This is a genomic window from Bradyrhizobium sp. WBAH42, from assembly GCF_024585265.1.
GTDB lineage: Bacteria > Pseudomonadota > Alphaproteobacteria > Rhizobiales > Xanthobacteraceae > Bradyrhizobium.
Genome location: NZ_CP036533.1, coordinates 6,051,531 through 6,274,108, shown reverse-complemented (window position 1 = coordinate 6,274,108; position 222,578 = coordinate 6,051,531). Strand labels below are relative to the sequence as shown.

The following is a 222,578-nucleotide window of genomic DNA, read 5'->3' as shown; positions in this document are numbered from 1 at the left end:
CTTGAATCAATTCCTGAAGATGGCCTCGCCAAGGCCTTGAGAGACAGTGTGAAAGCAGAGCGAGATGTCGGGGACTGACAAGAGCAAAGCCGGCCTTTCCCTCGACGGTCCCATCGTGATCCTGGTCGAGCCGCAGCTCGGCGAGAACATCGGCATGGCCGCGCGCGCCATGGGCAATTTTGCCCTCGGCGCCCTGCGCATCGTCAACCCCCGGGACGGCTGGCCCAACATCGCGGCCCAGCGGGCTGCGGCCGGCGCCGACCACATCCTGGAAACGGTCGAATTGTTCAGCACGGTCGAAGAGGCGGTCGCCGACCTCGACCTGCTGTTCGCCACCACCGCGCGTCCCCACGACCAGGCCAAGCCCGTGGTCGGGCCGGATGCTGCAGCGGCCGAGATCGCCGGGCACGTCGCGACCGGCGGCAGGGCCGGCATCCTGTTCGGCCGCGAGCGCTGGGGCCTGACCAACGAGGAGGTCGGGCTCTCCAACCGCATCATCACCTTTCCGGTCAATCCGGGCTTTGCCTCGCTCAACCTCGCCCAGGCCGTGCTGCTGATCGGCTATGAATGGTTCAAGCGGGCGACATCCGGCGAACTGCCGCACGCCATGCCGGAGCGCTCCGAGCGCGCCTCGCAGCACCAGATGCAGGCCTTCTTCGACAACCTCGTGCGCGAGCTCGACAAGGTCGAGTTTTTGCGCCCGGCCGAGAAGCGCGACACCATGCTGGTGAACCTGCGCAACATCTTCACCCGGATGGAGCCGACCAAGCAGGACATGCACACCCTGCACGGCGTGATCATGGCGATCGCCGAGGGGCGCAAGGGTCCGGCCAAGGGCGGCGTGCTCGACGGCGAGCAGGCCACGCGCCTGCGCGCGCTGCTGGCCGAGCACGGGCAGGGCGGTGGCGTCTCCGACAGCGGCTCGACCGTGCGCGGCCTCGCTCGCCTGCTCCGCCGCAACCCGACCGACGCCGAGCGACTGTTGTGGCAGGCGCTCACCCGCGACCGCCGCTTCGCAGGTGGGTTCAAGCGCCAGACCCCGGTGGGGCGCCACATCCCCGACTTCGTCTCCTTCCCGCACCGGATCGCGATCGAGCTGGTGAACCCGGGCGAGGGCGAGGCGATCGCGGCGGACCGGGCGGGGCGGCGGGCGTGGCTCGAAGCGCGCGACTACCGGGTGCTCGACATTCGCGCGGCGGATGTGGAGCGCGATCTCGAGGCGGAGCTGGTGCGGCTGCAGGGGATGATCGAGCAGGGTGCGTAGGTTTCGTCGGGTGGAGGTCTCGTAGGGTGGGCAAAGCGAAGCGTGCCCACCATGTCTATCGACGACGCTGATAGAGATGGTGGGCACGGCGCTGCGCGCCTTTGCCCACCCTACGAGACCTTCATCCTCGCCCGAGTTGCGCCTTGTGCCGCAACCAAAGGCTGTGCAGACGCGCAATCGGTTGCTATGAAGTCCCCGGGAATTGAGATGGGGACTGCATGTTTGGAATGGTGGGCCGCACACTCATTTGTGCGGCAGCAGGCTTCGGTGTTTTGGCGCTGACTGCCTTGCTCGAGATATCAGGCGCTCGCGCGGAAATGCCGTTGGCTTCCAAGTGTAACGCGGCCGGCAATTTCAGCATCGATGACAGGATCGCAGGCTGCACCGCCATCGTTCAGGCGGCGGGGACGGGCATGCAGCAAGGTGTGGTCATGGCGCGCTTCCGCCGCGCCATGTTCTACCGCCAGAAGGGCGAGATCGACCCTGCGATAGCGGACTACAACGAGATCATTGAGCGTAATCCGGGCAATCTGAACGCGCGCCTCGCGAGGGCTTCCATATACGTCCAGAGGCGCGACCACGAAGCCGCGCTTGCGGATTACGACAAGGTCATCGAGCTCGATCGCAACAATACCTATGCGTATCTTGGGCGTGCGCGGCTGAACCTGAAGGACGATGTCGATCGCGCGATCATCGACTATGACCGGGCCCTTCGGATACATCCAGATAATGTCCATGCCCTTATCGGCCGCAGCTTTGCCTATGAGACAAGGGGCGAGTCGGATCGCGCCTTAGCCGATTGTGCGCGGGCGATCGTGATCGGCCCGGACCATTGGATCGGCCAATTCTGCCGGGCCGACATCTATCTCGCGCGGGGCCAGACCGATCTTTCATTGTCCGACTTCGACCGCGCGGTCCAGCTTAACCCGAAGGACCCGCGGCCTTATGTCGGCCGAGCCAGGGTTTTTCAGGTCCAAGGCGATCTCGGAAAGGCATTATCGGACCTGGACCTGGCAATCGAGATCAATCCCAATAACCCCAGCTTCCATCGCTTGCGTGGGGCCGTCCACTTCCAATCCGGCCATCTGACGGAGGCACTTGCCGACCTTCGTCGATCGAACGAACTGGACCGGAAGGATGCCTACACGCAGCTGTGGTTCGATCTCGCGCAGCGAAAGAGCGGCAGCGGGAGTGAGCTCGGTGAAGCCGCAAAGCTGATCGACCCGTCACGTTGGCCCGCGCCCATCGTTCGCTTCTTCCTGGGCGAGATCACTTTCGAAGCATTGCTCAAGTTCGCGCAAGATGACTCCACGCGGAAGACAAGGGAGCAGGTCTGCGAAGCGAACTTCTATGCTGGCGAGCTGGCGCTACAGCGGGGAGCTGATCAAGCCGTGCGCCTGATGCGCGCAGCCGCGGACGAGTGTCCGAAGCGCTTTGTGGAATGGGCCGCGGCTAACGCCGAGCTTCACAAGCTCGAAACGAAACCCTGATTTGCGGCGTAGAGTCTTCCCAGCTTGGAACGAGCAAAGCGCAATCCGGGACAGTGTTCCCGCATCCGCTGCGCTCCATGCGGGCTACGAGACCAGCGCGTTTAGACCGCCTCCAGCTGATCCGCCGCGCGCTTCTTCTTCGCCTTCGCCTGGCCGAGCAGGGGGCCGGCCGTGAGCGCCGCCGTATCCGCGACGCCCGGGTCGCGCGAGATCATCGCGGCGACGATGGCGCCGTCGATGATGAGGCCGAGCTGATGCGCCAGCACCGCGGGCTCGGCTGAGCCGAGCTCGCCGGCGAGCTTCTCGATGTGGCCGAGCACGATCTTCTTGTGCTTCAGCGCGATGTTGCGGAACTGTTTTGCGTCCTTGTCGTGCTCGCCGACGGCGTTGATGAAGGGGCAGCCGTAGAAGCGCTCTTCGGCGAACCAGCTCTTCAGTGCGGGGAAGATGCGCGTCAGCTTCGCCTGCGCATCGCCGCCGCCTTGCTCCATGGCGCCGATGAACCATTCGCGCCATTGCTTGCCTTCGCTCTCCAGCACCGCGTTGACGAGGTTGGTCTTGGAGCCGAACAATTTGTAGAGCGTGGTCTTGGCGGTGCCGGCCTCCTCGATGATCGCATCGATGCCGGTGGCGTTGATGCCGTTCTTGCAGAACAGATGCGTCGCCGCGCTCAAGAGGCGACCGCGTGCCGACTCGTCCTCGGCGGCGGCAGTATGGGGCGAATTCTTTCTCGATGACGTCTTTGCCATGGACTCAAACTTACCCGCAGCCGTGCCGCATCAGCAAGCCGCATCTGTTTGGCGCTGAAAAGATTCGCAGAGCCTGGCCGGTCTGCATCGCCTTTGAGCAAGGACCGGCTGACCAATCCGCAGGCAGGAAGGCTTAAGCGGCTCCAAAGCTTCGCCTTTTGTTTTTCGCGGGCTCTGGCACGCTCCATGCAAGGAAACAGACCGTTCGGTATCCTGCCGATTTCCACTTCTGCCAGGGAGAAGACTGATGACTGCCGTCGTTCAGAAGACAGTGCTGACGGGGTGCCTCGCGCCCATCGACAAGAACGGGCTCGAGCAACTGATTGCCAACGGCAAGGCAAATCCGAAGGTCATCAAGACCTTGAAGTGCAAGACGGTCGCGGAAGGCAAATTCCGCCACGCCAACTATATCCGCAACCTGCCGCCCTACATCGTCGACGAGCCGCCGGGTCTGCTCGGTGACGACACTGCGCCCAATCCGTCGGAAGCCTCGCTGGCCGCGCTCGGCTCGTGCCTTGCGGTCGGCCTGCATGCCAACGCCGTGCACCGCGGCTGGATCGTCAACAAGCTCGAGCTCGAGCTCGAAGGCGATCTCAACATCACCGCGGTCTGGGGCACCGGCGACACCTCCGACAAGCCGGTCGGATTCACCGACGTCCGCGTCAAGGTCGACATGGAATGCGAGGGCATCTCGCCGGACGAGATCAACGCGCTGGTCGCCCATGTGAAGAAATGGTCGCCGGTCGCCAACACCTTCACCCGGCCGGTCAATCTCGAGGTCGGCATCTAGCAGAGCGGCAATCAGGACAGGGTGCGGGAGACGATCATGGGTTCACTGGCTTTATCGCGGGCCGACGTTCTGGATCAGCCCGCACCGTCCATTGCGGGCGAGGTGGCGCGGATCGCGCGCGAAGAGCTCGCGCCGCTGGCCGCCGGCATCGACGACGGATCGGTCTATCCGGCCGAGGTGCTGCGCAAGTTCGGCGCGGTCGGAGCGTGGGGCAGCCACGTGCCGCACGAAGGCCCCGCCGATCTGCGCTGCGCGATCCAGGCGATGGCGGCGATCGGCGAGGTCTGCGGGGCGACGGCCTTCATGGCCTGGTGCCAGAACACGCTGGTTTGGTACGCGGCGAATTCCACCAATGTGAAGCTCGCCAAGCGCTTCGGCGATGCCTTCTCGACCGGTCGCGTGCTCGGCGGCACCGGGCTCTCCAATCCCATGAAGAGCTTTTTCGGCATCGAGAAGCTGAAGCTGAAGGGCCGCAAGGTCGAGGGCGGCTACATCGTGCGCGGTGCGCTGCCCTGGGTCTCCAATCTCGGCCCCGACCATTATTTCGGCACCATCTTCGAGCGTGAGGACGAACCCGGCACTGTGATGTTCCTAGCCGATTGCTCGGACCCGGCGATCACGCTGACGCCGTGCAAGCCGTTCCTCGCCATGGACGGCACCGGCACTTTTGGCGTGCAGTTCCGCGACGCTTTCGTGCCTGATGAGCTGATCCTCGCCGATCCCGCCGGGCCCTTCGTCAAGAAGATCCGCGCCGGCTTCATCCTGCTCCAGGCCGGCATGGCGCTCGGGGTGATCAAGGACTGCATCAACATTATGGACGAGGTCGACAATCCCCTCGGTCATATCAACCGCTATCTGCCGCAGCAGCCGGTGCACTTTCGCGATCTCGCCGTCGAGCTCGACGCCGAGGCCATGGCGCTGGCGCGCGATCCCTACAACGAGGAGGAGACCTATTGGCGCAAGGTGATCGCGCTGCGGCTTCGCGCCGGCGAAGCCAGCGTCGCGGCGGCGCACGCGGCGATGCTGCATTGTGGCGCGCGCGGCTACCTGAAGAGCCACCGCGCGCAGCGGCGTCTGCGCGAGGCCTATTTCGTCGCGATCGTCACGCCCGCCACCAAGCAGCTGCGCAAGATGCTCGCCGATTTCTGAGTTCCGAGCCTTAAAGTTTTACGAGTCCACCCGAAGACCCACCAACCTCAACGGAGAGGCTGCCATGACTGACGTTCTGATCACTGCCGTCGAACTCGCCGATCTCTTGAAGACCGAGCCGTGTGTCGTGATCGACACCCGCAATCCCGATGCCTACGCCGCCGGGCACCTGCCTGGCGCCGTGAACGTGCACGAGATCTTCACGTTCCTGGCGACCTCGACACCGGAAGGCATGGCCGAGCTCAAGACGAAATTCGCGGATGCGTTCGGCGGTGCCGGCCTTTCGGGCAAGGAGACCGCCGTGGTCTACGAGCAGTCGATGAACTCCGGCTTCGGCCAGTCCTGCCGCGGCTATTACCTGCTCACCATGCTCGGCTATCCCAAGGTGAAGGTGCTGCATGGCGGCTTCGATGCCTGGTCGGCCGCGGGCTTCCCGGTGACCAAGGACGTGCCGACGCCGGCGAAGGCTTCGTTCGCGATCGTGCCTGAAGCGGGCGAGATCCTGATCGATGCCAAGACCATGCTCGCCGCCGTCGGCAAGCCGGGTATCGCGATCCTCGACGTGCGCGACGTCGACGAGTGGATCGGTGACAGCTCGTCTCCGTACGGCAAGGATTTCTGCCCGCGCAAGGGCCGCATTCCCGGCGCCGTCTGGCTGGAATGGTATCGGATGATGAAGCCGACCGCCGAAGGCCCGCGCTTCAAGTCCAAGGACGAGATTCTGGCGGAATGCGCCACCGTCGGCATCTCGCCGACGACGCCGGTCTACCTCTACTGCTTCAAGGGCGCTCGTGCCTCGAACACCTTCCTGGCGCTGAAGAACGCCGGCGTGAAGGACGTGCGGATGTATTTCGGCTCCTGGAACGAATGGTCGCGCGATCCCTCGCTGCCGATCGAGCAGGGCCTGCCGACCGCAGCTGACGTGACGACCAAGGCGGCGTGAGCCGCCAGTCGCCGCAGAGTTCGGTCCACCTCTCCCCGACGGGGAGAGGTCGGATTGCTATGGCGCGCAATTGCGCGCCTAAGCAATCCGGGTGAGGGGGCGCCGTACTCGGTGGGACTGAAACCCCTCACCCGGATCGCATCGATGCGATCCGACCTCTCCCTTCGGGAGAGGTGTTCTCCGTCTCACATCGATATGACCAAGACTATCCTGCTTTAGTGGCCCACGGACGAGGCGTAATTCCCAGCGCCTTGATCCGCGAGGCCAGTGTGGTCGGCTTGATGTCGAGCATCTCGGCTGCGCCGCCGGGGCCGAACACTTTTCCGGCGCAGGCCTCGAGCGCGGCCAGGATGTTGGCGCGCTCGTAGTCGCGCATTTCGGATGACGTCATGATCGCAGGCCGCGCGTCGGCTTTCTGGCGGGCGGAACCGCTCGGCGCCTGTGCGCCTGAACTATCCGGCAGATCGATGCGCAGGCGGCCGTTCTGCGACAGGATCGCAGCGCGCTCGATCACGTTCTGCAGTTCGCGGACATTGCCGGGCCAGTCGTAACGGGTCAGCCGCCGTGCATCGCCCTCCGACAGACGCAGGTTGGATTTCAGCGCCTTGCTCTCGCGCGTCAGGAAATGTTGCGCGAGCAGGGGAATGTCCTCACGGCGTTCGCGCAAAGGGACAGTCTCGATCGGGAACACGTTGAGGCGGAAATAGAGGTCTTCGCGAAAGCGGCCGCGCTGGACCTCCTGCTTGAGATCGCGATTGGTCGCGGCGATGACGCGAACGTCGACCGCGCGGGTGCGCGCCTCGCCGACACGCTCGAAATGGCCTTCCTGCAGCACGCGCAGCAGCTTGCCTTGCAGCTCGAGCGGGATCTCGCCGACCTCGTCGAGGAACAGTGTGCCGCCGTCGGCAAGCTCGAAGCGGCCGATGCGGTCGCGCGTTGCACCGGTGAAGGCACCGCGGACATGGCCGAAGAATTCGCTCTCGAACAATTCGCGCGGGATCGCGGCGCAGTTGACCCGGATCAGCGGCCGGTCGCTGCGGGTGGAATCCTCGTGGATGGCGCGCGCGATCAGCTCCTTGCCGGTGCCGGATTCGCCGGTGATCATCACCGCCGCGGTGGTCGGCGCCACCAGCTTGACCTGGCGCAGTGTCTTCTGGATCGCCTCGCTGCCGCCGATGATGCCGCGCGGATTGGTCTCGATGCGGATTTCCTCCTGGAGATAGGCGTTCTCCAGCTCGAGCCGCTCGCGCAGCCGGTCGACCTCGGCAAGGGCGGCGTGCAGCTTCTCGTCGGCCTCGCGGCGCTGGCTGACGTCGCGAAACACCACGACGGCGCCGACCACGACGCCGCGGTCGCGGATCGGCGTCGAGGTGTACTCGACCCAGGCGGGCGAGCCGTCCTTGCGCCAAAACACCTCGCCGTCGACCTGGTGCACGGCGCCGTCGCGGAACGCCGCATAGATCGGGCAATCATGATTGTGATAGTGCCGGCCGTCGTGGTGGGTGTGGTGGACGATCGGGTGGATCTCCTTGCCGACCAGCTCCTCGGCGGTCCAACCCAGCATCCGCTCGGCCGCGGGATTGACGAAGGTGGTCTTGCCTTCGGCGTTGACGCCATAGATGCCTTCGCCGGCGGCGCGCAGGATCAACTGGTTCTCGCGCTCGATGTCCTGGAATACGCGCTCGACCCGCTGCCAGGTCGAGATGCCGCCACGCATATGGTCTTCGGCGGCAGCATCGACATTGCGCCGGCGGCGCGCTTCGAGGTCGGTCAGCGTCAGCAGCAGCAGCGTGCGGCCGTCATGCGGCAGCAGGCAGCCTGCATATTCGAGCCGGAGATCTTGCCCGGTCGCGTGGCGGGGATTGAGCGCCGTGGTCCAGTAGGCGCCCTTGTGCAGCACGGCCTGGGTGAAGACGGTGAGGGCGGCAAGCTCGCCGGCGTGGAGCGTGCTGGCCCTGGTCTGTCGCAACAGGGCGCGATCGTAGCCGAGCAGGGCGCAGGCGGCGGGATTGGCATCGACGATCTGGTCGCCGTAGGGATCGACCAGCAGGGTCGCTTCGACCGAGGATTCGAAGGCGGCGATGCGCGGGTCGATGACAGGGGCCACATCGTCGTGGACGGGCATTGGCGTCGTTGCCATTGCGAAATCTCGTAATTGAACTACGAAATCTCGTTTATCACGAGTTTTCGTAGCGGCCAAGTGCGGGTGAAAGTGCTGCGTCATCAAGGCACTGGCCGGCCGAAGGGGCATGGCATGCTCCTTGCGTAATTGCTCCTCGCAACGACGCGCAGGAGGGCCGATGTCCACGTTCGACAATCCGTTTGATCCCGATCGCAACCTTCGAGCCGGCTGTGTTTGCGGCCAGCATCGTTCCGCGGCTGAGCACGAGCAGGCGACGGCGCTGCACTGCGAGCCGGTCGCAAGCGAAGAGAAGCGTTACGAGGGCGTGGTCGCTTCCGCTGTGATGCGCGCGATGTTTCCGCAGGACGTGGCGCGGCGCGCTTTCCTGAAGTCGGTCGGTGCATCGACCGCGCTCGCGGCACTGTCGCAGTTCTTCCCGCTCAAGACGGCGACCGAGGTGTTCGCGCAAGCCGGCGCGCCCGAGAAGAAGGACCTCAAGGTCGGCTTCATTCCAATTACCTGCGCCACGCCGATCATCATGGCGGCGCCAATGGGCTTCTATGCCAAGCACGGCCTCAATGTCGAAGTGGTGAAGACCGCCGGCTGGGCCGTGATCCGCGACAAGACCATCAACAAGGAATACGACGCCGCGCACATGCTGGCGCCGATGCCGATCGCGATCTCGCTTGGCCTTGGCGCCAACGCCATTCCCTTCGCCGTGCCTGCAATCGAGAACATCAACGGGCAGGGCATCGTGCTCGCCACCAAGCACAAGGACAAGCGCGATCCGAAGGACTGGAAGGGGCTGAAATTCGCCATCCCCTTCGACTATTCCATGCACAATTACCTCTTGCGCTACTATCTGGCCGAGCACGGTCTCGACCCCGATACCGACGTGCAGCTGCGCTCGGTGCCGCCGCCGGAGATGGTGGCGAATTTGCGTGCCGACAACATCGACGGCTTCCTTGCGCCCGACAACATCTGCCAGCGCGCGATCTATGACGGCGTCGGCTTCATGCATCTGCTCTCCAAGGAGATCTGGGACGGCCATCCCTGCTGCAGCTTTGCCGCAAGCCGCGAATTCATCACGACGGCGCCGAACAGCTTCGCGGCGCTGACGCGCGCCATCGTCGATGCCACCGCCTACGCCTCGAAGGCGGAGAACCGCAAGCAGATCGCCGAGGCGATCGCGCCGGCGAACTACATCAACGCGCCGGTCACCGTGCTGGAGCAGGTTTTGACCGGGACCTATGCCGACGGCCTCGGTGGCGTGAAGACCGATCCCAAGCGCGTCGATTTCGATCCGTTCCCCTGGCAGTCTTTTGCGGTGTGGATGCTGACGCAAATGAAGCGCTGGGGCCAGATCAAGGGCGACGTCGATTACAAGGCGGTGGCCGAGCAGGTGTATCTGGCGACCGATACCAAGAAGCTGATGACCGAGATGGGACTCACGCCGCCGGCGAGTGCTTACAAGTCGTTCGCGGTGATGGGGAAGTCGTTCGATCCGGCCATGCCGGAGGACTACGTCGCGAGCTTCAAGATCAGGAAGGCGTCGTGATGATCTCCGCTCTTGTGTCCCGGGCGCGGTGCAGCGCGAAGCGGTGCGACGCAGAACCGGGACCCATGCGGCCCGACTGGGTCCCGGCTCTGCGAAGCAGCACACCGGACGATGCTGCGCATCGCCGGGAGTGCTGCGTCGCGTCCGGGACACGGGCGGCGGGGTTTGCGTCATGACCACCTCCCTTCGCCTTCGCGCGGGCCTCGTCTCGATCGTGCTGCTCGCCGCCTTTCTCGGCATCTGGCATCTCGCCACGCGCTCCACCGCGCCGGTGACGGCGATGAGCCCGGAATACGCCAAGCTGATGGGGCTCACCGCGACGCAGGGCAAATCGGCGATGCCCGGGCCGCTCGATGTCGGCGCAAAACTCTGGGAGCACCTGAAGCGGCCGTTCTACGACAACGGGCCGAACGACAAGGGGCTCGGCATCCAGCTCGCCTATTCCATCGCGCGCGTCGGCACCGGCTATCTGCTGGCCGTGCTGGTGGCGATCCCGCTCGGCTTCCTGATCGGGATGTCGCCGCTGCTGAGCAAGGCGCTCGATCCGTTCATCCAGGTCTTGAAGCCGATCTCGCCCTTGGCCTGGATGCCGCTCGCGCTCTACACCATCAAGGATTCCTCGGTCTCGGCGATCTTCGTCATCTTCATCTGCTCGATCTGGCCGATGCTGCTCAACACGGTGTTCGGCGTCGCGACCGTGCGCAAGGAATGGATCAACGTGGCGCGGACGCTGGAGGTCGGCACGGTCAGGCGCGCCTTCACCGTGATCCTGCCGGCAGCGGCGCCGACGATCTTGACCGGCATGCGCATCTCGATCGGCATCGCCTGGCTCGTGATCGTCGCCGCCGAGATGCTCGTCGGCGGCACCGGCATCGGCTATTTCGTCTGGAACGAGTGGAATAACCTCTCGATCACCAACGTCATCATCGCGATCCTCTTGATCGGGATCGTCGGCATGCTGCTCGACCAGATCCTGGCGCGCTTCACGCGCATGGTCACGTTTCCGGAGTAGAGGCGATGACCGACAAGTTCATCTCGATCGAAGGCATTGCCAAGCGCTATCCCGGCGCGGGCGGCGCGACGACCACCATCTTCGAGAACCTTTGGCTCTCGATGGCGCGCGGCGAGTTTGCCTGCGTGATCGGCCATTCCGGCTGCGGCAAGACGACGGTGCTCAACATCCTCGCCGGCCTCGATGCGCCGAGCGAGGGCGCGGTCATCGTCGACGGGCAGGCGATCTCGGGCACCAGCCTCGACCGCGCGGTGATCTTCCAGAGCCATGCGCTGCTACCCTGGCGCACCGTGCTTGGCAACGTCGGCTATGCCGTCAGCTCGAAATGGCGGAGCTGGGACCGGGCCAAAGTGAGGGCGCATGCGCAAAAATTCATCGATCTCGTCGGACTCTCCGGCTCCGAGCACAAGCGCCCATCGGAGCTGTCGGGTGGCATGAAGCAGCGCGTCGGCATCGCGCGGGCGCTGTCGATCACGCCGAAGATGATGCTGATGGACGAGCCGTTCTCGGCGCTGGACGCGCTGACGCGCGGCACGCTGCAGGACGAGGTGCGGCGCATTTGCCTGGAGACCGGGCAGACCGCGTTCATGATCACCCATGACGTCGACGAGGCGATCTATCTCGCCGACAAGATCTTTCTGATGACCAACGGTCCCGGCGCGGTGCTGGCGGAGGTGGTCGAGAACCCGCTGCCGCGGGATCGCGGCCGCACCGATCTGCACCGCCATCCGCTCTACTACGCGCTGCGCAACCACATTATCGATTTCCTGGTGATGCGCAGCAAGACCTTCACCGCTGAAAAGCCGGATCACGATCCGCGCAACGTGCCGACGGTGCAGATCGGCAAACCCGGCCTTTCGATCGCATCGACCGGCGAAGAGCCGCGACAGACCTGGATGCCGGGGACAAATCCCGGATTGAGCGCCTAGCAAGGAGACCCCGACAATGAAGCGCGAAGACCTCACCGAGAAGCTGCTCGACATCAAGCGCGAGAAGGGCTGGAGCTGGAAGCACATCTGCGAAAAGATCGGCGGCTATTCCGAGGTTCTGATCGTCGGTGCGATCATGGGCCAGATGAAACTGACAAAGCCGCAGGCGGCCAATGCCGGCGAGCTGTTCGGCCTGTCGAAGGCGGAAGTTGCCATGCTCAACGAGGTGCCGATGCGCGGCACCGGCACGCCGATGCCGCCGACCGACCCGCTGATCTACCGCTTCTACGAGATGGTGATGGTGAACGGCCCGGCCTGGAAGGCGCTGATCGAGGAGGAATTCGGCGACGGCATCATGTCGGCGATCGACTTCGACATGGGCATCGAGCGCGTCGCCAACCCCAAGGGCGACCGCGTCAAGATCACCATGAGCGGCAAGTTCCTGCCCTACAAATATTACGGCGCCAGCGGCAACGTGCCGGAATACGGCTTCAAGGAGGAGTGATAGAGGCGAGTGGCGAATTGCGACGCCCAATTCGCCATTCGCCACTCCCTATTCGTCTGTCTTATTTCCCCGCCTTCACCTCGGCGGCGGCAACCGCGAGCAGCTCGCTCATCTTGGCGCGAATCGCCTGCTCGGTGACGGCGACGTTCTTGGCGGCGAAATCGGCCGTCAGCTTGCGCAGGACGTCGGCATCGCCGGCCTCCTCGAAATCGGCCGCGACCACCTCCTTGGCATAGGCGGTGGCGGCATCGCCGGTGATGCCGAGCTTCTCGGCCGCCCATAGGCCGAGCAGCCGGTTGCGGCGGGCCTCCGCCTTGAACTTCTGCTCCTCGTCGAGGGCGTACTTCTTCTCGAAGCCTTCCTGGCGCTTATCGAACTCGCTCATACCTTGTTCCAAATCCTCGCTGAATGGAGCGGAGCCTTCCGTTGCGGCGACCCGGCTGCATGCCTACATAGATAGCACGAATCGGCAAAACAACGGGCCGTTAAGCCGCAGGCAAGACGGTATAAGTTGGCGCCGGACGGCCGGATCGATTGTGCTCGGACAGCCAATCGGATAGGTTGCCTAAGGCTTGGTTCCCGTTCTGTTTCCAAAGGGTTATGGATGGGTTCCTGGCCGTTCACGGCAGCTCCGCTGTGGGTCGTAATCCAAGTCAACCGGAGCACACCAAATTCATGGATTTCAACAAAACACGGTACATCCCCATGAGCCGTCGGCGTCGCATTTATGAAGGCAAGGCAAAGGTTCTTTACGAAGGCCCGGAGCCCGGTACCCTGATCCAGCACTTCAAGGACGACGCCACCGCGTTCAATGCGAAAAAGCATCAGGTGATCGAGGGCAAGGGTGTCCTCAACAACCGGATCTCGGAGTACCTGTTTCAGCACCTCAACGACATCGGGGTGCCGACCCATTTCATCCGCCGCCTCAACATGCGCGAGCAGTTGATTCGCGAGGTCGAGATCGTGCCCCTGGAAGTGGTGGTGCGGAACGTCGCCGCCGGCTCGCTGTCGCAGCGCCTCGGCATCGAGGAGGGCACGCAGCTGCCCCGCTCGATCATCGAATTCTATTACAAGAACGACCAGCTCAACGACCCCATGGTGTCGGAAGAGCACATCACCGCCTTCGGCTGGGCGACGCCGCAGGAGATCGACGACATCATGGCGCTCGCCATCCGCGTCAACGACTTCCTCACCGGCCTCTTCCTCGGCATCGGCATCCGCCTCGTCGACTTCAAGATGGAGTGCGGCCGCCTGTTCGAGAACGAGATGATGCGGATCATCGTCGCCGACGAGATCTCGCCGGACAGCTGCCGTCTGTGGGACATCAAGTCGAACGAGAAGCTCGACAAGGATCGTTTCCGCCGCGACCTCGGTGGTCTGCTGGAAGCCTATACGGAAGTTGCAAAGCGTCTCGGCATCCTCATGGAGAACGAGCGTCCCCAGGGCACCGGCCCGGTGCTGGTGAAGAGCTGAAGAGGACTTTTGACGTGAAGGCACGTGTCACCGTTACCCTGAAGACGGGCATCCTCGATCCGCAAGGCAAGGCCATCGAAGGCGCGCTGAAGTCGCTCGGCGTCGACGGCGTCGCCAGCGTCCGCCAGGGCAAGGTGTTCGACATCGAGCTCGCCGGCGCCGACAAGGCCAAGGCGGAGGCGGCACTGAAGGAAGCCGCCGACAAGCTCTTGGCGAACACCGTGATCGAGAATTATGCGATCGAGATGAAAGCGTAAGGAACAGGCCAAATGCCCGACGTGACGGCCGAGCTCATGTTCGAGGTGTTGAAGCCGATCCAGGCGCGACTGGCGCAGGTCGATGGCAAGATCGATGAGACGAAGCAGGAAATTCTGGCGTTGCGAACGTCCCAAAATGCCGCTCGCCAGGATGTCACGAGTGTCTTTCAGGAGATCGCGGCGGTTCATGCCACGCTGGTGAGGCATGAGGGCAGGCTTGACCGGATCGAGCGCAGGCTAGAACTGAACGAGGCGCCTGTTCGATAGCCTCGGTTCAGAGCGTCACAGCCATCCCACCCGCCGAAAGCGCCAGTACAGCGACCCGCAGGCGGTCAGCATCACGCCGAGCAGCATGAAATAGCCGTACTCCCATTCCAGCTCCGGCATGCTGCATCGCAGCTGTTGACGTCGCCTTTCTCGAAAACTACAGGTTGTTTGCACTCCGGGCAGGGTGCGTTCGGGGCGGGGTGATGGGGACTTTTTCAGACGTTTTCCGGCATGCGGCTATGGCCGCAGCCGCGTTGTCGCTCGCCGGCTGTAGGACGGCGGCCGTGGGCCCGGAGCATCCAGGAACCAGGGTGACTTTCAAATCGCCGGATCCGGAAAAATGGACCGGTACGAGGGTATTCGGCGAAAGACGCTCGATCTTCCGCTGCAGGCCGCTTGCGTGTCCCGAGTACTCGATCGCCTCCATCCGCACCGCAGCCAGTCCGACCCGTAGCCCCGATCCCGTGGCCCTGCAGAAATTCGCCGAGGCAGATGCGCAGCGTCAGATGGCTCAGACCGAGCAGGCATCGACCGAGGCGGTCGGGCGCCTGAGAGACCTGACGCTGGTGTCTTCGCGCGTCGCGAAGATGAAGGAATTTCCGGCCGTGCATTGGGAGTACAAGGCGACCGGTCCGAACGATAAGCCGGTCTATGTCGTCCGCGACATGGTTTTCGCAGGCAACACGATGATCGACGTCATCTCCACATCGCTCGGCGTCGAGGTTGCTCGACGCAACAGCAGCGATTTCGTCGGTGTGATGGAGATCGAGGACTTCGCACCTCCGGCGCGCCAGTGAGATGAGGGCCGGCATGCGGTTTAGAGTCCGGTCGCTGGTGCTGCTGGCAGCGCTGCTGCTCGCGGGAGGGAGCGCCTTTGCCCAATCGCGGGCGCCGCAATCCACCGCGCCGCGCCCGCCGGTCTCAGTGAAGGGCTGGCGCTACGAGCTGCGCCCCAACGACGTCCACATGTTCCTGTGCGAGCAGCCCGCCTGCGGTGCGCAGTCGAGGGTGAGCTATCGGCTCTACGCGCCAGGGTCCTATCCTCCGGGCAACACGATGACGCTGGAGCAATTTCGCGAAGAGCAGACGCAAATCGTCAAGATGCTGGAGCAGCGGACGCCGGGACAGAAGATCTCGATTCTCGGAGTTGACGGCGACGGTGGCACCAAGGTGCCGCGCCTGTTCAAAGCGCGGCGACTGATGGTGAAGCCTGATGGCACGAAGGAATATCAGGTCAGCGGCTATCTGTTTGGTGATCGAGGTGCGGCCAGCCTGATCAGTTCGGCGGCCACCGAGAAGGCCAGCTCCGACAATTATGCGCAATTTGCCATCGGGGTGATGCTGGTGCTGGCGCCAGCCAAGCGCTGAGTGCCGTGCCCCTCGATCACAGCCATCCCACCCGCCGAAAGCGCCAGTACAGCGACCCGCAGGCGGTCAGCATGACGCCGAGCAGCATGAAATAGCCGTACTCCCATTCCAGCTCCGGCATGTGCTTGAAGTTCATGCCGTAGATGCCGGCGAGCGCGGTCGGGATGGCGATGATGGCGAGCCAGGACGCGAGCTTCTTCGACACCGCGGTCTCGTGGGCCTGGCCGACCAGCAGGCTCGCCTCGAAGGCGAAGGCCAGCACCTCGCGCATGGAATCGATGCGCTCCTGGATGTTGCGGACATGGTCGGTGACGTCGCGGAACAGAGGCTGCATCGTCGCGCGCACCATCGACAGCTCATCGTGCTCGAGACGGCGGCAGACCTCCACCAGCGGCCCGATTGCGTTACGGAGCCGCAACAGGTCACGCCGCAGCATGTAGAGCCGCTCGATCTGCGTCTTGGTGATCGCGTGCGCGAGCACGTCGTCCTCGATCTTCTCGATCTCTTCGTGAATGCTTTCCAGCACGGGCGAGTAATTGTCGACGATGAAATCGAGGATGGCGTAGAGGATGTAATCCTCGCCGCGTGCGAGCGCCCGCGGGCAGCTCTCGCAGCGTTCGCGCACCGGCGTGTAGGATGTCGAAGCGCCGTGGCGCACCGAGACCAGATAGCCTTCGCCGACGAAGATGTGGGTCTCGCCGAAGGCAATGCGTCCCTCGACCAATTGCGCGGTGCGCGCGACGATGAACAGGGCCTCGCCATATTGCTCGATCTTCGGCCGCTGATGGGCGTGGTTGGCGTCCTCGATGGCGAGGTCGTGCAGGTCGAACTGCTTCTGCACCGCGCCGAGCAGCGCCATGTCGGGCTCGTGCAGCCCGATCCACACGACGTGGCCGGGCTTGGCTCGCCAACTCGAGGCCTCGCTGATGGCGATATTGGCGACGCGGCGGCCGTCGACATAAGCGCCGGCGGCGACGACGCCATCGGTGGACACCGGTTCGGAGGGGAATGCGGGCAGCGACGGGACGTTCATGGCTTCAATCCCGGGCAAATGGAGTGACCACAGCGAGTGGCTATGGCCTGTGTACAACGGCGCTCCACCACGCTAGCACTGGTAAAATCTCCGTCAAATGGTTATGTCTGTTCACGAATTGGCCGGTCGGCCAGCCTCATTCCCAGCCGCGTCGGAACCTCTGCCATGAAAGCCGCCATTCTCGTCTTTCCCGGAATCAACCGCGAGCGCGACATGGCGCGCGCCCTGAGGCTGATCTCCGGCAGCGAGCCCGCGATGGTCTGGCACGCCGAGACCTCGCTGCCTGCGGGCACCGATCTCGTGGTCGTGCCCGGCGGCTTCTCCTACGGCGATTATCTGCGCTGCGGCGCGATTGCGGCACGCGCGCCGGTGATGGACGCGGTGCGCGACTATGCGGCCAAGGGCGGCCTCGTGCTCGGCGTCTGCAACGGTTTTCAGATCCTCTGCGAGTCCGGCCTCCTGCCGGGCGTCTTGATGCGCAATGCGCGGCTGAAATTCATCTGCCGCGACGTGCATCTGCGCGTCGAGCGCTCCGACACGCCGTTCACCCGCGGCTACAATGCTGGACAGGTGATCCGCGTGCCGGTCGCGCACGGCGAGGGCAATTACGAGGCGGACGAAGAGACCATCAAGCGGCTCGAAGGCGAGGGGCGGGTGCTCTATCGCTACTGCTCCGCCGATGGCGTGGTCGACGAGGCCGCCAACATCAACGGCGCGGCACATTCCATCGCCGGCATCGTCAACGACAGGGGCAACGTGCTCGGCATGATGCCGCATCCGGAAAACCACGTCGAAGACATCATGGGCTGCACCGACGGCCGCGGCCTGTTCGCCGGTCTCGCCCAGCATCTGGAAAAAGCCGCGTGATCTCATTCCTGATGAAGCGTGCTCTCGCCGCAGTCGCGGCGCTAACGTTCGCGACATTTTCAGTAGCGACTTGCGCATCCGCGCAGGATTATCCCAAGCGTCCGATCACCATGATCGTGCCGTTCGCGGCCGGCGGCACCTCGGACGTGATCGCGCGGGCGGTGGCCGAGCAGATGGGGATTGCGCTCGGCCAGACGATTGTGATCGAGAACGTTGCCGGCGCCGGCGGCTCGACCGCGCTGGCGCGGGCCTCCCGCGCCGAGCCCGATGGTTATACGATTGCGATCGGCAATGCCGGCACCAATGCCGCGACCTACACGATCTATCCAAAGCTGCCGTTCACGCCTGATTCCTTCGTGCCGATCGCGATGGTGGCGAAGACGTTCGGCATCATCGCGCTGCGCAAGGACTTTCCGGCGAAGGATCTGAAAGAGTTCATCGCCTATGCCAAGGCCAATCCGGGCAAGATCAATCTCGGCCATGCCGGCGTCGGCTCCTCCAACTATCTGATCTGCAAGAGCTTCGTCACATCGGCCGGGATCGATGCGACCCTGGTCGGCTATCGCGGCGCCGCGCCGGCACTGACTGACGCGATCGGCGGCCAGATCGACGGCGTCTGCGACGCGGCCGCCTCGGTGTCCCAAGCGATCAACGACAAGCTGGTGAAGGGCCTCGTGGTCGGCTCGACCGTTCGGCTCGCGACGCTGCCGGATCTGCCGACCTCGGCGGAAGCAGGCCTGCCCGAGTTCGAGGCGCAGGGCTGGAACGGCCTGTTCGCGCCCAAGGGCACGCCGCCGGCCGTCCTCGCCAAGCTGAACGCAGCCGCGCGCACGGCCGTCGAGACCGAGGCGGTGAAGAAGCGCTTCGCCGACCTCTCGACCGTTGCGCCCGATGCCGACGAGCATACGCCGGAAGTGCTGCAAAAGCTCGTGACGCGCGACGTCGACAAGTACCGCAAGATGCTGGCAGACGACGCCAACAAGTAGCCGGCCCAAGGAGCCTGGCGGCGGCCGGCGTAGAGCCGCCCAGGAGGTTTACTGGAGCACAGGAATGCGGGCGATGACCTTGATCTCGAAGTCGAAGCCAGCAAGCCAATTCACGCCGACGGCCGTCCAGTTCGGATAGGGCGGATCGCCGATCTCCTCGGTGCGAACGGCCATCACCGTCTCGATCTGGCTCGCCGGATCGCTGTGAAACGTGGTGACGTCGACGACATCGTCCAACGTGCATCCACCAGCTGCGAGCACGGCACGCAAATTGGCGAACGCGCGCCGGACCTGGTCCTCGAACACCGGCTCGGGCGAGCCGTCCTCGCGGCTGCCGACCTGCCCCGACACGTAGAGCAAGTCACCGGAGCGGATCGCCGCGGAATAGCGATGCACTTGATAGAGCGCGTGGCGGTTTTCGGGGAAGATTGCCTCTCGCTGGGGCATGGCAGGAGCCTTTCAATCGATGGATGGGGGCGGATGGAACGTGGGCGCTCCATGGGTAGCGTTTCGCGGCATTTTCAGATACGTTTCGTATGTCAGATATCGCTCACATACGAGGCGTATGTCAAGGGGGTCGAGTGGCAAAGGGGAAGCGCGCCGCAGCCATGGCGGAAAATCGGGCCAAGCTCATCCGCGCCGCCCGCGAGGCATTCGCCATGCAGGGCTATGCAGCCGCGTCGATGGACGACCTCACTGCCGCCGTCGGTCTGACGCGGGGGGCGCTGTATCACAACTTCGAAGACAAGAAGGGGCTGCTCTGGGCCGTCGTCGAGCAGATCGATGGGGAGATGGCGGAGCGGCTCCGCATCGCCCGGGAGCAAGCGCCCAGCCTGTGGCTGGGCCTGCTCGCGGAGGGAAGCGCCTATATCGAAATGGCGCTCGACCCCGAGATCCAGCGCATCATGCTTCTGGATGGACCTGCCGTGCTCGGCGATCCCTCCAAATGGCCCGGCGAGAACGCCTGTCTCGACATCACCATGCGAACGATCCGCGCGCTGATCGAGCAGGGGGTCGTGAAGCCGGTCGACGTCGAAGCGGCGGGGCGGTTGCTGAACGGCGCTGCGCTCAGCGCCGCCTTGTGGGTCGCGGCCGCCGACGATCCCAAGAGTGTGTTGAGCAAGGCCGTTGATGCGTTTCGAGAGCTGGCGAGTGGATTGCTGCGCGAGGCGGTTTGAGCGTGAGGGTCGTGAACCTGCATCGCGTTTGAGACGACTGACTCCTCGTCGCCATCACGGCGCGCATCCAGCTTCGCTGACTTTTGCGGGTTGAGGCAACTCAAAGTTGTTTCATCGCATCGATTGCGATATCAGGAAGCGGCGCTGTCGTTGTGCTTTCCGGATGTCACATGCCCGTCGCTTTGGTCGTTCTGCTGCTCGATATCACGCTGATCTATCATGCCTCGCGAACCGGACGGTTGCGGCCCTGGGCCTTCATCATCCTGCTGGTGCCGATGATGGGCGCGATTGCCTATATCGCGGTCGAGCTCATTCCCGAATGGTTTTCCAGCCCCGGTGCACGGCAGGCGCGCCAGCGTGTCGCCAATCGCCTCGATCCCGAGAAGCGCTATCGCGAGCTGTCCGACCGGCTGGCCGGCACCGACACCATCGTCAACCGCGCGGCGCTGGCGGACGAGTGCGCAAATATCGGCCGATTTGCCGAAGCGGAAGCGCATTATGATCACATCCTGAAGCTGCCCTTGGGCCACGATCCCGCCTATGCGCTGCGCAAGGCTCAGGCGCAATTTGGCGCCAGCCGCCCGGCCGATGCGCTCGCCACGCTGGACGGTCTGCAGAAGCAATGGCCCGACTTCGATTCCGCCGATGCGCATCTGCTCTATGCCCGCGCGCTCGCCGAGGTCGGACGTCTCGACGAGGCGCTGGAGGAATACCACGCGCTCGCCGGCTACTTCCCCGGCGCCGAAGCGCGGGTGCGCTATGGCATGCTGCTGCAAACGGTCGGCCGCACCACTGAAGCGCGCATGGTCTTCAACGAGCTGCTGATCCAGATGCGCCGCGCGCCGAAATATCTGCGCAAGGCGCAGGCGGAATGGCTGTCGATCGCGGAGAAGCAGCTGTCGACCTAGCCGCTCGCTAGCGCCACTTCAGCCGCTCCGCCGGCACCGTCATGGCCGCAACGCCCGCCATCACCAGCACCAGCCCCAGCGCGAGGTTCGACGGCACGCTCTCGCCGAGCAGCAGCACCGAGAGGCCGACGCCGATCGGGATGCGCAGATAGCCCTGTGCGTTCGTGGTCAGCGTGCCGAGCCGGCCGAGGCAGACGTAGAACAGCATCAGGCCCAGTGCGCTGGAGACGATGCCCATGACGATGGTGGCGACGATCGCCGTCGGCGTCGGATGCAAGGTCCATGGCTGGTCGATGATCAGCGCGGGCGGCAGCAGCACGAGGCCGCCGAACAAGAGCGAACCTGCCGCCACAACCATCGGGTCGTATTCGGACAGGCGGAGGCCGAAGATCGTCGCGCAGGCAAAGGAAATGGTGGCAAGCAGGATCGCGATCTCGGCAATGATCTCGCTACCGAAGCCGCGTAGCGCATCGAGCCCGACGATAGCGACGGTGCCGGCGAGTCCCAAAATCGCGCCGGCGAGCTTGAGCAGCGTCGCCGGCTCGTGCCGCGTGATCAGCGAGGTGATCAGGAAGGCGAAGATCGGCGTGGTCGAGGCCAGCACCACCGTGTTCGAGGCCGGCACATATTGCTGCGACCACGTGATGATCAGGAACGGGAAGGTCGAGTTGATCAATTGCTGGGTTGCGAACAGCTTCCAGGCTTTCGCCTCGGTGGGGATCCTGGTGCCGCGCATCCACAGGATCGCGAACAGGAAGGCGGCGGCGATCAGCGAGCGCGCCGAGATGAAGGTGATGGGCGGGATGGTGGGGAGCGCCAGCTTGGCCAGCGGATAGGTCGAGCTCCAGCAGCAGGCGAGCGCAAGCAGCAGCGCATAGTCGCGCCAGCTGTGCGCACCTTTGGCGGCCATGGATGGCAACGGCGCTGATGCGGCCGGCCTCGCGCGGCCCGCCTCGGATGTGCTCTGCGGCACCTTGTTCTGCTCCCCGGCGCCAAAAGCGCTTGCCGGAAGTCTGGGCGAGGGTGCGCGAAAAGGGAAGCGTCGAGCTATGCGTCTGGCTGCGGGAGTGCCTTCCGCTTCATCCGCTTGATCGTGCCGGAAAAGGTGAGCAGCAGCCGCTCGCCGGACATCATCTTGCCGCGCAGGAAGATCAGCGAACCGCCGGCGCGGGTGACCTCGCCGGTGCATTCGATCAGCTCGCCCTCGCGTGCCGCGTCGAGGAATTCGCAGGCGAAATTGGTCGTCACCGCCCGGCTGTCCAGGACATGGGTGGCGATCGCAAACAGCGAATAGTCGGCGAAGGCCATGTAACAGCCGCCATGGACGTTCCCGGAGCCGTTGAGATGCTTCTTCTCGACCCGGAAGGCGCTGCGGACGCTGCCGTCTGCCTCGATCCGGTGCCAGAAGGGGCCGACATGGGACTCAAAACTGTCGCGAATCCAGGTCCGCCAGCCCACAAATTCGCCATCGGTGGCGACATGGAGCTCGGGGCGGCGCGGCGGGGGCGCTTTGGTCAATTCGTGCAAGGAAATAGGCCTTCAATTGCGGGTCTTTAGACCTTAAATCCGATCCGACCGCGCCGTGCAATTCCCGTTCCCGCGGGCTCCCCGGCGCAAAACGTGGGACAGCGGGAAAATGCGCCATAAAGGGCTTTTCGAAGCCGTCCGATGTTCCTAAGAACGGCCAAACCGCCGCCGAAAGCCTCGAATCCATGAAGAATGAACCCAAGATCACCCCCGAGCTGGTTGCCGCCCACGGGCTCAAGCCCGACGAGTACGAGCGCATCCTGAAGCTGATCGGGCGGGAGCCGACCTTCACCGAGCTCGGCATCTTCTCGGCGATGTGGAACGAGCACTGCTCGTACAAATCCTCGCGCATCCATCTGCGTGGCCTGCCGACCAAGGCGCCCTGGGTGATCCAGGGCCCCGGCGAGAATGCCGGCGTGATCGACATCGGCGATGGCCAGGCCGTGGTCTTCAAGATGGAGAGCCACAACCACCCGAGCTATATCGAGCCCTATCAGGGCGCGACCACCGGCGTCGGCGGCATTTTGCGCGACGTCTTCACCATGGGCGCGCGTCCCATCGCCTGCCTCAATGCGCTCAGCTTCGGCGCGCCCGAGCATCCGAAGACGCGGCATCTCGTCTCCGGCGTGGTGGCGGGCGTCGGCGGCTACGGCAATTCCTTCGGCGTGCCGACGGTCGGCGGGCAGGTGCGCTTCCACACTCGCTACGACGGCAACATCCTCGTCAATGCCATGGCGGTGGGTCTCGCCGATGCCGACAAGATCTTCTATGCGGCGGCCTCCGGCGTGAACATGCCGATCGTCTATTTGGGCTCCAAGACCGGCCGCGACGGCATTCACGGCGCCTCGATGGCCTCGGCCGAGTTCGACGACAAGTCCGAGGAGAAGCGCCCGACTGTGCAGGTCGGCGATCCCTTCGCCGAGAAGCTGCTGCTCGAAGCCTGCCTCGAGATCATGGAAAAGGGCTGCGTCATCGCGATCCAGGACATGGGCGCGGCGGGCCTGACCTGCTCGGCGGTGGAGATGGGCGCCAAGGGCGACCTCGGCGTCGACCTCGACCTCGATGTGGTGCCGACCCGCGAGACCGGCATGAGCGCCTACGAGATGATGCTCTCGGAGAGCCAGGAGCGCATGCTCATGGTGCTCAAGCCCGAGAAGGAGAAGGAAGCCGAGGCGATCTTCAAGAAGTGGGGTCTCGACTTCGCCGTCGTCGGCTACACCACGCCGAGCAAGCGTTTCGTGGTCAAGCATGGTGGCGACGTCATGGCCGATTTGCCGATCAAGGAGCTCGGCGACGAGGCACCGGTCTATGACCGGCCGCATGTCCCCTCGGCCGCGTTGCCGGTCGTGCATGCCCGCGACGTGCCGGCGCCGATGGCCTTAGGTAGCGCGCTGGAGAAGCTGATCGGCACGCCCGATATGTGCTCTAAGCGCTGGGTCTGGGAGCAGTACGACCACGTCATTCTCGGCAACACCATGCAGCGTCCGGGCGGCGATGCCGCCGTGGTGCGCGTGCAGGACGGGCCGAAGGGCCTCGCGCTCACCGTCGACGTCACGCCGCGCTATTGCGAGGCCGATCCTTATCAGGGCGGCAAGCAGGCGGTCGCGGAAGCCTGGCGTAACATCACGGCGGTCGGCGGCAAGCCGCTCGCGATCACCGACAATCTCAACTTCGGCAACCCTGAGCGGCCCGAGATCATGGGCCAGTTCGTCGGCTGCCTGAAGGGCATCTCGGAAGCCTGCCGCACGCTGGACTTCCCGGTCGTGTCCGGCAACGTCTCGCTCTACAACGAGACCAATGGCCGCGCGATCCTCCCGACACCCTCGATCGGCGGCGTCGGCCTGCTCGACGATTTCACCAAGTCTGCCTCGCTCGCCTTCAAGGCCGAGGGCGAAGCGATCCTCCTGATCGGCGAGACCCACGGCTGGCTCGGCCAGTCCGTCTATTTGCGCGACATCTGCGGCCGCGAGGAAGGCGCACCGCCGCCGGTCGATCTCGCCGCCGAGAAGCGCAACGGCGACGTCGTGCGCGGCATGATCCATGCGGGCACTGCGACTGCGGTGCACGATCTCTCCGACGGCGGTCTCCTGATCGCGCTGGCCGAGATGGCGATGGCGGGCGGCATCGGCGCCAAGCTGCTGGCGGCGCCGACCGCGTTGGTGCCGCAGGCCTATTGGTTCGGCGAGGACCAGGCGCGCTATCTCGTCACCGTGCCGGAAACCGAAGCCGGCCGCGTGCTCGCCAAGATGCGCGGCTGCGAGGTGCCCTGCGTGCGGATCGGCACCACCGGAGGCGATGCCATCGCGATCGCCGGCGAGGCGCCGGTGACGATCGACAGCTTGCGCAAATCGTTCGAGCGCTGGCTGCCGGAGTACATGGGCGGCAAGGCGGCCTGAACTGCCGCCACACACTCCGTCATTGCGAGCGCAGCGAAGCAATCCAGAATCTCACTGCTGAGGCAGTCTGGATTGCTTCGTCGCAAGGGCTCCTCGCAATGACGGGTGGAGAGGCTATGCCTCACAACACCTTCGACGCGCCCGGGATCTGCCGCAACGCTCGCGTCAGCGCCCAGCTCGCCGCGACAGTCAGTACAAACCCGATCGTGGCCTTGACGATCGCCGGCAGGTCATAGTCGAACAGCCAGTATTGCAGCCACAGTGCGATCGGATAGTGCACCAGGAACATGCCGAACGCGTCGCCCTGCATTGGATCGAGCAGCCTGGCTGAGCCTGATTGCTTGAACCTCTGGAAAAAGGCCAGGATCAGAAACATGATGGCCACGCTGAAGACAGTGAAGCAGATGGCATAGAGCGCTTCATACCAGTCCGGCAACGGTGACGGGTTGCCCAGTATTTCGCGCTTGATGAAGATCAGCCCCCACAAGAGGCAGTACGGAACGATCGCCAGGACCATCCAGTCCCAGCTGACCTTCGCCATGCGGCCGTCGACAGCGAGCAGCCCGCGATCCATTTGCGCAACGCCGATGCCGGCACCGAAAAAGAAGTAGGTCGCATAGAGCATCACGCGCCCGTGCTGGACCGAGAACGGCCCGAACTCGAACCAACTGCTATGCCCGTAGCGAACCAGCCCGGGAATGTAGAACGCCGCGGTGACGGCCAGCATGACCGCGAAGAACACCGCGGGCCGGCGGCGACCATGTAGCGAGAGGCGATTGATCGGATCGAGCAGATTGGGCGACAGCCGGTGCAGCAGGCAGGCAACCAGGTCGAAGGCGAACAAGACCCAAAGGAACCAGATCGGCCCGCTCGGCCACGGGCCCTTCGTGACCATATTCCACCAGAACTCCGAAAAGCCGATCTCGGGATGCTGCCGCAGGGAGATCGCGTAATAGGCGACCGGAATGATCGTGAAGGCGCAGATCGCGAAAGGTAAGCCAAGCCGAAGCAGGCGATCTGCCAAATAGCCCCGCACTCCCTTCCGGGCGATGCCAGACCAGGCGAACAGCCCCGACAGGAAGAAGAACATCGCCATGAAGAAACTGTCGGTGGCGAGCACGATCATGTCGAAACCGAAGAAATATGTCGGATCGGTATGACCGAAATAGGTATAGGGGATCACCGCGTGATGCAGCAGCACGACCAGAGTGAGGAAGGTGCGGGCGCGATCGATCGCCAAATTGCGCACCTTGCTCTGCGGCGCGGCATGCACCTCTGCGCCGATCGTCGCTGAATGTGACATCGTCATCGTGGCCGCCCCGATCCTGATTCCGGCTGGACTCTGCCGCCGGGAACTTGATTCAGCAAGAGCCTGGACTCCCTTTAGGAACCAGTTCCGCGCAGCGAAGTTAGCGTCCGCCGAAAACGGCGAAGGCCGTGAGAAGCGGCAGTTCGGAGCTGGCGATGACGATCCTCAAATGGGCGCTGATCTTCCTACTTGTCTCGATCGTGGCCGGCGTGCTCGGCTTTACCGGCATCTCGGCCGCCTCGGCCGACGTCGCCCGCTTCCTGTTCTACGTCTTCGTCGTGATCTTCCTGGTGCTGCTGATATTGGGACTCACGATCTTCAGGGCGTAGCTGATTTCATTCGTCATTCCAGGGCGGTCCGAAGGACCGAACCCGGAAGCTCGAGATTCCCCGGCGCGCAATTGCGCACCTGAGGTCTGGTCCCTCGGACCATCCCGGAATGACAACATCGAGAGCTACCCCACTTCCTCGATCTTCACCTTGTCCGGATAAAACGCCAGATGGCCTGAAATCTCCGTCATCGCGGGGAAGGGCGTCTCGTAGGTCCAGATTGCGTTGTCCAGCGTCTTGCCGTCGGCCTTGACGCTGTAATAGTTCGCGTCCCCCTTGTAGGGGCAATGGGTCACACGGTCGGTACGCTCCAACACGGCCATGTTGGTGTCCTCCCGCGGCACATATTGCACCGCCGGATATCTGGCCTCCTTCAAGGTCAGCGCCTTGCTGGTCTCGGCGATCACGATGTCGCCCGCGGTGACGCGGACGCGCCTCGGGTTTGGGGTGATGGTGATCGGGTGGTCGGGCCCTGGAAGCTTCATGATTTCACGCCTTTTCGATCAATCTGCCGCGCGCGGCACTTTGTCGTGCCTTTGTCCTGATGGGATCAGGGATATAGTGCCGGAAAGCGTGACGTAGAAGGCCGTTCACGCTAAGTTTGGCCTTGCCGGCAAAGGGGACCCCGGCAGCGAATCGATGATGAGGCTGCTGTGCAGCCAAATAAGGAGCAAGACCCGAATGCCCATGGACGCCCACGATATCGAGGCGATGATCAAGGCAGCGATCCCCGATGCCGAGGTGACCATTCGTGACCTCGCCGGCGACGGCGACCACTATGCCGCGACCGTGATCTCGGAATCCTTCCGCGGCAAGTCGCGCGTCCAGCAGCACCAGATCGTCTACCAGTCCCTGCGTGGCCAGATGGGCGGCGTGCTGCACGCGCTGGCGCTGCAAACCGGCGTACCAGGTACCTGACGAAGCTGCACCTGACCTGACCAGCGCCACGGGGGGACGATGATGGCTGCGGACAATCCGCACGGCGCGATGTTCCGCGTCATCACGCCGAACCAGCACAGCCGCGTCACCAATGCCGAGCTGTTCTTCGACCTCGTCTTCGTCTTCGCCGTCACGCAGATCTCGCACGCGCTGCTGCACCATTTCACGCCGCTCGGCGCGGTGCACGTCGCGGTGCTGTTTCTCGCGGTGTGGTGGGTCTGGGTCTTCACCGCCTGGGTCACCAACTGGCTCAATCCCGAGCTGACGCCGGTCCGGCTGTTGCTGTTTGCGATGATGCTGGGCGGCCTCGTGCTGTCGACCACGATCCCGACCGCCTTCGAGGGGCGTGGGCTTTGGTTTGCGATCGCCTACGCGGCCATGCAGGTCGGACGTACCGCGTTCTGGCTGTTCGCAACGCCGGCGCACAGGACCCTGGTGCGGCACAACGCGATCCGCATCCTGGTCTGGCTCTCCGTCTCCGCGAGCTTCTGGATCCTCGGCGGCCTCGCCCATGACGAGGCGCGGCTGTGGTTCTGGATCGCCGCCCTGACGATCGAATACATCTCGCCCGCGGCCCGCTTCTGGGTCCCCAGGCTCGGCTTCTCGTCGGTCGAGGCCTGGGCCGTCGAGGGCGGCCACATGGCCGAGCGCTGCTCCCTGTTCGTCATCATTGCGCTCGGCGAGGCGGTCGTCGTCAACGGCGCGACCTTCGCCGAGCTGGAATGGACCGCGGCCAACATCCTGGCCTTCGTCTCGGCATTGGTCGGTGCCATCGCGATGTGGTGGGTCTATTTCCACAAGGGCGCGGAAGCCGGGTCCGAGTGGATCTCGAAATCCACCGAATCCGGCCGTCTGGCGCGGCTCGCCTACACCTATCTGCACCTGCCGATCGTTGCCGGCATCATCCTGACGGCGGTGTCGGACGAGCTGGTGCTGAAGCATCCGACCGGCCATTCCGACATTCGGACGGTTTTGAGCACGATCGGCGGCCCGCTGGTGTTTCTGGTCGGCACCATCCTGTTCAAGCACTCGGTCCGCGGCTTCCTCCAGCTTTCGCACGGCATCGGCATCATCCTGCTGCTGGTGCTGTGGTGGTTCGCGTCGGAACTGTCGCCGCTATGGCTCTCGATCGCGACGAGCGCGATCATGATCGTGGTGGCGGTGTGGGAGTCGGTGTCGCTGGGGTCGAAGGTGGAGGAGGCCGAGGAGCGTTGAACGCGGACCTGCGCAAGCGCCTCGTCCTTCGAGACGACCGCTCCGCGGTCTCCTCAGGATGAGGCTCATCAGCATCGGTGCACGTTGAAACTGTCGCCGCACACTCGGTCCTCATCCTGAGGGCCGGCCTTAAGGCGGGCGTCTCGAAGGATGTGCTGCGGAGGGAAGAAGATCTCAAACAGCGGCGTCGGAGCTCTTACCCCGCGACCTCCAGCGCGTGCACCGAGAACATCTTCGCCGCATCCGTCCAGCTCTCGCGGACGCGCCAGCCCGCGCCCTGGGCCAGCGCGGCAAAGCGCTCGATGCTGTATTTGTAGCTGTTCTCGGTGTGGATGCTCTCGCCCGGGCGGAACGAGAAGCTGGTGCCGAGCAGGCGCACGGTCTGGCTCTTCTTGCTGATCAGGTGCATCTCGATGCGGTGCCGCTCGCGATTGTAGATCGCGCGATGGGTGAAGGCGGACAGGTCGAAATTGCCGCCGAGCTCGCGGTTGATGCGCACCAGCACATTGAGATTAAAGCGCGCGGTGACGCCGGACGCATCGTTATAGGCGTCGAAGAGGATCCGCTCGTCCTTCTCGAGATCGGCGCCGATGATCATCTGCGCGCCTTTGCCGAGGATCTTGCGCGCGCTTCTCAGGAAGGCCTGCGCTTCCTGAGGCTCGAAATTGCCGATGGTCGAGCCGGGGAAGAAGCCGACCTTCGGTAGGGAGGCGACGGCCGTCGGCAGCTCGAACGGCGTGGTGAAGTCGGCTGCGACCGGATAGATGCCGAGCGCCGGGAAATCCCGCTTCAGGCCGCTCGCCTGTGCCTTCAGGAAGTCGCCGGAGATGTCGACGGGGACATAGGCCGCGAATCTGCAATGATTGAGCAGCAGGCGCACCTTCGTGGTCGCGCCGGCGCCGAACTCGACCAGCGCGGCGTGCTCCGGGATGATTCTTGCGATCTCGCTGCCGCGCTCCTTCAGGATCGATAGCTCAGTGCGCGTCGGATAATATTCCGGCAGCTTGGTGATCGCCTCGAACAGCTCCGATCCGGTCGCGTCATAGAAGTATTTCGGCGACAGCCTTTTCGGCTGCTGCGAGAGGTCCTCGATGGCCTCACGGGCGAAAGCGGTGGTCTGCTCGTCGGGAAGATGGGCTTCGGCCAAAGCGCTGGCGTGCACATTCATGATACTCTCCTGAACGCGCTGTCCGGCGCGCATCTGTCGTCGGAATTTTTCAGTCGTAATCGGCAAGCCGCAGTCCGGTGAACTGCCAGCGGTGGTGCGGATAGAAGAAGTTACGATAGGTGATACGGCTGTGGTCCGCCGGAGTTGCAAGCGAGGAGCCGCGCAGCACCAACTGGTTGACCATGAACTTGCCGTTGTACTCGCCGAGCGCGCCCTCGACGGCGCGATAGCCGGGGTAGGGCGCGTACGAGCTGCGGGTCCATTGCCAGACAAGGCCGAAGGCGTCGTTGAGCTGGCCGGCGCGGGCCGCGACTTCCCATTCCATCTCGGTCGGCAGGTGCTTGCCGGACCAGCGCGCGAACGCATCCGCCTCGTAATAGCTGACGTGGCAGACCGGCGCGTCCGGATCGACCGGCTTGAGGCCGGCCAGCGTCATCACCTGCCATGCGCCGTCGACCTCGCGCCAGTAGCCGGGGGCCTGCCAATCTTCCTTGCCGGCCGCTGCAAAGCCGTCCATCAGCCACAGGGTTGCGGTCCGGTAGCCGCCATCCTGCATGAAGGCGAGCCACTCGGCATTGGTGACCAGATTGCGGGCGATCCTGACCGGACCGACCAGGGCGCGGTGCGCCGGCTTCTCGTTGTCGAAATGAAAGCCGTCGTCGACGTGGCCGACGGTGTGGATGCCTTCGTTCAGCGTCAGCCAGTCATCGCCGCCGCGCGTGGTGGCCGGGAAGCGCCAGTCCGGATCATAGGCCGGGTAGATCGGGTTTTGCGCAAAGGCATGCAGGATGTCGGTGAACATCAATTCCTGATGCTGCTGCTCGTGGTTGAGCCCGACCTCCACCAGCGGCGCGATTGTGCGCAGCTTGTCCGCTCCGGCCTCGCGGAAGAATTTGCTGACGGCCGCATCGACGTATTTGCGATAGGCGCCGACCTCGTCGGCGCTGGGGCGGGTGATGTCGCCGCGATGATTGCGGGCATGCCGCGGCCCGGCGCTGACGTAATAGGAATTGAACAGGAACGCGAAATCGGGATGGAAGGGCCGGTAGCCGGCAGCATGCTCGCCGAGCAGGAATTGCTCCCAGAACCAGGTGGTATGGGCCCGGTGCCATTTGGTCGGGCTGGCATCGGGCATGGACTGGATCTGCTGGTCCTCGGGCGACAGCGGCGCGGCCCGCCGTTCGGTCTCATTGCGGACGCCGAGGAACGCCGCTTCCAGCCGCTGGGCAAGGTCGTCCTGGTGGGAGGACGGTGACGAAAGCTGGGGCGCAACCGTGGCTGAGGCTTGTTTCGTCACGTTTTTCTCCAGACAGGACAAGAGAACGTTGTTGGCGTTGCCCGGTTCCAAAACCGAGGTTCGTCCTAGATAGGGGCTCCGTTACGGTATGAAAGTCCTATGCGGCGATGATATTAATGTCATCAGCCTATGGACCCGGCGGGCTCAACCCGGCCGCCCAGGGACCCGTCGCCGCCATTTTACTTTGGATGCTCAACGGTTTGGGCTACATATATAGGCAGGTATCGGGTTAAATCGGCGGAGCCGGCCCGAAGCAATTGGTGAGGGCTCTGCCCCAGAAGGACACGGATATGAGCATCGCGGAATTCATCGACAATGAAGTGAAATCCAACGACGTGGTTCTGTTCATGAAGGGGACGCCGCAATTTCCGCAGTGCGGTTTCTCCGGCCAGGTCGTCCAGATCCTCGACCATATCGGTGTCGGCTATAAGGGCCTCAACGTTCTCGAATCCGCCGAGCTCCGCAACGGCATCAAGGAATATTCGAACTGGCCGACCATTCCGCAGCTCTACGTGAAGGGCGAGTTCATCGGCGGCTGCGACATCGTCCGCGAGATGTTCCAGGCCGGCGAATTGCAGCAGCTCTTCTCCGAGAAGGGCGTCGTGGTCGCGGCCTGACACGTGACCGTGCTGACGCGCCGGATTGGCGGCGCGGAGCTCGAAGTCATCGTCGCCGATATCACCACATTGAGTGTTGACGCCATCGTCAACGCCGCGAACACGTCGCTCCTTGGTGGGGGCGGCGTGGATGGCGCGATCCACCGGGCAGCCGGGCCCGAGCTCGTCGCCGAATGCCGCATGCTCAACGGTTGCAAGACGGGCGACGCGAAGATCACCAGGGGCTATCGGCTCAAGGCCGCGCATGTGATCCATACCGTCGGTCCGGTGTGGAATGGCGGCACGCTCGGCGAGGACGATCTGCTCGCCGCCTGCTATCGGCGGTCCATGGCGCTTTGCGCGAAGCACGAGCTGACCTCGGTGGCATTTCCCGCGATTTCGACCGGCATTTATCGCTTTCCTGCCGAACGGGCGGCCGATATCGCCGTGCGCACGACGATCGAAGGGCTGGCTTTGGCGCCGACCGTCGCTCGCGTCGTGTTCTGCTGCTTCTCCGAGCCGAGCGCCAAGCTCCATGCCGAGACGCTTGCGCAACACGGCGGCCCTTGTGCCGATTGAGCTGGTCAGTACACTCCGAGCGCCATGTTCCGGGGAGGGGATATGATTTCACGATCTGGGTTGCGTGTGCTCGCCTGCGGCGCGCTGCTGTCGCTTGCCGCGATGTCGCTGGCGCGCGCCGAGGGCACCTACGAGATTCCAGCCGGCGCCCACTTCAATCAGGAAAAGCTCGGCAGGATCACCGAGTTCTTCAAGAACGAGGTCGCGACCGGCAAGATCGCCGGTGCAAACGTGCTGATCCAGCAGCATGGCAAGCCGGTCTATCACGAAATCTTCGGCGTGCAGGACGTGGTCAGCAAGGCTCCGATCACGGACAAGACCATCTTCCGCCTGTTCTCGATGACCAAGGCAATCACGGCGGTGGTCGCGATGCAATTGGTCGAGGACGGCAAGATCAAGCTGGATGATCCCGTCTCGAAATACATTCCGTCCTTTGCCAACGTGAAGGTCGGCGTCGAGAAGAAGGCGGAGGACGGCACCAAGTCGCTCGAGCTGGTGCCGCCGAAGCGGGCGATGACCGTGCACGATCTGATGACGCACACCTCCGGCATCACCTACGGCTTCTACGGCGACAGCCTGGTCCGCAAGGCCTATCGCGAGGCCAACATCTATGCCGGCGATTTCGATCTGGCCGAGTTCGCCGAACGCATCGCCAAGCTGCCGTTGCACAACCAGCCGGGCGCGCTCTGGCAATACGGCCACTCCACCGACGTGCTGGCGCGTGTGATGGAGGTCGCTGCCGGCAAGCCGCTGATCGACATCATGCGCGAGAAGCTGCTCGATCCTCTCGGCATGGTCGATACCGGCTTTTTGGTCACGGACCCCGAGAAGCAGAAGATTCTGGCCCAGCCAGTGCCGAACGATTCCGATTTCCGCGTCGGCCGCATCAATGATCCCACGGTCGTCAAGAAGATCACGTTTGCCAGCGGTGGCATGGTCACGACCATGGCGGATTACAAGCGCTTTTCGCAGATGCTGCTCAACGGCGGCAGTCTCGATGGCAAGACCATTCTCAAGCCTGAGACGTTCAAGCTGATGGTGACCGATCAGGTCGGCCCGGGCTCCGGCGTCGAGCGCGACTATTTCTACTTTCCCGGCGACGGTTTCGGCTTCGGCCTCGGGCTTGCCGTCCGTACCGATCCCGGCAACGCCAAGCCGCCGCCGCCCGGCAACCTCGGCGAACTGAAGTGGGACGGGGCCTCCGGCTGCTATTTCGTGATCGACCCCAAGCAGGACATGTTCTTCGTGCTGCTGGAGCAGACCCCGAGCGAGCGCCAGCGCGTGCAGCGAACATTGAAGCAGCTGGTCTATGAAGCCATGGAGAACTGACATGAACGGGCGCCGCGCGCTGTTCGCGGCGCTCGTCTTTTTGTTCGGCGCCGTAGGTGCACGGGCGGGCTCAGAGGGCCGCGCACACAGCTTCACGCCCGAAGGCCTGGCAAGAGTCTCCGACTACATCAGGAACGAGATCGCGACCGGCAAATTTCCGGGCGCGATTCTGCTGCTCCAGCAACACGGCAAGCCGGTCTATTACGAGAATTTCGGCGTCCGCGACGTTGCGACCGAACTTTCGATGAGCGCGGATACGATCTTCCGCCTCTATTCGATGTCCAAGCCGATCACCTCAGTCCTGGCGATGATGCTGGTCGAGGAGGGTAAGCTTGCGATCAGCGATCCCGTCTCGAAATACATTCCGGCCTTTGCCGGCATGAAGGTCGGCGTCGAGAAGAAGGCCGAGGACGACAAGGTCTCGCTGGAGCTGGAGCCGCTCAAGCGGGCGGTGACGATCGAGGATTTGATGCGGCATACCGCCGGGATCCCTTACGGCTATTATGGCGGGGACCTGGTGAACAAGCTCTATGCCGACGCCGGACTGTTCGACAGGAATTCGACCAATGCCGAATTCGTCGCGAAGATCACTGCAATGCCGCTTGCCGAACAGCCCGGCACGATCTGGGACTACGGCCACTCCACCGACGTGCTCGGGCGCATCATCGAGGTGATCTCGGGGGAATCGCTGTTCGAGTTCGCGAAGAAGCGGCTGCTCGACCCACTCGGGATGAAGGACACGGCGTTTTACGTCGCCGATCCCGCCAAATGGCCGCGTATCGCCGAGCCGATGCCGCAGGATCGGGCGATCAGCCCGATCACGCAGGTTCGCGATATCAGGAAGCCGCTGCGATGGGAGTCGGGCGGCGGCGGCCTCGTCGGCACGGTCGGCGACTATGCGCGCTTCTCACAAATGCTGCTCAACGGCGGCACGTTTGAAGGTCGACGCTACCTGAAGCCGGAAACCATCGCCTTGATGACGTCGGATCACATCGGTCCCGAAACCCGCGTCGAGCGCGACAAGAACTACTATCCGGGTGAGACCAGCGGCTACGGCCTCGGCTTCGCCGTGCGTATCGCGGTGCCGCCGGGCACGAAGTGGCCGCTGGGCGAATATCGCTGGGACGGCGTCGGCGGCACCTTCTTCTTCATCGATCCTGAGGACGACCTGTTCGGAATCTTCATGGTGCAGACCCCCTCGCAGCGCGGCCGGATCCAGCTCGCGCTGAAGACGCTGATCTATCAGGCGATGGGGCGGTAGACTCTCGTTTTGACGCGTTTTCTTTACGCGAACCGGTATCCATTTCGCTCGAAAACGCTCCGATTACGCCCCGCGCACGATCTCGCGCACGTAGCCGATCGTCTCCTCGATCTGGCTCGCATCGACGTCCAGATGCGTGCAGGCCCGGATGCGGCCGTCCATCATCGCGAGCGTGACGCCGCGCTGGCGCAGCGCTGCGACCATCTTGTCGCCGGGGATGCCGGCGCCGTCGGGCTTGAAGAACACGAGATTGGTCTCGGGCTCCTGCACCTCGATGCCCGAGATCTGCGACAATCCGCGCGCGAGCGCCCGCGCATTGGCGTGGTCGTCGGCGAGGCGGTCGACGTGGTGGTCGAGGGCGTAGATGCAGGCCGCGGCGCAGATGCCGGCCTGCCGCATCGAGCCGCCGAGGCGCTGCTTCCACTGCCAGACCGCGTCGATGAAGGCGCGCGAGCCCGCAAGCACGCCGCCGATCGGCGCGCCCAGGCCCTTGGAGAAGTCGATCCAGGCCGAGTCCCAGCCCGCGGTCATGTCGCGCGGCGAGATGCCGCTCGCAACGGTGGCGTTGAGCAGGCGTGCACCGTCCATATGGGTGACGAGGCCGTGCTGCCTGGCGACCCCGACGATCTCGTCGAGCACCGCCTTCTTCCAGATCGTGCCGCCACCGATATTGGCGGTCTGCTCGACGCTGACGACGGTCTGCGGCGGCTGGTAGCGCGTGCGCGGATGCAGCGCCTTGCGAAGAGTCTCCGGCGTGAACTGGCCATCGGGGCCCTCGAGCTGGGTGACCTGGAAGCCGCCGATCGCCGCATGCGCGCCGCCTTCGCGCGCGATGATATGCGCGGTCTCATGGGCGAGGATCTCGTCGCCGGGGCGGCAATGCACCAGCGTCGCGGTGACGTTGCACATCGTGCCCGAGGGCATGTAGACCGCCGCCTCCTTGCCGAGCAGATCGGCCACGCGTTCGCACAGCGCGTTCACGGTCGGATCATCGCCGACCTGCTCGTCACCGACCTCCGCGCGCGCCATCGCCTCGCGCATCCCCGCCGTCGGCTTGGTCTGCGTGTCCGACAGCAGATTGATGCGCACCGGCGGCGCCTTGGGATCGACGGCGGGAGGGGTGTAGAGCATGGCTTGTCTCGTCATTTTATCTAGTCGAACAGCTGCGGTCTGATGTCTTGCGCGCCGTGAAGAATGGCACGGATTTCGACGTGGTCGGATTGCACCGTGTAGAAAATCAGATGGGATTGGAAGCGGAAACGTCGATAGCCTGCCGCAAGCTCGTCCACTTGTTGGCCGATCAGGGGGAAGTCGGCCAGAAGTCCGAAGGAACGGATCAGGCCCGCGTAGTAGGCCTCTGCCTGATATTTGCCGAAACGGCTCTCGGTGAAGTCGTAGATGTCGATCAAATCGGCCCGGGTGCGCTCCGATAACCGGTACTCAGCCATGGCGGCGTTGAGCAACGCGTTCGCGCGCGGCGGCGAGGATGTCGTCAGGGGTGTCCAAGGTGAACTTGTTGCAATCTGCCTGAGCGAACAGCGCTTGATAACGGCGGACCTGCTCGTCGCGGGGCAGCTTAGCCCATGCTTCAAGCTCCGCCTCGGAAGGCGTTGCCGACGGGCTGATGTTGGCGAGCTGGTCGGTCGTCTGGGACATCGACAGCACGATACCACAACAAAAAGGCCCCGGAAACCGGGGCCTTTGAATGTCGTTCTGCCGAAGCTATCAGCGCGAATAGAATTCGACGACCAGATGCGGCTCCATCTGCACCGGGAACGGCACGTCGGAGAGGCCGGGGATGCGCGCGTACTTCGCGGTCATCTTGCCGTGGTCGACTTCGAGATAGTCCGGGACCTCGCGCTCGGGAAGCTGGCTGGCTTCGAGCACGTGGGCGAGCTGCTTGGAGCTTTCCTTGACCTCGACCACGTCGCCGACCTTGAGCTGATAGCTCGAGATGTTGACCTTGCGGCCGTTCACCTTGACGTGGCCGTGGTTGATGAACTGGCGTGCGGCGAAGATCGTGGAGACGAACTTGGCGCGGTACACGACCGCGTCGAGACGACGCTCCAGCAGGCCGATCAGGTTCTCGCCGGTGTCACCCTTGAGGCGGCTGGCCTCGACATAGATGCCGTGGAACTGGCGCTCGCTGATGTTGGCGTAGTAGCCCTTCAGCTTCTGCTTGGCGCGCAGCTGCACGCCGAAGTCGGAGAGCTTGCCCTTGCGGCGCTGGCCATGCTGTCCGGGGCCGTATTCACGGCGGTTCACGGGGCTCTTCGGGCGGCCCCAGATGTTCTGGCCCATACGGCGATCGATCTTGTACTTCGCCTCACTGCGCTTAGTCATCGCGTCCTCTTCAGGTCATGGTTTGAGGAAACGCGCCCTCCTGTGTGACGGGATGGTCCCGGCACCGACAGGTCCGATCCCCAAAGCATAAGGGAGAGGACCACGGGTCGCGAAACGCTTCGCGGGCCGAAACGGCCCGCGAGCAGGCGGCTTTTAGGGGAGTTTGGGGTTGGCTGTCAATTCTTTAGCCGGTCAGTCCTGGGCGTGCGACAACGGTATTCTTATGTCCTGACCGCCCGGACCGGCTTTGACCCCGCCGCCCGCAATTCGGCAGCAATTTCAGTGTTCAGGGCCTGTTCCAGCCGGGTCAGGACCCGCGCGATCGGGGCGGCGTCGGTGACGCGGTGGTCCCAGCGGATCACGACGTGGATGGTCTGGTCCGGCTGGACCAGCCCATAGCTCACGACAAAGGGGCCCGGCGTGATCGGGTGAAGCTCGCCGCCGCCATAGGCAGCCACCGAGCTCACCCCGAAGCTGCCGAACCAGTTGCCGCGCTGACGGCCCAAATTCAGACCGACGGCCCAGGACAGGCGCCGCAATGGCAGCGGCAGGCGCGTCGCCCGCATGATCTTGCGGAACATCGGGACGTCCTCGATCGGGGCCGTCTTGCCGCGGCGGATTTCCGCATCGATGGTTGCCAGCGAAAGAGCCTCAGGAGCGGCGATTCGCTGCGGCAGCACACATTCCTCGCCATCATCGACACGCGCGATCGCGACCGTCGCCACGCTCTTCGGCAGCTCATAGAGGGCCGGCCAGGGCCATTTTGTGTAAACCGTGCGCAGGATCGGCTCGTCCTTTGCAACCAGGGCGAAAGCCTTGACGAACATCGCGGCCCAACCGGCGGGCGCGGTTGCGCCCGCGCGGGCCTCCAGCAGGGGGCGGATATTGAGCGAACGGGCCAGTGAAACGAAAGGTACGCCCATCGAGGCGTGCATGAGGTCGCAGATCAGACGGCGCCGCAGCGAAATGGTTTTGGGCGTCCCGCGCATAGGCCTCCGGTTCCAAAATCAAAGATCAAAATATGTGCAGCGAGCGGAGCCCGCCTGCTCGCTCTAGCATGAACCAATCCGCTTGGGGCCGGTCGGTTCGCCGCACTAGGCATCGCCAAAGACGAACCTCACTTAGACCAAAAAATCATCTATTTTCAATTGTTTATACCTTGAGCGCGCGGTCCTGGCGACGCCGCGGTAATGATTCAATCGGCTCGTTCAGCGCCTGACCCCCTCGTATGCCGCCATGATGCCGCGCTGGAACAGCGACCAGTCGAAGCCCAGCGCGATCGCGCGGTAGCCGCGGTCGATCAGCGCATTGGCCTGGTCGGCGCTGCGCGCCACCCCGCCGATCGGCACGCCGCTCCTGAGGATGCCGGCCTCGGCGCGCGCGATCAGGTCCAGCAATTGCGGATCGTCCATCTGGCCGCGCTTGTTGATGGAGGTGGCGAGATCACCGGGACCGATCACCGCGACGTCGATACCGGGCGTTGCCATGATCTCGTCGATGCGATCGACCGCATCGACGTGCTCGATCGTGATCATGCAGATCATCTCCTCGTCGGCAGAGGCCATGTAATCAGTCATCGACTGGCCCCAGCGGAACGGCGCGTGGAAGGGGCCCCAGAGCCGGTCGCCGCGCGGCGGGTAGCGCACGCTGCGCACTGCCTTCTCGGCATCCGCCCGGCTCGTGATCATCGGGAAGTTGATGCCGAAGGCACCGATGTCCATCGGCGCTTTCGCCAGCCACGGCTCGTTCGCGGCGATCCGCACCAGGGGCGTGCACGGTGTGCCCGTGGTCGCGGCGATCATCGCATGTGCTTCGGTCAATCCAATCGGGCCGTGCTCGAGATCGACGATGATCCAGTCCAGCGAGCGCGCCATGATCTGCACCATCTGCACGCTCGGGATGGTCGCGATCGCGCCGAAGGCGGGGCGGCCCTCGCGCCACAATTGACGGAGGCGGTTCAGCGGCTTTGCGGGGACCGACATGGAAAAACCTGCGGGACGATGGCGACGGCAAAGCCTAGCAGCGCGCCGCTAGGGCGCAAGCTCAGGCCAGCGCGCGTCCGCCGAAGAACGCCGTCAGCGTGGCGCTGAGACCATGCACGCGGTTCGATGTAAAAATCATCTCGGCGCTGGACTGCACGATGCCGCCGATCCGCTGGCCGAGCAGGTCGGAGACGCGGCGGGCGATCGCGGGCGCCGGATCGATCCAGTCGACCGGCCAGGGCGCGAGCATCTTCATCCGGTCGAGCAGCAGCGGGTAATGCGTGCAGGCGAGCACCACGGTGTCGGTGCGCGATGTTGCATCCGAGGGGTCGCCGACGAAGCAGGGAGCGAGCTCGGCGAGGATGGCTTCGTCGCTGATCGGAGTCCCGCTGAGCTCGGCTTCGGCCAGCGAAGCGAGCGCGGGCGAGCCGACCAGCGTCACCTCGCATCCTTGCGCGAAATCGCGGATCAACGCCTTGGTGTACTCGCGCTTCACCGTGCCCTTGGTGCCGAGCACCGAGACGCGGCGGGTCTTGGACTGCGCGCAGGCCGGCTTGATCGCCGGCACGGTGCCGACGAAGGGCACGGAATAGGCGGCGCGCAGGTGAGACAGGACCAGGGTGGACGCCGTGTTGCAGGCAATGACGACAAGGTCCGGATCATGCCGGCCGATCAGCTCCCCCATCAGCGGCACGACGCGGGCGATGATCTCGTCCTCGCTGTGGTGGCCATAGGGGAAGAAGGCGTCGTCGGCGACATAGACGTAATGCGCGTCCGGGCGGGCGGCTACGACCTCACGCAGCACAGTGAGCCCGCCAAGGCCGGAATCGAACACCAGGATCGTCGGAGAATTGGTCACGTCGCTACCCTAGCCCGGCATGGTTACCATTCGGTTTTTGGGGCGATTTTGCGGCGTGGGGCCGGGACCGCAGGTCGGGACGCCGAATTTCCCGCTTATGCGATATTCGCCATCGGGTCGGCCGAAGCGGCAAGGGGGCGTCCGCTCGCAGGTTGACAGCTCACACTAGCCGCGGAACAAGACGGCGTTTCGCCGGTCGGCGATCTCGCAGAGAAAGCAACATGCTCACGGTCCACCATCTCGGTAAATCGCAATCCGAACGCATTGTCTGGCTCTGCGAGGAGCTCGAAATTCCTTATGAGATGAAGCGTTACACGCGCGATGCCGCGACCATGCTGGCGCCGGCCGAGTACAAGGCGCTGCATCCGGCCGGCACGGCGCCGGTCATCACCGACGGCGAGCTGGTGCTTGCGGAATCCGGCGCCGTCGTCGACTACATCGTTGCTAAATACGGCAACGGCCGGCTCGTGCTCGGTCCCAATGATCCCGCCTTCGCCCAATTTCTGTATTGGCTTCATTTCGCCAACGGCACCCTGCAGCCCGGCATGGGGCGGATGATGATCCTAAGCCGGCTCGATCTCGCCAGGGACAACCCGACCCTGCTCGCCGTGAAGGGGCGCCTCGACCGCGCCTACGATCTTCTCGACGCACGGCTTCGCGAGTCCGAATATCTGGCGGGCAGCGCCTTCACCACTGCCGACATCATGACGGTGTTCTCGCTCACCACGATGCGTTATTTCCAGCCCTATGATCTCGCGCGCTGTCAGAACGTGGTCAAATATCTCGGCCGCATCGGCGCCCGCCCGGCATACCGTCGCGCGATGGAGAAGGGCGATCCCGGCATGGCGCTGCTCTTGAGCTGAGCGGCAGCGCTCACGCGATCCTGTTCGTGGTGGTCCCGCGCTCGGATGCCAGCTGCTTCTGCAGGCGGTCGATGTTCTGCAACAGGCGTTGGCTGGTCAACACCAGGAAGTAATAGCCGAACTGCGGATCCTGGAAATAGATCTCCAGCAGCCGGTCATAGGTGATCGTCAGCACCTGGCCGTCCTCGATGCATTCGACCGTTCCGGTGCGCCGGTTGTCCGGTGTGAGGAAGCCGAGCTCGCCCATCAGCGCTCCAGGCAGGATCTCGACGTTGATCTCCTTGACCAGGAACTTGCCGGTGACGGTGAGGAACATCTCCTGCGCGGGATCTCGCAGCTTGAAGAGGATGTCGCCGCGGCGATATCTGCGTTCGGTCATGAACGGCTTGAGCCATTCGATCGACATGTCGCCTTCGGCCGCATGCCGCGCCTTCTTGACCAGCTTGAGCATCTGCCGCAGGCGCAGGGCGTTGATCGGCAGCAGCAGCAGATAGAGCAGGAACGTGGCGACGTTGGCGGTGAGTGCGCCGAAAGCGGCGAAGAACGCGCAGCCGATCATGTTGGCCACCCGCAGGGGCACCATCGTCCGCATCAGGAGGGTGGCGACGAAGAAGCCAGCGCCGACCGCTGCGAACAAATTGGCGAACGTGATGTTGTGGACAAAGATCTCCAGCAGCCGATTGAAGATCGCGTCGTAGGTGACGTTGTCGGGATCGAGGCCCATCTGGACCAGGATTTTCGCGATCCTGAGGTTGTCCGTGGCCGCCTCGAGGATGCGGTCGAGGATCGACGAAATGTCTGCGCTGCCGGACGGCATGGTACTAACCCCACGTAAGGCATTCAGTCCTGGTCGGCACCCGTATAGCCGAAATCGAATGACGACCGCTTGAATGACGCTTCCGGCCATCGTGCCGCAAGAGGCAAATTTTAGCCTGATCGGGCGTTTCGGCAATTGCCCGTTGGTTGCGCGTCTGGCCGCGGAGGCCGTGATTCGGGCCAGCCGCGGAGGATCGGGCGTCGCGGACGGGGCTGGGCGACAGCGAAGGGGACCTTCGCTTACGGCTTGGCGGCGGGTTGCACGACCTGCTGCTCGACGAGACCAAGGCGCCCCGGCAGCGAGCCGGCGCGCAGCAGCATGGCGACGCTGTTGGCCTCCTCCAGGGTGAAATTGCCGGAAATCTGGCCGGAGCCGCCGGTGATGGGCTCGCGGATCACGGGAGCGGAGATCACCTTGTCGTCGAGCACGATGGCAAAGGGCTTTCCGACGTTCTCTGCCGTGATATGGGCAAAGCGCCGCGTGCCGCGGCCGTTGAAGCGGAACGAGGCGATCGGCTCCTTGCTCTCGCCGGTCAGTCCCGGGCCGGCATAGCTGATATCGCCGCCCTCGAGCGCGCTGTCCTTGGCGACGAGATAAGGACGCTGGTCCTTGAAGCCGAGCAGGACTTCCGTGCCCGCCGGCGGCGTGCCCGATTGCGCCTGCTCTGCGGACATCGAGAGGTCGATCAGGCGGAAGCCGACCTTGACCTTCCTGGCGAAGATTGCGGTGATTTGCTCGGGCTCCATCATCCCCGGCAGGAAGATACGGATGCGGTCCGTCCCCTCAGGTTGGACGCTGGCGAACTTGACGTCGGCGTCCTTGAGGCGCTGCTCGATCATGGCGATGGAATCTTCGACGAGATCGCGCAGCCGCGCAGCGGATGCGGCATCGGTCGGCGCGAGCCTGAGCAGCCCGTCGCCGGCGTCGGTGACGGTGAGCGCGTGCGTGGGCAATCCCTCCGCCGCCGCGACGAGCTTGCGCGTGAGCTGTTCGCGGCCTTTGGCGTCCGCGATCCTCACGTCGACGCCGCCGTCGCGGATCGCAAGTCCGGAGAACGCGATGCGGCCCTCGCGCAGGATCTTGTAGACGTCGTCGCGCAAATCCGTGACGACCGCCTCGCGCAAGGCGTCGGCGTCCACCCTGTAGACGATGCGCGATCCGCCCAGCTTCTCCATCTTGTCGGCGATGAAGGCCGCGACCTTGACGCGCACCTTGTCGAGCTGGCTGTCGGCAAGCGCGACGCCGGGCAGGGCGATCGCCGATACCGTCGCAAACGCAGCGATCAGCCGTGTGATCCGGTTCCGCAGGGGCATCGTCATGGTGACCTCGTGTCTTGCGGCAGGGCGCTGGCGGGCGAATTCAGTGCCAGTTCTTGGTCCCCGGATCAGCCGCACAGGTTCAAGCGTCACTGCGGCTGGGCAATGGACGAAATGGAAATCATCCATCATTCTGGTCCGGGTCGGCCGGGCATTAGGCCGAGCCCTTCGCCGAACCAAAACGTCAAAAGATACGTGGCGGGGACAAGCATCTGAGGGAGGACGGAATTTCATGGCGGGCATCCACGCGCTCGATCGGTTGATCGGCAACGACTATCCGGCTCTGCTCACGGACGAGGAGGTCCGGGCGTTCGAGCAGGTTCCCTACGCCGACCGCGTCGCGGCCGAGAGCACCTATGACGCCATCAGGCTTGGTGCGGAGCGCAATCCCGACGGGGCGGCGATCCAGTTCCTGCAAAATGCCGATCCCGCCGACACGCCTTTGGTCGTCACGCACCGCGATTTCATCGCGCGCGTCACCCAGGCCGCCAACATGTTTCACGCGCTCGGCGCTGGGAAGGGCGACGTCATCAGCTTCATGCTGCCGTTGGTGCCGGATGCGTTCGTCACTCTGTTCGGCGCCGAGGCCGCCGGCATCGCCAATCCCGTCAATCCGCTGCTCGAGCCGCACCAGATCGCCGAAATCCTGGAAGCTGCGAACACCAAGATCCTGGTGGCGCTCGGGCCGATGCCGGGCACCGACATCTGGCAGAAGGTCGAGCAGATCCGCCCGCAGCTGAAGCATCTGAAGGCCATCGTGCAGGTGTTCGGCGGCGGCGATCCGGCCAATGGCATCTTCGCCTTCAGCGACCTGATCAAGCAGCAGCCGTCGGATCGGCTCGTCAGCGGACGCAAGATTCGCGGCAGCGACATCGCCGCCTATTTCCACACTGGCGGCACCACGGGTACGCCCAAGCTGGTGCGGCATACCCATGCCAACCAGGTTTATCAGGCCTGGGCACTCAATCTGCTGTTGAAGGGGAAGCCCGGCGCCAATCTGCTGTTCGGCATGCCACTGTTTCACGTCGGTGGATCGCTGACGCAGGTGCTGACGATGCTGTCGAGCGGCGGCTCGCTGGTCGTGCTGTCGCCGAGCGGCTGGCGCAACCCGAATGCGGTGAAGAACATCTGGCAGCTCGTCGCGCGCTTCAAGCCCGAAGCGCTGTCGAGCGTGCCGACGGTGCTCGCCGCGACGCTCGCGGTGCCGCCGGGGAATGCGGATATCTCGAGCCTGAAATATGCGGCCGGCGGCGGCTCGGCGATTCCGGTCGCGGTCGGCTCGGCGATTCAGGAGAAGCTGAAGCTGCCGGTTGTCGAGGTCTACGGCATGACCGAGACCTCCAGCGTGCACACGCTCGCTTATCCGGACCGGCCGATCCGGCTCGGCTCGGTCGGCCTTCCCATGCCTTACGCGCGGGTGCGCATCGTGCAGCTCGACGCTGACGGCCGCTTGATCCGCGACTGCAAGCCGGACGAGATCGGGGTCGTCATCATGGCCGGCCCCGGCGTGTTCAGCGGCTATCTCAATGACGAGCACAACAAAGGTGCCTTCATCGACGGGGTCTGGGTCAATTCCGGCGATCTCGGCCGGCTCGATGCCGACGGCTATCTCTGGATCACCGGCCGCGCCAAGGATCTCGTGATCCGCGGTGGCCACAACATCGATCCGGCGCCGATCGAGGAGATCATATTCCGCCATCCCGCCGTCGGTTTCGCCGCCGTGGTCGGCCAGCCCGATGCTTACGCGGGCGAACTGCCGGTGGGCTACGTGCAGCTGAAGCCCGGCGCAAAGGTCGAGCCGGGCGAGCTGGAAGCCTGGGTGCGCGAGCGCACGCCGGAACGCGCCGCCGTTCCGGTGCAGGTCATCCCGATCGACCCGATGCCGGTGACGGGCGTCGGCAAGGTGTTCAAGCCGCAGCTGCGCTGGGATGCGGCCGCGCGCGTGTTCACCAAGGTGCTGGCGCCGCTGGTCGAGCGCGGCATCGATTGCAAGGTCAAGGTCGGTCCGCACGGCAGCCACGGCTCGATCGCGACCGTGACGCTGACGGGCCTGCCGGCGAGCCAGCGCGAAGCGGTGGAGACAGAGGTCCACGCGCTGCTCGCACCCTTCGTGATGCGCCACGAGGTGGTGCAGGCATAGGTATGATGGCACGTCGGATCGACCAAGCTCGCGCCGCGCCTGTGGGGCGAGGCCCGACTGCATTAGCCATAAGCCGCAATCGAGGAGTTTATGTGATCGACCTCACATAGGAAAATTTGGCTTTCATCGATGCTCCGGATAGTCTCAGGGAATTGCATCCGGGGGGACGCAAGTGATTCCGTTTCGGCTGTTTGGTTTATTGATTTTTGCGACCTTGCTGGCCTGCGGATCGGCACATGCCGATCGGCGGGTCGCGCTCGTCATCGGCAATTCCGCCTACAAGAGCGCGCCCAAGCTCACCAATCCCGTGAACGATGCCACCCTGGTCGGTGGCATGCTCAAGAAGGCGGGCTTCGATTCCGTCGACGTCCGGTTAGATCTGAGTGCGAGCGAGATGCGGCGCATGTTGCGCGAGTTCGCCGGCAGGTCGCGCGACGCGGAAATGGCGGTGATCTATTATGCCGGCCACGGCATCGAGCTCGACGGCAACAATTATCTCATTCCGACCGACGCCACGCTGGAGACGGATGGCGACGTTCTCGACGAGACCATCCCTGTCGAGCGCGCATTGTTCGCAGTCGAGCCCGCCAAGCAGCTGCGTTTGATCATCCTTGATGCCTGCCGCGATAACCCGTTTGCGAAGACGATGAAGCGCACGCTGGCCTCGCGGGCGATCGGACGGGGCCTCGCCAAGGTGGAGCCAACCAGCCCGAATACGATGATTGCCTTCGCTGCGAAGGCCGGCTCGACCGCATCCGACGGCGATTCTCGCAACAGTCCGTTTGCTACCGCGCTGGTCGAGCACCTGCCGAAGCCGGGCCTCGATCTGCGCAAGGCGTTCGGCTTCGTACGCGACGACGTGCTCAAGACCACCGGCTACAAGCAGGAGCCTTACGTCTACGGTTCGCTTGGCGGCGACGACGTGCCGCTCGTGGTGAAGCCGGCCGCAACCGGTCCGCAGGCAAACCCGCAGGACGCCGTTCGCAGGGACTACGAGCTCGCGCTCCAGCTTGCGACGCGCGATGCCTGGGAAGCCTTTTTGGCGGCGTATCCCGACGGCTTCTATGCCAACCTCGCCAAGGGACAGTTGAACAAGATCGGTGCCGAAGAGACCCGCGTGGCTGCCGAGCAAAAGGCCAAGGCGGCCGAGCAGGAAAAGGCGAGGCTGATCGCCGAGCGCGCCCAGAAGGCCGAGCAGGAGAAGGCTGCTGCTGCGGCCAAGGCCGCCGAGGAGGCGCGAATCGCTGCGGAGAAGCAAAAGCAGATCGAACAGGCCAAGGCGGAAGCGGCCGAGAAGCAGCGCAAGACCGCCGAGGCGGCGGCGGCGCAAGCGCTCGCAGAGAAACAGGCGGCGGAGAAGGCCAAGGCCGAGCTGGCCGCGAAGCAGGCCGCCGAGAAAGCGGAGCAGGGCGCAAAGCCGGCCGCCGATCGGCAGATGCCCGAAGTCGAGAACCAGAAAGTGGCTGCGCTCTCGCCGGGGCCGAAGACGACCTTATCCGCGGCCGAACTCACGAAATCCGTGCAGAGCGAACTGCGCCGCGTCGGCTGCCTGACCTCAGCGGCGGAGGGCGAGTGGAGCTCGGCCGCGCAGCGTTCGCTGACGCTCTTCAACAAATACGCCGGCACCCAGTTCGACGTGAAGCTCGCCAGCATCGACGCGCTGGACGCGCTGAAGGCGAAGCCGGGACGGGTCTGTCCGCTGGTGTGCAATTTCGGCTTCAAGGCCGACGGCGACCAATGCGTGAAGATCACCTGCCGCGCCGGCTATCGCGTCGGCGACGACAACGAATGCGAGAAGGTGCAAGAGAAGAAGCCGGTCGCGACCCGCGAGGAACCGAGGAAGCGCGATCAGGACAGGAAAGAGGCGGAATCTGCAGCACCAAAATCGCAAGCGTCCGGTCAGATTATCTGCAATAACCGTGTCTGTAGACCGGTCGGCAAGGGATGCCGTCTTGGAACAGAGTCGAGCAGAGGGACCACGTATACTACGGAGATATGCAACTAGCGTGCAGAACGAGTGGTATGCAGCGAGCAGGATGATCGCGGCGAGTGCGGGACATCTGCGCCGATAATCTCACGTCACCCTAAGATGTCGCTGCGTTCATCCCCGTAACTACAAGAATGTGAGCCTACCCCACCGGCATCCGCGTTTCGACCAGGCGCGCCCAGAACGAGGCGCCGTGGCCCAGAATGTTGTCGTTGAAGACGTAGGCCGGGTGGTGGCACTCGTTGCCGTCGCCCATGCCGACCAGCACCATCGCGCCGGGGCGTGCTTCCAGCATGAAGGAGAAGTCCTCGGCGCCCATCATCGGAACGAACTTGTCGTTGACGCGGTCGGCGCCGACGATGTCGCGGGCGACGTCGGCGGCAAGGCCGGCCTCGCGGGCATGGTTCATCGTCACCGGATACATCCGCGTGTATTTCGTTTCGGCCGAGCCGCCATAGGCGCGGGCGATGCTGTCGGCGACTTCGCCGATGCGGCGCTCGACGAGATCGCGCACGTCGGGGTCGAGCGTGCGCACGGTGCCGGCGAGCTCGGCGACCTCCGGGATGATGTTGAAGGCGGTGCCGGAGTGGAATTGCGTGATCGAGATGACCGCGGACTTGAGCGGATCGACGTTGCGCGCCACGATCGATTGCAATGCGTTGACGATCTGCGAGCCGATCAGCACACTGTCGACCGATTTGTGCGGACCGGCGCCGGCGTGGCCACCCTTGCCGCGAACTGTGATCTGGATGTTGTCCGAGGAGGCGAGCATCGGCCCGGGCGTGGTGGCGAAATGGCCCTCGGGCAGGTTCGGCATGTTGTGCATGCCGTAGACCTCCTGGATGTTCCAGCGCGTCATCAGCCCGTCCTCGACCATGGCCTTGCCGCCGCCGCCGCCTTCCTCGGCGGGTTGGAAGATCATCACGGCCGTGCCGTCGAAATTGCGAGTCTCGGCGAGATATTTGGCCGCGCCCAGCAGCATCGCGGTGTGGCCGTCATGGCCGCAGGCGTGCATCTTGCCGGGGACCTTTGAGGCATAAGGCACGCCCGACGTCTCCATGATCGGCAGCGCGTCCATGTCGGCGCGCAGGCCGATGGTCTTGCCGGATGCCGACCTGCGGCCACGGATCACGCCGACCACGCCGGTACGGCCGATGCCCGTCACCACCTCGTCGCAGCCGAATTCGCGCAAGCGATCGGCGACGATGCCGGCGGTGCGGTGGACTTCGTAAAGCAGCTCGGGGTTCTCGTGGAAGTCGTGGCGCCAGGCGGCCATTTCGTCGGAGAGGGCGGCGACGCGGTTGACGATGGGCATGAGGGAATCCGTTTCTTGTGTGGTCTCTTGTCATTCCGGGACGATGCGCAGCATCGGACCCGGAATCTCGAGATTGTAGCGCGAGATTCCGGGTTCACGCTTCGCGTGCCCCGGAATGACGGGAAGTTCAGCTCTCGCCGAACACGCGCTTGAAGATCGTGTCGACGTGCTTGAGATGATAGCCGAGGTCGAACTGCTCCTCGATCTCGGCGTCGGTGAGATATTTCTTCACCTCACTGTCCTTCTTCAACAGCTGGAGGAAGTCGCCTTCGCCGCGCCAGACCGGCATGGCGTTGCGCTGCACGAGCTTGTAGGCGTCCTCGCGGCTGGCGCCCTTCTGGGTCAGCGCCAGCAGCACGCGCTGCGAATGCACGAGGCCGCCGAGGCGGTCGAGGTTCTTCTGCATGTTGGCGGGATAGACCAGCAGCTTGTCGATCAGGCCGGCGAGGCGCACCAGCGCGAAGTCGAGCGTCACGGTCGCGTCGGGGCCCATCATGCGCTCGGCCGAGGAGTGCGAAATGTCGCGCTCGTGCCAGAGCACGACGTTCTCCAGCGCCGGCGTCACATAGGCGCGCACCATGCGGGACAGGCCGGTGAGGTTCTCCGACAGCACCGGGTTGCGCTTGTGCGGCATCGCGGAGGAGCCCTTTTGTCCCTCCGAGAAGAACTCTTCGGCCTCCAGCACCTCGGTGCGCTGCATGTGGCGGATTTCCACCGCGATGCGCTCGATCGAGGAGGCGATCACGCCGAGGGTCGAGAAATACATGGCGTGACGGTCGCGCGGGATCACTTGCGTCGAGATCGGCTCCGGCACCAGGCCCATGGCTTTCGCGACGTGCTCTTCGACGCGCGGGTCGATCTGCGCGAAGGTGCCGACGGCGCCGGAGATGGCGCAGGTCGCGACTTCCTTGCGTGCCGCGATCAGGCGCTCCTTGGCGCGCGTGAACTCGGCATAGGCATAAGCGAGCTTGAGGCCGAAGGTCACGGGCTCGGCATGGATGCCATGGCTGCGGCCGATGGTCGGCGTCATCTTGTGCTCGAAGGCGCGCTTCTTCAGTGCGGCCAGCACCTTGTCGAGGTCGGCAAGCAAGAGGTCGGCGGCGCGGGTGAGCTGGACGTTGAGGCAGGTGTCGAGCACGTCCGAGGAGGTCATGCCCTGGTGGACGAAGCGCGCCTCGGGGCCGACGATCTCGGCGAGGTGGGTGAGGAAGGCGATGACGTCGTGCTTGGTCTCGCGCTCGATCTCGTCGATGCGGGCGACGTCGAAGACGGCGTCCTTGGCCTTGGCCCAGACCGTCCTGGCGGCCTCCTTGGGGATGGTCCCGAGCTCGGCGAGAGCGTCCGCCGCATGCGCCTCGATCTCAAACCAGATCTTGAACCGGGTCTGCGGCTCCCAGATCGAGGCCATTTCCGGGCGGGTGTAGCGGGGGATCATTGGGCGGCTCCAGGAAGGTGGGCGGGCGGTCCCGAAAAGGGCGGCGCCGGCCAAAATGCTTTTTACGCCGTGATTTAACAGAGCGGGCAGGGCGAAACAAACGATCTGGGCCTTCAGGAGAGGGGGATCGCCGACCTTTCCACCGGACCGGCCGGACGGGATGGCGGCGCCTGGGCGCAGATATTAACTGTCAATCACGGATCATTGACTGACAGATATTGAAATCTGTCAGCGAGATGTGTATATCCGTTCCCGGACGCTCCGATTGGGCGTCCCGCGACAGCCCCGGGGAGCCCGACATCCACAGCGGATCGGAGGGCGGATTGAAGAACGGGACCGCGGACGAATGGAGACTTGGACAATGACGACCGAAATCCTCAATTTCACCGGCGCGATTGGGCATTGGCTCAATTTGCTGGTGGCGCGCCAGATCGCGGCGCAGGCTGCAAAACTGCCTCATTAAGGCATAGGCTTTCCGAACGACCGGCACGGGCGTCGCTTCGGAAGCAGCCCTACTGCCGGGTAACTGAGCCCCTAACGGGAACATGGTGCTGGCATGAATGAAGCCGTTGTCTTGACGCCGGAGCGGATCCTCGAAGTCACCGAGGACGTGCTCAGGCGCTACGGACTTGCCAAGGCCACCGTGGTCGACGTTGCCCGTGCGCTCGATGTGAGCCACGGCAGCGTCTACCGCCATTTCCCCAGTAAGGCCTCGCTGCGCGAGGCCGTTGCCAAGCGCTGGCTGGACCGCATCGATGCCCCGCTGCTGGCGATCGCCCAGGAGCAGGGGCCCGCGCCTGACAGGCTCGACCGCTGGCTGCGCACCCTGTTCGCGGCCAAGCGTTCGCGCGTGCTCGACGATCCCGAGATGTTCGAAACTTATCTAACCCTGGCCCGCGAGGCCTGCGCGGCCGTCAAATGCCACAAGGACACCATGATCGACCAGATCGCGGGGATCCTGAGCGACGGCGTGAAGAACGGCGAATTCGCCGTGGACGACGTCAAGGCGACCGCGCGCGCGATCTTCGATGCGACCGTCCGCTTCCACCATCCGGCTCATGCCGAGGAATGGAAGGACGCCGATCTCTCCGCGCGCGTCGATGCGACACTGGCGCTGCTGCTGCGTGGGTTGAAGGCGGCCTAAGGCCGCCTTTCACACCCTGGTCTTTCAATCAACCTCGCGTCTTCTGGAGAGCGGCGCCGTCGCGGAGCGAGGGTGCCGAATGTCTTCGCGTGTGGAAGGCAGGATCGGACGACGGCACGACCGGAGGACTATCCGGATAGGCATTGACTGCGATTTCGACGGCGTCCTTTGACCGCCTTCGAAGCCGGTAGAATGTCAGTTCCTGATCGAACATCGGGCAGCGAAAGTGGACGATGGCCGTGTCCGGCAGGCGGCAAAGTTCGTCGATGAGCTCGCCTACGGTGATGATCGGGGGATGGTCGATTGCCTTGGGGTGACCCTTACTCATGACCCTTTACTCCTTCTCTGCCGTACTAACCGGGGCTGGATCGGAACCGTTCCAATTTCGTTCAGCAGATTGAAGCGCCCTCGAGGGCTGTGCGGCAGCTTTGCAGCTAAATCCTCGTCAGCCCGCAGGTCGCGGCGAGCCGCACCAGCTGCGCATCGGTGCGCGCGCCGGTCTTCGACTTGATCAGGTAGTGATAGTTCTGCACGGTCTTGACGCTGAGATTGAGATGCGCCGCGATCTCCTCGGTGGTGGCGCCGCCGGCGAACTGGCGCAGGATCTCGATCTCGCGCTCACCCAGCGGGTCCAGCACCGAGCCGGTCGGCGACAGGCTGTCCTCTGCCAGCACATGTGCGATGTCATCGCTCATGGCGCGCTCGCCGCGGGCGACGCTGCGGATGGCGTTGACGACTGCGGACGGCTCGCTGCTCTTGGTGACGAAGCCGGATGCGCCGGCGCCGAAGGCTGATTTCACCAGCACGGCCTCGTTGTGCATGGTGAAGACGAGAATGCGTGCACGCGGGCTGCGCGCGCGGATGTTGCGAATGGCCTCCAACCCGCTCGCGCCGGGCATAGAGATATCCAATACGACGACATCGGGGTCATGCGCCTTGAACGCGCTGTAGGCGTCCGCGGCGTTGTCGGCTTCGGCCACGACATGCAGATCGCCCTGGCTTTCCAGCACGCGCCGGTAGCCTTGCCGCACGATCGGATGGTCGTCGACCAGCAGCACGGAGATGCCTGTTGCCGCCACCTCGCTCATTTCCGCCTCACGCAGCGAGCGGAATGGTTGCGGCCACGCTGAGGCCGCCGCGGGCGGGCAGGATCGACAGCGATCCGCCGGCCGCCGTGACGCGCTCGCGGATACCGGTCAGGCCGAAGCCGGCCGATTGCGCGACGCGCTCCGCATCGCCGCCGCCGTCGTCCTCGACGCGGATCAGCAGCGCATCCTCCTCGCCCGCGCGCCGCTCGACGCGGAGCGAGATCTCGCGCGCTGCACTGTGGCGCAGCGCGTTGGTCAGGCATTCCTGTGCCACGCGATAGGCCGTTGTGGCGGCCGGACCGCTGATGTCGGTGAGATCGCCCCTGAGATCGAGCTGGATCGCCGGTCGCGCCGCGCTGTGCGAGCGCCAGCTGTCGACGAGATTGACGAGGCTCGCCTCGAGCCCGAGCTCCTCCGGCAGCGGATTGCGCAGCCGCCTCAGCGCATCGCGCAGCGAGGCCATCAGATGGTGCGTCGCCTGCGAGATCATGCGCGCGTCTTGCGCGATCCCATCGTTTCCGTTCTGCTTCGTGCTCGCCGTCTCGATCGTGTTGGCGAAGGCGAGGATGGCGGACAGGTTCTGCCCGAACTCGTCGTGCAGCTCGCGGGCGAGCGCGCGGCGCTCGTCGTCGCGGATCTCGATCAGGCGGCGCGTCAGTGCGGCGCGCTGCTCGGTTGCTTCCTCCAGCCGGCCGCCGAGCTCGCCGACGGCGCTGCCGATCATCGCCAGCTCCATGGAGCGGAAGCGCGGCAGCCTGGTGTGATACTGACCGCGCGCCATGCGCTGAAGCGCGGTGACGATCGCGCGCGCCGGCGCAAGTGCGTGCGCGATGGCGAGCGAGGCGAGCAGGGCGATCGCCGCGGCCATCAGCAGCGCGACGTCGATGACGTTGAGGATGTAGTCCCAGGCGATCGAGATCGCGGCCGCTGCATCGGGCGTCGCAACGACGGTGCCGGCGGCCGCGGCGCGCGGGCTGACGGGCCGCACCACCTCGGTGTGGCTGCCGAGGAAGGTCGGCACGATGGCCGCGAACCAGCGTGGCGGCGTCTTGCCCAGCCCCTCGCTCTGGCCGCAGAGCGGCTTCTCGAAGGCCGCGGCGGGCTGGAACTCGACGCAGACGCCGGGCGAGATCAGCTTCATCGTCTCGAGCGTGCGCCAGTCCGGAACCGGCAGAAGGTGCTCGCGCGCCCTGCTGCTGCGCAACAACAGCTCGCGCCAATACAGCGCCTGAAGCGCCTGCGCGACCCGCTGCGCCGAGGCCGCCGTCGCCCGATCGACGCTGCGATAGGCGTCGAACGTGGCCCATATTGTCGCGGCTCCCAGGCACAGTGCTACGATCAGAAGCAGGCGGGCGACAAGCTGAAGCACGAGGCGCATGCGATCATCCCCGACGTTTGGTAAGGTCAGCCTAACAACGCCGCCGTGCCTTGCCAATCGCAGCGAACGCCGGGATTGCAGCTCGGGCAAATTTCCCAAGCCGGATTGGGCATGGGTCTTTGGACCTGAAACGGCGGCTTTGATCTAATCGGCGAGGACACGTTGCAGGCCGGTGCTTGCAAGCCAGGAGCGGTGCAGCATGAGTTCGATGACGATTGGACCAATTGCGAGCCAGGCTGCCGATCCATCCGAGCGCAGCGCGTTGCTGTTCTGGATGATCTTCACCGGGCTCTCGATCTTTGCCGTCGTGCTGTTGTGGCGCTTCGGCCTGATCCATCTGATGCTGACCTCGGACCGCACTTACATTTCCAGCGTCATCGCGGCGCTTTACATTGTCACCTGCGGCCATTGCTTCCTGCGGACGCGGGCGATCGCGCGGGAAGGGGCGGCGGCGCGGCGCTGCCGCGCAGTGCTGTCGGCGGCCGGCGGCAGCAAGGCGCTCGATGCAAGCGCTGTGGCGCTGCCGCGCGGACTGGTGCGCGACCACATCGAAAGCCTGGTGACCAAGGCCGCCGCGCAGGGCTATCGCCCGGTCGATCAGACGCTGCTGCTGCGGACGCTCGCCGACCGCCTGCGCGGCTCCAACGGGTTCGGGGCCTTCGTCTCGGATACGCTGATGAAGCTCGGCCTGCTCGGCACCATCATCGGCTTCATCATCATGCTGGCGCCGATCGCGGGGCTCGATGCCGCAGACAAGGTCGCGATGCGCTCCTCGATGGGCTTGATGAGCGACGGCATGGCAGTCGCGATGTACACGACACTCGCCGGCCTCGTCGGCTCGATCCTGGTCCGCATCCAGTACTACATGCTGGATGCCGCGACCCAGCGGGTGTTCTCGGATGCGGTGGTGCTGACCGAGACTTATGTGACGCCGGTGCTCGAGCGAAAAGGCGCTGGAACGCCGTCATGATGGATGATTTCGGTCTCTATCCGCGCGAGGAGCCGTTCGATCCCCTCGGCGTGATGCTGTTCAAGGCGCTGCAGGTGATCGCGTTCCTGTTCTTCCTGGCGTTGCTCGCGGTCTCTCCGGATGCCAAGGACGGCAAGATCGACTCCAAGGCGGAGTTCATGATCACGCTGGACTGGCCGGACAGCCACCCCGACGATCTCGACCTGTTCGTGCAGGATCCCGCCGGCAACATCGCCTGGTATCGCCATCGCGAAGCCGGCTTCCTGACGCTCGACCGCGACGATCGCGGCGGGGCCAACGATTTCATCATCGTCAACGGCAAGAAGATCGCCTCGCCCATCCGCGAGGAGATCGTCACCGTGCGCGGCATCCTCGCCGGCGAATACACCGTCAACGTCTCGCATTTCGTTGCCACCACCGGCGAGCCTGTGACGGCCAATGTGAAGGTGCAGAAGCTCAATCCAACCGCGCAGGTGATCTTCGACAACAAGTTCACGCTCGACCATACCGGCGACGAGAAGACCGCGGTCCGTTTCCGGATCGATGCGGAAGGCAAGGTCGTCAATGTCGATCAGCGGCCGAAATCGCTGCTGGAGACGTTCCGCAGCAGCTGGCGCAACGGCGCCGACGTCGACCCCAAGACCGGTGTGAGCAGGAACGCTGTGAGGGTGCGCCGTGAGTAATCCGCAGGCGGTCATCCTGACGCTGTCGGTCGCTTATGCCGTCATCGGCGCGCTGCTGCTGGTCGTTCTGGTCTATGCGCGGCTGCACTGGTCGCTGAAGGCGGTCGCCGTGGTCGTGACCAGCACCTTCTACATCTTCAGCTTCACCGAAATGCGCGGGCTGCTCGGCTGGGCCAGCTCCGACCGGCTGCCGGCGACCTTCAAGCTGCTGAAGGCCCGTATCGTCGAGCCGCATTCGCTTCAGGGCGATCCCGGCTCGATCTATCTCTGGGTCGAGGCGCTGGACGAGGACAATCGCCCGAGCGGCATCCCGCGCGCCTTTCGTGTGCCCTACAATGACCGGCTGGCCGACAAGACCCACGCCGCGGAGAACGAGATCGCGGCCGGTCATCCGCAAGGCGGGCGCGCCGCGGATTTCGGCGGCGGCGACGGCAGCCTGATCGACATGGTCCGGGAGTATGTGACGCCCAAGACCATCCTGGAGACCAGCGGCGGCGATTCCTCGACCGGCGAGTTCAATGCCCCGCCGGCCGGTGCCCAAGGCGCCGTGTTCACCCCGATTCCGCCGCCTCGGATGCCGCCGAAGGACGAGCAATAGGCCCTTCACCATCACGGCAGGGCAGTGCTGGCAAACGGCCCGGCGCTGGCGCATCTTGTTGACGTCCCTCAATTTGGCTTCATCGGCCTCGAATAGGAACTTGAGGGTGGAGGGTGCGTGCTTCTCGCTGTCTTCTCGGATATCCATGGCAACCGGCAGGCGTTCGAGGCCTGCCTGAAGGTTGCCCGCGCCAGGGGCGCGGAGCAGTTCGTCCTGCTCGGCGATTTCGTCGGCTATGGCGCCGATCCGGAATGGGCGGTGGACACCGCGATGGAGCTGGTCGCGCAGGGCGCCGTCGCGGTGCGCGGCAATCACGACCAGGCGATCAATTCCACGGCCGAGACCATGAACACCGAGGCGCAGATCGCGATCGAATGGACCCGCGGCCGCCTCGACACCGCGCAGCGGCGGTTCCTGGCCGAATTGCCGATGCAGGTGGAGGACGATGGCCGCCTGTTCGTGCACGCGGAAGCCTCGCATCCGCAGCGCTGGCACTATGTCCGCTCGACCGTGGACGCCGCCAAGAGCCTGATTGCGACGCAGGCCCACGTCACCTTTTGCGGCCACATCCACAGGCCGGCGCTCTATTCGATGTCCGTGACGGCGAAGATGTCGAGCCTCGTGCCCAAGACCGATGTCTCGGTGCCGCTGCTGCGTGGACGGCAATGGCTCGCGGTGCTCGGCTCGGTCGGCCAGCCCCGAGACGGCGATCCGTCCGCGGCCTTCGCGCTGTTCGACACCGTGTCGAGCCAGATCACCTATTGCCGTGCGCCCTACGATATCGAGACGGCCGCGAGCCGGATCCGCGACAACGGCCTGCCGCATTGGCTCGCCGACCGGCTGTCGCAGGGGCGCTAGAGGCCGATGCCGAAACCCCTGGTCAAATCAGGTGCGGAGATCGACGGTTACACCATCGGCGAATGCGTGCATGCCGGCGGCATGGCGACGCTGTGGACCGTCACCCATCCCGGCATCGACGTGCCCATGCTGATGAAGATCCCGCGGGTGTCGGAGGGCGAGGACCCCGCCGCGATCGTCTCCTTCGAGATGGAGATGATGATCCTGCCGCGGCTTGCGGGGCCGCACGTGCCGGCCTGCTTCGGCACCGGCGATTTTGCCCGCCAAGCCTATGTCGTGATCGAGCGCATTCCAGGTGCCACGCTGTACAAGCGGCTCCCCGACCTGCCGCTGCCTTATGACGAGGCGCGGCAGCTCGTCGCCAGGATCGCGACAGCGCTTGCCGATCTGCATCGGCAGAACGTGATCCATCACGACATCAAGCCGAGCAGCATCATGTTTCGCGAGAGCGGCGAGGCGGTGCTGATCGACTACGGCCTGTCGCATCACAACCACCTGCCGGACCTCCTCCAGGAGGAATTCCGCCTGCCTTACGGCACCGCGCCCTATATGGCACCCGAGCGGCTGCTCGGGGTGCGCGACGATCCGCGCAGCGATCTGTTTTCGCTCGGCGTGCTGCTCTATTTCTTCACCACCGGCGAGCGGCCGTTCGGCGAGGGCGAGACGCTACGGGCGATGCGGCGCCGGCTGTGGCGCGATCCGCATCCGCCGCGGAAGCTTCGCGCGGATTATCCGCCCTGGCTTCAGGAGGTGGTGTTGCGGTGTCTGGAGATCGAGCCGGTGTGGCGCTATCCGACGGCGTCCCAGCTCGCCTTCGATCTCGCCCATCCCGACAAGGTCAAGCTCACCGCGCGCTCGGAGCGGGTGAAACGCGATTCCCTCGGCGTCGCCTGGCGGCGGCGCTTCAACCAGGGCGCCATGGCACCGCGCGCGAAATCGGACGTCGCAGCCCAGATCGCATCGAGCCCAATCCTCGCCGTTGCGCTCGACACCGCGGAGGGCGCTCCGGAGCTGAACGAGGCGCTGCGCGTGACCACCGAGCGCATCCTCGCCACCTTGCCCTCGGCGCGGCTTGCCTGCGTCAACGTGCTCAAGCTGAACCGCATCGCGATCGATCGGACATTGGACGAGCAGGGCTCCAACAAGCATATCGATCGCCTGGTCGCGCTCAGGCATTGGGCAACGCCGCTCAAGCTGGACGAGAGCCGGCTATCGGCTCACGTGCTGGAGGCTGTCGACCCCGCCGCCGCGATCCTGGAGTTTGCCGAGGCCAACCAGGTCGACCACGTCATCATCGGCGCCCGGCAGAGCTCGTTCCGGCGCACGCTGCTCGGCAGCGTGTCGGCCAAGGTGGCCTCGGAGGCGAGCTGCACCGTCACCGTGGTGCGGCCGCCGCGGATGGCTGGGGACGCCGGAGGAGCGGAGGCCGGCGAAGGTTAGAGCATGATCCGGAAAAGTGTGCAGCGGTTTTCCGAAGAGATCATGCTCAAACCATAACCTAAAGCGCGATGGCGATTCATCCTAATCGCATCGCGCTTTAGGCCGGCCGGGGCGATTTGCGGGGCTGGATCAGGCTGCGTGGACGGCCATGGCGCGCTTGCGGCGGATCGGCCAGGAGAATTGCGGCCCCGGTTCGCCGTGATCCGCGCTGCCGCCAAAATACTGGATGATCTCGCGGCAGGGCTCGCAATTGAACAGGTTACGCGACGCGGACGCCTTGGTCATTTCCTTCAGGCAATTCGGGCAATGCGGTTTCATGGGGCGGTCCGGAAAGAAGTCTCAGTGGCGGCGCGGCGAGCCAAGCGAACGCTCGAGGTCCGAATTGTCGGGCCCGGCATTATCGTCCAGCGTGCCATCGGTGCGCTCGAGGCGGCCGAAGAAATCATCGAGGCTCGGATGCGGGCGCCGTGGAATCCGGCACCTGCGCTTCGGCTGACGCTTCACGAGTGCGATCTGCATGGACGTCAGCCCCTGTCGCGGGCGCGGCCGATGTTGCGGGCCGAACGGGCCGGGGCCTCGACCGGGCCGGCCGATGGACCAAACACGACAAACGCACTGAAACCAATCCACAACGCCACGCCAGTCCAAACCAGGGTCGTCGTCATGATGTGCTCCCGCGAAAACAGGCAGGAATCACTTGCAGTGATTTGCGCGAATCAGTGAAGTCCGGATGAGTACGGACCACGGTTACAATTTTAAGCTTTGCGCGTTGCAGAACCCGTAGAAGCCGCAGTTCTTTCCGGGTGCGACCGACGTACTTTGCCGGTGCGCGCATGATCGAGGATATCCCGGATGCGCCGTGCGTCTCGAACACAGCGAAACCCATAGCGCCCGGTGTAGTCGGTATCGGGCGAACGGGTCGAGCACCCTGACGCAAAGTTGAGGTGGCCGCCGCCGCCGCCGACGTCGAGGATTTCGAACACTGCATCCATGGCGTCGAACGAAGTAGCAGTCACGCTGCGTCTGCTCCAGGCCGTGCGCAAGATCAGCGCGCGGCGGTCGGTGATCACATAAAGCGTCTGCAGGTCTTGCAGCAGCATCACGAACGGAGCTGCAACCATCCCAACTCCAAGCATCGCGAGAGGTTGGGTCGCTTGGTCGATCCAATCATTCCTGACGGCGATGACTGTCAGCAACAGCCAGGGGAATCCGATCCACCAGAGAAACCGCCACATCATCATGCGGGCAACGCCGTCGGGCTGACCCTGCCAGACCACCTGCTCCCCCTCCTGAAGGGTCTCGGCGAGCAGGCGCCGCAGGCCTGCGCAAAACAGAGTGGTGCGGAGTTCATCCATCCCCGTTGGTCGCAGCGGCCGCAGCACCGGTTCGGATAGCGATGGTCTCAGATTGCCTCGCCGCGTGCCCCAAGTGCCGCGTTGCGGATCGCGGCGATGTTGGCCTTGTAGGCGTCCTGCGTGCCACCCTTGAACACCGAGGTGCCGGCGACGAAGGCGTTGGCGCCGGCCGCGGCGAGCGCGCCCGCAACATCGGGGCCGACGCCGCCGTCGACCTCGATGTCGATCGGACGGCCCGCTACCATTGCCCGGATGTCGCGGATCTTGTTGATCGCGGAGGGAATGAAGGCCTGGCCGCCGAAGCCCGGATTGACCGACATCACCAGCACGAGGTCGACGAGGTCGAGGACGTATTCGAGCGCGCTGATCGGCGTCGCCGGATTGAGCGAGACGCCGGCCTTCTTGCCGAGCGCGCGGATCGCCTGGAGCGAGCGGTGCAGGTGGGGACCCGCCTCCGCGTGCACGGTGATGTGGTCGCAGCCGGCTTTGGCGAAGGCCTCGAGATAGGGATCGCAGGGCGAGATCATCAGATGCGCGTCGAAGATCTTCTTGGTGTGCGGGCGCATCGCCTTGATGACATCAGGGCCATAGGAGATGTTCGGAACGAAGTGCCCGTCCATCACGTCGAGATGGATCCAGTCGGCGCCGGCGGCGTCTACACTGCGCACCTCCTCACCGAGCTTGGAGAAGTCCGAGGCCAGGATCGAGGGCGCGATGGCCAGTGGGCGGGGGGCGAAAGCTTGTGTCATGGCGCGTTTTCCCGTGGCGGACGGACGACGAATGGCCTCGCCTAACATGGGCCCTTGTGGCGGGCAATGCAGGAGGGACGCGCTTCCTGTGGGCGGAAATTTCTGCCGCTGGCGGCATGAATTGCCGATGTTCCCGCGCCCTGCACGACCTGATGGGTGCGGATTTCATTGAGCTTTTCGCGATGGCACGGTGCTTGCTGACTTCAGCCGGAGAACATTGATCGCGGCATGTCGCATCCCGTTGGAGTTGTGCAATGTTGTTAGCCCTAGGTGCGGTATCGAGCGCGCTCGACGCGATCCAGTCGCTGACGAACTCGAAATCGTCCTCGGCGGCGCACAAGACGGGCGCCTCGCAGAGCGCGCCGGTCAATCCGTTCGCAATCGACAGTGGCAGCAGCAGCACGGCCGGCGCGACCTCGTCGGTCAATGCAGGCAAATATCCGCAGATCTCGTCGGAGACGATGAACGCGCTGTTCGCGGCGCAGAGCCAGTCGGCCGACGGCGCGGCCTCGTCGAACTCGACCTCCTCGACGTCGAAGAGCCGGGAGGCTGCGCTGAAGGATCTGTTCTCGCAGATCGACGCGGACGGCGACGGCAAGATCACCCAGTCCGAGTTCGAGGACGCGCTCGGCGCGGGCGGCACCAACCTGGCCCAGGCCGACGACGTGTTCTCGAAGATGGATGCGAATGCGGATGGCAGCATCAATCTCGGCGAGATGACGAAGGCGCTGAGGGGCGGTCACGGCCGTCATCACGCGCAGGGCGCGGGCGATGGCTCGAATTCCTCGTCGCAATCCAGCCGCGGCTCGACGTCGACCACGACGACCAATGCCGACGGCTCGACCACCACCACCGTCACCTATGCCGACGGCTTCAAGATGTCGACGACGGTGCCGGGCGCCGCCAGCGCGTCGAATGCGAAAGGTGGCGGCAACTCGCCTTATGACTGGTTCGGGCAGATGATGCAGCGCCAGGCGCAGGCCACTGCGGGAGCAGCGGCTTCATCGATGTCGATCAGCGTGTGAGTGCATCCTGAAGCTAGAGCATGATCCGGAAAAGTGCGTAGCGGTTTTCCGAAAAGATCATGCTCAAACAATAACCTGAAGCGCGATGACGATTCATCCTCATCGCATCGCGCTTTAGCCGGCATATTCGTGCGTGATGTCACGATAGGCATAGCGGTCGCGGATCTCGCGATTGAAGAACGTTCCTTTTGCGCGCGCATCCCCGAACGCGGCAGCGACCTCGGGCGAAACATCCTCATAGACATAGAGGCGTCCGCTGACGAACGTCACCTTCAGCTCGCGTGTATCGGGCGCATAGCGAAAGAAGCGGATCACGGAAGAGGGCATGGCCGCACACCTTGTCCGCCGTGTAACGCTTTGGGGGCCGTTTCGTTTCTGGCCTAGCCGAACCGGTCCTTCCAGGCCGCCTGCGCGCCCGGAAAGGGCAAGGCCGTCGCGCTGTAGACGCCGCGGGCGATCGCGCGGGCGACCACGTTGGCGGCGATCGTGCCGAGCTCGGTGAGGCCAACCAGCGGCTCGATCGGCTTTTCGCACGTGGCGGCGGCAAACAGCACGTCGCCGTCGGTCGGCGCGTGCACCGGATAGATCGCGCGGGCGAAGCCGGTATGCGCGATCATCGCCAGCCGCTTGGCCTGGGGCTTGGTCAGCACCGCGTTGGTCACGACGGCGCCGATGGTGGTGTTTTCGCGCGCGCTCGCGGCAGGTCCGCCCTTGATGCGCATGCGGAGCATGTCCTCGGTGAACTTGTCCGGCAGGCCGCGTCCGCCGAATTCGCCGTCCACCTCGAACGGTGCCGCCCAGAACCACGGGCCATTGCCGACGGTGACGCTGCCCACCGCGTTGACGGCGACGACCGCCGCGACCTTGATTCCGCTCGGCGTCACGGCCGATGCCGAGCCGAGCCCGCCCTTGAACGTCGCGGTGGTGGCGCCGAAGCCTGCGCCGACGCTCCCAAGGGCGAAATCCGCGCTGGCGGCGGCGGTCGCCGCGGCATAGCCGAGGTCGCGATAGGGCGAGAAGCGTCCCCAGGCCTTGTCGCCGCCATTGAGCAGGTCGAACAGGATCGCCCCAGGGACGATCGGGATCAGCGCTTCGCGAACCCGGTGGCCGCGGCCCTGCTCGGCGAGCCAGGCCTGCACGCCGCCGCCGGTGTCGAGGCCGAAGGCCGAGCCGCCCGACAGCGCGATGGCGTCGACGCGCTCGACCGTGTTGGCAAGATCGAGCAGTGCATCCTCGCGCGTGCCGGGGCCGCCGCCGCGAACGTCGATCGCGGCGATCGCGGGAGAATCGAAGATGATCGCGGTCGCGCCGGAGCCGACTTTCGGGTCCTCGGCATGGCCGACCCGGACGCCGGCGATGTCGGTGAGAAGGTTCTTCACGGCGGCCTCGTCGTCGAGAGCAATTCACGATCTGCGATAGCGCAGCAATGCCGCGGGCTCAACAGGCGAGCGCGGTCCTCAGCATCTTGGCGAGCTCGGACTTGCGGTAGGGCTTGGCCAGCAGCAGCACGCCGGAATCGAGCCGGCCGTGATGGACGATGGCGTTCTCGGTGTAGCCCGAGGTGAACAGCGTCTTCAAATCTGGGCGGCGCTTGTGCGCTTCGTCGGCCAGCTGGCGGCCGTTCATGTTGCCGGGCATGATGATGTCGGTGAACAGCAGGTCGATGGTTTCGTCGCTGTCGATGATATTGAGCGCCTCGGCGCCGTTGGCGGCCTCGAGCGCGGTATAGCCGAGACTTTTGACCTGCGTCACGACATACTGCCGCACCAGCGCATCGTCCTCGACGATCAGGATCTTCTCGTTGCCGCCGGTGATGGGCGCATTCTGGAGCGCCTCGAACTCGGTCTCCTGCACCCCGGTCGAGCGCGGCAGGTAGATCTTCACGCTCGTGCCGTGGCCTTCCTCGCTGTAGATCTTGATGTGGCCGCCCGATTGCTTGACGAAGCCGAACACCATGCTGAGGCCGAGGCCGGTGCCCTTGCCGACCTCCTTGGTGGTGAAGAAGGGATCGAACACCCGGTCGATCAGCTCGGCAGGAATTCCGCTGCCGGTGTCGCTGACGGCGATCATCACGTAATTGCCGGCGACGACGTCGGGATTCATGCTGGCATAGCCGTCGTCGAGGAAGATGTTGCGGGTCTCCAGCACCAGGGTGCCGCCCTCGGGCATGGCGTCGCGCGCGTTCAGCGCGAGATTGAGGATCGCGGTGGACAACTGGCCCGGGTCGACCAGCGTCGGCCAGGCATCCTCGGTGAGCTGCGGCATGATGCTGATCTGCTCGCCGAGCGTCGGATGCAGCAGCTTGGCGGCTTCAAGCACCAGTGCGTTGACGTCGATCTCGCGCGGCTGGAGCGGCTGCTTGCGGGCGAAGGCGAGCAGATGCTTGGTCAGCTGCGCGCCGCGCTCGGCGGCGTCGTCGATCAGCTTGGTGATGGCGGCAAGCTCGGGTCGGTCGGCGACCGCGTCGCTGAGAATGCCGATCGTGCCCGTGATGACGGTCAGCACGTTGTTGAAGTCGTGGGCGACGCCGCCGGTCAACTGGCCGATCGAGTCCATTTTCTGGACCTGCCGGAGCTGGGCTTCGGCGGCCTGCTTGTCGGTGAGGTCGCGGCCGATGAAGAAGTGGCGCTTTACCGGCTCGGACCACGTGCCCATCCAGTTCAGCGAGACCTCGTGACCGTCGTAATGGTAATAGCGCGCCTCGAAGCTGCGCTTGACCGCGCCGCGACGGGCTGCGCGCATCTCGCTCCGCGTCTTCTCGAGATCGTCGGGATGGATGAACTCGATCGCGCTGTGCCCGACCATGTCCTCGGGGCTGTAGCCGAGAATGTTCTGCACGCTCGGGCTGACCTGGACGAAATTGCCGTAGCCGTCGGTGACCAGGATCAGGTCCTGCGATGTCTCGAAGATGCGCTGGCGTTCCTCGGTCTCGCGGCGCAGCTTCTCTCTGGCCTGCTTCTCTTCGGTGATGTCATGGGCGATCTTGGAAGCGCCGATGATCTCTCCATCGTCGGTCCGCAGCGGTGAGATGTTCAGGACGACGTCCAGCGGGCGGCCGTCTTTACGGGTTCGGACCGTCTCGTGCTGGGCGATCGACTCGTTGCTGGCGATCCGGTTGAGGATGCTCCTGACTTCGCCCTTGCGATCCGGCGGCACGATGATGTCGATCGACCTGCCGACGGCCTCGGCGGCCGAGTAGCCGAACAGATGTTCGGCGGCCTTGTTCCAGCCGGTGATGATGCCGTCGAGCGACTTGGTGATGATCGCGTCATTGGACGATTCGACCACTGCGCCGTACAGCGCGAGGCGCTTGCCGAAATAGTCGCGTTCCGAGGCCGATTGCTGGCGCAGCCTTCCGACGAGGCCCACCGTACGCGCCTGCAGGCGGACATTCTCGATCAGAAGCACCGCGAGCACGAAGGTCGCCGCGGCGAGGCCGTAGAGCCGGCCGGCATAGAAGCCGAGATCGAAGCGCGCGACGTTGACGATCGCCGACAGTGCGATGTCGAACAGCCAGGCGCACATGACCACCATGAGCCAGATATCGATCACCGTATGCGGCCTGCGGAACCAGAGCGAGACCAGCGCGGCAAAGCTCAGCGACCACACGAAGGACACGACTCCGATCATGGTCGCCGTGTAGCGGCCCTCGCTCAGCAGGACCGGCAACCGATCGTGCTGTGCGGTGACGATCCAGGCGAAGACGGCCATCGCGGCGATGACGCAGAGCACGCTGCCATAAATCGCGTTGCTTGCCGCGCCGCGGATCCGGGGGCCACCGTCCTTTTCCTTCAGCCAGGCATACGCCATCACACAGAGCGGAAAGCCGGCGTGCCAGACCATGTAGAGCCAGACCGTGGTCTGCCGGCCCGCGCCCAGGAGTCCGGTCGGTGCGAACAGGCCGGGGAAGGTGAGGGCATGAACCAGCGCCGCCGCGGCGGTGAAGAGATAGCCGCTCGCGAGCCACAGCAGCGCGCGGGTCCGCAGAATCGCAAATTGCGATAGCAGCAACACGGCCGTGACGATGTCGCTCACGGCCAGCGCGGATTGATAGCTGGCGACGAAGGCGGGGACCGGCAGGAGCGGGGTACCGGCGAAGGGCACGGCCGCGGCGAACAGCAGGGAGGACACACCGACAATCGTCAATGCTGCAGTGCGGTCGGTCGAGGTGGCCGGCAGGGTCGACAGAAAGGTGGTTCGGTCGATCGTCGCAGGCACGTCCAGTTCGCGCGCCTCGGTGTTGAGTAGGTCGGGTTTGAGCATCTCCGCTAGTCTCATTCGCCGGCAATCCGTTCATCCTAGCGGGTTTTGGGCGCGGGTCGTGACGGAACCGGTTTGCGACTCAACCGAGGGTTACAGCTTACCTAATTTCGGTGGATGCACGGAACAGGGATCAGTAAGGTGCGCTTTACGGGGCGGGGTCATAATGCCCATCCGCTGCGGCGGGTTCCAGGTTTGAAACAGGCGATTTTGGTTTCGAGATCGGGAGTTGCTCCGATGCCACGCGTGCTCATCATCGACGACCAGAAGGACGTCCGTGCGATGATCGCGATCGTGCTTCGGGTCAATCGTTTCGAGGTCATGGAGGCCGAAAGCGGCGCGGCGGGGCTGAAGGCGTTTGCGGAAAGCCCCTTTGACGCGGCGATCGTCGACATCTTCCTCGGCGATACCAATGGCGTCGATGTCATCACGGCCCTGCGCGAGCGCGCGCCAGCGCTGCCCGTGATTGCGGTATCCGGGATGACGGCGCTCGATTTCATGGACCAATCGCCCCACCTCGCCAACCTCGCCTGCCTGCAAAAGCCGTTTCGGCCGAACGATCTGCTGCAAGCGCTCCGCAAGGCCCAGGCCGCGGCGGGCGGCGAGATCTCGGCCGCGGTCTGACCGGGCAAAAGAACGCCCCGGCAAGCCGGGGCGCGGTCGCGATGGCAGAGCCTTCGGGATCGCTGATCGGGATCCCCGACGAGCATCCTTGATCAGGAACCCTTGATCAAGAACCCTTGGCGCCGAGCTCGGCGTAATTGCCCTTGGCGTCCCACTTGTAGACGACATAGTCGATCTGCTTGAGGTCGCCCTTGGCGTCAATTTCGATCGGGCCGAGCACCGTGTCCCACTTGCCGGCCTTGATGGTCTCCATGACCTTCTTGGCGTCGGTGGTGCCGGCCTTCTTGACCGCCTGCGTCCAGACCTGCAGCGCAGCGTAGGTATAGAGCGTATAGCCTTCCGGATCGATGCCCTTGGCCTTGAACGCCTCGACGATCTTCTTCGCGGTCGGCTTGTTGCGCGGATCGGGACCGAAGGTGAACAGCGTGCCTTCGCCGGCGGGACCGGTGATGGAGGCGTACTCCTTGTCGGCGAGCGCGTCGCCCGACATCAGCACCGTCTTCAGGCCCTGATCGCGCATCTGGCGCAGGATGAGGCCGGCTTCCTGATGGTAACCGCCGACATAGACGAGCTCGACATTCTCCTTCTTCAGGCGCGAGACGATCGCGTTGAAGTCCTTGTCGCCCTTGTTGTAGCTCTCGTAGAGCTTCTCGGTGATGCCGGCCTTGTTGAGCGCCTTCTTGGTCTCGTCCGCAAGTCCCTTGCCGTAGGTGGTCTTGTCGTTGAGGATGGCGATGTTCTTGCCCTTGTAGTTCTTGGCGATGTATTGCGCGGCGATCAGGCCCTGCTGGTCGTCGCGGCCGCACACCCGCGCCACGTTCCACAGCTTGCGCTCGGTGAAGAGCGGGTTGGTCGAAGCCGGAGTGATTTGCAGGACGTTGCCGTCCGCATAGGCTTCAGAGGCCGGGATCGAAGACGACGAGCAGAAATGGCCGGCGACGAACGGGATCTTGGCGCCGGCGATCTTTTCCGCCACCGAGCGGGCCTGTTTCGGATCGCAGGCGTCGTCCTCGGCGTTGAGCGCGAGCTTCTTGCCGTTGACGCCACCGGCGGCGTTGATGTCGGCGATGGCCATCTCGGCGCCGTTCTTCATCTGGCGGCCGAAGGCGGACTCGCCGCCGGTCATCGGGCCTGCGACTGCGACGGTGACATCCTGCGCGAATGCCGCGCTCGACAGCGCGAGCGATGCGCCGAATGCTAGACCGATGAGCTTCAGTGATTTCATGAGATACCTCGCGGGTGGTCGCCTGTGGAAGTTGCCGGGCATGCCCGGTTCAAACCGGCGCCATTCTTGAATGAATTCGAGGAGAAGTCACCGGCAAAATACGGGCATAGGTCAAGATATCTAGCCGCATTCTCGCGCAGGGCGGGGCCGGTCAGTGCCGGCCGCCTTCCAGATAAGCGGCGCGGATCTCGGGGCGCTGCAGCAATTCGGCGCCGCTGCCGGCCAGCGTGATCAGGCCATTGACCATGACATAGCCGCGGTGGGCGAGCTTGAGGGCATGGTTGGCGTTCTGCTCGACGATCAGCACGGTCAGGCCGTCCTGCCGGTTCAGTGTGCGGATGGCGTCGAAAATCTGCCGCGCGATGAGCGGGGCGAGCCCCAGCGAGGGTTCATCGAGCATGAGCAGGCGAGGGCGGCTCATCAAGGCGCGGCCGATCGCCAGCATCTGCTGCTCGCCGCCGGACAGGGTTCCGCCGCGCTGGGCGAAACGCTCCTTCAGGCGGGGAAACAGGGCGAACACGCGCTCGAGCGTGCTCTCCCGTTCCGCCGGCGTGCTCTCGGTGACGTCGGCCCCCATCTGGAGGTTTTCGGCGACGCTCATGCGCGGGAAGATGCGGCGGCCTTCGGGCGACTGCGCGATGCGCAAATGGGCGATCTCGTGGGTCGGGACGGCCGTGATGTCCCTGCCCTCGTACAGGATCTGCCCGGCGCGGGCGCGCGGCTTGCCGAAGATCGTCATCATCAGCGTCGACTTGCCGGCGCCGTTGGCGCCGATCAGCGCGACGATCTCGCCGGAATTGATGTCGACGTCGACGCCCTTCAAGGCCTCGATCTTGCCGTACGCCGCGCGCAGGCCCCGGATCGCGAGCAGGGGGGATGCCGCCGTCACGATCCGCTCTCCATGACGGCCATGGCCTCTTCCTCGTCGGCGCCGAGATAGGCGGCGATCACCTTGGGATCGTCGCGCACCTCGCGCGGCGTGCCTTGTGCGATCTTCACGCCGTGATCCATCACCACGATGTGGTCGGAGATCTCCATCACGACCGACATGTCATGCTCGATCAGGAGGATCGACGTTCCAAGGTCGTTGCGGATCGAAAGCAGGAGTTCGTTCAACGCGGCGCTCTCTCGCGCGTTGAGGCCTGCAGCCGGCTCGTCAAGGCACAGGAGTGCAGGCTCGGTGCACATCGCGCGCGCGATCTCGAGGCGGCGCTGATCGCCATAGGCGAGATTGCCGGCCGCATCGTCGGCGCGGTCGAGCAGGCTGACCCGCTTCAGCCAGTCGGTGGCGAGATCGATCGCGCGCTTTTCGGCGTCGCGATAGGCCGGCGCGCCGACAAGGCCGAGCAAGGTGAAGCCCGAGGCGCGCATCAGCATGTTGTGTTGCGCCACCATCAGGTTTTCGAGCACGGTCATCCCGGGAAACAGGCGGATATTCTGGAAGGTGCGCGCGACCTTGGCCTGCTTGGCGATACGGAAGTCGTTGAGCCGCTCGAGCGCGATTTCCCTGCCGTCATCGTGGGTGAGGCGGATGGCGCCGCCGGTCGGCTTGTAGAAGCCGGTGATGCAGTTGAACACGGTGGTCTTGCCCGCACCGTTCGGTCCGATCAGCGCCGTAATCTTGCGCCGCTCCGCCGCGAACGACAGGTTCTGCACGGCAACGATGCCGCCGAAGCGCATGGTGAGCTGATCGACGTGGAGGATACGCTCGCCGCTCATCCGTGGCCCTCCTTGACGAGGTCGGAGGAGATGGCCTGCGCCTTCTTCAGATAGACGGTCGGCGCGCGATGGCCGACGAGGCCCCGTGGCCGCCAGATCATGATCAGCACCATGGCCCAGCCGAACACCAGCATGCGATAGGTCTCGAGGCCGCGGAACAGCTCGAACCCGCCGATCATGGTCAGCGCCGCGAGCGCGACGCCGAGCTGCGAGCCCATGCCGCCGAGCACGACGATGGCGAGCACCAGCGCCGATTCCTGGAAGGTGAAGGATTCCGGGCTGATGAAGCCCTGGCGGGTGGCGAAGAAGGCGCCGGCGAAGCCGCCGAACATCGCGCCGGTCGCGAACGCCGTGAGCTTGGTCGTCGTGGTGTTGATGCCAAGCGCGCGGCAGGCGACCTCGTCCTCGCGCAAGGCCTCCCAGGCGCGCCCGATCGGCAGCCGGCGCAGGCGGATCGTCACCCAGTTGGTGAGCAGCGCCAGCGCCAGGATCAGATAGAACAGGAAGACGATACGGTGGGTCGGCGAATACTCGATGCGGAGCATGGCGGCCAGCCCATCGTCGGTGTTGCTCAGCGGAATGCCGAACAGGGTCGGACGCGGAATACCGGATACGCCGTTCGGTCCGCCGGTCAGACTCTGCCAATTGATCAGGACGAGGCGGATGATCTCGCCGAAGGCGAGCGTCACGATGGCGAGATAGTCGCCGCGCAGGCGCAGCACGGGAAAGCCGAGCAGCACGCCCCAGAATGCGGCGAGGATGCCGGCGAGCGGCAGGCAGATCCAGAACGACCAGCCGAAATTGGTGGCGAGCAGCGCGTAGGAATAGGCGCCGACCGCATAGAAGGCGACGTAGCCGAGATCGAGCAGGCCGGCGAGCCCGACCACGACGTTGAGGCCCCAGCCCAGCATCACATAGGTCAGTACGAGAATGGCGAGGTCGAGGATGTAGCGCTGGTTATAGAAGATGACGGGCACCAGCAGCGTGAAGATCAGCAGCGCGGGTGCAAGGTAGCGGCCGACCAGCGACATGCCCTTCTGCACCGCTGGTGGCACCAGCTTCTCGGTGCCGGCCGGGCCGATCCATTGCCTGAGCAGCTCGATCACGATCGAGCCGCCGAACACGGCGGCGACGAGGGAGGCGAGCTCGCCGAATCGCGTCCAGTAAGTGAGCTGGCCCTCGGAGCCCGCCTCGGTGCGGATGCCGACCATCAGCGAGAATAGCACCAGCGCGATCACTGCGTTGATGAAGGCGGTCTTGAGGAGGGCGGGGATGCCCGTTGCAGGTTTGGTCGTGTGGGTCGAGGGAGCTGTCACGCGCGTCAGACTTTTTCGACTTCGGGACGGCCGAGCAGGCCGGTCGGCATGAAGATCAGCACGACGATCAGGATCGAGAACGCCGCGACGTCCTTGTACTCGACCGAGAAATAGGCCGACCAGAACGTCTCGATCAGGCCGATCGCGAGCCCGCCGAGCATGGCGCCGGGCAGCGAGCCGATGCCGCCGAGCACGGCGGCAGTGAAGGCCTTGATGCCGGCGACGAAGCCCATGAAGAAGTCGACCAGGCCGTAATACAGCAGGTACATCAGGCCCGCGACGGCGGCGAGCGCGGCGCCGATCACGAAGGTCATGGAGATGGTGCGGTCGACGTCGACGCCGAGCAGCGCCGCCATGGTCTGATCCTGCTCGCAGGCGCGCATGTCGCGCCCGAGCCGGGTGCGCGACACCAGCCAGGTGAAGATCGCCAGCAGCACGATGGTGGTGAGGACCACCATGATCTGGATGTTGGAGAGCTGGATCACGAAGCCGTCCTGGCTCTCGTGCAGCGTATAGCCGCCGGTGATGAAGGGCGGGATCGGCTTGACGCGGGCGCCTTGCGCCACTTGCGAATAATTCGTCAGCACGAACGACATGCCGATGGCCGACAGCATCGGGGCGAGGCGGAAGGAATGGCGCAGCGGCCGGTAGGCGATGCGCTCGATGGTCCAGCCATAGAGCGCGGTGATTGCCATCGACACCAGCAGCACCACGAGCAGGATCACGGGAACGGCCGTGAGGCCGAGCGAGATCAGGATCAGGAAGGTGATGAGGGCGATGAAGCCGCCGATCATGAAGACGTCGCCATGGGCGAAGTTGATCATGCCGACGATGCCGTAGACCATCGTGTAGCCGATCGCGATCAGGCCGTAGATGGAGCCGAGCACGAGGCCGTTGATGAGCTGCTGGGCGAAATAATCCATAAGCTGCCGTACCCAAACTTGACGCGGCTCAAAGGGAGCTCTTGCAGAGAGTTCTTGGGCCCCGGCAGCCCTTGAGCGTTCACATGGTTTTGTAACAGGAGGGAACTGGCGGCTGCAACTGGCCCGGTCTCCGCCTTAAGGCTTGTACAGAGATCATTTTGCCGCCGGGTTCCCGCACCTGCGAGGAACCGGGTTCCGCAGGCAACCAAAGTGGATGCGGGCCGTTGTCTTCCCTCTGACGTCCAACAAGGGAGTTTCCCCGAATGACGAAGCAGCAGAACCAGAATCCGGGTCAGCAGAACCAGAACCCCGGCCAGCAGCGTCCCGGGCAGCAGCAGGGCGGCGGTCAGAAACCCGGACAGCAGCAGCAGAACGATCCGATGCGCCAGGGCGATCGCCCGGGCCAGCAGGGTCAGCAGGACAAGTAGTTTGGGAGCCCAGAAGTAAGAGGGTGAGGCCCTGCCGAGAGGCGGGGCCTTTTTCTTATTGAAGAGTCGTTCCGGGGCGACTCGAAGAGCCGAACCCGACAATCTCGAGATTCCGGGTCTGGGGCTGCGCACCCGAATGGCGCCACGGGAGCAGGCAGTTAAGGTAAACAAAGGGTTTAAATTGCCGCCACAGTCTGATGCGAGTTAGCTCCGGCATGGCCGCCGCCTTCCATCGAAGGCGCGGCAAACCAGGCGGGAAGCGGCATGTTCAGGAACTGGCGGATCGGCTCGGTCAACGGCGCGCTGCTGGCGGCCTATTTCATTCCCGTATGGAGCCTCGTCGCCTTCAACATCATTGTTGCGCCCGTGCACGGCCTTTACGAGCGGCCGAGCGTCGCGGTGGCGCTGTATCTGAGCGACCACCTGCAGATGGCGGGCATGGACACGGTGCGTGCCGCCTGGCTGCTGGCGCTCGGACGGCTGACCGTGGTGGCGTTCTTCGCGATCTATCTCGTGCTGCTCTGCATTCCCCGAACCCGCAAGGGCGGCGGCAGTGACGAGGCGCTCGGGATTGCGCTGGCGATCGGCAGCCTGATCTCCTTTGCCAGCATGGTGATGGCCTCGAAGGTCGGCGAGCTGGCCGCGCTTCGGCTGCACGCCACCGAGCTTCTGCTCTTGCTCGGTGCGGCCATCGTGGTCGTGATCGAGAAGCCGGCGGCTGCGCCGAAGACGGCCGAGGCCGCCGCGCCGCCGAATCTTCAGCCTTTAGGTCTTGAGCAGGCCGAGCTCCTGCACAATCGCTGAGGCTTCCTTGACGGCGTGGTTCGCCGCCGGCACACCGCAATAGATCGCCTGCTGCAGCAGGATCTCCTTGATGTCGTCGGGCGTGAAGCCGCCCTCGGCGAGCGCCGCACGCACGTGCAGGCGGAATTCGTCCCATTGCCCGAGCGCGACCATGGTGCCGATCACGAGCACGCGCCGCGTGCGCTCGTCGAAATGCGGCCGCGTCCAGATCTCGCCCCAGGCGTAGCGGGTGATCAAGTCCTGGAAGTCGGTGTTGAACGCATTGCGGTTCGCGATCGACTTGTCGACCCAGGCATTACCCAGCACCTTGCGGCGCACGTTCATGCCGGCATCGCGGCGCTTCTGGTCGTCCATCGTTTCCTCCTTCGTCATTGCGAGCGCAGCGAGGCAATCCAGGATCTTTCCGCGGCGGCAGTCTGGATTGCTTCGCTGCGCTCGCAATGACGAGTTGTGAGATCAGCGCTGCGTCAGGAACCCCACCACCGCATCCGTGAACGCATGCGGCTGCTCGACGTTGGAGATGTGCGCGGCGTCGATGATGGTCATGCTGGCGCCGGGAATGTTGGAGCGGATCAATTCGGCCGCCGAGATCGGCGTCGCCACGTCGTGGCGGCCGGCGATCACCAGCGTCGGGCTCTTGATCTTCGGCAGCAGCGCGCGCTGGTCGAGCGTCGACAGCGCCTCGCAGCAGGCGAGATAGCCTTCAACGGGTGACGCCAGCAGCATCGATTTCATCTTTGCGGTGATCGCAGGCTCGCGCTCGCGGAAATCCTGGGTGAGCCAGCCCGCGATCACAGCGTCGGCGACCGCGGCGATGCCGCCTTTTTTCACCGCCTCGATTCGTTCCAGCCATCGGGTCGGCTCGGCATAATAGCAGGAGGTGTTGGCGAGGATGAGCTTGCCGAACCTTTCGGGCGCATTGGCGCCGAGCCATTGCCCGACCATGCCGCCCATCGACAGGCCGCACCAATGCACCTTCTCGATGTTGAGATCGTCGAGGATCGCGAGCACGTCGCGGCCGAAGCGCTCCATCGTGTAGGGGCCGGGCGGAACGTTCGACTTGCCGTGGCCGCGGCGGTCGTAGCGGATGACGCGGAACACCTGCGTCAGCGCCTTCATCTGTGGCTCCCACATCTGCAGCGTGCAGCCGAGCGAGTTCGACAGCATCAAGGTCGGCCCGCCGTCGCGGCCTTCGACGGAGACGTTGAGGAGGCATCCGTCGGCATCGATCATGGGCATGCGGCGTCTCCACTCCTAATCTTGATCGAGGTTGTCGAGCAGGCGGTCGATCAGCGCCTGTGACGCCCCTTGATAGGCCATCGGCTCGAACAGTGCCGCAATTTTTTCCGGCGTAAGGTGCGCGGTGACTTGCGAATCGGCCGACAGCACCTCGCGCAGATGCTTCTTCTCGGCGACGGCGCGCTTGCTCGCGGCCTCGACCAGATGATGCGCATCGCTCTTGCCGATGGCTTCGGCGAGCGCGAAGGTGACGGCCTCCGCCATGATCAACCCGTGCGTCGCATCGAGATTGCTGCGCATGCGCGCCGCATCGACCTCGAGACCCTCGGCGATGTCGACGACGGCAGCCAACGCGCCGGAGGTGACCAGCATCAATTGCGGCAGCGTCGGCCATTCGGCGTGCCAGGGGCCGGCACTGCGTTCATGGTCCTGCACCTGGGCGGCGAAAATCGTCGCGGCGAGCTGCGGGGCCATGGTCGCGGCGCCCAGCGCGCTCGCGGCGGCGACCGGGTTGCGCTTGTGCGGCATGGTCGAGGAGCCGCCGCGGCCTTCGCCGGCCGGCTCGAACGCTTCGGCGACGTCGGTCTGCATCAGCAGCGAGACGTCGCGCGCGATCTTGCCGCAGCTGCCGGCGAGAATGGCGAAGCAGGATGCAGCCTCGGCGATGCGGTCGCGATGGGTATGCCAGGGCGCCTCCGGCAGCGGCAGGTTCAGCTCCTGCGCCAGCCGTTCGGCCACCGCGAGCCCCTTGTCGCCGAGCGCAGCGAGCGTGCCGGCGGCGCCGCCGAATTGCAGGGCGAGGCCCTCGCGGGAGAGCCGCCGCAGGCGGCAGCGGGCGCGGGCAAGGCTCGAGGCGTATTCGGCGGCCTTCAGCCCGAACGGCATCGGCAGCGCGTGCTGGAGCCAGGTCCGCGCCACCATCGCGGTATTGCGATGGCTGCGCGCCAGCGCGGCAAAGCCCTTGATGGCGCGGCTGAGGTCGGCGTCCAATGCGGCGATGCCGGCGCGCAGCGTCAGCATGGTCGCGGTGTCGATGACGTCCTGGCTGGTCGCGCCCCAATGCACGTAGCGCGCGGCCTCCGCGTCATTCTTGGCGACATTGGCGGTCAGCATCTTGACCAGGGGAATCGCGAGATTGCCCGATCGCGTCGCGGCCTCCGCCAGTGCGGCGAGGTCGAAGCCATCGGCCTTGCATGCCGCCTCGATCGATCCGACGGCGGATGCCGGAATCACCGCGCTGGCGGCCTCGGCGCGTGCCAGGGCTGCCTCGAAATCGAGCATGTTCTGCAGGGTCGACCGATCGTCGCAGATCGCGCGCATGGCGGCGCTCGACAGCATCGGTGCGAGCAGGGGGGAGATGGATGTGCTCATGTTGCGCGCGACCTAATCATCATGGCCCGGCCCTGCCAATCCCCCACCGCCCGCACACGTCATTTTGCAGTTGCGAATATGCATTGCACGTGACCGGGCGCCGGCCTTTTCTTTGCCGCGTCGCTGCGTTACTTGATCAGCAGTATAGTTGCGCGATCCGGGAGGCACCCTCATGGCCATGACGATGAACGGCGAAGTCCAGCTTGCGGCGCCGCGCGAGGCCGTGTGGGCCAAGCTCAACGATCCCGAGGTGCTGAAGGCCTGCATCCCCGGCTGCGAGGAGCTGGAGAAGACCGACGACGGCGGCTTCCGCGCGACGGCGAAAATGAAGGTCGGGCCGGTGTCGGCGCGCTTCAAGGGCAAGGTCACGCTGTCCGATCTCGACCCGCCGAACGGCTACAAGATTTCCGGCGAGGGCGAGGGCGGGGTGGCCGGATTCGCCAAAGGCGGCGCGGCCGTCAAGCTCGCCGAGAAGGACGGCGGCACGCTGCTCTCCTACGACGTCGAGGCGCAGATCGGCGGCAAGTTGGCGCAGCTCGGCCAACGCCTTATCAATGGCGCCGCCAAGAAGCTGGCCGACGAATTTTTCGCGAACTTCGCCAAGGCGGTGCAGGGCTGAAGGTCCAATACCTTTAGCATAGCGCCTTCGGCATGGCGCCTTGCGCCCTGGGCGATGTTGCCCCGGGGCATAATGGCCCATATGATGGGTTGGAATAATTATAAGAACCGCTTCGACGGGACCCGTTGGGGCGCTGATAGAGAGTGCTTATGGCAAAAATCTCCCTCATCGTGAACGGCAATCCTGTGACGGCCAACGTCGATCCCCGCACGCTTCTGGTGCAATTCCTGCGCGAGAATCTGCGCCTGACGGGCACCCATGTCGGCTGCGACACCTCGCAGTGCGGCGCCTGTGTCGTGCATCTCGACGGCAAGGCCGTGAAGTCCTGCACCACGCTTGCGGTGATGGCCGACGGTCACGAGGTCAAGACGATCGAGGGGCTCGCTGCCGACGGCGCGCCGCTGCATCCGATGCAGGAGGCCTTCCGCGAGCACCACGGCCTGCAGTGCGGCTTCTGCACGCCGGGCATGATCATGACCGCGATCGACATCGTGCACCGCAAGGGCCACGAGCTCGACGACCACACCATTCGCGAGGAGCTCGAAGGCAATCTCTGCCGCTGCACGGGCTACCAGAACATCGTGGCGTCGATCTCCGCCGGCGCCAAGGCGATGGCGAAATCCGATCTCGCGTAACGCGCACCCCGCGATCAGGACATTCAAATGTACGAATTCAAATATCATCGCCCCGGCACCGTGCGCCAGGCGGCCAACCTCCTGGTGAAGAACGAGGACGCCAAGGTGATCGCCGGCGGTCACACGCTGCTTCCCGTCATGAAGCAGCGCCTCGCGAGCCCACCGCATCTGGTCGACCTCTCCCACATCGAGGGGCTCAACACGATCGAGATGAAGGGCCGCTCGCTGGTGATCGGCGCCACCGCCAAGCACGCCGAGGTCGCGACCTCGGCCATCGTCGGCGAGGCGATCCCGGCGCTGGCGAATCTCGCCGGCGGAATCGGCGATCCCGCCGTGCGCCACAGGGGCACGATCGGCGGCTCGCTCGCCAACAACGATCCGACGGCCGACTATCCCGCCGCGGTGCTCGCGCTCGGCGCCACCATCGTCACCAACAAGCGCCGGCTCAAGGCGGAAGAGTTCTTCCAGGGCCTGTTCACGACCGCGCTCGAAGCGGACGAAATCATCACCAAGGTGATGTTTCCGCTGCCGAAGAAGGCCGCCTACGTCAAGTTCCGCAACCAGGCCTCGCGCTATGCGCTGGTCGGCGTGTTCGTGGCGCGGCGTCCGTCGGATGTGCGCGTTGCCGTCACCGGTGCGGGCTCCGAAGGCGTGTTCCGCGTCACCGCATTCGAGGAGGCCCTAAAGAAGCGCTTCGCCTCGAAGGCGCTGGAGGGCATCGCGGTACCGGCGGAAGGCCTCAACAGCGACATCCACGGCAGCGCCGAATACCGCGCGCATCTCATCGGCGTGCTGACGCGCCGCGCCGTCGACGCCGCCAATGCCAAGGAATGAGCTGACCTCATTCCTCGGTCCAGACCTGTCCCAGTGAGGGCGTAGCGAGACTGGCTTTTTCATGACTTCAGCGGCCACTTCTTCCGGTGCTTTGCCGGCATCGGTCGATGCGATGCTCGAACTCCTGACGTCGCGCGGCTATCTCGCCGAGCGATCGCTGGCGACGGTGACGTATCTGTCGCTGCGCATGGGCCGGCCGCTGTTCCTGGAAGGCGAGGCCGGCGTCGGCAAGACCGAGATCGCAAAAGTGCTCTCTGCGGCGCTGGGGCGGAAGCTGATCCGCCTGCAGTGCTATGAAGGCCTCGACGTCTCTTCCGCGGTCTACGAGTGGAACAGCGCCGCGCAGATGATCGCGATCCGGATGGCGGAAGCCGCCGGCGACACCGATCGCGATCAGCTGTCCAGCGACATCTTCGCGGATCGCTACATGATCAAGCGGCCGCTGCTCCAGGCGCTTGAGCCCGATGTCGCGGGACCGCCGGTGCTGCTGATCGACGAGCTCGACCGCGCCGACGAGGCGTTCGAGGCGTACCTGCTCGAGATCCTCAGTGACTTCCAGGTGACCATCCCCGAATTCGGCACGGTGAAGGCACCGCACCCCCCGATCGTCATCATCACCTCCAACCGCACCCGCGAGATCCACGACGCGCTGAAGCGGCGCTGCCTCTATCACTGGGTCGATTATCCCGCCGCCGAGCGCGAGCTTGCGATCGTCAAGACGCGCGTGCCCGGCATCTCAGCCAAGCTGTCGCAGCAGGTCGTGCGCTTCGTGCAGGCGCTGCGCAACCAGGACTTCTACAAGTCGCCGGGCGTCGCCGAGACCATCGATTGGGCCACCGCCCTGTCCGAGCTCGATGCCCGCTCGCTGACCCCGCAAGTGGTCGGCGACACGCTGGGCGCGCTGCTCAAGTACCAGGACGACATCACCCGCATGCAGGGCGACACGCTGCAGAAGGTGCTGAAGGACGCGACGAGCGAGAATTGATCTCGCGTCAAATTGAGTTCGTCATTCCGGGGCGCGCGTCAGCGCGAACCCGGAATCCATTGGGCAGCGGCGACGGTGGATGAATGGATTCCGGGCTCGCGCCAAGTGGCGCGCCCCGGAATGACGGAGCGAGGATAGACCATGGCCATCAACCACCTTGCCCCCGAAAAGACCGAGCAATTCGCCGACAACATCGTCGGCTTCGCCCGCGCGCTGCGTGCCGCCGGCATGCCGGTCGGGCCGGGCGCCGTCATCGATGCCATGAGCGCGCTGCAGGTGATCGACATCGGCAACCGATCCGACGTCTTCACCACGCTGGAGGCGATCTTCGTCAAGCGTCACGAGCATGCGCTGATCTTCAAGCAGGCCTTCAATCTGTTCTTCCGTGCCTCGGAAGAGTGGAAGCACATGCTGGACTCGGTGCCGCTGCCGGACGAGGCCAAGAAGAAACCCCAGGCCGGCGCCCGCCGCGTCCAGGAGGCGATGTCGCAGCCGCGCATGACCGAGACGCCGCAGCACCAGGAGCAGGATTTGCGCCTGTCGGTTTCCGACAAGGAGATCCTGCAGAAGAAGGATTTTGCGCAGATGAGCGCGGCGGAGATCGCCGAGGCGCTCCGTGCCGTCGAGCGGATGCATCTGCCGCAGGCCGAGCTCTTGACGCGCCGGCAACGGCCCGATGCCCGCGGCCTGCGCCTCGACCTGCGCCGCACGCTGCGCGCATCTTTACGCACCGGCGGCGACATCATCGACATCCATCGCCTCGGGCGGATCGAGAAGCCGGCGCCGATCGTGGCGCTGCTCGACATCTCGGGCTCGATGAGCGAATACACCCGACTGTTCCTGCATTTCCTGCATGCGATCACGGATGCCCGCAAGCGCGTCTCGGTGTTCCTGTTCGGCACGCGCCTCACCAATGTCAGCCGCGCGCTGCGCCAACGCGATCCGGACGAGGCGCTGGCGAGCTGTTCGGCGTCGGTCGAGGACTGGGCTGGCGGTACCCGCATCTCGGCCTCGCTGCATAACTTCAACAAATTGTGGGCGCGGCGGGTGCTGAGCCAGGGCGCAATCGTGCTCCTGATCTCCGATGGGCTGGAACGGGAGGCCGATTCCAGGCTCGCCTTCGAGATGGACCGGCTGCACCGGTCTTGCCGGCGGCTGATCTGGCTCAATCCGCTGCTCCGGTTTGGCGGCTTCGAGGCCAAGGCGCAGGGCATCAAAATGATGCTCCCCCACGTTGACGAATTCCGCCCGGTACATAATTTGAGTTCGATCCAGGAGCTGATCACGACGCTCTCCCAGCCGCTGCCCCCGCATCACCGCAGCCTGATCCGCTCCGCAGCTTGAGAGGCCAGCCATGCTCGATCGCGACGAGGACATCCTGAAGGCGGCGGAGGACTGGCAGAAGGCCGGCCGAGGCGTTGCGCTGGCGACGGTCGTCGAGACCTGGGGCTCGGCGCCGCGCCCGGCGGGCTCCAGCCTCGTCATCAACGACGAAGGCACCTTCCTGGGCTCCGTGTCCGGCGGCTGCGTCGAGGGCGCCGTAGTCACCGAGGCCATGGACGTGATCGAGAGCGGCAAGCCCAAGATGCTGGAGTTCGGCGTCGCCGACGAGACCGCCTGGAATGTCGGGCTGTCCTGCGGCGGCACCATCCGCGTCTTCGTCGAGAAGGTCGGTTAGCCGTGAAGCTCGATATTCTGCACGAACTCAATGCCGAGCGCGCCGCGCGCCGACCGGTGATCCTGGTGACCGACACTGAGAGCGGCGAGCAGCGCCTGGTGAAGGCGAAGGATTTCGCCAGGGATCCGCTGCGCGCCGAGCTGGACAAGCAGCTTCGCACGGGCAAGAGCGCCAGTGTCGAGGCCGGCGGCAAGAAGCTGTTCCTCAACGTCTACGCCCCGACGGCAAAGCTCGTCATCGTCGGCGCGGTCCATATCAGCCAGGCGCTGGCGCCGCTGGCGCGCTCGCTCGGTTATGACGTCGCCGTGGTCGATCCGCGCACGGCCTTCGCGAGCCCGGAGCGCTTTCCGGACATTCCGCTGATCGCCGAATGGCCTGATACGGCGCTGCCGCCGCTCAACGTCGACGCCTACACGGCGTTCGTCGCGGTGACGCACGATCCCAAGATCGACGACCCCGCGCTGCTGCACGCCTTCGAGCGCAACTGCTTCTACATCGGCGCCCTCGGCTCGCGGAAGACGCATGCCAAGCGTGGCGACCGGCTGCGGGCGCAGGGCGCCAAGGAAAGCGACATCGCGCGCATCCACGCGCCCATTGGCCTTGCGATCGGCGCGGTCTCGCCATCCGAGATCGCGGTGGCGATCATGGCCGAGATCACGGCCGTGCTTCGGCTGCCTCCCAAAGAAAAAGAAGAAGCGGCATGAAGTTCGGCCCGGCGAGCCCGAGGGATGCGATTGGCGGGGTGACCGTCCACACCCTGCGCCAGGGATCGCTGGTGCTGAAGAAGGGCACGACGATCGGGCCTGCCGAGGTCGAGGCGCTGGAGCGCGCCGGCATCAAGGACATCGTCGTGGTGCGCATGGAGGCGGGCGACGTCTCCGAGGACGTTGCGGCCGCCAGCATCGCGCTCGCCATCGGCGGCGAGGGCATCCATGTCGAGCGCGCGTTCACCGGCCGAGCCAATCTGTTCGCCGCGCGAGCGGGCGTGCTGGTGATCGATCGCGCCGCGGTCGACCGCATCAACAACATCGACGAAGCCATCACCTTTGCGACGCTCGCCGCCTACAAGCCGGTGGTCGAGGGCGAGATGGTCGGCACCGTCAAGATCATCCCGTTCGGCGTCGAAGCGAGTTTGCGCGATGCCGCGGTGAAGGCGGCGGGCAAGGACGTATTGAAGGTCGCGCCTTACGTGATCAAGCAGGTCGGCGTGGTCTCGACGCTGCTGCCGGGCCTGTCTTCGAAGGTGATCGACAAGACCTTGCGCGTCACCGCCGAACGGCTGGCCCCGGCCGGCGCCAGCATCATTGCCGAGCGCCGGGTCCCGCACGAGGAGCAGGCGCTGTCGGCCGCGATCAAGGAATTGCTTGGGCTCGGCGCCGAGCTCGTGATCGTGTTCGGCGCGTCAGCGATCGCCGACCGCCGCGACGTGATCCCGGCGGCGGTGACCGGAATCGGCGGCGAGATCGAGCATTTCGGCATGCCGGTCGACCCCGGCAATCTCTTGCTGATCGCCCGCGCCGGCGACGTGCCGGTGCTGGGCGCGCCGGGCTGCGCGCGCTCGCCGGTCGAGAACGGTTTTGACTGGGTCGTGATGCGGCTTCTCGCCGGCATCGAGGTGACGCGGTCCGAGCTGATGGGCATGGGCGTCGGTGGCCTCTTGATGGAGATCGTGACGCGGCCGCAGCCGCGCGCCAAGCCCGAGACCGAGGGCAACAGCCAGGTCGCGGCCATCGTGCTCGCGGCGGGCCGCTCGACGCGGATGGGCGGACCGAACAAGCTGCTCGCCGAGCTCGACGGCAAGAAGCTGGTGCGCCTCGCGACTGAGCAGGCGCTGGCCTCCAAGGCATCCGAGGTGATCGTCGTCACCGGTCATCAGGCCGAACTGGTCGAGCAGGCGCTGCAAGGCCTGAAGGTGAAATTCGTCCGCAACCCTGACTTCGCCGGCGGCATCGCCAGCTCGGTCAAGGCGGGAATCGCGGCCGTGCCCGAGACCTGCGACGGCGCCGTGGTGTGTCTCGGCGACATGCCGCTGATCGACGCCGGCCTGATCGACCGGCTCATCGACAGTTTCGCACCGGACCGCGGCAACCTCATCGTCGTGCCCGTCAGCGAAGGCCGCCGCGGCAACCCCGTGCTGTGGTCGCGCCGCTTCTTCAAGGAGCTGATGACGCTCGACGGCGACATCGGCGCGCGGCATTTGATCGCCAAGCACACCGAGGCCGTCGCCGAGGTGCCGGTGGACGGCGAGAGCGCCTTCCTCGACATCGACACGCCGCAGGCATTGGAAGCGGCAAGACGCGGATGAGGGTGCCGTAGGGTAGGCAAAGGCGCGCAGCGCCGTGCCCACCGTCTCGTCATTGCGATCGACAATTCGTGGGCACGCTGCGCTTTGCCCACCCTACGGCGCCTCCCAAGCCTCCCGATTTCAACCACCCGTTCACCATCTGGAAACGACCGCCGCTTAGAGTTGCCTCGACCTGCCTTGGGGGGAGGGGTTTTTCCATGGCTTCGAACGTCGTCGCGCGCCGTTGCGCGATGTTTTTCTTTGCGCTGTCCGTTTGCGTCGCCGGCGCTCGCCACATCACGGATGCGCACGCGGCCGGCGCGTTTGCAGTCGGCAAGTGCGGCGCCTACGGCCAGGCCTTTGACTATGGCCACGAGCACGAGGCCCGCGCCGCCGCGCAGAAGCAGTGCAAGGGCGATTGCACCACCGTGACGATGAAGCGCGCCTGTGCCGCGATGTCGGTCGATATGACCAACCCCTGCGGCGCCTATGGCTACGCCGTCAAGCCGCAGATCTCGGCCTCGCTCAATGCCGCTACGCGTGAATGTTACAAATACGGCGGCAAGGAATGCGTGATCCGCGCCTGGGCCTGCGACGCGAAAGGCTGATTCCTCTTGCTGTCGTGATGGGGCGTTGCGTAGCATCGCCTCGCGAATGACAGTGGAAGGCCCATATGCAGTTCGACACCAAGATCGCCGTCGTGATCCGCACCGATCTTCAAGCCTGGCAGAAGCTCAACGTCGCGTCCTTCCTCACCAGCGGCATCGCCGCAGCCTTTCCGGAATGCATCGGCGAAGCCTATGAGGACGCCTCGGGCACCAAGTATCATGCGCTGATCGGCCAGCCGATTCTGATCTACGGCGCCGATGGTCCTGCATTGTCGCGCGCGCTGGACCGCGCGCTCACCCGCAACGTCAAGGTGGCGGTCTACACCGAGGACATGTTCAAGACCACGCACGACGCCGCCAACCGCGAGGCGGTGAGGGCGGTTGCACGCACGGATCTCAATCTCGTCGGCATCGCCATGCGCGCCGAGCGCAAGGTGATCGACAAGATCGTCGATGGCCTGAAGTTCCATAGTTAGTCGCACCGCTCAAAAGTTCCATCGTCATTGCGAGCGCAGCGAAGCAATCCAGAATCGTTTGGCGCAGGTTTTCTGGATTGCTTCGTCGCTTCGCTCCTCGCAATGACGGAGTGCGTGCTCACCCCGGCGGCATGCCCTCGAATTTCATCAGGCCGGCGTCGAGAGGGTCCCACTCATGGCCGCGCGCGGCGAAGGTCACCGCCTGCGGCTTGTAGCGGGCGGGCTCGTCGAGGCTTGCCGCGCGGATGGTGAAGACATCGGGCTGCGCGGCGAAGGTCATGTAGACGGCTACGCCGCATTGTGTGCAGAAGCCGCGCGTCTTCACCTTGCCGCTGTCGGCGACCATGTCCCAGTGCCTGGCATCGCCCGTCAGCGTGACACCGGCGCGCGCGAAGGTCGCGTAGGAGCCATGGCCGCTGCCGCTTTCCCGCTGGCAGTCCCGGCACTGGCAGTGATTGCTGAAGAGGGGCTCCCCTTCGATCGAATAGCGGATCGCGCCGCAGGCGCAGCCGCCGGTATAGGGCTTTTCCATCGCGATATCTCCCACTCAGCCTTCGCCGCTGATCTCATCGAGCTTGCGAACGACCTTCTTCCAGCCGCCGCTCATCACCGTGTAGGCCGACTCGTTCCTGGGCAGGACGAAGCCCGCATGGACGAGGCGGATCCGCGTGCCGGCTTCGACCGGGGTGAGGGACCAGGTCACGACGGTGTCGAGCGGTGCGCCATAGCCGGTGTTGCGCTCGTCGCCGCCCTTCCAGGCGTAGACGAGGCGCCTGAAAGCCACGACCTCCAGAACCCGGCAATGGATCACGCCGTCCCAATTGCCGCCCGGGGTGGTCTGGAAGGTGAAGGCCTTGCCTTCGACGGCTTCAAAGCCGGTCGGCTGCATCAGCCAGCGCCCGATCAGCTGCGCGCTGGTCAGCGCCTTCCAGATCGTCTCGGCTGTGTGAGGGAAGACCTCGTCGATGACGATGTCTCTTGTGTCGGCTTTCAACGCGGCAGCACTCACGGGTCGATCTCCTTCAAGAGGTCACGCAGGTTCTGGAAACGCTCGCGCCAGAAGACGCCGTAATGGTCCATCCAGGTGACCAGCGGCTCGAGTCCTTGCGGCGCAGCGCGGTAATAGACGTTGCGGCCCTCGGCGCGCTCGGCGACGAGGCCGGCCTGCTTCAGCGACTTCAGGTGCTGCGAGATCGCGCCCTGGGTCACGCCGCTGCCGCGCGTCAGCTCGGCGACGCTGATCTCCTTGCTGTCGAACACGCGCTCGAACACGGCGCGGCGGGTCGGATCGGCAAGGGCGCGCATCACGGTGGTGACGGGGTTTGGGGCGGCTTCGATCATGAAATCGAATTAGCGAATGCTAATGCATTAGTCAACACTAATTTGTTTGCTGGAATGGCTTGTTCTTTGTGATCTTGACTATGACTGACTAGTCAGTCATAAATTTCAAATGACGAAGAAGCCGACCAAAGCCGCTGTGCGCTCTCCGGCCCCCCACGCGAACGGCCCTGCGTCTGCAGGCCCCGATGCAGCACCTGCCTCGAACCGCACCACGCGGGCGGCGGAGCGGCGTGCGGCGATCGTCGAGGCGGCGATGGAGGAGTTCATTGCGCGCGGCTTTGCCGCGACCAGGCTCGACGACATCGCCAAGCGCGCCGGCGTCGCCAAGGGCACGATCTACCTGCACTTCAAGGACAAGGAATCGATGTTCGAGGAGCTGGTGCGCATCGTCATCGTTCCCGTGGTCGCACGGCTGACCACGCTGCCGCCGCCGGCGGGCTCGGTGCGCGACCTCGTCGAGACGTTCGCCGGCAACTTCCTGAAGGAGGTGATCGGCACCAGGCGCGGCGATCTGGTGCGCCTGATCGTGGCGGAGGGGCCGCGCTTTCCGTCGGTCGCCGACTTCTACTACCGCGAGGTGGTCTCGCGCGGGGTCGCCGCGATGCGCGCGCTGATCGAGCTCGGCATCGCCCGCGGCGAGATCCGGCAGAAGGACCTCGCGCGCTATCCGCAGATTCTGGTCGCGCCCGCGATGATCGCCGTGATCTGGCAGAGCCTGTTTGCGCGGCATGCGCCGCTCGACGCGCAGGAGATGCTGCGAGTTCATCTCGATTTGATTTTTGGCGAACGGAGGACGACATGAAGTCGTCGCAAACAATTTCTGTTCTGGCATTGCTCGCTGTGCTCGCAACCGGGCTTGCCGGGTGCAAGGAGAAGCGCGATCCCGGCTTCCAGGGCTGGGTCGAGGCCGACATGATCTTCGTCAGCCCGGACGAAGCCGGGCGGGTCACCAAGCTCAACGTCCGCGAGGGCGACGAGGTCAAGGTCGGCGATCATCTCTATTCCGTCGATGACGATCTTCAGCTTGCCGACCTCAACCAGCAGAAGGCGACGCTCGCGAACGCGCAGCAGACCTATGACCGTGCGGCTTCGCTGAACAAGACCGGCTCCGGCACGCAGGCCAATCTCGATTCCGCCGTGTCCGCCCTGCGCGTCGCGGAGGCGCGGGTGGCGACCTCGGAGACGCGGATGGCGAGGCGCAAGGGCTTCGCGCCCGTCGCCGGCACCATCCAGCAGATCTATTTCCGCGAAGGCGAGATGGTGGCGGCGCAGCGGCCGGTGCTCTCGATCATGCCGCCCGGCAACATGAAGCTGCGCTTCTTCGTGCCGGAGACCGAGTTGCCGAAGCTCGCGATCGGCGACACGGTGCGCGTGTCCTGCGACAATTGCGCCGCCGATCTCACCGCGAAGATCTACTTCATCGCGACCTCGGCCGAATACACGCCGCCCGTCATCTACAGCCTCGAGGAGCGCAACAAGCTGGTCTATCTGATCCAGGCGCGACCCTCGCGGCCCGATGCCTTGCGCGTCGGACAGCCGATCGACATCTACCTTAATCCGAAGACCCCGGTGGCGGACAAGCGATGAGCAACGGCAACGGCATCGCCATCGACGTCAAAGGCCTGACGAAATCATTCGGCGGCCGCGAGGTCGTGCACGATCTGTCGATGCAGGTGAAGCGCGGCTCGATCTACGGCTTCCTCGGTCCCAACGGCTCGGGCAAGACCACGACCATCCGCATTCTCTGCGGCCTGCTCACGCCGGATAGCGGCGAGGGCACCTGCCTCGGCTACGACATCCGCCGCGATGCCGAGAAGATCAAGCGCCAGGTCGGCTACATGACGCAACGCTTCAGCCTGTACCAGGACCTCTCGGTGCGCGAGAACCTCGAATTCGTCGCGCGGCTCTATGGCCTCACCGACGCGCGCGGCGCCGCGCGCGACATGATCAAGCGGCTCGGGCTCTCGGGGCGCGAGGAGCAGCTCGCCGGCGAGCTCTCCGGCGGCTGGAAGCAGCGGCTGGCGCTGGGGGCCTGCACGCTGCCCAATCCACAATTGTTGCTGCTGGACGAACCGACGGCCGGCGTCGACCCCAAGGCGCGGCGCGATTTCTGGAACGAGATCCACGCCCTCGCCGCCGAGGGCCTCACCGTGCTGGTCTCGACCCATTACATGGACGAGGCCGAGCGCTGCCACGAGATCGCTTACATCGCCTATGGCTATCTGCTGGCGCACGGCACGGTGGAGGAGGTGATCGCGAAATCGGCGCTGACGACCTACACCGTCACGGGCGAAGACCTGAACGAGCTCGGCAGCGCACTCACGGGGAAGCCCGGCATCGACATGGTGGCGCCGTTCGGCACCTCGCTGCATGTGTCCGGTCGCGACGTCCCGGCGCTCGAAGCCAGTATCGCGCCCTGGCGCGAGAAAAGCGGACTGCACTGGCAGAAGTCGCAGCCCTCACTCGAAGACGTGTTCATTGAGCTGATGGGGCGCTCCAAGGATAATTTCCAATGAGCGCAGTCGACCATCCTGCACCACGGCGCGAAATCCGCGAGCGCTTCGGCTTTTTGCGGCGCTCCTACGCGATGCTGATCAAGGAGTTCATCCAGCTGAGGCGCGACCGCGTCTCGTTCGCGATGATCGTGATGCTGCCGGTGATGCAGCTCTTGCTGTTCGGCTATGCCATCAACACCACGCCGCACCATCTGCCGAGCGCGGTGCTGCTCCAGGAGGATTCCGATCTCGCCCGCTCGATCCTGAAGGCGCTGGAGAACACCGCCTATTTCCGCTTCCTCTATGAGGTGCACGACGTCGATGATTTCGACAATCTCCTGAAATCCGGCAAGGTGCTGTTCGGCGTCGAGATCCCGCGCGGCTTCGAGCGGGCGGTGCGGCGCGGCGACAGGCCGGCGCTGCTGGTTGCGGCCGACGCCACCGATCCGATCGCGGCGAGCTCGGCGATCGGCTCGCTCGGCATGGTCGTGCAGACCGCGCTCAAGCACGACCTCTATATCGGCGATCCCCCGGAGATGCCGTTCGAGATCCGCGCCCATGCCCGCTACAACCCGGCAGCTAGCTCCAGCCTCAACATCGTGCCGGGCCTCGTCGGCACCATCCTGACCATGACCATGCTGATCTTCACCGCGCTGTCGGTGACGCGCGAGGTCGAGCGCGGCACCATGGAGAGCCTGTTGTCGATGCCGATCAAGCCGGTCGAGGTGATGTTCGGCAAGATCATCCCTTACGTGCTGGTCGGCTTCGTCCAGGCCTTCCTGATCATCGGCATCGGCGTCGGCCTGTTCGGCGTACCCGTGCTCGGCAATCTCGTTCTGCTGGCGCTGCTCTCGACGCTGTTCATCACCACCAATCTGTCGATCGGCTACACCATCTCGACATTGGTGCAGAACCAGCTCCAGGCCATGCAGATGTCGATGATGTTCTTCCTGCCGAGCATTCTGCTCTCCGGCTTCATGTTCCCGTTCGCAGGTATGCCGGCCTGGGCGCAATATCTGGGCGAGGCCTTGCCGTTGACCCATTATTTGCGAATCGTCCGCGCCATCATGCTGAAGGGCGCGACCATGCAGAATTTGCATTTCGACGCGCTGGCGCTGGCGGCCCTGATGCTGCTCGCCATGACCGTCGCCGTGACGCGCTTCCGCCGTACGCTGGATTGAGGCACAATACCCCGGAATCGAGGGGCGGAATGGCCAAGTTTGCGAGCAGGAAGGCGCGGCAGCATGCCGCCTTGTCGGAGGACTTCGAGCGCGAGCTGACGCGGGAGGTGCTGCGCACCGAGCTGTTGCGGGTGCGGGCATTGATCGCGACCGGCTGCGTCATGACGCTGTTCCTCACCGCGGTCTATTTGGTCGATCCCGCCGTGGTGAACCGGGTCTGGCGCGGCACCGAAGGGCTCGCCGAAGTCTACGGCCTGCTCGTCGGCTTCATTTTGTTCGAGGTCTGGGTCCATACCCAGATCAGGAAGAACCTCCGCCTCGATCGCGACGTGCCGGTGGCCAGGCGCTATATCGGCACGCTGATCGAGACATCGCTGCCGACCGTGATCCTGATCCTGCAGATCCGGACCATGGGCGCGACCCAGGCCCTCGGCTTCGCCGTGCCGCTGATGTATTTCATTTTCGTCATCCTCTCGACGCTGCGGCTCGATTTCTGGCTCTCGACCTTCACCGGCTTCGTCGCTGCTGCCGAGCTGTTCGCGGTCGCACTGGTCTACGATCCCTCGAGCAGCGTCGGCGAGCCCCAGCTCTATTTTCACGCCGTCCGCAGCACCATCATCCTGATCTGCGGCGTGCTCGCGGGCGCCGTCGGCGCGCAATTGCGGCGGCAGTTCGCCGCGAGCATCGCGGCCGCCACCGCGCGCGACCGCGTCACCAATCTGTTCGGCCAGCACGTGTCGCCGCAGGTGGTGGAGCGGCTGATGACGGCGGGGCCGCGCACCGGCGGCGATGTCCGCCGCGTCGCGGTGATGTTCGTCGATTTCCGCGGCTTCACGACCGGTGCGCAGTCGCGTACGCCACAGGAGGTGGTCGACCGGCTCGACGGCGCCTTCGCCGTGCTGGTCGACATTCTCGACCGCGAGGGCGGCATCGTGAACAAGTTCCTGGGTGACGGCTTTCTCGCGCTGTTCGGCGCGCCGCTGGAAGCATCCGACGCCGCGCACCGCGCGGTCGCCGCCGGCCGCGAGATGCTGCGGGCGATGGATCGCATCAACGCGGAGAGCAGCTGGCCGCTGCGGATCGGGATCGGCATCCATTTCGGCGAGGTCGTCGCCGGCAATATCGGCTCGCCCCGGCGCAAGGAATACACCGTCATCGGCGACACCGTGAACTTCGCCTCGCGGCTCGAGGCGCTGAACAAGGAGTTCGGCTCGCAGCTTCTGATCTCCGCATCCGTGCGCGAGGCGCTGGGCGATGACGGCAACGATGCCGTCGCGCTCGGCGAGGTTGAAGTGCGCGGCTATGACGAGAAAGTACCCGTGTATCAGCTGGGGTAGCGCGCTCACAAATCGGTGTGCGCAGTTCTCTTTCATCCAAGCGATTGCTCCGATTGCACTCAATTTTGGGGCATGACGAGCGATGTTGTCGGCTTGTAGAGTGCCGCGCGATGCGGCCGGTCGTGGCCGCGACTTGCATGGGGAAGTGACGATGCAGCGCCGCTACATCACCGTCGACGTGTTCACCGACCGCGCCTTCGGCGGCAACCAGCTTGCCGTGGTCCTCGATGCCGGCGGGCTCACGACCGCGCAGATGCAGGCGATTGCGACCGAGTTCAACTATTCCGAGACCACCTTCGTGTTACCTCCGCGCGACAAGGCCAATGATGCGGAGGTGCGCATCTTCACGCCGGTCCAGGAGATTGCCTTTGCGGGCCATCCCAATGTCGGCACCGCCTTCGTGCTCGCCTCGATGGCGAAAGAGCCGAAGCCGCGCCTGCTGTTCGAGGAGAAGGCCGGGCTCGTCCCGGTCGAGATCGTGCGAGAGCGGGGCAGGGTGATCAGAACCGAGCTCACCGCGCCGCAGCCGCTGCAGCGGCTGTCGCGGCTGTCGGCTGCCGAAGCTGCGAGCTGCGTCTCACTCGTTGCCGACGACATCAAGACCGACAATCACGAGCCTGAGATCGTCACCGTCGGAAACGCGTTTCTGGTGATGGAGCTGCATTCGCGCGAGGCGCTGAAGCGGGCCCGGCCCGATGCGGCAGCCTTCAGCAAGGTCTTGCCGCGCGAAGGTGCTCGCTCGGTGTGGTTCTATACCCGCGACGTGCCCCCGGCGGAGGCGCCTTGCGAGCGGCAGGCGCGCATGTTCATGCGTGGTGCCAGCGGTCTCGTCGAGGATCCCGCCACCGGCAGCGCCACGGTTGCCGCCGCCGCGCTGTTCGCCGACCTCGATCCCGCGCGCGACGGTGAGCTGAAGCTCACTGTAGGCCAGGGTTTTGACATGGGCCGCCCGAGCATCCTCTCGACGCGCGTGCGCAAGCAGGATGGCAAGGGCGTGTCCGCTCACGTCGGCGGCGCTTGCGTGCCGATGATGGAGGGGACGTTTAGGTTGGCGGGGGAGGGCTGAGCCTCCCCACGTGTCATTCCGGGGCGCGACGAAGTCGCGAGCCCGGAATCCATTCATCCACCACCTCTGGCGCTCGATGGATTCCGGGTTCGCGCCAAGAGGCGCGCCCCGGAATGACTGCGACCCCTACACCTGCCGCCCCGCCAAATTCTCCACCGCAACCCCGTCGCGCTCCTCGATGATCTCCGCGATCATCTGGCGGTGGCAGTGGGTGTGGTCGCGCTCGTAGCAGAGCAGGCACACCGGGCCGGCCTTCTTCACCAGCGCCGAGAGCTCGTCCATCTCTTCTTTCGCCTGCGGCGTCTTCAGGTGTTTTGAATAGATCTTCTCGAGCACGTCGTATTGACCGCCGCGCGCGGCGAGGCGGCCTTCCTTTGGCGTGCCGAGCGCGGCGAGATGGACATAGCCGATGCCGCGCTCGTCGAGGCCCGCCGAAAGCTGCTTCTTGGAAAAGCCCGGCCGGCGCGACGACGTCACCGCGCGCACGTCGACCACGAGCTTGACGCCGGCCTGTTCCAGCTCGTCCAGCACGGCCTTGGGCGGCGTCTGCTCATAGCCGATGGTGAACAGCTTCTTCGCCTTTGCCATGTGAACCTCAGCTCACCCGCGCGATCAATTCCATGGCGCCGTGGGGCGCGCGCACCTTGCCCTCGTGGATGACATAGGCGAACACGTCGCGCGGCTCCTTCTTCGGCCTGGCCTTATCAACCTTCGGCAGGTCGTCGGGTTCACCGCCCGAAGCCCAGGCCTGGAAGCGCTCGGCCCAGGCATCGAGCTGCTTCGGCGGATAGCAGGTCTTGATCTCGTCATTGCCCTTCTGCAGCCGCGCATAGACGAAATCGCCGGCGACGTCAGCGATGGCAGGATATTTGCCGTGCTCGGCGAACACCACGGGCGTCTCGAACTCGCGGATCAGCGTCACGAAGTCCGGCGTGCAGAAGCTGTCGTGGCGGACCTCGACGACATGGCGCAGCGCGCGCCCCTCAAGCTTGCGCGGCAACAGCTCCAGGAACTTGCCGAAATCGGCGCCGTCGAACTTTTTCGTCGGCGCGAACTGCCACAGCACCGGCCCAAGATGATCGCCGAGTTCCAGCACGCCGGAATCGTAGAACCGCTTGATGGAATCGCCGGCCTCCGCGAGCACGCGGCGGTTGGTCGCGAAGCGCGGTCCCTTCACCGAGAACACGAAGCCCTCAGGCACCTCGCTCGCCCATTTGCGAAAGCTCTCCGGCTTCTGCGAGCCGTAGTAAGTGCCGTTGATTTCGATCGAGGTCAGCTTGGAGGCGGCATAGGACAGCTCCTTCGCCTGCGCCAGCTTCTCCGGATAGAACACGCCGCGCCAGGGCTCGAAGGTCCAGCCGCCGATGCCGATGAAGATGTTGCCGGATTTTTTGGACGCAGTTTTTGCTTTGGCCACGGGAGGATCTCGCATCGACGGGGAGGGATCTCATCCTAATCAAACCAGATGTGATTGGCCAGTTGGCCGGCCCCGTCTAAGCTCGCGACCGGACCCGCGAAGAAGGAGAACAAGATGCGGATGCTGCTGGTGGGAATAGCGCTCGTCATGATGACATCTGCTGCCATGACAAATTATGCCGTGGCGGATGACGACGACGCGAAGGGCGCGCAGAAGCTCGCCCAGCAGGGCCGCGACGATTACTGGCATTGCCTGGCGCGGGAATATTCGCGCGACTCCAATCAGGGCCTGTCGGAGCAGGATTTCGGCCGCTCGGTTGCGGGCGCCTGTCCTTCTGAGCGGCAATATTACCGGGTGGCGCTGCTCGACTATCTCACCACGCAATATCCCAGCATCGATGCCGGCGCCCATCTCGCCACCGCGAACAGGGCGGTGGAGGCGGCGCAGAAGGACATCGTGATGGCCTTCGTCAAGCACCGGCCGCCCCAGAAGTAGCCCGTCGCTAGTGCTGTCTGCGAGCTCTTCCGGCCGCGCGCGCATCCGTGGTATCAGTGGGCCGGTCTGGAGCGGGGATGGACTTGCATGTCGTCTGAGTCGGTGGGTGGCATTCTGGGGGCGATCGTCGCGGCTGTCGTGCTTGCGGTTGCCGTCGTGTTCGGGCCGATCGGTCAGTACGGCAAGCCGCCCAAGCCGGCGAAGGTCGAGCCCGCCCCGGCGGCACCGGCAGCCCCCGCCGCGCCCGTGCCGCGCGGGCCGATCATCCGGGAAGTGCCCAACCAATAGGGCATGAAAACCGGGTTTCCGCCCCTTGCGGAACGCCTTTGCCGTCCCCATCTAGCTTCTAACGGCGACGTTGAGCGTAAGACCTCCGTCGCTGGGACGACCTTGGAATAGCTTAAGGCCTGCGCCGGATGTACGCGCGGCCCGCCGTTCCGGGGTCGTTGGCATTTTAGGGCCCTTTTCGGCCATTCCCCAGAACCCCGGCTTGGCAGCGCAGGATGCGGCGGATATACGCTGCCGTCATGAACGAAGCGATCAGACCGGGCATCGACAACCAGGCTCAAGAGGGGCCGGAACTGTCGGTCATCGTCCCGACTTTCAACGAGCGCGACAACGTCACGGTGCTGTACCGGCGCCTGGAGGCGACGCTCGCCAACGTTGCCTGGGAGGTCGTGTTCGTCGACGACAACTCGCCGGACGGCACCTGGGACGTCGTGCGCGAACTGGCGCAGCGCGACAGCCGCGTGCGCTGCGTCCGCCGCATCGGCCGCCGCGGCCTGTCGGGCGCCTGCATCGAGGGCATCCTCGCCTCCAGCGCGCCCTATGTGGCCGTGATCGATGCCGACCTCCAGCACGACGAGACGCAGCTGCCCAAGATGCTGTTGCTGCTCGCAAGCGATCAGGCCGACCTCGTCGTCGGCAGCCGCTACATCGAGGGCTACAAGAGCGAAGGCTTCAACAAGCAGCGCGCCGGCGCCAGCGCGCTCGCGACCGAGGTCGCCAAGAAGATGCTGCGGGTCGAGATTGCCGATCCCATGAGCGGCTTCTTCATGATCCGCCGCGACCGCTTCGAGCAGCTCGCACCGAAGCTCTCCGTGCACGGCTTCAAGATCCTGCTCGACATCGTCGCGACCGCGCATGGCAGCTTGCGGGCGGTCGAGATTCCCTACACCTTCGGCGCCCGCCAGCACGGCGAGAGCAAGCTCGATTCCATGGTCGCGCTCGACTTCCTCGGTCTCGTCTTCGCCAAGCTGACCAACGACGTCGTCTCGCTGCGCTTCATCCTGTTCGCGATGGTCGGCGGCTTCGGCTTGGTGGTGCACCTGACCACGCTGTTCATCGCGCTTCGCCTGTTCAACGCGCCATTCGCGGAGGCGCAGGCCGCCGGCGCCATCGTCGCCATGACCAGCAATTTCATCCTCAACAACTTCCTCACCTATCGCGACCAGCGGCTGAAGGGCTTTGCGCTGCTGCGCGGCCTGATCGCCTTCTACATCGTGTGCAGCGTCGGCCTGCTCGCCAATGTCGGCGTCGCCTTCTCGGTCTACGACCAGGAGCCGATCTGGTGGCTGGCCGGCATGGCCGGCGCGCTGATGGGCGTGGTGTGGAACTACGCGATGTCCGGACTGTTCGTCTGGCGCAAGAAATAGCGCGACATGGGCGGAGCTGACGCGCGGATCGTCCGCAATACCGCGCTGCTGATTCTCGCGCTGGTGGGATTGCGGCTCGTTGCAGCCGCGTTCACCCCGATCACGTTCGACGAAGCCTATTACTGGATGTGGTCGAAGAGCCTCGCCGGAGGCTATTACGACCACCCGCCGATGGTCGCCTATGTCATCCGCGCCGGAACCATGATCGCGGGCGATACCGAGCTCGGCGTCCGCCTCGTCTCGATCCTGCTGGCGCTGCCGATGAGCTACGCGGTCTATCGCTCCGCCGCGATCCTGTTCGGCGGCGCACGCGTGGCCGCGACCAGCGCCATTCTCCTCAACGTGACACTGCTTGCTTCCGTCGGCACACTGATCGTCACGCCCGATGCGCCGCTGCTGGTCGCCTCCAGCTTCGTGCTGTTCTTCCTCGCCAAGGTGCTGGAGACGGGACGGGGCGCCTGGTGGCTCGCGGTCGGCGTGGCGGTCGGCGCGGCGCTGCTGTCGAAATACACCGCGATGTTCTTCGGGCCGGCGATCCTGATCTGGCTCGCATCCGTGCCAAAACTCCGGCGCTGGTTTCTCTCGCCCTGGCCCTATCTCGGCGGCCTCGTGGCCCTGGCGCTGTTCTCGCCGGTGATCCTCTGGAATGCAGACCATCAATGGGTCTCGTTCACAAAGCAGCTCGGCCGCGCCAGGGTCGAGGACTTCCGCCCCGCCTTCATCGCCGAGCTGATCCCGACCCAGATCGCGTTCGCAACGCCGCTGGTCTTCATCCTCGGCGCAATGGGCCTGCACGCGCTGACCTGGCAGCGCGCCGGGGCGCTGGCCTCGCGCGTGCTGATCGAGACGATGTTCTGGACCATCGTCGCCTATTTCGTCTGGCATTCGCTGCATGCCCGCGTCGAGGCCAACTGGTTCGCACCGGTGTATCCGCCGTTTGTCATAGCCGCGGCCGCCGCCGCCAATCTCGCGCAGTGGAAGCCGCGTCAGCGGCGCCTCGTCGACTTTTGCCTGCGCTGGGCCGCGGCTGTGGGCATCGTGATGTTCGCAGCCTTGATCGTGCAGGCCAATACCGGCTGGTTGTCCGGATATCGCCGCGATGCCACCGTGCGCAGCGTCGGTGTCGGTTGGCGCGAGCTCGCGGCCGGAATCGAAGCGGTGCGCGCGCGCAGTGGTGCGACCTGTGTGCTCGCGCAGGATTACGGCACCACGAGCTGGCTCGCATTCTATCTGCCGCGCGGCACCTGCTTCGCGCAGCAAAGCCAGCGCATCCGCTGGATCAACATGAAAGAGCCCGATCCCAAGCTGCTCGCCGGCAAGCTGCTCTATGTCGACGAATTGCGCGCCGACGCCAATCCCGCCCTCAATGCTCTCTTTGCGCAGGTGACGCAGGTGGCGCAATTGCAGCGCAAGCGCGGGCCTCTCGTGGTCGAGACCTACGGCATCGACCTGCTCGAGGGCGCCAAGGGCGAGGTGCTGGACCGCTCGCCGCCGCCGGAGGCGCGGTAGCGCCTTAGAGCGGAATGGCTCTAGGTCGAATCGATTGCCGCGGGCTCGGTGCAACCTCTCCCGCTTGCGGGAGAGGTCGCGCCGAAGGCGCGGGTGAGGGTTTTCTCCTCTAGGGGATTGTCCCATTGCGGAAACACCCTCTCCCCAACCCTCTCCCGCAAGCGGGAGAGGGAGCGCACCTCCGTCTTTGCAGCGATCGAGCCTCACTTCATCGCGCTTTAGCCCATCATCTCGGCCTTGGCCGCATCCTGGCCTGGTCCATCCCGGTCGCGCCAGAACCAGACGGTCACGACGCCGGAGCGGCCGCGGACCTGAGCGAGCAGGGGGCCGGACAAAACGCCGTCGGGCGCGCCCTGGAAGTCGGCCGCATCCAGCAGCGTGTCGCTCAACGCGAGGCGCGCATCGTTCTGGGCGGCAATCTCCATCAGCCGGCTTGCGACGTTGACGGTATCGCCTGTCGCCGTGATGTGCTGATGGCTTTCGCCGAGCCGCGAGGCGACGATCGGGCCGCAATGCGCGCCGATCTTGAAGCCGAGCTGACCTGCGATCGCCGGCGGCAGCGAGGCGATCCAGCCTGCGAGGCCGCGATGCAGATCGATCGCGCATTTCAGCGCGCGTGCCGAATCGTCGGGCATCGCGCGCGGCAGCCCGAACAGGATCATGGCGCCGTCGCCGAGGAAGCCCGTGATCATGCCGCCGCAATCGATCGCGGTCCGGTCGATCAGCGCATGAAACGCCTTCAGGATATTCGTGAGCTGGTCCGGATCGATCCGCTCGCTCAGACCGGTGAAACCGGAGAGATCGACGAACACCACGGCTGCGTCCTGCCGCACCGGCTTCGACAGGAAGTTCGGATCTCGCGCCAGCCAATCCTGCAGCGCCGGAGCCTGGAATTGCGCGAGCGACCTGCTCCGGGCGGCGAAATATTGCGTGCGGCGGCCCCCGGCCCACAGCTGCACGCCGGCAAAGACCGCAACCGGCGGCACCGCCGCGGCGAGCGTGGTCGCGGCGTTCAGCCAGACGCCATGCATGAACGCGAACAGGTTGAGCCCGGCCCAGGCGATCATCGCCGCGGCCGCGGCCATGGTGCCGAGCGCGACGCGCTGCCAGGCGAGCAGGCCGACCAGCAGCATCGGCAGCAGGATCGCCGTGAGCGCGTCGGCAATGCGCACCCTGTGGTCGCGCAAGATGGCGTCGCCGGCAACGAGATGCGTGATCGCGGTCGAGACCACCTCGACGCCGGGCATTAGCGAATCGAACGGCGTCGGATAGAAATCGCCGCCGCCAGCGACGGAGGCGCCGATCACGACGATCCGGTTCTCGATGGCCGCGCGATCGAGCGTGCCGTCGAAGATGCTCTGTGCGCTGACGGTACGGATGGTGCGGCGCGGGCCGTAATAGGTGATCGGCAATGCCAGGTTGCTGTCGGTCGGCACCAGGCGATCGCCGAGCATGAGATGGCCCGGCGCGACGGTCAGCGGCTTGTCGAGCGCGCGGGCCGCGACGCGCAACGGAAACGACAGCTCGACCTTGTCGCGGGTCCGGAACAGCATCGGCACAGCGAGCGGCGAGCCCGATTGCCCTGTCGCGACGTTGACGACGCCGACCTCGGCGTGAACGGCGAATGCGGGCAATGGCTGCAGGAAGCGCTCGGCCTCGGGCAGCACGGCCAGGGGACCTTCGCTGCTGGGGGCCACAGTTTCGCTGGCGGAGGGGAAGATCGCCGCGGCGGCGAGCACCATCGGGCCGGTGGCGAGCGTGTTGGCGAGCGTCGCATCGCCGATCGCTGCGCTGCGATCGACCAGCAGCAGGTCGATCGCCACCACCTTCGGCTTGAACTGCACGATGGTGTCGACGACGCGGGCGAGATCGGCGCGCGGCAGCGGATAGCTGCCGCCCCGCTTCACCACGGTGTCGTCGATCGCGACGATGGTGACGAGATCCGGCGGACGCTGCACGCCGCGGGCCTGCGTCCGCCAGTCTGTCAGCGTCGCTTCGAGGCGGTCGAGAAAGCGCAGATGGCCGTCGGCATGCGTGGCATAGATGCCCGCGCCCCACAGCGCGGTGAGGACGAGTGCCACCAGGATCTGAACGCGTCGGCTGCGCATGCGGTCGTCTTGCAATCCCTATTGTCCAAATTTCATGGGCCGGGCCTGGTCGACCAGGGGCTCATTGCCCGAGTCTTGCCATCAGCGCATCGACGCGCGGCTGGCCCCAGGTCTTGACGATCAGGGGGCCGGTTGCCTCGACATCGACGCCTTCGCCGGGCCCAAGCACGACGCCGCGTCCACGAGCCCTGCGGCTCACGCCGACCCGGCCGTCTGCGACGAACACGGCGGTCTTGGCGTCAGCGACATCGACCGCCCATTTGGTGCCGCGCACCGCGGCAATCGCTTGCGGCGTCAGCACCTTGAAGGGATTGCCCCGCGGCTTCTTGGGCATCTCGAGCAGCAAGGCTTTGCTGCTCAATTCGACCGAGTCTATATGTCCGTCGCGGTTGGCGTCCTTCAGTTCAAACCTGGCGCCGTTTTCCGCAACGATGGTGATGCCGTTGTCGCAGCGCCAGGTCTGCGTCCCGGCAGCCGACGGCGATGCTGTGCAGCCCGCATCGGCCGCAGGCTGCGCCATCGCAGATCCGATCAACAGAAGCGACCCCGCCAGGGCGAAAAGCCCTGCGCGCGCGATCCCTCTCATGCCAGCCTCCGTTTGCGTGCTCGGCACAGGTCAGGGCGGGACGATACGGTACCGTATCACACGCAGAGGCTGCTGAGAAGTGCCGACGTGGCAGCTATTTTCTCGCGGTGGCGATGTCCAGAACCGACGCGATCAACTTTCAGTCACGGCGCCGTGCCGCGTGAGGTCGCGCGACGCGTCATGCGCCTGGGCCGGTGCCGCATGGCCGGCGGAAGAGGCCTATCGGACGCGTGCTCCACCAGCCTCGCGCAACGCTTGCGCATTACGTTTTGGGGGCAGTCGAGGATCACGAAAATGACGTTGTTGAGTGCGTCATGGATGTGGCCGAGGACGTCCGCAGAGCGTGCTGAATCGGCCGAGAATTATGGTTAACAGACCCGACTAAGTCCGTAGTTCTGCGGGCTTTTTTCTCAAAACGGGACAACGTTAACGAGTTGCCCCAGATCCGCCCGAACTTAATCCGCATTTAACTAAAAGTCGCCTTAATGACGCTCCGACCCTCTGCGAGATGCTGTTCCCGGATCGTGACCAGCGGCGCTTCGAAGGGGGACTGAGTGACACCGTCCTGGACGCAAGGCGAATGAGTACGAGTATCGCTGCGCAGAGTAACGCGGCACGGAAGTCCAAGAATTTCTCCAAGAACAATTCGCGGAAATCTTCCCGGAAAATGACAACGACCAATTGGCTTGGCGCCGCGGCGATCGGCTGCGTCGTGATGGGCGCCGGCTGGACCATCCACAGCAACATCTTCGGCGCGAGCGTCTATCCGACGGTGGGCAGCATCGGCTACGACGAGCCGGTGATCAAGCGCGCGCCCAGGGTGGCACTGCGTGAGGCGGGCGAAGCCATCAAGGAAACTTTCGCGCTGCTGCCCGACCGCCTGCAGGTCGCAGCTCCGATCTCGCGCGAGATGTTCAACGAGCGCTTTGCCGCGGCGGCGACGCAAGGCGTGCCGTCGAATGCCGCAAGCGCACCCGCAGCCCAGGTTGCGGCAACCAAGGAAACTTCGAAGGACGCCCCGAAGCAGAGCGTGATCGCCAAGGTCGCGGACGCGCTGAAGCCGGCGGCCAAATCCACTGACAAGACCATCGACAAGCCTGCTGACAAGGCCAAGCGCGAGGGCCAGATGCAGCTGGCTTCGGCCGACCCGGCCGAGATCGTGCCGGCGCCCGAAGCGAAACCGAAATCCTTCGCCGATCGCGCCAAGGCCGCGGTGATGTCGATCACCGCTCCGCGCCAGTCGATGGTCGAAAAGCTCTGGGGTAAGCGCGAGCCGTCGGGTGGACTGCTCGCCTACGCCTCGGCCGATGCCAGCGTGACGGCATCCATCGCGCCGAAGGAGCAGAACCCCATGCTCGGCGGCGCGCCGCCCTATGAGCGCGACACCGCGGTCTACGACATCACCGCCAAAACGGTGTATCTGCCCGACGGCACCAGGCTCGAGGCGCATTCCGGCCTCGGCTCCAATCTCGACGATCCGCGCTCTTCGAAAATCCGCATGCGCGGCGTGACGCCGCCGCACATCTACACCCTGAAGCCGCGCGAGGCGCTGTTCCACGGCGTGCCGGCGCTGCGCCTGACCCCGCTCGGCGGCGAGAGTGCGATCTACGGCCGCGACGGCCTGCTCGCGCACACCTTCATGCTCGGGCCGAACGGCGATTCCAACGGCTGCGTGTCGTTCAAGGACTACTACGCGTTCCTCGACGCTTACCGCAACAAGGGCATCCGCAAGCTCGCCGTGCTGGCGCGGGTGGAGTGATCTCAGTCAATTCCCGGTAACGCAAAAGGGCCGCTCACTGCGGCCCTTTTGTTTTTTCGCTTTGCCAGCGCCATTGCCCGCACCGGTGACCTGCTACGCGGCATTGGCGGGCATGGTCTTGCGCAGCGCCATCTCGGTGGCGATCGCCTCTCGCACCACGGGCCGCGCCTGCATGCGTTCGAGATAGGCCGCCAGCGGCGGCCATTGCGTGATGTCTACTCCTGCCGGACGGAGCAGCAGCAGGGCCCAGGTGAGATGGGCATCTGCCACGGTGAAGCCGTTGCCGACGAGGAATTCGCGGTCCGCCAGATGCGCTGCCGGCACCGACAAGGTCTGTCCGATCCTTGCGCGCGGCTTGGCGAGCGAGCCGTCGTCCTTGTACCAGAAGGTCGGAAACAGGAACGCCTTGTGGATCTCGGTCCCGACGAAACTCAGCCATTCCTGCAGACGATAGCGATCGGGATCGCCGAACCGCGGCGCAAGACCCGTCTCCGGTTTCAGATCGGCGATGTATTGCAGCACCGCCGCGCTCTCCGTCAGCCGATCGCCGTTCTCCAGCACGAGGACCGGCACCGCTCCCTTCGGCGCTACGTCGCGAAAGTCGCTGTCGTCGTCCACGACCTGCTTGGTCCTGAGATGCACCAGATGATAGTGCGCCTCGAGGCCTGCTTCCATCAGCGCGATGCGGCTCGCAAGCGAGCAGGCCATCGGCGAGAAATAGAGTTGCAGCATCGCGTTGCTCCGTTATTTCAGTGCATCGCCGCGCGCGATGATGGCGAAGCGGTCGGATAGCTCGGCGAGTGCAACCTCATGGATGGTTCGAGCGTCCAGCGTGCCGCCGCCGCCGTCCGGCAGGTCGCGCGTGGCGCAGGAATCGGCATCGATCGTCGTGCGAAAACCGAGGTCGAGCGCGGCTCGCGCTGTGGAGCTGACGCACATATGCGTCATGAAGCCGGCCAGCACGATGTTCTTCCTGTCGGTTGCGGCAAGGCGCGCCTGCAAATCAGTGCCGGCGAACGCATTCGGCAACTCCTTCTCGATCACCAGCTCGCCGGCACGGGGGCTCAGTTCGGCGACGATGGCGCCGCGGTCCGCGCCGCGATCGAACAGGCTGCCGGCCTTGCCGCGATGGGCGATATGGAAGATCGCGGCGCCGCTCTCGCGAGCCCGTGCCAGGAGCGCAGCCGCCCGCGCGATCGCAGGTCTCGCCTCGGGCAAAGCGAGAGGACCTTCGAGATACTCGTTCTGGATATCGATCAGCACCAGCGCGGCGTCGGCAAGGCGCGGCGGGGTGAGATCGGCGCCGGCGAGCTGCAGCAGGGTCTTCGCGGTCGTCATGGTCTTGGAAATCTCCGGGGGCAAAGGCTGAACGAAACATAGCGCCGCGGAGGCCTGCCGATATGCAGGGATATTGCAGCGGGTGGCTGCGATATTGCAGGCCGCTCGGGGCCGGTATAGCCTCGCGCTATGAACTGGGACGATCTGCGCATCATCGCTGCCGTCAGGGACGAGGGCACCTACGCCGGCGCCAGCGCGCGGCTGCGCATCGACGAGACCACGGTCGGACGCAGGCTGTCGCGCATCGAGCGTGCGCTCGGCTTGCGTCTGTTCGAGGCCGCCGACGGCGTCCGCCGGCCGACGCGGAGTTGCGAGGCGGTGCTGGCGCATGTCGAGGCGATGGCCGCACATGCCGCCGAGATCGGTCGCCTCAGCGAGAGCCTGGAAGGTCCGGTCGGACGTCTGCGCATCGCCTCCACCAATACGGTCGCCGAGGCGGTGCTGTCGCCGCGCACGAGCGACTTCCTGCGCGCTCATCCCGGCCTGACGTTGCAATTCCTCACCTCGAGCGAGAACGTCAAATTCTCGCGCTGGGAAGCCGATCTTGCCATCCGCCTCCGCAAGCCCGACAAGGGCGATTTCGCGATCTCCAGGGTCGGCGACATCAAGCTCTATTACTTCGAGCCTGCGAGGATCGAAGGCGAGCCGATGCTCTGCGTCTATCCGGACGAGCTCGGTGCCATTCCCGAGATGCAATTCCTGCGCACCAAGAAAGCCCGCGCGCGCTGCGTCACCGACAACGTTCGTGTCATCCGTAACCTGATCCGCGCGCATCAGGCCGCAGGCGTGTTGCCGGAGTATGTTTGCGCGGACTTGCTCGGCGATCGCCGCCTGCGCGCCACGCTGCTACCGAAGCGCCGCGACGTCTGGCTCTTGGTGCAGAACCATCTCAAGCGCGACGCTGCAGCGCGCGTGACCATCGACTGGGTGAGGGCGTGTTTCCAGGCGATGTCGCGCGGTTGAGGTGATGTCTCGCTGTGATCCTCGCGTCACACCGCGCAAGCTGCGACGAAAAATCTTGAGCCAGCCCCTTGCAACCCGAACGTGCCTGGTCTATTAGCGCCGTCCTTCGCTAGGCCGTGGGTTCGGGCTCGTTGAGATCCCGACTGGCGCGGGCCGGTCTTCCGGTTTCGTGTTCCGCCGAATGAAGGAGAAACGCAGGACGTAGCTCATGGAGAGCGTCGGGTTGAAAGCCCGAAGGCATCGGTTCGATTCCGATCTCTTGCACAAAGGATAGCTCAGTTTGGTAGAGCAGATGATTGTGACTCATCCTGTCGCGGGTTCGAATCCCGCTCCAGCGCTCCGTTTCAGCCTCATAAGCTGATACCTCTGAAGGGGACCGGACGCGCGCTTCAGTCGCCGTCCGGCCGCATTGCCCAAAAGGCTTTCGTCCGAACAACGACACTGTGAGACCGGCTTTGCGCCGCGGGTCGATACCGCTTGCGCCGATGCCGGGTGGCTCCGCATGACCGCGCGACACGTCTCGCGCGATCGCGCGTGCGCCCGTCATCGTGCAAGCTCAAGCCCCGGCCCGCCGATTTCATCGGAAGCGTCGTCCGCGTCCTCACGTCCTTTGCAAACGCAACCCGCTATCCGGCCGCGTTCGGCCGGAGGCAACATGATGGAGGCGTGTCATGACTTTGAACAAGGGCTGGCACTTGCTGATGCTGAACGTGACGGTGAAGGATGGCGAGCGTGCGTTGCTGACGCGCAACGGGCAGCTCGTGCGCGTGCTCGCGCCCGGCAAGCATCGCCTGTTCGATCCCCTGCACGAGCTGAAGGCCGAGGTGCTCGACGTGGTCCGCAGCGAATTTTCTGCGGAGCGCTATGCAGTGCTGAAGGCCGCGCGGCCTGATCTGGCCGCCGAACTGTTCGAGGCGGTCGAGACCAAGGCGGACGAGATCGCCATCGTCAGCCTCGACGGCCGGCCCGTGCATCTGATGACGCCCTGGCAGGTGCGCGTCTACTGGAAGGTCGCAACCCGCATCGATGTCGAGCGCATCGATGTGTCCGCTGATCCCAAGGTCAGCGCGCGACATCTGGCCATGATCGAGCGCAACCGTTCGGCCGTGACGTCGGAGACGGTGGTCGAGAACCACGAGGCGGGCCTGCTCTATGTCGAGGGCCGGCTCACCGAGCGGCTCGCGCCCGGCCGGCACGCCTTCTGGACCGTCGGCCGCAAGATCGAGGTGAAGCGCCTCGACCTGCGGCCCCAGGCGGTCGAGATCACCGCGCAGGAGATGCTGACCAAGGATCGCATCGCGCTGCGGGTGACGCTGACGGCGTTCCGTAAGGTGGTCGATCCCGAGCGCACGGTTGCGACCGTGCCCGACGTGGATGCGTGGCTGTACCGCCTGGTGCAGTTCGCGATCCGCGAGGCGGTAGCTGGCCGGACGCTGGACGAGGTGCTGTCGGCGAAGGCGGCGCTGGATGCGGAGCTGCGCGACTATGTGCGGGCACGCGTCGCGGAGTCCGGCGTCGAGGTCACCGAGCTCGGCGTCAAGGACGTGATCCTGCCCGGCGAGATCCGGGAGCTGGTGAACAAGGTGGTGGAGGCGGAGCGGGTCGCGAAGGCGAACCTGATCCGCCGGCAGGAGGAGACCGCGGCGACGCGTTCGCTCCTGAACACTGCCCGCCTGATGGAGGAGAACCCCCTGCTGCTGCGGCTCAAGGAGCTGGAGTCGCTGGAGCGGCTGGTCGAGAAGGTCGGCCGCATCGACCTCCATGCCGGTGACGGCCAGGGCCTCGATGCGCTGCTGACCCGGCTCGTGCGCCTGAAGGCGCCCGAGAGCGCATGAACCGAAGGGCCGCCCACGGGCGGCCCTTCACATCTGCGTTGCCGCCGTCTGCGATGAACGCGATCAGCGCGCGGCGCGACCAATTTGAGTTCGGCGGGATTGAGTACGCTCGCAGGTTGCGTCATCTTGGGGCCGCAACGTCTTGATCAGGGAAGGCACATGACCGTTCTTCAGGAATCGATCCGCCCCGCGGCGCGATCCAGCGACTGGAAGGCGATCGTTGTCCTGATCCTGATGATCCCGGTGCTGTGGTCGCCGGTGATCCTGTTTCGCTTCGTCCTGTATCAGCCGTTCAACATTCCGTCCGGTTCGATGGCACCGACGCTGATGGTCGGCGACTACGTCTTCGCGGCGAAATATGCCTACGGGTATGGCCGCCATTCGCTCACGTTCGCGCCGTCCTGGATCTCGGGCCGCATCCTCGCCGCCGATCCCGAATATGGCGACATCGTCGTGTTCCGGACGGCGAAGGACAGTTCTGTCGACTACGTCAAGCGCGTCGTCGGCCTGCCCGGAGACCGCATCCAGATGCGGCAGGGCCAGCTCATCCTCAACGGCCGCCCGGTGACGCGCGTCGCCCTGGAGGCGACACCCGCCGGCGAGGCCTGCGGTGTCGACGACCGCGCGGCCGTCAAGCGCTGGCGCGAGACGCTGCCGAGCGGCGCGTCCTATGTGACCTACGACTGCGCCGACGACGGCACCCTCGACAACACCAACGTCTTCACGGTGCCGCCGGGCCACTTCTTCGTGCTCGGCGACAACCGCGACAATTCCACCGACAGCCGCATGCAGTCGACATTCGGCTTCGTGCCGATGGACAATCTCATCGGCAAGGTGACGCGGATTTTCTGGTCGCTCGACGAGGACGGCGAGCCGCGCTTCGAGCGGATCGGGAAGGTGGAGTGAGGCGCCCCGTCATTCCGGGGCAGCGCGCAGCGCCTGGTTGCGCGCGCTCTATCCGGGCTGTCATTCCGGGGCAGCGCGAAGCGCTGAGCCCGGAATCCATCAATCTGCAAGCTCAGCTCGCGATTTGTGGATATAGGTCGATCCACTGGGGATTCTTCTCCTCAATAAGCCGGACCTTCCATTCCCGTCGCCACTTCTTCAATTCCTTCTCGCGCGCGATGGCAGTTAGGGGATCGTCGTAGATTTCGAACCAAACGAGCCTGTCGACAGAGTATCTCTTGCTGAAACCGGCGACGGCTTTGCTCTTATGTTCATGGATACGGCGAACGATGTCGTTCGTCACGCCGATGTAGAGCGTGCCGTATTTCTTGCTGGCGAGGAGATAGACGTAGTAGGCCATGAGCAAGTGGTGAAATGGATTCCGGGTTCGCGACTTCGTCGCGCCCCGGAATGACCATTTTACCACTTTGACGTGCATCGCCCAAACAAAAACCCCGGCATCGCTGCCGGGGTTTCGCGTGTCTCGACTTTGCCTGAGAGGCTGGATCAGAAGTCCATGCCGCCCATGCCGCCGCCCGGGGGCATCGCGGGGCCGGCGCCGCCCTTCTTGGGCAGCTCGGCGACCATGGCTTCCGTGGTGATCAGGAGCGCTGCCACCGAGGCTGCGTTCTGGATCGCGGTGCGGACCACCTTGGTCGGGTCGATGATGCCCTTCCTGACGAGGTCGGCATATTCGCCGGTCTGGGAGTCGAAGCCGTAATTGTAGGCCTTGTTCTCCAGGATCTTGCCGACGATCACCGAGCCGTCTTCACCGGCGTTGATCGCGATCTGGCGAGCGGGCGCCGACAGCGCCTTGCGCACGATCTCGACGCCGGTCTTCTGGTCGTCGTTCTTGGTGCGCAGGCCCTTGAGCTGCTCGGAGGCACGGAGCAGGGCGACGCCGCCGCCCGGAACGATGCCTTCTTCCACGGCCGCACGGGTCGCATGCATCGCGTCATCAACGCGATCCTTGCGCTCCTTCACCTCGACCTCGGTCGCGCCGCCGACGCGGATCACCGCGACGCCGCCCGCGAGCTTGGCGAGACGCTCCTGGAGCTTCTCACGGTCGTAGTCCGAGGTGGTCTCCTCGATCTGCGCCTTGATCTGGGCCACGCGCGCTTCGATGTCGGCCTTCTTGCCGGCGCCGTTGACGATCGTGGTGTTCTCCTTGTCGATCATCACCTTCTTGGCGCGACCGAGCATGTTGAGCGTGACGTTCTCGAGCTTGATGCCGAGATCTTCCGAGATCGCCTGGCCGCCGGTCAGGATCGCGATGTCCTGCAGCATGGCCTTGCGGCGATCGCCGAAGCCCGGAGCCTTGACGGCCGCGACCTTCAGGCCGCCGCGCAGGCGGTTTACGACCAGGGTCGCAAGCGCTTCGCCTTCGACGTCCTCGGCGACGATGACCAGCGGCTTGCCGGTCTGCACCACGGCCTCGAGCAGCGGCAGCAGCTCGTTCAGCGAGGAGAGCTTCTTCTCGTTGATGAGGATGTAGGCGTCGTCCATCTCGACGCGCATCTTGTCGGCGTTGGTGACGAAGTAGGGCGAGATGTAGCCGCGGTCGAACTGCATGCCCTCGACCACGTCGAGCTCGGTCTCGAGCGACTTGGCTTCCTCGACGGTGATGACACCCTCGTTGCCGACCTTCTTCATGGCGTCGGAGAGGAACTTGCCGATCTCGGCATCGCCGTTGGCCGAGATGGTGCCGACCTGGGCGATCTCGTCGTTCGAGGTGACCTTCTTCGAGTTCTTCTCGAGGTCTGCCACGACGGCTTCGACCGCGAGGTCGATACCGCGCTTGAGGTCCATCGGGTTCATGCCGGCGGCGACCGACTTGGCGCCTTCCTTCACGATCGCGGCCGCGAGCACGGTCGCGGTGGTGGTGCCGTCGCCGGCCGCGTCAGCGGACTTGGAGGCGACTTCGCGCACCATCTGCGCGCCCATGTTCTCGAACTTGTCGTCGAGCTCGATCTCCTTGGCGACGGTGACGCCGTCCTTGGTGATGCGGGGAGCGCCGAACGACTTGTCGAGCACGACGTTGCGGCCCTTCGGACCGAGCGTGACCTTCACCGCGTTGGCGAGGATGTCGACGCCGCGCAGCATCTTGTCGCGCGCTTCAACCGAGAATTTGACTTCTTTGGCTGCCATCTGAATTTTTCCTTGAGGGTTTGACTGGAGGGAGGAGAGGGGCTCTTAAGCCGCCTTCTTCTTGGACTCGCTGACTTCGAGAACGCCCATCACGTCGCTCTCCTTCATGATCAGCAGGTCCTGGCCGTCGATCTTGACCTCGGTGCCGGACCACTTGCCGAACAGCACGCGGTCGCCGACCTTCAGGTCGATCGGGATCAGCTTGCCAGCTTCGTCGCGGCCACCGGGGCCGACGGCGACGACTTCGCCCTGGGAGGGCTTTTCCTTGGCAGTGTCGGGAATGATGATGCCGCCAGCGGTCTTCTCTTCGGCGTCGATGCGCTTGACCACGACGCGGTCGTGAAGCGGACGGAATTTCATGCAGTCCTCCTAAGCAATTGCTCGGGTTGAGGTTTTGAGGTTGTTAGCAATCGTTGCCCGTGAGTGCTAGCACGGGCGACGCTGAAATAGGACAGGAATTTTGCGGGGGCAAGGGTTTGTAGCAGAAAAAATAGCAGCCGAAAGCGCGGACTGCCAGAAACCCTTTGCCATCGTTAACCAGCCTCGGCGGCCTCTTCGAGGCCGCTTGGGAGGCCGTATTAGCACGGAGTCGTCTCTGCTGCTAAAGCATTGAATTTCAACAGCTTGTTAAACTTTTGGGCTTGAGATGAGTTGTCAGTTTGCGTCACATTTCTCTCATGTGAGCGCATCGTTTCCGGGTGGCTCCCGGGGCACGGACAGGCCACCCCCGCAAATGCGCTCCTGCAAAGGAGGTTTGGCATGGGACTGCGCGTTGGGGGCGTTTCCGAGGAATTTCGGAAACAGATGCTGGGCTACGGGCTGACGACGGCACAAATTCTCTATCGGATGCCGGATCATCCCTCGCTGCTGCAGACCTATGTCTGGCAGAACTACGACATGTTTCCGAAATTCCCCGCGCTGACCGACTTCCTGGCGTTCTGGCAGGAGAAGCTCGACGGTCCCCTCCACTCAGTCACGGTGGCACATTGCAAGCTGATCAAGCCGGCCGAGCTCCGCGCCGTCGACGGCGTGTTCCGGCTGCATTGAACAGCGCAGCGGTCTCGTAGGGTGGGCAAAGGCGCGCACTTCGCGCGCCGTGCCCACCATCTCTGCGCAATATCTGGCAATGGTGGGCACGCTACGCTTAGCCCACCCTACGAGATCTCCCAATCAGATGCCGCTGCAATAGCGCGTCCACATCGCGCGATAGGCCTCGTCCACCGCTTGCGCATATGCGACGGGGTTGCCCGCGGCCGCGGCGTTGATCGTTGCGGGCAATTCGCGGCGCAATTGGTCGAGCTCGCCGATCTCGGCCGCACGGCTGGCGGCGATCTCGACATAGGCCTCCTCGCTGTCGGCGACCCAGTCCGGCAGGCCAAGCGCGGTGAGGATGGCGCCGGCAGCGCGGCCGGGCAGGCTGTTGCCGAGCTTCGCCACCACGGGCACGCCCATCTGCAGGGCTTCCCATGTGCTGACGCCGCCGTTCTGCGGGAACGGGTCTAGGGCAATGTCGATGCGGTTGAACGATGCCAGATGCTCGTCCCGCAAGGTGGCTCCAAGCAGATCGACGCGTTCGGCCGGCAATCGGCACGCCGCAAATCGCGCCAGCAGCTTGTCGCGGACCAGCCGATCGTCGAGCGCAACGTCCTTGATCAGCAGTCGCGAGCCCGGCACCCGCGCGAGAATCCTGGACCAGACTGCCGCTGCCTCGTCCGAGATCTTGCTGATGCGGTTGAAGACACCGAATGTGACGAAGCCGTTCGAGAGCGCCGGCGTCTTGCCCTGCGCAATTCCGGCCGGCAGCGGCGCCAGGGTCACGAAGCACGGCAGATCGACGACCGTCTCTGCAAACAGAGGCCGAACCGCCGAAGGAATCCCGACCGGATCCGAGAACAGATAGTCGATCGTCGGCAGTCCGGTGCCGGTGCCGTGGCCCCAGCCGTGCGCCTGGATCGGTGCCGGCTTGCGCGCAAATACACCGAGGCGGTTTCCTCTGGTATGGCCGGACAGATCGATCAGGATATCGATGCGATCGTCGCGAATCTGGGCGGCAAGGCGATCGTCGCTCCATTGCGAGGCATCACGCCAGCGATCGGCGATGGCTTGAAATTCGCGTGTCGTCGCGTCCACTTTCGACGAGCACGAGTAGCACACGATCTCGAACCGGGTCCGATCATGGTGTTGCAGCACGGGCTTGAAAATGAACGCGGCCGAATGCGCGTTGAAGTCCGACGAGACGTAGCCCAGCACCAGGCGGCGATCCGGATCGCGGCTGTTGTCATGCGGTGCCGCCGCTTCTGACGCGAGTTTCGCGCCGATCCGCTCCCACCATACCCGTCGCGCCTGCTGATGCTGCGCGACGCTCGCGTCCGGCACGAAGTCGAGCGCGAAGATCTTGCTGGAGATCGCGCTCTCGAGGTCGGGCCGGATGTCGAGGGCTCTGTCGAAACTGGCGAGGGCTTCGTCGACCCGGCCGAGCCCGGCAAGGCAGAGGCCCAGCACCAGGTGAGCCTGATCGGAATCGGGCGCGATCGCGAGCGCCTTTTCGCAATCGGCCAATGCCTGGGCCATCTGCTGGGTCTGGAGCAGGACATTGGCGCGCCAGAGCCATCCGTTCACGTCGTCAGGGGCGAGGGCGATTGCCCGATTGCAATCCGCCATGGCCTCGTCAAATCGCTGCAGCTCCCGGAGCGCAACGGCGCGGTTCGCCAGCGCCGCCGCATAGTCGGGCTTGATCGCGAGCGCGCGGTTCAGGCTTGCGAGCGCCTCGTCGTAGTTGCGCAGACGGCAGAGCGCAGAGCCCCGGCCGTTGTGGGCTTCAGCCAGGTTTCCGTCGATGGCGAGCGCCCGATCGTAGCTGTCGAGGGCTTCCAGGTGCCGATCAAGGGCTGCGTTCGCGTTGCCGAGGTTGGACAGGGCCAGGGCGTAGTTGGGCCGCAAGGCGAGGGCCTTGCGATAAATCTCGCGGGCCTCAGCGTGACGTTTCAGCCCGTTCAGCGCGACGCCCAGGCTCATATGGGCTTCGGCCGATCGCGGATCCGCGGCAACCGCCCGGCTCAGCAAGATCTCGGCCTGCTGATAGTTCTTCGCATCGGACTCCAGGGCGCCGAGCATATGCAGGGCGATGAATTGATTGGGTGCGATCTGCAGGAGCTGGCGATAGGCAGCCTTGGCCTCGGGCAGGCGTCCCTTCTTGTGCAATTCGAGCGCTTGCCCGAGCAAGGGTAGCGATTCGGCCTTTTGCCGTTTCTGAAGCCGGGCATTTTGAAATGCACGCTGACCGACATTGCTGCCCATGAATCATTCCCCCGGATTTCCCCGGCGAAACTAGTTCAGCGCGAGAACGAAGACGAGACGACGGTCGCTCGCCACGCCAGCCTGGGGCAAGCTACGATCGATGCGGAGATCGCGTGATTGGCCAACAGCCTCTTACCCTCCCCTGGAGGGGGAGGGTCGGCTCACATGGAGCGCAGCGAAATGTGAGACGGGGTGGGGTGACGGTCTCTCGACGTCGAACAGTGTCCGAGTGGAGAGATCACCCCACCCCGCTCGCGCTTCGCGCGATCGACCCTCCCCCTCCAGGGCAGGGTAAGCGCAGATGCGGCGCTACTCAGCACAATCAGCCCGCAATTGCTGCCTCGCCCGGGACTGGGTAGTCTGGCGTTCGAGCCACATCCGTGCGATGGGCGCGGCTCATAACAGGGAGGCAGACAATGGCCAAGCAAAGGGCATCGAGGCCCGCATTGAAGACCGCGGCGAAGAAGCGGAACGGCGCCAAGGCGGCGGCGCGATCCTCTGCACGCAAGGCCGTGAAGGCGAAGGCGCGCACCGCCGCGCCGAAGAAGGCCGCACGTCCGAAGCAGCGCATCGCCGTCAGCCATCACCGCGAGGAAGACTTCAGAGCCGACGGCCTGCGCACCTACGCGAAGTACCGCGATCTCGGCATCGCCGAGGCGACCCATGGCCTGGCGCAGGCGCATGTGATCCGCTTGCAAGGCCCCTGCAATCCGGCCGAGGTCTCCAAGCTCCACTATCACGACGTCGAATTCCAGATGGTCTACGTGCTCAAGGGGTGGGTGAAGACCTATATGGACGGACAGGGCGAGACCTTGATGAAGCAAGGCAGCGCCTGGACCCAGCCGCCGAAGATCAGGCACATGATCCTGGACTATTCGGACGACGTGGAGCTGCTGGAGGTGATCCTCCCCGCTGAGTTCAAGACGGTGGAGTTGAAGGCGTAAGCGCGACCCTTGATCGCTAAAATCCGGTCGATCCGCGAAACCGGGCGGTCAGCAATCGGGATGATTTCGGCCGCCCCGCAACCTCGGTGCTAACCAGTCGAAAACACCTCTCGCGTCAACTCAAGGCTGTGACAACGCGGGAAATGCTTTCATGGCGACCAACACTTTTGGCCGACGCGGCACCGTAGCGCCCGCTCCAAGAGCATCGTTCCAACCCGCAGCCGCGCCGATCGCTGTTGAGAAGCCCTCGTCAAGCGAGGAGACGCTCTTTGCCGACAACAAGCTTCTGGCCGATATCCCCTTCCTCACCCTTGGCCTGATCTTCGCTCTGCTCCTGATCTTCGCTCTGCAACGCAGTCTGGCCGTCGACATTGCGCGGGACGGCGACCTCGATGTCCGCTCGCTGATCGCTCAGGGCGCCTCCGGCTACGATCTCGTCATCGGAAGGGGGGAGTGGTGGCGGATCGGTCTTGCGCCGCTTCTGCATGGCAGCGGATGGCACCTCGTGAGCAACTGCGTCGCGCTGTTCATCGTCGGTGTCAGGCTGGAGTCGCTGATCGGCCGCGGCTGGTTTGCGCTGATCTTCGTGGCCAGTGCATTGGCAGGCGAGGCCGGCTCGCTACTGGGCAACGGTCCCGGCACGGTCGGCGTCGGGGCATCCGGCGCCATCACCGGGCTGATCGCCGCGCTGTTCGTCGCGAGCTTCGAGCCCGAAGCCGATGCCGATCAAACCATATCGCGGCTGAAGACCTCGCTGTTCTTCGGTGTTCCCGCACTGCTGCCGCTTGCCTTCGGCGCGTCCGGCAACGTCAACTATTATGCGCATGCAGGCGGTGCCGTGGCCGGCGCCGCGCTCGCCGTCACGCCGTGGCTGGCCTTCTGGTCCTATGACAGCCTGCCGCGAAGTGCGAGCATGACCTTGCTTGCAGGATCCATCGGATCTCTCATCTGCGCCGGCTTCGCCGCCGCGCATTTTTCGGCTTACATGGCCGACGCCGCGCACTATATCCGCGCCTCGGAAGTGCCGGTGAAGGCTGACGAGATGGTCTCACGGTCGCTTGATCTCGTCACCCGCTACCCGAAAGACGCGCGGGCTCACGTGTACCGTGCGGTCTTCTTCCTGGAAAAAGCGAACCTTAGTGCCGCCGAGACGGAAGCGCGAACCGCCATGGCGCTCGCAGCTTCGGACGTGGCGGGCGGGCCGGTGCGTGCCGGGGCGCAGGGCTTGATGGCGGTGTTGCTGTGGGCGCAGGGGCGAACCAGCGAAGCGAAGGCCATGGCGGCCGAGCCGTGCCGTGCCAAGATGCCCGAGGTGCGCCGCATCCTGCAGAAGTCGAAACTATGCGGTTGAGCCGTACGTTCCTTCCGCCGTCATTGCGAGCGAAGCGAAGCAATCCAGAAATGTATCTACGGAAACAGCCTGGATTGCTTCGCTTCGCTCGCAATGACGGTAGAGAGAGCCTACGTCAACACCCCCACCACCGCCCCCATCAGACACGTCGTCAGCGTCCCTGATACAATCGACTTCAGCCCCAGCGCGTTGATCTCCTCGCGCCGCTCCGGCGCCATCACCCCTAAGCCGCCGATCATGATGCCGAGGCTGGCGAAATTGGCGAAGCCGCACATCGCATAGAGCATGATCAGGCGCGAGCGCGGATCGATCGTATCGGGCGGCAACTTCGAGAAGTCGACATAGGCGATCAATTCGTTGAGCACGGTCTTGGTGCCCATCAGGCCGCCGGCGGTGATCGCCTGATCCCACGGCAGCCCCATCAGCCAGCACACCGGCGCCATGACGAGGCCGAGCAGCCGCTGCAGCGAGATCGCGGCGCCGCCGATGTGCGGAAGCAGGCCGAGGATGGCGTTGACGAGATAGACCAGGGCCACCAGCACCAGCAGCATCGCGACGATGTTGATCAGCAGCTCGATCCCCGCGCTGGTGCCTTTGACGATCGCATCCATCGTGCTGGCGACCTCCATCTCCGGATCCTCCAGCGCGCCGCCGGTGCGCTTGTCGGATGTTTCGGGCACCATGATCAGGCTGACCAGGATCGCCGCTGGCGCGCCGAGCACGGAGGCGATGACGAAATGCGCGGCGGCGTCGGGGATGAGCGGGGCCAGCAGCGTCGCATAGAGCACCAGCACGGTGCCGGCGATGCCGGCCATGCCGCCGGTCATGACCAGGAACAACTCGCTGCGCGTCATCTGTGCCAGATACGGCCGCACGAACAGCGGCGCCTCGACCATGCCGAGGAAGATGTTGGCGGCGGTCGAGAGACCGACCGCGCCGCCGACGCCGAGCGTACGCTCCAGCAGCCAGGCCATGCCGCGGACGATCGGTGGCAGCACGCGCCAATAGAACAACAGCGTCGTCAGCACGCTCATGACCAGCACGATCGGCAGCGCCTGGAACGCCAGGATGAAGTCCGCGCCGGGCGCCTTCAGGTCGAAGGGCAGGGCTCCGCCGCCGACATAGCCGAACACGAAGGCGGAGCCGGCCCGCGAAGCCGCCGAGATCGCGCCGACCGCGTCGTTGATGGCACCGAAGGCATGGGCGACGACTGGCAGCTTCAGCAGCACGAGGGCGGTGACGAAGGTCGCGGCGAGGCCGATCGCAGCCTGGCGCAGCGACACGGCGCGCCGATTCTCCGCCAGCGCGAAGGCGATCAACAGCAATGCGAAAATGCCGAGTGCCGATTGCAAGCGCAGCATGGTGTCCCCAAACCCTCAATGATTATGGCCGCCCATGCGCTGCAAAGGCAATGCCGGGACCGGCCGGAAACGCCCCAGTGTTGACAAGCGGGGCCACCTCGGCCACGCGGGAGGCCTTCGACATCGAGGGAAAGAGCGGTCCGAGGGTGACCCGACAGGCGATGCCAGAGCAGCCAATATCCGGACATCGACCGGTCAGCGCCGGCGCGCTTCTCGCCCACCGCGCCTTCCTGTTCTTCCTGCTCTCGCGCAGCCTGTCGCGCTTCTCCAGCCAGATCGCGGCGGTTGCGATCGGCTGGCAGATCTACGATCTCACCGGCTCGGCCTTCGACCTCGGCATGGTCGGCCTCGTCCAGTTCCTGCCCACGGCGCTTCTGGTGTTCGTCGCAGGCCACGCCGCCGACCGCTACGAGCGCAAGCGCGTGGTCCAGCTCTGCCAGCTGGTGGAGGCCGCGACCGCGCTCTATCTCGCGACCATCACCTATCTCGGCGCGGTCAGCGAGGTGCAGATCTTCATCGCGACCTTCCTGCTCGGGATCGCCGGCGCGTTCGAGAGCCCGACCACGGCGGCGCTGCTGCCGTTGATCGCGCCGCAGGGCTCGCTCCAGCGCGCCACTGCCGTCTCCAGTGGGGCGGCGCAGGTCGCGACCATCACGGGACCTGCGCTCGGCGGCATCGCCTACGCAATCGCCCCGCACCTGGCCTATGCCGTGATGGTCCTGTTCTGGGTGTTGGGGATGATTTTGACCGGCTTCATCCGTCCGCGCCCGCAGGCGATCGCAAGGGAGGGGATGGACTCCGACAACATCTTCGCCGGTGTCCGCTTCATTCGCAGCAACCCGGCAATCCTCGGGACCATCTCGCTCGATTTGTTCGCCGTGCTGTTCGGCGGCGTCACGGCGCTGCTGCCGATCTATGCCCGCGACATCCTCCAGACCGGCCCGGTCGGGCTCGGCGTGCTGCGCGCCGCGCCCGCGGTCGGTGCCTTGCTGATGACCATGGTGCTGGCGCGACACGCGATCTCCAGGCATGTGGGCCTGCGCATGTTCCAGGCGGTGATCGTGTTCGGCCTCGCCACCATCGTGTTCGCGCTGTCGTCCTGGATGTGGCTGTCGGTGCTGTCGCTCGCGATTCTCGGCGCGGCCGACACGATCAGCGTCGTGATCCGCTTCTCGCTGGTGCAGCTGTCGACGCCCGACGAGATGCGCGGCCGCGTCGGCGCGGTGAATTTCCTGTTCATCAACGCCTCGAACCAGCTCGGCCAGTTCGAGAGCGGCCTCACCGCCGCCCTGTTCGGCGTCATGCCCGCCGCCGTGCTCGGCGGCGTCTGTACGGTGGCCGTGGCGCTGCTGTGGATGAAGCTGTTTCCGACCCTGCGCAAGGTGGAGAGCCTGGAGTAGGGCACCGCTCTCTCCACGTCATTGCGAGGAGCCCTTGCGACGAAGCAATCTAGAATCGTGCCGCGGAGGCAGCCTGGATTGCTTCGCTGCGCTCGCAATGACGATTGTGGAGGCAGCGCCGGGATTTAGCTGACGTCACCCTCGCGCGCCGAAGCCCGTTGCAACCCCACGCCGCCTACTGTGCATGGGGTTGTTTTCGCAGTTTGGTTTCAGCCTCGCCCCACGAACGGCATCTTGGTCGCCATCACCGTCATGGTCAGCACGTTGGCATCGAGCGGCAGGCTGGCCATGTAGGCGACGGCATCGCCGACCGCTTTCGCATCCATGCGCGGCTCGTGCTTGGTGGTGCCGTCGGGCTGCAGCACGCCGGGGCCGTTGACCATGCGGTCGGTCATCGGGGTTGCGGCATTGCCGATGTCGACCTGGCCGACGGCGATGTCGTACATGCGGCCGTCGAGATTGCTGGCCTTGGTCAGGCCGGTAATGGCGTGCTTGGTCGAGGTGTAGGCCGCCGAGAACGGCCGCGGCGCGTGGGCCGAGATCGAGCCGTTGTTGATGATGCGGCCGCCGCGCGGGGTCTGGTCCTTCATGATGCGGAAGGCGTGCTGGGTGCACAGGAACGGGCCGGTGAGGTTGGTGTTCACCACCGCCTGCCATTGCTCGAGGCTGAGGTCCTCGAAGTTCACGGCCGGCGCGCCCATGCCGGCATTGTTGAAGAGCACGTCGAGCCGGCCATAGGTCGCCTTCACCTTGTCGAACAGCGCGGCAATGGAGTCCGGCTTGGTCATGTCGGCGGTGACGCAGAGGCTTTTCCCGGCGGGACCGAGCTTCGCCGTCTCCTCGAGCATGTCGAGCCGGCGCCCTGCGAGCACCACGGTGAAGCCGGTGTTCATCAGCGCCAGCGACGCCGCTCGCCCGACGCCGGTGCCGGCGCCCGTCACCAATGCGATCTTTTTCGCGTCACTCATCGTTTCCTGCCTTTTCTCTTCTGCTGTCAGGTTTTGGGTTCTTTGTCGTTCTTGTAGGGCGGGCGCGGAATATTCTGGTGAGCCGCGCGCAAGGCCGCCGACCAGCGTGAGCGCAGGTCGTGGAAGTAAGGCTCGCCCGCCTCGATGCGGTGGTTGAGATCGGCTTCGCAGGCGTCGGTGCGCACCACCAGCACGTCGATCGGCAGGCCGACGCCGAGGTTCGAGCGCATCGTCGAGTCCATCGAGATCAGGCCCGTCTTCAGCGCCTCGTAGAGCTCGACGTCGTAGTGCATGGCACGGTCGAGCACCGGCTTGCCGTATTTGTGCTCGCCGATCTGCAGGTAGGGCGTGTCGGTGGTGCACTCGATGAAATTGCCGGCGGTGTAGACCATGAACAGGCGCATGCGCGCGCCCTTGATCTGGCCGCCGAACAGGAAGGAGACGTCGAAGGACACATCCTCGGATTTCAGCGCCGGCCCTTCGGTGGCATGCACCGCCCGGATCGCCCGGCCGATGCGCTGGGCCGCCTGGAACATGGTCGGCGCGTTCATCAGCGTCTCGATCTCGCCCGTGTTGGGGTCTTCGAGGCCCTCGGTCAGCGTCGACAGCACCGACTGGCTGATGGCGAGGTTGCCGGCACTGGCAATCGCCATGATGCGCTCGCCGGGCTTGGAGAAGATGTGCAGCTTGCGGAAGGTCGAGACGTTGTCGAGGCCGGCATTGGTGCGGGTGTCGGCGATCATCACCAGACCGTCCCGAACCAGGATTCCGCAGCAATAGGTCATTTCCAGTCCCCGAACGCGTTTGCGCGGAATTACTAGCCAATTTCAGGGGCCACTCCAACCCCCGATTCCGGCCGTCATTCCGGGGCGCGACGAAGTCGCGAGCCCGGAATCCATCGGGCCGCAGAGTGGTGGATGAATGGATTCCGGGCTCGCGCTACGCGCGCCCCGGAATGACGAGGAATCGGCTTAGCGCTCCACTCAGGCCTCAGTCCGCCGCATCGACCAGAAACGCCTCGTCGACGGGCACGCCGAGCGCCGTGACCAGCCGGTTGGTCTCCGCGGCCATGCCGACGATGGCGAGCAGCTCGCCATATTCGGCCTCGGTCATGCCCTTGGCCCGCGCGGCGGCGGTGTGGGAGTGGATGCAATAGCTGCAGCCATGCGCGATCGACACCGCGACGTAGAGCATTTCCTTGACCTTGGGATCGAGCGCGCCCGGAGCCATCACCTCCTTGATGCTCTCCCAGGTTCGCCGCAGCGTCTTCGGATCATGCGCCAGCGCGCGCCAGAAATTGTTGACGAAGTCCGATTTCCGCACCTTGCGGATATCGTCGAAGACGGCGCGCGCCTCGCTGGAGAGCTCATCGTCCGAAAGCAGTTTTACGGTGGCCATGGGTACCTCGCCGGTCTGATCCGATCCCGCAAGTGTAGCACGCCGAATGCGTTCGGCTGGCAGCTCCTAGCCCTGCCGCTGGGACTGCGATTGCGACTGCCCGCCGCGGCCGGCCTGCTCGACCTTCACCGCCACCGTCAGCGTTTCCGTGCCGCCGCCGTAGCGCGTGCCGCGCACCGGGGCGGCGCCGAGATAGTCGAGCCCGATTGCGACGCGGACATGGGCGTCGGTGGCGCAGATGCTGTTGGCGGGATCGAAGCCGACCCAGCCGAGATCGGCCACGTAGGCCTCCGCCCAGGCATGGCCGGCGTCCTGGTGCACCGTGTCGTCCGCCCGCAGGAAATGCCCGGAGACGAAGCGCGCCGGCACGCCGCCGGCGCGGGCGCAGGCGATGAAGATGTGCGCGTAATCCTGGCAGACCCCGCGCTTGAGCGTGAACGCCTCCGCCGCGGACGTGCCGCTGTTGGTGGGGTCCTCGTCGAACGTCATGTGATCGGCAACCTGCGTCATCAGCGTGTGCAGGAAGCCCAGCGTGTCGCTCTCGGCCTCGCTGCGCAACTGGCGCGCGACCGCCGCCATCGCCGGATTGACGGAGGTGAGATCGGTGGCGCGCAGGAACATGCCGGCGGGAAACCGCTCATCGGCGCCGCGCAGCACGCCGCCGGTGTCGTGGGTCTCGATCAGCCCTTCGGCAATGATCTGGATGTCGCCGACGGGCCCGCAGGACAGCACGTGGGTGACGTTGCCGAACGCGTCCTCATGCATCTCGAGCTTGGTGTCGGTGGAGACGTCGATCTGCCATTCCGCGACGTACTGCCCGTCATGGCTACCCGGCGTCATGCGCAGAATCTGGATCACGCTGGTGGCCGGCGGCTCGTAGCGATAAGTCGTGGTGTGCTGGATTCGCAGGCGCATGGTGGACCGTTGTTCTGGCGTCATTCCGGGGCGATGCGCCAGCATCGAACCCGGAATCTCGAGATTCCGGGTCTGGTCCTTCGGACCATCCCGGAACGACAGCGTGGATCAAATCAAATACTGCTTCGTGATGATTTCGCCCAGCCTGGAATTGTCCGCGATGAATTCCTGAATGAATTCATGCACGCCATGCTGGAAAATGTCGTTCATGTTGCTGTGTTCCAGTCGGTTGCGGATGCCGCGGGCGTGGCGCTGGGCCGGGCCCTGGCGGCCATAGGCGACGCCGATCTGGTCGAGGTTGCGCACGAGGTTGCCGTAGCAGCTGGCGAGCGAACGCGGCAGCGTGTCGTTGAGGATCAGGAGGTCCGCGATCAGCCAGGGCTTCAGCGTCTCGCGATAGACCCAGTGATAGGCCGTCAGCGCCGAGACCGAGCGCAGGATCGAGCTCCACTGGTAGAAGTCGAGCGGGCCGCCGACATGCTCTTCCTCGGGCAGCAGCACGTGGTACTTCACGTCGAGAATGCGCGCGGTGTTGTCGGCGCGTTCCAGGTGAACACCCATGCGCGAGAACCAATAGGCGTCGTTGCGCAGCATGGTCCGGTAGGCCGAGCCGTCGAAGCGCAGCGAGGTCTCCTGCACGAAGCGCAGGAATTTTGCGAGGTCCTCGCGCGTCGAGGTGCCCTTGCTCCACACCGCCTGCAGCTCGATCCACGCCGAGTTGATGGTGTCCCACATTTCGCTGGTGAGCGCCGTGCGCACGGAGCGCGAGTTCAGCCGCGCCGCTTCTATGCAGTTTCGGATCGAGGACGGGTTGTTCTGGGAGAACGAGAGAAACTCGACGACATTGTGCTCGTTGGCTTCCTCATAGGCCTGATAGAAGCTCGCAGCGACGCCGGCGGTGAGCAGCGCCGAATCCCATTCATTGGTCTTGCCGATATAGGCGGCGGGAAGCGCGGTGACGCGCAGCGTCGCATCGATGGTGCGCGCGAGATATTCGGCCCGTTCGACGTAGCGGGCGAGCCAGTAGAGGTTTTCGGCAGTACGCGACAGCATCTCTCTACTCGTCCAAAATCCAGGTGTCCTTGGTGCCGCCGCCCTGGCTCGAGTTCACCACCAGGGAGCCTTCCTTGAGCGCGACGCGGGTGAGGCCACCCGGCACGATCGTTGTGCTCTTGCTGCCCGTAAGCACGAAGGGGCGAAGATCGACGTGGCGCGGGGCGAGGCCCGAGGCGGTGCAGGTCGGGCAGGTCGAAAGCGCCAGCGTCGGCTGGGCGATAAAACCTTCCGGCTCGCGCTTGAGCTTGTCGCGGAACGCTTCGATCGTCGCCTTGGTCGCGGCAGGACCGATCAGCATGCCGTAGCCGCCGGAGCCGTGCACTTCCTTGACGACGAGCTCGCTCAGATTGTCCAGCACATAGGCAAGGTCTTTCGGCTCGCGGCAGCGCCAGGTCGGCACGTTCTTCAGGATCGGCTCCTCGCCCAAATAGAATTTCACGATGTCGGGCATGTAGGAGTAGATCGCCTTGTCATCGGCGATGCCGGTGCCGACGGCGTTGGCGAGCGTGATGTTGCCGGCCGCATAGGCCGACATCAGGCCGGGCACGCCGAGCACGGAATCGGGACGGAAGGTGAGGGGATCGAGGAAGTCGTCGTCGACGCGGCGATAGATCACGTCGACTCGCTTCAGCCCTTCCGTCGTGCGCATGAACACTTCGTTGTTCTTGACAACGAGGTCGCGGCCTTCCACCAGCTCGATGCCGAGCTTGTCGGCGAGGAAGGAGTGCTCGTAATAGGCCGAATTGTAGACGCCCGGGGTGAGCAGGGCCACCGTCGGCTCGCCCGAAGCGCTCTGCGGCGCGACCGAGCGGAGCGCGGCGAGCAGCTCGTCCGGATAGCGCTCGACCGGCGCCACCCTGTGGCGGGCGAACAGATCCGGAAACAGCCGCATCATGATCTCGCGGTTTTCCAGCATGTAGGAGACGCCCGACGGCGTGCGGGCGTTGTCCTCCAGCACGATGAAGTCCTCGGCGTCGACCCGGACAATGTCGATGCCGGCGATGTGCACGTAGACGTCATGCGGCACCTGCTGGCCGTTCATCTCGGGCCGGAACACCGGATTCTGGAAGATCAGATCGTCGGGCACGATTTCGGCGCGAAGGATGTCGCGGCCGTGATAGATGTCGCGCAAGAACATGTTGAGCGCGCGCACGCGCTGCTTCAGGCCCTTCTCCAGGACGCCCCATTCCTTGGCGGACATGATCCGTGGAATCACATCGAAGGGGATCAGGCGCTCGGTGGATTCGGAATCGCCGTAGACTGCGAAGGTGATGCCGATCCGGCGGAACAGGAGCTCGGCTTCCTGGCGGCGATATTCAAGCGCCTCGGGAGGCGTCTCCTTGAGCCAGCGTGCCAGCTCCTGATAGGCGGGGCGAAGGTCCCCGCCGGGAATGTTCATTTCATCAAACGCGACTGCCATAGATCCCGACTTGTCTCCGCAAGGCGTTGCGCCATTCGACAGATCGTCAGGCCTTGGTGAAGACCGCAACGTCCTGGCCACGCGTCAACAGTGCATGACTTTCATGTGGTAGCAAGGGCCGGGCCAGCGCGATAAGCATGGAGAAGGGGCATTTGCCGCCGATGGCCGGTGGCGTGCCTGAAAAAATGGCTGAAGACTGCTTATTTCGGAAGCAAAACCGCGTGACTTCAACGCGTTACCTCGGCAAAGTCGGCGTCACAGGTGAGGGACTTAAGGCATGAGCGAGATCGTCACGGCGGGTATTCTGGTCATTGGAGACGAAATCCTGTCCGGCCGGACCAAGGACAAGAATATCGGCTTCATCGCCGAATACCTGACCAATATCGGCATCGACCTGAAGGAGGTCCGTGTCGTCTCCGACGACGAGCCCGACATCATCGCCGCATTGGATGCACTGCGGCATCGCTACACCTACGTCTTCACCACCGGCGGCATCGGGCCGACCCATGACGACATCACCGCAGATAGCGTCGCCAAGGCGTTCGGCGTCGGCATCGACCATCACCCGGAGGTGGTCGCCCGCTTCCGCGAGCGCTGGAGCGAGCAGGACCTCAACGAGGCCCGCCTGCGCATGGCCCGCATCCCCGACGGCGCCGAGCTGATCCAGAGCGCGACCATCCTCGCGCCCGGCTTCAAGATCGGCAATGTCATCGTCATGGCCGGCGTGCCCTCGATCATGCAGGCGATGATGGACATCGTCGCGCCCAAGCTGAAGTCGGGCGTGCGCATGCTGTCCGAGTCGGTCCGCGCCAACGCACGCGAGGGCGACATCGGCGGCCCGCTGCGGGCGATCGCCGCCGCCCATCCCGACACCATCATTGGCAGCTATCCCTTCATGGACGAGGAGCAGAAGCCCAACACCAACCTAGTGGTGCGCTCGCGCGATCCGGAGAAGCTCGGGGCGGCAATGGCCGCGGTGAAGGAAATGCTGGCGGGATTGAACGTCAACCGCTAGCAGAGAATTGCCGGACGAGATTGCAGGAGAAAGGCGATGGCTGGTGAAGCACCGGAACTGAGTGCGCAGGAGCGGGCAGGCAAGGCCTTCCCCGTCTCGTGGGATCAGTTCCACCGGGATTGTCGGGCGCTGACCTGGCGGCTCAACGAGGTCGGTCCGTTCCATGCGGTGATCGCGATCACCCGCGGCGGCCTGGTGCCGGCCGCGATCGTGGCGCGCGAGCTGGGGGTGCGCGTGATCGATACGGTCTGCATCGCCAGCTACGACCACAACAAGCAGGGCGACCTCCAGGTGCTCAAAGGCATTTCCGAGGCGGCCATGAAGCTCGGCGGCGGCACCGGCAAGGGCCTGTTGATCGTCGACGACCTCGTCGACACCGGCAAGACCGGCAAGCTGGTGCGCGAGATGCTCCCCGATGCGCATTTCGCCACCGTCTACGCCAAGCCGATGGGACGCCCGCTGGTCGACACTTTCATTACCGAGGTATCGCAGGACACCTGGATCTTCTTCCCCTGGGACACCGCGCTGTCCTACCACCCGCCACTGCGCGACGGGGCGGCGTGAGATTGGTCACATCGTTCATGGTTCTCAACGGCCGATCGGTTGATGGCGCAGATTCTAGAAAAGGGAAGGCGGCTATAGCCTGCATCGGAGGAATATGAAGAACGATGATGCGACTCGCTTTGTGCGTGTCGAATTTACCCGTTTCAAAGCCTTCAAGAAGTTTAGCCTTTCATTGCGCCACTTCAATATTCTTGTTGGACCTAACAATGCAGGGAAGTCGACAATCTTGGCTGCCTTCCGCATCTTGGCAGCCGGCATGCGACGTGCTCACAGCCGGAAAGCCGAGGTAATAAATGGGCCGAAGGGGACGGGTCCGACTCATGGGTACCGAATAGATTTAAGCGGCATTTCGGTTGCGGAGGAAAATCTCTTCTATAATTACGATGACTCAGAGCCAGCGCTAATTCGATTCGTGCTGTCGAACGCGAATGAACTCGTCCTCTACTTTCCCGAGCAGGGCTCGTGTTACCTAATGGCTCAGGCGAAGGGCAAATCAAGCCACACCCCAGCAACCTTCAAATCAAACTTCAATTGCAAGATTGGTTTCGTGCCGATACTTGGTCCGCTCGAACACAATGAGACACTTTATGAGCAGGAGGCAGCTCGTCTAGCGCTCTTCAACTATCGCGCGGCCAGAAATTTTCGAAATATTTGGTACCATTTCCCGCAAAAATTCGATGAGTTTCGATCGGCCCTTGTCCGGACGTGGCCTGGAATGGACATTCAGCCACCCGTTGTTGATGGGTCCTTTGGAAAACCCAAGCTCCATATGTTTTGCCCCGAAGAACGCATTCCGCGGGAGATTTTTTGGGCCGGATTCGGGTTCCAAGTCTGGTGCCAGATGCTTACCCACATCATTCAATCCAGCGATACAGCTCTCTTTCTGATCGACGAGCCGGACATCTATCTTCATTCCGAGTTGCAGCGTCAGTTGATCGGCCTTTTGCGCGATATGGGACCTGACGTGTTGATTGCTACGCACTCTACCGAAATCATTACCGAGGCGGAGACTGACGACATTGTGCTCATAAACAAGCGCCGCAACAGCGGGAGAAGAATCAAGCAGGCAGCGCAACTGGAGGAAGTGTTTTCGATATTGGGGTCCAATTTGAATCCCATACTAACCCAACTTGCAAAGTCGCGTCGGGTGGTGTTTGTCGAAGGTCAAGATTTTCAACTATTATCGAAGTTTGCGTTTAAACTGAATGCTTCAACCGTAGGCAATCGAAGCTGCTTTGCTGTGGTCCCAGTCGAGGGTTTCAACCCTGAAAGAATACGAAACCTCAAGGCTGGAATGGAAACCACGTTGGGTGGCTCCATTCTCGGAGCTGCCGTCCTAGATCGAGATTACAGAAGTGAAGTCGAGCGCCAAGCAATCGCGGACGAATGCCAGCGATTCTGTTCACTTGTGGCTATTCATCGTTGCAAAGAGATCGAGAACTTTGTCTTGGTGCCCAAGGCGATTGATCGAGCTGCTGAACGAAGATTGACAGACCAAGCCAGAAGGTCCGGGAGAGAGGCTCCTGCATTTGAATCGTTCGCCGTGAAGTTCTTGGAAGATTTTTCTCAACAGAAGAGGAGCTATGTACTAGCCCAGTATCTGGCATCCCGCCGCGCCTTCGAGCGTCAAAAATCATCAGGCCTCCATGAGGCCACGTTAAGTCAAGCTATTCTCGATGAGTTTGAGGCAATCTGGAATTCGCCAGGGTCACGGCTGACTATCATTCCCGGGAAGGACGCATTGAGCGCTGTGAACGCCTATCTTCAGGGCAAGTACGGGATTAATATTACCGCCACGGCCATTGTTGATGCTATGACGTCGGACGAAATTCCCGAGGGGATGAAAATCCTGATTGCTGACCTATCGGCGTTTGCGGCGCAAGCAGTTGTTGGGTCGGATTGACCAAGCATGATGTTGATGCGGCCATGCCTCTCCAAAACCGCGTCCTGCCCACCGGTGACATCATCGCCACCCCTCATCGCGGCATGTTCACCGGCAATCGCGGCATCATCCACGATCCCGCGACACGGACGCTGCTGAAGAAGCGCTGGTCCTCGCCGGCCTGGATTACATGTCTGTGTGAGTTTCGGGGCTGGCGTCGCCCGGTGATGGCGCGGCGGAGCTGGACCGAGCTCTTTTTTTTCGACGAAGCTACAGCTCTTGCCGCCGGTCATCGCCCCTGCTTCTTCTGCCGCCGGGACGATGCCAACCGCTTCCGCGCGGCATGGGAGAGCGGCAATGGCGCCAGCAAGGTGAGTGCAAAGGCGATGGATGCAAAGTTGCATCGGGAGCGTCTGGACCGCGGCCGCAAGCGGTTGCATCCGCTGCCGGTGCCGCTGGCCGAATTACCCGATGGCACGATGGTTCAACAGGATGACGAGAGCTTTTTGATAACTCAGGGCAGAGCGCTGTTGTGGTCGTTCGCGGGCTACGCCTCGTATGCACGCGCGCTCGATCGTCCGATGTTGCTGACGCCGCCTTCAATCCTACGTGCTCTGAGCGCGGGCTACGAAGCTATATTGCATCCCAGCGCGGACGCCGTTCCCGTACCTGGTACGGGGTGAGGATTAGGGAAGTCCTCACGGCCAAGGTAGAGCAATATCGATACAGGTAGCAGCGGTTGGCAAATCGTCCTTGCCCGCTGCGAAGGACTAATGCCACATAGGGGGCAGCCGCCTTGCAATGCTCGCGTCGCGATATCTGACGATGGCGTCGTGTGCCTATGCCTATCGTGAAGTCCTTGCGGCGTGGGAAGTAGCAGTCGGTGCTGACGATGGCAGTTGTGAGCAGCGGATCTTCCGTCTAGATAGTTGCAGCCTGCTATGGAACGTCCAAATGTCATACGCCGCAATCGTTTTCAATGTGCTTATTGCCTCCCCCGGAGATGTCGCCATTGAGCGTGATCTTGCTCAAGAGGTTGTACAACACTGGAATGCTGCAAATTCTAGATCACGCAAGATCATACTTCAGCCAGTCCGCTGGGAGACTCACTCGCATCCAATGATGGGCGATCGAGCGCAAGGAATTTTGAACGAACAGATTCTCAAGGATGCCGACCTTGTGGTTGCGATCTTTTGGACCCGTTTGGGCACTCCGACGGGCGTGGCTCCTGGCGGATCCGTCGAAGAGCTTCAGCGGCACATGGCTGAGGGCAAGCCAACGATGGTCTATTTTTCCGATGTCCATGCACCGCTTGATCGCGGCGCCTCGCCTGAGTATCAGGCTCTGGTAAAATTCCGGGATGATTGGTGCAAGCCGCGCGGCCTCTTAAACAGCTACAAATCGCACGACGAGTTTAAGGAAAAATTCCGTCAGCATTTGACCACGAAACTCAACGACGATCCGTATTTTGTTCCTGACGACCTGCCCGCTACTTCACCTGTGCCTGATCCAACCTTTATTGAAATTGCGGAACGCTTGAAGCGGGGAGAGAGCCTCGACTACATCCAGGTAGTACCCGACCTCAGTCCCGAAGCGAAGACTCTTCTGCTCGAAGCCGCAACGGACGCGAACGGTACAATCATGTACATCAGGATGATGTCTGGGCCTGCATTGCAGACTAATGGTAAGAACTTCATCGAGGATAATGACCCGCGTTCCGCTGCGAATTGGGAAGGGGCACTCGAAGAGCTGCGCCAGTATAGGATGATTAAGGATAGAGGCAGCAAAGGCCAAGTGTTTCAGCTTACGAGAGAGGGCTACCAAGCTGCTGATTTTATTCGGTCCCAATCGCAAGCATTCGCAGCCAAAATGGTTGTTCAAGCCGATGGCCAAGTGACGAAACTCTCACTGAGTGCCGATGCCAAAACGCTCTTGACCGAGGCGTCGGTCGATTCAGAAGGTCTTATCATCTACGGAACGAAGGGCGGTACGGTAGTTATCAACACAAATCGTAAGGATTTTATCCATCCGAAGTATCCGCGATCGCGATCACAGTGGGAGCGCGCCCTTAAGGAACTGATAGACTCCAATCTAGTTCGCGCAATTGACGAGGCCGGAGAGCGCTTTAAGTTGACTCTGGAAGGTCGCGAGCTAGTCGAACAACTGAGACCATAGTGTGCGTAGGGGAAACGCGCCCCTTGATCGGCTGCTACGCCATGGTCGACGCGGACGGCCGTAGATGAGTAGGGCAAGCCGCTGGACGCCCGCTCGACCATGGCTTGGCGTCCTTCCGCTTGTGCCAAATGCCGCGGTTGCGATGAGCGCCGCGATGACAATCGCTGGCCGAATTACGGCGATCACCCCAGCCTCTCGCGCGCCACCGCCGCGCCCGCGCCGAGCGCCATCAGCTTGGCTTCGGCGATCTCGCGCCGCATCGGCGCCATGCCGCAATTGGTGGTGGCGATGATGTTGCTCTTCGGCACGAATTGCGACACCGCCTCGATCACCTTCACGACGTCCTCGGCCGTCTCCACCGTGTCGCTGGCGACGTCAATCACGCCGGCCTGCACGATTTTGTTCTTGAGCAGCGCGAGCAGGTCGAGCGGCACCTTGGAATTGCGGCACTCGATCGCGACCTGCTGGATCGGGCTGGCATCGATCGCGGGGAAGATCTGCTCGTATTGCCGCCACTGGCTGCCGAGCGTCTCCTTCCAGTCGGTGTTGGCCTTGATGCCGTAGCCGTAGCAGATGTGCACGGCGGTGGCGCAGCTGAGGCCCTGCGCGGCGCGCTCCAGCGCCTTGATGCCCCAATCGTTGACCTCGTCCATGTAGACGTTGAAGGCGGGCTCGTCGAACTGCACGAGATCGACGCCGTCGGCCTGCAAGGCCTTGGCTTCCTCGTTCAAGAGCTCTGCGAAGGCAAAGGCCATCTTGACCCGATCGCCGTAGTAGCGATCGGCAATGGTGTCGATGATGGTCATCGGGCCAGGCAGGGTGAATTTCACCTGCTTCTTCGTGTGCGTGCGCGCGACGCGCGCCTCGAGATCATGGACGCGGCCCTTCAGCCGGAGCGGCGCGACCACCTGCGGCACCATCGCCTTGTAGCGATCTTTCCGGATTCCCATCTCGACCTTGTGAGCGAAATCGATGCCCTCGATCTTCTCCAGGAAGCCGTGCACGAAGTGCTGCCGCGCCTGCTCGCCTTCGGTGACGATGTCGATGCCGGCGTCCTCCTGGATCTTCAGCCAGATCAGCGTCGCATCGCGCTTGGCGCGGGCGAGCTCGTCGCCTTCGGACTTCCAGGGCGCCCAGAGCATGTTGGGCTCGGCGAGCCATTCCGGCTTCGGCAGGGAGCCGGCGATCGTGGTTGGAAACAGCATGGCGGCCCTCCCGGCAGGTTGAGTTGCGCCCCTTCCTGCCATGTCCTAACGTTGAGGTACAGAACAACGAAAGTCGCTCTCCATTCCAGCAGCGGCGACAGGGAAAGGCCCAAGCAAGGGCCAGAGGAAAGGCCAATGGAAAGGTCATGATCGACCTCTATTACGCGCCGACGCCGAACGGCTGGAAAGTCTCGATCATGCTGGAGGAACTCGGGTTGCCTTATAAGGTGATCCCGGTGAATATCCGCGCCGGCGAGCAGTTCAATCCTGAGTTTCTGGCGATCTCTCCGAACAACCGCATTCCCGCCATCGTCGATCACGATCCCGCTGATGGCGGCGCGCCGTTCTCGGCGTTCGAGACCGGCGCGATCCTGGTTTATCTCGCGGAGAAGACCGGTCGCTTGCTGTCGTCCGATTTGCGCGGCCGCTCCACCACGATCCAGCGGGTGATGTGGCAGATGGCGGGCCTTGGGCCGATGCTCGGCCAGCACGGCCATTTCGCGCTCTATGCGGCCGAGAAGATCCCTTACGCGATCGAACGCTATCGCGACGAGGCGGCGCGGCTCTACGGCGTGCTCGACCGGCAATTGGCCAAGACCGGCGCCTATGTCGCCGGCGACTATTCCATCGCCGACATCGCCTGCTTCCCCTGGACCATGACGCACAAGGCGCAGGGTTTTACGCTCGACGACTTTCCCAATGTCAAACGCTGGTATGCCGAGGTCCGCGCCAGACCGCAGGTGCAGGCGGGGCTCGCGATTGGAAAATTCGTGAAGGAGCCGTTCGACGAGGAATCACGCAAGATCATGTTCGGCCAGCGGGCTAAGGAAGTGTTGGGAAGGAAGTAGGCCTCCGCTCCCTCCTCGTCATTGCGAGCGAAGCGAAGCAATCCAGACTGGTTCCGCGGAAAGACTCTGGATTGCTTCGCTTCGCTCGCAATGACGGGGGAGAGATCGAGAGAAACAAGACACAAGGAACCCCCATGATCGAATTCTTCTTCGACTGCTCCAGCCCCTGGACCTATCTCGCCTTCCACAACATCCAGCCGCTCGCCAAAGAGCTCGGCGCCGCCATCACCTGGCGTCCGATCCTGGTCGGCGGCATCTTCAACACGGTCAATCCGAGCGTCTACGCGCAGCGCGAGAAGCCGGTGCCGCTGAAGGCGCGCTACATGAAGAAGGACCTCGCCGACTGGGCGCGTTCGGCGGGCCTTGCCATCAAGATGCCGCCGACGGTGTTTCCCGTGAACAGCGTCAAGGCGATGCGCGGCTGCCTCTGGCTCGGTCAGGACATGGTGCCGTTCGCGACATCTGTGTTCGAGACCTATTGGGGCGAGGACAAGGACATCTCGCAAGACGCGGTGCTCGCGGAGATCTGCAGGAAAGTCGGCATCGACGAGCAGAAGTTCTTCGCCGGCATTGCCGAGCAGGACATCAAGGACCAGCTCAAGGCCAATACTGAGGAGGTGATGGCGCGCGGCGGCTTCGGCTCGCCGACCATCTTCGTGAACAAGACCGACATGTATTTCGGCAATGACCGCCTGCCGCTGATCCGCGAAGCGCTTCAGCGCAGCAAGGCGAGCGCGGCCTGATGGTGCGCGCCGTCATCTGCCGCGAACTCGGCGCGCCCGAGACTTTGCGGCTGGAAGAATTTCCGTCGCGCGCGCTGAAGCCGGGCGAGGTGCGCGTTGCCATCCGCGCCGCCGGGCTGAACTTTCCCGACGTGCTGATGGCGGCGGGCGAGTATCAGCTCAAGCCCGAGCTGCCGTTCACGCCCGGCATGGAAGCGGCCGGTGACGTGACAGAGGTGGGGGCGGAGGCGAGCGGCGTTGCCGTCGGCGACAAGGTCATCGTCAAGATGCGCCATGGCGCCTTTGCCGATGAAGCCGTGGTGACGCCGTCGCAGCTCACCCCCATGCCGTCCACCTTCGACTATGCCGAGGCTGCGACCTATCTCGCCGGCCACGGCACGGCCTATCATGCGTTGATCGATCGCGGCCGGGTCGCGCCGGGCGAGGTGCTGCTGGTCCACGGCGCCGGCGGCGGCGTCGGCCTTGCCGCCGTGGAGATCGGCAAGATGCTGGGTGCGAACGTGATCGCGACCGCCTCCAGCGACGAGAAGCTTGAGATCGCGAGATCGCGCGGCGCCGATCATCTTATCCGCTACGACCGCGAGCCGTTTCGCGATGCCGTCAAGCGCATCACCGACGGCCGCGGCGCGGACGTCGTGTTCGACCCCGTCGGTGGCCAGGTCTTCGAAGATTCGATGCGTTGCATCGCCTGGGGCGCGCGGCTGCTGGTGATCGGCTTCACCGGCGGCATCGGCTCGGCCAAGACCAATCTGTTGCTGATCAAGGGCGCCAGTGTGCTCGGCGTGCGCGCCGGCGAAGCGGTGCGCAAGAATCCTGCGCTCGGAGAGGTCCGCCTGAAGGCGCTCTTGCAATGGGCGGAGGAGGGCAAGCTGCGCCCCAACGTCTCGCATCGCCTGCCGCTGGAGGATTATGCGAAGGCGATGCGGCTGTTGATCGACCGCAAGGCGATCGGACGGGTCGCGCTGCTGATGCAGTGACGGTCTCGTAGGGTGGGCAAAGGCGCTCTTGCGCCGTGCCCACCATCTTTCCGTCGCAACCTGAATCGTGGGCACGCTTCGCTTTGCCCACCCTACGAGAGCGTCACTTATACTCCCGCTCCGTCCACCACGGGAAATAATCCGGCATGTCCGTCGAGACCCTGTTCTTGAACTGCGCCGGCCGCTTCTCCAGGAACGACACCACGCCTTCCTTGACGTCGTCGGAGCGACCGCGGGCGTAGATGCCGCGGCTGTCGACCTTGTGGGCCTCCATCGGATCGTCGGCGCCCATCATGCGCCACATCATCTGGCGGATCAGCGCGACCGACACCGGCGCGGTCTTGGCGCAAAACTCCTTGGCCAGCGCACGTGCGGTCGGCAGCAGATCGTCCGGCGCGACCACCTTGCTGACGAGGCGGCCGGCAAGGGCTTCCTGGGCCGGGAAGACGCGGCCCGAATAGCACCACTCCAGCGCCTGCGAGATGCCGACGATGCGCGGCAGGAACCAGCTCGAGGCCGCCTCCGGGACGATGCCGCGCTGGGAGAACACGAAGCCGAACCGCGCCGCCTCCGAGGCGATGCGGATGTCCATCGCAAGCTGCATGGTGACGCCGATGCCGACAGCCGGGCCGTTCACCGCGGCGATCACGGGCTTGAGGCACTTGAAGATGCGCAAGGTCACCTGGCCGCCGCCGTCGCGCACCTGCGGGTCGCTATAGTCGACCTTGCCGTCGGCGAAGCGCTTGACCGGCCCGCGCCGCGCGTCGCGGTCGAACGTGTCGGCGCCGGACGACAGATCGGCGCCCGCGCAAAAGCCACGGCCGGCGCCGGTGACGATGATGGCGCGGACATTGTCATCTTTGTCGGCGGCGTCGAACGCGTCGATCAGCTCCCTTTGCATCTGCGCGTTGAAGGCGTTGAGCTTGTCGGGCCGGTTCAGCGTGATGGTGAGGATCTGCTCGGCGACCTCGTATTTGATCGTCTCATACGCCATGGTGGTTTCCTTCCTTTGTTTCTTATTCTCTCTTTAGCACGTCATTCCGGGGCGCGCCTCTTGGCGCGAGCCCGGAATCCATACTCATTATCGTGGTTATGGATTCTCAGGTGCGCAATTGCGCACCTAGCTCGTCGCTTCGCGGCGCCCCGGAATGACGGAAGATCTACTTCGCCGGCGGCTTCGGCCAGGGCCGCTGCGGGCCGCGGAGACCTTCAAACGCCTTGGCCATGCCGAGCACGCCGATGTCGTCGAAGCGGCGGCCGACGATCTGCACGCCGATGGGAAAGCCCTTGGCGTCGAAGCCGCCGTTGAGGGAGATCGCCGGGTTCTCCGACATATTCCACGGCACGGTATAGGCGATGTGCTCGAACGGCTTCATGGGATCGTTGGTCGGCGAAGCCCATTCCGCCGGAAAGTTCACGTTCGGCGCGGTCGGCGAGATCACATAGTCGAGCTCGCAAAACAGCTTCGAGGCCGCGGCCCGGATCGCCATGGTCTGGTTGAAGCCGCGGATGACATCGACGCCCGAGAGCTTCGCGCCGGACTCGCCCCATCTGAAGATATAGGGCAGCACCTTGGCCTGCTCGGTCGCCGTTAGCCTGGTCAGATCGTCCCACATCCGCGCGCGCCAGAAATTGTCGAGGCCGTCGAGCATCTCGCGCGTGAGGATGCCGTCGACCTCGGTGACGACGCTGCCAGCGGACTCGAACGCCTTCGCGGCCTTCACCGCGACCTCGCGCACGGGCTTCTCCAGCGCCAGGCCGCACCCAGGATCTAGCATCAAGCCGATGCGCAGCTTGCGGGGCGACTTCTCCAGTCCCTTCCAGTTCAGCGGCTCGGCCGGCAGGCTCATGCCGTCGCGCCGGTCGGGCTTGGCGATCGCGCTCATCATCAGTGCGCAATCATCGACCGTGCGGGTCATGGGGCCTGCGACGCGGCCGACATAGGTGGGATCGATCGGCACGCGGCCGAAGCTGGGCTTCAGGCCGACGAGGCCGCACCAGCCGGCGGGCAGACGGACCGAGCCGCCGATATCGGTGCCGAGATGCAAGGGGCCATAGCCGGCCGCAGCAGCGGCGCCTGCGCCGGCGCTGGAGCCGCCGGGATTCTTGCTGAGGTCCCACGGATTGCGCGCGAGCGCATGGAACGAGGAGAGCCCGGAGGACAGCATGCCGTAATCGGGCATGGTGGTCTTGGTGAAGATGATGCTGCCTGCCTCGCGCAGCCGCGCGGCGGGCGGCGCATCCTTCTCCGCCGGCACGAGTTTCACGCTGGCCGCGCCCAGCGGCACCGGCACGCCCTTGGTCGCGATGTTGTCCTTCACCGTGACAGGCACGCCGTCGAGCGCGCCGGACGGCTCGCCGCCGCTCCAGCGCGCGGTCGAGGCCTTGGCGGCCTCGCGCGCGCCGTCGGGGTCGAACGCATAGAGCGCCTTCAGATGCGGTTCCCACGCCGCGACATGCGCGAGCACGTCCTCCAGCACCTCGCTCGGCGAGAACTGCTTGGCGCGATAGCCCGCGATCAGGTCGACCGCGGACAGATCGTGCAGCGAGGTGACCGCTTCCTCGACGCTCTTTTTATGCATTGCCACCCACCGGCATGCGCGTCTCGACGATGCGGGCGAACATGCTGGCGCCAATCGGCAGGATCTTGTCGTCGAGCACGAAGCCGGGGTTGTGCACGGGCACCGAGCCGTCATGGCCGACCCAGAAGTAAGCGCCGGGGATGGTCTCCAACATGTCGGCGAAATCCTCGCTGCCCATCTTCGGTTGGGTGCGGGTGATCACGTTGGCGGGGTCGACGATCGTGCGCGCGACCTCCTCGACCACCTTGGACTGCTCGACCTGGTTGACCAGCACGTTGAAGGTGTCGCGGATGTCGACGTCGATCGCGCAATTATAGGCGCTCGCGATGCCGGCGCAGATGGTGCGGATGCGCTCGCTGACCAGGGTGCGCACTTCCTTCGAGAAGGTGCGGATGGTGCCGCACAGATGCGCGTCGCCGGGAATGACGTTGTAGGCGGAGCCGGCATGGATCTGGGTGATCGACACCACCGCAGCCTGCAGCGGGTCGACGTTGCGGCTGACGATGGTCTGGATCGCCTGCGCCAGCGTGGTCGCGATGATCACAGCGTCCTTGGAGCGCTCGGGCATCGCGCCATGCGCGCCGTAGCCGGTGATGCGCAGGTCGAAGAAGTCGGCGCTGGCCATCGCCGGGCCGGGCAGGATCGCGATCTCGCCGTGGTTGAGGTCGGGCGCGTTGTGCAGGCCATAGAGCTCGTCGCACGGGAACTTCTCGAACAGGCCGTCCTTGATCATGGCGCGGGCGCCGCCGAGGCCTTCCTCGGCCGGCTGGAAGATCAGGTGCACGGTGCCGTCGAAATTCCGGGTCTCGGCGAGGTAGCGCGCGGTGCCGAGCAGCATGGTGGTGTGGCCGTCATGGCCGCAACCGTGGAAGCGGCCGGGGATCTTCGAGCTCCATTTCAGATTGGTGTTCTCTTCCATCGGCAGCGCGTCCATGTCGGCGCGCAGCCCAATGCGCTTGCTGCCGGAGCCCTTGCCCTTGATGACTCCGATCACGCCGGTGCCGCCGAGGCCGCGATGCACCTCGATGCCCCAGCTCTTCAGCTTGTCGGCAACGATGCCGGAGGTGCGCACTTCCTCGAAGCCGATCTCGGGATGGGCGTGAAGGTCGCGCCTGATGGCAGTGAGTTCGTCGGCGTAGCCGTCGATGCGATCGATCGTGGGCATGTGTCCTGTCCGGTTAGCGTGAAGGTGGATTGAAAACGGGGCCGTTCGGCTTGATGCGGATGCCGGGTCGCAGGCGCGTCCAGGGCAGCGAAGCAGTGTCGGCCGGCATCGCGCCGGGCGCGGCACAGATCATCAGCTTCTCGGCGATCGGCTCGAAGTCGGCGCGGAAATGCACCGAACTCTTGTTGACCAAAATCTTCTGTTCGGTCGGCTCGATGCCGACATAGCGGTACATCGCCTGGTCGGCGAGCTGCGCCTTGTGCGAGGAGACGACGACGCGGACATCGCCGATGCGCAAGGCTGCGGACGGGCCCATCTCCATCTCGCGGCCGCCGTAATACGGTCCGGGCGCGATGAAGCGGCCGTCGGAAAGCTGCTCGACCACGAAAGTCTCGCGATAGGGCGCGTCGCCGGGAATGCCGGACTTGCCGCCGAGCGACAGCGTCACGGTGGCGCCGACGCCGGCCGCATGCGCGGCCTTGGCCGATTCCGGATCGTAGATCGCGCCGGTTGCCGCACTCGCTCTGTTGCGCACCAGCGCGCGCAGCATGCCCGTCGTGTCGGAATCGCCGCCGGCGCCGGGATTGTCCTGGGTGTCGGCGATGATGATCGGCTTGCTGGCGCTCTTGGCAAGTTCCATGGCGTGGCGCACGCCGTCGTCGGGCAACCAGATCGTGCCGTCGAAATCGTCCTCATGGCTTTCGATCAGCTTCAGAAGCGCGTCCGCCGCGCGATCGGCGTCTGCTTGCGTCTTGCCATAGGCGAACACGCTCGGGCCGCAGTCGCGGAAATCGGCGGCGGGGAAGCCGGGCGCGACAGAGAGGGTCGGGACGGCATCGCTCTCCAGGGCGGCGAGCTTTTCATAGATGCCCTTGGTGGGCTGGTCGTTGGTGCATTGCCAGCTGATCGGGATCAGGAACGGCAATTGCCGGAACGCCTTTGCGAAGCGCTGCTTCGTCTGCAGCAGCAGCGCGAGGTGCCGCGCGCAGGCGCGGCCGGTCTCGGCCATGTCGACATGGGGATAGGTGCGGTAGGCGATCAGCGCGTCCGCGTGCTCCATCATCTCGGGCGTGACGTTGGCATGGAGATCGAGGCTGGTGACCAGCGGAACATCCTTGCCGATGACGCGGCGCACACGCGCGAGAATCTCGCCTTCGCCGTCGTCGAGATGCTCGGTCACCATGGCGCCGTGCAGGTCGAGATAGACGGCGTCAATCGGCCCGGCGGCGGCGATGCCGTCGACCATGACCTTCACGATGCGTTCGAATGCGTCCTTGGTGACGTGAGCGGAGGGGCTCGCACCGCAGGCGATCGTCGGAACAAGTTCCCAACCGTTCGCTTCAGCGCTGTCGACGAAGCCGGCGAGCCCGACATTGATGCGCCGCATCACCTTCAGCACGTCCTGGCCTTGCGTCATCGCCGGCCAGCCGCCGCCATGCTGGAAGTCGGCGAAGGTCGCCTTGGTCGGAGCGAAGGTGTTGGTCTCGTGCAGGAAGCCGCCGACGGCGATGCGTGTCATTCAGTTCAGGTCCAGCGTTTTGAAAGTGCGCGACGTTAGCCTTGGCCCTGCGGAGAGAGCAAGGTGAGAGGCCATCGCGCCGTGCATGGCCTCAAGCTGTTTTGGGAATGCTGCTCCGCCGTCATTCCGGGGCGCGCGTAGCGCGAACCCGGAATCCATCGTGCAACAGAGTCCGCGGCCTGATGGATTCCGGGCTCATCGCTTCGCGATGCCCCGGAATGACAGCGGGATTACGCGCTCGCCCCCACGGCCTCCGCCACCGGCCGGAAGTTCGCAAAATCCCAATTACGCCCCGGCGCTGCATCCAGCAGGGCCTTGGTGTAGGCCTCCTTCGGATGCGTGAGCACTTCGGCGGCCGGTCCTTGTTCGACGACGCGGCCGTGCTGCATCACCACGACCTCGTCGCAGATCTGGGCTGCGACGCGTAAGTCATGAGTGATGAACAGGATGGCGATGCCGAGCCGCTTCTGGATCTCGTCGAGCAGTTCCAGCACCTGCGCCTGCACGGAGACGTCGAGCGCGGAAACCGCTTCGTCCGCGACCAGCACGTCGGGATCGAGCGCGAGCGCCCGGGCGATGGCGATGCGCTGACGCTGGCCGCCGGAGAATTGGTGCGGATAGCGCGACACGGCGTCGGGCGGCAGGCCGACCAGCTCGAGCAGCTCGCGCGCGCGCTTCATCGCGTCGGCATGCGAAGTGCCGTAATTGATCGGGCCTTCCGCGATGCTCTCGCCGACGGTGACGCGTGGGTTGAGCGAGCGGTAGGGATCCTGGAACACGATCTGGATCTTCTGCCGGTGCGGCTGCAGCAGGCGGCGCGAAATGTCGGCGATCTCGCGGCCGGCGAGGCGCACGCCGCCGGAGGTCGGGTCGATCAGGCGCACGATGCAGCGCGCCACCGTCGACTTGCCCGAGCCGCTTTCGCCGACGATGCCGAGCGTGCGGCCCTTGCGCAGGGTGAGCGTGACCTTGTCGGCCGCGACGACCTCGCGGCCTTTGCCGAAGAAGGCGCGCTCCTTGTAAACCTTGCTGAGCTCGTTGGCCTCGAGCACCACGGGCTCGCGGGTTTCCTCGCGCGGCGCCCGCGGCACCAGGCTCGGCACCGAGGCGAGCAGGTTGCGCGTGTATTCCATGGTCGGGTTGCGCAGCACGGTCTCGAGCGCGCCGGTCTCGACCAGGCGGCCCTGCCGCATCACCGCGACGCGGTCGGCGATCTCGGCGACCACGCCCATGTCGTGGGTGATGAACAGCACGGCGGTGCCGTGATCGCGCTGGAGGTCGCGGATCAGGGTCAGGATCTGCTTCTGCGTGGTGACGTCGAGCGCGGTGGTCGGCTCGTCGGCAATGAGCAGCTTCGGCTCCAGCACCAGCGCCATCGCGATCATGATGCGCTGGCGCTGGCCGCCGGAGAGGCGGTGAGGGTAGGAGGCGAAGATGCGCTCGACCTGGGGCAGGCGGACCTGCTCCATCATGTCGAGGATGCGCTTCTTGCGCGCCCTGGCATCGAGCTTGGTGTGCGCGCGCAGCACCTCGTCGATCTGGCGGCCGACTGGCACCACCGGATTGAGCGCGGTCATCGGCTCCTGGAAGATCATCGCCATCTTGGTCGCGCGCAGCTGGCGCAGGCGGCGGTCGGTGGCGGTGAGCAGCTCCTCGCCGACCAGCTTCACGCTGCCGGCGGTCGGCACCAGCGTGCCCTTCGGCAACAGGCCCATCGTGGTGAGCGAGGTCACCGACTTGCCCGAGCCGCTTTCGCCGACGAGGCACAGCGTCTCGCGCTCGCGCACCTGGATCGAAATACCGTCGATGATGTTAGCGCCTTTCGGCTTCTTGCCGATGGACACGACGAGGTTGTTGATATCGAGGATGGTGTTGGTCACGTCAATTCTCTCCGCCGTCATTCCGGGGCGCGCGTAGCGCGAACCCGGAATCCATTGAGCCGCGATGCAAGTGGTGAGATGGATTCCGGGCTCGCGACTTCGTCGCGCCCCGGAATGACGAAACGAAGGATCCTCACTTCCCCTCCCGCTGCTTCATGCGCGGATCGAGGGCGTCGCGGGCGGCGTCGCCGATCAGGTTGATGCTGAGGATGGCGATGGAGAGCAACAGGCCCGGCCAGAAGATCAGCGACGGCTTGATCTGGAAGTACTGGCGGCCCTCGGCCATGATGTTGCCCCAGGTCGGCGTCTCCGGCGAAATGCCGGCGCCGAGGAAGGAGAGGATGGCCTCGGTCAGGATGGCGCTGGCGCAGATATAGGTGCCCTGGACGATCAGCGGCGCGATCGTGTTGGGCATCAAATGGCGCCACATGATCTTCGGCAGGCTCGAGCCGACCGAGATCGCGGCCTCGACGTAAGGCTCCTCGCGCGCCGACAGCACGACGGAGCGGACCAAGCGGGCCACGCGCGGAATCTCGGGGATCGTGATCGCGATCAGCACGGTCCAGAGGCTGGCGCCGGAGAGCGACACCACGGCGATCGCGAGCAGGATGCTCGGCATCGCCATCAGGCCGTCCATGACGCGCATCATCACGGAATCGACCAGCTTGAAGAAGCCGGAGACGAGGCCGATCGCAAGGCCGATGGCGATCGACAGGATCGCCGCGCCGATGCCGATCAGGAGCGAGACGCGGCCGCCATAGATCACGCGCGACAACAGGTCGCGGCCGTAGGCGTCGGTGCCGAGCAGGAATTGCGCGGAGGACGGCTTGAGCCGCTGCGACGGGGCGAGCTGGATCGGATCGTGCGGCGCGATCAGCGGCGCCAGGATCGAGATCAGCACGATCAAGGCGAGCAGGACCGTCGCCGCGGCGATGATCGGCGTCGAGGTGAGGAATCCGAAGCGCGGCCGCAGCGGCGACGTGATCGGAATGGAGGACTGGGGAAAGGTATCGACCGACATTTTGTTCTTGTCCTTGCCTCAGTACCGGATCCGGGGATCGAGCAGGGTGTAGGCGACGTCGATGAGAAGATTGACCACGACGTAGATCAGCGAGGTCAGCAGGATCATCGCCTGGATCACCGGATAATCGCGCGCCAGCACCGCATCCACGGTCAGGCGGCCGATGCCGGGGATGTTGAACACGCTCTCGGTCACGACGACGCCGGAGATCAAGAGCGCAAAGCCGGTGCCGATCACGGTGATCACGGGCACGGCGGCGTTGCGCAGCGCATGGCGCATCATCACCGCGACCTCGTTGATGCCCTTCGCGCGCGCCGTTCGCACGTAGTCCTCGCCGAGCACGTCGAGCATCGCCGCACGCGTCATGCGCGCGATCAGTGCGATGTAGATGAAGGACAGCGCGCAGGTCGGCAGGATCATGCGCTCGAAGAACGGACCGAAGCCGTTGAAGATGCTACGGAAGCCCTGCACCGGCACCAAGCGCAGCTCGATCGCGAAGACCTGGATGAGGACATAGCCGACCACGAACACCGGCACCGAGAAGCCGAGCACGGACAGACCCATCACGAAACGGTCGATCCAGGTGCCGTGCTTCCACGCCGCGATCACCCCCAAGGGAACTGCGACGATGACGGCGAGGATGATGGTGCACAGCGCGATCGAGATCGACGGCTCGACGCGCTGGCCGATCATCTTCATGACAGGCAGGTTGGAGATCAGCGAGGTTCCGAGATCGCCATGCAGCAGCTTGTTCACCCAGGTGATGAACTGCACGATCAACGGCTCATTGAGACCGAGCGATTCGCGGATGCGCTCGAGCCGTTCCGGCGTCGCGTTGTCGCCGGCGAGGATCGCGGCGGGATCGCCGGGGGTGAGGCGGAGCAGGAGGAACACGAACAGCGCGACCACGCCCATCACGGGCACGGCGGCGAGAATTCGGCGAAGGAGATATCCGAGCAAGGTGGATCCGTCAGTTTAGAGTCAAATCGGTGGCAGCGGCGAGAGGTCAGTTCTGCCACCAGCCTAACATTTCAGCAATTCCCGTGCCATGAGGGCCACAGTTTTTGCGGTGCAGCCAGTCCTGATGGGGCGGTCAAAGCGGAGCGTGCCCACCTCCTTTCACTCAGGAAGGTGGGCCCGGCGCTTTGCGCCTTTGCCCACCCTGCGGAATAGCTTCGCGATCACTCCAGCGTCGCCAGCAGCCCCGCCATCAGCCGACCACGCTCAACGAGACTTTCGACTTCGATATACTCCTCCAGCGTGTGGCCATTGCCGCCGCGCACGCCGAGGCCGTCGAGCGTCGGGATTCCCATCGCGCCGGTGAAGTTGCCGTCGGAGCCGCCGCCGGAGCTTGCATGCGGCAGTTCCATGCCAAGGGATTTGGCGATGCCGCGCGCCTTCTCATACAGCGCCATGGTGCCGGCATCCGGCTCCCAGACCGGCCGCGTCACGCCACGCGTGACCTTGAAGGTGACATCGTTGCTGGTGCCCGACAGCGCCAGCATCCGCTCGACACCGCGATCGAGATCGGCCTGGCGCTTGGCCATCGACAGCGCTTCGCCCGTCGCGGTGGTGGCAACGCAATTGACCCACTGCCCGCCGTGCACGACGCCGACCGAGAAGGTGCAATCCTCCGTCGTCATCGCGTCGATGCTGAGAATCTGCCGCGCCATCTCGCGGATCGCCGAGCGTCCCGCCGACAGCGTGGCGCCGGCGTGGCTCGGCCGGCCCGTCGCCTCGAGGTTGAAGCGTGCGATGGCGTAACGTCCGGTGGTGACGCCGTTGTCGGCGCGACCGGGCTCCGGCACCAGCACGTATTTGTTGCGCGCGGCCTCAGCCTCGATGATGTCGCGCGTCGAGGGCGTGCCGACTTCCTCGTCCGGCGTGAACAGCACCGTGATCGGCAGCGGCGTGGTGAAGGATGCGCGCGCCAGCTGCCGGATCGCTTCCAGCGAGAGATAATTGCCGCCCTTCATGTCGTAGATGCCGGGGCCGTAGCATCTGTTGCCCTCGCGCCGCCATGTCAGCTTCTCGATGGTGCCGACCGGGTGGACGGTGTCCATGTGGCCGGCGATCAGGATGCCCGGCTCGCCCTGCTTCGGGTGGGGAAAGCGCGCGCGGATGACGCCGGCAAAACCCTGGCGGCCGGCGATGCGCTCGATCGTCGCACCCATGATCGCCATATCCCGCGCCGCGATATCGAGCATGCGGTCCACGGCGCCTGCGTTCCAGGTCGGACTTTCGCATTCGACCCAGCCGCGCAAGCCCTCGAGCATGGCCTCGGAATCAAAGGGGAGATTGGCAGGATTCATCTCAATGTCTCTCGAGCTGGAAAGATGGAACGCGCATTGCATCGGCGCGGTCAGGACAAGTGGAGGTGTTGTAGAGCCAAATCGATCCCGGTGGAGCCCGTGCATGCGCCGCAAGGGCTTGCAACGAAACCGGATTGACGCGCTCGGCACTGTCTGCAAGTCTCGAAAAGATAAAGGCATTGCATATGGTTAGTTCGCCCAAAGAACGAACCGGATGCTCAACCAATAATCCGCCTTTGAACAGTTTCACGTCAGGAGAACTTTCTATGTTCCACTTCATGCGCCGGGGGCCTCGTGCGTTCGCCTCCACACTTGCGCTGTCGGTCGTCGCGCTTTCGACCGCGCTGGCCTCGCCAGTGCTTGCGGCCGGCAAGACCCTCACCGCAGTGATGCACTCGGATTTGCGCATCATCGACCCGATCTTCACCACGGCCTACATCACGCGTGACCATGGCTACATGGTTTACGACACGCTGGTGGCCACCGATTCCAACTTCAAGGTCCAGCCGCAGATGGCGGACTGGAAGATCTCCGACGACAAGCTCACCTACACCTTCACGCTGCGCGACGGTCTGAAGTGGCATGACGGTGCGCCGGTTACGGCGGAAGATTGCGTCGCTTCGCTGAAGCGCTGGGCCGCGGTCGACGGCATGGGCCAGAAGCTCTTGGACTTCACCGCCAGCATCGAGGCGACCGACGCCAAGACCATCACGCTGAAGCTGAAGGAGCCCTACGGCCTCGTCCTCGATTCCATCGGCAAGCCGTCCTCGCGCGTCGCCTTCATGATGCCGAAGCGCCTTGCCGAGACGCCGGCGGATAAGCAGATTCCCGAGCAGATCGGCTCGGGCCCCTTCAAGTTCGTGCAGGGAGAATTCCAGCCCGGTGTGAAGGCGGTCTACGTCAAGAACACCGATTACGTGCCGCGCAAGGAGCCGGCGAGCTGGACCTCCGGCGGCAAGGTGGTGAAGGTCGATCGCGTCGAGTGGCTCACCATGCCGGACTCGCAGACCGCGGTGAATGCGCTGCAGTCGGGCGACATCGACTTCATGGAGAACCTGCCGTTCGACATGCTGCCGGTGCTGGAAGCGAACAAGGAGCTCACGATCCAGGTCCTGAACAAGTTCGGCTTTCAGACTCTCGGCCGGATGAACTTCCTTCATCCGCCGTTCGACAACGTGAAGGTGCGGCGTGCAGCGTTGCTGGCGATCAATCAGAAGGACGTGCTCGACGCGCTGGTCGGCAATGCCAAATATCAGAAGATCTGCGGCGCCTTCTTCATTTGCGACACGCCGCTCGCGACCGATGCAGGCTCCGAGACCCTGGTAAAGGGGAACGGCATGGCGGAAGCCAAGAAGGCGCTCGCCGAGTCCGGCTATGACGGCACGCCGATCGTGATCATGGCCCCCGGCGACGTCACGACGCTGAAGGCGCAGCCGATCGTCGCGGCCCAGCTGCTGCGCGAAGCCGGCTTCAAGGTCGACCTGCAGGCAACCGACTGGCAGACGGTGGTGAGCCGCCGTGCGAGCCAGAAGCCGCCGAAGGAAGGCGGCTGGAACATGTTCTTCACCAACTGGGTCGCGGCCGACGTGTCCAACCCGATCGCCAATCTCTCGATCGGCGGGCAGGGCAAGAAAGGCTGGTTCGGCTGGGCGGAGGACGCCAAGATCGAGCAGCTCAAGGACGCTTTCGTCCGCGCGTCCTCGATCGACGAGCAGAAGAAGATCGCCGCCGACATCCAGAAGCAAGCCTATGAGCAGGTGATCTACATTCCGCTCGGGCAGTATCTCATCCCGAGCGGCTGGCGCAAATCGCTGGCCGGCGTGCTCGACGGTCCCGCGACGCCGGTGTTCTGGAACGTCGACAAGTCGGAGTAAGGCGGGGACCTCCTTCGTGACCTCGGACAAAAAGGCGGCGCCGCTGATCAGCGGCGCCGCTCGTCTTTTCGGGCCGATGCTCTGGTCGACATGGGCAGAGAAGTCATCGCGATCGGCAAAGCTCAGGTAGCCGCCACACGCTCTGTCATTGCGAGCGAAGCGAAGCAATCCAGAATCTTTCCGCAGAGGCAGTCTGGATTGCTTCGTCGCTTCGCTCCTCGCAATGACGGGTGAGAGAGCGGGATCTCTACGAAGGCGCGTGCTTTTAACCCTTCCAATCTGCAATTCTTGCTATTTGCTTCAATCCTGAAATAGATGCGTCGTCCGCGCGCATCTTTTTTCCGTCTTCAAATCTGATTCTCGTGCCGATCGATTTTGCACTTCAGGCGATGGCCGAACGGTCAGATCGCGCACCGGCGCGTTGGCGGCGGCCGTTCCTGCGCTGGCTCGACGGTGTCGAGGCCGGCTGGGCCGTGCCGCTTCTCATCGCCTGCTTCGTTGTGATCTGGACGCTCTATCTGGCGATCGCCTATGCCGGCGGCGGTCTGCACCCCGATACGCTCGAGGCCTGGACCTTGGGCCGGCATTTCGCCTGGGGCTATCACAAGCACCCGCCCTTGAGCGGCTGGATTGCCGCCGCCTGGACCTCCGTCTTCCCACTCAGCGACTGGTCGTTGCAGTTGATGGCGATGGCCAATGCCGGGCTTGCATTGGTCTTCGTCGACCGCATCGCGCGGCAATTCGTGACCGGGCACAGGCGCGTCCTGGTGCTGCTGCTCCTGATGCTGACGCCGGTCTATCAATTTCACGCCCAGCGCTTCAATGCCAATTCGGTGCTGCTGGCAATCTGGCCGCTTGCGACCTGGTGCTTCCTGCGCGCATTCGAGACGCGCGCCTGGTCCTGGGCAATCGCGGCGGGATGCACCACCGCGCTGGCGATGGTCGGCAAATATTACTCGATCTTCCTCGTCGCGAGCTTCGCCTTGGCCGCGCTGGCGCACCCGGCGCGGCGCGCTTATTTCAGCTCGGCTTCGCCATGGATATCGGTGGTCGTGGGGCTCGCGGCGCTGTCGCCCCACATCCATTGGCTCGCGACCACGGGCGCCTCGACCTTCACCTACGCGCTGGCGCATGCCAACGGCAACCTCGCAACCTCACTCCACGAGGTGAGAAACTTTCTGCTCGGGCTGGCCGCGGCGATGAGCATATCGGCCGTGATCTGGCTGCTCATCGCAGGACCGCGCCTGAGGCGGTTTCCGGCCGACTTCGCGGCCATGAGCCCGGGCCTGCGGCTTCTGTTCTACGTCGCGATCGGCACGATCGTGCTTCCGCTGCTGACGTCGCTTGTGATGGGCACCGATTTGCCGTCACTCTGGGCGTTGCAGGGCCTGTTCCTGTTCGCCATTCTCGTGGTCTGCGGCACGAGCTATCCGATCGAGCGCTTCCACACGGTCAACGTCACGATGATCGTTGCCGGCGCTGCGCTCGCCGCCGTCCTGGTCGCGGCGCCGATCCATGCCGTCCATCGCAACGATCACGGCTATGAAGAGGGCCGGAATTTTTACGTGCAGGCGGCCAACGAATTAACGCGCCAGTGGCGCGAGGTGACCGGCGAGCCGCTGAGCGCCGTCAGCGGCGACGATGCACTCGCCTTCGCGACGGCGTTCTACAGCCCGGACCATCCCTATTACGCGCGGCCGTTCGCGCATCAATACACCTGGGGCCTGCCGCGCAGGACGACGCTGGACCGCGGCTGGGCCGCACTCTGTTTCCAGGGGCAGGAGCACTGCAATCGCTGGCTGGAATGGGTGTCCGCCCGTGGCGGACGTTTCGTCAGGCGCGAGTTCACCGTGCAGGCCTCGCTATGGGGCCGGCTTGGCGTGTCTCGCGAGGTGATCGTGCTGATGGCGCTGCCGCAAGCAAGCCCGGCACCGAGCGCTGCGGATGATTTCAGCGCCAGCCGGCGAGGAACCCACTAGAGGTCGTTCTGAAATGCGATGAAATGAAATCAATTCGCTGCAGCGACCGAGGTGCGCTCCCTCTCCCGCTTGCGGGAGAGGGTTGGGGAGAGGGTGCTTCCACGACGGGACAATCTCCAAGAGGAGAAAGCCCTCGCCCGGCGCGGCCATCGATTTGACCTAGCAATGGCTGTCGCGCACCTGCTCGAGCCCCTCGCTCGCAAGAGGCGCGGTGAACGTGACCTGCTCGGCCCGCGGTTCAGACGGCTCCACATTTTGAAGCTTTGCCTCGGCGTGGTCTTCGCGATGTTCCAGTTCCATTACAGCATCCTCTAGAATTGCTGCAGGACAACATCGAGGCCGCCTCCTGGTTCCTCAGACGGGACGATGCTGCGGCCTGAACAGCCGTCCCTTCTCGACCACCAGCACGATCGCGACCGCGGCGAGGGTGGACAGGAAGAAGCCGATCGAGAAGGGCAGCAGCGTGCCGTCGAAGCTCTGCCCGATCGCCATGCCGACCACGATTCCGATCAGCGTGGTGATCGAGCCGTAGAGCGAGGAGGCGGTGCCGGCGATGTGGCCCTGTGGCTCCATCGCGAGCGCGGTGAAGTTGGCGACCATCATGCCGAACGAGAACATCATCAGGGCGGAGAGCACCATGAACAGGGCGAGTGGCAGCACGCCGAGGCATTCCGTCAGCAGCATCACGCCGGCCACGAATGTGTAGAGCATCAGCGCGCCGTGCGAGATGACGCGCATGCCGAGCCGGCCGACCAGCCTCGCGTTGAGGAAGCCGGCGATGGCGGTGCCGGCGGCGATCGCGGCGAAAGCGAGCGGGAAATATCGGCCGAGATGATAGATGCCGGTGAAGACCTGCTGGGCGCAAAAGACATAGGCGAACAGCGCGCCGATGACGCTGCCGGCCGCCGTGGCATAGCCGATGGTCTGGCGATGGGTCACGGTCTGCCGGAACGCCGAGAGCACGTCCGCGGGCGCCAGCGATCGGCGCTCGGACTGGGGGAGGGTTTCGGGCAGCCGCAGCACGCACCATGCGAGTGCGAGCAAGCCGTAGAGCATCAGCACCACGAAGATGCCGCGCCACGCCGTCACCAGCAGCACCGCCTGTCCGAACGAGGGGGCGACCACGGGCACCGCGATGAACACCATCATGGCGAGCGACATCACGCTCGCCATGCGGCGGCCGACATAGCAGTCGCGTACGATCGAGGTCGCGATCACGCGCGTCGCCGAGGTGCCGAGCCCCTGGAGCGCACGCGCCAGCAACAGCGTCTCGAACGAGGGCGCGGCGACCGCCAGCACGCTCGCCACCGCATAGACCGCCATGCCGCCGAGCAGCACCGGCCGGCGTCCGAAACGGTCCGACAGCGGGCCCATGACGAACTGGCCGGCGCCAAAGCCGATCAGGAAGGTCGACAGCACGAGTTGCAGATGGTTCTCGACGGGAATCTTGAAGGCGGCGCCGATGTTCGGCAGCGCTGGCAACATCATGTCCATGGCGAGCGGATTCAGCGCCATGATGGACGCGATCACGATGACGAATTCCGGAAAACCCATCGGGCGGTGTCCCGCGGACACCCAATCGTCGGCATTGACGTCAGACAAGAAGCTTACCCCTGCAATCGAAGGACTTATCTAGCCCTGATGCTGCGTTGCACAACCCATGTTTCGGGATGGCTGGCAGGCGGAGCAGGGGCGGTCAAGACCTGGCGAGGCCCCCGCTGCCGGCCATGGTCATGCTCGACCGATCGCGGCGCGCATGGAAGCGCTTTCCGAAACCGCGTCAACGAGGGTAGGGCCCGGCAACCAGGGATTAACCATAAGATCGCGCATGGCCCGCCGGGGAGATGAATCGGCAACCCGTCCTGTCCATTGTGGCCGGACCGGCTGCCGCAACGGCGCCGGGAGAAGCCAGGCCAAGCAGGGTATCGCCCGTGTCCGACATGTCCGGTGCAGCACGATGGTTGGCGCCTGCGGCGAGTGCCGGCAGGCGCAACGTCTGGCTTGCCTGCCTGATCGCGCTGACGGCGCTGCTGGCGCTCGGCAATCTCGCCAACGATGCCTCGCTCGACCTGCCATATGGCTGGGACGTCCGGGTCAATTGCGCAGCCGTCGATGCGCATGCCGAAGGGCTCGATCCCTACTTCGTCAAGAACCTGAAGGGCACCAATTATTCTTACCCCTATCTGCCGGTGACGCTGGACGTTTTCCGTCCCCTCTGCGCGGGCGGTGTTCTGGTCGATCATTACAGAAGCATCTATCTCGTCCTCGCCGTGCTCTGCGGGTTGCTTCTGCCCGGCCTCGGCCGGACGCGTCCCGGCGCGCGCGATGCTGGCCTGAAGGTGCTCTGCGCGCTCGGCGCGTTCGTCGGTTTCGAATTTGTGCTGGCGTCGGGGAATTTTGCGCTGCTGAGCGGTGTGCTGACCGCGATCGCGCTGAAGCTCCTGCTGCGTCCGCTCGCGTCCGGACGAGATCTGAGCTTTTCCTTGCGCCTCGGCGGCGCTGCGCTGCTCGGCCTCGTGACCTCGTTCAAGCTGGTGTTCTTCCCGGTGCTGGCGGCGCTCTATTTCCTGCCGCTGCCGCGCGGCCGCAAGCTGGCCTTGATCGCGGTGGGCGCGTTCGCCTTCGCGTTGCCGGTCGCGGTGTCGCGGCTGCTGTATCCCGATCTGTTCGCGAGCTGGCTGCTCGCGATCGCAGGACAGATTCCCGGCCAGCATGCCGTCGGTCTCGTCGAGACCAATCCGTCGCTCTTGCTGCTGGCGCGCGACCTCATGGCCCAGGCCGGCTTCGGCGACAGCAAGCCGGCGATGTTGGCGGCCTATGCGCTCGCGGCACTCGCGCTGGTGCTCGTGCCGTTCGCGCAGTCCGTCCTGCGCGCGGCCGCGAGCGGATCGGCGCGGGGATGGACATCGCTCCCGACCGAGCTCGATCGCTGGCTGATGGATCACCCCCGCACGGCCATGCGCATTACGGTGCTCGCCATGTTCGCGCTCTATCTCTGCTCGCCGCGTCTGAAGGAATATGCCTTCTTCGAGCTCGCGCTCTATGCCGCGATCCTCATCGTCGATCTTCCGCCCCTGGCGCTCGCCGCCATCCTCGGCGTCGGCCTCGCCTTGCCGGCACTGGTCTCGCTTCTGGGAGCGCCGATCGAGGGCACCTTCATCCTCCTCGCCTCCGCGCTGATCTGCTTCTGGATCCTGCTGCTCGATTTCCGCGCGGAGCCGAAGCGCCTCGAGCAGGGATGATTCAATCGAGTGGTGCGGGCAGCCGGGGTCGAACCGGCACAGCGCTTGCGCACCGAGGGATTTTAAGTCCCTTGCGTCTACCAATTCCGCCATGCCCGCTTGATCCAACGAGATCAAACACTTAAGTCCGTTCCGGCGGTCTGGAATTGGCGCGTTCGTCGCCGAAAGGACGGTTCTTCCTTAAGCGAGCCGGGCGCACAAGGCAAAGCCTCAATCCGGACATCTGTTGCTGCTTTAGGCATTCTCAATCCACGGGGGCTATTCATCCGGCATGGCTGCTTCGTTTTCCTCTTCGCTGCGCGGCGATGGCGCGCTGTTCGCGCTGCTTGCGGCTGGCCTCGCGCTGTCCGGCTGCGCCAGCGTGAGCGAAACGATCGCGCCGGCCTTCGCCGATCCCGCCAAATACGAATTGTACGATTGCAAGCAGCTGGAGACCGAGCGCAAGGGGCTCGCCAAGCGCACTGACGATCTGCGGGCGCTGATGCAGAAGGCCGAGACCGGGACCGGTGGCGCGGTCGTGTCCGAGCTCGCTTATCGCAACGATTATGTCGCCGTGCGCGGGCAGGCCCAAATGGCCGAGGACGCCTGGCGCCGCAACAGATGCCGGGAGTCGCCGCCTGAGGAGCCGCCGCCTCCGGCATCGCCGGCGGCCGCCGCCAAGCCCGCATCAAAATCCGGCAAGGCCGCCCGCTGAGGCGTCCTGCCGCGCGCGGTTCGCATCAGGGTCGCCAGCCGTAGATCCAGTCCTGCCGCGCCAGCATGCGCTCCGGGCCGAGCGCGCGGATCGCGAGATCGCGTGCGAGCGCCAGTGGTCCACTGAGATGATAGATGCGGCCCTGCTGCCGCGCGGTCCGCTGCACCCGCCGCACCCGCGCCTGGCGCGCACGGCCGTATTGCGTCAGCGCGGCGGCAACCTCTTTGCTGCTCTCGGCGGCCTCGAGGCTCAAGTGCCGGGCGAGCACGGCGGCATCCTCGATCGCCATGCCGGCGCCTTGCGCTGCGAACGGCAGCATCGCATGCACGGCATCGCCGAGCAGCGCCACCGAACCCTTGCTCCAGGGGCAGCCGTCGGGGACGCCGAACAGCGCCCATTTGCGCCAGCTGTCGACCGCGGCGAGCATCATCCGCGCCGCCGGCGGCCAGCGTGGGCCGGCAAAGGCGTCCATCGCCTCGCTGACATCGCCGGGCGTGCTCCAGCCCGGCCGGTTCCAGGTGCCCGGCAGCACCGCGACCACATTGATCTGGCGTCCGCCCGCGATCGGATAGGCGACCAGATGGGCGTTCGGTCCCATCCAGAGCTGCACCCGGCGCGCGGTATAGTCCTTCGGCAGTTGGGTGGCATCGAGCGTGCCGCGCCAGGCGATCAGGCCGGAGAAGCGCGGCTGCACCTCGGGAAACAGATGCTGGCGCACCGTCGACCAGATGCCATCGGCGCCGATCAGCGCGCTGGCGAGATCGCTGCGGCGGATCGTGCCGCTGCGATGGACCACCGTCAGGCCCTTGGCATGGGGCGCCACATCCTCGAACGTCGCGCCCAGCTTCAGATCGATGTCGGGATGGTCGGCAACGGCGCCGGCGAGGGCCGATTGCAGGTCGGCACGGTGCACCACCCAATAGGGCGCGCCGGCGCGCGCGGATGAGGCTTCGCCGAGCGGCATGCGCAGCAGCTCGCCGCCGGCGCGCGCGCTCATGATCGAAACCGCCTCCGGGGTGACGGCGCGAAGCTTGAGGCGTTCGGTCAGGCCGAGCTCGACCAGCACGCGGCTGGCATTGGGGGAGAGCTGCAGGCCGGCGCCGACTTCCTCCAGGCGTTCGGCCTTTTCCAGCACGACGATGCGGAAGCCGCGCGCCGCGAGCGCGAGTGCGGCCGTCAGGCCACCGATGCCGGCACCGGCGATGACAATCGTTCGGGAGAGCGCCACCCCTTAACCGGTGGACGCGGTCAGGCCACCTTGTCCTTCAGCACGCATTCCGGCGGGCGGGCTTCGCCCGCCTTCAGGTCGGCCGCGAAGCGGTACAGCGTCGAGCAATAGGGGCAGATGATCTCGTTGTCGTTGCCAAGGTCGAGGAAGACGTGCGGATGGTCGAACGGAGGGTTGGCGCCCACGCACATGAACTCTTGCGAGCCGATCTCGATGACGGGGACACCGGCATCGTTATGAAAGTGCGGGACGACATGGTCGGACATCGTAGTTCATCCTGGAGTGGCAGAGGCGGCAGACACAATCAACGACTGACGCGGCATCTTTGAGGCGCCGCGGACCATACTGGCGGGTGCAGATGATTGCTAGTCCAATGGAACCGAAAAGCTCCGCAAGCGCCCCATGCTCATTGGCTCATGCAAATTCGACACAATCTTGCGGCCTGAGAGAAGCCCTTCTTTCGTCGGGGACGTTGTGTCGCAATTTTGGCATACTATCTCTGTGGTTGCGTGAAATCGGGACGAAAGGCGTATCGTTCCGCGCGGGCATCCAAGGGCATCCGAGCTTTTCCACATGAAGTGGTTTCGAATCAGTACGGCGTTGGCGGGAGTGGCCGCGTGCGGCTTCATGCTTGCGCAGGTGGCGCCGCATGCCCGCGAGGCCGGCGCGATCCTGGCCGCCCAGGACGATCCGGCCTCACTCTCCGAGCTGAAGCTCGATGCAGTCCTGCGGCACAACGACCGCCTGGTTCAGGACAATATCGAGGCCGCGCTCGCCGCCGGCGATGCCGATCTCGCCGACAGTTTCGTGGCGCTGGCGCGTGACCGCAACATCGCGCTTCCCGACGATCTCCTGAGCCGCGTCGGCGACGCCGTGAAAGCCGAGAATTCGACCTCGCATTTCGCCAAGCGCTTCGCCACCGGTCTCGTCACCGGCAACGCGGACGATGTCGCGAGCCTGTCCGGGACCGTGGCCGGCGATCTCTTCGTGTTCGGCGACATCAGGGACGTGGTGCGCGAGGGCAAGCACCTCGCCATGGGCGAGGACACCGACCGCCTCGTGCTCTCTCTTGCGGCGGCCGGCCTTGCGGTGACGGCGGCAACCTACGTCTCCGTCGGCGGTGCCGCGCCGGTGCGCGCCGGGCTGACGCTGGTGAAGGATGCGCGCAAGCTCGGACGGCTCGGCGAGGGGCTCGCCGCATGGGCCGGCCGGTCCGCGCGCGAGGTCGTCGACACGCCGATGCTCCGGAACGCAGTGGCATCAGGCTCGGTGCTGCGCCCTGGCCAGACCGTGAGCGCGATCAAGGCCGCGTTCCGCGCAGAGAAGGCCGGTGCGCTGGTCCGGCTCGGCAAGGACGTCACGCGCGTCGCCGGAAAGACCGGCACGCGGGGCGCCATGGATACGCTGCGCATCGCCGAAGGCCCGAAGGACGTCGCCCGCGCGGCGCGGCTTGCGGAAGCGCAAGGCGGCAAGACGCGTGCGATCATTAAGCTGCTCGGCCGTGGCGCGCTGCTGCTCGTCGGCGGCGCGTTCGATCTGGCGCTCTGGCTGTTTGGCGCGGTCGTGACCCTGTTCGGCCTGCTCTCCTCCATCAAGGCGACGACCGAGCGCCTGACCCAGGCCTGGTGCGATCGCAGGCGAGCGCGGCGGCTTCGCCGCGCGCAGATCGCCGCCGAAGCTGCGCTGGAAGCTGCGGCTCTCAAGGCCTAAAGCAGACGAAATTGCGGTCAATCGTCGGCGCGCTCCGGGTCATTGTTTGAGCATGATCTCCGCGCAAGCGCGCTCCGCGTTTGTCGCGCGGAAAAACCGCTGCACATCTGTCCGGATCGTGCTCTAAGATCAGCCATTCCCCTCCAGACCTCACGGAACTGATGATGCCGAGCTTTCACAACGGCGCCGTTGAAATTGCCTATCTCGACGAAGGCGAGGGCGATCCGATCATCCTGGTGCACGGCTTTGCCTCCAGCAAGAACGTGAACTGGGTCTACCCGACCTGGGTTTCGGAACTGCGCAAGAACGGCCGGCGCGTGATTGCGCTCGACAATCGCGGCCACGGCGAGAGCGCAAAGCTCTACGAGCCCGCGCAATATTCGATTCCCGTGATGGCCGGCGACGTGCTCGCGCTGATGGATCATCTCGCCATCCCGCAGGCCGACATCATGGGCTATTCGATGGGCGGGCGGATGACGGCCTGGCTCTCCCTCAACGAGCCGCAGCGCCTGCGCTCGGCGATCCTCGGCGGCATCGGCATCGGCGGCCTGATCGAGGGCAGCGGCCCCGGCGAGAACGTGGCGAAGGCGCTGGAGGCGCCCGCGCTGGATGACGTCACCGATCCCGTCGGCCGCACGTTTCGCGCGTTCGCCGACCAGACCCGTTCCGACCGCCGTGCGCTCGCCGCGTGCCTGCGCGGCACGCGCGATCTCATGACCCGCGAGGAAGCCGCGCGCATCGACGTGCCGGTGCTGATCGCAGTCGGCAGCGCCGACGACGTCGCAGGAAGCGCCAGCGCGCTCGGCGCCATCATCCCCGGCGCGGAAGTGCTGGACATTCCGAACCGCGACCACATGCGTGCGGTCGGCGACAAGGTCTACAAGACCGGCGTGCTGGAGTTTTTGGCGCGGCGGGGGTGAGGCGGCAAAGCTGCTTCACACCGCCTTGTCGCTGAACAAGGCGGGAAGCGTCTTGAGGAACGAGATGACGCGCTGCGTGCGCAGCGGCGGGCGGCGGTCGGAGGTACGCACCATCCATAGCGGTTCCTCAGGTGCGCGCCAGGGCGCCAGCACTTCGACCAGCCGGCCGGTGCGAATGTCTTCGCCAACGAGCCACGATGGCCCCCAGCCGATCCCAAACCCATTCGCGATCAAAGCGAGCGAAGCATGCGCGTCGTCGCAAATGTGCTTGGGCTTGGGCGTGACGCGCATGGGTCCCTTCCCGCGCGGATCGGCGAAGCGCCAGGTCAGGATCTGACCGCTCGCGGGATTGCGGAAGCCGACGTGGTCGTGCGCGGAAAGCTCAAAGGGAGTGGCCGGCGCGCCGCGCGCGTTCAGATAGGCGGGCGAAGCGCATGCGATCCAGGAGAACGTGCAAAGCCGCCGGGCCTGATGGCCGGGCGCGCGGTCGAGGGGCCCTGAGCGGATCGCGACGTCGACGCCTTCCGCCGCGAGATCGAGAATCTCGTTGCGGAATTTGACCTCGATCTCGAGCTCCGGTCGTTCCCGCAGGAACGTGGGCAGCCGCGGCAGGATGCAGGCGCGCGCGAACGAAGCGGGGGCGGTCACGCGCACCCGTCCGCCATCGTCGCGCGCGACTTCGCCGAGCGCGGATTGGACATGGGCGAGACTTTCAACCAAGGCGCGTCCCGCCGCCATCAGCCGGTCGCCCTCTTCGGTCAGCGCCAACGAATGGGTGGAGCGATGCAAAAGCCGCAACCCGTGGGCCTTTTCGAAGCGGGCGACCGCCTTGGACATCGCCGAGGTGGTCGTCCCCGCCCGGCGCGCGGCTTCGGCGAACGAGCCCGCCTCGACGACGCGGACGAAGGCGAGGAGACGCGAGAGGTCGGGAGGTAAAGTCGTTGTGGACATGTAGTCCACATAGCCATGGCCAGGCGATCACTACAAGAGACATTCCCGAACGGCTAATTCAGGGAGCGTCAGCGCGCATTCTGCGGCGCTTTAAAACGCGGGAAGTCCCATGAACCCCATCGAAATCACCCTGCAAGCCCTTGACGCCGCCGAGCGCGCGATTCCACCCGGCCAGCCGGTCTATATGCTCAATCTGCTGCGCTACCGCGCGCATGCGCGCTACGAGGACGGATTCGACGCCGCGCCCTGCTCGGGCCGCGAGGCTTTTCATGAACGCTACAGGCCGGCATTCCGGCGTCTTGCGGCCGGCAAGCCGCTCGCGCGGATGTTTTCCGGGCCGGTCCTCACGAGCCTCGTCGGCGCGTCAGGCGAACGCTGGGACGAAGCGGCGATCAATGAATACGGCGATTTCGCCACCTTCCGCTCGATCGTCGACACCGAGACTTACCGGCGCGAAGCCGCCCCGCATCGGCACGCGGCGCTCGAGGATTTCCGGCTGTTCGCGCTCGCCAAGGAGATGTGAAAAATTGTGGGTGAATTACGGTGACGGTGCAGAGATCACATGCGTGCGGTCGGCGACAAGGTCTACAAGACCGGCGCGCTGAAGTTCTTGTCACGGCGCGGGTGAGGCCATGTTGCCTGAGTTGCCACGCGCTTTGACGTCCTCGCCCAGTATCTTTTACGTTGTAGACGCTAGCTGCTCGAACGTGCCGACCTGGGCCCAAAGGGATCAGTTGCGATCCTTCCGCATTTTTGTCTTGAGATCATCCGTCAGGTGGCGAACGAAAAAATCAATCACTCGTTTTCGGCTGTCGGCCGTGGCGTCGGGGCTGTAGGCGAGCGTGTGTCCTCTGTATTTGAAGGGACGGTCGCGCTGTTGATCGAAGCCATGATGTGCGTTCGGATACTCGACCACGTCAAATTCGGCGCCGGCCACCCACTTGATGTTCTTGGCTCGCAGGCAGCCGTCTGGCAACGTCCAGTCGTCATTCCCGGCAACGAAGATCAACAGCGGCGATTGTATCGCGAAGTTCGGGCTGAATGCGTGGCACTCCGGGTAATAGGCCGCCGCGGCTCTAAATCGGGCTTCGGCTGTCCCCCTGGCGATCTCGATCGCTGCGCTACCTCCGCTGCTCAAGCCGAGCGCAAATAGATTGTCCTTGCTGACTTTCGGGTTCCTCTCCAGAAAAGCCTTCGCGTTAAAGGCATCGTCCTTTCGAAAGCGGGACGCCTCCATTCCACAACCCTTTCCTCCGCCGAGATTCCGCGGCCCGAAACTATCAAGAATGAATGCGCCAAAGCCGGCCGCTTGCAGGTTCTTCGCGTGCGCCTGAAGGGTCGCCACGCCAAACCGGTCGAGCCCGCCACAGGGATGCATCAAGACGACCACGGGAAAAGGCCCGGGTCCTGGAGGAAGCGACAAGGTGCCAGTCAGAATTGCGGTCCGCTCGGAAGGAGAGACAACGCTCTCGAACGAGAGCGTTTCAGCCTCGAGCCGGGTCGACAACAGGACCGTCAACGCGGCCGCAATGGTGCAGGCGACACGATGCATAGATTTTCCCCCTTTTGAATCCAAACAGCGCGGTTGTTATCGCCGTACAGGGCAGGCGGCAGTCCAGTCGATCCGAGCGACGTAACCGCGCGGCGTTTCTCCATGGAAATACGACCTCGACGAAGCGGAAGCTGCTAATGCCGATGGCGGCCGCCTGGTTGGCGAACGTCCTGGCCCGCATCGCCAGGTCCCCAACGCCGCGCCGCTGCCATCAGCGCCACGAACGTCGCAACCCACACCATGCGCGCGCCGTAGCGGTCGTGGGGCCCTGAGATCACGCCGCAGATGAAGGCGTTGCCGAGCAGCGCCAGCGTCACCGTTCCGGCCAGCAGCGTCAGATCGTCCAGCCGGCGGTTCGCCAGCGCTTGCGCAAGCAGCGCGACCAGCGCCAGCATCGAGGCCAGCGCGACCGGGACATGCAGCCAGTTCACGTAATCGAAATTGATACCCCAGTTCTGCTGCCGCGCCGCGCGCATCGGCGCGGCCTGTGCGGGGATGTAGCGCTCGATGATGCCGCGGGTGTGCGGGATCCAGCCGTTGGTGCCTTCGCCGGTCGCCACATGCAGCAATTGCTGCCCCATCGCGCGCAGCGCCGCGCCGGCCTGCCAGGCCGGATAATCCTTCAGCGACTGCACGACGATGGTGCCCATCTCATCGTTGAGCCCATCGAAGCGGCCGAGCGTGTTGAACATGCTCTGGCCCCACAGGAACTCGTCGGCGCTGGCCGGCAGCTCGTTGCGATAGGGGCAGAGCTTGTAACGTTCGCGCGGGCAACGGTCGTTGAGATATTGTGCGACGATGCCGTCCTGCATCATGCGGCCGAAGGCGACGCCGTAGCCGCCGGGCGTCCAGGCCAGCTTGCCGGACAGCGCGTAATTTGCCGACACCAGCATCAGGCCGCCCGCGACGATGGTGAGGCTCGCCTGCGTCAATCCGGCGAGCGGCAGCCGCCCGCCCGCGAACGGCCGCATCATCCAGCCGGCGGCGCACAGCCCCAGCAACACGCCGAGCGTGGCGCTGTGGGTCGCCACGGCAAAGGCGGTGAAGACGAACAGCGAAATCTTCTCGCGCGCCGAGGTGCGGCTTGCGCCGACCACCAGCAGAAACAGCGACAGCACCGCGAGCCCGGCAAAGATGTCGGTGAGCAGCATGCTCGCAAGCCAGGGCAGCGCGGTCGACAGCATCAGGCAGAAGCTGATCGCGACGAAGCGGAAGGTCTGCATCAAACCCATCACGCGAAGCGTGAGCTGCAGCAGCCACAGGGTCGCCAGCGACTGGACCGCGAGGTTGATCCAGAAGCCAAAACCCTCGCCATAGTGCAGGTAGAGGCCGAACACCGTGGAGCGGCTGGGGACGAGGTAGCCCTCGTACCAGCGCGCCAGATAGCCGCCGGTATCCCATTGCAACAGCGGATAGCCGTTCCAGACCGCCGGCGCGATCATCAGGAGGGGCAAGAGAAGTGGCAAGGCCACCGCCGCCAGCCGCAGCCAAAACGTATCAGCTGCGCGCGCGCGCAATTGATCGGTGGTGATGCTCAAATCCGCTCCCAGCCTCGCTTCGGACCAATGACCCCAATAACGGCTCAAAGAGAATTCACCAATAGTTTGAAGCCGCCCGGCTTGAATTTGGCGAAACTCTGACCACTTTGAGCCGACCTTGCCGCTTGGGGCGTCACAAGAAACTGTTGTGTTTCAAGGCCTTGGCATGCCCAATGGGGCAAGGTGCTGTTCACTCTCAGGCAAGCCCGTCAGGACTTTCTCGTCTAGACTGTGCTATACAGAGAGCAAAAGACGCCCATTCGAAGAGCAAAATTCCAAAGAGAAAATCCATGGCAGTGCATCAGGTCAATCCGGGAGGAAAGCTCGCATCGCTCGATCCGATCTGGGATCGGATCCGCGGCGAAGCGGAGGACATCGTCCGACGCGAGCCCGAGCTTGCGACCTTCATCTATTCGGCGGTGCTGCATCACGGCCGCCTCGAAGATTCGGTGGTCCACCGCGTCGCCGACCGGCTCGATCATTCCGCACTGTCGGGAGATCTCGTGCGCCAGGCCTATTCCGAGGCGCTGCGCGACGATCCTGATCTCGGCAACGCCTTCCGCGCCGATCTCGTTGCCGTCTACGACCGCGATCCCGCGACCTCGCGCTTCATCGATCCCTTGCTCTACTTCAAGGGCTTTCACGCCATCCAGACCCATCGCCTCGCGCACTGGCTCTATCTGAAGGGCCGCAAGGATTTCGCCTATTACCTTCAGAGCCGGTCCTCGGCGGTGTTCCAGACCGACATCAATCCCGCCGCGCGCATCGGCCGCGGCATCTTCCTCGACCACGCCACCGGCTTCGTCTGCGGCGAGACGGCTGTGATCGAAGACGACGTCTCGATCCTGCACGGCGTCACGCTCGGCGGCACCGGCAAGGAGAACGAGGACCGTCACCCCAAGATTCGCCACGGCGTCCTGATCGGGGCCGGCGCAAAAATCCTCGGCAATATCGAGATCGGCCATTGCGCGCGGATCGCCGCCGGTTCGGTCGTGGTCAAGCCGGTGCCGCACAATGTCACGGTCGCGGGCGTGCCGGCCAAGATCGTCGGCGAGGCCGGCTGCGCCGAGCCGTCGCGCACCATGGACCAGATGATCAACGCGATGGGGCTCTGAGCGGGCTTTTGACGCTGCGAAGGGCCGGATTTTCCGGCCCTTTTCGTCCCAAATTTCTTTGGCAATTCGTGCTGGCGGTTCGCCGCATCTCGTCCTAAAACCCGCCGACCATTTTCGATCGGAGACTTGCCGTGGACGTCAAAGAAGTCAGAAAGTTGGATGCGTATCTGAAGCGCGTATTCGGCAATCCCAAGATCCGCGTCGTGCCGCGGCCGAAGAAGGACGATTCCGCCGAAGTCTATATCGGCGAGGAATTCATCGGCGTGCTCTTCGTCGACGACGAGGACGACGATCGCTCGTTCCAGTTCCAGATGGCGATCCTCGAGGACGATCTGGTGGATCAGGAGTAGGTGCGGCGTCGCGCCCCGCTTGGGTCTCGCGAAGGCCTCTCAGTCGCACACTTCTACTAGTTGTGATGCCGAATTGGCCTTAATGTCTCGGACTATCCGACATCCGGATTTCACCGGACGACAGCCCGCGTTGTTACAGACCATTTGTCCAGATGCAGACGGCTTCGCGGGTGCAGCTTCGGTTTGCTTCCGCTCCGCATCTCGCTTCTTGGCGTCCTCGCGGGCCGCGACCGGCTTCTTGTCCTGCATCTTCTCGCATTCATTGTCGTCATTGACGCGATAGCCGGCGCGGCAGGTGATCTTCACGCAAGCATCGCCGTCCGCCTTGAAGCCGCGATCGCAGACCAGCGGGCAGACCCGGCCCGGCTTGGCCTTGATCGCATCGAGCGCCTCGAAGCTCGCGAGCTTGGCGTCGAATTTCGTTCCCGCATATTTGTTGAACAGCGTCAGCGAGCGCTGTGATGACGCATTCCAGTCGCCATCGGCAGCGGCGGCCAGACAACCGACGCGGCGCAGCTCCGACTGCACAAGCTTTGCGGTCTCTTGCGGCGAAAGACTGGGCGACGATTGAGTTGGGGTAACCGCCGCGACCTTCTGCTCGGCCTGTGCCTTGTCACTTGCCTGCCTTGCAGCGAGCTCGGCAGCCGCCTTGTCGTTCGCAGTCTTGTCGGCGAGCGCCTTTTCGGCGGCCTGCTTGTCGGCCAAGGCTTTGGCGACAGCCGCTTCTGCGTCCTTCCTGCGCTGCTCGGCAGCAGCTGCCTTGGCTTCCTCGACCTGCTTGGCTTTCTCCGCCGCTGCCTTGGCGTCCTCAGCGGCCTTCGCGGCGGCTGCTGCTTTCTCCTGCTCGGCCTTCTTGGCGCGGTCGGACGCCAGCTTTGCCTTCTCGTCCTCGGCCTGTCTGGCCTTCTCCGCAGCGGCGGCGCGGGTTTCTTCGGCGGCAATCTTGTTCAACTGACCCTTGGCGAGATCGGCATAGAAGCCGCTGGGAAAGCTAGCGAGGAAGGCGGTCCAGCCGTCACGCGTACCAAGCTGAAGCGCCAGCTCATAATCACGACGTACGGTGTCCTGTGGATTGGCTTGAGGGCCGGTGACGATTGGCTTGGCCGGAACCAGTGTCACGTCGTCGCCGCCGAGCGAGCCGTAGACAAACGGCTCCTGCTTGTTGCCGGTGGTCTTGAGCACATCATCGCGAACGAATCGAAAGGCCTTGCCGAGGTCGAGCCCCGGCGTCGGCAGGCGGTCGACCAGAGCCGTGGCAAACGGGCTGTTCTTCGCATCACCGTCCGAAGCCGTCGAGCCGGCCTTGGCCGCGAAGGCGACCATCGTGTTCGGGCTGGTCGGCTCGACCTTGGCGAGCCCGCGGCCGACGGCACGCGAGGCGATGGTACGCTTCATCGTCTTGGCGAAGGGATTGTCGCGGCAGGCGTCCAGGATGATGAGGCGCAGCTGCTTGGCCGGCTCGACCGCAAACAGCACCCGGTCGAGCGGGAACGCTTCGTCGAGAACGTCGGTGTCGGTCTCCAGCGCGGCATCGGTCGGGATCAGATAATTGGTGCCGTCAAGCTCGATGCCATGGCCGGCGTAGTAGACGACTGCAACGTCCGCATCTCGGACCTTGCTGCCGAACTCGCGCAATGCCTTGCGCATGTCGACGACGTTCAGATCAAGCTTGATGTCGACGGTATCGAACCCGGCCTTCCTGAACATGCCACCGACCAGGGCGGCATCGTTCGCGGGGTTCGCCAGCCTCGCCACGTTCGTGTAGGCCGAGTTGCCCATGACGAGCGCGACGCGCTTCTCGGCCAGCGCCGGTCCGGCTCCGACCCAGATCGCAACAATCAACAAAACAAACAGCCGAAGCCGCATTCCAGCCCCCGAATGCAATAGCGTCAGATTATTCGCAGGATAGCCAAACGCAATCTGTGCTCAGTGATATCAGTCACATATCCATGCGGCCATCCGGGCAAACCCCGGTGCCGTGAAAGACGCCGGCCCCCCAGTGGGCCACCGCATCGTGGCATCATGCCCTGTTTTGCCCCGACAGGTCAATCATTATTCGAAAAATACGAAAAAGCTCGATGCTGCCCACGCTTGGCTACTGTGCATGGGGTTGTTTTCGATTTTTTATTTCGGAGGCTCCAGCCGGCCCCGCTCAGCCCCGCGGCCCGCGCAGCTGCGCCGTCAGCCTGTCCATCGCCTCCGCCACGTCGCGCCATTGCGACAGCCAGCTTCGTGGAAAGCGGAAGGTGAGGTCGGCGCCGCCGACGCGGCGCTCGGCGAGGCACATGCCCGGGGTAGCCGCATCGCGCGTGCAGCGCGCGGTCAGCGCGGGGCTCGCAGCGGAATAGAGGTCCTCGCTGCCGTAGGGCGTGTCGGTGCGGAACATCCGCATGGTCAGGCCGTCCGCCGGCATCACTGCTGCCTGGTCGAGATAGCGCGGATAGATCGTGGCGGTTCGCTGCTCGGGCGAGAGCGCATCGTGATGGGCCGCGATCGACAGGAAGACGCGGTCGATCGATTGCAGCGCCGCTTCCGCCGTGTCGGAGGTGACGTGCTTGGGCGCGCCGGGCGGCTCCAGCGAAGGATAGAGGAAGTCGAGATCGATGCGTTCCTGCGGCCCCGAGTGCCGCTGGATCTTCATCCGGATCGCGGTGACCGGCAGGTTGAACAACGTGCCGCCGACGCTCACCGGCAGCTTGTCCGGGGCGTTCGCGCCGCCGCTGCCCCAGGTCGGCCACAACAGATAGGCGACGAGCGCGACCGCGCACGCCGCGGCAGCACCGCCGAGCACGATCGGGACGACGTGCGCCCGGGTGCGCGTGCGAGGGGACCTGAGGGAAGCTGCCGAGAACAAGGTCATGAATTGCGCAAGGTCGACCAGAGGTCGGCCGATGGCCGACGAATCAGCGGCGAATATGCCATGCGACGGCGGTTTCGCGGAGCGTTCCCGGCTGCGGGAAGCGGGGACGGCCCCTGCGCGGGCCGGCCGGCCGCGTTAACCTTTCCTTAAGGATAATGTAGCGTTAAGGCGCACTCTTTGTCACAGGAAGGCACGCGCGTTGCGTAAGGGCGGAGCAGTTCCGATGACACCTGAAGCTTTCAACACCTTCTTCTCGATCTGCATCGGTTTCGCGCTCGCGGGCGCGCTCGTGAACGGATACCAGGCGCTCGCGCAGCGGCCCGCCGGTTTCGGCCTGCTGCAAGACGGCGTGGCGCCGAAAACCTTCGCGGCGGTTCCGTTCCTGGTGTTCGCCGCGCCCTTCATCATCATGCGCAACACGCTGCGCGGCATGCGGGTGGAAAGCCGCCGCGTCGAATTCGTGATGATGGCAACCCTCATCGCCGGGTTCTGGAGCATGATGAGCGGCACCTTCTTCCTGATGACGCTGCGCGCCGCCGGCCTTCTGGCCTGATGCCCGCGCGCTCGAGCGCGGCCGGCCCTTTGCGTCGGGGCGGCCGTTTGGCTATGCCAGTCGTCAACGCGACAGGAGACCCCCATGGCCATCTACGAGCTCGACGGGCAGGCGCCCGACCTTCCCGCCGACGGCAATTATTTCATCGCCGAGACCGCGACCGTGATCGGCCGGGTGCGCCTGAAGCCGGGCGCGAGCGTCTGGTACGGCGCGGTGCTGCGCGGCGACAATGAGTGGATCGAGATCGGCGAGGGCGCCAACGTGCAGGACGGCTCGACCTGCCACACCGATCTCGGCTTTCCGCTCGTCATCGGCAGGAACTGCACCGTCGGCCACAACGTCATCCTGCACGGCTGCACCATCGAGGAGGGCGCGCTGATCGGCATGGGCTCGATCGTGATGAACGGCGCGAAGATCGGCCGCAACAGCATCGTCGGTGCCGGCTCCGTCATCACCGAGGGCAAGGAGTTCCCCGAGCGCTCGCTGATCATCGGCTCGCCCGCGCGCGTGATCCGCACCCTCGACGACGCGCAGGTGCAGAAGATGGGGAGTGCGGCGAGGTTCTATGTGGCCAACGGTCCGCGCTTCAAGCAGGGCCTGAAGCGGATCGGCTGATCAGCTGCCTTCGGATTGGCGCGCTTCGATCGCGCCTGCCACCTTTTTGTGGCCGGCGGCCCAGAGCGCGTGCTCGTCGCTGCCGTCGCGATAGGGATTGGCCTCAGCCGGAATGTCTTCGCGCGCGGCGCGTTCGCCCTCTGCAAATGGATCGCGATCGGTCATCGTGACTGCTCCTGCGTCGTCAAGCTGATGTGACGGCGTTTGTTCCGGAACAGGTCTTCGCGGCGACCGTTGACTGGCAAAGGAGATTTCCGATGGCCAGGTCGTGCGCTTCGATCAAGACCGCGCTTCTGATCCTCGCACTCGCGGCGATGCCGGCCGCGTCATTCGCGCAAACGGCGGGCGGGTCTGCCGGATCGAGCGGAGCCTCGATGGGGTCGACGGGAGGCTCGGTGGGATCGACCGGAGGTATCGCCAATTCGCCGGCACCGCCGCCTGGCACCAACAGCCTGGGGACGGCGCAATCTTCCGGGCCGGGCTCTGGAGTCACGACCGGCAGCGGCGCAGGTGGTGGCGGGGTTGATGCCGCCGTCAACGCCGAGAACCGCCAGCTCGACAGGAAATTGAAGAGCATCTGCCGCGGCTGCTGACGCTCGCGCGGAAGTGAGACAGTGTGGCTGTCACGAATGATCGGCTGACGTTAGCTTGGTCCTGCGTTGAAGCGTGGAGCGTGTCCACGCACAGGAATCGAGTGATGTTACGCAGGATGATGAAAGCGGCGCTGGCCGTTGCAGTGATCGGCTTGTCAGCGCCGCAGGCGGCCGAGGCGCGAGGATTCGGACACGGTGGCTGGGGTCATGGTGGCGGTTGGGGCCATCGCGGCCACTGGCATGGCGGCGGCTTCTGGCCTGGCGTGGCGATCGGAGCAGGCGTCGCCGGTGCCGGCCTGTACAGCGGCTATTACGGATATGGCTACGGCTATCCCTATTACGCCGTCCCCGACGACTATGGCCCCGCCTACAACGATGGCTATGGCGGCTGCTATGTCGCGCGGAAGCGTGTCATGACGCCATCGGGATGGCGCTACCGCCGGGTCGACGTCTGCGAGTGAGGCGGAATAGCTGTTAAAAAACAAGGCCGTTGACGCAGTATACCGTCAACGACCTTGCCAGCCCCGGATATTGAAATCGGCTCACGCCATCCGGTATTGCGAGCATCGCGCGGAATCACACCGGCGAATGTGATCCAGTTCACAACTGGCTAAAATAAAGTTCCCGCCTTGTGATCGGCTCAGCCGCGCGAGCGCTTGCGCGCGCTGGCCTGGACGCGGTGCCGTGCCGGTTTCCTGCGGGTGACCGATGGTGTCTCGACCTCGGTCGCCCGTGCACTGGCAAAGGACTGCCGCAGGCCGTCGATGGACTCGTTCAAGGCTGTGACCTGCTCGGACAGACGCTTGGTGTCGGCCTGTTGCGCCGCCATCAGCCGCTTCATCGTCTGGAGCTGGTCCTGCACCACTTGAAGCTGGTCGATCGATTCCTGCTGGGTCGCTTCCAGCCCCTTGGTCTTCTCGACCAGCTGCTCGGAGGCCTGGGCGGTGCGGGCCTGAAGTTGCCGCGAGGCCACCACCCGGTCGGACTCGGGGGCGGCGCCGGAATAGGCTCGCCAGATCGCGATCGAGGTCACGCCGGCGATCAGCAGGAGAAGGGCGGCGGCGGTCAGCGCGATCGGCTGGGCGCCGAGGCGAAGGAGGGGGTTGGACGGCGTGTCCTGGGCGAGATCGATCATCGCTGACAAAACCCAAATTGAAACTTGGTGAGTGGCGAAGACCGGCAACCCAGAGGGGTCACCGGGGCGTCCCGAAAGCCTTACGTTTCGGCAAGGAATGGGACCAAAAGGAGGCTGAGCGCAAAAAAACCAGTGTTCAGCGAGCCTTGCCGGCCCCGAATGGTAAGGATCAAGGCTGAAATTGAGAAAACGGCCCGGAATAGCTCTTCGTGCGCGGGGCCGCATAGGGGCCGAGGCGGGACGTCGTCAGTCCCAGCCGCACCAGTGATTCCGCCAGCGTCACCGCGGCGGCGACGCCGTCAACCACGGGCAGGCCGTGCGCGGCGGCGAGCTCGCCCGCGAGATCGGCCATGCCGGCGCAGCCGAGCACGATGGCCTCTGCCCGGTCGTCACGGATCGCGGCGGTGATCTCCGCCGAGATCTTGCCGAGCGCCTCAGCGTTGCGCGCCTCGAGCGCCAGCACCGGGACCTCGGCGGCACGGACGCGGGCGCAGCGTTCGGCCAGGCCGTACTTCCGCAGATTGTGCTCGATCGGCACGATGGAGACGCCGAGCGTGGTCACCACGGCAAAGCGCGCGGCGATCAGGCTCGCGAGGTGGAAGCCGGCCTCGCCGATACCGATCACCGGTGCCTTGGCGGCGGCACGCGCGGCATCCAAGCCGGTGTCGTCGAAGCAGGCGATGATGTGCGCGTCCGCGCCGTCGCGATCGGCCTCGCGGATGCAGCCGAGCATGCCCGGTACCGCAAAAGCTTCGTCGTAAAACCCCTCGATCGAGACCGGGCCCATCGCCGGCTGACGCGCATCGATCACGGTGTCGGCGAGGGCAACGCTGCGCGCGGCAGCGGCGATCTTCGCCGTCATCGACGCCGTTGTGTTGGGATTCACGACGTGAAGCCGCATCAGAACAGACGAGTCCCTTCTCAGACGAGTCCCTTGCCGGCGTCCGAGCCCTTGGCCGCCTGCCGCTTGTTGAGCATGTGGATGGTGCCGAGCGCAAGCGTGATGACCGTGAACGAGACCGCCGAGATCACGGTGCCGAGCGCGTAGATGTCGGGGTTGGTCACGGTGGTGGTGAGGCCCTGCAGATCGAGCGGCAACGTGTTCACCGCGCCGATCGCCTGGCTGGAGCGCGCGAGCTCGTCCCAGGACAGCGTGAAGCCGAACAGGCCGATGCCGATCACCGAGGGCAGGATGATCGGCAGCACGACATGCCGAAACGTCTGCCACGGTGTCGCGCCGAGATCGCGCGCGGCTTCTTCCAGCCGCGGATCGAAGCGGTTGAAGATCGCGAACATGATGAGCAGCCCGAACGGCAGCGTCCAGGTCAGGTGCGCGCCGAGCCCGGATGTGAGCAGGCCCATCGAGGTCTCGAAATTCTCGTTCCAATGCGCCTTGATCAGGTCGTCGATGATGCGGAACTCGAGCGAGATGCCGAGCGAGGTGATGATCGAGGGCACGATGAGGCTGGCGATCGCCGAGTAGAACAGGATGCTCTGTGCCTTGAACTTGCGGCGGAACGCCATGCCGGCGGCGACCGACAGCACGACGGTGACGATCATCACGATGATGCCGAGCAGCAGCGAGCGGCGGAAGGCGGCGCCGAGATCGACGATGCCGGTGCCCTGGAACAGCTTTGCGATCCAGAACGTCGACACGCCGTTCATCGGGAAGGTGAGGCCGCCCTGCGGCCCCTGGAACGACAGCACGTAGATCGCGATCATCGGCCCGTAGAGAAACAGCACATAGGCCGCGAAGAAGATCGCGAGCACGTAGAACGAGCGCGGACGTCCTTCCTTCATGCTCTAGAGCTCCTTCTTGATGTCGACGATGCGCGACATCATGGTGATGATCAGGAAGGTGATCGCGAGCAGGATCACGGCGTTGGCCGCGGCGGCGGGGAACTGCAGCGCGTTGACCCGGGTCTCGATGATCTTGCCGGCGGCGGCGATCTGCTGGCCGCCCATCACGCCGATGGTGATGAAGTCGCCCATCACGATGGTGATGACGAAGATCGAGCCGATCACGATGCCGGGCTTGGCGAGCGGAATGACGACGTTGACGAGGGTCTGGAAGCCGGTCGCGCCGGCGTCATAGGCGGCCTCGATCAGCGACTTGTCGATGCGCACCATCGAGTTGAAGATCGGCACCACCATGAAGAAGGTGAAGAGGTGCACCAGCGCCAGCACCACCGAGAATTCGGAGAACAGCAGCCATTCCAGCGGATGATTGATCAAGCCGGTCTTGACCAGACCGGAATTGACGAGGCCGTTGCGGCCGAGCAGGGGGATCCAGGCGATCATGCGGATCACGTTGGAGGTCCAGAACGGGATCGTGCAGAGCAGCGACAAGCCCATCTGCCAGGTCTTGGACTTGACGTGGAAGGCGAGGAAGTAGGCGACGCAGAAGCCGACGAAGAGAGTGATGGCCCAGACCATGAAGCAGAGCTTCAGCGTCATCAGATAGGTCTTGCCGATGGTGCAGAGGTCCGGAAGCTGCGCGATGCAGCCCTCGAACGTGTCGGTGTAGCCGCGGCCGGAGAAAGCCGGCAGCAGCTGGTATTCGTTGTAGTCCCAGAACGAGACGATGACGACGAAGACGAGCGGAATGAGGAAGAAGGCGAGAAACACCAGCATCATCGGCCCGGCCTGGAGCCAGGAGATGAAGGACGGCGACAGGCGCGTCGGCTTTGCGGCGCGCGCTGTGCCCGACCCCGGGATCAAGCCCGGGGTAGCCTGTTGCAGGACTTCTTCCGACATGTCCGTTACGCCGCGATGAACTCGTTCCACTTGCGGACCATGTAGTCGTTCTCGTCCATCACGGCGTTCCAGCACGCGACGCCGCCCATGCGGTCCTCGTAGGAGCCGCCGTCACGCACCGCGCCGGCCTTTTCCAGCAGCGAGCCGTCGGGCGCCTTGATGTCCTTCTCGGCCGGCTTGCCCTCCATCCAGTACGCCCATTCGTAGGGTTCCATGTGCGCCTTCGCGGTGGAGAGCACGGCGGAGTAATAGCCCTGGCGGTTGAGATAGGCGCCGGCAAAGCCGGACAGGAACCAGTTCACGAATTCATAGGCCCATTCGAGCTTTTGACCCGAGACGCCCTTGGAGACGCAGAAGCCGGACGCCCAGGAACGGTAGCCTTCCTTGAGCGGCTGGAAGGTGCAGGGGATGCCCATCGAACGGACCTTCGTCACCGCCGGCGACCACATCGACTGGATCACGGTCTCGCCCGAGGCCATCAGGTTGACGCTCTCGTTGAAATCCTTCCAGAAGGCGCGGAACTGGCCGGCCTTCTTGGCCTCGGTCATCACCTTCATGGTGAGATCGATCTCTTCCTTGGTCATGTTGCCCTTGTCGGCATATTTGTACTTGCCGGAGGCTTCCACGACCATCGCGGCATCCATGATGCCGATCGAGGGAATGTTGAGGATCGAGGCCTTGCCCTTGAACTCGGGGTTGAGCAGCTCGGCCCAGGTGCTGATCGGACGCTTGATCAGGTCGGGGCGGATGCCGAGCGTGTCGGCGTTGTAGACGGTCGGGATCAGCGTGACGAATTCGGTCGCCGACGTCGCGAACTTCTTGGAATCCTTGCCTTCGAGATAGAGCACCTTCCAGGGCGCGGTGCCCTGGCCGCCGATCTTCTTGCCGCCGGGCGTCTCGCCCTTGGTGAAGACGGGCGTGATGTTGTCGAACTCCTTGATCTTCTTGGCGTCGAGCGCGAGGATGTTGCCCGACGGCACCAGCTTCTTCAGCGAGAAATATTCGGTGTCCAGCACGTCGAAGGAGTTCGGCTGGGTCATCACGCGCTTGGTGACGTCGTCGGTGGTCGCGGTGATGTATTCGATCTTGATGCCGGTGTCCTTCAGGCACTGCTTGGAGATGTCGTCGCCCTCGTTCACCGCCGTGCCGAGATAACGCAGCACCTTCGCATCGGCCGACTTCACGTAGGGAAAGCCGGTGATCGCGCCGGAGCCGGCGGCGAGGCCGGCGAGACCGGCGGTGCCCTTCAATAGCGTGCGGCGGCTGACGCCGGTCTTCCTGGTCGTCTCGGTCATTTCGCTCACTCCTCTGTGTTGCGCATTTCCGTGGTGAAGGGTGCTATTGCAGGCGTTGCGCCTTGGCGGGATCCCAGGTCGCCAGGACGCGATCGCCCGGACGGAACGGATGCACGTCGAAGGTGGCCTCGGGAACGTGAGAGAACAGGGCGGTGCCGTCGTCGAGCGTGAGCGAGACGGCGATGTAGGAGCCCTGGTACTCGGTCTGGGTCAGCAGCGCCGGCGCGCCGAAGGCGCCGTCGGCGAACGGCGCGATGCCGAGCTGATCGGCGCGGACGGCGATGAGATTGCCGGCGTCGCTGAGCACGTTGTGGCCGCCGATGAAGCGGGCCACGAATTCGGTGCGGGGATGATGGAAGATGTCGCGCGCCGTGCCCTGCTGCTCGATCTTGCCGTGGTTCATCACCACGATGTGGTCGGCGAGCGCCATCGCCTCTTCCTGGCCGTGGGTGACCTGGATGAAGCTGATGCCGAGCTCGCGCTGCAGCCGCTTCAATTCGCCGCGCATCTTGACGCGCAGGAACGGGTCGAGCGCCGAGAGCGGCTCGTCGAGCAAGAGGATCTGCGGCTCGGTGATCAGCGCGCGGGCGAGCGCGACGCGCTGCTGCTGGCCGCCGGAGAGCTGCGCGGGAAGACGGCCTGCATATTGGCTCATCGCCACCAGCTCGAGCAATTCGCCGGCGCGCTTGTGCCGCGTCGGCTTGTCGATGCCGCGCATCTTTAAGGCGAACGCGACGTTGTCGATCACGGAGAGGTGCGGAAACAGCGCATAGGACTGGAACATCATCGCGGTGCCGCGCTCGGCCGGCGGCAGGTCGGTGACGTTCTGCGGGCCGAGGAGGATGTCGCCTTCGCTCACAGCCTCGTGGCCTGCGATCATGCGCAGCGTCGAGGTCTTGCCGCAGCCGGAGGGGCCGAGCAGGCAGCAATAGGTGCCGGCCGGGATCTTCAGGTTGACGTTATCGACCGCCAGCGTGGCGTCGTAGCGCTTGGTGACGGCGACCAGTTCGAGAGCGGCGGGAATGGCCATGGCGTATCCGAGGAGGGGCGATGCGTCCCGCCTCTCTCCGCAAGGTCCGTGCCAACAGCCAACGACAGTGCGAATTTCCAAAACTGTGCAACGGAGTCAGATCGTTAGATCGATTCCGGGCCAATTTGTCCGCCCGCCGCCTGTGCAGTCACCTGCACACAAAACGGGCGAAGATTGTATAAAGTTTCGCCTGTGATTGGATACAGCTCGTCGACTAACATTGCAGGCCGAACGTTCGTCGATCGAGCCCTCACAATCATGGCCGCCAAGACCCGCCAGAAACCCGATGCGCCCGATGCGAGCGATCGCGTCAGCCGCATCCGGGAGGGTGTGACCGCCGCGATCCTCGAGCATCGCCTGCTGCCCGGCACGAAGCTCGGCGAGGACGAGATCGGCGACATCTACGGCGCGAGCCGGACGCTGGTGCGCACCGCGCTGCAGCAGCTCGCGCATGAGGGCATCGTCAGCATCGAGAAGAATCGCGGCGCCTTCGTCGCGCGCCCGACCCCGGCCGACGCCCGCGAGGTGTTCGAGGCGCGCCGGCTGATCGAGCCCAGCATCGTCGATCACGCCATCGAGGCGGTCTCGCCGGCCTGGCTCGATCGCCTTGGCCAGCATCTTGACGAGGAGCGTGAAGCGGAATTGCGCGGCGATGCGCGCGCCTCCGTCCGTCTCTCCGGCGAGTTTCATCGCCTCGTCGCCGAGATGAGCGGCCACAGCATCTATGTCGGCTTCCTGAAGGAGCTGATCGCGCGCTCCTCGCTCATCATCCTGCTCTACCGCCGCCACGACACGCCGGCGTGCGGCACCGATCATCACGCTGAGATCGTCGCCGCGATCCGCAAGCGCGACAAGGCGCGCGCGGGCGCCTTGATGCTGTCGCACCTGAACGAGATCGAGGCAGAGCTGTTCCTGAAGGATCCCGCCGCCGACGAACTGCGGCTGGCAGACGTGCTGGGGGCCTGAGGGCTGCTTGCGTCGGTATGGGACCGGCGAGCCGGGAGCTATTGTGGCTCCAAGCCGAGGTTCTTGATCGACTCCAGCCAGACCGGCCCTTCTTTTTCGTAGAGGGCGATCGAGGATGCGCGATCCATTGCCGGCGAGTCGACGCCGAAGGCGTCGAGCAGCTTCTGGACACGCTCTGTCTTGCCGCCTTCGACCATGAGCTTGGCGAGCAGTTCGATCCGGTCAGGCGGTGTTGCAGCGGGCGCCACCAGGGTCGTGAAGCTCGTGAGCTGGAACACCTTGCCGGTGACCCCCTGCTCGGTGAACGTCTTGGTGTCCGGCAGTTTCTTCATGCGAACCAGTGACGGAACGGCGATCGCGCGGCCGACGCCGGTATCGAGGACTGGAAGCGCAGCCTGATAGCTGCCGGTCGCCGCCTGGATGACGCCGGCCGCCAGGTCCTGCCACATTGGCGCTTCGCCGCGGTAGTGCACGATGGAGATGTCGAGGCCATATTGGCGGTTGAGCTCGGCGATCGCGATGTGTGCGAACGAACCGATCCCATACGAGCCTGCCGTGACCTTGTTGCGGCGTGCATAGGCGACGAAATCTTCGATGGACTTTGCACCGGTGGCGGAATGGACGACCAGCGGAAGATGACCCGATGGCGTCACCGAGACGATCGTGAAATCCTTGTCCGGATCATAGGCCAGCGATTTCAGCAGCAGCCGGTTTCCAAGCAACGTGGATGAGATCGTGTACATCAGCGTGTGGCCGTCCGCCGGCGACTCCTTGACCGATTGCGCTGCCAGCGCGCCACTCGCTCCCGTCTTGTTTTCGACGATGACGGGCTGCCCGAGCTTCTGGGAGATGTAATCGCCATAGGCGCGGGCGAATGCATCGGTGATGCCGCCGGCGGGCGTCGAAACGACGATCTTGATGGCTCTGGTGGGCCAGGCTTCGGCTGCAGACCCTTCAGCGGTCGCTATCACAAGGCATGTAATTGCAGCCCCCAATATTCCGACGAATGTCCTCACTTGCCCCTCCCGTTTCGCTCTGCGTCTTGGGCGCCCTGCGGTCGCCGGGCAGAGATGTCACACGAGCGGAGGCAAATAGAAACAACATTTTACTGTGTGAAATGGCGGTCTCCAGACGACGATGACGGGCCTGCCGCAGCAAGGTTGGCGGCGAGCGCCTGGCCAGTGCGAGACGGCGCCGGAGATCTTCCTTGGGACGGAATAATGGCATGGCAGCTCTTTGTGGGGACCGTGCTGCTCGTCCATGAAGCAATCGCCGGATCAGTCAAACATATCCCGGCTGCCCGCCGAGCAAGTCGCGCTCCGACCCCAAGCGCGACAAGCCGCGCGCGGGCACCGCATTGGCTCCTCAGCGGCCGAGTTCGCTCTCGGCGGCAAGCTGCCCCTCTGGCGTGATCTCGTATTCGCCGTCCTGTTTTGTCATCCATCCCGACCTGACCATCTCTCGTGCGAGCTGCACTGAGCAGATCGGATGATTGCCTCCTGGGTAATACAGCCTGTCGTTTCGGACGAGCAAGTGGCCGTACAACTGGGCCTGACGCAATGCCCTTCGCATTCCGGGTGATGGATCTTTCATGCCGGTTCAAGCCTGAGCACGGTGAAGGTTCCTAATGAATGCGGCTATCTCATTGGCGTGTCGTTCGGCCGCGCACGTAGGAACCGTCATTCCGCTGCATCGTTTGTTGTTTCGAGGAGCAGCGCCATGAACGTACGGGATGAGCACACGCAGTCCCTCTGGATGGACGTATCTGTCGCCGAGGCTCCGGTGCTGTCGCGTACGGTCGGCGTGGACGTTGCCGTGGTCGGCTCCGGAATAGCCGGACTTTCGGTCGCATATGAACTTGCCCGCCATGGACGTTCGGTCGCAGTCATCGATCGTGGCCGCATCGGCAGCGGGATGACGGCGCGCACCACGGCGCATCTGGCGACCGCGCTCGATGACGGTTACGATGCGTTCGTGCGAGTCCGCGGCCCTGACTGTGCGCGGCGTTACTATCAGAGCGTTGCTGCCGCGATCGACCGCGTCGAGGCCATCCAGGGCGCCGAGCACATCGATTGCGGTTTCAAACGCGTCGATGGCTATTGGGTACAGGCACCCGAAACGTCCGCATCCGAACTGGATAGTGAATTGGACCGCTGTCGCAAGCTGCAGATTCCAGTCGAGAATCGCCTTGAGCCGACACCATTCCATGACAGGGGTCAGACGCGTTCTCTGCGCTTTCCGCGCCAGGCGCGCCTGCATCCGACTAAATATCTCGCCGGTCTGGCGAGCGCACTGCAGCGCCGGGGCGCCCAGCTCTACGCCGACACCTGCGTCGAGAGCATCCAGCAACGCCAGGGCAGCATGGTCGTGAGCACCGCCTCAGGCTACGAGGTTCATGCCGCCGACGTGGTGGTGGCGACCAACTCGCCCGTCAACGTGCAGGTGGCGATCCACACCAAGCAGGCGCCTTACCGCACTTATGCGCTCGCCGCGAAGATTGCGGCCGGCGCCGTGGAGGATGCGCTCTATTGGGATACGCTCGATCCTTATCATTATGTCCGCCTCCAACCATTGTCTGCCGACGAGGACATCGTGATCATCGGCGGCGAAGATCACAAGTCGGGTGAGGCAAATGATGGCGCTCAGCGCCTTGACGCGCTTGAGCGCTGGGCGCGCGAGCGATTGCCGGATTTGCGCGAGGTCACTCATCGGTGGTCGGGTCAGGTGCTGGAACCGGTCGATTTCGCCGGCTTCATCGGCCGCAGCCCCGACGAGGAGCATGTATTCATTGTCAGCGGCGATTCCGGGCAGGGGATCACGAACGGACTCGTGGCGGGCATGCTGATCGCGGATCTCGTCACCAGCGGCGCCAGTCCCTGGGAGGACGTCTACGCTCCGTCACGAAAGATTCAGAGGAATATCGGCGAGTTCATCAGCGAGAACATCACTCCTATCAAGAACTTCGCGGAGTATCTCACCGCAAGTGAAATCGCGAGCGCTGAACATCTGCGGCCCGGCGAGGGGCGTCTCTTCCGAAGTGGCCTGAAGAAGATCGCGGCGTGCCGGGACCGAAGCGGACATTTGCATTTGCATTCGGCGAGCTGCACCCATTTGGGCTGCGTCGTGCACTGGAACTCACTCGAACAGTGCTGGGATTGCCCATGTCACGGATCGCAGTTTGCACCCGATGGCACCGCGCTCAACGGCCCGGCAGTTTCCCCACTCGGCGAGGCTGAAAAGCCGGCCAATCTTGAAGCGGCAGAATGACCGGCATCCCTCGGCGTGTTGTGGTCAGGATTAAGGGGGCTTGCGCCGACGGCTGCAGCTTTTACCTGGCGAGCTGCATGTGAATCATGATGCGCGCCGATCTGATGTGACTAGTCCTCGCAGGCTGTACAGGCTATATCCTGTCGCCTGTCATTGAACTGTCATGTTACCGCAAATGCTAAAGTCAGACGCTGCGCCGGCTCGCAAGACTCCGAGCGCGCCGGAAACCAGTCCTGCTCTTGGGAACACCAAGAGAACGCAGCTCCGCACCGGCTTCCTGGGGCAACGAGAGGAAGTCAGCGTGGAACCCGCGACGGCCGAGGAGCGCACTCCCATTGAGCAGACGCCATCGCAGGATGTGACGCCCGCGCCGAACCCAACGCAGCCCGCTCATCCCGCCGGTGAAATCGAGCTCAAGCTTCTCGTCGATGCCGATCGCATGGCGGATTTCCGCGCAGCGCCCGTCATCGCGGCGAACGCGCGCAACAAGGGCGCGCGCAAACGCCTCAAATCCGTCTACTACGACACGCCCGAGCGGGCGCTACGACGCGCCGGCCTGAGCTTGCGCGTCCGCCAGAGCGGCACGCGTTTCGTGCAGACCGTGAAGACCGAGGTTGCGGACGATCCGTTGCGCCGCGGCGAATGGGAAGCAAGTGTGCCGTCGCTTGCGCCCGATTTCGCTTTGGCGATGCCGTTCATTCCGGACAAGCTCCGCGGCCATCTCGACGCGCAACCGCTCGAAGCGGTGTTCTCGGCCGATGTGCATCGGCACACGCGCATCGTCGACCTGCCGTCCGGCACGGTCGAGGTCGCCTTCGACCAGGGCGAGCTGAGCGCAGGCGGCAGGTCAATGCCGGTGAGCGAGATCGAGCTGGAGCTGAAGAGCGGCAGCCCGAGCGCGATCTACGAGATCGCGCTGCGCCTTGCGGAGCACGGAACGGTGAAGCCGTCCATCCGCAGCAAGTCCGCACGCGGCTTCGACCTTGCCGGGGACCTGCCGCCGTCGGCGCGCCGGCCGCGCAAGCTTCGCCTCGATCCTTCCGTGACGCTCGACGAGGCCTTCGCGACCATCCTGCGCGCCTGCTTCCTGCACCTGCTGCAATCGCTGCCGGCGGCCGAGGACGGCCGCAATCCGGAAGGCGTGCATCAGCTGCGTGTCTCGTTGCGCCGGCTGCGGTCTGCGCTCGACCTGATGCGATCGGTCGGCGCGCTCAGCCACGTCGATGCGCTGCGCTCGGAAGCCACATGGCTGGCGCAAGGCTTGTCCGCGGCGCGAGACTGGGACGTGTTCCAGCTCGCCACCTTGCCGGCGATCGCAAAAGCCTGTCCTTCGGTCGCGGGCTTCGATGCGCTTGGGCAGGTCGCGGCTCAGCGTCAGGCGCAAGCCTATCGCAGGGCTCGCAATGCGCTCGATGATCGCCGCTGTGCCGTCTTCCTGATCGGCCTCGGCGGCTGGATCGAGACGCGCGGCTGGCGCAACGGCGTCGCGCCGGAAGATCTCGGCCGGCTTGCCGAGCCCGCCGTCAATTTCGCGCAGCGCGTCCTGTCTGAGCAGTATGCCAAGGTGCTCAAGCGCGGCCGCCGCTTCAAGTCGCTGACGATCGACGAGCTGCACCGCCTGCGGCTCGCCACCAAGCGGCTGCGCTATCTCAGCGAGTTCCTGCTGCCGCTGTACGAGGATCGCAAGTCCGCCCGAAAATTCGCGCGCCGGCTCGCCGGCTTGCAGGAGGAGCTCGGCGTCTTCAACGACATGGCGGTGACGGCCTCGTTGCTCGACGGGCTCGGTTCCGAAGATCGCGACAGCGCCATTGCGGCGGCCGCGATCGCCGGCTGGCAGGCGCGGGCATCGATCGGCGTGCAGCAGGGCTTGCAGGATAGTTGGCGGGATTTCACCGCCGCGCGCGTGCCCTGGTCGCGCCAGGGCCAGCAGAGCTGATCGCGTCGCCTCAAAAAGTTGCGGCCAGCCATTGGGGGATGGCTGGCCGCGCGCGAACCGGTCTGGGACGATGTGACCGGGTCGCGTAACCTGTTGTCGTTCCTACTGATCTTTGGCGCTGGCGGTGGAGACCGCCGGCTTGGTATCGCCCAGCGACACCCAGACGTTGGGATCGCCCTGCGACTGGCGCTTGACGAAGCGGTAGCCGGTCTCCGTCCAGGCGAGGACATTCTCGTTCTGATTGTCGAGAATGAACTCGCCCTTGTCGGTCTTCACCGTCAGCACCGCGTGGCCTTCGCCCTTCTTGTCGCGCACCACGGTGATGAGCAGGGCCTGGCGCGGCCAGCCGGCATCCATCAGCATCTTGCGCTTCAACAGCACGTAGTCTTCACAGTCGCCGTAACCGTCTGATGGCAGCGACCACTTCTCGATCACGCCCCAGTGCTCCTGGTCGGTCAGAGGCTTGACGGTCTCGTTGACCCAGCGATTGACCTTGATGAGGTCGCGCCATGCCGCCTGCGACATCACGATGTCGCGCGGCTGCAGCGGCGCGCCCTGGCACTGAGCAGCATTGTCCGCGCAGAACTCGACCCAGCCGATCGGCGCACGCGTGGTGTCGCCGAGGCTCGCGTAGAGCAGACGGCCTTCGCCGGCCTGCGCTGCCGCGCTGATCCCGAAGAGCATGGCGACCAGCGCCAGTCCCTTCCCCTGTCCCCTGAAGTCAAACATTGCGGCCCCCGTTTCTTGTTGGGACCACATTTCGCACGGAGCTTTTGAGTTGCCGCTAAGTCGACCAAGTCAAGTCGAGACGAATACAAGTAAAACGAGCGGCGAATTCGATCTATACTTGAATAGAACTTGCGTAAAATTCGATATGACTGAAATTGATTCAAATTTTATCTGTTAACGCGGAAGCGCTGGGCGAAGCGCTGTTTGCGCTCATCTGCAGCCCCTCCGTTAACCGCTGTCCGCTCGCCGCGGGACGTGAAAAAGGCGGCGTCCGCATCGCGGAAGCCGCCTTCGAGCCTGGAAATATCAGGGTTTTCGCGTCCCGGGGCTTTACCGCGCGGTAACGCTCTCTTCGAGTGTCTCCACCGGCTGCTCGTGCATGAACTCGAGCGCGAAGCCGTCTTCGAGGTTTCGGACCACGCGGCCCTGGACCCGGCCGAGCAGAACGGTCGACTTCAGCGGCGGCCGGTTCTCCGCGGCGATGGCCGCGCCCGACAGCGAGAGGTCGATGATGCGGCAGGTCATCTTGGTGCCGTCCTCGAGTGTCAGCACCGCGATCGGGTTGCGCGGCACGATACGGTCGTGGCGGCGGTCCTCCGGCAGATTGAGGATGTCGCGGTTGGCGAGCCAGGTGAGCTGGGCGGCGAGCTTGTCCCGCTTTCTGGGCGTCGCCCCGATCGTCATGGCGAAGCCGTTGTCGATGATCCGGGTGATTTTGCCCTCGACGCGGCCGATATGGTCGAGATAAGCCACCACGCGGTCGCCGACATTGCCGATGCCGGGGGCGAGCAAGGCGAGGCCGCCCGGCGACATGTTGATCACCTGGCAGGGGAATTCCCGGCGGTCCGGCAGCATGTAGCGGCCGAGCAGGTGCACCTTCACCCGCTGGAAGCGCCTGCGCTCCTCGGCGGCCGGAAGAAATTTTTTGTTCGCTAACGCCATTTCCAACACCCGACCCCCCGCCCGGGCGGAGTCCGGGACGACCCTAAGGTGCATAGGGTTAATGCCGCGTTATGATCGGGCGCGCCGGTTGCGGACAGACACGATGCGCTCGAAAAGCCACATCCCGAAGGGAGTGATCGTCACGCCGTCCGTGCCCTGTGCCCATACAGCAGGCACAGCAGCGCCAGCAGCACGGCGGCCGACAGGCCGAGCGACCAGTGGATGCCGATCGCCGCGCCTGCTACTCCGACCGTGATGCCGCTGAAGGCCCGCATGCCGAGCCCGGCCATGTTGTAGAGGCCGACGACGCGGCCGCGGATGTCGTGCGGCGCGTTCAGCTGCACCAGCGCCTGCGCCATGGTGTTGAACGAGAGCTCGAAGAAGCCTGCGAAGAACAATAGCGCGATCGCGACCGGATAGACCGGCACCAGTGCGAAGCCGAGCAGCGCCACGCTCCACAGCATCGCCAGCGTGATCGCGGTGCGCGGGGTGCCCTTCAGCCGTCCCCACGATTCCAGCGCGATGCCGGCCAGCAGTGCCCCGGCCGCGTCCGCGGCGAGCAGCACGCTGTAGGAGACGCCGGGATCGCCATGGCCGAGATCGCCGGCATAGCCCGGCATCTGGGCGTGATAGGCGTTGCCGATCATGAAGGAGGTGAGGCCGGCAAGCCATGTCATCGCCGACAGCACCGGTTGGGTGCCGATGGCGCGGATGGTCAGCACGATGTCGGCAAGGCCGCGCACGGCAAAACGCCTTGCAGCGATACTCTTGTCACGCACCGGGGCCCAGAACAGCCACAGCAGCATCGGCAGATAGAACAGCGTGTTGAAGATGATGCCGTGCGAGGGACCGAGCGTCAGCATGATGATCCCGCCGACCGCAGGCCCGACCAGGATGCCGAGATAGCGCGCCATCGCGTTCAGCCGCACCGCGCTCGGCAGATCGGCCGGGCCGACGAGGTCGTAGAGCAACAGCTGGTTCGGGGTCTGCCAGAGCACGCCGGCGCAGCCATGGATCACCAGGAGCAGCATCGCGTGCCACATCTGGATCGTATCGGTCAGGAAGAAGTAGCCCCAACCGGCGGAGGCGGCGATGAACAGCAGCATGCCGCACTGGATGATGCGGCGCGGATCGAACCGGTCGGCGAGGCCACCGACCGCGACGGAGAACAGCAGGAACGGCAGCCAGTGCGACAGCACGGCAAACCCGCCCAGCGTCGGCGAATGGAATTTCTGAAACACCACCCAATAGCTGATCACATGCTCGATATTGTCCGCCATCATCGCCAGCACGTAAGAGGCGAATTGCAGACGGTAGGGCACGGACCTCATCGCCGCGAACGAGCCGGACGCGGCCATGGGATTTTGGGGAAGGGGGTTCACGGGATGACCTGAGGTGAGACTTTTGGCGCCTTACACGTTCGCCGGACGGCGCTCAAGACAATTGGACGTGCTTGAACAGCAGCCATGCACTGCAGCCACACACTCGACCGTCATCCTGAGGTGCGAGCGAAGCTCCCGGCGCGATGTTTCGCATCGCGCCACTCGCGCCTCAGGATGACGGTCGAGCTTGTGGCGCGTTTAGCGGATGAGCGGAGCGAGATCCCGGGTCGCTATTCGCGCACGTCGCTTCCTGCGCGCTACGAGTCTGCCCGCTTGGCACGAGCGCGCATCTCACATACGCTTTGCATCGGCCCGCATCACCAACCATAACAAAGCGGGCAGCGAGGAAACAGCCATGCAGCAAATCCGCGTCTGCACCCACGCTGGTCCCGGCTCGGAGCCCGTCATCCGCACCGTGCCGTGGCCGAAGGTCGGCCGCAAGGCCGCACTGATCAAGGTCGGCGCCTGCGGGGTCTGCGGCACCGACCTGCACATCCTCAAAGGACACTGGCCGAAGCCGCTGCCTTGGCCGTTCACGCTGGGACACGAGCTCGGCGGAATCATCGTCGAATGCGGCGATGAATTTTCCGAGGATTTTATGAGCAAGCCGCTTCAAGTCGGCTCCAAGGTGATGATCCCGCCCTTGATGCCGTGCGGCCGCTGCTATTACTGCATCCATTATCCGCAAACCGCGAACAAGTGCCTGACGCCGGTCTATTACGGCCGCTATCTCGGCTTCGACAAGCCGCCGCATTTGTGGGGCGGCTGGGCCGAATATGTCTATGTCGATCTCGAGATGCTGCCGGGCACCAAGATCTACAAGCTGCCGGACGACATGTCGTTGCGCCTGGGTGCGCTATCGGAGCCGTTGACATCCTGCATCCGCGCCTTCAATCGCGCCACGCGCGCCGGCGGATTCAGCTGGGGCGACACCGTCGTGATCCAGGGCTCCGGCCCGATCGGCATTTTGGCGGTCGCGGCCGCCAGGGAGATGGGGGCAGGGCGCGTCATCTGCGTCGGCGCGCCGGAGGAGCCGCGGCTCAAGCTGGCGCGCGAGTTCGGCGCGGAGGCGACCGTGAACATCGAGGAGCTGAAGTCACCGCAGGAACGCATCGATCGCGTGCGGAAGATCGTCGGCGGCTTCGGCGCCGATCTCGTGATGGATTGCTCGGGACATCCCACCGCCGGCCCCGAAGGCATCGAGATGCTGCGCGATGGCGGCACCTATGTCGAGATGGGCCAGTTCACCGATGCCGGCTCGATCGACACCTCCTGGCACCGCATCTGCACCAAGGACCTCAACGTGCTGGGGTCCTGGGGCTTCACCGGCAATGATCTCCCGCTCGGCGTCGACATGCTCTACCGCACGCGTGACAAATATCCGTGGCTGAAGATGCAGACGATCTACCCGTTCACGGAAGCCGGCGTTGCGCAGGCGGTGAAGGACGCGATGGCGATGAAGACGGTGAAGTCGACCATCGTGCCGTGGCCGGAGCTGGTGGAGTAGACAGTGCCGTCCGCGCCTCAAGGTATTTCGCGAGTCTTCCCGGATGGGGCGAAGCGCAATCCGGGATTCTCGCCCGCGACTCCCCGTATTCCGCTGCGCTCCATACGGGCTACGAGTCGGAGTTTGGATCAATGACGAAATGACGGACCGGCAGACACCTGGCCAGCACGCTCGCTCCCCCTTCAACGCCATCCGCGCGATCGACTACACCGTCATCTTCGTGCGCGACGTGGCGGCGATGCGCCGCTTCTACGAGGACGTCCTCGCCTTTCCACTCTCGCGCGAACTGTCGCCGAACTGGATCGAGTATGGCATCGGCAGCAACACGCTGGCGCTGGCACGGCCGAGCCGCACCTCAGGTGATGCACCAGTGCCGCCGGGCAGCGCCTCGCTGCAGCTGGCGTTCAAGGTCTCGGCCGCCGAGGTCGACGCGTGCGCCGATGAACTCGTGCGCCGGGGCGTGGCGCTGGTGTCGCCGCCGACGGACCAGTCCTTCGGTCATCGCACGCTGTTCTTCCGCGATCCCGACGGGAATTTGCTGGAGGTGTACGGGGAGATCTGAGGAGGCTCCGGATCGATATCCAGGAGGCCGTCAGAAATCGCCTGTCCACCTTCAGGCGCGGCTCCCCGTCAAGCCATGCATCAAAGCCATGGTGATTTCCCGGCGCATGGCGTAAAGAGCGCCAGATCAAATCCAGCGTGCGGCCGGGCCGTTTGCCGCGCACGCAGCTTTAGGCGCCGGTTCACCGTTTGCGCGCCTGAATTCAACCAAGGTCTCCATCTCGTGTCTCTTCCGGCCCTGACCCCGCCGCTCGCCCGCGCTTTGGCCGAGCGGAACTATGATTCACTGACGCCCGTCCAGCTCGCGGTGCTCGCTCATGAAGCCACCAGCCGCGACCTCTTGGTCTCGGCCCAGACCGGTTCCGGCAAGACCGTCGCTTACGGTCTGGCCATCGCGAAGAACATCCTCGATGACGCCGAGCAGTTCGCACGAGCGGCCGCGCCGCTCGCCTTGATCGTGGCGCCGACCCGCGAGCTCGCGCTCCAGGTTCAGCGCGAGCTGGCCTGGCTATATGGGCATGCCGGCGGGCGCGTCGTGTCCTGTGTCGGCGGCATGGATCCGCGGCGCGAGCAGCGGGAGCTCGCCGCCGGCGCGCACATCGTCGTCGGCACGCCCGGGCGTCTCTGCGATCATCTGCGGCGCGGCCGCCTCGATATCTCCGAGCTCGCCGCGGTCGTGCTCGACGAAGCCGACGAGATGCTCAATCTCGGCTTTCGCGAGGACATGGAATTCATCCTCGAGACCACGCCACAGGCGCGTCGCACCCTCTTGTTCTCGGCGACGTTTCCGCGCGGCATCGTCGCGCTGGCGCGGCAATATCAGCGCGACGCATTCCGGATCGAGGTCGCCGGTGACGAGGGCGGCCACGCCGACATCGAATACCGCGCGATCCGCATCGCGCCCGCCGACGTCGAGCATGCCGTCGTCAACGTGCTGCGCTTCTACGAGGCGCCGAGCGCGCTGGTGTTTTGCAGCACGCGCGATGCCGTCAGGCATTTGCAGGCAGCGCTCCTGGAGCGCGGCTTTTCGGTGGTCGCGCTGTCGGGCGAGTTGACGCAGAACGAACGCACCCTGGCGCTGCAGTCGCTGCGCGACGGCCGCGCCCGCGTCTGCGTTGCGACCGACGTTGCCGCCCGCGGCATCGACCTGCCGAGCCTCGACCTCGTCATTCATGCCGATTTGCCCAACGACGCCGAAGTCATGCAGCATCGCTCGGGCCGCACCGGGCGCGCGGGCCGGAAGGGGACGAGCGTTCTCCTGGTGCCGCCGGCGCGGCGGCGGCGGGCCGAGCTGTTGCTCAACCTCTCCGGGATCGACGCGACCTGGGGCACGGCACCGCAGGCGGATGACATCCGCAAGCTCGATCACGCCCGCATGAAGGACGTGCTGTTCACGGAGGAGACGACGCCCGACGATCTGGCCCTGGCGCAGGCGCTCTTGGCCGAGCGCTCGCCCGAGGATATCGCCGCCGCGCTCGCGCGGCTTTATCGCGCGCGGCTGCCGTCGCCCGAGGACATCATCGATCCCGGCGAGCGAAGCGGCAAGCCGGAACGCGGACGTCATGGATCGGATAGATCGGAAGAGGGCGACGACCGCGGCAAGCCGCGATCGAAGGCCGGGAAGGCGTCGAAGCACGGCATGGCTGAGGGCAGCGTCTGGTTTCGCGCCGCCATCGGGCGCCGCAAGAACGCGGAGGCACGCTGGCTGCTGCCGATGATCTGCCGCCGCGGCGGCATCGACAAGCGCGACATCGGCGCCATCAAGATCATGGACACCACCACCGAGTTCGAGATCTCCGAGCGGGTCGCCGAATCCTTTGCGGCGAAGATCAAGCGTCCGGATAAGGAAGACAGCATCCGGATCGAGCCGATGGCGGATGCACCGCAGCGCCAAGAAGCTCCCCGGGAGCGCTCTCGCGCGCCGCAGCGCGAGGCCGGCGCGCATCATGAACGGCGCGAGGATCGCCCGCGCGAGGCAAGTGGATTCAAGCCACGCATCAGGCCTCACGCCGAGCGCGCGCCGAAATTCGACGATGCGCGTTCTTTTGCAAAGAAAAAGAAGCACAAGAACAAGCCGGGCCACGCAGAGCCGTCGGTTACGCCATGGCCTGTGAAGGGCGCGCCCGGAAAGAATGCGAAGAAGAAGCGTCGGGGCTGATCTGCCGCTTTCCGTCCCCGGCTTGACTAGTGCCGCCGAAGGCTCGCGCGTTGCGCTATGGAGCGCTGCATCCACTCGCAATCAATCGGTAACATGGCGCCATCCGGACGCGTTGCGAGCCCGCGCCTTCTCGAGTTGGCAGAAAGCCTTTTCGGCAACTTCAAAGAAACAATAGCAGCGCCTGCGGCGAGTCGTCGCTTGAATCGAATTTAATCAAGTCGAGAGTCTGAAAGCGAACTGAAGGTCCGATCCTGGTTGGTCATAGTCGGCGGCAGGGGGCGAGAGCAGCTCATCAGCAGCATCCCTCCATTTTGAGAGTAGGGGCACTGGTTTCCCGGTGCGGCCCGCACCCGGGAGCTTCTGAAAGTCTTCAATCCAACAATCTGGTTTCGCGTGAAAGGATGGAATGACGATGAATGATGCCAATGTGAAAGCCGAAACGAATGCCACTCCCGCGGGTGGGAATGGTGACGCAAGGCTCAAGTTCGACGTGCCGTTTTTCAATATCCAGGGGATCTTCGGCGATCTTGCCGAGCAGGGCGCCGCGCGGGCCAAGGCAAATCTCGAGCAGATGAAGGCGGCTTCCGAGGAGATCACCGACGCTCTCCGCGAAGCCTGTGCGACCAATGCCACGCATGCCGCCCACTACGGCACCAAGGTCATCGAAATATCGAAAATCAATACCAGCTCCACGCTGGAATTCCTGTCCCAGCTCGCGGATGCAAGGTCGTTTGCGGATGTCGTGAACCTTTCCACCGCCCACAGCCGCAGGACCTTTGAAATGGCGTCAGGCCAAAACCGGGAGCTTTGGGATCTTGCCCAGAAGGTTGCAACCGAGACGGCCGAGCCGATCAAGAAGAGCTTCAACCGGGTTCTGCATAGGGCTGCCTGAATCGAGGCTATCGGCCGCGTGAATCGGCTGGACGAGCGTCTTCGCCAGAAGAGACGCCGTCCGGCCGATGGCGGCGACGCCTTTTCGTGAAGGGATGCCGAGCTGGAGGAAATCAGATGGGTATGGTGATGATCAAGTGCCCGGAAACGGGCCGGGCCATTTCGACCGGCATCGAGATGGACCGCGAAAGATTTCGGTGCAGTGCAGTATTCTTTTCTCGCACCTATTGCGGGATGTGTGCGGCAACGCACGAGTGGTTTGCCAAGGAGGCCTGGGTCTACGAAACGGCAAGTCCGGGGGCGGGCAGTCGTTCGACGCGGGGGCGGCGTGAAGCGGCCTGACGGCGTCCTGCGAAACATTCCGATCGATCCTCGGCCTCATCACCTTGCAGCGGTTGAGCTTCTGCTGGCGTGAGCCGCCCCCTGGGGGTTGGCTTACGTCGCGGCGAGGTCGCGCAGCATATAGGTCGCGCCGTCGCCATAGGATGCGAGCTTTGCGCGCAACTCAGCATCCGCAGTCACGGCCAGAAAGCCCATGCGCTCCCATAGCGGCCGCGTGCCGTAGACCGAGACCAGCGCGAGTGTTGCGATGCCCGACGTACGCGCCAGCTTCTCGATATCGGCAACATAAGCGCGCACAACGCCGCCGCGGAACTCGGCCAATACGGCGATGTCGTGGACGTAGAGACAGTCCGCGCCGTCAGGCAATTCCTGCAGAAAGCCGTCGAGCGGCGGAATCCGGTACTGCATCCAGGGATGCGCCAGTCCGTAGCCGACGATGCCTTGGTCCGTATCGAGCACGCCGCAGCCGTCCGGACATAGCCGCATCTTCTCCGCCAGCACCTCGGCGCGTTCGGGCAACGCCGGATGGATGCGTGCTGCAATCGCGCCGATTGCAGCGAGGTCCGAGGCGCGCGCGGGACGCCAATGCGGCTTGCTCATGTCGGTGCGTATCCTTGCGCAGCCGAGCCGGGACGCGCGACTTCTATCGCAGCCCCTCATACACCATCAGCCCACGTGCGATCTGCAATTTCCGGATGGCGCGCGGCAGCAGTTTCTCCGGCTGATGCAGGTAGCGCCAGGAGGTGAGGCTGAAGGCGGAAAGCGTGCCGCATTCGTCGTCGAACGGCGCGAGCACGCCGGTGACGCTCACCGGCGTATGTGGGCGGGCGTTGAAGGGCAGCAGCAGGAGCTCGAGATGCGCCTTGCTGCCGTCCTCGCGCGCAGCGGTGACGCCGGCGATCGCGCCCAGCGTCTCGTCGGCGACGATCGTGGTGATCTCCTCGATCTCGCTGCGGCTGGCCGGCGTGAACAGCGCCGCAAAGCTCTGGTCCTTGAGGTCTGTTCCGGCCAGCGCGCAGACGCGCGTGCCGGCGACGCGGAACGGGAAGCCGAGTTTTGGCTCGCAGGACAGCACGAAGATGTCACCGAGCAGGCCGCGGACCGCGGCCGGATCGATGTCGGCCCGGTCAGGGGCCCGTGCAGTGCCGCGCTTCTTGTCCCAATACGCGAAGAACGCGCGGCTCGACGGATGTTTCATGACTGAACGCTCGCCCGGGGTGCGACCTCGAAGAGACAGACCTGTCCCGCTTCAGTGCACCCGCGATCCCTTCTGTTGTTGTGCAGGAGGGGATTTGCAGCGTCCATGCCGCGGGCGCGTTTTCGCGCCCGTTGAGGTGGTCTTTGCGTCGTTAACGTTAAATTAACTATGCGCTTCGTGTCGGCCGCGCGCCTGCTATGGTGATCGCGGTCGCAAGCCTCGCCGCTTTTCTCCAGGTTCTCGGCGGGGCCTGTACTTGAGGGCGTCAAACAGTTTGGTCACGGGCCGCGGGGAGGGGTGGGGATACGCCTTATCTCTCCGGCCATCGGAAGACCGACACGGACAGGCAGGGCTTTCCCAGGGCCCTGCCTTTTCCTTTTGTGCACTTGCGCAGGGACGGCAAAGGCGACTATCTCCAAGCCTGTCGCTCCGATGTCGCCTGAAAGCGAAGCTGCCTTGGATTCCCCGCAAGATTCGTCGCCGGATGCGCCGGCCGTCAACGAGGAGGCTCCGCGCGAGCCGATCCTGACGCTGCCTCCGGCGCTGACCGCCTATGTCCTGCTCTTGGCGGCGATCCATCTGCGGGTGCTGTTGCCGCCGGAACTCGAGAACTGGACCATCGACGTCTTCGGCTTCATCCCGAAGCGCTACGATTCCTCGCTGCTCAATCTGCAGATCCCGGGCGGGGCGGGGGCGAAGGTCTGGACTTTCGTCACCTATTCGCTGCTGCACGCCAATCTCACCCATCTCGGCTTCAACGTGCTGTGGCTGCTGCCGTTCGGCAGCGCGCTGGCGCGGCGCTTCGGCACGGTCAGGTTCTTCGTCTTCCTGGCAGTGACGGCGGCGGCCGGCGCGCTCGCCCATCTCGTCACCCACGAGCATGCGGTGGCGCCGATGATCGGCGCCTCGGCCTCGGTATCGGGCGCGATGGCCGCCGCAATCCGCTTCGCCTTCGTGCGCGGCAGCTTCCTGTCGTTCAGCCGATCGGATGCCGATACCGCCGCGAAAGTTCCGGCGCTGCCGCTGTCGCGCGCGCTCCGCGACGGGCGGGTGGTCGGCTTCCTCGCCGTCTGGTTCGGCGTCAACATCATCTTCGGCGTGGGCGCGATCGGCATCGATGCCGAAACCACGAGCGTGGCCTGGCAGGCGCATATCGGCGGCTTCTTCGCCGGCCTGCTGTTGTTCGCGCTGTTCGATCCCGTGCCGCGCGTGCGAAGCGATGCTGCGGATGCGTCATCACGAGACGTTTCAGACCGTATCTGATGCGGCGCTTGCGACGCAGCCCGAATTCATCCATCATTCCGGGCGAGAATGTTCCGAAGCGACACGTCTTTAGCGACGATGCTTCGCAAAGCGCACGAGCGTGAAACCGGCGCTGAAACTGTTAGTTGAAGACTCGCGAACAAGTCCGGACCGCCGAAGGCGGACGGGCTCGGATTCAGGGAGGCGGCAATGACGGTACGTTCCATTCTGAACACCAAGGGCCACCAGATCATGAGCGTCGAGCCCGACGCCAAGCTGGCGGACGCGATCAAGCTGCTCGGCGAGAAGAAGATCGGCGCGGTGCTGGTGATGAACCAGAGCCGGCTCGAGGGCATCCTGTCCGAGCGCGACATTGTGCGCGTGCTCGGCGATCGCGGCGCCGGCGTGCTGGAGGCGCCGGTCTCGGAGGTGATGACCCGCAAGGTCGTGACCTGCAAGGAGACCGACACCGTCGCCGAGCTCATGGAGACGATGACGACGGGCAAGTTCCGCCATCTGCCCGTGATCGACAACGGCAAGGTGGTCGGCCTGATCTCGATCGGCGACATCGTCAAATGGCGTGTCCGCGAATACGAGACCGAGCAGGAAGCCCTGCGCGACTACATCAAGACGGCCTGATCAGGCCTGGTCGTCGACTTTCGGCGCGGTGCCCGCGGGCGCCGGCGCCAGCACGTGGATCGCCTCCTGGATGGACTCCAATGCGCGCTCGGCGGCGCGCGTGCCATGTGCGATCAGGTCTTCGGAGCGGTGGAAGTCGAACCAGCCGAACTGGCCGACCCGCGGCGTGATCAGCATGTCGGGCGGATCGCCGGCCAGACGGGCGCGGGTGATGCGGTCCTGCATGATGTTGAAGGCGTCCACCATCACCGACGAGATGCCGGGCCGGCCGTTGCCGCCGAAGAACTCGCGCTTCATCGTCTTCTCGGGCGAGAACAGGCGCGGGAAGCGCCGCTTGGTCGCCGGCTCCTCTGCCGCCGGCACGACCGGGGCGGGCGCTGCGCCGTGTGAATAGATCGTGGTGGAATGGGTGAAGATGTCGCTGGAAAGATTTGCGGCGATGACGATTTCGGCGCCGAGCGCGCGGGCGGCCGAGACCGGCACCGGGTTCACCAGCGCGCCGTCGACCAGCCAGCGGTCGCCGATCAGCACCGGCGCGAAGATGCCGGGCAGGGCGTAGGACGCGCGCATGGCGTCGACGACGCGGCCGCGCGTCAGCCAAATCTCGTGGCCGGTGCGAACCTCGGTCGCGACGCTCGCGAATTTGATGGGCAGGTCCTCGATCAGCACGTGCCCGATCGCCTCCTCGAGCCGGGTCGCGAGCTTCTCGCCGCCAAGCAGGCCGGAGCCGTTGAGACGGATATCGAGATAGCCGAGGATGTTGCGCATCCCTTGCAGGCTGCGTCCCCAGTCTTCGAACGTATCGAGCCGGCCGGCCGCATGGAGGCCGCCGACCACGGCGCCGATGGACGTGCCGACCACGACATCGGGCACGATCCCATTGGCAATCAGTGTCCTCAGGATTCCGATATGGGCAAAGCCGCGCGCCGCGCCGCCGCCGAGGGCAAGGCCGATGACCGGCCGGCGGATGCTGCCCAAGCCGACTTTTTCGCCCACCTTCTCGCCGTTCGAGCCGTTCGCGCCCCGGCCTTTCAATCTGTCCAGCACCGCAACTCTCCTACGCCGGGCCAGCCCGCATCGTCAGACTAGGCATCGCACGTGCCCTCCGCCATATCAGGCGCGAGGCATGGTTTATGCCGCTTTGGAAAGGGCACGGGGCAGGAGTATGGCGAGGGGCGGTTGCTTGCGAACTAATCACGCAGCCGTCAACCCGGTTCCACAGAACCCTCCGGGGCCGTATTTCCTGGGGTTTCAGAGGCTTGAATTTGCCGCGTTTTCGGTGAAAAGCAAGGAGCATGACACGCGGGGGTGACGGCATCATCGGATGGCGGCGCAGCGGCAGGCTGCTGCCGGCGCTGATCCTTGCCGCGTGCGTCATTATCTCCGGCCGGAATGCTGCCCAAGCGCAGCTCTTCTCCGATCGACCGCCGCCGGTGCCGCCGGCCTCTGTGCCCGACCCCGGCAACGCCGTCAGCCTGGCGCCGCCCTCCGGGCCGGGCGCGGGACCCCCCAGCCTGCCGCCGACCCTGATGCAGCCGGCGACCCCGAGCATGCCGCCGCCCGCGGTCTCGACCGTGCCGCCGGCCGCCCCGCTGAATGCCGCCGTGCCCGGACAGGGCGTGCTGTCGCTGACCGCGAAATACGGCAAGGACTCGGCTCCGATCACCAGTGGCCTGGTCTGGCGCGTGTTTGCCGACCGGCCCGACGAGAACGGCACCTTCAAGCTGATCCGCGAGGACCGCAGCGGGACGCCGAACATCGTGCTGCCGCCCGGCAATTATGTCGTCCACGTTGCCTTCGGCCTCGTCAGCGCGGTGCGCACCGTCAGCCTGAAATCCGAGACCAACCGCGAATCCTTCGTGCTGCCGGCCGGCGGCCTGCGCATCGAGGGCCGCGTCGGCACCAGCCGCATTCCGCAGAACCAGATCTCGTTCGCGATCTACAAGGGCAGCCAGTTCGAATCCGGCGAGCGCGCTTCCCTGGTGCCGAACGTCGCCGCCGGCGACGTCGTGCTGATCCCGGAGGGCACCTACTACATTGTCTCCAACTACGGCGATGCCAATTCGGTGGTGCGCTCGGACATCCGCGTTCAGGCCGGCAAGCTCACAGACGTCACCATCACCCACCGCGCCGCCGTCATCACCCTCAAGCTGGTCAGCGACCGTGGCGGCGAGGCGCTCGCCAACACCGCCTGGTCGGTGCTGACGCCGGGCGGCGACGTCATCAAGGAATCGATCGGCGCGTTCCCGCGCGTCGTGCTGTCCGAAGGCGAGTACCGCGCCATCGCCAAGAACGAGGGCAAGGTCTACGAGCGCGGATTCAACGTCGTCAACGGCGTCGACGGCGAAGTCGAAGTCATCGCGCGCTAAGGCGGGGGCGGCCCGCGGCGAGAAGCTCCGGCACGACAATTCTCATCGCGCGCACGGATGTGCATCCTCCATTACCGTCGGCTTCAGCGGGTTTCTGCCAAGTAACCGTCCCCCACTCTTCTGTGTTCTGTCTTGAACACTGGTAGCGCCACCAGTCCCCTGCAGCGGCCAACAAACACCGGCGGCATCGGCTTATTCCAGCAGCGGCGCGTCTCGCTCACGACCGTGGACGATACGTATTTCCGATCATCAATTTTATTCTCTTTCCATCCTGCTGCGCTATATGTCTGGCGTCCGTCCAACGGGGGAAGCCGGAGCAGGCGCTTGCCTTGCAGGACCGGCTCGGAGCAGGGGACCAGGCTCGTCGGCATGTTCGAAGTGATCCTCACCAGGCGCAAGCGGTTCGGCTGGCGGTGGCAGGTGTGCGACCAGTCCGGCAAGGTATTTGCCGACGGCTTCGAGCGCACGCGTCCGTCCGCCAAATATCAAGGCGAGCGCGCGTTGTTCTTCCTGCTTTCCCAGGCCCATTTGCGCAACCGCTCGGCGGCCTCCAGCGAGGATTAGTCGGGCGGGCTACGATCCCTTGCGCTGCCCGACGGGCAAAACACCCGATTTATGGGTCAATGGGCTCGGTCGAAAATATTCCGCTTTGCCGAAATTCGGAAATGACGTATGTTTCGGCTCAACCCGGCCCAAGGAAGAGGGGCGTATCGCGATCGTCACGAACGCGGGCCGGGGGGCGGTGGACGCGGATGGCGTCGGCGCGAACGGCTTTGCAGGGCGGAGAGCCGTGAGCGAGGTCGTCGCGCATACGACCGGTGTCATCAGCGTACGGCAAAATCGTGTGGTCCTGACGCCCGGGGTCTGTGCGTCAAGTCTTGTGGTGATGTGGTTGCCCGACCGGGCGATGCGCATCAGCCATCCGCAAGGCGACGGGGGCAATAGTGCATCGCTCCCCGGGGAGAGCGCGACATAAGCCGTAAGACCACTGCGCAGGGAAGGCCGGATGTTTGGCTTCACCTGTATGCCGCTGTGCAAATTCTTGTTGCCACCTTTCGCACAGTGGACCGTGGGTGCCCGGCCGGCACCCGGTCTTCCCTGCGCCCTTTTCACAGAGGGCGAAGCCACCAGGCAAAGCTCGGGCGAGATGCGCCGCGAGGACGAATATGCACGTCTGCAACGACACACTCGCTGTCATCGCCCGGTTTAACCGGGCGATCCAGTACTCCGAGACGGTTGTGGTTCATCGATAGGCCGCGGCGTACTGGATTCCCCGCCTTCGCGGGGAATGACAGTAGCATTTGGAAAGCGATTTTCCTGCCACACCCCGTCATTGCGACCGCAGCGAAGCAATCCAGAGGCTTTCCGTGGATGCATTCCTGGATTGCTTCGCTGCGGTCGCAATGACGGTGTTGAGGCAGCTATGTGCTGGAATCTCCCGTCTCGTGCCCCGGACGCAGCGCAGCGCCTCCCCGGCGATGCGAAGCATCGTCCGGTGCGGCGGTGCGCTGCAGAGCCGGGGCCCATGCGGCAGCGAGCGACGTCGCCTGCTGGGTCCCGGCTCTGCGCGGCTACCACTCGCGCGCTGCGTCGAGAGAGCACATTCGCGCAACCGTCACAGTCTCTAACGCCCACTAACCAACACCTGACTTAAAACTGTCATAATCGCCGAATGGAACCCACGCCTTCGCGCTTTTTACACGTCGTTAAGCGCGCCTGCATTGGATGCGGCGGGAAAGTGCGTTGGGGACTGCAATGACTGCCGCGAAGAAGATGCCGGGAAAACCGGCCGCCGAAATGTTCGACGACATCCCGGTGCTTCAGCGCAAATGGCGTGCGGCGTTGAAGCCGGGCGAGCGGCTGCCGCGCTACGAGGACGTCATGCTCGGCAGCCTCGGACGCCTCGCCGACCACATCGCGCTGCTCAAGAACGATGGTGTGCTCGAGCTGTCGCGCAGCGGACGTTACGTGCAGAAATGGCTCGGCGAGGAGCGCTGGGACATTCCCCTTGCCGAGCTGTCGCCCGATTGCGCCACCGCGCTGTCGGGAGCGGCGGCGAGCGCGCTGGCGGCCGGGCGGCCGCACCGCGCCAGCGCGCATTGCGTGCGCGACGGCATGGTCAGGACCTATGACGTGCTGGCGCTGCCGACGTCCTCGCGCTGGGGCGCGACGCTGATCGGCGCCTATGTCAACGAGCGCGGCGCGCAATACAATCTCCTCGACGCCATCTTTTCCGCGACCGACGACGCAGTGGTCTCGCTGGCGACGCTGCGCGATGCCGCCGGCAAGGCGTTCGACCTTCAGGTCGTGCACCACAACAGGAGCGCGGGCGAGCTGCTGAAGGTTGTGGGTGGAAGCCTGCTGTGGCGGCGGATCGGCGAGGGCAGCACGCTGCTGGCCTTGCCCGAGGTGATGGAATTCCTGCTCAAGGCCGTGTCGGGCGGCCGCGGCGAGCAGCTCGAGATCGAGAGCGCGGGGCGCTACCTCAGGCTCAGCGCCACCGCCTTCGCCGACGTGGTCTCGCTGACCATCTCCGATGTCACCGTCTTGAAGCGGCGCGATGCTTCGTTCCGGCTGCTGTTCGACAACAACCCGATGCCGATGTGGGTGTTCGACGCAGAGACCAAGGCGTTCCTCAGCGTCAACGACGCCGCGGTCCAGCATTACGGCTACAGCCGCGCGACCTTCCTGCGCATGAAGCTGCACGAGATATGGCCGGAGGACGAATGGGACAGCCACGCCGCGGCGCTGGAGCGTCTCGGCGACGCCTACCACTCGTCGCGCAACTGGCGACACTTGCGCGCCGACGGCAGCGAGATCGAGGTGCTCACCTTCGGCCGTCGCGTCGCCTTCGACGAACGCGACGGCTATCTGGTTGCCGTGGTCGACATCACCGAGCGGCGCAAGGCAGAAGCGCGCATCGCCTATATGGCGCACCACGACGGGCTCACCGATTTGCCGAACCGCGAACACTTCCAGGAGCGGTTGAAGCAGGCGCTGGACCAGGCCGCGGGAAAACGGGTCGGCGTGCTCTACATCGATCTCGACCTGTTCAAGAACATCAACGATTCCTTCGGTCATCCGGTGGGCGATCGCCTGTTGAAGCAGGTCGCCGAGCGCCTGACCATTGCGGTCCGCGGCAGCAATCTCGCCGCGCGGCTCGGCGGCGACGAGTTCGCCGTCATCCTGGCAACCGACGTCTCGCCGAACGAGGCAAGCGCCTGCGCGTCCCTGCTGATCGACATGCTGAAGGCGCCTTACGACGTCGATGGACAGGAGATGGTGATCGGCGCCAGCATCGGCATCGCGCTGTCGCCGGGCGACGGCACGACGCCGGAAGAGTTGATGCGCAATGCCGACATGGCGCTGTACCGGGCCAAGGCCGACGGCGGCGGCGTGCACCACTTCTTCGAGCGCGAGATGGACCTCCAGGCGCAGAGGCGCCGCGACATGGAGCTGGATCTGCGCCGGGCGTTCGCCAATGGCGAGTTCGAGCTGCACTACCAGCCGCTGGTGTCGATCGCCTCCGACCGCATCTCCGGCTTCGAGTCGCTGCTGCGCTGGCGTCATCCGGACAAGGGCATGATCTCGCCCGCCGAGTTCATCCCGGTCGCCGAGGACATCGGCCTGATCACCCAGCTCGGCGAATGGGTGCTGCGCGAAGCCTGCACCGAGGCGGTGAAATGGCCCGTCGACGTCAAGGTCGCCGTCAACCTGTCGCCGGCGCAATTCCGCAGCCGCAACCTGGTCCAGATCGTGATCTCGGCCCTGGCGCAGTCCGGCCTGTCGCCGAAGCGGCTCGAGCTCGAGATCACCGAGTCGATCTTCCTGGCCGAGACCGATGCCAATGTCGCCACCTTGCACCAATTGCGCGAGCTCGGCGTCGGCATTTCCATGGACGATTTCGGCACCGGCTATTCCAGCCTGAGCTATCTCCGCAGCTTTCCGTTCGACAAGATCAAGATCGACCGCTCCTTCGTCAAGGATCTGGCGCAGCGGCCCGATTGCGGTGCGATCGTACGCGCGATCTCCGGGCTCGGCCGCAGCCTCAACATCACCACGACGGCCGAGGGCGTGGAGACCGAGGATCAGCTCGACTGGCTGCGTGCCGAAGGCTGCAACGAGGTGCAGGGATTTCTGTTCAGCGCCGCGCGGCCCGCGGCCGAAATCGGAAAGCTCCTCGCCGATTTCGGCCAGCGCACCTCACGGGCGGCGTAATGCGGGCGGATAGCAATCGTAGACCAGCGCCTTGAACGCGGGCGTGATGCGGCCGCGCTCGTTCTGGGTCTGCTGCATCATGACGTAGACCATGTCGAGCTTGGGATCGACGCCGAAATAGGTGCCGCTCCCCGAGTCCCATTTCAGCTCGCCGAGCGAGCCCGGCGGCGGCGGCTTTGCATTGCCGGGATCGGTGCGTACCGCAAGGCCGTAGCCATAGCCGAAGCCGTCGCCCGGGAAATAGAAATAGTCGCGTCCGACGCCGGAGCCCGGCCCGATCTGATCGCTCGTCATGGCCTTGAACGCGGCGGGGCTGAGATAGCGCCTGCCTTCGAGCTCGCCGCCGTTGAGCAGCATCTGCGCGAAGCGCTGATAGTCGGTGATGGTCGAGAGCAGGCCGCCGCCGCCCGACTGCCATTCTGGATGGTCCAGGCGGTCGCGCTCGCCGGCGAGCAGGATGAAGTCGTTCGGCAGCGGCCGCGCCATCCGCGCCAGCTCGTCCTCGGTCGCGAGCGCGAATTTGGTGCTGTTCATGCCGAGCGGATCGAAGATGCGGGCCTTCAGGAAGGCGTACAGCGTCTGTCCCGAGATGATCTCGATGACGCTGCCGAGCACGTCGGTGGAATGCCCGTAGCGCCACAGCGTTCCGGGCTGCCGCGCCAGCGGCAGTTTGGCGATGCGATCGGCGAATTCCCTGTTGTTGAAGTTCCCCTCGAAAATGTTGGCGGCCTTGTAGGCGTGCTCGACCCATTCGCTGCCGATATAATCGTAGCTGATGCCCGAAGTATGCCGCAGCAGATCCTCGATGTTGACGGGGCGGTCAGGTGGGACGAAGTCGAGCTCCAGCTTGCCACCGGGCCGGGTCACCTCGAGGCCGACCTTGGTCTCGGCAAACAGCGGAACGTATTTCGACACGGGGTCGGTCAGCGCAAGCTTGCCCTCGTCGATCAGCATCATCGCGCCGAGGCACGTGATCGGCTTGGTCATGGAGTGGATGGCGAAGATCGTATCCGGCGTCATCGCGAGGCCGGTCCTGGTGTCGCGCACGCCAAAGGTCTTGAGGTAGACCGGCTTGCCGTGCTGCTGCACCATGATCACCGCGCCCGGCAGGCGGCCGCTTGTCACCTCGTTGTCGAAGAACGCGGTGATGCGGTCGAGCCCGTCGGGCGAAGGGGCGGGGACGTCCGCGGCCCGGCTTCGCGCCATCGTACCGGCGAGCATCGCGGCCCCGACCAGAAATTCACGGCGTCTCATCCGCACCTTCCTCCCTCGGCGGGATCAAGCCGCAAGACGCTCGGTGCGTCAACACGACATCGATTAAAATCGCGTCACGATGTCCGAAAGCGACGGACGCGGACGGTCCTCGCTCGGCTTGGTCGGGGTGCCGACATGAATGAAGCCGGCGAGCTTCTCATCCGGCTTGAGGCCGAGGCCTTCGAGCACGTCGCGGTCGAACGAGAACCAGCCGGTCAGCCAGCAGGCGCCGTAGCCGAGCGCGGTGGCGGCCGTGACGATGTTCATGGCGCTGGCGCCCGCCGACAATTCCTGCTCGAACGCCGGCACCTTCGGATGCGGCTTGGTGAAGCTGACGATGCCGATCACCAGCGGCGCGTCCATGAGGCGCTTGCGCTCGGTCTCGACGTCGGCCGCAGGCGCGCCGGGATTCTTCCCGGCGAAGACCCTCGCGATCACCTCGCCGGCACGTGCACGGGCGTCGCCCTCGAAGATGATGAAGCGCCACGGCGCGAGTTTGCCGTGATCGGGCACGCGCGCCCCGATGGTGAGGATCGTCTCGAGCTCGGCCGGCGAGGGGCCGGGCCCCGTCATCTCGCGCGGCTTGACCGAGCGGCGGGTCTTCAGGAGTTCGATGGCATCGGGCACTGCGATATCCTCTTCGAATGGTCGGCGGGCGTGCCATGCCGAGATAAGCATGCACGCCCGCAACCGGAAGCGAATTTAGATCGATTTCAGGGCTCAGACGGCGCCGCGCGCCCGCTTCACATCCGGCGGCGTCGCCTCGTCGACCAGGGCGGCGATCGCCTCGGCGGTGGTCATCACCTTCTGGCCGTCGCTGCCGAGCCGGCGAACCGAGACCGAATGCGTCTCGGCCTCTTTTTTGCCGACCACGAGCAGGGCCGGGATCTTGGCCAGCGAGTGCTCGCGGACCTTGTAGTTGATCTTTTCGTTGCGCAGGTCGATCTCGACCCGAAGCCCCGCGCGCCGCGCCTGCTCCAGCACCACCTTGGCGTATTCGTCGCCTTCCGAGGTGATGGTGGTGACCACCGCCTGCACCGGCGAGAGCCAGAGCGGGAAGTTGCCGGCATAGTGCTCGATCAGGATGCCGATATAGCGCTCCATCGAGCCGCAGATCGCGCGGTGCACCATCACCGGCGGCTTCTTGCCGCCGTCATGGTCGATGTAGAACGCGCCGAACCGCTCCGGCAGGTTGAAGTCGACCTGCGTGGTGCCGCACTGCCAGTCGCGGCCGATGGCATCGCGCAGGACGTACTCGAACTTCGGCCCGTAGAACGCGCCTTCGCCGGGGTTGATCTCGGTCTTGATATGATTGTTCTGCGACTGGATCTCGCGCAGCACCGTCGCCATCACGCGCTCGGCGTGATCCCACATCGCATCGGTGCCGACGCGTTTCTCCGGCCGGGTCGACAGCTTCACCGTGAGGTCGCCGGTGAAGCCGAAGTCGGCATAGGTCGACAGAATGAGATCGTTGATCTTCAGGCACTCCTCGGCGAGCTGATCCTCGGTGCAGAAGATGTGCGCGTCGTCCTGGGTGAAGCCGCGGACGCGCATCAACCCGTGCATGGCGCCCGAGGGCTCGTAGCGATGCACCACGCCGAACTCGGCGAGGCGCAGCGGCAGGTCGCGGTAGCTCTTCAGGCCGTGCTTGAAGATCTGCACGTGACCCGGGCAGTTCATCGGCTTCAGCGCGAACCAGCGCTTGTCCTCGGCCTCGTCGCCGGCCGATTGCGCCGCGAACATGTTCTCGCGGTACCAGCCCCAATGGCCCGAGGTCTCCCACAGCACCTTGTCGAGGATCTGCGGCGCGTTGACCTCACTGTAGTCGCCGGTCAGGCGCCGGCGCATATAGGCGATCAGCTGCTGGAAGATGGTCCAGCCCTTCGGGTGCCAGAACACGACGCCCGGACCTTCCTCCTGGAAGTGGAAGAGGTCGAGCTCGCGCCCGAGCTTGCGATGGTCGCGCTTCTCCGCTTCCTCGATCTGCTTGAGGTAAGCGTCGAGGTCCTCCTGCTTGGCGAAGGCCGTGCCGTAGATGCGGGTCAGCATCGGGTTGTTGGAATCGCCGCGCCAATAGGCGCCGGCCACCTTCATCAGCTTGAAGGCGCCTCCGACCTTGCCGGTCGATGTCATGTGCGGGCCGCGGCACAGATCGAACCAGTCGCCCTGGTAGTAGATCTTGATCGGCTCGTTGCCGGGAATGGCGTCGACCAGCTCGACCTTGAAGGCCTCGCCCTTGTCGCGGAACACCTGCTTGGTCTTTTCGCGGTCCCAGACTTCCTTGGTGAAGGGCTTGTCGCGCGCGATGATCTCGCGCATCTTTTTCTCGATCGCGGCAAAATCTTCCGGCGTGAACGGCTCGTTGCGGAAGAAGTCGTAATAGAAGCCGTTCTCGATCACCGGGCCGATCGTGACCTGGGTGCCCGGCCACAGCGTCTGCACCGCTTCGGCCAGCACGTGCGCGCAGTCGTGGCGGATCAATTCGAGCGCGCGTGGATCGTCGCGATTGACCAGCTCGATCCTGGCGTCTGCCTCGATGGGATCGTTGAGATCGGCGAGAGCGCCGTCGAGCGCCATCGCAACCGTACGCTTGGCGAGCGAGGGCGAGATGCCCTTGGCGATATCGAGGCCGGTGATGCCCTTGTCGAACTGACGCTGGGCGCCGTCGGGGAAGGTGAGGGTGACTTTGGGAGCGGGGGTCACGGGCTTCAAATTGGAGAGGCTGTACTGGAACCCGGACTCGGATTTGGGCTGGTCGGACATTGCTTTTCTCCTGAGGCTCACTCCTGCGAACGAGCGCAGGTAAGCGGGAACGAGCGATATATCAGGCGATTCGGCCCGTGCAATCCGGCATTTCCAAGAAAGTGGCGCGCAAAACCCGGGGCGGAGCCCGCAACTATTTGACGTTGTACCCTTTAACCCGCCGCAGGCCGCCGCTACATGCGTTTGCATGGAAAATGCCCCCGCCGCCGGTCGTTTCGCGCCGACCGCCCTGATGCTCGGCAATCTCGTCACCGGCTGCTCGGTCTTGGCACCGGCGGGCATGCTGCCCGAATTGTCGGCGGGGCTCGGGATCAGCATCCACGCGGCGGGACTCCTGATCACCTTCGGCGCGGTGACGCTGTGCGTCGGCTCGCCGCTGACGGCGTGGCTAACCAGCCGCATCGAAAGACGGACCCTGCTCGCCACGACGCTGGCGGTGCTTGCACTCGGCAATCTCGCCTCCGCGTTTGCGCCTGATTACTCCAGCCTGCTCATCATTCGCCTCGTGATGCTCGCAATCGGCGCGCTCTATACGCCCCAGGCCGCCGGCACGGCTGCACTGATCGTGCCGGCGGAACGGCGCGGCAGCACCATTGCGTACGTCTTCCTCGGCTGGTCGCTCGCAGCCGCCATCGGCCTGCCGCTGATCACCTTCATCGCCAGCCGTTATGGCTGGCGCGCGGCCTATGGCGGGATTGGCGCGCTCGGCTGCACCAGCCTGCTGTTGTTGCTGCTGCGTCTGCCGGGCGGCCTGAAGGGCGCACCGGTCGATCTGAAGACATGGGCCGCCGTCGGCCGAAGCAGGACGATCCTGCTGCTGCTTGCGATCACGATGCTGCAAATGTCGGGGCAGTTCGTCGTGTTCACCTATATGGGGCCGCTGCTCAACAAGCTCACCGGCGCCGGCCCCGATGCGATCGGCTCCGTGTTCGCGCTGTACGGGATCTGCGGCTTCCTCGGCGTCGTCGTCGCGACCCGCATCGTCGACACTTCGGGGCCCTACCGCACCTCGTTGCTGTTCACGTGCCTGCTGCTTGCCGGGATGAGCGGCTGGGCGCTCGGTGCCGGCTCGCTCGTCATGATGGCGGGCGCGGTCGCGGTCTGGGGCCTTGGCTTCGCCTCGACCAACTCGATGCAGCAGGTCCGGCTGGTCGCGGCTGCGCCGCCGCTGGCCTCGGCCACCGTCGCGCTCAACACGTCCGTCCTCTATATAGGTCAGGCGGTCGGCTCCGCCGTCGGCGGGCTGCTGTTCGCCCGCGAGTTGCTGCACACGCTCGGCTTCGTCGCGGTGGGTTTCGTCGTGCTGGCGCTGATCCTGGTGGTCGTGACCCGGCCCCGGCGGGCGGCTGCCGCCACCGCCTGAACGCTGCAGGTCGTATGCGCAAGGCGCTTGGCAAACCTCGCGCCGGAGCGGTAGAAGGCCGGCGTGGGGATCAAAGAGAGTTGACTGAGATGAGGATGATTCTGGCGGTTGCCGCGGTGCTCTATTCAGCCTCTGCGTTTGCGCAGACCGAGAAGCCACCGATGGTGGGGGACAAGCCGCTCGTGCAGGTCAAGCCCAAAGGGACCAAGGAGGCAGCGGCCAAGCCCGCCGCGGCGGCGAAGGGCAAGCCGCAATCGGTCGCCGTCCGTCTCCAGGCCTGCCTCGAGATCGACGACGGTACCAAGGATCGCCTCAACTGCTACGACGCCGTCATCCCGCCGGCGCCGAAGCCGAAGCCGGCCAAGGCCAAGGGCTACGCCGATTGCCGCTTCTTCAAGGAAGAGGACGAGCGACTGTCCTGCTTCAACGGCTTTGCCGAGAGCATTCCGAAGCTGCCCAAGAACTAATATTTGGAACTGATACTCGCCCGGCTAGGGATTTGTGGAGGCGACGCGCGTGAGCGCGAGCGACGGCGTCGCCGCCATCTTCACCAGCACGTCCTTGAGCGGGTCGCGCGTCCAGGCGCGGGTGACATAGTCGCGATGGGTGATGCCCTCGCCGGTCTCCACGAACACCACGCTGCCGGGCCGTAGCGGCCCGTCCATGTCCTCGGCGACGCTGATGCCCTTCTGCCTCAGCATGCTCATCAGCTCGCGGTCGCGCCGCGCGGTGTAGCGGGTGTAGGCGCTGACGAAGAAGCCGGAGCGGTGGCTCTCGATCCAGGACGCGAACTTGTCCATCTCGCCATAGACGGCATCGAGCAGCACCACGCCGCGCACGCGGTCGCTGATGCCGCCGACCTCGAGGCTCCAGGCCGTCGGCAGGAATCCGCCGCTATAGCCGACGATCACGATCGGCATGTTGGCGAAGGCGCGCGCGCTGCTGGGATCGCCGGTGAGGCGGGCGAGGTGGTCAGCCGATTCCGCCATGAAGCGCTTGAAGCCGCCCGGCTGCCAGAACTTGCCGGCGCTGGAATCGGCGGCGTCGACCGCCATCTGCGGCGCAAGCAATATGGCATTGGCGCCGGAATCGGTGATCTGTTTCGGCACCATCTGCCGGTCGCGGACGTCGCGCTCGAGCGTTGCGCCATTGCCGTGGAAGAACACCACGATCACGCCCGGCTTGCGCAGGTCGAAATGCTCGGGCACGTGCACCAGCACGCGGCTGTCGCTGTAGGTCTCGTCCTGCCAGTAGACGCGGCCGGAATAGCTGCGGTGGCCGCGGCGGTCGCCTTTGGAAATGTTGAGGAAGGGCGCGTCGGAGGCAGGGTTGTTGCCGAAATAGGGAAAGGCCGACGACTTCATGCTGACGAGTGTCGTCAGGTCCTCGCGCGCGGGGCGTTTATAGGGGACTTGCGGCTCGAGCGAGGCCACCTTGTAGGGCGCCTGCTCCGGCCCTTGTCGCTGGACCGCGCGCTTGGGCGAGAAGTCCGACATTTGGCGTTGCAGAAAGCCTTCACTCGCCGAGGGAAAGCGCTCCTTGAACTGCGGGGCAGGGAAGCGATCCTCGAACGTGTCGCCGCCTGCCACGCGCGCGTTCGCCGTCTGTGAATTGGTCTTGGCGACCACCTGGACATTCGCCTGGGAGTTCGCCGCCAGCGCCGCCGGATCTGGCGCCTTGCCGCATTGAACCAGCGTCAGCGACAGCGGCACCAGGGTTGAGATCAGACCGGCCCGGAGCGCACGACCATGCCGACCGGACGGTGTCCGATCGGCACGATCATCAGCTCTCAGTTTCGGAGCGGCCCCGACCATCCACCCATGACCCCAAGTCACGACCCAAGTCACACGCCCATCGGCAATCTTGAGACAATTGAGCCGACTGGCGTTTAGGCGACGTTAAGCGTCCGGAGAAACTCCCCACATCCGGAACGCTCAAAAGGACCATGCAATCGTGTCCTGATTGTGGGGAAGGGGAACGGGCTAATCCCGGTTAAATCCAGTGCCCTAGATCAAAAACGCGCGTTTACGGTGTTTCGGTACCTGCTTCCCTTGCCTCATTTAACCCTTGTTAACCCTGCTTGAATTGACTGGGCCAAAGTGCACGATGGGCCCACGAGGCGACGCGCCTGAGGTTAAGGACCCCGATGACGGCATCAGATGCGGGTACCCCGCCCTGGACGGACCGGCTGACCGGGAGCCGGGCCGGGGTCTCCGTTCCGGTCGCAACCGCCATCGTCGTGGCCGACATGATCGGGGTCGGCGTCTTCACCAGCCTCGGCTTTCAGGTCAAGGACATCCCGTCCGGCTTCTCCATCCTCCTGCTCTGGACGGTCGGCGGCATCGTCGCGCTGTGCGGGGTGTTCGCGTACAGCGAGCTGGGTGCGATGTTTCCGCGCTCGAGCGGCGAGTACAATTTCCTCGGCCGCGCCTTTCATCCGGCCTTCGGCTTCCTCGCCGGCTGGGTGTCGGCCACGGTCGGCTTCGCGGCGCCGGTTGCGCTCGCCGCGATGGCGTTCGGCGAATATGCCAAGTCGGTCGTACCCGATCTGCCGGCGATTCCGCTCGCCATCGGCGTCGTGTGGCTGGTTTCCCTCGTGCAACTGACCGGCGTCAGGCACTCATCCACATTCCAGCTGATCTCGACGGTCCTCAAGGTCGTGCTGATCGTCGCCTTCCTGGTCGCCGGCTTCGTCATCGCCGTGCCGCAGCCGATCACCTTCACGCCGCAACCGGGCGATATCGCCCACATCGTCAGCGCGCCGTTCGCGATCGGACTCGTCTTCGTGATGTATTCGTTCTCGGGCTGGAACGCCGCGACCTACATCATCGGCGAGATGAAGACGCCGCAGCGCAGCCTGCCGCGCGCGCTGCTCGCGGGCACGCTGATCGTGCTCGTGCTGTACGTCGCGCTGAACGCGGTCTTTCTGCATTCCACGCCGGTCAGCGCGCTCGCCGGCCAGCTCGACGTCGCCAGTGTCGCCGGCACCGCCATCTTCGGCAGTCTCGGCGGTCGGATCGTCGGCGCGATGATTTGCTTCGGTCTGATCTCGTCGATCAGCGCGATGATGTGGATCGGCCCGCGCGTGATGATGACGATGGGAGAGGACATTCCTGCCTTGCGCGTCTTCTCGAAGCGGTCGGTAAGCGGCGCGCCGGCGTATGCCATCCTGTTCCAACTGGCCGTCGCCAATCTCCTGCTGTTCACGCGCAGCTTCGAGGCGGTGCTCGACTTCATCCAGTTCGCGCTGTTGTTCTGCTCGTTCTTCACGGTCGCCGGCGTCATCAAGCTGCGTATCACCGATCCCGATCTGCCGCGGCCCTATCGCGCCTGGGGATACCCGTTCACGCCGCTCGTTTTCCTGCTCGTGACCGCGTTCATGATGTACTACCTTTTGACGGAGCGGCCGGTTCAGTCGCTGTCGGGAATGCTGGTCATGCTCTCCGGCCTTTTGATTTACGCTGTTTTCCGCGGGCGGCCCGCTGCTGCTGCCGCCTCACCGCATCGCAAATAGACATGCTCCGCCCCCTGAGAATCGCGGCCGTTGCCTTCGCCCTCCTGGTTGCGGCCGTCTCGTTCGCGCGTGCCGCTGACGTCACCTTCGACGACACGGCGCGCTTCCTTGCGGGCATGCAGCCTTCGGCGGACTCGCCGCTGGTGCCGCTCACCAGGGACCCGGCCTGGCAGCGTCACGCGAAATTCTTTGACGGCGCCTTCGCTCAGCTCGAGCAGCGACAGCTCTCCAAGATCCGCAGCTGGACCGACCTCAATCTCGCCGCGCCGCGGCCGACCATGTTCTACATGTTCAGCGGCCCCGATTTCCTCTACGCCAATGCCTTCTATTCCAAGGCCAGCACCTACGTGCTCGGCGCGCTGGAGCCGGTCGGCGCGGTGCCCGATTTGACGCGGCTGCCGCGCGGCTCGGTCAGCGCTGCGCTCTACAACGTCGAACGCTCGCTCGGCTCGATCCTGAGCTTCTCCTTCTTCATCACCAAGCAGATGAAGGTCGACCTGCACGCCAACCAGGTCAACGGCACCTTGCCGATCCTCTACGTCTTCCTCGCCCGCTCCGGCAAGACCATCCGCAATGTCGAGATGGTCGCGCTCGACGACAAGGGCGGAGTACATGTCGGCGACGACAATCCCGGACGAAACGCCACGCGCGGCGTCCGCATCACCTTCGCCGGCAGCGACGGGGAAACGCGCACGCTGTATTATTTCTCGACCGACCTCTCCAATTCCGGCGCACGTGCCGCAGGCTTCCTGAAGTTCTGCGAGACGCTCGGACCCGGCAACAGCCTGCTCAAGAGTGCGTCCTACCTGTTGCATTCCAGCAATTTCACCGTCGTTCGGGACTGGTTGCTCGCCAACAGCGCCACCATCGTCCAGGACGATTCCGGCATCCCGCTCGCGAACTACAATGCGCGGCAATGGCGGTTCTTTCCGTTCGGCCGCTATCTCGGTCCGATTGACGAATTCCCCGGCCGCCACCAGCAGCGCTACGCCGAGCTGTTCACGCGGGCCCAGCCGATCGATTTCGGCGTCGGCTATCGCTGGCGCATGCATGAATCGAATTTGCTGCTGTCGGTGAAGGTGCCGGGCAGCGACGCCGCACCGGCTATGGAGACCACTTCGGCGGCCGAGCCGGCGCCGAAGCCGCCACGCCCGAAGCGGCTACGGCCGCCGGAATCGGTCCCGCCGTCACAGGGACGTTTTTTCTGGTTCCGGTGATCACCAATGCACGCTCTGGCTCGGTACGATGAAGGTCGTCGTGCTCGGTTGTGTCGCAAGGCTCCTCGTCAGATACCAGCCGGAGCCGAGGACGAGCGCAAGCAAAGCGATGATGGCGAGCAGGTCGATGGTTCTCGGATCGTGGCCCCTGTGATCGAGATTCGGACCAGGCTTGACGTGAAAGTGCGGGCTGATTTTCCAGCGCATTGTTGTTTCCTCCCGTGGGAGCACCAAAACAACGCAAGTGGAAACTTCAAGGTTCCGGTCGGGGCAGCGCCGCACAAGTGCGCGGCAACGTCAGGATGCATTGACCCCGCGCCAGCGGCCGTAGCGCCAGGGCAGATACCAGCGTGCGCCCCGCGGCGCGGTGAGAGGCACGTTGTCGATGCCGGATGTGCCGAAGGGATTGCAGCGGAGCAGGCGCGCGAGCGTCATCCAGCCGCCGGCCCAGAGCCCGAACCGGTCGATCGCCTCATCGCCATAGACGGAGCAGGTCGGTAGGTGCCGGCAATTGTACCCGACCAGAGGCGACAGCGTATGGCGATACAGCCAGATCAGCGCGCGGCCGAATCTGCGCGGCAGCCGGAGCGCACGATCGCCGGAACTGGAATAATGCTCGCAGGCTGAATGCTTCATGTGCGTTATGCTGCAATGTTGAGCGAGGTGTTGCCCGGTTCCGGCGCAGGGAACTGTAAGCTGTTGTTTCCACGCCATATTTTGCATGCTTTTTGGGAGCAGTGCAGCAAGTATCTGTGGACGATCTGTATTCGCCCGGATACCATTTTTATGACGGCCGTGTGTAGAAACATACGCCTGTATGATGGACTCAGATAGCGCTACCGGGGATTGTTTGGGGACCTTGTGGCATTGGGGCTTGGGGAAGGAACCAGATTGAGACTTCTGAACTCCCTTAATCTTCGCGGCTGGTTGCTGGTGGGAACAGCCGTATGTGGAGTCGCGCTGGCTGGCGCCGTCGCAACATTCGGATCGTCGGCCCGCGCCGGCGTTGCCCTCGAAGAGCGCAAGCTGCCGATGAAGTTCAGCTGGGTCGCCTGTGAGCCGAACTGCCGCGGCTGGGTCAGCGCAGTCGGCATCATCACGGCCGATACGCCCAAAGAATTCGAAGAGTTTTCGCGCGGCCGGCAGCTCGGCGGCGCCACGGTGGTGCTCGATTCCAGCGGCGGTTCCGTCAATGACGCGATCACGCTCGGCCGGCGCTTCCGTAACCTCGGGCTTTTGACCACGGTCGGCGTCAGCCTCCGTGGGGGCCCATCGACGCGCCCGGCGGTCGCGCCGGAAGCCTATTGCGAATCCATGTGCGTGTTCCTGCTGCTGGCCGGCAAGAAGCGCTACGTGCCGGAAGCCGCCCATGTCCGGGTTCACCAGATCTGGATGGGCGACCGCGCCGACGATGCCAAGGCGGCGAGCTACAGCGCGCAGGACCTGATGATCGTAGAGCGCGACATCGGCCGCCTCGCCAAGTACACCTTCGACATGGGCGGGGCCGGCGACCTGCTGTCGCTTGCGCTCAGCGTCCCGCCCTGGGAGGACCTGCACGAGCTTGACGCCGGCGAACTCAAGCTCACCAATCTGGTCACGACCGATCTCGTGGCTGACGTGCTCCCGCACGTGGACATCTCGGCGCCGGCAATGGCGGAGCTCGCAGCGAAGACGCAGGCCAGGTTCGGCGCGGAACCGGAGCAGGCTTCCAAGTCGACCAAGACGGCGGAGGCCGTGGTGCCGACCGGTAGCGTTGCCACGCCGGCTGCGGCGACGCAGAAGTAAGCTCTTAAATCCTGGCAGTCATTCCGGGGCGCGCCTCAGCGCGAACCATGGTGCGCAAGTATGCACCTGAGGATTTCGCGCTGCAATCTCGGGATTCCGGGTTCGATGCTGCGCATCGCCCCGGAATGACGGAGAGGGGCTTCAGCCCTGCGCTGCGGCCGGCTGCTTGGTTCTGGCCTCGATCTGGCCGATGGCATCAACCACGGCATCGAAGGTGAGAAGCGTCGAGGCATGGCGCGCCTTGTAGTCGCGGACCGGCTCGAGGAACTTGATCTCCTCCCATTTGCCTTGAGGAGGCGCGCCGTTCTCCTTCAGCATCTTGCGAACGGTTTCGCGTAACTCACGGAGTTCGCTCGCAGTCGAGCCGACCACGTGACTTGCCATGATGGATGAAGAGGCCTGGCCCAAGGCGCAGGCCTTCACGTCATGGGCGAAGTCGGTGACGGTGTCCCCGTCCATCTTGAGATCGACCTTCACCGTCGAGCCGCACAGCTTGGAGTGGGCGGTCGCGCTGGCATCGGGGGCCGACAGCCGTCCGAGGCGCGGAATATTCCCGGCCAGCTCGATGATCCGCTTGTTATAAATGTCGTTCAGCATGTGATGGAGTCCAACACGTCCACACCCGCGTCCGGGCCTGATCGGCCTTGGCGGGCGCCGCCCACGGTCCTATATAGGGGCGGAACTGGTGGAAAAACAGTCCAGCGGTGCGTCGCCTGCGATCCAGATCTGCACTATCGACGTTGTGACCAAAGGGCCTTTTCGCCAAAACTGTTCTCTTCAGGCGTCTGGCGGCTTGCCGCCCCGTCTGCCGGTGACACTCCGGCCACAAGGCCGTCGAACGGAGTAGACATGGACGCCACAATCAAGCCGATCCGCCCCAACAAGCAGCCCGAGAGCCGCCCGGCCGAGCTTGATCCTGCCGAATTCCTCGCGGCCGCCGTCCGCGCCGACCAGCCGCGCCCTGCGCGCGCCGAGGCGGAAGCGGCGGTGAAGACGCTGCTCGCCTATATCGGCGAGAACACCGAGCGCGAGGGCCTGCTCGACACGCCGCGTCGCGTCGTCGAGGCTTTCGACGAGCTGTATCAGGGCTACCACCAGTGCCCGGCCGAGGTGCTCGACCGCACCTTCGGCGAGACCGCAGGCTATGACGATTTCGTCCTGGTGCGCGACATCGAGTTCACCTCGCAATGCGAGCATCACATGATGCCGTTCTACGGCAAGGCGCACATCGCCTATACGCCGGTGGAGCGCGTCGTCGGCCTGTCCAAGCTCGCCCGCCTGACCGACATCTTCGCCCGCCGGCTCCAGACCCAGGAGCACCTGACGGCACAGATCGCCGCCGCGATCGACGAGGTGCTCAAGCCGCGCGGCGTTGCGGTGCTGATCGAGGCCGAGCATACCTGCATGTCGGTACGCGGCGTCGCCAAGCATGGCGCCTCTACCTTCACCAGCCGCTTCACCGGCATGTTCCGCGACAATCCGGCGGAGCAGGCCCGTTTCCTGTCCCTGGTGCGAGGCACGACGCGCTGACCTCGCGAAAACCGGCGAGAGTTGCTGTGTCCGCTCACTCCCACGAGATCGAGGAAGGCCTCGCCTTCCTGCCCAGGTTCGATGCCGCTGGCCTGGTGACGGTCGTCGCCACCGACGTCGCTACCGGCGACGTGCTCATGGTCGCGCACATGAACGAGGAGGCGCTGCGCAAGACGATTGCGACCGGCGACGCCTGGTACTTCAGCCGCTCGCGCAATGCCTTGTGGCGAAAAGGTGAGACGTCGGGTCAGACCCAGCGCGTGGTCGAGATGCGCACCGATTGCGATCAGGACGCGGTCTGGATCCGCGTCGAGCAGATCGGCGCGGCCTGCCACACCGGCCGGCGGTCGTGCTTCTACCGCAAGGTCGAGGCCGAGGGCGGAGGAGCGAAGCTGGTCTTCACCGACGCCGAGCGGCTGTTCGATCCAGACGCGGTCTATAAGAAATAGCTCGCTGTCATTCCGGGACGCACCGAAGGTGCGAGCCCGGAATCCATTCAGCCGACGAGAGGCGCCTTAACCCCCCATTAACCATACCTGTCCCACGGTGATACGACGGGCGCCGAATTGCCGGCGTCGCTCAACGCCGCGCGGGGCGGGCACTTCATCATGTCGATCGACAATTTCAGTGCCCCGCAGACGACCGGCCTTGATCCGTCGCGGGCGCGTGTCGCCGGTGCGATCAAGCAGGCCTCGAACATCAGTGGCGTCAGCTTCCAATACATGCTGACCACGGCCAAGATGGAATCGGATTTCGATCCGACGGCCGGTGCCACCACCTCGTCCGCGCACGGGCTCTACCAGTTCATCGACCAGACCTGGCTCGGCACGGTGAAGGAGGCGGGCGCCCAGCTCGGCTATGGCAGCTATGCCGACGCCATCACCAGGACGTCGTCGGGCACCTACAGCGTCGATGATCCCGTCAAGAAGCGGTCGATCATGAAGCTGCGCGACGACCCCGAAGCCGCTTCCGCCATGGCGGCGGCGCTGACGCAGTCGAACAGCTTCAAGCTCACCGGTCTGCTCGGCCGCAGGCCGAGCGACAGCGAGCTCTACATGGCGCATTTCATGGGCGTCGGCGGCGCCGCAAAGCTGATCGCCAACGCCGAGGACAATCCGCAAGCGGTCGGGGCGCGGCTGTTTCCCAACGCGGCGGCCGCCAACCGCCCGATCTTCTACGCCAAGGACGGCCGCGCCCGCAGCGTTTCCGAAGTCTATTCGGTCCTGGACGCCCGCTATGCCGGCGCCGCGAATTCGAAAGTCACGCGCAGTGCGATGGCGATGTATGGCGGCACGCCGTCGACCACGCAGGTCGCGAGTGCCAATGCAGTCGTGCCCACTGCACCTGTCATGGACAACGCCGCCTATCTCCAGACCTTCCCGAATACCCGCACAGTGACGCCCGTCAGCGCGACGTCGTCGACACAGGTCGCGGACAATGCGGCGAGTACGCCGGTGTTTCGTTCGATCTATCAGCCCGGCGATGCCACGCAGCCGGTCTCGACCACGGTGCAGAAACTCTGGGGCAACAATGCCTCGCTGACCTCGGTCGCCTCAGTGACGCCGGACGTGCGGCCGCCGCAGCCGCTCGATCTCTTCAGCGATCGCAGCGGGACGTTCTCGAGCTAGCCGAGTTCGCGTGTTCGAGGCCTGGGCCCGGCTCTGCAGCGCCTCGCCTGACGAGGCGCTGCGCTGCGTCCGGGGCACACAGCTGAGGCGGCTTTGTTCCCTTAACAAATCATCAACAAAACCAGCCAGTTATGGTGAACGCTTTGTTAAGCGTCGTGGTTTATTTTGTGTTGCAGGTGACGAGCCGTCACCGTTTTCGTTTGTTGTGTAAGCCGGAAGCAGCATGATTGTTCGGCAGTTCATCAATTGGATCAGGACGGCGCCCGCAGGCGAGCGGGCCGAGGCAACACGGGCGCTGGCCCGGGCCTGGCTGATCTCGGACCTTTCTGCAGACGACCGCACCGCCGCCGAAGGCGCGCTTCTGATGCTGCTGGACGATCCCTCGCCGCTGGTACGGCAGGCGATGGCCGAAGCCTTTGCCCGCAGCCTCGACGCGCCGGCCGCAATCGTGCGGGCACTGTCGGCCGATCAGCCGACGGTCGCGCTGCCGGTGCTCGAACATTCCCCGCTCTTGATCGACGCCGATCTCGTCGACATCGTCGCGACCGGCAGCGAGGAGGTGCAATGCGCGGTCGCCCGGCGCATCGCATTGCCGGTCTCGGTGTGCGCCGCGATCGCCGAAGTCGGCTGCGCGGCTGCCGCGCTGGAGCTGATTGAAAATCCCCACGCCGAGCTCGCCCCGTTCTCGTGGGACCGGATCGTCGAGCGCCACGGCCATCTCGCAGCCATCCGCGAGGCGATGCTGGTGCTGGAGGATCTGCCGGCCGCAACGCGTGCGGCGCTGGTGGCAAAGCTCTCCGAGACGCTGGCCCAATTCGTCGTGGCGCGGAACTGGCTGAGCGCCGACCGCGCCGACCGCATCACCGTCGAAGCGCGCGACCGCTCCACCATGAACATTGCGGCGCGCTCGCGCGGCGATGACATGCAGGGCCTGGTCCGGCACTTGCGCATCACCGGCCAGCTGACCGCGGGCCTGATCCTGCGCGCACTGCTGTCGGGCAATCTGGGCTTGTTCGACGCCGCACTCGCCGAACTCGCCGACCTGCCGCTGGCGCGCGTCTCGGCGCTGCTGCACGACCGCGGCGGCAACAGCGTGCACGCGCTGCTCCGTCGCGCCGGGCTTCCGGAGGCGACGTTTGCGGCGTTCCAGGTCGCGCTCGATGCCTGCCACGAGCAGGGCTTCGTCGACAGCGACGATGGCGCGGTGCGGCTGCGCCGGCGCATGGTCGAACGCGTGCTGACCCATTGCGAGTCCGATCGCGGCGCCACCGAGCCCCTGATGGTCCTGCTGCGCCGCTTCGCCACCGAGTCCGCGCGCGAAGAGGCGCGGCTGTTCTGCGAGGAGATTGTCGCGGATGATGTGATCGATCCGGTCGACGACGATCTGATCGCGGCGTAGGTGGATCCGCAAATTCCGTCATTGCGAGCGCAGCGAAGCAATCCAGACTGTTTCCGCAGAGGGATTCTGGATTGCTTCGCTGCGCTCGCAATGACGAGGAGTGAGTGAAGCCTTACTCCACGGGCGCGATGCTCGGCGCCAGGATCACTTCGAGATGCTCGGGGCGGTCGCGGTTGACGTGGGCAAGATAATCGTCCGCAACCTTGCGCAGGCGGCGGCTGAGCTCGGCTGAGACGCTGATCCTGTCGAGCCTCGTGTTCTCGTGCACGATGGCGAGAATGGCGTTGATGTGGTGCGTGAACAGCTCGGCCGGCACCTTGTCCAGATCAGGCGCGTGCTCGATGACGCGGCACAGGCTTTCGGCGATGCCCGCTGCCGAAGGAAAGCCGAACGTCGCCGCATCGCCCTTGATGTCGTGTGCGGCGTGAAACAGCTCGTCGCGCAGTTTCTTCGTGAAGCCGTCCTTCTGCACGGCCGTCCAGGCGGCGGACAGTCTCTGGACCTCGATCGCCATCCAGTCCTTGAACTCACCGGAGAGGCTCGCGAGCGCCTGCTCGGCGCGGGCGATCGGGTCGTCCATGTCCTTGTCTTCGACACGGCGCAGGACCTTGCGCAGCGGATTCGGCTGCGTGATGACCTGGTGCGTGGCGAAGGCCTTGACCTCGATGTCCTTTGCGCTGTTCTTCGCCATGATGCCTGCCTCGTCTGAAGAGGTTGCGCTAGATGGAGGAGCGGGCCTTGTCGAGCAGCGAGGGCTGCTGCAGCACCTCGTGCTTTTCGCCGACGCGGCGCTCCGGGCCCATATAGGCGGAGTTGGTGTTGCGGCGCCGGTCGGGGCCGAAATAGGTCTTGGTCTTGATGAAGGGGCGGGGATTGGCGACGACGTTGAGGATGCGCTGATAGAGCCCCTTGGCCGAGATCGGCTTGGCCAGAAATTCGGTGACGCCGGCATCGCGGGCGACCGTGACGCGGCGCTTCTCCGAATGGCCGGTCAGCATGATGATCGGTGCGTAAGGATTGCCCTTGGATTCCGGCTGGCGGATCATCTGCGCGAGCTCGAGCCCGTCGAAGATCGGCATGGCCCAGTCCGTGATGACGATGTCGGGCACGTAATGGCTGTACATTTCGAGCGCCGTGGCACCGTCCTCGGCCTCGTAGACCTCGCGCGCGCCGAACGAATGCAGCAGCGTCCGCAGGATGCGGCGCATATGCGGATTGTCGTCGCAGACGAGGAAGCGCAGCTTGTTGAAGTCGATACGGAACATGACGCCCGGGCCAAAAGCGGGTCAACCTTCGTTAACCATATCGTGGCGTGGGTTAACGAAGGGTTGCCGGCAGGCGGGCGGCAGGAGGCAGGAGGCTCAGTAGCCGAACTGCTCCCGCAGGATGCGCTCTTCCAGGCTGTGTCCAGGGTCGAACAGCATCCGCATGGAGATGCTCTTGTCCGAAAGCACCTCGACGCGCCGGACCCTGCGCACCTCCTCGTGGTCGGCGACCGCGGCAACGGGGCGCTTGTCGTCTTCCAGCACCTCGATCACGACATAGGCCGTATTGGGCAGGAGGGCGCCGCGCCAGCGCCGCGGCCGGAAGGCGCTGATTGGCGTCAGTGCCAGCAGGGCGGCGTTGATTGGGAGAATGGGGCCCTGCGCCGACAGATTGTAGGCAGTCGAGCCTGCCGGCGTCGCCACAATGATGCCATCGGCGATCAGCTCCGGCATGCGCTCGCGCTCGTCGATCAGGATCCGCAAGCGCGCCGCCTGCGAGGTCTGGCGAAACAGGTAGACCTCGTTGATGGCGTGGTGCAGGTGGACGCGGTCGTTCACGTCGGTCGCGCGCATCAAGAGCGGATTGATCTCGGACTCATGCGCAGTCTCGAGCCGTTGGCGCAGATCATGCGTCGAGTACTCGTTCATCAGGAAGCCGACCGTGCCGCGGTGCATGCCGTAGATCGGCTTTCCCGTCCGCATGTGGTGGTGCAGCGTCTGCAGCATCAGGCCGTCGCCGCCGAGCGCGACGACCACGTCGGCCTCGTCGGGATCGCAATTGCCATAGTCCCTGGTCAGCTGGCCAAAGGCGGCCTGCGCCTCGTTGCTCGGGCTGGCGACGAAGGCGATCCGGTCGTATCGCGCAGGCTTGGTCATGGCGTCTCGGCAGGGCCGCTGGCTCGAGGAAGGTTCCGCCGGGCTCGTCTATACGAGGTGGGTCTGCATTGTCGAGGATGACCCGTTGCAAAGCAACCGGGCGGCCCGTTGAGCGGCCGCCCGGTTCAATTCAGGGTAAAGACAGGGTCGATTGCCGCGGATCAATATTTTGCGATGACGGCGCCCGGGGTGAAGCGATAGTTCACGCCGATCTTGACCTGGGACAGGCTGCCACTGTCGCGCATCGTGGTGACGCCGTCGCTCATCAGCGACGTCCGGCTGCCGAGATCGATATAGTCGTACTCGGCCTTTGCCGACCAGTTCTTGCCAAGGTCGAACTCGGTGCCGTAGCCGATCAGCCAGCCGCTGCGATAGCCGCTGCTGCTGAAGCCGTCGGTGGCCCCGCCGAACTGGTTGACGCAGGGACCGAGCTGGAAGACGCCGACGACGGCGCCATTGAGCGGGCCGAACACGCAATTGACGTTGGTGCGGTCCTGAGCCCAGGCGCCGCCGGCCTTTGCGTAGATCAGGGTGCGGTTCCAGGAATAGCCGACGCGGCCGGACAGGGTCGCGATCCAGTCCGACGAGTTCTGGCAATTGAGCAGCAACGCGAGGTTCTGGACCGTGGTGCAGGTGCGCGATCCGCGCAAATTCGTCGCCGCGATGTCTCCCTCGATGCCGAGCACCCAGTTGCTCGGCATCTGGTAATTATAGCCGACCTGGAGGCCGCCGAGGCCGCCGAACACGCGCGGATTGTTGCCGTCGATCGGATCGCCGGCAAAGCGGATGTCCGTCTTGCCGTATTCGACACCGAGCGAGCCGCCGACATAGACGCCGGTCCAGTTGGTCGGCGCAATGACGGTGCCTGCCGCCTTGGCCGGGGCCTTCAGCGGCATGATCGAGGCGATCTGTTCCGGCGTGAACTGGTAGCGAAGGCCGGCATTGGCGGTCCAGCCGTCGATGTTTTCGCCGTTGCGATAGTCACCGCGGACGAAGCCGAGCCAGCCGGTGTTGGCGAGCTGGCCGGCAACACCGAGCGAGTACTGACCGTAGGTGCCGACCCGGCTCGTGCTGGTGTTCTGCGAAATCGCGATCGGGATGACGCCGAACACGCTGGCGTTCAGGCTGTTGACCGACGAGGTCACGTCGCCGGCGAACTCGTGGAAGACGCTGACCGAGGCGAAGGGCTGCAGGATCAGGTTGCCTGAGGTGATCGTCGTGCCGCCACGCAGGGTGAGGCGCCCGATCTTGCTCTCGATTGGCGAAGTGGTCACGGTCGAGACGATGCCTTGCGAGACGGCGCCGCCGCTCAAGGTGTAGTCGTCGACATTGGTCCGCGACCAGGTGAAGCCCGCGGACGGCTCGATGAACCAATTGTTGGCCAAGGCGAAGTTGTAGCCGACCGAGGCCGACACGGAGGTGCCGCGCGCGCCGATCTGCTGGTTGAACAGCCCGACGCCGACATTGGTCAGGTCGGCGCGGTAAAACTCTTCGCGCACCATGACGTCCGCGAAGAAGCGGCCGTAAGTTGCGACGACATAGGCGCCGAGGAAGGGAACCTCGAAATTCGTGCTGCCACCCGCGTTGTCGGTGGCCTTGGACGACAGATAGCCGGCGGTTGTGCCGACGTGAACGTTCCAGCCGCGCCAGTTCAGGCGAGAGATGTCCTGGCCGACCTGAACACCCCCGAAGCTCTGATGAACCGAGCCGGCGCAGTTGAAGTTCGATGCAGCACCGAGCACCGGATTGAAGATGCCGGCGTTGACCGTGCCGGTCGAGGTCGAGGTGAACTTGTTGGTGACCTCGCCGCCGACTCCGCGGATCCAGATCCCCCCACCGGGCTGCTCGGGCTTCGGATCGGCGGGCGCCGAGACGAATGCGCTGCCTTGCTGCGTGAGGAATGCGGTGTTGGTGGTGCCGAGCGCACCGGCGACTGACCCGGAGGCCGCGCCTGTCGCCGCCGAGATCGCCGCGAGTTGTGCCCCGAAGAATCCCGCACCAGCGCCTGTGACCGCACCGGTGCATTGCGCGAAGGCTGCCGACGAGCTCAGCGAAAGCGCGACCACGGCACCGGACAAGAGCTTCGTGCTGCTGATCCGCCCGGTCAGCGCGAGCACAAACTGCCTCATTCCCAGCCCCCAACAATTCAAAAATCAAGGAATCAACAGACGCAGCAACACTCGGAAACAAAGCTAAAGGAGCCACGCTTGCACCGGAAGCGTAGCGGCGCGCATTCGACGTGATCGGCGGCGATTTCCAATCGGCTGTACCGGAGCCGCCACATGTGGCGGGATGTCGCAGGTCTGGCCACGCAGGCTGTGATGGGCATCACGCAGGGACCAAGATGGCTCCGAATACCTTTTGTGAGCAGCCGCTCCGGCGCATTGATCGCGGCGGTCTGCGGCGATAAAACATGAATAGATTTAGCGATTTTCGGGCCAGCGCGTGAATGCCGAGTCCCTTGCAGGGGATCAGGATCGGCGCATTAGCGCACGCTCGGCATGGATTTTATGATGCTCCGGCGTCTGATCGCAGCGATGGCGATGATCGGCGGGACCCTCCTGGCCGTGGTCCTGGCGAGCGATTGCGCGTTCGCCGAGCGGCGCGTGGCGCTGGTGGTCGGCAACTCCCTCTATCAATCCGTGCCGCAACTGCCCAATCCATCGCGCGATGCCGTCTCGGTCGCGCAGATGTTTCGCGATGCCGGCTTCGACACCGTCGAGACGCTGAACAATGTCGGCAACCTCGAGTTCAAGCGCGGGATCCGCAAGTTCGAGACGACGGCGGACCAGGCCGACATCGCGGTCGTCTATTATGCCGGACATGGGCTCGAGATCGGCGGCACCAATTATCTCATCCCGGTTGATGCGAGGCTGGCTTCCGACCGCGACGCCGACGACGAGGCCATCCCGCTGGAGCGGCTTGTCTCCTCGGCGGATGGCGCAAGGCGGCTTCGTCTGATCATTCTCGATGCTTGCCGCGACAATCCGTTCGTCGGCACGATGAAGCGCGAGCGGCGCAACCTTCCGACCCGCGCGGTCAGCGGCGGTCTCGGCAAGGTCGAGCCCACAATGACCGACACGTTGATCGCCTACGCGGCGAAGGCCGGCTCGACGGCGGATGATGGCGATGGCGATCACAGTCCGTTCACCACGTCGATCCTCAAGAATCTTCCCGTCCCTGGTCTCGACATTCGCCTTGCCTTCGGCCGCGTCAGGGATGAAGTCTTGAAGGCGACGGCCAATCGCCAGGAGCCGTATGTTTACGGCGCGCTCGGCGGCGGCACGATCTCGCTGGTACCGGCGCCGGCCGTGCCGCGCGAGGCGCCGGTCAGTGACGTCAAGGCGGATTACGACCTGGTGCAGAAGATCGGCACGCGGCGGGCATGGGAGGTCTTCCTCGCGACCCATCCGACCGGCTTCTATGCCGAGCTGGCGCGGGCGCAGATCGAGGCATTGGCGAGCCAGCCGCAAGCGCCGCCGTCCAATATCCAGGTTGCCGCCTATCCACAGTCGGCGCCGCCAAGCCGCGATGCGCCGCCCACCCGCGAACAGATCGAGTGGGACAAGATCAAGGACAGCGTCGACATCCCCGTGCTGCAGCGTTTCATCAGGCGTTTTCCCGACGCGCCGCTCGCGATCACCGCGCAGCAGCGCGTCGATCTGTTGAAACAGGCGATCCAGGAACGCGAGGACAAGGCGCGCGCCGAACGCGAGGCGGCGCGCCAGGCAGCCGAGGAGGCCAAGCGCAAGGCGGACGCGGAGAAGGCCGAACTCGCCGCACAGAAGAAGCGCGAGGACGACGAGCGCCGCGCCCGCGAGGCCGAGGCGGCCGAGAAGGCGAGGGCGGCTGCGGCCGCCGCTGCCGCAGAGAAGAAGCGCCAGGACGATGAACGCCGCGCCGCTGCGGCCGAAGCCGAGCGCCTTGCCAAAGCGGCCGAAGCCGAACGCAAGGCGCAGGAAGCCAGGCAGAAAGCCGAGCAGGCCGAGCGCGACCGGCTTGCGGCGGAGGCTGCTGCAGCAAAGGCCGCCGCGGAGAAGCAGGCACGCGATGCGGAGGATGCGCGCAAGAAGGCCGAGATCGCCGCCGCCAAGGAGGCCAGCGCAGCCGAGAAGAAGCGTCTCGAGGACGAACGCCGCGCCGCAGCTGCCGAAGCCGAGCGCCTCGCCAAGGCGGCCGAGGCCGAGCGCAAGGCGCAGGAGGCCAGGCAGAAGGCGGAGCAGGCCGAGCGCGATCGTGCGGCAGCCGCGGCTGCTGCCGCGAAGGCGGCGGCCGAGAAGCAGGCGAGGGAGGCCGAGGAGGCGCGCAAGGCGGCCGAACTCGCCGCGTCCAGGGAAGTCGCCTGTAAAGAACAGCAGGGCAAGCTCGATGCGATCATCGCCAAGGGCAGCGAAGGCACGGGCATCGACGACCTCAAGGCATTCTCCAGAACGGTCGCCTGCGACCGGCTCGGGCCGCTCGTCGTCGCCGCGATCGATCGTTTCAATGCGGAGGCCGCCAAGCGGGCGGCGACCCTGCCGAACTCGCCGCAGCTCGTCACCTCGGCGCAGACCGAGCTGGTCCGGCTGGGTTGCCTGACCGGCAAGCCCGACGGCAAGCTGAGCGAGCCGACCAAGGCCGCGCTCGTCCGCTATTTCAGCATCGGTGGGCAGCCGACCGAGGCCGACAAGGTCAGCGTGACTCATGATCTCGTCGGGGAGCTCGCCAAGCGCGCCACGCGCGTCTGCCCGATCCAGTGCAAGGGCGACGAAACGCTGAAGGGCGACCTCTGCGTTGCCAATGAGAAACCGGCGCCGGCGGCGACCGCCTCGCGCAAGAACGAGGACGAGGACAAGCCGCGCCGCAAGCAGACGAGCCGCGAAGCCGACCGCGAGCCGGTCAGGCGTGCGAGGCCCGAGAATGATGCGCCGCGTGCCCGGCAGCAGGCTGTCGCACGTCCGAGCATCGTGAGTGGCGGCGGCGGTCATAGCACCATGATCGGCGTCGGGTTCTGAAACGATCGGCGGCCGGCGGCGTTAGCTGGCTGGTGTTGGGGTGAGGGACGGAGCGGGACATGAATCGGTTTCATTCGCTGACGCTTGCTGCGGCCGCCTCGGCGGCGGTCACGATGTCAGCGGCAGCGCCTGCTGCTGCTGATCAAGGCGAAGGACGCATCGCCAGGCCCATCACATCGGGGCATCGGGCCTTGCATGCCGGTCGGCCGGCGATCGTGCGCGTCCGCCCACCGACCCGTGTTGCTTCGATGCCCATGGATTCCTCCTGCCGCGGATGTCGCGATTTCGTGTTGATACTCGGCATCGGCTTTTAGGGCTCCGATCCCCCAAAGCGTCGCAATTGCCGGCTAGGGTCTCGCGTGCGATCGAGGCTGCGGTGAGCGCCGCCGAACAGGGAGAGCTGTCATGGTGATGCGTCGATCGGCGCTGCGTCGCGTAGGTCTGGCACTCGCTTTGTTCGTGCTCGCAGGCTTTGCGCATGCGGATGAACCGCAACCGCGCTCCGAAGCGGCCGCGCCGGCCGGACAGAAGGGTGGGCGCGGCGGCGGCGCGCAAAACGCGGCGCAGACGTCGTCGTCCGCGGCCGAGCCGCACCGTCTGCCGCCGGATTCGACCACGAAGCAGACGCTCGATCTGCCCGGCCGGACGCTGAATTTCACGGCCACCGCCGGCTCGATCCGCGTATTCGACGGCAAGGGCGAGCCGCTGGCCGACATCGCCGTCACATCCTATGAGCTCGACGGTGCCGATCGCGCCACGCGTCCGGTGACGTTCCTGTTCAACGGCGGACCTGGAGCCTCCTCGGCCTGGCTTCAGTTCGGCGCGGCCGGGCCGTGGCGCTTGCCGCTCGACGGCGAGGCGCTGTCGCCGTCAGCGTCGCCCGAGGTGAAGCCGAACGCGGAGACCTGGCTCGACTTCACCGATCTCGTCTTCGTCGACCCCGTCAGCACCGGCTACAGCCGCTTCGTGGCAAGCGGCGAGGACGCGCGGAAGTCGTTCTACTCCGTCGACGGCGACGTCAATTCGATCGCGCTCGTGATCCGCCGCTGGCTCGAAAGGCACGAGCGGCTGACCTCGCCGAAATACGTCGCCGGCGAAAGCTATGGCGGCATTCGCGGGCCGAAGGTCGTGCGCCAGTTGCAGCTCCAGCACGGCGTCGGCGTCAGGGGCTTGATCCTGGTCTCGCCGCTCTTGGACTTCCGCGAGTTCACCGGAACGAGCCTCCTGCAATATGTCGCGACACTGCCGAGCTATGTGGCGGTGGCGCGCGAAGCCAAAGGCCCGGTCAAGCGCGCCGACCTCGCCGACGTCGAGGCTTACGCGCGCGGTGAGTTTCTTGCCGACCTCGTCAAGGGCGAGGCGGACAAGGAGGCCACCAATCGTCTGGCCGACAAGGTCGCCGAGCTCACGGGCATCGACCAGGCGGTGAGCCGCCGCCTCGCCGGCCGCTTCGACGTCGGCGAATTCCGCCGCGAATTCGACCGCAAGAACGGCAAGGTGACCGGACGCTACGACGCCTCGGTGCGCGGCTTCGATCCCTATCCGGATTCCAGCAGCTCGCGCTTCGGCGATCCCTCCGGCGATGCGCTCCAGGCGCCGCTGACGAGCGCCGCGGTCGACGTGCTCTCGCGCAAGCTCAACTGGCGGCCCGACGGCTCCTATGAAGTCCTGAACGGCGCCGTCGAAGGTCATTGGGATTTCGGCCGTGGCATCAACCCGCCGCAATCGGTGTCCGAGCTGCGCCAGATCCTCGCCACCGATGCCAAGCTGAACGTGCTGGTCGCGCATGGCCTGTTCGACCTTGCCACGCCCTATTTCGGAACGAAGCGGGTGCTCGACCAGCTGCCGGCCTTCGCGACGCAGCGGGTGAAGTTCGTGGTCTATCCCGGCGGCCACATGTTCTATTCGCGCGACGGCTCACGGCAGGCGCTTCGCAGCGAGGTCGAGGCGCTCATCAGGGAGTAGGCCGGCGCTTGCGGGGCGGATACCGGCGCGCGATCTCGCGTGCGACGACTTTTTCCGGCTTCACGTTCGCGCCGGCGATCCAGATGTCGCTGATCTTGCCGCGCTTGTCGCGGATCCGGCGCACCGGCTCGCCATGGCTGGAATACCCGGCAGCCCAGGCGAGCTTGCCCGTGTCGCGGCCGGTCACCTCGATCTCGGCGGCATCCATGAACGGGTTGTTGAACTGCGGGTTGGCGACGAGCACGCGGTTGCCCGCCGGGACGAGATCGGTCGCGCCCCATATCGTCCACCAGCGCCCGGTCCAGTCGCGCACGCGACGATCAGCCGCGCCGCGGGTCTGGAAGATGCGCAAGATCTGCATCGCGCCGTCCATCCAGAATGGCGCCGCGCCGTCGATCGAGTTGCTGAGGATGCTGATCGAAAGCTCGCAAGCGGGAATGGAGCAGGTGCGCGAGATATAGCCCTGAAAACCGCCGCCATGGCCGAACCAGTCCCAACCCTCGGTCTTGCCGGCATTGACGCCCAAGCCATAATAGGCCTCGAAGCTCTGCGGGATGCGCCAATGGTTTCGCGTCATCTCGCGGCGGCTCGCAGCCGACAGCACGCTCTTCTTCGCATTGGGTGCCAATTGCGCGAAGAAGCGGGCGGTGTCGGCGGCGGTGGCGACGAAGCCTGCGGCAGATGCCATCGCATGTGCGGGATTGTCGCCCGGGATCACGCAGCGCTCTCCAAATGGCACCTTTCGCGTGTGGCCGCGCGCGAACGCTGCGCCCTTGGGAAGCGGTGCGTCCGGCTCCGTCTCGCGCAGGCCGGCCGGCGCAATGATCTCGCGCTTGATCCAGACGGAGTAGGGCTCCTTCGCAATCGTCTCGATCACGAGGCCGAGCAGGCCAAAGCCGTGATTGGAATATTTGAAGCGCGTGCCGGGCTCGATCGCGGTCGGCAGCTTCAATTCCGTAAGCAACTCCCTCGCGTCGAGATAGGGGCGGCTGTCGATGAACTGGCCGGAATCGGCGCCGTCGCGCGTCAGGCCCGCGCTGTGCGACAGCACTTGCGCGATCGTGGTCTCGGCGACGCGCGGATGGAGGCCGCCGATATATTGGCCGACATTGTCATCGAGCCGGAGCTGGCGCTGCTCGCGCAGCTTCATGATGCCGGCCGAGGTGAAGCTCTTGGAGTGCGAGGCGATGCGGAAGTGGTGACGCGGGGTGAGCTTCTCGCCGGTGTCGAGATTGGCGAGGCCGAACGCATGCTCGGCGACGATCTCGCCGCGATGGGCGAAGGCCACGATGACGCCCGGCTGCTGGATCGTCGTCAGCTGGTAGTCGATCCAGGAGCCGATGTAGTCGATCGCGGATCGCAGCCACGTGTCCATTGCGCTACCGGTTTGCGAGGAAGGTTGGTGCGCGAGGCTAGCCGAAAACGCAGAACGGGCACAACCCTGAGGTTGTGCCCGTCCGCTTCGTTCAAAGATGCAATGATCAGTAGACGAGCGTCGCGCCGGTCGGCTTGTCGAGCGCTTCGGCCAGCGAGCGATATTCCGAGCTGCCGGTGCCGGCGAGCGAGGCGATCTTGCCAAGGTGATATTGCGCCTGCTCGCGGTTGCCCTGCTCGAGCTGCCAGAGGCCGTAATACTGCCAGGTGCGGACGTGGTTCGGATCGTCCTTCAGCGCCAGCTCATAATAGACCTTCGACGACTGGTAATCGCCGAGCTTGCGATAGGAGTAGCCGATCAGGTTGGCGACATCGGCGACGTCGTCGCGCCCCAGCGACTTCAGCTGGTCGATCGCGCCCGTGTAATCGTGCTTGTCGTAGATCGCCGCGTAGGCGGTGCGATAGGCCGCGAGGAACTTGGGGTCGCTAACGGAAGAGCTCTTCTTCTTGCCCTTCTTGGTCGAGGAGTCCGAGCTCGGCGGCGACGAAGGGGAGTCGCCGGCCGCGGCATACGCATTGGACAGCACAGGCGCGGCCGCGAGCGTCACGGCGACGAGTCCAGGCACAACGAGCGTTGAGAGTTTGCGCATTCAAGTTCTCCGGTATGGAACGTGGCGATCCTACACGATTGCCCGAAGACCGGAACACCTCTCGGGCAAAAACATTCCCGCTTCGCACGATCTATTCGCCCGGCCGCGGATGACAAACTTGTCATCGAGATGAACGGAAGCCTGCTGAGGGCTTCAGACTGGGTTCAGTGCCCCCCGCCTAGGCTCCCACCCATGATCGATGGGTAGGCGAGAGGGCGCCGCCTGAAGATCCTTCCAAGAGGAGACCACCATGTTGAAGACCATTTCTGCAGTCTTGCTCGCAACCTCCGTGATCGCAGCCCCGGCCTTCGCTGCCGAGGCCGGCAAGACCACCACGCCCGCTCCGGTGATCAAGGCCGACCAGAACCAGACCAAGGCGGCGACCACCGCCACGAAACCGGAAGCCGGCGTCAAGGCCGACGCCAAAACGACCGACGCCAAGACGGACGTGAAGACGACGGGCGTGAAGGCTCCCGACGTCAAGGCGGACGCCAAGGTGGATGGCAAGTCGAAGGCGCTGAACGCGAACGCCGCGGTCACCACCGACGAGCACAAGACCGTGCGCAAGCATCGCCATCACCACAAGCAGGTCACGGCCAAGGACGCGCAGAAGGCGCAGCCGGATATCACCAAGCCCGCGACGTCAGACAAGCGCAACTGACGACTGATCCCGCGCGGCGGCATCCCTGGCATTGCCCCGCCGCCGCGCGCGGACGTCAGGCCTGGCCCGTTGCCACGCCTCGTGCGCAAGCCCGAGGCGTCGGCGGCCGGCCGGTGCGCTGTTTTAAGCCTCTGCAAGCGAATTCCCTTCATGCAGGCCAGGGGCTAGAACGTCTCCTGATCTGTTCGAGCGGAGAGCGCGGCCTGTGGGGCGATTGGTGAGATGTGCGGTGATCCTGGCGTTGCCGCTGGCGCTTGCGGCATGTTTCGGCAGCGACGGTGACCGTCCGACTTTCATGGGCGGGACCCAGGCCGGCGGGCCGCAGCCGTTTCCCGACAATTTCCGAAGCGACACCGTGGCGTTGATGCGGGCCTACCTCAACAATCCGGTCGGCGTGCGCAACGCCGGCATGGCCGAGCCGGTACAGCGCGAGGTCGGCGGCCGGCAGTTCTATGTGAGCTGCCTGCACTTCACCCCGCGCGAGACCGATGGCAGCTACAAGGGCGTGCGCGAGCGGGCCGTGATCTTCGTTAACGGCCGTGCGGATCGCGTGGTGGACCAGACCGGCGATCTCTGCGCCGGTGCGGTTTACGCACCCTTTCCGGAACTGGAAAAGATGACGCGGTAGCGCAAAGCCCGCCTTCATCGCCCGGTGTTAGA

Annotated in this window: 222 protein-coding genes, 3 tRNA genes and 1 pseudogene; 117 read left to right on the top strand and 109 right to left on the bottom strand. The window is 64.8% G+C overall.

Annotated features, from left to right (window positions below; genetic code table 11):
* Positions 1-64: 64 nt before the first annotated feature.
* Complete coding sequence (locus DCG74_RS29650; protein ID WP_172782938.1) at positions 65-1,264, top strand: TrmJ/YjtD family RNA methyltransferase; 1,200 nt, start codon at positions 65-67, stop codon at positions 1,262-1,264.
* Positions 1,265-1,482: 218 nt separating this feature from the next.
* Positions 1,483-2,754: a lipopolysaccharide assembly protein LapB gene (locus DCG74_RS29645; RefSeq protein WP_172782939.1), complete on the top strand. Its 1,272-nt coding sequence runs from the start codon at positions 1,483-1,485 to the stop codon at positions 2,752-2,754.
* 101 nt (positions 2,755-2,855) lie between these two features.
* Here the strand turns inward: DCG74_RS29645 and DCG74_RS29640 are convergent, their stop codons facing one another.
* A complete protein-coding gene (locus DCG74_RS29640) occupies positions 2,856-3,503 on the bottom strand; it encodes a TetR/AcrR family transcriptional regulator (RefSeq protein ID WP_172782940.1) in 648 nt (215 codons plus the stop codon).
* Positions 3,504-3,750: 247 nt separating this feature from the next.
* On the opposite strand from DCG74_RS29640, the gene DCG74_RS29635 reads away from it, so the two are divergent.
* The 3 genes from DCG74_RS29635 (at position 3,751) to DCG74_RS29625 (ending at position 6,385) form a co-directional block, all read left to right on the top strand.
* Positions 3,751-4,293, top strand: a complete 543-nt coding sequence (locus tag DCG74_RS29635; RefSeq protein ID WP_027576569.1) for an OsmC family protein — start codon at positions 3,751-3,753, stop codon at positions 4,291-4,293.
* A 36-nt stretch (positions 4,294-4,329) separates the two neighbouring features.
* The gene (locus DCG74_RS29630) at positions 4,330-5,442 is read left to right on the top strand and encodes an acyl-CoA dehydrogenase family protein (RefSeq protein ID WP_172782941.1); all 1,113 of its coding nucleotides are present in this window, start codon (positions 4,330-4,332) and stop codon (positions 5,440-5,442) included.
* Between the two features lie 64 nt (positions 5,443-5,506).
* Positions 5,507-6,385 (top strand): sulfurtransferase, encoded by an 879-nt coding sequence (locus DCG74_RS29625; protein WP_172782942.1) that lies wholly within the window; start codon positions 5,507-5,509, stop codon positions 6,383-6,385.
* 205 nt (positions 6,386-6,590) lie between these two features.
* On the opposite strand, the gene DCG74_RS29620 is transcribed toward DCG74_RS29625, so the two are convergent.
* Entirely contained in the window at positions 6,591-8,525 is a 1,935-nt protein-coding gene (locus tag DCG74_RS29620; RefSeq protein ID WP_172782943.1) for a sigma 54-interacting transcriptional regulator, read from the bottom strand.
* A 160-nt stretch (positions 8,526-8,685) separates the two neighbouring features.
* On the opposite strand from DCG74_RS29620, the gene DCG74_RS29615 reads away from it, so the two are divergent.
* From DCG74_RS29615 to cynS, 4 genes are all read left to right on the top strand, one after another.
* The gene (locus tag DCG74_RS29615; protein ID WP_172782944.1) at positions 8,686-10,065 is read left to right on the top strand and encodes a CmpA/NrtA family ABC transporter substrate-binding protein; all 1,380 of its coding nucleotides are present in this window, start codon (positions 8,686-8,688) and stop codon (positions 10,063-10,065) included.
* 172 nt (positions 10,066-10,237) lie between these two features.
* A complete protein-coding gene (gene ntrB / locus DCG74_RS29610) occupies positions 10,238-11,077 on the top strand; it encodes a nitrate ABC transporter permease (RefSeq protein WP_172782945.1) in 840 nt (279 codons plus the stop codon).
* Positions 11,078-11,082: 5 nt separating this feature from the next.
* Positions 11,083-12,006, top strand: coding sequence for an ABC transporter ATP-binding protein (locus DCG74_RS29605; RefSeq protein WP_172782946.1), 924 nt, complete (start codon positions 11,083-11,085; stop codon positions 12,004-12,006).
* Positions 12,007-12,022: 16 nt separating this feature from the next.
* Positions 12,023-12,511: a cyanase gene (gene cynS, locus DCG74_RS29600; RefSeq protein WP_025037304.1), complete on the top strand. Its 489-nt coding sequence runs from the start codon at positions 12,023-12,025 to the stop codon at positions 12,509-12,511.
* Between the two features lie 61 nt (positions 12,512-12,572).
* Here the strand turns inward: cynS and DCG74_RS29595 are convergent, their stop codons facing one another.
* Positions 12,573-12,896, bottom strand: a complete 324-nt coding sequence (locus DCG74_RS29595) for a DUF1476 domain-containing protein (protein ID WP_172782947.1) — start codon at positions 12,894-12,896, stop codon at positions 12,573-12,575.
* A 320-nt stretch (positions 12,897-13,216) separates the two neighbouring features.
* Between DCG74_RS29595 and purC the strand changes: the two genes are divergently transcribed.
* The 3 genes from purC to DCG74_RS29580 are packed head-to-tail and all read left to right on the top strand — an operon-like array spanning position 13,217 to position 14,508.
* Entirely contained in the window at positions 13,217-13,984 is a 768-nt protein-coding gene (gene purC / locus DCG74_RS29590; RefSeq protein ID WP_172782948.1) for a phosphoribosylaminoimidazolesuccinocarboxamide synthase, read from the top strand.
* A 14-nt stretch (positions 13,985-13,998) separates the two neighbouring features.
* Positions 13,999-14,241: a phosphoribosylformylglycinamidine synthase subunit PurS gene (gene purS, locus DCG74_RS29585; protein ID WP_036012950.1), complete on the top strand. Its 243-nt coding sequence runs from the start codon at positions 13,999-14,001 to the stop codon at positions 14,239-14,241.
* A gap of 12 nt (positions 14,242-14,253) precedes the next feature.
* Positions 14,254-14,508, top strand: coding sequence for a hypothetical protein (locus DCG74_RS29580; RefSeq protein ID WP_172782949.1), 255 nt, complete (start codon positions 14,254-14,256; stop codon positions 14,506-14,508).
* 15 nt (positions 14,509-14,523) lie between these two features.
* Here DCG74_RS29580 and DCG74_RS29575 read toward each other — a convergent pair.
* Positions 14,524-14,628, bottom strand: a pseudogene (locus tag DCG74_RS29575) (magnesium transporter); the annotation flags it as partial.
* 119 nt (positions 14,629-14,747) lie between these two features.
* Here DCG74_RS29575 and DCG74_RS29570 point away from each other — a divergent pair.
* Positions 14,748-15,305 carry a hypothetical protein gene (locus DCG74_RS29570; RefSeq protein WP_175424032.1) on the top strand — a complete coding sequence of 186 codons (558 nt, stop codon included), beginning with the start codon at positions 14,748-14,750 and terminating at the stop codon, positions 15,303-15,305.
* Between the two features lie 13 nt (positions 15,306-15,318).
* Positions 15,319-15,876 carry a hypothetical protein gene (locus DCG74_RS29565; RefSeq protein ID WP_246708689.1) on the top strand — a complete coding sequence of 186 codons (558 nt, stop codon included), beginning with the start codon at positions 15,319-15,321 and terminating at the stop codon, positions 15,874-15,876.
* Positions 15,877-15,892: 16 nt separating this feature from the next.
* On the opposite strand, the gene DCG74_RS29560 is transcribed toward DCG74_RS29565, so the two are convergent.
* On the bottom strand, positions 15,893-16,909 hold the full coding sequence (locus DCG74_RS29560) for a magnesium and cobalt transport protein CorA (RefSeq protein ID WP_172782951.1): 1,017 nt from the start codon (positions 16,907-16,909) through the stop codon (positions 15,893-15,895).
* Positions 16,910-17,074: 165 nt separating this feature from the next.
* On the opposite strand from DCG74_RS29560, the gene purQ reads away from it, so the two are divergent.
* A complete protein-coding gene (gene purQ, locus DCG74_RS29555; RefSeq protein WP_172782952.1) occupies positions 17,075-17,776 on the top strand; it encodes a phosphoribosylformylglycinamidine synthase subunit PurQ in 702 nt (233 codons plus the stop codon).
* On the top strand, positions 17,773-18,762 hold the full coding sequence (locus DCG74_RS29550) for a tripartite tricarboxylate transporter substrate binding protein BugD (protein WP_172782953.1): 990 nt from the start codon (positions 17,773-17,775) through the stop codon (positions 18,760-18,762). The genes purQ and DCG74_RS29550 overlap by 4 nt, the downstream gene beginning before the upstream one ends.
* Before the next feature lie 48 nt (positions 18,763-18,810).
* On the opposite strand, the gene DCG74_RS29545 is transcribed toward DCG74_RS29550, so the two are convergent.
* A complete protein-coding gene (locus DCG74_RS29545; RefSeq protein WP_172782954.1) occupies positions 18,811-19,209 on the bottom strand; it encodes a RidA family protein in 399 nt (132 codons plus the stop codon).
* A gap of 161 nt (positions 19,210-19,370) precedes the next feature.
* Here DCG74_RS29545 and DCG74_RS29540 point away from each other — a divergent pair, with 161 nt between their 5' ends.
* Together DCG74_RS29540 and DCG74_RS29535 are read left to right on the top strand one after the other, a co-directional pair.
* Positions 19,371-19,940 (top strand): TetR/AcrR family transcriptional regulator, encoded by a 570-nt coding sequence (locus tag DCG74_RS29540; protein WP_172783791.1) that lies wholly within the window; start codon positions 19,371-19,373, stop codon positions 19,938-19,940.
* A gap of 170 nt (positions 19,941-20,110) precedes the next feature.
* A complete protein-coding gene (locus DCG74_RS29535; RefSeq protein ID WP_172782955.1) occupies positions 20,111-20,848 on the top strand; it encodes a tetratricopeptide repeat protein in 738 nt (245 codons plus the stop codon).
* A gap of 7 nt (positions 20,849-20,855) precedes the next feature.
* On the opposite strand, the gene DCG74_RS29530 is transcribed toward DCG74_RS29535, so the two are convergent.
* Both DCG74_RS29530 and DCG74_RS29525 read right to left on the bottom strand, forming a co-directional pair.
* Positions 20,856-21,821, bottom strand: a complete 966-nt coding sequence (locus DCG74_RS29530; protein ID WP_172782956.1) for a DMT family transporter — start codon at positions 21,819-21,821, stop codon at positions 20,856-20,858.
* Between the two features lie 74 nt (positions 21,822-21,895).
* Positions 21,896-22,375 carry a PaaI family thioesterase gene (locus DCG74_RS29525; protein WP_172782957.1) on the bottom strand — a complete coding sequence of 160 codons (480 nt, stop codon included), beginning with the start codon at positions 22,373-22,375 and terminating at the stop codon, positions 21,896-21,898.
* 185 nt (positions 22,376-22,560) lie between these two features.
* Here DCG74_RS29525 and purL point away from each other — a divergent pair, with 185 nt between their 5' ends.
* Positions 22,561-24,771 (top strand): phosphoribosylformylglycinamidine synthase subunit PurL, encoded by a 2,211-nt coding sequence (gene purL, locus DCG74_RS29520; RefSeq protein ID WP_172782958.1) that lies wholly within the window; start codon positions 22,561-22,563, stop codon positions 24,769-24,771.
* Between the two features lie 121 nt (positions 24,772-24,892).
* On the opposite strand, the gene DCG74_RS29515 is transcribed toward purL, so the two are convergent.
* On the bottom strand, positions 24,893-26,080 hold the full coding sequence (locus tag DCG74_RS29515) for an acyltransferase (RefSeq protein WP_172782959.1): 1,188 nt from the start codon (positions 26,078-26,080) through the stop codon (positions 24,893-24,895).
* A 155-nt stretch (positions 26,081-26,235) separates the two neighbouring features.
* Here DCG74_RS29515 and DCG74_RS29510 point away from each other — a divergent pair, with 155 nt between their 5' ends.
* Positions 26,236-26,409: a DUF1328 domain-containing protein gene (locus DCG74_RS29510; protein ID WP_172782960.1), complete on the top strand. Its 174-nt coding sequence runs from the start codon at positions 26,236-26,238 to the stop codon at positions 26,407-26,409.
* A 125-nt stretch (positions 26,410-26,534) separates the two neighbouring features.
* Here the strand turns inward: DCG74_RS29510 and DCG74_RS29505 are convergent, their stop codons facing one another.
* The gene (locus DCG74_RS29505) at positions 26,535-26,894 is read right to left on the bottom strand and encodes a DUF427 domain-containing protein (RefSeq protein WP_172782961.1); all 360 of its coding nucleotides are present in this window, start codon (positions 26,892-26,894) and stop codon (positions 26,535-26,537) included.
* A gap of 196 nt (positions 26,895-27,090) precedes the next feature.
* On the opposite strand from DCG74_RS29505, the gene DCG74_RS29500 reads away from it, so the two are divergent.
* On the top strand, positions 27,091-27,327 hold the full coding sequence (locus tag DCG74_RS29500) for a BolA family protein (RefSeq protein WP_011088461.1): 237 nt from the start codon (positions 27,091-27,093) through the stop codon (positions 27,325-27,327).
* 42 nt (positions 27,328-27,369) lie between these two features.
* Complete coding sequence (locus tag DCG74_RS29495; protein ID WP_172783792.1) at positions 27,370-28,563, top strand: low temperature requirement protein A; 1,194 nt, start codon at positions 27,370-27,372, stop codon at positions 28,561-28,563.
* A gap of 196 nt (positions 28,564-28,759) precedes the next feature.
* Here the strand turns inward: DCG74_RS29495 and egtD are convergent, their stop codons facing one another.
* Together egtD and egtB are read right to left on the bottom strand one after the other, a co-directional pair.
* Positions 28,760-29,731, bottom strand: coding sequence for an L-histidine N(alpha)-methyltransferase (egtD, locus tag DCG74_RS29490; protein ID WP_172782962.1), 972 nt, complete (start codon positions 29,729-29,731; stop codon positions 28,760-28,762).
* Between the two features lie 49 nt (positions 29,732-29,780).
* Complete coding sequence (egtB, locus tag DCG74_RS29485; RefSeq protein WP_172782963.1) at positions 29,781-31,079, bottom strand: ergothioneine biosynthesis protein EgtB; 1,299 nt, start codon at positions 31,077-31,079, stop codon at positions 29,781-29,783.
* A 239-nt stretch (positions 31,080-31,318) separates the two neighbouring features.
* Here egtB and grxD point away from each other — a divergent pair, with 239 nt between their 5' ends.
* From grxD to DCG74_RS29465, 4 genes are read left to right on the top strand one after another with little or no spacing between them, the layout of a single operon-like run.
* Entirely contained in the window at positions 31,319-31,645 is a 327-nt protein-coding gene (grxD, locus tag DCG74_RS29480; protein WP_018647423.1) for a Grx4 family monothiol glutaredoxin, read from the top strand.
* Positions 31,646-31,648: 3 nt separating this feature from the next.
* Complete coding sequence (locus DCG74_RS29475; RefSeq protein WP_172782964.1) at positions 31,649-32,203, top strand: O-acetyl-ADP-ribose deacetylase; 555 nt, start codon at positions 31,649-31,651, stop codon at positions 32,201-32,203.
* Positions 32,204-32,245: 42 nt separating this feature from the next.
* Positions 32,246-33,532, top strand: a complete 1,287-nt coding sequence (locus DCG74_RS29470; protein WP_172782965.1) for a serine hydrolase — start codon at positions 32,246-32,248, stop codon at positions 33,530-33,532.
* A 1-nt stretch (position 33,533) separates the two neighbouring features.
* The gene (locus DCG74_RS29465; protein WP_172782966.1) at positions 33,534-34,793 is read left to right on the top strand and encodes a serine hydrolase; all 1,260 of its coding nucleotides are present in this window, start codon (positions 33,534-33,536) and stop codon (positions 34,791-34,793) included.
* A 63-nt stretch (positions 34,794-34,856) separates the two neighbouring features.
* Here the strand turns inward: DCG74_RS29465 and DCG74_RS29460 are convergent, their stop codons facing one another.
* The 7 genes from DCG74_RS29460 to murI all read right to left on the bottom strand — a co-directional run bounded on the left by DCG74_RS29460 (position 34,857) and on the right by murI (position 39,977).
* A complete protein-coding gene (locus tag DCG74_RS29460; protein WP_172782967.1) occupies positions 34,857-35,924 on the bottom strand; it encodes a low specificity L-threonine aldolase in 1,068 nt (355 codons plus the stop codon).
* Between the two features lie 20 nt (positions 35,925-35,944).
* On the bottom strand, positions 35,945-36,256 hold the full coding sequence (locus DCG74_RS29455) for a type II toxin-antitoxin system RelE/ParE family toxin (protein WP_246571517.1): 312 nt from the start codon (positions 36,254-36,256) through the stop codon (positions 35,945-35,947).
* Positions 36,234-36,449, bottom strand: coding sequence for a hypothetical protein (locus DCG74_RS29450; protein ID WP_210268087.1), 216 nt, complete (start codon positions 36,447-36,449; stop codon positions 36,234-36,236). Before DCG74_RS29450 ends, DCG74_RS29455 begins: the two co-directional genes overlap by 23 nt.
* A 69-nt stretch (positions 36,450-36,518) precedes the next feature.
* Complete coding sequence (rpsD, locus tag DCG74_RS29445; RefSeq protein WP_172782969.1) at positions 36,519-37,136, bottom strand: 30S ribosomal protein S4; 618 nt, start codon at positions 37,134-37,136, stop codon at positions 36,519-36,521.
* Between the two features lie 221 nt (positions 37,137-37,357).
* Positions 37,358-38,125 carry an acyltransferase gene (locus DCG74_RS29440; protein ID WP_172782970.1) on the bottom strand — a complete coding sequence of 256 codons (768 nt, stop codon included), beginning with the start codon at positions 38,123-38,125 and terminating at the stop codon, positions 37,358-37,360.
* Positions 38,126-38,344: 219 nt separating this feature from the next.
* Positions 38,345-39,118, bottom strand: a complete 774-nt coding sequence (locus DCG74_RS29435) for an HpcH/HpaI aldolase/citrate lyase family protein (protein ID WP_172782971.1) — start codon at positions 39,116-39,118, stop codon at positions 38,345-38,347.
* A gap of 61 nt (positions 39,119-39,179) precedes the next feature.
* Positions 39,180-39,977 carry a glutamate racemase gene (gene murI, locus DCG74_RS29430; RefSeq protein WP_172782972.1) on the bottom strand — a complete coding sequence of 266 codons (798 nt, stop codon included), beginning with the start codon at positions 39,975-39,977 and terminating at the stop codon, positions 39,180-39,182.
* Positions 39,978-40,198: 221 nt separating this feature from the next.
* Between murI and DCG74_RS29425 the strand changes: the two genes are divergently transcribed.
* A complete protein-coding gene (locus tag DCG74_RS29425) occupies positions 40,199-40,840 on the top strand; it encodes a glutathione S-transferase family protein (protein WP_172782973.1) in 642 nt (213 codons plus the stop codon).
* Positions 40,841-40,850: 10 nt separating this feature from the next.
* On the opposite strand, the gene DCG74_RS29420 is transcribed toward DCG74_RS29425, so the two are convergent.
* Together DCG74_RS29420 and DCG74_RS29415 are read right to left on the bottom strand one after the other, a co-directional pair.
* Complete coding sequence (locus DCG74_RS29420) at positions 40,851-41,657, bottom strand: Crp/Fnr family transcriptional regulator (RefSeq protein WP_172782974.1); 807 nt, start codon at positions 41,655-41,657, stop codon at positions 40,851-40,853.
* 239 nt (positions 41,658-41,896) lie between these two features.
* Positions 41,897-42,976 carry a preprotein translocase subunit SecD gene (locus DCG74_RS29415; protein ID WP_172782975.1) on the bottom strand — a complete coding sequence of 360 codons (1,080 nt, stop codon included), beginning with the start codon at positions 42,974-42,976 and terminating at the stop codon, positions 41,897-41,899.
* A gap of 229 nt (positions 42,977-43,205) precedes the next feature.
* On the opposite strand from DCG74_RS29415, the gene DCG74_RS29410 reads away from it, so the two are divergent.
* Both DCG74_RS29410 and DCG74_RS29405 read left to right on the top strand, forming a co-directional pair.
* A complete protein-coding gene (locus tag DCG74_RS29410; protein WP_172782976.1) occupies positions 43,206-45,113 on the top strand; it encodes an acyl-CoA synthetase in 1,908 nt (635 codons plus the stop codon).
* A 172-nt stretch (positions 45,114-45,285) separates the two neighbouring features.
* A complete protein-coding gene (locus tag DCG74_RS29405; RefSeq protein WP_172782977.1) occupies positions 45,286-47,118 on the top strand; it encodes a caspase family protein in 1,833 nt (610 codons plus the stop codon).
* 124 nt (positions 47,119-47,242) lie between these two features.
* Here DCG74_RS29405 and DCG74_RS29400 read toward each other — a convergent pair whose 3' ends face one another.
* Together DCG74_RS29400 and purB are read right to left on the bottom strand one after the other, a co-directional pair.
* A complete protein-coding gene (locus DCG74_RS29400) occupies positions 47,243-48,415 on the bottom strand; it encodes a M20 aminoacylase family protein (RefSeq protein WP_172782978.1) in 1,173 nt (390 codons plus the stop codon).
* A 127-nt stretch (positions 48,416-48,542) separates the two neighbouring features.
* Positions 48,543-49,850 (bottom strand): adenylosuccinate lyase, encoded by a 1,308-nt coding sequence (gene purB / locus DCG74_RS29395; RefSeq protein ID WP_172782979.1) that lies wholly within the window; start codon positions 49,848-49,850, stop codon positions 48,543-48,545.
* Between the two features lie 556 nt (positions 49,851-50,406).
* On the opposite strand from purB, the gene DCG74_RS29390 reads away from it, so the two are divergent.
* On the top strand, positions 50,407-50,994 hold the full coding sequence (locus DCG74_RS29390; protein WP_172782980.1) for a TetR family transcriptional regulator: 588 nt from the start codon (positions 50,407-50,409) through the stop codon (positions 50,992-50,994).
* Between the two features lie 28 nt (positions 50,995-51,022).
* On the opposite strand, the gene DCG74_RS29385 is transcribed toward DCG74_RS29390, so the two are convergent.
* The 3 genes from DCG74_RS29385 to DCG74_RS29375 form a co-directional block, all read right to left on the bottom strand.
* Entirely contained in the window at positions 51,023-51,322 is a 300-nt protein-coding gene (locus DCG74_RS29385) for a hypothetical protein (protein ID WP_172782981.1), read from the bottom strand.
* Between the two features lie 106 nt (positions 51,323-51,428).
* On the bottom strand, positions 51,429-52,082 hold the full coding sequence (locus DCG74_RS29380; protein ID WP_172782982.1) for a response regulator transcription factor: 654 nt from the start codon (positions 52,080-52,082) through the stop codon (positions 51,429-51,431).
* 7 nt (positions 52,083-52,089) lie between these two features.
* On the bottom strand, positions 52,090-53,460 hold the full coding sequence (locus DCG74_RS29375) for a sensor histidine kinase (protein ID WP_172782983.1): 1,371 nt from the start codon (positions 53,458-53,460) through the stop codon (positions 52,090-52,092).
* A gap of 199 nt (positions 53,461-53,659) precedes the next feature.
* Here DCG74_RS29375 and DCG74_RS29370 point away from each other — a divergent pair, with 199 nt between their 5' ends.
* From DCG74_RS29370 to DCG74_RS29350, 5 genes are all read left to right on the top strand, one after another.
* Complete coding sequence (locus tag DCG74_RS29370; RefSeq protein ID WP_172782984.1) at positions 53,660-54,430, top strand: MotA/TolQ/ExbB proton channel family protein; 771 nt, start codon at positions 53,660-53,662, stop codon at positions 54,428-54,430.
* Positions 54,427-55,113, top strand: coding sequence for a hypothetical protein (locus tag DCG74_RS29365; RefSeq protein ID WP_172782985.1), 687 nt, complete (start codon positions 54,427-54,429; stop codon positions 55,111-55,113). The genes DCG74_RS29370 and DCG74_RS29365 overlap by 4 nt, the downstream gene beginning before the upstream one ends.
* Positions 55,106-55,711 carry a hypothetical protein gene (locus DCG74_RS29360; RefSeq protein WP_172782986.1) on the top strand — a complete coding sequence of 202 codons (606 nt, stop codon included), beginning with the start codon at positions 55,106-55,108 and terminating at the stop codon, positions 55,709-55,711. The genes DCG74_RS29365 and DCG74_RS29360 overlap by 8 nt, the downstream gene beginning before the upstream one ends.
* 117 nt (positions 55,712-55,828) lie before the next feature.
* Positions 55,829-56,569 carry a metallophosphoesterase gene (locus DCG74_RS29355; protein ID WP_172782987.1) on the top strand — a complete coding sequence of 247 codons (741 nt, stop codon included), beginning with the start codon at positions 55,829-55,831 and terminating at the stop codon, positions 56,567-56,569.
* Positions 56,570-56,575: 6 nt separating this feature from the next.
* Positions 56,576-58,009, top strand: a complete 1,434-nt coding sequence (locus tag DCG74_RS29350) for a bifunctional serine/threonine-protein kinase/universal stress protein (RefSeq protein ID WP_172782988.1) — start codon at positions 56,576-56,578, stop codon at positions 58,007-58,009.
* A 129-nt stretch (positions 58,010-58,138) separates the two neighbouring features.
* Here the strand turns inward: DCG74_RS29350 and DCG74_RS29345 are convergent, their stop codons facing one another.
* From DCG74_RS29345 to rpe, 5 genes are all read right to left on the bottom strand, one after another.
* Positions 58,139-58,327, bottom strand: coding sequence for a hypothetical protein (locus DCG74_RS29345; protein WP_025037262.1), 189 nt, complete (start codon positions 58,325-58,327; stop codon positions 58,139-58,141).
* Between the two features lie 21 nt (positions 58,328-58,348).
* The gene (locus DCG74_RS29340; protein ID WP_172782989.1) at positions 58,349-58,528 is read right to left on the bottom strand and encodes a hypothetical protein; all 180 of its coding nucleotides are present in this window, start codon (positions 58,526-58,528) and stop codon (positions 58,349-58,351) included.
* A 5-nt stretch (positions 58,529-58,533) separates the two neighbouring features.
* Entirely contained in the window at positions 58,534-58,674 is a 141-nt protein-coding gene (locus DCG74_RS29335) for a hypothetical protein (protein ID WP_172782990.1), read from the bottom strand.
* Positions 58,675-58,764: 90 nt separating this feature from the next.
* Positions 58,765-59,364, bottom strand: a complete 600-nt coding sequence (locus tag DCG74_RS29330; RefSeq protein WP_172782991.1) for a hypothetical protein — start codon at positions 59,362-59,364, stop codon at positions 58,765-58,767.
* Between the two features lie 47 nt (positions 59,365-59,411).
* On the bottom strand, positions 59,412-60,113 hold the full coding sequence (gene rpe / locus DCG74_RS29325; protein ID WP_172782992.1) for a ribulose-phosphate 3-epimerase: 702 nt from the start codon (positions 60,111-60,113) through the stop codon (positions 59,412-59,414).
* 254 nt (positions 60,114-60,367) lie between these two features.
* On the opposite strand from rpe, the gene DCG74_RS29320 reads away from it, so the two are divergent.
* Complete coding sequence (locus tag DCG74_RS29320) at positions 60,368-61,138, top strand: EF-hand domain-containing protein (protein ID WP_172782993.1); 771 nt, start codon at positions 60,368-60,370, stop codon at positions 61,136-61,138.
* A 114-nt stretch (positions 61,139-61,252) separates the two neighbouring features.
* On the opposite strand, the gene DCG74_RS29315 is transcribed toward DCG74_RS29320, so the two are convergent.
* From DCG74_RS29315 to DCG74_RS29305, 3 genes are read right to left on the bottom strand one after another with little or no spacing between them, the layout of a single operon-like run.
* Positions 61,253-61,465 (bottom strand): KTSC domain-containing protein, encoded by a 213-nt coding sequence (locus DCG74_RS29315; protein WP_172782994.1) that lies wholly within the window; start codon positions 61,463-61,465, stop codon positions 61,253-61,255.
* A gap of 53 nt (positions 61,466-61,518) precedes the next feature.
* Positions 61,519-62,517, bottom strand: a complete 999-nt coding sequence (locus tag DCG74_RS29310) for a P1 family peptidase (protein ID WP_172782995.1) — start codon at positions 62,515-62,517, stop codon at positions 61,519-61,521.
* 58 nt (positions 62,518-62,575) lie between these two features.
* Positions 62,576-65,401, bottom strand: coding sequence for a PAS domain S-box protein (locus DCG74_RS29305; RefSeq protein WP_246708691.1), 2,826 nt, complete (start codon positions 65,399-65,401; stop codon positions 62,576-62,578).
* Between the two features lie 234 nt (positions 65,402-65,635).
* Between DCG74_RS29305 and DCG74_RS29300 the strand changes: the two genes are divergently transcribed.
* Complete coding sequence (locus DCG74_RS29300; RefSeq protein WP_172783794.1) at positions 65,636-66,022, top strand: response regulator; 387 nt, start codon at positions 65,636-65,638, stop codon at positions 66,020-66,022.
* Positions 66,023-66,128: 106 nt separating this feature from the next.
* On the opposite strand, the gene DCG74_RS29295 is transcribed toward DCG74_RS29300, so the two are convergent.
* From DCG74_RS29295 to DCG74_RS29275, 5 genes are all read right to left on the bottom strand, one after another.
* Positions 66,129-67,247 carry a branched-chain amino acid ABC transporter substrate-binding protein gene (locus tag DCG74_RS29295; protein WP_172782997.1) on the bottom strand — a complete coding sequence of 373 codons (1,119 nt, stop codon included), beginning with the start codon at positions 67,245-67,247 and terminating at the stop codon, positions 66,129-66,131.
* Positions 67,248-67,398: 151 nt separating this feature from the next.
* Entirely contained in the window at positions 67,399-68,136 is a 738-nt protein-coding gene (locus DCG74_RS29290; RefSeq protein WP_172782998.1) for an ABC transporter ATP-binding protein, read from the bottom strand.
* On the bottom strand, positions 68,133-68,966 hold the full coding sequence (locus DCG74_RS29285) for an ABC transporter ATP-binding protein (protein WP_172782999.1): 834 nt from the start codon (positions 68,964-68,966) through the stop codon (positions 68,133-68,135). The genes DCG74_RS29290 and DCG74_RS29285 overlap by 4 nt, the downstream gene beginning before the upstream one ends.
* A complete protein-coding gene (gene livM, locus DCG74_RS29280; RefSeq protein ID WP_172783000.1) occupies positions 68,963-70,282 on the bottom strand; it encodes a high-affinity branched-chain amino acid ABC transporter permease LivM in 1,320 nt (439 codons plus the stop codon). The genes DCG74_RS29285 and livM overlap by 4 nt, the downstream gene beginning before the upstream one ends.
* Before the next feature lie 5 nt (positions 70,283-70,287).
* Positions 70,288-71,205 carry a branched-chain amino acid ABC transporter permease LivH gene (locus DCG74_RS29275; protein WP_172783001.1) on the bottom strand — a complete coding sequence of 306 codons (918 nt, stop codon included), beginning with the start codon at positions 71,203-71,205 and terminating at the stop codon, positions 70,288-70,290.
* A 263-nt stretch (positions 71,206-71,468) separates the two neighbouring features.
* On the opposite strand from DCG74_RS29275, the gene DCG74_RS29270 reads away from it, so the two are divergent.
* Positions 71,469-71,633 carry a hypothetical protein gene (locus DCG74_RS29270; protein WP_172783002.1) on the top strand — a complete coding sequence of 55 codons (165 nt, stop codon included), beginning with the start codon at positions 71,469-71,471 and terminating at the stop codon, positions 71,631-71,633.
* Between the two features lie 264 nt (positions 71,634-71,897).
* On the top strand, positions 71,898-72,437 hold the full coding sequence (locus DCG74_RS29265; RefSeq protein ID WP_172783003.1) for a hypothetical protein: 540 nt from the start codon (positions 71,898-71,900) through the stop codon (positions 72,435-72,437).
* Here the strand turns inward: DCG74_RS29265 and DCG74_RS29260 are convergent.
* The 3 genes from DCG74_RS29260 to DCG74_RS29250 all read right to left on the bottom strand — a co-directional run bounded on the left by DCG74_RS29260 (position 72,399) and on the right by DCG74_RS29250 (position 75,047).
* On the bottom strand, positions 72,399-72,791 hold the full coding sequence (locus DCG74_RS29260) for a carboxymuconolactone decarboxylase family protein (RefSeq protein WP_024340834.1): 393 nt from the start codon (positions 72,789-72,791) through the stop codon (positions 72,399-72,401). The two genes, DCG74_RS29265 and DCG74_RS29260, sit on opposite strands and share 39 nt — an antisense overlap.
* Before the next feature lie 102 nt (positions 72,792-72,893).
* Positions 72,894-73,676 carry a 3-oxoadipate enol-lactonase gene (gene pcaD, locus DCG74_RS29255; RefSeq protein ID WP_172783004.1) on the bottom strand — a complete coding sequence of 261 codons (783 nt, stop codon included), beginning with the start codon at positions 73,674-73,676 and terminating at the stop codon, positions 72,894-72,896.
* Positions 73,677-73,691: 15 nt separating this feature from the next.
* A complete protein-coding gene (locus tag DCG74_RS29250) occupies positions 73,692-75,047 on the bottom strand; it encodes a 3-carboxy-cis,cis-muconate cycloisomerase (protein WP_172783005.1) in 1,356 nt (451 codons plus the stop codon).
* Between the two features lie 172 nt (positions 75,048-75,219).
* On the opposite strand from DCG74_RS29250, the gene DCG74_RS29245 reads away from it, so the two are divergent.
* The 10 genes from DCG74_RS29245 (at position 75,220) to DCG74_RS29200 (ending at position 83,166) form a co-directional block, all read left to right on the top strand.
* A complete protein-coding gene (locus DCG74_RS29245) occupies positions 75,220-75,666 on the top strand; it encodes a carbon monoxide dehydrogenase subunit G (protein ID WP_036012850.1) in 447 nt (148 codons plus the stop codon).
* A 149-nt stretch (positions 75,667-75,815) separates the two neighbouring features.
* On the top strand, positions 75,816-76,301 hold the full coding sequence (locus DCG74_RS29240; RefSeq protein WP_014494194.1) for a (2Fe-2S)-binding protein: 486 nt from the start codon (positions 75,816-75,818) through the stop codon (positions 76,299-76,301).
* A 27-nt stretch (positions 76,302-76,328) separates the two neighbouring features.
* A complete protein-coding gene (locus DCG74_RS29235) occupies positions 76,329-77,135 on the top strand; it encodes a xanthine dehydrogenase family protein subunit M (protein WP_172783006.1) in 807 nt (268 codons plus the stop codon).
* Positions 77,136-77,196: 61 nt separating this feature from the next.
* A complete protein-coding gene (locus DCG74_RS29230) occupies positions 77,197-78,120 on the top strand; it encodes a MoxR family ATPase (RefSeq protein WP_172783007.1) in 924 nt (307 codons plus the stop codon).
* Between the two features lie 141 nt (positions 78,121-78,261).
* The gene (locus tag DCG74_RS29225; RefSeq protein WP_172783008.1) at positions 78,262-79,464 is read left to right on the top strand and encodes a VWA domain-containing protein; all 1,203 of its coding nucleotides are present in this window, start codon (positions 78,262-78,264) and stop codon (positions 79,462-79,464) included.
* Positions 79,465-79,474: 10 nt separating this feature from the next.
* The gene (locus DCG74_RS29220; RefSeq protein ID WP_008564652.1) at positions 79,475-79,798 is read left to right on the top strand and encodes an XdhC family protein; all 324 of its coding nucleotides are present in this window, start codon (positions 79,475-79,477) and stop codon (positions 79,796-79,798) included.
* Positions 79,799-79,800: 2 nt separating this feature from the next.
* Positions 79,801-80,502, top strand: a complete 702-nt coding sequence (locus tag DCG74_RS29215; protein ID WP_172783009.1) for an XdhC family protein — start codon at positions 79,801-79,803, stop codon at positions 80,500-80,502.
* Positions 80,499-82,103, top strand: a complete 1,605-nt coding sequence (locus tag DCG74_RS29210; RefSeq protein WP_172783010.1) for an NTP transferase domain-containing protein — start codon at positions 80,499-80,501, stop codon at positions 82,101-82,103. The genes DCG74_RS29215 and DCG74_RS29210 overlap by 4 nt, the downstream gene beginning before the upstream one ends.
* A gap of 197 nt (positions 82,104-82,300) precedes the next feature.
* Complete coding sequence (locus tag DCG74_RS29205; RefSeq protein WP_172783011.1) at positions 82,301-82,690, top strand: DUF4189 domain-containing protein; 390 nt, start codon at positions 82,301-82,303, stop codon at positions 82,688-82,690.
* A 65-nt stretch (positions 82,691-82,755) separates the two neighbouring features.
* Positions 82,756-83,166, top strand: a complete 411-nt coding sequence (locus tag DCG74_RS29200) for a DUF2000 family protein (protein ID WP_172783012.1) — start codon at positions 82,756-82,758, stop codon at positions 83,164-83,166.
* 118 nt (positions 83,167-83,284) lie between these two features.
* Here the strand turns inward: DCG74_RS29200 and DCG74_RS29195 are convergent, their stop codons facing one another.
* The 3 genes from DCG74_RS29195 to DCG74_RS29185 are packed head-to-tail and all read right to left on the bottom strand — an operon-like array spanning position 83,285 to position 84,507.
* Positions 83,285-83,698 carry a GFA family protein gene (locus tag DCG74_RS29195; protein ID WP_172783013.1) on the bottom strand — a complete coding sequence of 138 codons (414 nt, stop codon included), beginning with the start codon at positions 83,696-83,698 and terminating at the stop codon, positions 83,285-83,287.
* A gap of 15 nt (positions 83,699-83,713) precedes the next feature.
* Complete coding sequence (locus tag DCG74_RS29190) at positions 83,714-84,175, bottom strand: SRPBCC domain-containing protein (protein ID WP_172783014.1); 462 nt, start codon at positions 84,173-84,175, stop codon at positions 83,714-83,716.
* Positions 84,172-84,507, bottom strand: coding sequence for a helix-turn-helix transcriptional regulator (locus DCG74_RS29185; protein ID WP_172783015.1), 336 nt, complete (start codon positions 84,505-84,507; stop codon positions 84,172-84,174). Before DCG74_RS29185 ends, DCG74_RS29190 begins: the two co-directional genes overlap by 4 nt.
* Before the next feature lie 109 nt (positions 84,508-84,616).
* Between DCG74_RS29185 and DCG74_RS29180 the strand changes: the two genes are divergently transcribed.
* The 6 genes from DCG74_RS29180 (at position 84,617) to DCG74_RS29155 (ending at position 90,586) form a co-directional block, all read left to right on the top strand.
* Positions 84,617-85,309, top strand: a complete 693-nt coding sequence (locus DCG74_RS29180) for a TetR/AcrR family transcriptional regulator (protein WP_172783016.1) — start codon at positions 84,617-84,619, stop codon at positions 85,307-85,309.
* The gene (locus DCG74_RS29175) at positions 85,306-86,094 is read left to right on the top strand and encodes an HlyD family secretion protein (protein ID WP_172783017.1); all 789 of its coding nucleotides are present in this window, start codon (positions 85,306-85,308) and stop codon (positions 86,092-86,094) included. The genes DCG74_RS29180 and DCG74_RS29175 overlap by 4 nt, the downstream gene beginning before the upstream one ends.
* A complete protein-coding gene (locus DCG74_RS29170; protein ID WP_172783018.1) occupies positions 86,091-87,023 on the top strand; it encodes an ABC transporter ATP-binding protein in 933 nt (310 codons plus the stop codon). The genes DCG74_RS29175 and DCG74_RS29170 overlap by 4 nt, the downstream gene beginning before the upstream one ends.
* Complete coding sequence (locus tag DCG74_RS29165; RefSeq protein ID WP_172783019.1) at positions 87,020-88,183, top strand: ABC transporter permease; 1,164 nt, start codon at positions 87,020-87,022, stop codon at positions 88,181-88,183. The genes DCG74_RS29170 and DCG74_RS29165 overlap by 4 nt, the downstream gene beginning before the upstream one ends.
* A gap of 29 nt (positions 88,184-88,212) precedes the next feature.
* Entirely contained in the window at positions 88,213-89,520 is a 1,308-nt protein-coding gene (locus DCG74_RS29160; protein WP_172783020.1) for an adenylate/guanylate cyclase domain-containing protein, read from the top strand.
* 151 nt (positions 89,521-89,671) lie between these two features.
* Positions 89,672-90,586, top strand: coding sequence for a PhzF family phenazine biosynthesis protein (locus DCG74_RS29155; protein ID WP_172783021.1), 915 nt, complete (start codon positions 89,672-89,674; stop codon positions 90,584-90,586).
* A gap of 126 nt (positions 90,587-90,712) precedes the next feature.
* Here the strand turns inward: DCG74_RS29155 and DCG74_RS29150 are convergent, their stop codons facing one another.
* Together DCG74_RS29150 and DCG74_RS29145 are read right to left on the bottom strand one after the other, a co-directional pair.
* Entirely contained in the window at positions 90,713-91,174 is a 462-nt protein-coding gene (locus DCG74_RS29150; RefSeq protein WP_172783022.1) for a DUF488 family protein, read from the bottom strand.
* A 7-nt stretch (positions 91,175-91,181) separates the two neighbouring features.
* On the bottom strand, positions 91,182-92,018 hold the full coding sequence (locus DCG74_RS29145; protein ID WP_172783023.1) for a DUF72 domain-containing protein: 837 nt from the start codon (positions 92,016-92,018) through the stop codon (positions 91,182-91,184).
* A gap of 99 nt (positions 92,019-92,117) precedes the next feature.
* On the opposite strand from DCG74_RS29145, the gene DCG74_RS29140 reads away from it, so the two are divergent.
* The 4 genes from DCG74_RS29140 (at position 92,118) to DCG74_RS29125 (ending at position 95,662) form a co-directional block, all read left to right on the top strand.
* A complete protein-coding gene (locus DCG74_RS29140; RefSeq protein ID WP_172783024.1) occupies positions 92,118-92,498 on the top strand; it encodes a hypothetical protein in 381 nt (126 codons plus the stop codon).
* Positions 92,499-92,585: 87 nt separating this feature from the next.
* A complete protein-coding gene (locus tag DCG74_RS29135; protein WP_172783025.1) occupies positions 92,586-92,786 on the top strand; it encodes a hypothetical protein in 201 nt (66 codons plus the stop codon).
* Between the two features lie 239 nt (positions 92,787-93,025).
* Complete coding sequence (locus DCG74_RS29130; RefSeq protein ID WP_172783026.1) at positions 93,026-94,153, top strand: glycosyltransferase family 2 protein; 1,128 nt, start codon at positions 93,026-93,028, stop codon at positions 94,151-94,153.
* A 6-nt stretch (positions 94,154-94,159) separates the two neighbouring features.
* On the top strand, positions 94,160-95,662 hold the full coding sequence (locus DCG74_RS29125; RefSeq protein ID WP_172783027.1) for a glycosyltransferase family 39 protein: 1,503 nt from the start codon (positions 94,160-94,162) through the stop codon (positions 95,660-95,662).
* A gap of 218 nt (positions 95,663-95,880) precedes the next feature.
* Here DCG74_RS29125 and DCG74_RS29120 read toward each other — a convergent pair whose 3' ends face one another.
* Positions 95,881-97,770: a CHASE2 domain-containing protein gene (locus DCG74_RS29120; RefSeq protein ID WP_172783028.1), complete on the bottom strand. Its 1,890-nt coding sequence runs from the start codon at positions 97,768-97,770 to the stop codon at positions 95,881-95,883.
* A gap of 61 nt (positions 97,771-97,831) precedes the next feature.
* The gene (locus tag DCG74_RS29115) at positions 97,832-98,356 is read right to left on the bottom strand and encodes a FecR domain-containing protein (protein ID WP_172783029.1); all 525 of its coding nucleotides are present in this window, start codon (positions 98,354-98,356) and stop codon (positions 97,832-97,834) included.
* A 667-nt stretch (positions 98,357-99,023) separates the two neighbouring features.
* Between DCG74_RS29115 and DCG74_RS29110 the strand changes: the two genes are divergently transcribed.
* Positions 99,024-100,115, top strand: a complete 1,092-nt coding sequence (locus tag DCG74_RS29110; RefSeq protein WP_172783030.1) for a DUF2778 domain-containing protein — start codon at positions 99,024-99,026, stop codon at positions 100,113-100,115.
* Between the two features lie 93 nt (positions 100,116-100,208).
* Here the strand turns inward: DCG74_RS29110 and DCG74_RS29105 are convergent, their stop codons facing one another.
* Together DCG74_RS29105 and DCG74_RS29100 are read right to left on the bottom strand one after the other, a co-directional pair.
* The gene (locus DCG74_RS29105; RefSeq protein ID WP_172783031.1) at positions 100,209-100,847 is read right to left on the bottom strand and encodes a glutathione S-transferase N-terminal domain-containing protein; all 639 of its coding nucleotides are present in this window, start codon (positions 100,845-100,847) and stop codon (positions 100,209-100,211) included.
* 12 nt (positions 100,848-100,859) lie between these two features.
* On the bottom strand, positions 100,860-101,453 hold the full coding sequence (locus tag DCG74_RS29100; RefSeq protein ID WP_172783032.1) for a cysteine hydrolase family protein: 594 nt from the start codon (positions 101,451-101,453) through the stop codon (positions 100,860-100,862).
* A gap of 129 nt (positions 101,454-101,582) precedes the next feature.
* Here DCG74_RS29100 and DCG74_RS29095 point away from each other — a divergent pair, with 129 nt between their 5' ends.
* From DCG74_RS29095 to lepB, 5 genes are all read left to right on the top strand, one after another.
* Complete coding sequence (locus tag DCG74_RS29095) at positions 101,583-102,416, top strand: LysR family transcriptional regulator (RefSeq protein ID WP_172783033.1); 834 nt, start codon at positions 101,583-101,585, stop codon at positions 102,414-102,416.
* A 194-nt stretch (positions 102,417-102,610) separates the two neighbouring features.
* Positions 102,611-102,680: transfer RNA gene (locus tag DCG74_RS29090), tRNA-Phe, on the top strand.
* 4 nt (positions 102,681-102,684) lie between these two features.
* Positions 102,685-102,750 (top strand) — tRNA-His (locus tag DCG74_RS29085).
* 337 nt (positions 102,751-103,087) lie between these two features.
* Positions 103,088-104,251, top strand: coding sequence for a slipin family protein (locus DCG74_RS29080; RefSeq protein WP_172783034.1), 1,164 nt, complete (start codon positions 103,088-103,090; stop codon positions 104,249-104,251).
* Between the two features lie 159 nt (positions 104,252-104,410).
* A complete protein-coding gene (gene lepB / locus DCG74_RS29075) occupies positions 104,411-105,157 on the top strand; it encodes a signal peptidase I (RefSeq protein ID WP_172783035.1) in 747 nt (248 codons plus the stop codon).
* 112 nt (positions 105,158-105,269) lie between these two features.
* Here lepB and DCG74_RS29070 read toward each other — a convergent pair whose 3' ends face one another.
* From DCG74_RS29070 to DCG74_RS29060, 3 genes are all read right to left on the bottom strand, one after another.
* Positions 105,270-105,557 (bottom strand): GIY-YIG nuclease family protein, encoded by a 288-nt coding sequence (locus DCG74_RS29070; RefSeq protein WP_172783036.1) that lies wholly within the window; start codon positions 105,555-105,557, stop codon positions 105,270-105,272.
* A gap of 146 nt (positions 105,558-105,703) precedes the next feature.
* Entirely contained in the window at positions 105,704-107,344 is a 1,641-nt protein-coding gene (gene groL, locus DCG74_RS29065; protein ID WP_172783037.1) for a chaperonin GroEL, read from the bottom strand.
* 45 nt (positions 107,345-107,389) lie between these two features.
* Positions 107,390-107,704 carry a co-chaperone GroES gene (locus DCG74_RS29060; RefSeq protein WP_025037205.1) on the bottom strand — a complete coding sequence of 105 codons (315 nt, stop codon included), beginning with the start codon at positions 107,702-107,704 and terminating at the stop codon, positions 107,390-107,392.
* A gap of 399 nt (positions 107,705-108,103) precedes the next feature.
* Between DCG74_RS29060 and DCG74_RS29055 the strand changes: the two genes are divergently transcribed.
* The gene (locus DCG74_RS29055) at positions 108,104-108,391 is read left to right on the top strand and encodes an usg protein (RefSeq protein ID WP_036029809.1); all 288 of its coding nucleotides are present in this window, start codon (positions 108,104-108,106) and stop codon (positions 108,389-108,391) included.
* A gap of 123 nt (positions 108,392-108,514) precedes the next feature.
* On the opposite strand, the gene DCG74_RS29050 is transcribed toward DCG74_RS29055, so the two are convergent.
* Positions 108,515-110,641: a tetratricopeptide repeat protein gene (locus DCG74_RS29050; RefSeq protein ID WP_172783038.1), complete on the bottom strand. Its 2,127-nt coding sequence runs from the start codon at positions 110,639-110,641 to the stop codon at positions 108,515-108,517.
* Between DCG74_RS29050 and DCG74_RS29045 the strand changes: the two genes are divergently transcribed.
* The 3 genes from DCG74_RS29045 to DCG74_RS29035 all read left to right on the top strand — a co-directional run bounded on the left by DCG74_RS29045 (position 110,585) and on the right by DCG74_RS29035 (position 112,936).
* Positions 110,585-110,758 carry a hypothetical protein gene (locus tag DCG74_RS29045; protein ID WP_172782854.1) on the top strand — a complete coding sequence of 58 codons (174 nt, stop codon included), beginning with the start codon at positions 110,585-110,587 and terminating at the stop codon, positions 110,756-110,758. The two genes, DCG74_RS29050 and DCG74_RS29045, sit on opposite strands and share 57 nt — an antisense overlap.
* A gap of 299 nt (positions 110,759-111,057) precedes the next feature.
* A complete protein-coding gene (locus tag DCG74_RS29040; protein WP_172783039.1) occupies positions 111,058-111,585 on the top strand; it encodes a cupin domain-containing protein in 528 nt (175 codons plus the stop codon).
* Between the two features lie 151 nt (positions 111,586-111,736).
* Complete coding sequence (locus tag DCG74_RS29035; RefSeq protein ID WP_246708692.1) at positions 111,737-112,936, top strand: rhomboid family intramembrane serine protease; 1,200 nt, start codon at positions 111,737-111,739, stop codon at positions 112,934-112,936.
* 110 nt (positions 112,937-113,046) lie between these two features.
* Here DCG74_RS29035 and DCG74_RS29030 read toward each other — a convergent pair whose 3' ends face one another.
* Positions 113,047-114,297, bottom strand: coding sequence for a NupC/NupG family nucleoside CNT transporter (locus tag DCG74_RS29030; RefSeq protein ID WP_172783040.1), 1,251 nt, complete (start codon positions 114,295-114,297; stop codon positions 113,047-113,049).
* A 161-nt stretch (positions 114,298-114,458) separates the two neighbouring features.
* On the opposite strand from DCG74_RS29030, the gene DCG74_RS29025 reads away from it, so the two are divergent.
* Positions 114,459-115,697, top strand: a complete 1,239-nt coding sequence (locus DCG74_RS29025; RefSeq protein ID WP_172783041.1) for an MFS transporter — start codon at positions 114,459-114,461, stop codon at positions 115,695-115,697.
* Positions 115,698-115,906: 209 nt separating this feature from the next.
* Here DCG74_RS29025 and DCG74_RS29020 read toward each other — a convergent pair whose 3' ends face one another.
* The 6 genes from DCG74_RS29020 to DCG74_RS28995 all read right to left on the bottom strand — a co-directional run bounded on the left by DCG74_RS29020 (position 115,907) and on the right by DCG74_RS28995 (position 121,454).
* Positions 115,907-116,665: an SDR family oxidoreductase gene (locus DCG74_RS29020; protein ID WP_172783042.1), complete on the bottom strand. Its 759-nt coding sequence runs from the start codon at positions 116,663-116,665 to the stop codon at positions 115,907-115,909.
* 26 nt (positions 116,666-116,691) lie between these two features.
* Complete coding sequence (locus DCG74_RS29015; protein WP_025037198.1) at positions 116,692-117,450, bottom strand: proteasome-type protease; 759 nt, start codon at positions 117,448-117,450, stop codon at positions 116,692-116,694.
* A gap of 205 nt (positions 117,451-117,655) precedes the next feature.
* The gene (locus tag DCG74_RS29010) at positions 117,656-118,063 is read right to left on the bottom strand and encodes a carboxymuconolactone decarboxylase family protein (RefSeq protein ID WP_172783043.1); all 408 of its coding nucleotides are present in this window, start codon (positions 118,061-118,063) and stop codon (positions 117,656-117,658) included.
* Positions 118,064-118,129: 66 nt separating this feature from the next.
* Positions 118,130-118,978 carry a transglutaminase family protein gene (locus DCG74_RS29005; protein WP_172783044.1) on the bottom strand — a complete coding sequence of 283 codons (849 nt, stop codon included), beginning with the start codon at positions 118,976-118,978 and terminating at the stop codon, positions 118,130-118,132.
* Positions 118,979-119,086: 108 nt separating this feature from the next.
* A complete protein-coding gene (locus DCG74_RS29000) occupies positions 119,087-120,031 on the bottom strand; it encodes an alpha-E domain-containing protein (RefSeq protein WP_172783045.1) in 945 nt (314 codons plus the stop codon).
* Between the two features lie 4 nt (positions 120,032-120,035).
* On the bottom strand, positions 120,036-121,454 hold the full coding sequence (locus DCG74_RS28995) for a circularly permuted type 2 ATP-grasp protein (RefSeq protein ID WP_172783046.1): 1,419 nt from the start codon (positions 121,452-121,454) through the stop codon (positions 120,036-120,038).
* Between the two features lie 277 nt (positions 121,455-121,731).
* Here DCG74_RS28995 and DCG74_RS28990 point away from each other — a divergent pair, with 277 nt between their 5' ends.
* From DCG74_RS28990 to DCG74_RS28970, 5 genes are all read left to right on the top strand, one after another.
* Positions 121,732-122,469 (top strand): molybdopterin-binding protein, encoded by a 738-nt coding sequence (locus DCG74_RS28990; RefSeq protein ID WP_172783047.1) that lies wholly within the window; start codon positions 121,732-121,734, stop codon positions 122,467-122,469.
* A 36-nt stretch (positions 122,470-122,505) separates the two neighbouring features.
* Positions 122,506-123,033 (top strand): xanthine phosphoribosyltransferase, encoded by a 528-nt coding sequence (gene gpt, locus DCG74_RS28985; RefSeq protein ID WP_008562986.1) that lies wholly within the window; start codon positions 122,506-122,508, stop codon positions 123,031-123,033.
* A 94-nt stretch (positions 123,034-123,127) separates the two neighbouring features.
* Positions 123,128-124,936, top strand: a complete 1,809-nt coding sequence (locus tag DCG74_RS28980) for an ATP-dependent endonuclease (RefSeq protein ID WP_172783048.1) — start codon at positions 123,128-123,130, stop codon at positions 124,934-124,936.
* Positions 124,937-124,959: 23 nt separating this feature from the next.
* Positions 124,960-125,598 carry a hypothetical protein gene (locus tag DCG74_RS28975; RefSeq protein WP_172783796.1) on the top strand — a complete coding sequence of 213 codons (639 nt, stop codon included), beginning with the start codon at positions 124,960-124,962 and terminating at the stop codon, positions 125,596-125,598.
* Positions 125,599-125,869: 271 nt separating this feature from the next.
* On the top strand, positions 125,870-127,090 hold the full coding sequence (locus tag DCG74_RS28970; RefSeq protein WP_172783049.1) for a hypothetical protein: 1,221 nt from the start codon (positions 125,870-125,872) through the stop codon (positions 127,088-127,090).
* A gap of 182 nt (positions 127,091-127,272) precedes the next feature.
* Here DCG74_RS28970 and DCG74_RS28965 read toward each other — a convergent pair whose 3' ends face one another.
* Complete coding sequence (locus tag DCG74_RS28965) at positions 127,273-128,295, bottom strand: methionine synthase (RefSeq protein WP_172783050.1); 1,023 nt, start codon at positions 128,293-128,295, stop codon at positions 127,273-127,275.
* A 146-nt stretch (positions 128,296-128,441) separates the two neighbouring features.
* On the opposite strand from DCG74_RS28965, the gene DCG74_RS28960 reads away from it, so the two are divergent.
* The 3 genes from DCG74_RS28960 (at position 128,442) to DCG74_RS28950 (ending at position 130,863) form a co-directional block, all read left to right on the top strand.
* Positions 128,442-129,143, top strand: coding sequence for a glutathione S-transferase N-terminal domain-containing protein (locus DCG74_RS28960; RefSeq protein WP_172783051.1), 702 nt, complete (start codon positions 128,442-128,444; stop codon positions 129,141-129,143).
* Between the two features lie 134 nt (positions 129,144-129,277).
* Positions 129,278-129,886 (top strand): 2-hydroxychromene-2-carboxylate isomerase, encoded by a 609-nt coding sequence (locus tag DCG74_RS28955; RefSeq protein WP_172783052.1) that lies wholly within the window; start codon positions 129,278-129,280, stop codon positions 129,884-129,886.
* Positions 129,886-130,863: an NADPH:quinone oxidoreductase family protein gene (locus DCG74_RS28950; RefSeq protein ID WP_172783053.1), complete on the top strand. Its 978-nt coding sequence runs from the start codon at positions 129,886-129,888 to the stop codon at positions 130,861-130,863. Before DCG74_RS28955 ends, DCG74_RS28950 begins: the two co-directional genes overlap by 1 nt.
* A 103-nt stretch (positions 130,864-130,966) precedes the next feature.
* Here DCG74_RS28950 and DCG74_RS28945 read toward each other — a convergent pair whose 3' ends face one another.
* The 9 genes from DCG74_RS28945 to DCG74_RS28905 form a co-directional block, all read right to left on the bottom strand.
* A complete protein-coding gene (locus DCG74_RS28945) occupies positions 130,967-131,857 on the bottom strand; it encodes a crotonase/enoyl-CoA hydratase family protein (RefSeq protein WP_172783054.1) in 891 nt (296 codons plus the stop codon).
* Positions 131,858-132,023: 166 nt separating this feature from the next.
* On the bottom strand, positions 132,024-133,445 hold the full coding sequence (locus tag DCG74_RS28940; protein WP_172783055.1) for an amidase: 1,422 nt from the start codon (positions 133,443-133,445) through the stop codon (positions 132,024-132,026).
* Entirely contained in the window at positions 133,438-134,610 is a 1,173-nt protein-coding gene (locus tag DCG74_RS28935) for a M20 aminoacylase family protein (RefSeq protein WP_172783056.1), read from the bottom strand. Before DCG74_RS28935 ends, DCG74_RS28940 begins: the two co-directional genes overlap by 8 nt.
* A gap of 13 nt (positions 134,611-134,623) precedes the next feature.
* On the bottom strand, positions 134,624-136,129 hold the full coding sequence (locus tag DCG74_RS28930) for a M81 family metallopeptidase (RefSeq protein ID WP_172783057.1): 1,506 nt from the start codon (positions 136,127-136,129) through the stop codon (positions 134,624-134,626).
* A 230-nt stretch (positions 136,130-136,359) separates the two neighbouring features.
* Positions 136,360-138,009, bottom strand: a complete 1,650-nt coding sequence (locus DCG74_RS28925; RefSeq protein WP_172783058.1) for an ABC transporter ATP-binding protein — start codon at positions 138,007-138,009, stop codon at positions 136,360-136,362.
* A 133-nt stretch (positions 138,010-138,142) separates the two neighbouring features.
* Entirely contained in the window at positions 138,143-139,030 is an 888-nt protein-coding gene (locus DCG74_RS28920) for an ABC transporter permease (RefSeq protein ID WP_172783059.1), read from the bottom strand.
* An 18-nt stretch (positions 139,031-139,048) separates the two neighbouring features.
* Positions 139,049-139,990, bottom strand: a complete 942-nt coding sequence (locus DCG74_RS28915) for an ABC transporter permease (protein ID WP_172783060.1) — start codon at positions 139,988-139,990, stop codon at positions 139,049-139,051.
* A 221-nt stretch (positions 139,991-140,211) separates the two neighbouring features.
* Positions 140,212-141,342 (bottom strand): M20/M25/M40 family metallo-hydrolase, encoded by a 1,131-nt coding sequence (locus DCG74_RS28910; RefSeq protein WP_172783061.1) that lies wholly within the window; start codon positions 141,340-141,342, stop codon positions 140,212-140,214.
* A gap of 1 nt (position 141,343) precedes the next feature.
* A complete protein-coding gene (locus tag DCG74_RS28905) occupies positions 141,344-141,622 on the bottom strand; it encodes a hypothetical protein (protein WP_172783062.1) in 279 nt (92 codons plus the stop codon).
* Between DCG74_RS28905 and DCG74_RS28900 the strand changes: the two genes are divergently transcribed.
* On the top strand, positions 141,609-143,216 hold the full coding sequence (locus tag DCG74_RS28900; RefSeq protein WP_172783063.1) for an ABC transporter substrate-binding protein: 1,608 nt from the start codon (positions 141,609-141,611) through the stop codon (positions 143,214-143,216). The genes DCG74_RS28905 and DCG74_RS28900 overlap by 14 nt on opposite strands.
* A 389-nt stretch (positions 143,217-143,605) precedes the next feature.
* Complete coding sequence (locus DCG74_RS28895) at positions 143,606-145,195, top strand: glycosyltransferase family 39 protein (protein WP_172783064.1); 1,590 nt, start codon at positions 143,606-143,608, stop codon at positions 145,193-145,195.
* 159 nt (positions 145,196-145,354) lie between these two features.
* Here DCG74_RS28895 and DCG74_RS28890 read toward each other — a convergent pair whose 3' ends face one another.
* Both DCG74_RS28890 and DCG74_RS28885 read right to left on the bottom strand, forming a co-directional pair.
* Positions 145,355-145,495, bottom strand: coding sequence for a hypothetical protein (locus DCG74_RS28890; protein WP_172783065.1), 141 nt, complete (start codon positions 145,493-145,495; stop codon positions 145,355-145,357).
* A gap of 54 nt (positions 145,496-145,549) precedes the next feature.
* Entirely contained in the window at positions 145,550-146,797 is a 1,248-nt protein-coding gene (locus tag DCG74_RS28885) for a multidrug effflux MFS transporter (RefSeq protein WP_172783066.1), read from the bottom strand.
* 338 nt (positions 146,798-147,135) lie between these two features.
* Here DCG74_RS28885 and DCG74_RS28880 point away from each other — a divergent pair, with 338 nt between their 5' ends.
* A complete protein-coding gene (locus tag DCG74_RS28880; protein WP_172783797.1) occupies positions 147,136-148,437 on the top strand; it encodes a hypothetical protein in 1,302 nt (433 codons plus the stop codon).
* Positions 148,438-148,447: 10 nt separating this feature from the next.
* Here the strand turns inward: DCG74_RS28880 and DCG74_RS28875 are convergent.
* Positions 148,448-148,536 (bottom strand) — tRNA-Leu (locus DCG74_RS28875).
* A gap of 172 nt (positions 148,537-148,708) precedes the next feature.
* Here DCG74_RS28875 and DCG74_RS28870 point away from each other — a divergent pair.
* On the top strand, positions 148,709-149,131 hold the full coding sequence (locus DCG74_RS28870; RefSeq protein WP_172783067.1) for a twin-arginine translocation pathway signal: 423 nt from the start codon (positions 148,709-148,711) through the stop codon (positions 149,129-149,131).
* Between the two features lie 25 nt (positions 149,132-149,156).
* Here DCG74_RS28870 and DCG74_RS28865 read toward each other — a convergent pair whose 3' ends face one another.
* The gene (locus tag DCG74_RS28865; RefSeq protein ID WP_172783068.1) at positions 149,157-150,359 is read right to left on the bottom strand and encodes an FAD-dependent monooxygenase; all 1,203 of its coding nucleotides are present in this window, start codon (positions 150,357-150,359) and stop codon (positions 149,157-149,159) included.
* 20 nt (positions 150,360-150,379) lie between these two features.
* Entirely contained in the window at positions 150,380-150,625 is a 246-nt protein-coding gene (locus DCG74_RS28860) for a zinc-finger domain-containing protein (RefSeq protein ID WP_007602543.1), read from the bottom strand.
* Between the two features lie 307 nt (positions 150,626-150,932).
* Between DCG74_RS28860 and DCG74_RS28855 the strand changes: the two genes are divergently transcribed.
* A complete protein-coding gene (locus tag DCG74_RS28855) occupies positions 150,933-152,069 on the top strand; it encodes a hypothetical protein (RefSeq protein WP_172783069.1) in 1,137 nt (378 codons plus the stop codon).
* A gap of 164 nt (positions 152,070-152,233) precedes the next feature.
* Entirely contained in the window at positions 152,234-152,989 is a 756-nt protein-coding gene (locus tag DCG74_RS28850) for an alpha/beta fold hydrolase (protein ID WP_172783070.1), read from the top strand.
* A 15-nt stretch (positions 152,990-153,004) separates the two neighbouring features.
* Here DCG74_RS28850 and DCG74_RS28845 read toward each other — a convergent pair whose 3' ends face one another.
* On the bottom strand, positions 153,005-153,940 hold the full coding sequence (locus DCG74_RS28845) for a LysR family transcriptional regulator (protein WP_172783071.1): 936 nt from the start codon (positions 153,938-153,940) through the stop codon (positions 153,005-153,007).
* Positions 153,941-154,049: 109 nt separating this feature from the next.
* On the opposite strand from DCG74_RS28845, the gene DCG74_RS28840 reads away from it, so the two are divergent.
* Positions 154,050-154,463: a hypothetical protein gene (locus DCG74_RS28840; protein WP_172783072.1), complete on the top strand. Its 414-nt coding sequence runs from the start codon at positions 154,050-154,052 to the stop codon at positions 154,461-154,463.
* A 207-nt stretch (positions 154,464-154,670) separates the two neighbouring features.
* Here DCG74_RS28840 and DCG74_RS28835 read toward each other — a convergent pair whose 3' ends face one another.
* Together DCG74_RS28835 and DCG74_RS28830 are read right to left on the bottom strand one after the other, a co-directional pair.
* Positions 154,671-155,492 (bottom strand): dienelactone hydrolase family protein, encoded by an 822-nt coding sequence (locus DCG74_RS28835; protein WP_172783073.1) that lies wholly within the window; start codon positions 155,490-155,492, stop codon positions 154,671-154,673.
* Between the two features lie 134 nt (positions 155,493-155,626).
* Complete coding sequence (locus DCG74_RS28830; RefSeq protein WP_172783074.1) at positions 155,627-157,030, bottom strand: hypothetical protein; 1,404 nt, start codon at positions 157,028-157,030, stop codon at positions 155,627-155,629.
* A gap of 290 nt (positions 157,031-157,320) precedes the next feature.
* On the opposite strand from DCG74_RS28830, the gene cysE reads away from it, so the two are divergent.
* Positions 157,321-158,145: a serine O-acetyltransferase gene (gene cysE / locus DCG74_RS28825; RefSeq protein WP_172783075.1), complete on the top strand. Its 825-nt coding sequence runs from the start codon at positions 157,321-157,323 to the stop codon at positions 158,143-158,145.
* Between the two features lie 131 nt (positions 158,146-158,276).
* Positions 158,277-158,495, top strand: a complete 219-nt coding sequence (locus DCG74_RS28820; RefSeq protein ID WP_007602550.1) for a DUF3126 family protein — start codon at positions 158,277-158,279, stop codon at positions 158,493-158,495.
* A 39-nt stretch (positions 158,496-158,534) separates the two neighbouring features.
* On the opposite strand, the gene DCG74_RS28815 is transcribed toward DCG74_RS28820, so the two are convergent.
* Together DCG74_RS28815 and DCG74_RS28810 are read right to left on the bottom strand one after the other, a co-directional pair.
* Positions 158,535-160,361, bottom strand: coding sequence for a caspase family protein (locus tag DCG74_RS28815; protein ID WP_172783076.1), 1,827 nt, complete (start codon positions 160,359-160,361; stop codon positions 158,535-158,537).
* 286 nt (positions 160,362-160,647) lie between these two features.
* On the bottom strand, positions 160,648-161,355 hold the full coding sequence (locus DCG74_RS28810; RefSeq protein WP_172783077.1) for a hypothetical protein: 708 nt from the start codon (positions 161,353-161,355) through the stop codon (positions 160,648-160,650).
* 223 nt (positions 161,356-161,578) lie between these two features.
* Between DCG74_RS28810 and DCG74_RS28805 the strand changes: the two genes are divergently transcribed.
* Together DCG74_RS28805 and DCG74_RS28800 are read left to right on the top strand one after the other, a co-directional pair.
* Positions 161,579-161,908 (top strand): hypothetical protein, encoded by a 330-nt coding sequence (locus DCG74_RS28805; RefSeq protein ID WP_172783078.1) that lies wholly within the window; start codon positions 161,579-161,581, stop codon positions 161,906-161,908.
* 84 nt (positions 161,909-161,992) lie between these two features.
* The gene (locus DCG74_RS28800; RefSeq protein ID WP_172783079.1) at positions 161,993-162,523 is read left to right on the top strand and encodes a gamma carbonic anhydrase family protein; all 531 of its coding nucleotides are present in this window, start codon (positions 161,993-161,995) and stop codon (positions 162,521-162,523) included.
* Here DCG74_RS28800 and DCG74_RS28795 read toward each other — a convergent pair whose 3' ends face one another.
* Positions 162,524-162,688, bottom strand: coding sequence for a hypothetical protein (locus DCG74_RS28795; RefSeq protein WP_172783080.1), 165 nt, complete (start codon positions 162,686-162,688; stop codon positions 162,524-162,526).
* A 92-nt stretch (positions 162,689-162,780) separates the two neighbouring features.
* Here DCG74_RS28795 and DCG74_RS28790 point away from each other — a divergent pair, with 92 nt between their 5' ends.
* Positions 162,781-163,116 carry a hypothetical protein gene (locus DCG74_RS28790; protein WP_172783081.1) on the top strand — a complete coding sequence of 112 codons (336 nt, stop codon included), beginning with the start codon at positions 162,781-162,783 and terminating at the stop codon, positions 163,114-163,116.
* 104 nt (positions 163,117-163,220) lie between these two features.
* Positions 163,221-163,577 (top strand): hypothetical protein, encoded by a 357-nt coding sequence (locus DCG74_RS28785; RefSeq protein WP_172783082.1) that lies wholly within the window; start codon positions 163,221-163,223, stop codon positions 163,575-163,577.
* A 179-nt stretch (positions 163,578-163,756) separates the two neighbouring features.
* Here the strand turns inward: DCG74_RS28785 and DCG74_RS28780 are convergent, their stop codons facing one another.
* The 6 genes from DCG74_RS28780 to DCG74_RS28755 form a co-directional block, all read right to left on the bottom strand.
* Entirely contained in the window at positions 163,757-164,251 is a 495-nt protein-coding gene (locus tag DCG74_RS28780) for a hypothetical protein (protein WP_172783083.1), read from the bottom strand.
* 169 nt (positions 164,252-164,420) lie between these two features.
* Positions 164,421-165,152, bottom strand: coding sequence for an aspartate/glutamate racemase family protein (locus DCG74_RS28775; protein ID WP_172783084.1), 732 nt, complete (start codon positions 165,150-165,152; stop codon positions 164,421-164,423).
* Between the two features lie 20 nt (positions 165,153-165,172).
* Positions 165,173-166,051 carry an ABC transporter permease gene (locus tag DCG74_RS28770; protein WP_157333548.1) on the bottom strand — a complete coding sequence of 293 codons (879 nt, stop codon included), beginning with the start codon at positions 166,049-166,051 and terminating at the stop codon, positions 165,173-165,175.
* A gap of 3 nt (positions 166,052-166,054) precedes the next feature.
* A complete protein-coding gene (locus tag DCG74_RS28765) occupies positions 166,055-167,008 on the bottom strand; it encodes an ABC transporter permease (protein ID WP_172783085.1) in 954 nt (317 codons plus the stop codon).
* 5 nt (positions 167,009-167,013) lie between these two features.
* Entirely contained in the window at positions 167,014-168,303 is a 1,290-nt protein-coding gene (locus tag DCG74_RS28760) for a PotD/PotF family extracellular solute-binding protein (protein ID WP_172783086.1), read from the bottom strand.
* 43 nt (positions 168,304-168,346) lie between these two features.
* Positions 168,347-169,333: an ABC transporter ATP-binding protein gene (locus DCG74_RS28755; protein WP_172783087.1), complete on the bottom strand. Its 987-nt coding sequence runs from the start codon at positions 169,331-169,333 to the stop codon at positions 168,347-168,349.
* 258 nt (positions 169,334-169,591) lie between these two features.
* Here DCG74_RS28755 and DCG74_RS28750 point away from each other — a divergent pair, with 258 nt between their 5' ends.
* Positions 169,592-170,299 carry a GntR family transcriptional regulator gene (locus tag DCG74_RS28750; RefSeq protein ID WP_172783088.1) on the top strand — a complete coding sequence of 236 codons (708 nt, stop codon included), beginning with the start codon at positions 169,592-169,594 and terminating at the stop codon, positions 170,297-170,299.
* 38 nt (positions 170,300-170,337) lie between these two features.
* Here DCG74_RS28750 and DCG74_RS28745 read toward each other — a convergent pair whose 3' ends face one another.
* Complete coding sequence (locus DCG74_RS28745; RefSeq protein ID WP_257187444.1) at positions 170,338-171,315, bottom strand: tripartite tricarboxylate transporter substrate binding protein; 978 nt, start codon at positions 171,313-171,315, stop codon at positions 170,338-170,340.
* A gap of 703 nt (positions 171,316-172,018) precedes the next feature.
* On the opposite strand from DCG74_RS28745, the gene DCG74_RS28740 reads away from it, so the two are divergent.
* Positions 172,019-173,566, top strand: coding sequence for an FAD-dependent oxidoreductase (locus DCG74_RS28740; RefSeq protein ID WP_172783089.1), 1,548 nt, complete (start codon positions 172,019-172,021; stop codon positions 173,564-173,566).
* Positions 173,567-173,741: 175 nt separating this feature from the next.
* Positions 173,742-175,502, top strand: a complete 1,761-nt coding sequence (locus DCG74_RS28735) for a CYTH and CHAD domain-containing protein (protein WP_172783090.1) — start codon at positions 173,742-173,744, stop codon at positions 175,500-175,502.
* A gap of 102 nt (positions 175,503-175,604) precedes the next feature.
* On the opposite strand, the gene DCG74_RS28730 is transcribed toward DCG74_RS28735, so the two are convergent.
* From DCG74_RS28730 to DCG74_RS28720, 3 genes are all read right to left on the bottom strand, one after another.
* Positions 175,605-176,231 (bottom strand): transglutaminase-like cysteine peptidase, encoded by a 627-nt coding sequence (locus DCG74_RS28730; protein ID WP_172783091.1) that lies wholly within the window; start codon positions 176,229-176,231, stop codon positions 175,605-175,607.
* 330 nt (positions 176,232-176,561) lie between these two features.
* Positions 176,562-177,173: a PilZ domain-containing protein gene (locus tag DCG74_RS28725; RefSeq protein ID WP_025037137.1), complete on the bottom strand. Its 612-nt coding sequence runs from the start codon at positions 177,171-177,173 to the stop codon at positions 176,562-176,564.
* 140 nt (positions 177,174-177,313) lie between these two features.
* Positions 177,314-178,531, bottom strand: coding sequence for an MFS transporter (locus DCG74_RS28720; RefSeq protein ID WP_172783799.1), 1,218 nt, complete (start codon positions 178,529-178,531; stop codon positions 177,314-177,316).
* A gap of 379 nt (positions 178,532-178,910) precedes the next feature.
* Here DCG74_RS28720 and DCG74_RS28715 point away from each other — a divergent pair, with 379 nt between their 5' ends.
* The 4 genes from DCG74_RS28715 (at position 178,911) to DCG74_RS28700 (ending at position 183,673) form a co-directional block, all read left to right on the top strand.
* Positions 178,911-180,062 (top strand): zinc-binding dehydrogenase, encoded by a 1,152-nt coding sequence (locus DCG74_RS28715; protein ID WP_172783092.1) that lies wholly within the window; start codon positions 178,911-178,913, stop codon positions 180,060-180,062.
* A gap of 139 nt (positions 180,063-180,201) precedes the next feature.
* Complete coding sequence (locus DCG74_RS28710) at positions 180,202-180,624, top strand: VOC family protein (protein ID WP_172783093.1); 423 nt, start codon at positions 180,202-180,204, stop codon at positions 180,622-180,624.
* Between the two features lie 222 nt (positions 180,625-180,846).
* Complete coding sequence (locus tag DCG74_RS28705) at positions 180,847-182,781, top strand: DEAD/DEAH box helicase (RefSeq protein ID WP_172783094.1); 1,935 nt, start codon at positions 180,847-180,849, stop codon at positions 182,779-182,781.
* 406 nt (positions 182,782-183,187) lie between these two features.
* Entirely contained in the window at positions 183,188-183,673 is a 486-nt protein-coding gene (locus tag DCG74_RS28700) for a phasin (RefSeq protein WP_246708693.1), read from the top strand.
* Positions 183,674-184,107: 434 nt separating this feature from the next.
* On the opposite strand, the gene DCG74_RS28690 is transcribed toward DCG74_RS28700, so the two are convergent.
* Both DCG74_RS28690 and DCG74_RS28685 read right to left on the bottom strand, forming a co-directional pair.
* On the bottom strand, positions 184,108-184,614 hold the full coding sequence (locus tag DCG74_RS28690) for a GNAT family N-acetyltransferase (protein WP_172783095.1): 507 nt from the start codon (positions 184,612-184,614) through the stop codon (positions 184,108-184,110).
* A gap of 43 nt (positions 184,615-184,657) precedes the next feature.
* Positions 184,658-185,212 (bottom strand): PAS domain-containing protein, encoded by a 555-nt coding sequence (locus DCG74_RS28685; RefSeq protein ID WP_172783096.1) that lies wholly within the window; start codon positions 185,210-185,212, stop codon positions 184,658-184,660.
* A 456-nt stretch (positions 185,213-185,668) separates the two neighbouring features.
* Here DCG74_RS28685 and DCG74_RS28680 point away from each other — a divergent pair, with 456 nt between their 5' ends.
* Entirely contained in the window at positions 185,669-186,475 is an 807-nt protein-coding gene (locus DCG74_RS28680) for a rhomboid family intramembrane serine protease (protein ID WP_373569498.1), read from the top strand.
* Positions 186,476-186,664: 189 nt separating this feature from the next.
* Positions 186,665-187,093 carry a CBS domain-containing protein gene (locus DCG74_RS28675; RefSeq protein WP_172783098.1) on the top strand — a complete coding sequence of 143 codons (429 nt, stop codon included), beginning with the start codon at positions 186,665-186,667 and terminating at the stop codon, positions 187,091-187,093.
* Here the strand turns inward: DCG74_RS28675 and DCG74_RS28670 are convergent, their stop codons facing one another.
* A complete protein-coding gene (locus DCG74_RS28670; RefSeq protein WP_172783099.1) occupies positions 187,094-188,140 on the bottom strand; it encodes a patatin-like phospholipase family protein in 1,047 nt (348 codons plus the stop codon).
* A 248-nt stretch (positions 188,141-188,388) separates the two neighbouring features.
* Here DCG74_RS28670 and DCG74_RS28665 point away from each other — a divergent pair, with 248 nt between their 5' ends.
* The 3 genes from DCG74_RS28665 to DCG74_RS28655 all read left to right on the top strand — a co-directional run bounded on the left by DCG74_RS28665 (position 188,389) and on the right by DCG74_RS28655 (position 193,680).
* Positions 188,389-189,462 (top strand): hypothetical protein, encoded by a 1,074-nt coding sequence (locus DCG74_RS28665; RefSeq protein ID WP_172783100.1) that lies wholly within the window; start codon positions 188,389-188,391, stop codon positions 189,460-189,462.
* 324 nt (positions 189,463-189,786) lie between these two features.
* A complete protein-coding gene (locus DCG74_RS28660; protein ID WP_246708694.1) occupies positions 189,787-190,026 on the top strand; it encodes a hypothetical protein in 240 nt (79 codons plus the stop codon).
* A 1,191-nt stretch (positions 190,027-191,217) separates the two neighbouring features.
* Positions 191,218-193,680, top strand: coding sequence for a bifunctional diguanylate cyclase/phosphodiesterase (locus DCG74_RS28655; protein WP_172783101.1), 2,463 nt, complete (start codon positions 191,218-191,220; stop codon positions 193,678-193,680).
* On the opposite strand, the gene DCG74_RS28650 is transcribed toward DCG74_RS28655, so the two are convergent.
* The 3 genes from DCG74_RS28650 to thrS form a co-directional block, all read right to left on the bottom strand.
* The gene (locus DCG74_RS28650) at positions 193,666-194,934 is read right to left on the bottom strand and encodes a serine hydrolase (RefSeq protein ID WP_172783102.1); all 1,269 of its coding nucleotides are present in this window, start codon (positions 194,932-194,934) and stop codon (positions 193,666-193,668) included. The two genes, DCG74_RS28655 and DCG74_RS28650, sit on opposite strands and share 15 nt — an antisense overlap.
* A 63-nt stretch (positions 194,935-194,997) precedes the next feature.
* Complete coding sequence (locus tag DCG74_RS28645) at positions 194,998-195,561, bottom strand: nitroreductase (RefSeq protein WP_172783103.1); 564 nt, start codon at positions 195,559-195,561, stop codon at positions 194,998-195,000.
* Positions 195,562-195,654: 93 nt separating this feature from the next.
* Positions 195,655-197,697 carry a threonine--tRNA ligase gene (gene thrS / locus DCG74_RS28640; RefSeq protein ID WP_172783104.1) on the bottom strand — a complete coding sequence of 681 codons (2,043 nt, stop codon included), beginning with the start codon at positions 197,695-197,697 and terminating at the stop codon, positions 195,655-195,657.
* Between the two features lie 187 nt (positions 197,698-197,884).
* On the opposite strand from thrS, the gene DCG74_RS28635 reads away from it, so the two are divergent.
* Both DCG74_RS28635 and DCG74_RS28630 read left to right on the top strand, forming a co-directional pair.
* Positions 197,885-199,060, top strand: a complete 1,176-nt coding sequence (locus DCG74_RS28635; protein WP_172783105.1) for an MFS transporter — start codon at positions 197,885-197,887, stop codon at positions 199,058-199,060.
* Positions 199,061-199,149: 89 nt separating this feature from the next.
* On the top strand, positions 199,150-199,527 hold the full coding sequence (locus DCG74_RS28630; protein WP_172783106.1) for a hypothetical protein: 378 nt from the start codon (positions 199,150-199,152) through the stop codon (positions 199,525-199,527).
* 24 nt (positions 199,528-199,551) lie between these two features.
* On the opposite strand, the gene DCG74_RS28625 is transcribed toward DCG74_RS28630, so the two are convergent.
* A complete protein-coding gene (locus DCG74_RS28625) occupies positions 199,552-200,874 on the bottom strand; it encodes an alpha/beta hydrolase (protein ID WP_172783107.1) in 1,323 nt (440 codons plus the stop codon).
* Between the two features lie 332 nt (positions 200,875-201,206).
* On the opposite strand from DCG74_RS28625, the gene DCG74_RS28620 reads away from it, so the two are divergent.
* A complete protein-coding gene (locus tag DCG74_RS28620) occupies positions 201,207-202,574 on the top strand; it encodes an APC family permease (protein ID WP_172783108.1) in 1,368 nt (455 codons plus the stop codon).
* Between the two features lie 2 nt (positions 202,575-202,576).
* Positions 202,577-203,791: a hypothetical protein gene (locus DCG74_RS28615; protein WP_172783109.1), complete on the top strand. Its 1,215-nt coding sequence runs from the start codon at positions 202,577-202,579 to the stop codon at positions 203,789-203,791.
* Here the strand turns inward: DCG74_RS28615 and DCG74_RS28610 are convergent, their stop codons facing one another.
* Both DCG74_RS28610 and yidD read right to left on the bottom strand, forming a co-directional pair.
* Entirely contained in the window at positions 203,792-203,998 is a 207-nt protein-coding gene (locus DCG74_RS28610) for a hypothetical protein (RefSeq protein WP_172783110.1), read from the bottom strand.
* Positions 203,999-204,088: 90 nt separating this feature from the next.
* Positions 204,089-204,427, bottom strand: a complete 339-nt coding sequence (gene yidD, locus DCG74_RS28605; RefSeq protein WP_172783111.1) for a membrane protein insertion efficiency factor YidD — start codon at positions 204,425-204,427, stop codon at positions 204,089-204,091.
* 255 nt (positions 204,428-204,682) lie between these two features.
* On the opposite strand from yidD, the gene DCG74_RS28600 reads away from it, so the two are divergent.
* Positions 204,683-205,576 (top strand): hypothetical protein, encoded by an 894-nt coding sequence (locus DCG74_RS28600; RefSeq protein ID WP_172783112.1) that lies wholly within the window; start codon positions 204,683-204,685, stop codon positions 205,574-205,576.
* Positions 205,577-205,717: 141 nt separating this feature from the next.
* Here DCG74_RS28600 and DCG74_RS28595 read toward each other — a convergent pair whose 3' ends face one another.
* Positions 205,718-206,173 carry an iron-sulfur cluster assembly scaffold protein gene (locus DCG74_RS28595; RefSeq protein ID WP_172783113.1) on the bottom strand — a complete coding sequence of 152 codons (456 nt, stop codon included), beginning with the start codon at positions 206,171-206,173 and terminating at the stop codon, positions 205,718-205,720.
* A 252-nt stretch (positions 206,174-206,425) separates the two neighbouring features.
* Here DCG74_RS28595 and folE point away from each other — a divergent pair, with 252 nt between their 5' ends.
* The 4 genes from folE (at position 206,426) to DCG74_RS28575 (ending at position 210,133) form a co-directional block, all read left to right on the top strand.
* Entirely contained in the window at positions 206,426-207,106 is a 681-nt protein-coding gene (folE, locus tag DCG74_RS28590; RefSeq protein ID WP_172783114.1) for a GTP cyclohydrolase I FolE, read from the top strand.
* Positions 207,107-207,132: 26 nt separating this feature from the next.
* The gene (gene hisI, locus DCG74_RS28585) at positions 207,133-207,555 is read left to right on the top strand and encodes a phosphoribosyl-AMP cyclohydrolase (protein WP_172783115.1); all 423 of its coding nucleotides are present in this window, start codon (positions 207,133-207,135) and stop codon (positions 207,553-207,555) included.
* Positions 207,556-207,714: 159 nt separating this feature from the next.
* A complete protein-coding gene (locus tag DCG74_RS28580; protein WP_246708695.1) occupies positions 207,715-208,734 on the top strand; it encodes a lytic transglycosylase domain-containing protein in 1,020 nt (339 codons plus the stop codon).
* 223 nt (positions 208,735-208,957) lie between these two features.
* Positions 208,958-210,133: a DUF2336 domain-containing protein gene (locus DCG74_RS28575; protein ID WP_172783117.1), complete on the top strand. Its 1,176-nt coding sequence runs from the start codon at positions 208,958-208,960 to the stop codon at positions 210,131-210,133.
* A gap of 112 nt (positions 210,134-210,245) precedes the next feature.
* Here DCG74_RS28575 and DCG74_RS28570 read toward each other — a convergent pair whose 3' ends face one another.
* The 4 genes from DCG74_RS28570 to DCG74_RS28555 all read right to left on the bottom strand — a co-directional run bounded on the left by DCG74_RS28570 (position 210,246) and on the right by DCG74_RS28555 (position 214,403).
* Positions 210,246-210,824, bottom strand: a complete 579-nt coding sequence (locus DCG74_RS28570; RefSeq protein ID WP_172783118.1) for an Hpt domain-containing protein — start codon at positions 210,822-210,824, stop codon at positions 210,246-210,248.
* Positions 210,825-210,852: 28 nt separating this feature from the next.
* Positions 210,853-211,398, bottom strand: coding sequence for a response regulator (locus tag DCG74_RS28565; RefSeq protein ID WP_008549760.1), 546 nt, complete (start codon positions 211,396-211,398; stop codon positions 210,853-210,855).
* Positions 211,399-211,494: 96 nt separating this feature from the next.
* The gene (locus DCG74_RS28560) at positions 211,495-212,274 is read right to left on the bottom strand and encodes an NAD kinase (RefSeq protein ID WP_036010536.1); all 780 of its coding nucleotides are present in this window, start codon (positions 212,272-212,274) and stop codon (positions 211,495-211,497) included.
* A 161-nt stretch (positions 212,275-212,435) separates the two neighbouring features.
* Positions 212,436-214,403, bottom strand: a complete 1,968-nt coding sequence (locus DCG74_RS28555) for an autotransporter domain-containing protein (protein WP_172783119.1) — start codon at positions 214,401-214,403, stop codon at positions 212,436-212,438.
* A gap of 384 nt (positions 214,404-214,787) precedes the next feature.
* Between DCG74_RS28555 and DCG74_RS28550 the strand changes: the two genes are divergently transcribed.
* From DCG74_RS28550 to DCG74_RS28540, 3 genes are all read left to right on the top strand, one after another.
* Positions 214,788-217,268 (top strand): caspase family protein, encoded by a 2,481-nt coding sequence (locus tag DCG74_RS28550; protein WP_246708696.1) that lies wholly within the window; start codon positions 214,788-214,790, stop codon positions 217,266-217,268.
* A gap of 59 nt (positions 217,269-217,327) precedes the next feature.
* Positions 217,328-217,582 carry a hypothetical protein gene (locus DCG74_RS28545; protein ID WP_172783120.1) on the top strand — a complete coding sequence of 85 codons (255 nt, stop codon included), beginning with the start codon at positions 217,328-217,330 and terminating at the stop codon, positions 217,580-217,582.
* A 97-nt stretch (positions 217,583-217,679) separates the two neighbouring features.
* Positions 217,680-219,233: a S10 family peptidase gene (locus DCG74_RS28540; RefSeq protein WP_373569535.1), complete on the top strand. Its 1,554-nt coding sequence runs from the start codon at positions 217,680-217,682 to the stop codon at positions 219,231-219,233.
* On the opposite strand, the gene DCG74_RS28535 is transcribed toward DCG74_RS28540, so the two are convergent.
* On the bottom strand, positions 219,223-220,608 hold the full coding sequence (locus tag DCG74_RS28535; RefSeq protein ID WP_172783122.1) for a serine hydrolase: 1,386 nt from the start codon (positions 220,606-220,608) through the stop codon (positions 219,223-219,225). The two genes, DCG74_RS28540 and DCG74_RS28535, sit on opposite strands and share 11 nt — an antisense overlap.
* 106 nt (positions 220,609-220,714) lie before the next feature.
* Positions 220,715-221,257, bottom strand: coding sequence for a lipopolysaccharide assembly protein LapB (locus tag DCG74_RS28530; RefSeq protein ID WP_172783123.1), 543 nt, complete (start codon positions 221,255-221,257; stop codon positions 220,715-220,717).
* A 250-nt stretch (positions 221,258-221,507) separates the two neighbouring features.
* On the opposite strand from DCG74_RS28530, the gene DCG74_RS28525 reads away from it, so the two are divergent.
* Positions 221,508-221,918: a His-rich protein BRANT gene (locus tag DCG74_RS28525; RefSeq protein WP_172783124.1), complete on the top strand. Its 411-nt coding sequence runs from the start codon at positions 221,508-221,510 to the stop codon at positions 221,916-221,918.
* A 232-nt stretch (positions 221,919-222,150) separates the two neighbouring features.
* A complete protein-coding gene (locus tag DCG74_RS28520) occupies positions 222,151-222,546 on the top strand; it encodes a hypothetical protein (protein WP_172783802.1) in 396 nt (131 codons plus the stop codon).
* The last annotated feature ends 32 nt before the right edge of the window (positions 222,547-222,578 follow it).

Excerpts from the sequence above, each read along its gene's own strand:
- DCG74_RS29650 (WP_172782938.1), top strand. The coding sequence starts at position 65 with ATGTCGGGGACTGACAAGAGCAAAGCCGGCCTTTCCCTCGACGGTCCC.
- DCG74_RS29645 (WP_172782939.1), top strand. The coding sequence starts at position 1,483 with ATGTTTGGAATGGTGGGCCGCACACTCATTTGTGCGGCAGCAGGCTTC.
- DCG74_RS29640 (WP_172782940.1), bottom strand. The coding sequence starts at position 3,503 with ATGGCAAAGACGTCATCGAGAAAGAATTCGCCCCATACTGCCGCCGCC.
- DCG74_RS29635 (WP_027576569.1), top strand. The coding sequence starts at position 3,751 with ATGACTGCCGTCGTTCAGAAGACAGTGCTGACGGGGTGCCTCGCGCCC.
- DCG74_RS29630 (WP_172782941.1), top strand. The coding sequence starts at position 4,330 with ATGGGTTCACTGGCTTTATCGCGGGCCGACGTTCTGGATCAGCCCGCA.
- DCG74_RS29625 (WP_172782942.1), top strand. The coding sequence starts at position 5,507 with ATGACTGACGTTCTGATCACTGCCGTCGAACTCGCCGATCTCTTGAAG.
- DCG74_RS29620 (WP_172782943.1), bottom strand. The coding sequence starts at position 8,525 with ATGGCAACGACGCCAATGCCCGTCCACGACGATGTGGCCCCTGTCATC.
- DCG74_RS29615 (WP_172782944.1), top strand. The coding sequence starts at position 8,686 with ATGTCCACGTTCGACAATCCGTTTGATCCCGATCGCAACCTTCGAGCC.
- ntrB (WP_172782945.1), top strand. The coding sequence starts at position 10,238 with ATGACCACCTCCCTTCGCCTTCGCGCGGGCCTCGTCTCGATCGTGCTG.
- DCG74_RS29605 (WP_172782946.1), top strand. The coding sequence starts at position 11,083 with ATGACCGACAAGTTCATCTCGATCGAAGGCATTGCCAAGCGCTATCCC.
- cynS (WP_025037304.1), top strand. The coding sequence starts at position 12,023 with ATGAAGCGCGAAGACCTCACCGAGAAGCTGCTCGACATCAAGCGCGAG.
- DCG74_RS29595 (WP_172782947.1), bottom strand. The coding sequence starts at position 12,896 with ATGAGCGAGTTCGATAAGCGCCAGGAAGGCTTCGAGAAGAAGTACGCC.
- purC (WP_172782948.1), top strand. The coding sequence starts at position 13,217 with ATGAGCCGTCGGCGTCGCATTTATGAAGGCAAGGCAAAGGTTCTTTAC.
- DCG74_RS29580 (WP_172782949.1), top strand. The coding sequence starts at position 14,254 with ATGCCCGACGTGACGGCCGAGCTCATGTTCGAGGTGTTGAAGCCGATC.
- DCG74_RS29570 (WP_175424032.1), top strand. The coding sequence starts at position 14,748 with ATGGCCGCAGCCGCGTTGTCGCTCGCCGGCTGTAGGACGGCGGCCGTG.
- DCG74_RS29565 (WP_246708689.1), top strand. The coding sequence starts at position 15,319 with ATGCGGTTTAGAGTCCGGTCGCTGGTGCTGCTGGCAGCGCTGCTGCTC.
- DCG74_RS29560 (WP_172782951.1), bottom strand. The coding sequence starts at position 16,909 with ATGAACGTCCCGTCGCTGCCCGCATTCCCCTCCGAACCGGTGTCCACC.
- purQ (WP_172782952.1), top strand. The coding sequence starts at position 17,075 with ATGAAAGCCGCCATTCTCGTCTTTCCCGGAATCAACCGCGAGCGCGAC.
- DCG74_RS29545 (WP_172782954.1), bottom strand. The coding sequence starts at position 19,209 with ATGCCCCAGCGAGAGGCAATCTTCCCCGAAAACCGCCACGCGCTCTAT.
- DCG74_RS29540 (WP_172783791.1), top strand. The coding sequence starts at position 19,371 with ATGGCGGAAAATCGGGCCAAGCTCATCCGCGCCGCCCGCGAGGCATTC.
- DCG74_RS29535 (WP_172782955.1), top strand. The coding sequence starts at position 20,111 with ATGCCCGTCGCTTTGGTCGTTCTGCTGCTCGATATCACGCTGATCTAT.
- purL (WP_172782958.1), top strand. The coding sequence starts at position 22,561 with ATGAAGAATGAACCCAAGATCACCCCCGAGCTGGTTGCCGCCCACGGG.
- DCG74_RS29515 (WP_172782959.1), bottom strand. The coding sequence starts at position 26,080 with ATGACGATGTCACATTCAGCGACGATCGGCGCAGAGGTGCATGCCGCG.
- DCG74_RS29510 (WP_172782960.1), top strand. The coding sequence starts at position 26,236 with ATGACGATCCTCAAATGGGCGCTGATCTTCCTACTTGTCTCGATCGTG.
- DCG74_RS29505 (WP_172782961.1), bottom strand. The coding sequence starts at position 26,894 with ATGAAGCTTCCAGGGCCCGACCACCCGATCACCATCACCCCAAACCCG.
- DCG74_RS29500 (WP_011088461.1), top strand. The coding sequence starts at position 27,091 with ATGCCCATGGACGCCCACGATATCGAGGCGATGATCAAGGCAGCGATC.
- DCG74_RS29495 (WP_172783792.1), top strand. The coding sequence starts at position 27,370 with ATGGCTGCGGACAATCCGCACGGCGCGATGTTCCGCGTCATCACGCCG.
- egtD (WP_172782962.1), bottom strand. The coding sequence starts at position 29,731 with ATGAATGTGCACGCCAGCGCTTTGGCCGAAGCCCATCTTCCCGACGAG.
- grxD (WP_018647423.1), top strand. The coding sequence starts at position 31,319 with ATGAGCATCGCGGAATTCATCGACAATGAAGTGAAATCCAACGACGTG.
- DCG74_RS29470 (WP_172782965.1), top strand. The coding sequence starts at position 32,246 with ATGATTTCACGATCTGGGTTGCGTGTGCTCGCCTGCGGCGCGCTGCTG.
- DCG74_RS29465 (WP_172782966.1), top strand. The coding sequence starts at position 33,534 with ATGAACGGGCGCCGCGCGCTGTTCGCGGCGCTCGTCTTTTTGTTCGGC.
- DCG74_RS29460 (WP_172782967.1), bottom strand. The coding sequence starts at position 35,924 with ATGCTCTACACCCCTCCCGCCGTCGATCCCAAGGCGCCGCCGGTGCGC.
- DCG74_RS29450 (WP_210268087.1), bottom strand. The coding sequence starts at position 36,449 with ATGTCCCAGACGACCGACCAGCTCGCCAACATCAGCCCGTCGGCAACG.
- rpsD (WP_172782969.1), bottom strand. The coding sequence starts at position 37,136 with ATGACTAAGCGCAGTGAGGCGAAGTACAAGATCGATCGCCGTATGGGC.
- DCG74_RS29440 (WP_172782970.1), bottom strand. The coding sequence starts at position 38,125 with ATGCGCGGGACGCCCAAAACCATTTCGCTGCGGCGCCGTCTGATCTGC.
- DCG74_RS29435 (WP_172782971.1), bottom strand. The coding sequence starts at position 39,118 with ATGTCGGTCCCCGCAAAGCCGCTGAACCGCCTCCGTCAATTGTGGCGC.
- DCG74_RS29425 (WP_172782973.1), top strand. The coding sequence starts at position 40,199 with ATGCTCACGGTCCACCATCTCGGTAAATCGCAATCCGAACGCATTGTC.
- DCG74_RS29420 (WP_172782974.1), bottom strand. The coding sequence starts at position 41,657 with ATGCCGTCCGGCAGCGCAGACATTTCGTCGATCCTCGACCGCATCCTC.
- DCG74_RS29415 (WP_172782975.1), bottom strand. The coding sequence starts at position 42,976 with ATGACGATGCCCCTGCGGAACCGGATCACACGGCTGATCGCTGCGTTT.
- DCG74_RS29410 (WP_172782976.1), top strand. The coding sequence starts at position 43,206 with ATGGCGGGCATCCACGCGCTCGATCGGTTGATCGGCAACGACTATCCG.
- DCG74_RS29400 (WP_172782978.1), bottom strand. The coding sequence starts at position 48,415 with ATGCCCATCGTCAACCGCGTCGCCGCCCTCTCCGACGAAATGGCCGCC.
- purB (WP_172782979.1), bottom strand. The coding sequence starts at position 49,850 with ATGATCCCCCGCTACACCCGCCCGGAAATGGCCTCGATCTGGGAGCCG.
- DCG74_RS29390 (WP_172782980.1), top strand. The coding sequence starts at position 50,407 with ATGAATGAAGCCGTTGTCTTGACGCCGGAGCGGATCCTCGAAGTCACC.
- DCG74_RS29385 (WP_172782981.1), bottom strand. The coding sequence starts at position 51,322 with ATGAGTAAGGGTCACCCCAAGGCAATCGACCATCCCCCGATCATCACC.
- DCG74_RS29380 (WP_172782982.1), bottom strand. The coding sequence starts at position 52,082 with ATGAGCGAGGTGGCGGCAACAGGCATCTCCGTGCTGCTGGTCGACGAC.
- DCG74_RS29375 (WP_172782983.1), bottom strand. The coding sequence starts at position 53,460 with ATGCGCCTCGTGCTTCAGCTTGTCGCCCGCCTGCTTCTGATCGTAGCA.
- DCG74_RS29370 (WP_172782984.1), top strand. The coding sequence starts at position 53,660 with ATGAGTTCGATGACGATTGGACCAATTGCGAGCCAGGCTGCCGATCCA.
- DCG74_RS29365 (WP_172782985.1), top strand. The coding sequence starts at position 54,427 with ATGATGGATGATTTCGGTCTCTATCCGCGCGAGGAGCCGTTCGATCCC.
- DCG74_RS29350 (WP_172782988.1), top strand. The coding sequence starts at position 56,576 with ATGCCGAAACCCCTGGTCAAATCAGGTGCGGAGATCGACGGTTACACC.
- DCG74_RS29345 (WP_025037262.1), bottom strand. The coding sequence starts at position 58,327 with ATGAAACCGCATTGCCCGAATTGCCTGAAGGAAATGACCAAGGCGTCC.
- DCG74_RS29340 (WP_172782989.1), bottom strand. The coding sequence starts at position 58,528 with ATGCAGATCGCACTCGTGAAGCGTCAGCCGAAGCGCAGGTGCCGGATT.
- DCG74_RS29335 (WP_172782990.1), bottom strand. The coding sequence starts at position 58,674 with ATGACGACGACCCTGGTTTGGACTGGCGTGGCGTTGTGGATTGGTTTC.
- DCG74_RS29330 (WP_172782991.1), bottom strand. The coding sequence starts at position 59,364 with ATGGATGAACTCCGCACCACTCTGTTTTGCGCAGGCCTGCGGCGCCTG.
- rpe (WP_172782992.1), bottom strand. The coding sequence starts at position 60,113 with ATGACACAAGCTTTCGCCCCCCGCCCACTGGCCATCGCGCCCTCGATC.
- DCG74_RS29320 (WP_172782993.1), top strand. The coding sequence starts at position 60,368 with ATGTTGTTAGCCCTAGGTGCGGTATCGAGCGCGCTCGACGCGATCCAG.
- DCG74_RS29315 (WP_172782994.1), bottom strand. The coding sequence starts at position 61,465 with ATGCCCTCTTCCGTGATCCGCTTCTTTCGCTATGCGCCCGATACACGC.
- DCG74_RS29305 (WP_246708691.1), bottom strand. The coding sequence starts at position 65,401 with ATGCTCAAACCCGACCTACTCAACACCGAGGCGCGCGAACTGGACGTG.
- DCG74_RS29300 (WP_172783794.1), top strand. The coding sequence starts at position 65,636 with ATGCCACGCGTGCTCATCATCGACGACCAGAAGGACGTCCGTGCGATG.
- DCG74_RS29295 (WP_172782997.1), bottom strand. The coding sequence starts at position 67,247 with ATGAAATCACTGAAGCTCATCGGTCTAGCATTCGGCGCATCGCTCGCG.
- DCG74_RS29285 (WP_172782999.1), bottom strand. The coding sequence starts at position 68,966 with ATGAGCGGCGAGCGTATCCTCCACGTCGATCAGCTCACCATGCGCTTC.
- DCG74_RS29275 (WP_172783001.1), bottom strand. The coding sequence starts at position 71,205 with ATGGATTATTTCGCCCAGCAGCTCATCAACGGCCTCGTGCTCGGCTCC.
- DCG74_RS29270 (WP_172783002.1), top strand. The coding sequence starts at position 71,469 with ATGACGAAGCAGCAGAACCAGAATCCGGGTCAGCAGAACCAGAACCCC.
- DCG74_RS29265 (WP_172783003.1), top strand. The coding sequence starts at position 71,898 with ATGTTCAGGAACTGGCGGATCGGCTCGGTCAACGGCGCGCTGCTGGCG.
- DCG74_RS29260 (WP_024340834.1), bottom strand. The coding sequence starts at position 72,791 with ATGGACGACCAGAAGCGCCGCGATGCCGGCATGAACGTGCGCCGCAAG.
- pcaD (WP_172783004.1), bottom strand. The coding sequence starts at position 73,676 with ATGCCCATGATCGATGCCGACGGATGCCTCCTCAACGTCTCCGTCGAA.
- DCG74_RS29250 (WP_172783005.1), bottom strand. The coding sequence starts at position 75,047 with ATGAGCACATCCATCTCCCCCCTGCTCGCACCGATGCTGTCGAGCGCC.
- DCG74_RS29245 (WP_036012850.1), top strand. The coding sequence starts at position 75,220 with ATGGCCATGACGATGAACGGCGAAGTCCAGCTTGCGGCGCCGCGCGAG.
- DCG74_RS29240 (WP_014494194.1), top strand. The coding sequence starts at position 75,816 with ATGGCAAAAATCTCCCTCATCGTGAACGGCAATCCTGTGACGGCCAAC.
- DCG74_RS29235 (WP_172783006.1), top strand. The coding sequence starts at position 76,329 with ATGTACGAATTCAAATATCATCGCCCCGGCACCGTGCGCCAGGCGGCC.
- DCG74_RS29230 (WP_172783007.1), top strand. The coding sequence starts at position 77,197 with ATGACTTCAGCGGCCACTTCTTCCGGTGCTTTGCCGGCATCGGTCGAT.
- DCG74_RS29225 (WP_172783008.1), top strand. The coding sequence starts at position 78,262 with ATGGCCATCAACCACCTTGCCCCCGAAAAGACCGAGCAATTCGCCGAC.
- DCG74_RS29220 (WP_008564652.1), top strand. The coding sequence starts at position 79,475 with ATGCTCGATCGCGACGAGGACATCCTGAAGGCGGCGGAGGACTGGCAG.
- DCG74_RS29210 (WP_172783010.1), top strand. The coding sequence starts at position 80,499 with ATGAAGTTCGGCCCGGCGAGCCCGAGGGATGCGATTGGCGGGGTGACC.
- DCG74_RS29205 (WP_172783011.1), top strand. The coding sequence starts at position 82,301 with ATGGCTTCGAACGTCGTCGCGCGCCGTTGCGCGATGTTTTTCTTTGCG.
- DCG74_RS29200 (WP_172783012.1), top strand. The coding sequence starts at position 82,756 with ATGCAGTTCGACACCAAGATCGCCGTCGTGATCCGCACCGATCTTCAA.
- DCG74_RS29195 (WP_172783013.1), bottom strand. The coding sequence starts at position 83,698 with ATGGAAAAGCCCTATACCGGCGGCTGCGCCTGCGGCGCGATCCGCTAT.
- DCG74_RS29185 (WP_172783015.1), bottom strand. The coding sequence starts at position 84,507 with ATGATCGAAGCCGCCCCAAACCCCGTCACCACCGTGATGCGCGCCCTT.
- DCG74_RS29180 (WP_172783016.1), top strand. The coding sequence starts at position 84,617 with ATGACGAAGAAGCCGACCAAAGCCGCTGTGCGCTCTCCGGCCCCCCAC.
- DCG74_RS29175 (WP_172783017.1), top strand. The coding sequence starts at position 85,306 with ATGAAGTCGTCGCAAACAATTTCTGTTCTGGCATTGCTCGCTGTGCTC.
- DCG74_RS29170 (WP_172783018.1), top strand. The coding sequence starts at position 86,091 with ATGAGCAACGGCAACGGCATCGCCATCGACGTCAAAGGCCTGACGAAA.
- DCG74_RS29165 (WP_172783019.1), top strand. The coding sequence starts at position 87,020 with ATGAGCGCAGTCGACCATCCTGCACCACGGCGCGAAATCCGCGAGCGC.
- DCG74_RS29160 (WP_172783020.1), top strand. The coding sequence starts at position 88,213 with ATGGCCAAGTTTGCGAGCAGGAAGGCGCGGCAGCATGCCGCCTTGTCG.
- DCG74_RS29155 (WP_172783021.1), top strand. The coding sequence starts at position 89,672 with ATGCAGCGCCGCTACATCACCGTCGACGTGTTCACCGACCGCGCCTTC.
- DCG74_RS29150 (WP_172783022.1), bottom strand. The coding sequence starts at position 91,174 with ATGGCAAAGGCGAAGAAGCTGTTCACCATCGGCTATGAGCAGACGCCG.
- DCG74_RS29145 (WP_172783023.1), bottom strand. The coding sequence starts at position 92,018 with ATGCGAGATCCTCCCGTGGCCAAAGCAAAAACTGCGTCCAAAAAATCC.
- DCG74_RS29140 (WP_172783024.1), top strand. The coding sequence starts at position 92,118 with ATGCGGATGCTGCTGGTGGGAATAGCGCTCGTCATGATGACATCTGCT.
- DCG74_RS29135 (WP_172783025.1), top strand. The coding sequence starts at position 92,586 with ATGTCGTCTGAGTCGGTGGGTGGCATTCTGGGGGCGATCGTCGCGGCT.
- DCG74_RS29130 (WP_172783026.1), top strand. The coding sequence starts at position 93,026 with ATGAACGAAGCGATCAGACCGGGCATCGACAACCAGGCTCAAGAGGGG.
- DCG74_RS29125 (WP_172783027.1), top strand. The coding sequence starts at position 94,160 with ATGGGCGGAGCTGACGCGCGGATCGTCCGCAATACCGCGCTGCTGATT.
- DCG74_RS29120 (WP_172783028.1), bottom strand. The coding sequence starts at position 97,770 with ATGCGCAGCCGACGCGTTCAGATCCTGGTGGCACTCGTCCTCACCGCG.
- DCG74_RS29115 (WP_172783029.1), bottom strand. The coding sequence starts at position 98,356 with ATGAGAGGGATCGCGCGCGCAGGGCTTTTCGCCCTGGCGGGGTCGCTT.
- DCG74_RS29110 (WP_172783030.1), top strand. The coding sequence starts at position 99,024 with ATGACAACGACCAATTGGCTTGGCGCCGCGGCGATCGGCTGCGTCGTG.
- DCG74_RS29105 (WP_172783031.1), bottom strand. The coding sequence starts at position 100,847 with ATGCTGCAACTCTATTTCTCGCCGATGGCCTGCTCGCTTGCGAGCCGC.
- DCG74_RS29100 (WP_172783032.1), bottom strand. The coding sequence starts at position 101,453 with ATGACGACCGCGAAGACCCTGCTGCAGCTCGCCGGCGCCGATCTCACC.
- DCG74_RS29095 (WP_172783033.1), top strand. The coding sequence starts at position 101,583 with ATGAACTGGGACGATCTGCGCATCATCGCTGCCGTCAGGGACGAGGGC.
- DCG74_RS29080 (WP_172783034.1), top strand. The coding sequence starts at position 103,088 with ATGACTTTGAACAAGGGCTGGCACTTGCTGATGCTGAACGTGACGGTG.
- lepB (WP_172783035.1), top strand. The coding sequence starts at position 104,411 with ATGACCGTTCTTCAGGAATCGATCCGCCCCGCGGCGCGATCCAGCGAC.
- DCG74_RS29070 (WP_172783036.1), bottom strand. The coding sequence starts at position 105,557 with ATGGCCTACTACGTCTATCTCCTCGCCAGCAAGAAATACGGCACGCTC.
- groL (WP_172783037.1), bottom strand. The coding sequence starts at position 107,344 with ATGGCAGCCAAAGAAGTCAAATTCTCGGTTGAAGCGCGCGACAAGATG.
- DCG74_RS29060 (WP_025037205.1), bottom strand. The coding sequence starts at position 107,704 with ATGAAATTCCGTCCGCTTCACGACCGCGTCGTGGTCAAGCGCATCGAC.
- DCG74_RS29055 (WP_036029809.1), top strand. The coding sequence starts at position 108,104 with ATGGGACTGCGCGTTGGGGGCGTTTCCGAGGAATTTCGGAAACAGATG.
- DCG74_RS29050 (WP_172783038.1), bottom strand. The coding sequence starts at position 110,641 with ATGGGCAGCAATGTCGGTCAGCGTGCATTTCAAAATGCCCGGCTTCAG.
- DCG74_RS29040 (WP_172783039.1), top strand. The coding sequence starts at position 111,058 with ATGGCCAAGCAAAGGGCATCGAGGCCCGCATTGAAGACCGCGGCGAAG.
- DCG74_RS29035 (WP_246708692.1), top strand. The coding sequence starts at position 111,737 with ATGGCGACCAACACTTTTGGCCGACGCGGCACCGTAGCGCCCGCTCCA.
- DCG74_RS29030 (WP_172783040.1), bottom strand. The coding sequence starts at position 114,297 with ATGCTGCGCTTGCAATCGGCACTCGGCATTTTCGCATTGCTGTTGATC.
- DCG74_RS29025 (WP_172783041.1), top strand. The coding sequence starts at position 114,459 with ATGCCAGAGCAGCCAATATCCGGACATCGACCGGTCAGCGCCGGCGCG.
- DCG74_RS29020 (WP_172783042.1), bottom strand. The coding sequence starts at position 116,665 with ATGAGTGACGCGAAAAAGATCGCATTGGTGACGGGCGCCGGCACCGGC.
- DCG74_RS29015 (WP_025037198.1), bottom strand. The coding sequence starts at position 117,450 with ATGACCTATTGCTGCGGAATCCTGGTTCGGGACGGTCTGGTGATGATC.
- DCG74_RS29010 (WP_172783043.1), bottom strand. The coding sequence starts at position 118,063 with ATGGCCACCGTAAAACTGCTTTCGGACGATGAGCTCTCCAGCGAGGCG.
- DCG74_RS29005 (WP_172783044.1), bottom strand. The coding sequence starts at position 118,978 with ATGCGCCTGCGAATCCAGCACACCACGACTTATCGCTACGAGCCGCCG.
- DCG74_RS29000 (WP_172783045.1), bottom strand. The coding sequence starts at position 120,031 with ATGCTGTCGCGTACTGCCGAAAACCTCTACTGGCTCGCCCGCTACGTC.
- DCG74_RS28995 (WP_172783046.1), bottom strand. The coding sequence starts at position 121,454 with ATGGCAGTCGCGTTTGATGAAATGAACATTCCCGGCGGGGACCTTCGC.
- DCG74_RS28990 (WP_172783047.1), top strand. The coding sequence starts at position 121,732 with ATGAGCGAGATCGTCACGGCGGGTATTCTGGTCATTGGAGACGAAATC.
- gpt (WP_008562986.1), top strand. The coding sequence starts at position 122,506 with ATGGCTGGTGAAGCACCGGAACTGAGTGCGCAGGAGCGGGCAGGCAAG.
- DCG74_RS28980 (WP_172783048.1), top strand. The coding sequence starts at position 123,128 with ATGAAGAACGATGATGCGACTCGCTTTGTGCGTGTCGAATTTACCCGT.
- DCG74_RS28975 (WP_172783796.1), top strand. The coding sequence starts at position 124,960 with ATGCCTCTCCAAAACCGCGTCCTGCCCACCGGTGACATCATCGCCACC.
- DCG74_RS28970 (WP_172783049.1), top strand. The coding sequence starts at position 125,870 with ATGTCATACGCCGCAATCGTTTTCAATGTGCTTATTGCCTCCCCCGGA.
- DCG74_RS28965 (WP_172783050.1), bottom strand. The coding sequence starts at position 128,295 with ATGCTGTTTCCAACCACGATCGCCGGCTCCCTGCCGAAGCCGGAATGG.
- DCG74_RS28960 (WP_172783051.1), top strand. The coding sequence starts at position 128,442 with ATGATCGACCTCTATTACGCGCCGACGCCGAACGGCTGGAAAGTCTCG.
- DCG74_RS28955 (WP_172783052.1), top strand. The coding sequence starts at position 129,278 with ATGATCGAATTCTTCTTCGACTGCTCCAGCCCCTGGACCTATCTCGCC.
- DCG74_RS28950 (WP_172783053.1), top strand. The coding sequence starts at position 129,886 with ATGGTGCGCGCCGTCATCTGCCGCGAACTCGGCGCGCCCGAGACTTTG.
- DCG74_RS28945 (WP_172783054.1), bottom strand. The coding sequence starts at position 131,857 with ATGGCGTATGAGACGATCAAATACGAGGTCGCCGAGCAGATCCTCACC.
- DCG74_RS28940 (WP_172783055.1), bottom strand. The coding sequence starts at position 133,445 with ATGCATAAAAAGAGCGTCGAGGAAGCGGTCACCTCGCTGCACGATCTG.
- DCG74_RS28935 (WP_172783056.1), bottom strand. The coding sequence starts at position 134,610 with ATGCCCACGATCGATCGCATCGACGGCTACGCCGACGAACTCACTGCC.
- DCG74_RS28930 (WP_172783057.1), bottom strand. The coding sequence starts at position 136,129 with ATGACACGCATCGCCGTCGGCGGCTTCCTGCACGAGACCAACACCTTC.
- DCG74_RS28920 (WP_172783059.1), bottom strand. The coding sequence starts at position 139,030 with ATGTCGGTCGATACCTTTCCCCAGTCCTCCATTCCGATCACGTCGCCG.
- DCG74_RS28910 (WP_172783061.1), bottom strand. The coding sequence starts at position 141,342 with ATGAATCCTGCCAATCTCCCCTTTGATTCCGAGGCCATGCTCGAGGGC.
- DCG74_RS28900 (WP_172783063.1), top strand. The coding sequence starts at position 141,609 with ATGTTCCACTTCATGCGCCGGGGGCCTCGTGCGTTCGCCTCCACACTT.
- DCG74_RS28905 (WP_172783062.1), bottom strand. The coding sequence starts at position 141,622 with ATGAAGTGGAACATAGAAAGTTCTCCTGACGTGAAACTGTTCAAAGGC.
- DCG74_RS28895 (WP_172783064.1), top strand. The coding sequence starts at position 143,606 with ATGGCCGAACGGTCAGATCGCGCACCGGCGCGTTGGCGGCGGCCGTTC.
- DCG74_RS28890 (WP_172783065.1), bottom strand. The coding sequence starts at position 145,495 with ATGGAACTGGAACATCGCGAAGACCACGCCGAGGCAAAGCTTCAAAAT.
- DCG74_RS28880 (WP_172783797.1), top strand. The coding sequence starts at position 147,136 with ATGTCCGGTGCAGCACGATGGTTGGCGCCTGCGGCGAGTGCCGGCAGG.
- DCG74_RS28870 (WP_172783067.1), top strand. The coding sequence starts at position 148,709 with ATGGCTGCTTCGTTTTCCTCTTCGCTGCGCGGCGATGGCGCGCTGTTC.
- DCG74_RS28860 (WP_007602543.1), bottom strand. The coding sequence starts at position 150,625 with ATGTCCGACCATGTCGTCCCGCACTTTCATAACGATGCCGGTGTCCCC.
- DCG74_RS28855 (WP_172783069.1), top strand. The coding sequence starts at position 150,933 with ATGAAGTGGTTTCGAATCAGTACGGCGTTGGCGGGAGTGGCCGCGTGC.
- DCG74_RS28850 (WP_172783070.1), top strand. The coding sequence starts at position 152,234 with ATGCCGAGCTTTCACAACGGCGCCGTTGAAATTGCCTATCTCGACGAA.
- DCG74_RS28845 (WP_172783071.1), bottom strand. The coding sequence starts at position 153,940 with ATGTCCACAACGACTTTACCTCCCGACCTCTCGCGTCTCCTCGCCTTC.
- DCG74_RS28840 (WP_172783072.1), top strand. The coding sequence starts at position 154,050 with ATGAACCCCATCGAAATCACCCTGCAAGCCCTTGACGCCGCCGAGCGC.
- DCG74_RS28835 (WP_172783073.1), bottom strand. The coding sequence starts at position 155,492 with ATGCATCGTGTCGCCTGCACCATTGCGGCCGCGTTGACGGTCCTGTTG.
- cysE (WP_172783075.1), top strand. The coding sequence starts at position 157,321 with ATGGCAGTGCATCAGGTCAATCCGGGAGGAAAGCTCGCATCGCTCGAT.
- DCG74_RS28815 (WP_172783076.1), bottom strand. The coding sequence starts at position 160,361 with ATGCGGCTTCGGCTGTTTGTTTTGTTGATTGTTGCGATCTGGGTCGGA.
- DCG74_RS28810 (WP_172783077.1), bottom strand. The coding sequence starts at position 161,355 with ATGACCTTGTTCTCGGCAGCTTCCCTCAGGTCCCCTCGCACGCGCACC.
- DCG74_RS28805 (WP_172783078.1), top strand. The coding sequence starts at position 161,579 with ATGACACCTGAAGCTTTCAACACCTTCTTCTCGATCTGCATCGGTTTC.
- DCG74_RS28800 (WP_172783079.1), top strand. The coding sequence starts at position 161,993 with ATGGCCATCTACGAGCTCGACGGGCAGGCGCCCGACCTTCCCGCCGAC.
- DCG74_RS28795 (WP_172783080.1), bottom strand. The coding sequence starts at position 162,688 with ATGACCGATCGCGATCCATTTGCAGAGGGCGAACGCGCCGCGCGCGAA.
- DCG74_RS28790 (WP_172783081.1), top strand. The coding sequence starts at position 162,781 with ATGGCCAGGTCGTGCGCTTCGATCAAGACCGCGCTTCTGATCCTCGCA.
- DCG74_RS28785 (WP_172783082.1), top strand. The coding sequence starts at position 163,221 with ATGTTACGCAGGATGATGAAAGCGGCGCTGGCCGTTGCAGTGATCGGC.
- DCG74_RS28780 (WP_172783083.1), bottom strand. The coding sequence starts at position 164,251 with ATGATCGATCTCGCCCAGGACACGCCGTCCAACCCCCTCCTTCGCCTC.
- DCG74_RS28775 (WP_172783084.1), bottom strand. The coding sequence starts at position 165,152 with ATGCGGCTTCACGTCGTGAATCCCAACACAACGGCGTCGATGACGGCG.
- DCG74_RS28770 (WP_157333548.1), bottom strand. The coding sequence starts at position 166,051 with ATGAAGGAAGGACGTCCGCGCTCGTTCTACGTGCTCGCGATCTTCTTC.
- DCG74_RS28765 (WP_172783085.1), bottom strand. The coding sequence starts at position 167,008 with ATGTCGGAAGAAGTCCTGCAACAGGCTACCCCGGGCTTGATCCCGGGG.
- DCG74_RS28760 (WP_172783086.1), bottom strand. The coding sequence starts at position 168,303 with ATGACCGAGACGACCAGGAAGACCGGCGTCAGCCGCCGCACGCTATTG.
- DCG74_RS28755 (WP_172783087.1), bottom strand. The coding sequence starts at position 169,333 with ATGGCCATTCCCGCCGCTCTCGAACTGGTCGCCGTCACCAAGCGCTAC.
- DCG74_RS28750 (WP_172783088.1), top strand. The coding sequence starts at position 169,592 with ATGGCCGCCAAGACCCGCCAGAAACCCGATGCGCCCGATGCGAGCGAT.
- DCG74_RS28740 (WP_172783089.1), top strand. The coding sequence starts at position 172,019 with ATGAACGTACGGGATGAGCACACGCAGTCCCTCTGGATGGACGTATCT.
- DCG74_RS28735 (WP_172783090.1), top strand. The coding sequence starts at position 173,742 with ATGCTAAAGTCAGACGCTGCGCCGGCTCGCAAGACTCCGAGCGCGCCG.
- DCG74_RS28730 (WP_172783091.1), bottom strand. The coding sequence starts at position 176,231 with ATGTTTGACTTCAGGGGACAGGGGAAGGGACTGGCGCTGGTCGCCATG.
- DCG74_RS28725 (WP_025037137.1), bottom strand. The coding sequence starts at position 177,173 with ATGGCGTTAGCGAACAAAAAATTTCTTCCGGCCGCCGAGGAGCGCAGG.
- DCG74_RS28720 (WP_172783799.1), bottom strand. The coding sequence starts at position 178,531 with ATGGCCGCGTCCGGCTCGTTCGCGGCGATGAGGTCCGTGCCCTACCGT.
- DCG74_RS28715 (WP_172783092.1), top strand. The coding sequence starts at position 178,911 with ATGCAGCAAATCCGCGTCTGCACCCACGCTGGTCCCGGCTCGGAGCCC.
- DCG74_RS28710 (WP_172783093.1), top strand. The coding sequence starts at position 180,202 with ATGACGGACCGGCAGACACCTGGCCAGCACGCTCGCTCCCCCTTCAAC.
- DCG74_RS28700 (WP_246708693.1), top strand. The coding sequence starts at position 183,188 with ATGACGATGAATGATGCCAATGTGAAAGCCGAAACGAATGCCACTCCC.
- DCG74_RS28690 (WP_172783095.1), bottom strand. The coding sequence starts at position 184,614 with ATGAGCAAGCCGCATTGGCGTCCCGCGCGCGCCTCGGACCTCGCTGCA.
- DCG74_RS28685 (WP_172783096.1), bottom strand. The coding sequence starts at position 185,212 with ATGAAACATCCGTCGAGCCGCGCGTTCTTCGCGTATTGGGACAAGAAG.
- DCG74_RS28675 (WP_172783098.1), top strand. The coding sequence starts at position 186,665 with ATGACGGTACGTTCCATTCTGAACACCAAGGGCCACCAGATCATGAGC.
- DCG74_RS28665 (WP_172783100.1), top strand. The coding sequence starts at position 188,389 with ATGACACGCGGGGGTGACGGCATCATCGGATGGCGGCGCAGCGGCAGG.
- DCG74_RS28655 (WP_172783101.1), top strand. The coding sequence starts at position 191,218 with ATGACTGCCGCGAAGAAGATGCCGGGAAAACCGGCCGCCGAAATGTTC.
- DCG74_RS28650 (WP_172783102.1), bottom strand. The coding sequence starts at position 194,934 with ATGAGACGCCGTGAATTTCTGGTCGGGGCCGCGATGCTCGCCGGTACG.
- thrS (WP_172783104.1), bottom strand. The coding sequence starts at position 197,697 with ATGTCCGACCAGCCCAAATCCGAGTCCGGGTTCCAGTACAGCCTCTCC.
- DCG74_RS28635 (WP_172783105.1), top strand. The coding sequence starts at position 197,885 with ATGGAAAATGCCCCCGCCGCCGGTCGTTTCGCGCCGACCGCCCTGATG.
- DCG74_RS28630 (WP_172783106.1), top strand. The coding sequence starts at position 199,150 with ATGAGGATGATTCTGGCGGTTGCCGCGGTGCTCTATTCAGCCTCTGCG.
- DCG74_RS28625 (WP_172783107.1), bottom strand. The coding sequence starts at position 200,874 with ATGGTCGGGGCCGCTCCGAAACTGAGAGCTGATGATCGTGCCGATCGG.
- DCG74_RS28620 (WP_172783108.1), top strand. The coding sequence starts at position 201,207 with ATGACGGCATCAGATGCGGGTACCCCGCCCTGGACGGACCGGCTGACC.
- DCG74_RS28615 (WP_172783109.1), top strand. The coding sequence starts at position 202,577 with ATGCTCCGCCCCCTGAGAATCGCGGCCGTTGCCTTCGCCCTCCTGGTT.
- DCG74_RS28610 (WP_172783110.1), bottom strand. The coding sequence starts at position 203,998 with ATGCGCTGGAAAATCAGCCCGCACTTTCACGTCAAGCCTGGTCCGAAT.
- yidD (WP_172783111.1), bottom strand. The coding sequence starts at position 204,427 with ATGAAGCATTCAGCCTGCGAGCATTATTCCAGTTCCGGCGATCGTGCG.
- DCG74_RS28595 (WP_172783113.1), bottom strand. The coding sequence starts at position 206,173 with ATGCTGAACGACATTTATAACAAGCGGATCATCGAGCTGGCCGGGAAT.
- folE (WP_172783114.1), top strand. The coding sequence starts at position 206,426 with ATGGACGCCACAATCAAGCCGATCCGCCCCAACAAGCAGCCCGAGAGC.
- DCG74_RS28580 (WP_246708695.1), top strand. The coding sequence starts at position 207,715 with ATGTCGATCGACAATTTCAGTGCCCCGCAGACGACCGGCCTTGATCCG.
- DCG74_RS28575 (WP_172783117.1), top strand. The coding sequence starts at position 208,958 with ATGATTGTTCGGCAGTTCATCAATTGGATCAGGACGGCGCCCGCAGGC.
- DCG74_RS28570 (WP_172783118.1), bottom strand. The coding sequence starts at position 210,824 with ATGGCGAAGAACAGCGCAAAGGACATCGAGGTCAAGGCCTTCGCCACG.
- DCG74_RS28565 (WP_008549760.1), bottom strand. The coding sequence starts at position 211,398 with ATGTTCCGTATCGACTTCAACAAGCTGCGCTTCCTCGTCTGCGACGAC.
- DCG74_RS28560 (WP_036010536.1), bottom strand. The coding sequence starts at position 212,274 with ATGACCAAGCCTGCGCGATACGACCGGATCGCCTTCGTCGCCAGCCCG.
- DCG74_RS28555 (WP_172783119.1), bottom strand. The coding sequence starts at position 214,403 with ATGAGGCAGTTTGTGCTCGCGCTGACCGGGCGGATCAGCAGCACGAAG.
- DCG74_RS28550 (WP_246708696.1), top strand. The coding sequence starts at position 214,788 with ATGCTCCGGCGTCTGATCGCAGCGATGGCGATGATCGGCGGGACCCTC.
- DCG74_RS28545 (WP_172783120.1), top strand. The coding sequence starts at position 217,328 with ATGAATCGGTTTCATTCGCTGACGCTTGCTGCGGCCGCCTCGGCGGCG.
- DCG74_RS28540 (WP_373569535.1), top strand. The coding sequence starts at position 217,680 with ATGCGTCGATCGGCGCTGCGTCGCGTAGGTCTGGCACTCGCTTTGTTC.
- DCG74_RS28535 (WP_172783122.1), bottom strand. The coding sequence starts at position 220,608 with ATGGACACGTGGCTGCGATCCGCGATCGACTACATCGGCTCCTGGATC.
- DCG74_RS28530 (WP_172783123.1), bottom strand. The coding sequence starts at position 221,257 with ATGCGCAAACTCTCAACGCTCGTTGTGCCTGGACTCGTCGCCGTGACG.
- DCG74_RS28525 (WP_172783124.1), top strand. The coding sequence starts at position 221,508 with ATGTTGAAGACCATTTCTGCAGTCTTGCTCGCAACCTCCGTGATCGCA.